Annotated in this window: 220 protein-coding genes, 4 tRNA genes and 1 riboswitch (1 of these 225 cut by a window edge); of the genes, 116 read left to right on the plus strand and 108 right to left on the minus strand. The window is 59.2% G+C overall.

The genetic code is table 11. From position 1 onward, the window contains the following. Positions 1–116: 116 nt before the first annotated feature. Positions 117–1,325 (minus strand): 2-aminoethylphosphonate--pyruvate transaminase, encoded by a 1,209-nt coding sequence (locus GOX88_RS00005; RefSeq protein ID WP_367648048.1) that lies wholly within the window; start codon positions 1,323–1,325, stop codon positions 117–119. A gap of 99 nt (positions 1,326–1,424) precedes the next feature. Here GOX88_RS00005 and GOX88_RS00010 point away from each other — a divergent pair, with 99 nt between their 5' ends. Beyond that, complete coding sequence (locus GOX88_RS00010; RefSeq protein WP_170397498.1) at positions 1,425–2,309, plus strand: LysR substrate-binding domain-containing protein; 885 nt, start codon at positions 1,425–1,427, stop codon at positions 2,307–2,309. Between the two features lie 29 nt (positions 2,310–2,338). Here GOX88_RS00010 and GOX88_RS00015 read toward each other — a convergent pair whose 3' ends face one another. From GOX88_RS00015 to GOX88_RS00025, 3 genes are all read right to left on the minus strand, one after another. Then, positions 2,339–4,360, minus strand: coding sequence for a putative 2-aminoethylphosphonate ABC transporter permease subunit (locus GOX88_RS00015; protein ID WP_170397501.1), 2,022 nt, complete (start codon positions 4,358–4,360; stop codon positions 2,339–2,341). After that, positions 4,357–5,490: a putative 2-aminoethylphosphonate ABC transporter ATP-binding protein gene (locus GOX88_RS00020; protein WP_367647744.1), complete on the minus strand. Its 1,134-nt coding sequence runs from the start codon at positions 5,488–5,490 to the stop codon at positions 4,357–4,359. Before GOX88_RS00020 ends, GOX88_RS00015 begins: the two co-directional genes overlap by 4 nt. Positions 5,491–5,622: 132 nt before the next feature. Further along, positions 5,623–6,642: a putative 2-aminoethylphosphonate ABC transporter substrate-binding protein gene (locus GOX88_RS00025; RefSeq protein ID WP_170397504.1), complete on the minus strand. Its 1,020-nt coding sequence runs from the start codon at positions 6,640–6,642 to the stop codon at positions 5,623–5,625. 380 nt (positions 6,643–7,022) lie between these two features. On the opposite strand from GOX88_RS00025, the gene GOX88_RS00030 reads away from it, so the two are divergent. Then, the gene (locus tag GOX88_RS00030; protein ID WP_170397507.1) at positions 7,023–8,435 is read left to right on the plus strand and encodes an SPASM domain-containing protein; all 1,413 of its coding nucleotides are present in this window, start codon (positions 7,023–7,025) and stop codon (positions 8,433–8,435) included. A 20-nt stretch (positions 8,436–8,455) separates the two neighbouring features. On the opposite strand, the gene GOX88_RS00035 is transcribed toward GOX88_RS00030, so the two are convergent. Next, a complete protein-coding gene (locus GOX88_RS00035; RefSeq protein ID WP_170397510.1) occupies positions 8,456–9,415 on the minus strand; it encodes a radical SAM protein in 960 nt (319 codons plus the stop codon). 343 nt (positions 9,416–9,758) lie between these two features. Here GOX88_RS00035 and GOX88_RS00040 point away from each other — a divergent pair, with 343 nt between their 5' ends. The 6 genes from GOX88_RS00040 (at position 9,759) to GOX88_RS00065 (ending at position 17,322) form a co-directional block, all read left to right on the plus strand. Beyond that, entirely contained in the window at positions 9,759–11,573 is a 1,815-nt protein-coding gene (locus tag GOX88_RS00040) for a hypothetical protein (RefSeq protein WP_170397513.1), read from the plus strand. A gap of 80 nt (positions 11,574–11,653) precedes the next feature. Beyond that, complete coding sequence (locus GOX88_RS00045) at positions 11,654–11,977, plus strand: hypothetical protein (protein WP_170397516.1); 324 nt, start codon at positions 11,654–11,656, stop codon at positions 11,975–11,977. Between the two features lie 5 nt (positions 11,978–11,982). Further along, entirely contained in the window at positions 11,983–13,065 is a 1,083-nt protein-coding gene (locus tag GOX88_RS00050; RefSeq protein ID WP_170397519.1) for a hypothetical protein, read from the plus strand. After that, entirely contained in the window at positions 13,062–15,125 is a 2,064-nt protein-coding gene (locus GOX88_RS00055) for a glycosyltransferase (protein WP_170397522.1), read from the plus strand. The genes GOX88_RS00050 and GOX88_RS00055 overlap by 4 nt, the downstream gene beginning before the upstream one ends. Then, complete coding sequence (locus GOX88_RS00060) at positions 15,122–15,574, plus strand: hypothetical protein (protein ID WP_170397525.1); 453 nt, start codon at positions 15,122–15,124, stop codon at positions 15,572–15,574. The genes GOX88_RS00055 and GOX88_RS00060 overlap by 4 nt, the downstream gene beginning before the upstream one ends. 104 nt (positions 15,575–15,678) lie before the next feature. Beyond that, the gene (locus GOX88_RS00065; RefSeq protein ID WP_170397528.1) at positions 15,679–17,322 is read left to right on the plus strand and encodes a N,N-dimethylformamidase beta subunit family domain-containing protein; all 1,644 of its coding nucleotides are present in this window, start codon (positions 15,679–15,681) and stop codon (positions 17,320–17,322) included. A gap of 3 nt (positions 17,323–17,325) precedes the next feature. On the opposite strand, the gene GOX88_RS00070 is transcribed toward GOX88_RS00065, so the two are convergent. Beyond that, positions 17,326–17,790 (minus strand): putative molybdenum carrier protein, encoded by a 465-nt coding sequence (locus GOX88_RS00070; protein ID WP_170397531.1) that lies wholly within the window; start codon positions 17,788–17,790, stop codon positions 17,326–17,328. A 237-nt stretch (positions 17,791–18,027) separates the two neighbouring features. Between GOX88_RS00070 and GOX88_RS00075 the strand changes: the two genes are divergently transcribed. After that, positions 18,028–19,431 carry an MATE family efflux transporter gene (locus GOX88_RS00075; RefSeq protein ID WP_254443262.1) on the plus strand — a complete coding sequence of 468 codons (1,404 nt, stop codon included), beginning with the start codon at positions 18,028–18,030 and terminating at the stop codon, positions 19,429–19,431. Between the two features lie 5 nt (positions 19,432–19,436). Here the strand turns inward: GOX88_RS00075 and GOX88_RS00080 are convergent, their stop codons facing one another. The 8 genes from GOX88_RS00080 to GOX88_RS00115 all read right to left on the minus strand — a co-directional run bounded on the left by GOX88_RS00080 (position 19,437) and on the right by GOX88_RS00115 (position 26,997). After that, complete coding sequence (locus GOX88_RS00080; protein WP_170397534.1) at positions 19,437–20,534, minus strand: M56 family metallopeptidase; 1,098 nt, start codon at positions 20,532–20,534, stop codon at positions 19,437–19,439. Continuing rightward, positions 20,521–20,916, minus strand: a complete 396-nt coding sequence (locus GOX88_RS00085) for a BlaI/MecI/CopY family transcriptional regulator (RefSeq protein WP_170324448.1) — start codon at positions 20,914–20,916, stop codon at positions 20,521–20,523. The genes GOX88_RS00080 and GOX88_RS00085 overlap by 14 nt, the downstream gene beginning before the upstream one ends. Positions 20,917–20,982: 66 nt before the next feature. Next, the gene (locus GOX88_RS00090; protein ID WP_170397537.1) at positions 20,983–21,384 is read right to left on the minus strand and encodes a DUF2160 domain-containing protein; all 402 of its coding nucleotides are present in this window, start codon (positions 21,382–21,384) and stop codon (positions 20,983–20,985) included. A gap of 8 nt (positions 21,385–21,392) precedes the next feature. Then, positions 21,393–22,190 (minus strand): carbohydrate ABC transporter permease, encoded by a 798-nt coding sequence (locus GOX88_RS00095; protein WP_170397540.1) that lies wholly within the window; start codon positions 22,188–22,190, stop codon positions 21,393–21,395. Then, positions 22,187–23,050, minus strand: coding sequence for a carbohydrate ABC transporter permease (locus GOX88_RS00100; protein ID WP_085807799.1), 864 nt, complete (start codon positions 23,048–23,050; stop codon positions 22,187–22,189). Before GOX88_RS00100 ends, GOX88_RS00095 begins: the two co-directional genes overlap by 4 nt. Continuing rightward, positions 23,047–24,123, minus strand: a complete 1,077-nt coding sequence (locus GOX88_RS00105; RefSeq protein WP_170397543.1) for an ABC transporter ATP-binding protein — start codon at positions 24,121–24,123, stop codon at positions 23,047–23,049. Before GOX88_RS00105 ends, GOX88_RS00100 begins: the two co-directional genes overlap by 4 nt. A 1-nt stretch (position 24,124) precedes the next feature. Beyond that, positions 24,125–25,174, minus strand: coding sequence for an ABC transporter ATP-binding protein (locus GOX88_RS00110; RefSeq protein WP_170397545.1), 1,050 nt, complete (start codon positions 25,172–25,174; stop codon positions 24,125–24,127). 83 nt (positions 25,175–25,257) lie between these two features. Further along, complete coding sequence (locus tag GOX88_RS00115) at positions 25,258–26,997, minus strand: ABC transporter substrate-binding protein (protein ID WP_170397547.1); 1,740 nt, start codon at positions 26,995–26,997, stop codon at positions 25,258–25,260. 243 nt (positions 26,998–27,240) lie between these two features. Here GOX88_RS00115 and GOX88_RS00120 point away from each other — a divergent pair, with 243 nt between their 5' ends. Genes GOX88_RS00120 through GOX88_RS00150 form a run of 7 tightly spaced genes read left to right on the plus strand, consistent with a single transcriptional unit; the run spans position 27,241 to position 34,627 of the window. Next, complete coding sequence (locus GOX88_RS00120; RefSeq protein WP_170397549.1) at positions 27,241–28,602, plus strand: V-type ATP synthase subunit B; 1,362 nt, start codon at positions 27,241–27,243, stop codon at positions 28,600–28,602. Next, positions 28,580–29,185: a V-type ATP synthase subunit D gene (locus GOX88_RS00125; protein ID WP_170397551.1), complete on the plus strand. Its 606-nt coding sequence runs from the start codon at positions 28,580–28,582 to the stop codon at positions 29,183–29,185. Before GOX88_RS00120 ends, GOX88_RS00125 begins: the two co-directional genes overlap by 23 nt. Further along, a complete protein-coding gene (locus tag GOX88_RS00130) occupies positions 29,182–30,978 on the plus strand; it encodes a V-type ATP synthase subunit I (protein ID WP_170397553.1) in 1,797 nt (598 codons plus the stop codon). The genes GOX88_RS00125 and GOX88_RS00130 overlap by 4 nt, the downstream gene beginning before the upstream one ends. Further along, positions 30,975–31,418 (plus strand): ATP synthase subunit C, encoded by a 444-nt coding sequence (locus GOX88_RS00135; protein ID WP_170324458.1) that lies wholly within the window; start codon positions 30,975–30,977, stop codon positions 31,416–31,418. Before GOX88_RS00130 ends, GOX88_RS00135 begins: the two co-directional genes overlap by 4 nt. Further along, on the plus strand, positions 31,418–32,095 hold the full coding sequence (locus GOX88_RS00140) for a hypothetical protein (RefSeq protein ID WP_170397555.1): 678 nt from the start codon (positions 31,418–31,420) through the stop codon (positions 32,093–32,095). Before GOX88_RS00135 ends, GOX88_RS00140 begins: the two co-directional genes overlap by 1 nt. A 1-nt stretch (position 32,096) precedes the next feature. Further along, a complete protein-coding gene (locus tag GOX88_RS00145) occupies positions 32,097–32,789 on the plus strand; it encodes a hypothetical protein (RefSeq protein ID WP_170397558.1) in 693 nt (230 codons plus the stop codon). Then, on the plus strand, positions 32,786–34,627 hold the full coding sequence (locus tag GOX88_RS00150) for a V-type ATP synthase subunit A (protein ID WP_170397561.1): 1,842 nt from the start codon (positions 32,786–32,788) through the stop codon (positions 34,625–34,627). Before GOX88_RS00145 ends, GOX88_RS00150 begins: the two co-directional genes overlap by 4 nt. A gap of 8 nt (positions 34,628–34,635) precedes the next feature. Here GOX88_RS00150 and GOX88_RS00155 read toward each other — a convergent pair. From GOX88_RS00155 to GOX88_RS00180, 6 genes are all read right to left on the minus strand, one after another. Further along, positions 34,636–34,710, minus strand: a tRNA-Glu gene (locus GOX88_RS00155). A gap of 22 nt (positions 34,711–34,732) precedes the next feature. After that, positions 34,733–34,807 (minus strand) — tRNA-Glu (locus GOX88_RS00160). A gap of 98 nt (positions 34,808–34,905) precedes the next feature. Then, a complete protein-coding gene (gene recJ, locus GOX88_RS00165) occupies positions 34,906–36,648 on the minus strand; it encodes a single-stranded-DNA-specific exonuclease RecJ (protein ID WP_170397563.1) in 1,743 nt (580 codons plus the stop codon). A gap of 91 nt (positions 36,649–36,739) precedes the next feature. Further along, a complete protein-coding gene (glpX, locus tag GOX88_RS00170) occupies positions 36,740–37,723 on the minus strand; it encodes a class II fructose-bisphosphatase (protein ID WP_170397566.1) in 984 nt (327 codons plus the stop codon). A 69-nt stretch (positions 37,724–37,792) separates the two neighbouring features. Further along, positions 37,793–39,079, minus strand: a complete 1,287-nt coding sequence (locus tag GOX88_RS00175; protein WP_170397569.1) for a homoserine dehydrogenase — start codon at positions 39,077–39,079, stop codon at positions 37,793–37,795. 128 nt (positions 39,080–39,207) lie between these two features. Beyond that, a complete protein-coding gene (locus tag GOX88_RS00180) occupies positions 39,208–39,456 on the minus strand; it encodes a hypothetical protein (RefSeq protein ID WP_170397572.1) in 249 nt (82 codons plus the stop codon). A gap of 99 nt (positions 39,457–39,555) precedes the next feature. On the opposite strand from GOX88_RS00180, the gene GOX88_RS00185 reads away from it, so the two are divergent. Further along, positions 39,556–40,143 (plus strand): TetR/AcrR family transcriptional regulator, encoded by a 588-nt coding sequence (locus GOX88_RS00185; protein WP_170397575.1) that lies wholly within the window; start codon positions 39,556–39,558, stop codon positions 40,141–40,143. A gap of 4 nt (positions 40,144–40,147) precedes the next feature. On the opposite strand, the gene GOX88_RS00190 is transcribed toward GOX88_RS00185, so the two are convergent. After that, the gene (locus GOX88_RS00190; protein WP_170397578.1) at positions 40,148–41,059 is read right to left on the minus strand and encodes a pirin family protein; all 912 of its coding nucleotides are present in this window, start codon (positions 41,057–41,059) and stop codon (positions 40,148–40,150) included. Between the two features lie 157 nt (positions 41,060–41,216). Between GOX88_RS00190 and GOX88_RS00195 the strand changes: the two genes are divergently transcribed. Continuing rightward, positions 41,217–41,711 (plus strand): hypothetical protein, encoded by a 495-nt coding sequence (locus GOX88_RS00195; protein ID WP_170397580.1) that lies wholly within the window; start codon positions 41,217–41,219, stop codon positions 41,709–41,711. Here the strand turns inward: GOX88_RS00195 and GOX88_RS00200 are convergent. The 3 genes from GOX88_RS00200 to GOX88_RS00210 are packed head-to-tail and all read right to left on the minus strand — an operon-like array spanning position 41,659 to position 44,549. Next, a complete protein-coding gene (locus GOX88_RS00200; RefSeq protein ID WP_170397583.1) occupies positions 41,659–42,279 on the minus strand; it encodes a TadE/TadG family type IV pilus assembly protein in 621 nt (206 codons plus the stop codon). The genes GOX88_RS00195 and GOX88_RS00200 overlap by 53 nt on opposite strands. Further along, positions 42,280–42,810 (minus strand): TadE/TadG family type IV pilus assembly protein, encoded by a 531-nt coding sequence (locus GOX88_RS00205; RefSeq protein ID WP_170397586.1) that lies wholly within the window; start codon positions 42,808–42,810, stop codon positions 42,280–42,282. It abuts the gene before it with no gap. Beyond that, positions 42,807–44,549 carry a TadE/TadG family type IV pilus assembly protein gene (locus GOX88_RS00210; RefSeq protein WP_170397590.1) on the minus strand — a complete coding sequence of 581 codons (1,743 nt, stop codon included), beginning with the start codon at positions 44,547–44,549 and terminating at the stop codon, positions 42,807–42,809. Before GOX88_RS00210 ends, GOX88_RS00205 begins: the two co-directional genes overlap by 4 nt. 327 nt (positions 44,550–44,876) lie before the next feature. Between GOX88_RS00210 and GOX88_RS00215 the strand changes: the two genes are divergently transcribed. The 4 genes from GOX88_RS00215 (at position 44,877) to rpoD (ending at position 50,869) form a co-directional block, all read left to right on the plus strand. Next, positions 44,877–46,307 (plus strand): Glu/Leu/Phe/Val family dehydrogenase, encoded by a 1,431-nt coding sequence (locus GOX88_RS00215; protein ID WP_170397593.1) that lies wholly within the window; start codon positions 44,877–44,879, stop codon positions 46,305–46,307. A gap of 132 nt (positions 46,308–46,439) precedes the next feature. Continuing rightward, the gene (locus GOX88_RS00220) at positions 46,440–46,736 is read left to right on the plus strand and encodes a hypothetical protein (protein ID WP_170397596.1); all 297 of its coding nucleotides are present in this window, start codon (positions 46,440–46,442) and stop codon (positions 46,734–46,736) included. An 80-nt stretch (positions 46,737–46,816) separates the two neighbouring features. After that, complete coding sequence (dnaG, locus tag GOX88_RS00225) at positions 46,817–48,766, plus strand: DNA primase (protein ID WP_170397598.1); 1,950 nt, start codon at positions 46,817–46,819, stop codon at positions 48,764–48,766. A 114-nt stretch (positions 48,767–48,880) separates the two neighbouring features. Continuing rightward, entirely contained in the window at positions 48,881–50,869 is a 1,989-nt protein-coding gene (gene rpoD / locus GOX88_RS00230; RefSeq protein WP_170397601.1) for an RNA polymerase sigma factor RpoD, read from the plus strand. Positions 50,870–51,054: 185 nt separating this feature from the next. On the opposite strand, the gene GOX88_RS00235 is transcribed toward rpoD, so the two are convergent. After that, positions 51,055–52,074, minus strand: a complete 1,020-nt coding sequence (locus GOX88_RS00235) for a helix-turn-helix domain-containing protein (RefSeq protein ID WP_170397604.1) — start codon at positions 52,072–52,074, stop codon at positions 51,055–51,057. A gap of 322 nt (positions 52,075–52,396) precedes the next feature. Between GOX88_RS00235 and GOX88_RS00240 the strand changes: the two genes are divergently transcribed. The 5 genes from GOX88_RS00240 (at position 52,397) to ribD (ending at position 55,984) form a co-directional block, all read left to right on the plus strand. Further along, positions 52,397–52,834 (plus strand): thiol-disulfide oxidoreductase DCC family protein, encoded by a 438-nt coding sequence (locus tag GOX88_RS00240; RefSeq protein WP_170397607.1) that lies wholly within the window; start codon positions 52,397–52,399, stop codon positions 52,832–52,834. Beyond that, positions 52,835–53,383, plus strand: a complete 549-nt coding sequence (locus GOX88_RS00245) for a DUF4166 domain-containing protein (protein ID WP_367647743.1) — start codon at positions 52,835–52,837, stop codon at positions 53,381–53,383. Positions 53,384–53,881: 498 nt separating this feature from the next. After that, the gene (locus tag GOX88_RS00250; RefSeq protein WP_170397610.1) at positions 53,882–54,295 is read left to right on the plus strand and encodes a secondary thiamine-phosphate synthase enzyme YjbQ; all 414 of its coding nucleotides are present in this window, start codon (positions 53,882–53,884) and stop codon (positions 54,293–54,295) included. A 121-nt stretch (positions 54,296–54,416) separates the two neighbouring features. Further along, on the plus strand, positions 54,417–54,887 hold the full coding sequence (gene nrdR, locus GOX88_RS00255) for a transcriptional regulator NrdR (RefSeq protein WP_170324479.1): 471 nt from the start codon (positions 54,417–54,419) through the stop codon (positions 54,885–54,887). Beyond that, positions 54,884–55,984: a bifunctional diaminohydroxyphosphoribosylaminopyrimidine deaminase/5-amino-6-(5-phosphoribosylamino)uracil reductase RibD gene (gene ribD / locus GOX88_RS00260; protein ID WP_170397612.1), complete on the plus strand. Its 1,101-nt coding sequence runs from the start codon at positions 54,884–54,886 to the stop codon at positions 55,982–55,984. Before nrdR ends, ribD begins: the two co-directional genes overlap by 4 nt. Here the strand turns inward: ribD and GOX88_RS00265 are convergent. From GOX88_RS00265 to GOX88_RS00275, 3 genes are all read right to left on the minus strand, one after another. Then, positions 55,981–57,981 carry a capsular polysaccharide biosynthesis protein gene (locus GOX88_RS00265; RefSeq protein ID WP_170397616.1) on the minus strand — a complete coding sequence of 667 codons (2,001 nt, stop codon included), beginning with the start codon at positions 57,979–57,981 and terminating at the stop codon, positions 55,981–55,983. The two genes, ribD and GOX88_RS00265, sit on opposite strands and share 4 nt — an antisense overlap. Beyond that, positions 57,981–59,078: a polysaccharide biosynthesis/export family protein gene (locus GOX88_RS00270; RefSeq protein WP_170397619.1), complete on the minus strand. Its 1,098-nt coding sequence runs from the start codon at positions 59,076–59,078 to the stop codon at positions 57,981–57,983. The genes GOX88_RS00265 and GOX88_RS00270 overlap by 1 nt, the downstream gene beginning before the upstream one ends. Positions 59,079–59,202: 124 nt before the next feature. Further along, positions 59,203–60,501, minus strand: a complete 1,299-nt coding sequence (locus tag GOX88_RS00275) for a capsule biosynthesis protein (RefSeq protein ID WP_170397622.1) — start codon at positions 60,499–60,501, stop codon at positions 59,203–59,205. A 137-nt stretch (positions 60,502–60,638) separates the two neighbouring features. Here GOX88_RS00275 and GOX88_RS00280 point away from each other — a divergent pair, with 137 nt between their 5' ends. The 6 genes from GOX88_RS00280 to GOX88_RS23680 all read left to right on the plus strand — a co-directional run bounded on the left by GOX88_RS00280 (position 60,639) and on the right by GOX88_RS23680 (position 65,354). Next, positions 60,639–61,226 (plus strand): riboflavin synthase, encoded by a 588-nt coding sequence (locus GOX88_RS00280; protein ID WP_170397625.1) that lies wholly within the window; start codon positions 60,639–60,641, stop codon positions 61,224–61,226. A gap of 109 nt (positions 61,227–61,335) precedes the next feature. Continuing rightward, positions 61,336–62,457 (plus strand): 3,4-dihydroxy-2-butanone-4-phosphate synthase, encoded by a 1,122-nt coding sequence (gene ribB / locus GOX88_RS00285; protein WP_170397628.1) that lies wholly within the window; start codon positions 61,336–61,338, stop codon positions 62,455–62,457. A gap of 2 nt (positions 62,458–62,459) precedes the next feature. Then, positions 62,460–63,011 (plus strand): 6,7-dimethyl-8-ribityllumazine synthase, encoded by a 552-nt coding sequence (locus GOX88_RS00290; protein WP_170397632.1) that lies wholly within the window; start codon positions 62,460–62,462, stop codon positions 63,009–63,011. Next, positions 63,008–63,490, plus strand: a complete 483-nt coding sequence (gene nusB / locus GOX88_RS00295; protein WP_170397635.1) for a transcription antitermination factor NusB — start codon at positions 63,008–63,010, stop codon at positions 63,488–63,490. The genes GOX88_RS00290 and nusB overlap by 4 nt, the downstream gene beginning before the upstream one ends. 59 nt (positions 63,491–63,549) lie before the next feature. Further along, positions 63,550–63,846: a hypothetical protein gene (locus tag GOX88_RS00300; RefSeq protein WP_170397638.1), complete on the plus strand. Its 297-nt coding sequence runs from the start codon at positions 63,550–63,552 to the stop codon at positions 63,844–63,846. A gap of 125 nt (positions 63,847–63,971) precedes the next feature. After that, positions 63,972–65,354 (plus strand): PIG-L deacetylase family protein, encoded by a 1,383-nt coding sequence (locus GOX88_RS23680; RefSeq protein WP_170397641.1) that lies wholly within the window; start codon positions 63,972–63,974, stop codon positions 65,352–65,354. Between the two features lie 207 nt (positions 65,355–65,561). Here the strand turns inward: GOX88_RS23680 and GOX88_RS00310 are convergent, their stop codons facing one another. After that, positions 65,562–65,987, minus strand: a complete 426-nt coding sequence (locus GOX88_RS00310; protein WP_170397644.1) for an SRPBCC family protein — start codon at positions 65,985–65,987, stop codon at positions 65,562–65,564. Beyond that, entirely contained in the window at positions 65,984–66,304 is a 321-nt protein-coding gene (locus GOX88_RS00315) for an ArsR/SmtB family transcription factor (RefSeq protein ID WP_170397647.1), read from the minus strand. The genes GOX88_RS00310 and GOX88_RS00315 overlap by 4 nt, the downstream gene beginning before the upstream one ends. Before the next feature lie 114 nt (positions 66,305–66,418). On the opposite strand from GOX88_RS00315, the gene GOX88_RS00320 reads away from it, so the two are divergent. Further along, positions 66,419–66,850 carry an MmcB family DNA repair protein gene (locus GOX88_RS00320; RefSeq protein ID WP_170397650.1) on the plus strand — a complete coding sequence of 144 codons (432 nt, stop codon included), beginning with the start codon at positions 66,419–66,421 and terminating at the stop codon, positions 66,848–66,850. Between the two features lie 4 nt (positions 66,851–66,854). On the opposite strand, the gene GOX88_RS00325 is transcribed toward GOX88_RS00320, so the two are convergent. Then, a complete protein-coding gene (locus GOX88_RS00325; RefSeq protein ID WP_170397653.1) occupies positions 66,855–67,043 on the minus strand; it encodes a DUF6324 family protein in 189 nt (62 codons plus the stop codon). A 77-nt stretch (positions 67,044–67,120) separates the two neighbouring features. Between GOX88_RS00325 and GOX88_RS00330 the strand changes: the two genes are divergently transcribed. Continuing rightward, on the plus strand, positions 67,121–67,603 hold the full coding sequence (locus tag GOX88_RS00330; protein ID WP_170397656.1) for a GNAT family N-acetyltransferase: 483 nt from the start codon (positions 67,121–67,123) through the stop codon (positions 67,601–67,603). Between the two features lie 47 nt (positions 67,604–67,650). Next, positions 67,651–67,727, plus strand: a tRNA-His gene (locus GOX88_RS00335). A 102-nt stretch (positions 67,728–67,829) separates the two neighbouring features. On the opposite strand, the gene GOX88_RS00340 is transcribed toward GOX88_RS00335, so the two are convergent. The 10 genes from GOX88_RS00340 to secG all read right to left on the minus strand — a co-directional run bounded on the left by GOX88_RS00340 (position 67,830) and on the right by secG (position 76,063). Next, a complete protein-coding gene (locus GOX88_RS00340) occupies positions 67,830–68,636 on the minus strand; it encodes an ABC transporter permease (protein ID WP_170397658.1) in 807 nt (268 codons plus the stop codon). Beyond that, the gene (locus GOX88_RS00345) at positions 68,633–69,520 is read right to left on the minus strand and encodes an ABC transporter permease (protein ID WP_170400215.1); all 888 of its coding nucleotides are present in this window, start codon (positions 69,518–69,520) and stop codon (positions 68,633–68,635) included. Before GOX88_RS00345 ends, GOX88_RS00340 begins: the two co-directional genes overlap by 4 nt. A 71-nt stretch (positions 69,521–69,591) precedes the next feature. Then, positions 69,592–70,305, minus strand: coding sequence for a transporter substrate-binding domain-containing protein (locus tag GOX88_RS00350; RefSeq protein ID WP_170397661.1), 714 nt, complete (start codon positions 70,303–70,305; stop codon positions 69,592–69,594). Positions 70,306–70,338: 33 nt separating this feature from the next. Continuing rightward, positions 70,339–71,115, minus strand: a complete 777-nt coding sequence (locus tag GOX88_RS00355) for an ABC transporter ATP-binding protein (protein ID WP_170397664.1) — start codon at positions 71,113–71,115, stop codon at positions 70,339–70,341. A 146-nt stretch (positions 71,116–71,261) separates the two neighbouring features. Beyond that, positions 71,262–71,993 carry a PhnD/SsuA/transferrin family substrate-binding protein gene (locus GOX88_RS00360; protein ID WP_170397667.1) on the minus strand — a complete coding sequence of 244 codons (732 nt, stop codon included), beginning with the start codon at positions 71,991–71,993 and terminating at the stop codon, positions 71,262–71,264. Next, entirely contained in the window at positions 71,990–72,427 is a 438-nt protein-coding gene (locus GOX88_RS00365; protein ID WP_170397670.1) for a TerB family tellurite resistance protein, read from the minus strand. Before GOX88_RS00365 ends, GOX88_RS00360 begins: the two co-directional genes overlap by 4 nt. Before the next feature lie 20 nt (positions 72,428–72,447). Further along, complete coding sequence (locus tag GOX88_RS00370) at positions 72,448–72,897, minus strand: TerB family tellurite resistance protein (RefSeq protein ID WP_170325500.1); 450 nt, start codon at positions 72,895–72,897, stop codon at positions 72,448–72,450. A 122-nt stretch (positions 72,898–73,019) separates the two neighbouring features. After that, a complete protein-coding gene (locus tag GOX88_RS00375) occupies positions 73,020–73,793 on the minus strand; it encodes an isocitrate lyase/PEP mutase family protein (protein WP_170397673.1) in 774 nt (257 codons plus the stop codon). 101 nt (positions 73,794–73,894) lie between these two features. Further along, positions 73,895–75,538: a CTP synthase gene (locus tag GOX88_RS00380; protein ID WP_170397675.1), complete on the minus strand. Its 1,644-nt coding sequence runs from the start codon at positions 75,536–75,538 to the stop codon at positions 73,895–73,897. 159 nt (positions 75,539–75,697) lie between these two features. Continuing rightward, positions 75,698–76,063, minus strand: a complete 366-nt coding sequence (secG, locus tag GOX88_RS00385) for a preprotein translocase subunit SecG (protein ID WP_170325501.1) — start codon at positions 76,061–76,063, stop codon at positions 75,698–75,700. Positions 76,064–76,214: 151 nt separating this feature from the next. Here secG and nthA point away from each other — a divergent pair, with 151 nt between their 5' ends. From nthA to GOX88_RS00410, 5 genes are all read left to right on the plus strand, one after another. Continuing rightward, positions 76,215–76,829 (plus strand): nitrile hydratase subunit alpha, encoded by a 615-nt coding sequence (gene nthA, locus GOX88_RS00390; RefSeq protein ID WP_170397678.1) that lies wholly within the window; start codon positions 76,215–76,217, stop codon positions 76,827–76,829. Then, positions 76,826–77,503 carry a nitrile hydratase subunit beta gene (gene nthB, locus GOX88_RS00395; RefSeq protein ID WP_170397681.1) on the plus strand — a complete coding sequence of 226 codons (678 nt, stop codon included), beginning with the start codon at positions 76,826–76,828 and terminating at the stop codon, positions 77,501–77,503. The genes nthA and nthB overlap by 4 nt, the downstream gene beginning before the upstream one ends. Further along, complete coding sequence (locus tag GOX88_RS00400; RefSeq protein WP_170397684.1) at positions 77,500–77,838, plus strand: nitrile hydratase accessory protein; 339 nt, start codon at positions 77,500–77,502, stop codon at positions 77,836–77,838. Before nthB ends, GOX88_RS00400 begins: the two co-directional genes overlap by 4 nt. Before the next feature lie 212 nt (positions 77,839–78,050). After that, positions 78,051–79,346: an adenylosuccinate synthase gene (locus tag GOX88_RS00405; protein WP_170324503.1), complete on the plus strand. Its 1,296-nt coding sequence runs from the start codon at positions 78,051–78,053 to the stop codon at positions 79,344–79,346. Next, positions 79,346–79,588, plus strand: a complete 243-nt coding sequence (locus tag GOX88_RS00410; protein ID WP_170397687.1) for a DUF2842 domain-containing protein — start codon at positions 79,346–79,348, stop codon at positions 79,586–79,588. The genes GOX88_RS00405 and GOX88_RS00410 overlap by 1 nt, the downstream gene beginning before the upstream one ends. Before the next feature lie 27 nt (positions 79,589–79,615). On the opposite strand, the gene GOX88_RS00415 is transcribed toward GOX88_RS00410, so the two are convergent. Then, positions 79,616–80,176 carry a GNAT family N-acetyltransferase gene (locus GOX88_RS00415; RefSeq protein WP_170397689.1) on the minus strand — a complete coding sequence of 187 codons (561 nt, stop codon included), beginning with the start codon at positions 80,174–80,176 and terminating at the stop codon, positions 79,616–79,618. Between the two features lie 185 nt (positions 80,177–80,361). Beyond that, entirely contained in the window at positions 80,362–81,948 is a 1,587-nt protein-coding gene (locus GOX88_RS00420; RefSeq protein ID WP_170397692.1) for a hypothetical protein, read from the minus strand. A 121-nt stretch (positions 81,949–82,069) separates the two neighbouring features. Here GOX88_RS00420 and GOX88_RS00425 point away from each other — a divergent pair, with 121 nt between their 5' ends. After that, entirely contained in the window at positions 82,070–82,789 is a 720-nt protein-coding gene (locus GOX88_RS00425; RefSeq protein ID WP_170397696.1) for a thiamine diphosphokinase, read from the plus strand. Between the two features lie 21 nt (positions 82,790–82,810). Here GOX88_RS00425 and GOX88_RS00430 read toward each other — a convergent pair whose 3' ends face one another. From GOX88_RS00430 to GOX88_RS00440, 3 genes are read right to left on the minus strand one after another with little or no spacing between them, the layout of a single operon-like run. Continuing rightward, positions 82,811–83,221, minus strand: coding sequence for a GFA family protein (locus GOX88_RS00430; RefSeq protein WP_170397699.1), 411 nt, complete (start codon positions 83,219–83,221; stop codon positions 82,811–82,813). 22 nt (positions 83,222–83,243) lie between these two features. Next, a complete protein-coding gene (locus GOX88_RS00435; protein ID WP_170397702.1) occupies positions 83,244–84,617 on the minus strand; it encodes an L-serine ammonia-lyase in 1,374 nt (457 codons plus the stop codon). A 1-nt stretch (position 84,618) separates the two neighbouring features. Beyond that, the gene (locus GOX88_RS00440; RefSeq protein ID WP_170400216.1) at positions 84,619–85,320 is read right to left on the minus strand and encodes a glutathione S-transferase family protein; all 702 of its coding nucleotides are present in this window, start codon (positions 85,318–85,320) and stop codon (positions 84,619–84,621) included. Positions 85,321–85,487: 167 nt separating this feature from the next. On the opposite strand from GOX88_RS00440, the gene rpiA reads away from it, so the two are divergent. From rpiA to GOX88_RS00470, 6 genes are all read left to right on the plus strand, one after another. Beyond that, positions 85,488–86,273 (plus strand): ribose-5-phosphate isomerase RpiA, encoded by a 786-nt coding sequence (gene rpiA / locus GOX88_RS00445; RefSeq protein WP_170397705.1) that lies wholly within the window; start codon positions 85,488–85,490, stop codon positions 86,271–86,273. 148 nt (positions 86,274–86,421) lie between these two features. Next, complete coding sequence (gor, locus tag GOX88_RS00450; RefSeq protein WP_170397708.1) at positions 86,422–87,780, plus strand: glutathione-disulfide reductase; 1,359 nt, start codon at positions 86,422–86,424, stop codon at positions 87,778–87,780. Positions 87,781–87,852: 72 nt separating this feature from the next. Beyond that, positions 87,853–88,995 carry an FtsH protease activity modulator HflK gene (gene hflK / locus GOX88_RS00455; protein WP_170397711.1) on the plus strand — a complete coding sequence of 381 codons (1,143 nt, stop codon included), beginning with the start codon at positions 87,853–87,855 and terminating at the stop codon, positions 88,993–88,995. Then, a complete protein-coding gene (gene hflC / locus GOX88_RS00460) occupies positions 88,995–89,888 on the plus strand; it encodes a protease modulator HflC (protein WP_170397714.1) in 894 nt (297 codons plus the stop codon). The genes hflK and hflC overlap by 1 nt, the downstream gene beginning before the upstream one ends. Further along, a complete protein-coding gene (locus GOX88_RS00465; protein WP_170330952.1) occupies positions 89,888–90,082 on the plus strand; it encodes a DUF2065 domain-containing protein in 195 nt (64 codons plus the stop codon). Before hflC ends, GOX88_RS00465 begins: the two co-directional genes overlap by 1 nt. A gap of 185 nt (positions 90,083–90,267) precedes the next feature. Then, on the plus strand, positions 90,268–91,704 hold the full coding sequence (locus GOX88_RS00470) for a DegQ family serine endoprotease (RefSeq protein WP_174826007.1): 1,437 nt from the start codon (positions 90,268–90,270) through the stop codon (positions 91,702–91,704). Between the two features lie 212 nt (positions 91,705–91,916). On the opposite strand, the gene GOX88_RS00475 is transcribed toward GOX88_RS00470, so the two are convergent. The 5 genes from GOX88_RS00475 to GOX88_RS00495 form a co-directional block, all read right to left on the minus strand. Next, positions 91,917–92,585, minus strand: coding sequence for a Crp/Fnr family transcriptional regulator (locus GOX88_RS00475; RefSeq protein WP_170324517.1), 669 nt, complete (start codon positions 92,583–92,585; stop codon positions 91,917–91,919). Between the two features lie 153 nt (positions 92,586–92,738). Beyond that, on the minus strand, positions 92,739–93,344 hold the full coding sequence (locus tag GOX88_RS00480) for an inner membrane-spanning protein YciB (protein ID WP_170397720.1): 606 nt from the start codon (positions 93,342–93,344) through the stop codon (positions 92,739–92,741). Positions 93,345–93,360: 16 nt separating this feature from the next. Beyond that, on the minus strand, positions 93,361–94,263 hold the full coding sequence (locus GOX88_RS00485; protein ID WP_170397723.1) for an EamA family transporter: 903 nt from the start codon (positions 94,261–94,263) through the stop codon (positions 93,361–93,363). Positions 94,264–94,351: 88 nt separating this feature from the next. Next, positions 94,352–95,515 (minus strand): signal recognition particle-docking protein FtsY, encoded by a 1,164-nt coding sequence (gene ftsY / locus GOX88_RS00490; protein WP_170397726.1) that lies wholly within the window; start codon positions 95,513–95,515, stop codon positions 94,352–94,354. 58 nt (positions 95,516–95,573) lie between these two features. Beyond that, complete coding sequence (locus tag GOX88_RS00495) at positions 95,574–96,212, minus strand: lysoplasmalogenase family protein (protein ID WP_170397731.1); 639 nt, start codon at positions 96,210–96,212, stop codon at positions 95,574–95,576. 127 nt (positions 96,213–96,339) lie between these two features. Here GOX88_RS00495 and GOX88_RS00500 point away from each other — a divergent pair, with 127 nt between their 5' ends. Next, positions 96,340–96,735: a hypothetical protein gene (locus GOX88_RS00500; protein WP_170397733.1), complete on the plus strand. Its 396-nt coding sequence runs from the start codon at positions 96,340–96,342 to the stop codon at positions 96,733–96,735. 7 nt (positions 96,736–96,742) lie between these two features. On the opposite strand, the gene xseA is transcribed toward GOX88_RS00500, so the two are convergent. Beyond that, positions 96,743–98,236 (minus strand): exodeoxyribonuclease VII large subunit, encoded by a 1,494-nt coding sequence (gene xseA, locus GOX88_RS00505; protein ID WP_170397735.1) that lies wholly within the window; start codon positions 98,234–98,236, stop codon positions 96,743–96,745. Positions 98,237–98,311: 75 nt separating this feature from the next. Between xseA and purD the strand changes: the two genes are divergently transcribed. After that, the gene (gene purD, locus GOX88_RS00510; RefSeq protein ID WP_170397738.1) at positions 98,312–99,574 is read left to right on the plus strand and encodes a phosphoribosylamine--glycine ligase; all 1,263 of its coding nucleotides are present in this window, start codon (positions 98,312–98,314) and stop codon (positions 99,572–99,574) included. A gap of 98 nt (positions 99,575–99,672) precedes the next feature. Here the strand turns inward: purD and GOX88_RS00515 are convergent, their stop codons facing one another. Beyond that, positions 99,673–100,413 carry an FG-GAP repeat domain-containing protein gene (locus GOX88_RS00515; RefSeq protein ID WP_174826008.1) on the minus strand — a complete coding sequence of 247 codons (741 nt, stop codon included), beginning with the start codon at positions 100,411–100,413 and terminating at the stop codon, positions 99,673–99,675. Continuing rightward, positions 100,413–100,736 (minus strand): 2Fe-2S iron-sulfur cluster-binding protein, encoded by a 324-nt coding sequence (locus GOX88_RS00520; RefSeq protein ID WP_170324526.1) that lies wholly within the window; start codon positions 100,734–100,736, stop codon positions 100,413–100,415. The genes GOX88_RS00515 and GOX88_RS00520 overlap by 1 nt, the downstream gene beginning before the upstream one ends. Before the next feature lie 127 nt (positions 100,737–100,863). On the opposite strand from GOX88_RS00520, the gene GOX88_RS00525 reads away from it, so the two are divergent. The 5 genes from GOX88_RS00525 to GOX88_RS00545 all read left to right on the plus strand — a co-directional run bounded on the left by GOX88_RS00525 (position 100,864) and on the right by GOX88_RS00545 (position 104,440). Further along, a complete protein-coding gene (locus tag GOX88_RS00525) occupies positions 100,864–101,235 on the plus strand; it encodes an OB-fold nucleic acid binding domain-containing protein (protein ID WP_170397741.1) in 372 nt (123 codons plus the stop codon). Positions 101,236–101,521: 286 nt separating this feature from the next. Beyond that, positions 101,522–101,908 carry a P-loop NTPase fold protein gene (locus tag GOX88_RS23685; RefSeq protein WP_170397744.1) on the plus strand — a complete coding sequence of 129 codons (387 nt, stop codon included), beginning with the start codon at positions 101,522–101,524 and terminating at the stop codon, positions 101,906–101,908. A 525-nt stretch (positions 101,909–102,433) separates the two neighbouring features. Next, entirely contained in the window at positions 102,434–103,243 is an 810-nt protein-coding gene (locus GOX88_RS00535) for a hypothetical protein (protein ID WP_170397747.1), read from the plus strand. Positions 103,244–103,427: 184 nt separating this feature from the next. Next, complete coding sequence (locus GOX88_RS00540; RefSeq protein ID WP_170397750.1) at positions 103,428–104,117, plus strand: hypothetical protein; 690 nt, start codon at positions 103,428–103,430, stop codon at positions 104,115–104,117. Positions 104,118–104,191: 74 nt separating this feature from the next. Continuing rightward, the gene (locus GOX88_RS00545; RefSeq protein WP_058281766.1) at positions 104,192–104,440 is read left to right on the plus strand and encodes a ParB N-terminal domain-containing protein; all 249 of its coding nucleotides are present in this window, start codon (positions 104,192–104,194) and stop codon (positions 104,438–104,440) included. Here the strand turns inward: GOX88_RS00545 and GOX88_RS00550 are convergent. From GOX88_RS00550 to GOX88_RS00565, 4 genes are all read right to left on the minus strand, one after another. Next, positions 104,417–105,445, minus strand: coding sequence for a fatty acid desaturase (locus GOX88_RS00550; RefSeq protein WP_170397753.1), 1,029 nt, complete (start codon positions 105,443–105,445; stop codon positions 104,417–104,419). The two genes, GOX88_RS00545 and GOX88_RS00550, sit on opposite strands and share 24 nt — an antisense overlap. Before the next feature lie 71 nt (positions 105,446–105,516). Next, positions 105,517–105,723 (minus strand): cold-shock protein, encoded by a 207-nt coding sequence (locus GOX88_RS00555; protein WP_170382448.1) that lies wholly within the window; start codon positions 105,721–105,723, stop codon positions 105,517–105,519. A gap of 352 nt (positions 105,724–106,075) precedes the next feature. Then, positions 106,076–106,765, minus strand: a complete 690-nt coding sequence (locus tag GOX88_RS00560) for a glutathione S-transferase N-terminal domain-containing protein (protein ID WP_170397756.1) — start codon at positions 106,763–106,765, stop codon at positions 106,076–106,078. A 23-nt stretch (positions 106,766–106,788) separates the two neighbouring features. Further along, complete coding sequence (locus tag GOX88_RS00565; protein ID WP_170397760.1) at positions 106,789–107,724, minus strand: alpha/beta fold hydrolase; 936 nt, start codon at positions 107,722–107,724, stop codon at positions 106,789–106,791. 132 nt (positions 107,725–107,856) lie between these two features. Continuing rightward, positions 107,857–107,934: riboswitch (SAM riboswitch) on the plus strand. A 65-nt stretch (positions 107,935–107,999) separates the two neighbouring features. Between GOX88_RS00565 and metZ the strand changes: the two genes are divergently transcribed. The 5 genes from metZ (at position 108,000) to GOX88_RS00590 (ending at position 114,676) form a co-directional block, all read left to right on the plus strand. Beyond that, entirely contained in the window at positions 108,000–109,190 is a 1,191-nt protein-coding gene (gene metZ / locus GOX88_RS00570) for an O-succinylhomoserine sulfhydrylase (protein WP_170397763.1), read from the plus strand. Between the two features lie 170 nt (positions 109,191–109,360). Continuing rightward, a complete protein-coding gene (folE2, locus tag GOX88_RS00575) occupies positions 109,361–110,464 on the plus strand; it encodes a GTP cyclohydrolase FolE2 (protein WP_170397766.1) in 1,104 nt (367 codons plus the stop codon). A gap of 275 nt (positions 110,465–110,739) precedes the next feature. Beyond that, positions 110,740–111,603 (plus strand): transcriptional regulator, encoded by an 864-nt coding sequence (locus GOX88_RS00580; protein WP_170397769.1) that lies wholly within the window; start codon positions 110,740–110,742, stop codon positions 111,601–111,603. 50 nt (positions 111,604–111,653) lie between these two features. Next, the gene (locus tag GOX88_RS00585; RefSeq protein ID WP_170397772.1) at positions 111,654–113,102 is read left to right on the plus strand and encodes a TrkH family potassium uptake protein; all 1,449 of its coding nucleotides are present in this window, start codon (positions 111,654–111,656) and stop codon (positions 113,100–113,102) included. Further along, positions 113,102–114,676: a thiamine pyrophosphate-binding protein gene (locus tag GOX88_RS00590; protein WP_170397775.1), complete on the plus strand. Its 1,575-nt coding sequence runs from the start codon at positions 113,102–113,104 to the stop codon at positions 114,674–114,676. The genes GOX88_RS00585 and GOX88_RS00590 overlap by 1 nt, the downstream gene beginning before the upstream one ends. Before the next feature lie 48 nt (positions 114,677–114,724). On the opposite strand, the gene GOX88_RS00595 is transcribed toward GOX88_RS00590, so the two are convergent. Further along, positions 114,725–116,464 carry a serine protease gene (locus tag GOX88_RS00595; protein WP_170397776.1) on the minus strand — a complete coding sequence of 580 codons (1,740 nt, stop codon included), beginning with the start codon at positions 116,462–116,464 and terminating at the stop codon, positions 114,725–114,727. A gap of 206 nt (positions 116,465–116,670) precedes the next feature. Between GOX88_RS00595 and GOX88_RS00600 the strand changes: the two genes are divergently transcribed. Continuing rightward, complete coding sequence (locus GOX88_RS00600) at positions 116,671–117,600, plus strand: glycine--tRNA ligase subunit alpha (protein ID WP_170397779.1); 930 nt, start codon at positions 116,671–116,673, stop codon at positions 117,598–117,600. A gap of 8 nt (positions 117,601–117,608) precedes the next feature. Here GOX88_RS00600 and GOX88_RS00605 read toward each other — a convergent pair whose 3' ends face one another. After that, positions 117,609–118,241, minus strand: a complete 633-nt coding sequence (locus GOX88_RS00605; RefSeq protein ID WP_170397782.1) for a MarC family protein — start codon at positions 118,239–118,241, stop codon at positions 117,609–117,611. 91 nt (positions 118,242–118,332) lie between these two features. On the opposite strand from GOX88_RS00605, the gene GOX88_RS00610 reads away from it, so the two are divergent. The 8 genes from GOX88_RS00610 to glmM all read left to right on the plus strand — a co-directional run bounded on the left by GOX88_RS00610 (position 118,333) and on the right by glmM (position 129,343). Continuing rightward, entirely contained in the window at positions 118,333–118,854 is a 522-nt protein-coding gene (locus GOX88_RS00610; protein WP_170397785.1) for a DUF6446 family protein, read from the plus strand. 1 nt (position 118,855) lies between these two features. Beyond that, entirely contained in the window at positions 118,856–120,076 is a 1,221-nt protein-coding gene (gltS, locus tag GOX88_RS00615; protein WP_170397788.1) for a sodium/glutamate symporter, read from the plus strand. 9 nt (positions 120,077–120,085) lie between these two features. Continuing rightward, positions 120,086–122,347 carry a glycine--tRNA ligase subunit beta gene (gene glyS / locus GOX88_RS00620; RefSeq protein WP_170397791.1) on the plus strand — a complete coding sequence of 754 codons (2,262 nt, stop codon included), beginning with the start codon at positions 120,086–120,088 and terminating at the stop codon, positions 122,345–122,347. Between the two features lie 64 nt (positions 122,348–122,411). Further along, on the plus strand, positions 122,412–124,952 hold the full coding sequence (locus GOX88_RS00625) for a putative PEP-binding protein (RefSeq protein WP_170397794.1): 2,541 nt from the start codon (positions 122,412–122,414) through the stop codon (positions 124,950–124,952). 186 nt (positions 124,953–125,138) lie between these two features. Beyond that, a complete protein-coding gene (locus tag GOX88_RS00630; RefSeq protein WP_170397797.1) occupies positions 125,139–125,780 on the plus strand; it encodes a cell wall hydrolase in 642 nt (213 codons plus the stop codon). A gap of 269 nt (positions 125,781–126,049) precedes the next feature. After that, positions 126,050–126,970 carry a dihydroneopterin aldolase gene (locus tag GOX88_RS00635; RefSeq protein WP_170397802.1) on the plus strand — a complete coding sequence of 307 codons (921 nt, stop codon included), beginning with the start codon at positions 126,050–126,052 and terminating at the stop codon, positions 126,968–126,970. Continuing rightward, positions 126,967–127,965 (plus strand): dihydropteroate synthase, encoded by a 999-nt coding sequence (gene folP, locus GOX88_RS00640; protein WP_170397805.1) that lies wholly within the window; start codon positions 126,967–126,969, stop codon positions 127,963–127,965. Before GOX88_RS00635 ends, folP begins: the two co-directional genes overlap by 4 nt. Positions 127,966–127,999: 34 nt before the next feature. After that, positions 128,000–129,343 (plus strand): phosphoglucosamine mutase, encoded by a 1,344-nt coding sequence (gene glmM, locus GOX88_RS00645; protein ID WP_170397808.1) that lies wholly within the window; start codon positions 128,000–128,002, stop codon positions 129,341–129,343. Here the strand turns inward: glmM and GOX88_RS00650 are convergent. Together GOX88_RS00650 and ilvC are read right to left on the minus strand one after the other, a co-directional pair. Further along, positions 129,340–130,242 carry a DMT family transporter gene (locus GOX88_RS00650; protein ID WP_170397811.1) on the minus strand — a complete coding sequence of 301 codons (903 nt, stop codon included), beginning with the start codon at positions 130,240–130,242 and terminating at the stop codon, positions 129,340–129,342. The genes glmM and GOX88_RS00650 overlap by 4 nt on opposite strands. A 78-nt stretch (positions 130,243–130,320) precedes the next feature. Then, the gene (gene ilvC, locus GOX88_RS00655) at positions 130,321–131,343 is read right to left on the minus strand and encodes a ketol-acid reductoisomerase (RefSeq protein WP_170324547.1); all 1,023 of its coding nucleotides are present in this window, start codon (positions 131,341–131,343) and stop codon (positions 130,321–130,323) included. 131 nt (positions 131,344–131,474) lie between these two features. Between ilvC and GOX88_RS00660 the strand changes: the two genes are divergently transcribed. Beyond that, positions 131,475–131,930: an Lrp/AsnC family transcriptional regulator gene (locus GOX88_RS00660; protein ID WP_170397813.1), complete on the plus strand. Its 456-nt coding sequence runs from the start codon at positions 131,475–131,477 to the stop codon at positions 131,928–131,930. Continuing rightward, the gene (locus GOX88_RS00665; protein ID WP_170397816.1) at positions 131,927–132,385 is read left to right on the plus strand and encodes an Lrp/AsnC family transcriptional regulator; all 459 of its coding nucleotides are present in this window, start codon (positions 131,927–131,929) and stop codon (positions 132,383–132,385) included. Before GOX88_RS00660 ends, GOX88_RS00665 begins: the two co-directional genes overlap by 4 nt. Positions 132,386–132,391: 6 nt before the next feature. Here GOX88_RS00665 and GOX88_RS00670 read toward each other — a convergent pair whose 3' ends face one another. Continuing rightward, entirely contained in the window at positions 132,392–133,093 is a 702-nt protein-coding gene (locus GOX88_RS00670; protein WP_170400218.1) for a GntR family transcriptional regulator, read from the minus strand. 233 nt (positions 133,094–133,326) lie between these two features. Here GOX88_RS00670 and GOX88_RS00675 point away from each other — a divergent pair, with 233 nt between their 5' ends. Continuing rightward, positions 133,327–134,454 carry an aminotransferase class V-fold PLP-dependent enzyme gene (locus GOX88_RS00675; protein WP_170397818.1) on the plus strand — a complete coding sequence of 376 codons (1,128 nt, stop codon included), beginning with the start codon at positions 133,327–133,329 and terminating at the stop codon, positions 134,452–134,454. A 22-nt stretch (positions 134,455–134,476) separates the two neighbouring features. Here GOX88_RS00675 and GOX88_RS00680 read toward each other — a convergent pair whose 3' ends face one another. From GOX88_RS00680 to GOX88_RS00690, 3 genes are all read right to left on the minus strand, one after another. Next, positions 134,477–135,673 (minus strand): UbiH/UbiF family hydroxylase, encoded by a 1,197-nt coding sequence (locus GOX88_RS00680; protein ID WP_170397822.1) that lies wholly within the window; start codon positions 135,671–135,673, stop codon positions 134,477–134,479. Between the two features lie 77 nt (positions 135,674–135,750). After that, positions 135,751–135,999, minus strand: a complete 249-nt coding sequence (locus tag GOX88_RS00685; RefSeq protein ID WP_170397825.1) for a hypothetical protein — start codon at positions 135,997–135,999, stop codon at positions 135,751–135,753. An 88-nt stretch (positions 136,000–136,087) separates the two neighbouring features. Then, a complete protein-coding gene (locus GOX88_RS00690) occupies positions 136,088–136,732 on the minus strand; it encodes a pyrimidine 5'-nucleotidase (RefSeq protein WP_170397827.1) in 645 nt (214 codons plus the stop codon). 100 nt (positions 136,733–136,832) lie between these two features. Between GOX88_RS00690 and GOX88_RS00695 the strand changes: the two genes are divergently transcribed. Next, positions 136,833–137,480, plus strand: a complete 648-nt coding sequence (locus GOX88_RS00695) for a GntR family transcriptional regulator (RefSeq protein ID WP_170397831.1) — start codon at positions 136,833–136,835, stop codon at positions 137,478–137,480. 3 nt (positions 137,481–137,483) lie between these two features. Here the strand turns inward: GOX88_RS00695 and GOX88_RS00700 are convergent, their stop codons facing one another. Both GOX88_RS00700 and carA read right to left on the minus strand, forming a co-directional pair. Next, positions 137,484–139,358: a glycosyltransferase gene (locus tag GOX88_RS00700; protein WP_170397833.1), complete on the minus strand. Its 1,875-nt coding sequence runs from the start codon at positions 139,356–139,358 to the stop codon at positions 137,484–137,486. 83 nt (positions 139,359–139,441) lie between these two features. Continuing rightward, positions 139,442–140,608 carry a glutamine-hydrolyzing carbamoyl-phosphate synthase small subunit gene (gene carA, locus GOX88_RS00705; protein ID WP_170397836.1) on the minus strand — a complete coding sequence of 389 codons (1,167 nt, stop codon included), beginning with the start codon at positions 140,606–140,608 and terminating at the stop codon, positions 139,442–139,444. Positions 140,609–140,791: 183 nt separating this feature from the next. Between carA and GOX88_RS00710 the strand changes: the two genes are divergently transcribed. Beyond that, entirely contained in the window at positions 140,792–141,277 is a 486-nt protein-coding gene (locus tag GOX88_RS00710; protein ID WP_170397839.1) for a GatB/YqeY domain-containing protein, read from the plus strand. 25 nt (positions 141,278–141,302) lie between these two features. On the opposite strand, the gene GOX88_RS00715 is transcribed toward GOX88_RS00710, so the two are convergent. The 3 genes from GOX88_RS00715 to ctaD all read right to left on the minus strand — a co-directional run bounded on the left by GOX88_RS00715 (position 141,303) and on the right by ctaD (position 144,271). Continuing rightward, the gene (locus GOX88_RS00715; RefSeq protein ID WP_170397842.1) at positions 141,303–141,794 is read right to left on the minus strand and encodes a DUF2244 domain-containing protein; all 492 of its coding nucleotides are present in this window, start codon (positions 141,792–141,794) and stop codon (positions 141,303–141,305) included. A gap of 44 nt (positions 141,795–141,838) precedes the next feature. Further along, the gene (locus tag GOX88_RS00720; RefSeq protein WP_170397844.1) at positions 141,839–142,438 is read right to left on the minus strand and encodes a 2-hydroxychromene-2-carboxylate isomerase; all 600 of its coding nucleotides are present in this window, start codon (positions 142,436–142,438) and stop codon (positions 141,839–141,841) included. A gap of 141 nt (positions 142,439–142,579) precedes the next feature. After that, entirely contained in the window at positions 142,580–144,271 is a 1,692-nt protein-coding gene (ctaD, locus tag GOX88_RS00725; protein ID WP_170397846.1) for a cytochrome c oxidase subunit I, read from the minus strand. A gap of 304 nt (positions 144,272–144,575) precedes the next feature. On the opposite strand from ctaD, the gene GOX88_RS00730 reads away from it, so the two are divergent. Further along, the gene (locus GOX88_RS00730) at positions 144,576–144,995 is read left to right on the plus strand and encodes an HIT family protein (RefSeq protein WP_170397848.1); all 420 of its coding nucleotides are present in this window, start codon (positions 144,576–144,578) and stop codon (positions 144,993–144,995) included. On the opposite strand, the gene GOX88_RS00735 is transcribed toward GOX88_RS00730, so the two are convergent. Next, a complete protein-coding gene (locus tag GOX88_RS00735; protein WP_170397850.1) occupies positions 144,996–145,421 on the minus strand; it encodes a MerR family transcriptional regulator in 426 nt (141 codons plus the stop codon). It lies immediately after the preceding gene. A gap of 81 nt (positions 145,422–145,502) precedes the next feature. Between GOX88_RS00735 and GOX88_RS00740 the strand changes: the two genes are divergently transcribed. Next, entirely contained in the window at positions 145,503–146,435 is a 933-nt protein-coding gene (locus GOX88_RS00740) for a cation diffusion facilitator family transporter (RefSeq protein WP_170397852.1), read from the plus strand. A gap of 289 nt (positions 146,436–146,724) precedes the next feature. On the opposite strand, the gene lipB is transcribed toward GOX88_RS00740, so the two are convergent. Together lipB and GOX88_RS00750 are read right to left on the minus strand one after the other, a co-directional pair. Next, entirely contained in the window at positions 146,725–147,381 is a 657-nt protein-coding gene (lipB, locus tag GOX88_RS00745) for a lipoyl(octanoyl) transferase LipB (RefSeq protein ID WP_170397854.1), read from the minus strand. A gap of 39 nt (positions 147,382–147,420) precedes the next feature. Then, positions 147,421–148,080: a DsbA family oxidoreductase gene (locus GOX88_RS00750; protein ID WP_170397856.1), complete on the minus strand. Its 660-nt coding sequence runs from the start codon at positions 148,078–148,080 to the stop codon at positions 147,421–147,423. 142 nt (positions 148,081–148,222) lie between these two features. Between GOX88_RS00750 and GOX88_RS00755 the strand changes: the two genes are divergently transcribed. The 6 genes from GOX88_RS00755 (at position 148,223) to GOX88_RS00780 (ending at position 154,518) form a co-directional block, all read left to right on the plus strand. Further along, a tRNA-Leu gene (locus tag GOX88_RS00755) sits at positions 148,223–148,309 on the plus strand. A gap of 148 nt (positions 148,310–148,457) precedes the next feature. Then, positions 148,458–149,441, plus strand: coding sequence for a glycosyltransferase family 2 protein (locus tag GOX88_RS00760; RefSeq protein WP_170397859.1), 984 nt, complete (start codon positions 148,458–148,460; stop codon positions 149,439–149,441). A 5-nt stretch (positions 149,442–149,446) separates the two neighbouring features. Beyond that, positions 149,447–150,382, plus strand: coding sequence for a hypothetical protein (locus GOX88_RS00765; RefSeq protein WP_170397861.1), 936 nt, complete (start codon positions 149,447–149,449; stop codon positions 150,380–150,382). Beyond that, entirely contained in the window at positions 150,379–152,370 is a 1,992-nt protein-coding gene (locus GOX88_RS00770) for a hypothetical protein (RefSeq protein WP_170397864.1), read from the plus strand. Before GOX88_RS00765 ends, GOX88_RS00770 begins: the two co-directional genes overlap by 4 nt. A 134-nt stretch (positions 152,371–152,504) precedes the next feature. Continuing rightward, positions 152,505–153,503 (plus strand): glycosyltransferase family 2 protein, encoded by a 999-nt coding sequence (locus GOX88_RS00775; RefSeq protein WP_367648049.1) that lies wholly within the window; start codon positions 152,505–152,507, stop codon positions 153,501–153,503. Positions 153,504–153,534: 31 nt separating this feature from the next. Beyond that, positions 153,535–154,518: a hypothetical protein gene (locus GOX88_RS00780; protein WP_170397870.1), complete on the plus strand. Its 984-nt coding sequence runs from the start codon at positions 153,535–153,537 to the stop codon at positions 154,516–154,518. A gap of 3 nt (positions 154,519–154,521) precedes the next feature. On the opposite strand, the gene GOX88_RS00785 is transcribed toward GOX88_RS00780, so the two are convergent. Then, positions 154,522–154,827, minus strand: a complete 306-nt coding sequence (locus tag GOX88_RS00785; protein ID WP_170397873.1) for a DUF6476 family protein — start codon at positions 154,825–154,827, stop codon at positions 154,522–154,524. Here GOX88_RS00785 and GOX88_RS00790 point away from each other — a divergent pair. Together GOX88_RS00790 and rpoH are read left to right on the plus strand one after the other, a co-directional pair. After that, positions 154,826–155,860, plus strand: coding sequence for an RluA family pseudouridine synthase (locus GOX88_RS00790; protein WP_170397876.1), 1,035 nt, complete (start codon positions 154,826–154,828; stop codon positions 155,858–155,860). The genes GOX88_RS00785 and GOX88_RS00790 overlap by 2 nt on opposite strands. A 145-nt stretch (positions 155,861–156,005) precedes the next feature. Beyond that, a complete protein-coding gene (gene rpoH, locus GOX88_RS00795; RefSeq protein WP_170397879.1) occupies positions 156,006–156,902 on the plus strand; it encodes an RNA polymerase sigma factor RpoH in 897 nt (298 codons plus the stop codon). A gap of 47 nt (positions 156,903–156,949) precedes the next feature. Here rpoH and GOX88_RS00800 read toward each other — a convergent pair whose 3' ends face one another. After that, entirely contained in the window at positions 156,950–158,029 is a 1,080-nt protein-coding gene (locus GOX88_RS00800) for a fasciclin domain-containing protein (RefSeq protein ID WP_170428103.1), read from the minus strand. Positions 158,030–158,236: 207 nt separating this feature from the next. Continuing rightward, positions 158,237–159,415, minus strand: coding sequence for a dipeptidase (locus GOX88_RS00805; RefSeq protein WP_170397885.1), 1,179 nt, complete (start codon positions 159,413–159,415; stop codon positions 158,237–158,239). A 152-nt stretch (positions 159,416–159,567) separates the two neighbouring features. Between GOX88_RS00805 and GOX88_RS00810 the strand changes: the two genes are divergently transcribed. The 5 genes from GOX88_RS00810 (at position 159,568) to GOX88_RS00830 (ending at position 162,997) form a co-directional block, all read left to right on the plus strand. After that, entirely contained in the window at positions 159,568–160,542 is a 975-nt protein-coding gene (locus tag GOX88_RS00810; RefSeq protein WP_170397888.1) for a Gfo/Idh/MocA family protein, read from the plus strand. Positions 160,543–160,601: 59 nt separating this feature from the next. Further along, positions 160,602–160,871, plus strand: coding sequence for a DksA/TraR family C4-type zinc finger protein (locus GOX88_RS00815; protein WP_170397891.1), 270 nt, complete (start codon positions 160,602–160,604; stop codon positions 160,869–160,871). 12 nt (positions 160,872–160,883) lie between these two features. Then, positions 160,884–161,759, plus strand: a complete 876-nt coding sequence (locus GOX88_RS00820) for a DMT family transporter (RefSeq protein ID WP_170397894.1) — start codon at positions 160,884–160,886, stop codon at positions 161,757–161,759. A gap of 140 nt (positions 161,760–161,899) precedes the next feature. Further along, positions 161,900–162,169 carry a TraR/DksA family transcriptional regulator gene (locus tag GOX88_RS00825; protein WP_170397896.1) on the plus strand — a complete coding sequence of 90 codons (270 nt, stop codon included), beginning with the start codon at positions 161,900–161,902 and terminating at the stop codon, positions 162,167–162,169. Between the two features lie 195 nt (positions 162,170–162,364). Continuing rightward, complete coding sequence (locus tag GOX88_RS00830; protein WP_254436125.1) at positions 162,365–162,997, plus strand: Crp/Fnr family transcriptional regulator; 633 nt, start codon at positions 162,365–162,367, stop codon at positions 162,995–162,997. A gap of 54 nt (positions 162,998–163,051) precedes the next feature. On the opposite strand, the gene GOX88_RS00835 is transcribed toward GOX88_RS00830, so the two are convergent. From GOX88_RS00835 to GOX88_RS00845, 3 genes are all read right to left on the minus strand, one after another. Beyond that, a complete protein-coding gene (locus GOX88_RS00835) occupies positions 163,052–164,872 on the minus strand; it encodes a M3 family oligoendopeptidase (protein ID WP_170397900.1) in 1,821 nt (606 codons plus the stop codon). A gap of 82 nt (positions 164,873–164,954) precedes the next feature. Continuing rightward, the gene (locus GOX88_RS00840) at positions 164,955–165,932 is read right to left on the minus strand and encodes an alpha/beta fold hydrolase (RefSeq protein ID WP_170397902.1); all 978 of its coding nucleotides are present in this window, start codon (positions 165,930–165,932) and stop codon (positions 164,955–164,957) included. Beyond that, positions 165,932–166,222 carry an SCP2 sterol-binding domain-containing protein gene (locus GOX88_RS00845; protein WP_170397904.1) on the minus strand — a complete coding sequence of 97 codons (291 nt, stop codon included), beginning with the start codon at positions 166,220–166,222 and terminating at the stop codon, positions 165,932–165,934. The genes GOX88_RS00840 and GOX88_RS00845 overlap by 1 nt, the downstream gene beginning before the upstream one ends. A 30-nt stretch (positions 166,223–166,252) precedes the next feature. Here GOX88_RS00845 and GOX88_RS00850 point away from each other — a divergent pair, with 30 nt between their 5' ends. The 6 genes from GOX88_RS00850 (at position 166,253) to GOX88_RS00875 (ending at position 172,170) form a co-directional block, all read left to right on the plus strand. Next, positions 166,253–166,861: a tetratricopeptide repeat protein gene (locus GOX88_RS00850; protein WP_170397906.1), complete on the plus strand. Its 609-nt coding sequence runs from the start codon at positions 166,253–166,255 to the stop codon at positions 166,859–166,861. A gap of 22 nt (positions 166,862–166,883) precedes the next feature. Beyond that, on the plus strand, positions 166,884–169,715 hold the full coding sequence (locus GOX88_RS00855; protein ID WP_170397908.1) for a helicase-related protein: 2,832 nt from the start codon (positions 166,884–166,886) through the stop codon (positions 169,713–169,715). Between the two features lie 6 nt (positions 169,716–169,721). Next, complete coding sequence (locus GOX88_RS00860; protein ID WP_170397910.1) at positions 169,722–170,087, plus strand: RNA-binding S4 domain-containing protein; 366 nt, start codon at positions 169,722–169,724, stop codon at positions 170,085–170,087. Positions 170,088–170,153: 66 nt separating this feature from the next. Then, a complete protein-coding gene (fdxA, locus tag GOX88_RS00865) occupies positions 170,154–170,492 on the plus strand; it encodes a ferredoxin FdxA (protein WP_170324594.1) in 339 nt (112 codons plus the stop codon). Between the two features lie 285 nt (positions 170,493–170,777). After that, positions 170,778–171,287, plus strand: a complete 510-nt coding sequence (locus tag GOX88_RS00870; RefSeq protein ID WP_170381457.1) for a CarD family transcriptional regulator — start codon at positions 170,778–170,780, stop codon at positions 171,285–171,287. Positions 171,288–171,399: 112 nt separating this feature from the next. Next, entirely contained in the window at positions 171,400–172,170 is a 771-nt protein-coding gene (locus GOX88_RS00875; RefSeq protein WP_170397913.1) for a potassium channel family protein, read from the plus strand. Here GOX88_RS00875 and cobS read toward each other — a convergent pair. Then, entirely contained in the window at positions 172,167–172,931 is a 765-nt protein-coding gene (gene cobS, locus GOX88_RS00880) for an adenosylcobinamide-GDP ribazoletransferase (protein ID WP_170397916.1), read from the minus strand. The two genes, GOX88_RS00875 and cobS, sit on opposite strands and share 4 nt — an antisense overlap. 79 nt (positions 172,932–173,010) lie before the next feature. Between cobS and cobT the strand changes: the two genes are divergently transcribed. Further along, the gene (gene cobT, locus GOX88_RS00885) at positions 173,011–174,024 is read left to right on the plus strand and encodes a nicotinate-nucleotide--dimethylbenzimidazole phosphoribosyltransferase (RefSeq protein ID WP_170397918.1); all 1,014 of its coding nucleotides are present in this window, start codon (positions 173,011–173,013) and stop codon (positions 174,022–174,024) included. Between the two features lie 28 nt (positions 174,025–174,052). On the opposite strand, the gene GOX88_RS00890 is transcribed toward cobT, so the two are convergent. Further along, positions 174,053–175,933 carry a monovalent cation:proton antiporter-2 (CPA2) family protein gene (locus GOX88_RS00890; RefSeq protein ID WP_170397922.1) on the minus strand — a complete coding sequence of 627 codons (1,881 nt, stop codon included), beginning with the start codon at positions 175,931–175,933 and terminating at the stop codon, positions 174,053–174,055. A gap of 19 nt (positions 175,934–175,952) precedes the next feature. Continuing rightward, positions 175,953–176,408 (minus strand): Lrp/AsnC family transcriptional regulator, encoded by a 456-nt coding sequence (locus GOX88_RS00895; RefSeq protein ID WP_170397924.1) that lies wholly within the window; start codon positions 176,406–176,408, stop codon positions 175,953–175,955. Between the two features lie 147 nt (positions 176,409–176,555). Here GOX88_RS00895 and hppD point away from each other — a divergent pair, with 147 nt between their 5' ends. After that, positions 176,556–177,653 carry a 4-hydroxyphenylpyruvate dioxygenase gene (gene hppD / locus GOX88_RS00900; protein ID WP_170397928.1) on the plus strand — a complete coding sequence of 366 codons (1,098 nt, stop codon included), beginning with the start codon at positions 176,556–176,558 and terminating at the stop codon, positions 177,651–177,653. Between the two features lie 33 nt (positions 177,654–177,686). On the opposite strand, the gene GOX88_RS00905 is transcribed toward hppD, so the two are convergent. Beyond that, a complete protein-coding gene (locus GOX88_RS00905; protein WP_170397931.1) occupies positions 177,687–179,546 on the minus strand; it encodes a hypothetical protein in 1,860 nt (619 codons plus the stop codon). Positions 179,547–179,710: 164 nt separating this feature from the next. On the opposite strand from GOX88_RS00905, the gene GOX88_RS00910 reads away from it, so the two are divergent. Continuing rightward, positions 179,711–180,406: an SIMPL domain-containing protein gene (locus GOX88_RS00910; protein WP_170397933.1), complete on the plus strand. Its 696-nt coding sequence runs from the start codon at positions 179,711–179,713 to the stop codon at positions 180,404–180,406. On the opposite strand, the gene GOX88_RS00915 is transcribed toward GOX88_RS00910, so the two are convergent. The 3 genes from GOX88_RS00915 to GOX88_RS00925 all read right to left on the minus strand — a co-directional run bounded on the left by GOX88_RS00915 (position 180,362) and on the right by GOX88_RS00925 (position 183,484). Then, positions 180,362–181,120 carry a GNAT family N-acetyltransferase gene (locus GOX88_RS00915; RefSeq protein WP_170397936.1) on the minus strand — a complete coding sequence of 253 codons (759 nt, stop codon included), beginning with the start codon at positions 181,118–181,120 and terminating at the stop codon, positions 180,362–180,364. The two genes, GOX88_RS00910 and GOX88_RS00915, sit on opposite strands and share 45 nt — an antisense overlap. Before the next feature lie 3 nt (positions 181,121–181,123). After that, positions 181,124–182,416, minus strand: coding sequence for an O-acetylhomoserine aminocarboxypropyltransferase/cysteine synthase family protein (locus GOX88_RS00920; protein ID WP_170397939.1), 1,293 nt, complete (start codon positions 182,414–182,416; stop codon positions 181,124–181,126). A 72-nt stretch (positions 182,417–182,488) separates the two neighbouring features. Further along, entirely contained in the window at positions 182,489–183,484 is a 996-nt protein-coding gene (locus GOX88_RS00925) for a hypothetical protein (protein ID WP_170397942.1), read from the minus strand. A 309-nt stretch (positions 183,485–183,793) separates the two neighbouring features. On the opposite strand from GOX88_RS00925, the gene GOX88_RS00930 reads away from it, so the two are divergent. Both GOX88_RS00930 and preA read left to right on the plus strand, forming a co-directional pair. Beyond that, positions 183,794–185,128 (plus strand): NAD(P)-dependent oxidoreductase, encoded by a 1,335-nt coding sequence (locus tag GOX88_RS00930; protein WP_170397945.1) that lies wholly within the window; start codon positions 183,794–183,796, stop codon positions 185,126–185,128. Between the two features lie 45 nt (positions 185,129–185,173). Continuing rightward, entirely contained in the window at positions 185,174–186,478 is a 1,305-nt protein-coding gene (gene preA, locus GOX88_RS00935) for an NAD-dependent dihydropyrimidine dehydrogenase subunit PreA (RefSeq protein WP_170397948.1), read from the plus strand. Between the two features lie 497 nt (positions 186,479–186,975). On the opposite strand, the gene GOX88_RS00940 is transcribed toward preA, so the two are convergent. Both GOX88_RS00940 and GOX88_RS00945 read right to left on the minus strand, forming a co-directional pair. Further along, positions 186,976–187,686, minus strand: a complete 711-nt coding sequence (locus GOX88_RS00940) for a M48 family metalloprotease (RefSeq protein WP_170397951.1) — start codon at positions 187,684–187,686, stop codon at positions 186,976–186,978. Between the two features lie 427 nt (positions 187,687–188,113). Further along, a complete protein-coding gene (locus GOX88_RS00945) occupies positions 188,114–188,722 on the minus strand; it encodes a TetR family transcriptional regulator C-terminal domain-containing protein (RefSeq protein WP_170397953.1) in 609 nt (202 codons plus the stop codon). 171 nt (positions 188,723–188,893) lie between these two features. Here GOX88_RS00945 and GOX88_RS00950 point away from each other — a divergent pair, with 171 nt between their 5' ends. The 10 genes from GOX88_RS00950 to GOX88_RS00995 all read left to right on the plus strand — a co-directional run bounded on the left by GOX88_RS00950 (position 188,894) and on the right by GOX88_RS00995 (position 198,119). After that, positions 188,894–190,144 carry a Zn-dependent hydrolase gene (locus tag GOX88_RS00950; RefSeq protein WP_170397956.1) on the plus strand — a complete coding sequence of 417 codons (1,251 nt, stop codon included), beginning with the start codon at positions 188,894–188,896 and terminating at the stop codon, positions 190,142–190,144. A gap of 93 nt (positions 190,145–190,237) precedes the next feature. Beyond that, positions 190,238–191,692 carry a dihydropyrimidinase gene (gene hydA, locus GOX88_RS00955; RefSeq protein ID WP_170397959.1) on the plus strand — a complete coding sequence of 485 codons (1,455 nt, stop codon included), beginning with the start codon at positions 190,238–190,240 and terminating at the stop codon, positions 191,690–191,692. Positions 191,693–191,767: 75 nt separating this feature from the next. Continuing rightward, the gene (locus tag GOX88_RS00960) at positions 191,768–192,094 is read left to right on the plus strand and encodes a hypothetical protein (protein ID WP_170397962.1); all 327 of its coding nucleotides are present in this window, start codon (positions 191,768–191,770) and stop codon (positions 192,092–192,094) included. Beyond that, the gene (locus GOX88_RS00965; protein ID WP_170397965.1) at positions 192,091–192,876 is read left to right on the plus strand and encodes an ABC transporter ATP-binding protein; all 786 of its coding nucleotides are present in this window, start codon (positions 192,091–192,093) and stop codon (positions 192,874–192,876) included. The genes GOX88_RS00960 and GOX88_RS00965 overlap by 4 nt, the downstream gene beginning before the upstream one ends. Beyond that, positions 192,869–193,801 carry an ABC transporter permease gene (locus GOX88_RS00970; protein ID WP_170400219.1) on the plus strand — a complete coding sequence of 311 codons (933 nt, stop codon included), beginning with the start codon at positions 192,869–192,871 and terminating at the stop codon, positions 193,799–193,801. The genes GOX88_RS00965 and GOX88_RS00970 overlap by 8 nt, the downstream gene beginning before the upstream one ends. Continuing rightward, complete coding sequence (locus tag GOX88_RS00975) at positions 193,798–194,643, plus strand: ABC transporter permease (RefSeq protein ID WP_170397968.1); 846 nt, start codon at positions 193,798–193,800, stop codon at positions 194,641–194,643. The genes GOX88_RS00970 and GOX88_RS00975 overlap by 4 nt, the downstream gene beginning before the upstream one ends. A 56-nt stretch (positions 194,644–194,699) precedes the next feature. Next, complete coding sequence (locus tag GOX88_RS00980) at positions 194,700–195,689, plus strand: ABC transporter substrate-binding protein (RefSeq protein WP_170397971.1); 990 nt, start codon at positions 194,700–194,702, stop codon at positions 195,687–195,689. A gap of 153 nt (positions 195,690–195,842) precedes the next feature. Next, on the plus strand, positions 195,843–196,556 hold the full coding sequence (locus GOX88_RS00985; RefSeq protein ID WP_170397973.1) for an ABC transporter permease: 714 nt from the start codon (positions 195,843–195,845) through the stop codon (positions 196,554–196,556). Continuing rightward, a complete protein-coding gene (locus tag GOX88_RS00990) occupies positions 196,549–197,283 on the plus strand; it encodes an ATP-binding cassette domain-containing protein (protein ID WP_170397975.1) in 735 nt (244 codons plus the stop codon). The genes GOX88_RS00985 and GOX88_RS00990 overlap by 8 nt, the downstream gene beginning before the upstream one ends. Before the next feature lie 20 nt (positions 197,284–197,303). Further along, positions 197,304–198,119, plus strand: coding sequence for an extracellular solute-binding protein (locus GOX88_RS00995; RefSeq protein ID WP_170397997.1), 816 nt, complete (start codon positions 197,304–197,306; stop codon positions 198,117–198,119). 6 nt (positions 198,120–198,125) lie between these two features. Here the strand turns inward: GOX88_RS00995 and GOX88_RS01000 are convergent, their stop codons facing one another. From GOX88_RS01000 to GOX88_RS01040, 10 genes are all read right to left on the minus strand, one after another. Then, positions 198,126–198,998, minus strand: coding sequence for a helix-turn-helix transcriptional regulator (locus GOX88_RS01000; RefSeq protein ID WP_170398000.1), 873 nt, complete (start codon positions 198,996–198,998; stop codon positions 198,126–198,128). Then, the gene (locus GOX88_RS23600) at positions 198,999–199,124 is read right to left on the minus strand and encodes a hypothetical protein (RefSeq protein ID WP_302478164.1); all 126 of its coding nucleotides are present in this window, start codon (positions 199,122–199,124) and stop codon (positions 198,999–199,001) included. Continuing rightward, positions 199,121–200,398 carry a c-type cytochrome gene (locus GOX88_RS01005; RefSeq protein WP_170398003.1) on the minus strand — a complete coding sequence of 426 codons (1,278 nt, stop codon included), beginning with the start codon at positions 200,396–200,398 and terminating at the stop codon, positions 199,121–199,123. The genes GOX88_RS23600 and GOX88_RS01005 overlap by 4 nt, the downstream gene beginning before the upstream one ends. Beyond that, entirely contained in the window at positions 200,399–201,601 is a 1,203-nt protein-coding gene (locus GOX88_RS01010; protein WP_170398006.1) for a formate dehydrogenase subunit gamma, read from the minus strand. A gap of 70 nt (positions 201,602–201,671) precedes the next feature. Next, positions 201,672–202,265 carry a formate dehydrogenase FDH3 subunit beta gene (fdh3B, locus tag GOX88_RS01015; protein WP_170398009.1) on the minus strand — a complete coding sequence of 198 codons (594 nt, stop codon included), beginning with the start codon at positions 202,263–202,265 and terminating at the stop codon, positions 201,672–201,674. Between the two features lie 11 nt (positions 202,266–202,276). Further along, positions 202,277–205,171: a formate dehydrogenase subunit alpha gene (locus GOX88_RS01020; protein WP_170398011.1), complete on the minus strand. Its 2,895-nt coding sequence runs from the start codon at positions 205,169–205,171 to the stop codon at positions 202,277–202,279. A gap of 131 nt (positions 205,172–205,302) precedes the next feature. Beyond that, positions 205,303–205,491 (minus strand): ubiquinol-cytochrome c reductase iron-sulfur subunit N-terminal domain-containing protein, encoded by a 189-nt coding sequence (locus tag GOX88_RS01025; RefSeq protein WP_170398015.1) that lies wholly within the window; start codon positions 205,489–205,491, stop codon positions 205,303–205,305. Positions 205,492–205,549: 58 nt separating this feature from the next. After that, a complete protein-coding gene (locus GOX88_RS01030; RefSeq protein WP_170398018.1) occupies positions 205,550–206,161 on the minus strand; it encodes a TorD/DmsD family molecular chaperone in 612 nt (203 codons plus the stop codon). Continuing rightward, a complete protein-coding gene (locus GOX88_RS01035) occupies positions 206,148–206,726 on the minus strand; it encodes a DUF3306 domain-containing protein (protein ID WP_170398021.1) in 579 nt (192 codons plus the stop codon). Before GOX88_RS01035 ends, GOX88_RS01030 begins: the two co-directional genes overlap by 14 nt. Beyond that, positions 206,723–207,277, minus strand: a complete 555-nt coding sequence (locus tag GOX88_RS01040; RefSeq protein WP_170398024.1) for a DUF3305 domain-containing protein — start codon at positions 207,275–207,277, stop codon at positions 206,723–206,725. The genes GOX88_RS01035 and GOX88_RS01040 overlap by 4 nt, the downstream gene beginning before the upstream one ends. A 231-nt stretch (positions 207,278–207,508) precedes the next feature. Here GOX88_RS01040 and GOX88_RS01045 point away from each other — a divergent pair, with 231 nt between their 5' ends. Beyond that, on the plus strand, positions 207,509–209,461 hold the full coding sequence (locus GOX88_RS01045; RefSeq protein WP_170398027.1) for a 4Fe-4S binding protein: 1,953 nt from the start codon (positions 207,509–207,511) through the stop codon (positions 209,459–209,461). On the opposite strand, the gene GOX88_RS01050 is transcribed toward GOX88_RS01045, so the two are convergent. Continuing rightward, the gene (locus tag GOX88_RS01050) at positions 209,455–210,183 is read right to left on the minus strand and encodes a c-type cytochrome (RefSeq protein WP_170398030.1); all 729 of its coding nucleotides are present in this window, start codon (positions 210,181–210,183) and stop codon (positions 209,455–209,457) included. The two genes, GOX88_RS01045 and GOX88_RS01050, sit on opposite strands and share 7 nt — an antisense overlap. A 108-nt stretch (positions 210,184–210,291) precedes the next feature. Between GOX88_RS01050 and apbC the strand changes: the two genes are divergently transcribed. From apbC to GOX88_RS01065, 3 genes are read left to right on the plus strand one after another with little or no spacing between them, the layout of a single operon-like run. Continuing rightward, a complete protein-coding gene (gene apbC / locus GOX88_RS01055; RefSeq protein ID WP_170398033.1) occupies positions 210,292–211,353 on the plus strand; it encodes an iron-sulfur cluster carrier protein ApbC in 1,062 nt (353 codons plus the stop codon). Next, on the plus strand, positions 211,350–212,042 hold the full coding sequence (locus GOX88_RS01060) for a biotin/lipoate--protein ligase family protein (protein WP_170398036.1): 693 nt from the start codon (positions 211,350–211,352) through the stop codon (positions 212,040–212,042). The genes apbC and GOX88_RS01060 overlap by 4 nt, the downstream gene beginning before the upstream one ends. Further along, entirely contained in the window at positions 212,042–212,521 is a 480-nt protein-coding gene (locus GOX88_RS01065; protein WP_170400220.1) for a DUF6505 family protein, read from the plus strand. The genes GOX88_RS01060 and GOX88_RS01065 overlap by 1 nt, the downstream gene beginning before the upstream one ends. Here the strand turns inward: GOX88_RS01065 and GOX88_RS01070 are convergent. From GOX88_RS01070 to acs, 8 genes are all read right to left on the minus strand, one after another. After that, positions 212,518–213,018: a flavin reductase family protein gene (locus GOX88_RS01070; protein ID WP_170398039.1), complete on the minus strand. Its 501-nt coding sequence runs from the start codon at positions 213,016–213,018 to the stop codon at positions 212,518–212,520. The two genes, GOX88_RS01065 and GOX88_RS01070, sit on opposite strands and share 4 nt — an antisense overlap. An 88-nt stretch (positions 213,019–213,106) precedes the next feature. Further along, positions 213,107–214,519 (minus strand): 3'-5' exonuclease, encoded by a 1,413-nt coding sequence (locus GOX88_RS01075; protein WP_170398042.1) that lies wholly within the window; start codon positions 214,517–214,519, stop codon positions 213,107–213,109. Position 214,520: 1 nt separating this feature from the next. Further along, positions 214,521–215,039 (minus strand): hypothetical protein, encoded by a 519-nt coding sequence (locus tag GOX88_RS01080; RefSeq protein ID WP_170398044.1) that lies wholly within the window; start codon positions 215,037–215,039, stop codon positions 214,521–214,523. A gap of 49 nt (positions 215,040–215,088) precedes the next feature. Next, the gene (locus GOX88_RS01085) at positions 215,089–216,912 is read right to left on the minus strand and encodes a DUF294 nucleotidyltransferase-like domain-containing protein (protein ID WP_170398047.1); all 1,824 of its coding nucleotides are present in this window, start codon (positions 216,910–216,912) and stop codon (positions 215,089–215,091) included. Positions 216,913–217,021: 109 nt separating this feature from the next. Beyond that, entirely contained in the window at positions 217,022–218,806 is a 1,785-nt protein-coding gene (locus GOX88_RS01090; RefSeq protein ID WP_170398050.1) for a sodium:solute symporter family protein, read from the minus strand. A 15-nt stretch (positions 218,807–218,821) separates the two neighbouring features. Continuing rightward, positions 218,822–219,106 carry a DUF4212 domain-containing protein gene (locus GOX88_RS01095; protein ID WP_170400221.1) on the minus strand — a complete coding sequence of 95 codons (285 nt, stop codon included), beginning with the start codon at positions 219,104–219,106 and terminating at the stop codon, positions 218,822–218,824. Positions 219,107–219,290: 184 nt separating this feature from the next. After that, on the minus strand, positions 219,291–219,974 hold the full coding sequence (locus tag GOX88_RS01100) for an adenylate kinase (protein ID WP_170398053.1): 684 nt from the start codon (positions 219,972–219,974) through the stop codon (positions 219,291–219,293). Positions 219,975–219,981: 7 nt separating this feature from the next. Next, a complete protein-coding gene (gene acs, locus GOX88_RS01105; RefSeq protein WP_170398056.1) occupies positions 219,982–221,946 on the minus strand; it encodes an acetate--CoA ligase in 1,965 nt (654 codons plus the stop codon). A gap of 414 nt (positions 221,947–222,360) precedes the next feature. Between acs and GOX88_RS01110 the strand changes: the two genes are divergently transcribed. Next, positions 222,361–223,377: a C4-dicarboxylate TRAP transporter substrate-binding protein gene (locus tag GOX88_RS01110; protein ID WP_170398058.1), complete on the plus strand. Its 1,017-nt coding sequence runs from the start codon at positions 222,361–222,363 to the stop codon at positions 223,375–223,377. A 62-nt stretch (positions 223,378–223,439) separates the two neighbouring features. Continuing rightward, positions 223,440–223,672 carry the beginning of a TRAP transporter small permease subunit gene (locus GOX88_RS01115; RefSeq protein ID WP_170398060.1) on the plus strand. 397 nt of this gene lie beyond the right edge of the window, so 233 of the gene's 630 nt are visible here — the first part of the coding sequence; the start codon lies at positions 223,440–223,442; its stop codon lies off the right edge, out of view.

The following is a 223,672-nucleotide window of genomic DNA, read 5'->3' on the forward strand; positions in this document are numbered from 1 at the left end:
TTCCGGCTCGCACCCGTCCAGACAGATCGCAATGGCCGGAACCTTCGGCTGAGGATAAACACGCTCATTCGCAGTAATGGGGGAGTGATGGGTCATCTTGATACGTTCCTTGATAGTTAGGCGGCCAGTTTGGCGCGTTCTTCCAGTGCTCGGAGGGGGGGAGCTGCACTTGTTACCCCCATTTCCTCCAAAGATTCTTTGGCGGCAGTCACAACCCTGCGCATGACGTCTTCGTCCATTTGGCCGATACATCCGACGCGGAAGCTGTCAACCACGGTCAGTTTGCCCGGGTAGATGATGAAACCTTTTGATTTCATCAGGTTGTAGAACTGATCGAACACAAACTTCTCGTCCGCAGGGCAGAAGAAGGTGACGATGATCGGGCTGAGCCAGCGGTTGTCCAGCAAGGTCTCAAATCCAAGTTCACGCATTCCCGAGACCATGACATCACGGTTGCGGGTATAGCGCCCTCCGCGGCCGGGAACGCCGCCTTCCGCCGCGTGTGCCCTCAACGCTTCGATGAATGCAGCGACCACATGTGTCGGAGGTGTGAACCGCCACTGACCGGTTTTGTTCATATGCGCCCATTGTGCATGCACATCCAGAGATAGCGAGTGGCTGTTGCCCTTCGCGGCCTCAAGCTCGGATTTGCGGGCGACGATGAAGCCAAAGCCGGGCACGCCCTCAATGCACTTGTTTGCAGAGGATACCATTGCCTCATACCGGATTTCGGTCGGCTTCAGCTCGACTGCTCCGAAGGCTGACATTGAGTCGATCAGAAGTTTGCGACCGGCGGCATAGGTGACCTCTGAAATTTCCTCCACGGGGTTCAGGATGCCCGAGCTGGTCTCACAGTGAATTGCGACCACGTGGGAGATATCGGGGTCTTCTGCGAGAATTCGGGCGACTTCCTCTCCCCTGGGTGGCAGGTAATCACCTTTGTCCAGAACGACATGTGCGCGGTCCAGATATTCCAATGTCAGGGCAGATCGTTGCCCATATGCGCCGTTGGCCAGAACCAGCGCCTTGCCATCGCGCGGAATGAACGACGCAAGCATCGCCTCGACCGAGAACGAGCCGCTACCCTGCATCGGGACGCAGTCGAAGTCATCGGCGCCCTCACCAAGCAACGCCAGCAGGCTTGACCTGACCTCGCGCGTCATGGCGCGAAAGTCGTCATCCCAGCTGCCCCAATCCTTTAGCATGGCTTCCTTTACCGCGTAGGAAGTCGTCAAGGGGCCGGGCGTCAATAGATATGGTTCACCAAGGCGAGGCGGTTCGATTCTAGAATTGGAAGACGTCATGAACAGGCTCCGGACAGGCATTTTCGAGAACAGATTTGCCGCAATGGTTGCTATATGTGAAATTGCAATTATCAATCCAATTATAAGCTCAGCCTATGTTAGTTGAATCGGGGATATGCAATGCGGCACAGCCAGCTCAAAGCCTTTCATTTTGTGGCGAAACATGGCGGTTTTTCCCGCGCGGCAGAGGCGCTGTATCTTACGCAACCGGCAATTTCCGAGCAGGTGCGAAAGCTGGAGCAGGATCACGATTTGTTGCTGTTCCAGCGCGAGCGGAAACGTGTGACGCTGACCCGAGAGGGCGAGCAGCTATACAGATACACCAAGCAGTATTTCGAGATCGAAGATCAGATCGAGGATTACCTGTCCGAAACCAAGGCTGTTGTTGATGGAGAGTTGCGCATCATTGCGGACTCTGCGTACCACCTGACGGCCTTTCTGGGCGCCTTTCAGAAGAAAAACCCGAATGTCACGATCACCGTGCGTTCGGGCAATACCGAGGAAATTCTAGAGGAACTTCGGTCATATAACGCAGAAATTGGCGTTGTGGGCAGCCTGTCGCCGGGCAAGGACATGGAAGTTCTGAGCCTTGGGTCCACCGAAATCGTGGCCTTTGCGGCGCAGGGTGTGCTTTTGGCATCCAAACCAACTTTGTCCCTGGAAGAGCTGTCAAACCTGCCACTGATCTTTCGCGAAACCGGGTCGAAAACGCGCCAGAAACTGGAAGACGAGGCCAAAAAGCTAGGGGTCACACTGAAACCGGCCATCGTGGCTGAAGGGCGCGAAGCGATTCGGGAACTGGTGGCCTCTGGCGCAGGTATCGGTTTTGTCTCAAAGGCGGAATACGGGCATGACAACCGGCTGCGACAGATCAAATTGAAGGGGATCGACCTGCAGATGGGCGAGAGCATAATTTCGCTTTCGCAACGCCGCGAGGTGAAGATCATCCGCGCCTTCATGGAATTTGTGCAGCGAACTTTGAAAGAAAACCCCGCCAATGGCTGATTGGCGGGGCAGGGTGTCAAAGGTGGTCTCTAGCGACTGCGCCAAGCCTGAGTGCGTTTCAGGATTCCCCTGGACGCAACAAGGTGAATGATCCGGGCGGCGGCATTTGTATAAAAGATCATCATCCCCATCGCCGCAGCCGGTGCGATATCTCCGGCATCGTCCATGTTCAGCACCGCGATAGAGGCGAGTGTCGTTTTGGGAGAGTACAGGAACACCACGGCCGATACGGTCGTCATCGCGTTGACGAACAGGTAGATGGAAATATCCAGAACCGCCGGCAGGCAGACCGGAACCGTAACCCGCGCGAACAGCTTCATCGTCGGCTGCTTGAGCGACGCTGACACCGACTCGAATTCACGGTCCATCTGCTTGAGGGCCGTCACTGCTGTCAGGTGGGATACAGTGTAAAAGTGCGTCACGGTACAGATCACCAAGATCGCCATCGTGCCATAAATGCCGTTCAGCGGGTTTGAGGGGTTGTTGAAGAAAAAGATATAAGACAGCCCCAGCACCATGCCCGGAATGGCCATCGGCAACATCGCGAACATCTGAAAGATTGATCTGCCGGTGCGGAAGCCTTTGGATTTCTCAACCAGATAGGCTCCGAAGAACACAACAGAGGTGCCGATCACGGCGGTCAGCAGAGCCAGACGGATCGAGTTGAAATACGACCCCCAGCCGCCGCCATCCATCTTGTCGAACTGATAGTTCTTCAGGCTCAAGCTCAGATCATAGGGCCAGAACTTGATCAGAGCCGCGAATTGGCACACCGCCAGAAGACCGACGATGAACAGCCCGATCAGGCTGCAATAGGCCAGAAACAGGCGATCTGCCTTTGGGTTCGGGGTCGCCTGATACGGCACCGACCGCGCCGACAGCAGCGCCACCTGTTTGGACTGGACCATACGATCAATGGCAAAGGCCAGGATAGCCGGGATCACCAGAACCACGGACACTACGGCACCCATCTCAAAATTCTGCTGTCCGATCACCTGTTTGTAGATATCCACCGCCAGCACGTTGAATTGCCCGCCGATGACCTTTGGCAGACCGAAATCGGTGATGACCAGATTGAACACAACAAACGCAGCAGAAATCAAACCGTACCGGGCCCCTGGAACCGTCACTGTCCAGAACGTGCGCCAAGGGGTCGAACGCAGGCTGGCGGCGGCTTCGTAAAGCCGCGCATCGGATATCGCCAGTGCTGTTGAGATGATCAGGAAAGCGTGCGGAAAGGTGAAAAAGACCGATCCGATCACGATGCCTATCGGGCCATAGATGCTGGCACCAAACAACAGCTCTTTAAGCATACCCTGATTGCCGAACAGGTAGACCAAGGCTATGCCCGGCAACAGCGAGGGAACCAGAATTGGTGCCATTGCGATGAGGCGAAAGACACCCTTGAACCGCATACAGCTGCGGTTAAGCGCATAGGCGAACCAGAAGGCCAGAGTCACCGTCACGATGGTGCTGACAACAGAGATCCAAAGCGAGTTCTTGATCGAGTTGAACAGCGCGGGCGTCGAGAAGTAGTTTACGAAATTGCCGAGGCCCCTTGATTGAACCGGTCGCAGTTGAACCCGCCGGAAGGTGTTGGAATCAAGCTCGACCCATTCGGTTCCTTCGTGCAATGTCGACCCGACCAGAAACCGCCCGGTATCCGTTGTATTCCTGATCTGGTACATGACCGGGCTGCGGAAACTGAAATCCGGGAAAAAGCCCGTCACTGGCAAGCGCCCGTCCGAGCCCGTGACAAGATCGGTATCCGTAAACACCTCGGTCTGTCGGTTCAACGCATCGCCCGTCAGAACAGTTCCGTCAAAAATGCCAGCGTCGTCACTTACCTGAAACTCGTATTGTGACAGTTCCATCCGATAGGTGGAAAACGATTTGGAAAGCATCGTGTAAAGCGGAAGCGCCAGCGTCACGATCAGATAGAGCACGATGACCATCATGCTCCCGCGCATCAGGATGTCGTCCCGGCTGAGCTTGGGCTTGATGTCCGGGCCGGGGGGCAGGGTGCCGCTGTTGGTCGAGATCGTGCTCATGCCCCGGTCTCCGGAAGGTCAAAGGCCATCAGGCGGTCGGCCGGGAGTTCGATCATCATCGTCCGCCCTTCCTCCAGTTCAAGGCGACGTACGGCGTTGACCGAGAAATCCGCAATCAGTTCCGAAGACCCGAAACGCTTGTTGCTTAGTCGGCACCGCCAGAAAGAGCCAAGAAACTCCATCTCATTGATCAGCACTTCGAATGCGTTTTCCGGGGTGGTGATCGTGTCCGGCGCATCCGGCGACCGTGCGCCTTCGCCGTGGGGGATGACATCATCGGGCCGGACGGCTGCAATCACGCGGCTTCCTTTCTGATGAGAATGTCGTGCACATTTCAGAACCGATCCCCCCAGTTCCAGCGTCTGAGGGTCACCGGCAGTGGCCTGCAACTGATTCATCTCACCAATGAAATCGGCAACAAACAGATTCCCTGGATGACGATAAATCTCGGTGGGGGATCCCACCTGTTCGATCACGCCATGGTTCATGACCACGATCCGATCTGCCATGGCCAGGGCTTCTTCCTGATCATGTGTAACCATCACGGTAGTCACACCAAGTTTGCGCTGCAACTCTTTGATTTCGTGTCGCAAATGGACGCGGACCTTTGCGTCCAATGCCGACAGGGGTTCGTCCAGCAGCAACAGGCCGGGTTTGGTCGCGATGGCGCGGGCAAGCGCGATCCTCTGCTGCTGCCCGCCCGACAACTGTGCCGGATACTTCTTGCCCTGATCTGGCAACCCGACCAGATGCAGCAACTCGTTTACGCGGACAGCGATTTCAGACTTGCTGCGGCCCGAGTTCTCCAGGCCAAAGGCGATGTTCTTTTCAATCGTGAGGTTCGGAAACAGGGCGTAGGACTGAAACACGATCCCGAAATCGCGTTCGGACGGGGGCAGATTGGACACGTCCTTACCGTCCTGCATGACCGTCCCCTTGGTCTGTAAATCCAGACCTGCGATGGCGCGAAGCAGGGTTGTTTTCCCGCAACCTGACGGGCCCAGAAAGCAAACGAACTCGCCTTCGTTGATTTCCAGCGAAATATCCTTGAGTGCAAGAAAGCTGCCGAACGCCTTCCACAGGTTCTGGATGCTGAGATACAGTTCACCGGGTGGTGTTTTCTGAAGCACGGGAGAAGTCCTCACATCTGCACCTCGGGCACGGCTGATCCGTACCGGGCATAGCCTGGTGCGCAGGTCACGGGGTTTGGAAGAAGAGAGCGGCGCGCAGGAGAGGCACAAGAACCCCTCCTGCCAACGTGTTTATTTTGCTTCCGACTTTCCGTCATAGCGAGATTGCCATTCCTTCAGGATTGCCGCCCGATTGTTCGCGGCAAACTCAAAATCATTGTCAATCATCGCATCCAGAAGACCCTCTGGGAAGTGTTCGACCGGTTTCGCAATGCCGGGATAGGCCACAACCGCATAGCCGGTGTTGTACATCTCGTTGGCTTCTTTTGTGACCGAGAAATCAACCAGTTTCTGCGCGGCTTCCAGATTGGCCGTACCCGCGACAATCGCGGTTGCTTCCATGTCCCAGCCTACGCCTTCGGACGGGACGATGATCTCAAGAGGTGCGCCATCCGCCTTGGATTTGGCACCGCGGAAGGCAAACGAGATACCGATTGGGATTTCACCCGCTGCCGCCAGCTTGCATGGTTTGGAGCCCGAATGCGTGTAGCGCGCTATGTTCTCGTGCAGCGCGTCCATGTATTCCCAGCCGCCTTCTTCACCAAACATCTGCAGCCAGCTTGAAACGTCCAAAAACCCGGTGCCGGACGAGTTCGGGTTCGGCATGATCACCTGATCCTTGTACATCGGATCGGCGAGGTCCTTCCAGGATGTCGGCGGTGTCAGTCCGGCCTTTTCGGCCTCGACCGTGTTGTAACAGACCGACGCAACCCAGGCGTCCATGCCCACCCAGGCCGGAGGGTTGTCGCCATCGACAAATTTCACGTCCAGTTCTTCGACCCCGACAGGTGCGTAAGGCTCCAGCATGCCTTCCGATTTCAGCAACAATAGCGAAGTGGCTGCCAGTCCCCATACAACGTCAGCCTGCGGGTTATCCCGTTCCGCCAGCAATTTGGCAGTGATGATCCCAGTCGAGTCGCGAACCCAGTTGATTTTGATATCAGGGTTGCTCTGGTTGAATGTCTCGGCGTATCGGGCGAGGTCTTCTGCTTCAACGGCGGTATACACTGTCAATTCGGTTTCCGAAACCGCAACCGTCGCGGTCAGTACGCCGGTGGCCAAAGCGGCAAGAAATGATGTTGTGTGTTTCATTTTTTTCCTCTGTTGGTGGCTTTTGTCAGGTTCGCTGTTCTGAAGCAGCGTTCAATTTCCCATTTGCGTGTCGGCAGTTTGACAGATTCAAACCTCAATAAAAATCGATTATATCTTCGATGTTATAAGTCTACCCTATGGATGCTTTTGCTTGGGGCGCGCGGTCAGAAGGGCTTGTCATGATGTAGGCAGCCGGCCTTCATGGGCATGGCGCAAGGGCAAACCAACTTTCCCGGCGGTGACGGGCTGAGATTGCTGAGGGCGCGTATTGGGCGAAAAACAGGCCAAAGTCCCGGTTCTTTTTCAATTCTTTGCCGATATTTGGGCCTTCCAAGCGCGTACTTGATTTGATGTCGCGGTATGTCACTATGGCAGCTGCAATGCCTACAACGCGCAACAACATCAAATTGCTTTACGACACAGATGATGCCGACTGTGCAGCAATCATCGAGTCGTTGTCGGAAAAGAACGCGACCTATCTCAGGCGGCGCAGACTCCTTGAAGGTCCAAGCGCACATGCAAAAGATCTGGTGATCGAATGCGCAGAAGCCATAAAACAAGACAGCAGTCCGGCTTTGTTGGACCGGTTCATCGCACAGGTTTCGGAAAACGCGACAGAGTTTGAAATTCTGACGCTGCTGGTCGCTGGGTGGTTTGCGCTGCGGCAGGAGCAATGGCAGGTAACCGAAATGCTTGGGCGCGAGGTCGTCAGCCGCGATCACCATGACCTCATGGCGCAGCGACTTATCGATGCCGCCCGCGAAACGTCAAAGGATCTTGAAACCGAAACCGACCGTTGGCTGAGGACGCGGACGTGTGGCGCACCTTTTCGGGAAATGGAGACACGGGTCAACGGTGAGGTTCATTTCTGCTGCTCGGCCTGGCAGCCGGTTCCAATTGGTCGTCTTGAAACAGCGGACGAGGGCGGGTTCTGGAACTCTGATCGGGCCCGCGAAATCAGACGGTCCGTCCGTGACGGCGACTTTTCGCATTGCAGCCGGTGGCATTGTCCGCAGATCGCAGGTCGCAGGCTTCCGGCCCGCACCGAGGAAACGCAAAGCCTGAAACTGGAGTTGGAAGAAGGTCCCGACCGGGTCATCCTGTCCCATGACCGGTCCTGCAACATCTCTTGCCCCAGTTGCCGAACACAGCTGATCAACCTGCCGCACAAAGAAACGGAACGTTTGAACCAGGTGTTTGAAGACCACCTTCTGCCGCTGGTCAGCAAGGCCACGAAAATCAAGGTGACCGGATCGGGTGATCCGTTTGGCAGCAGGCACTTCCGTCATCTTCTGGGGCGGTTGACGCAGGCGGGCCCGGCCGGGCGGCGTATTCAGCTTCATACCAACGGGTTGCTGGCCAATGAAAGAGCCTGGAACGATCTTGGGCTATGGGACAAGGTCTCGTCGGTCTGGGTGTCGATAGATGCGGCGGAGGCCGACACGTACAGCGTGCTCCGTCGCGGTGGCGATTTTAACGCGCTGAGGAAAAACCTGCGATTTCTGGGCGACCTGAACGCACGCGGAGACATTGATACATTGCGATTGGACTTTGTCGTGCAGGCCGCGAATTACAGAGAGATGCCCGCCTTCGTGGATCTTGCCAATGAAATGAACGCCGATGGCGTTTATTTTCTAAGGCTGCGCAATTGGGGGCATGTCACACCGCAGGAATTCAAAGGCCTGGATGTGTGCTCGTCCGACCATCCCGAACACAAAGACCTGCTTGAGGTGCTGGCTGACCCGCGTATGGCCTGGAGCGGTGTCGACCTCGGGAGTTTGAACTCAATCTGACAGGTTGCCCCGGTGAGGGATCACAGCTCCTTTCGGATCAGGATATCAGCCAGACAGGAGCAGAAGTCATTCGTGCATCGGATCGGTTCTTGGGGCAGGTCAAGGTCCTCGCCCAGATAGCCGATCACGCCTCCGACGCCGCAGACGCCCCGGTAAACCTCGCCATTCCCTCTGACCCGCAGGGATTCCAGCCCGACGTTGCAGTTGTAGCCACGCCAGCGGTTCAAGCCCCTTAAAATGAATTCATTCGGAGGCAACGTCTCGCACTGCCCGGACCGTGTGGTCGCGCGCATCAGCGATCGCGGTTTTTCACCCACCGGAGCGTATTTGGACGGCAATCCTTTTGAAAGCACCTGCAACTGGTCGTCGGTGTAGTCGTACAGCTTTGCCCCGAATTCCTGCCTCAGCGGCTTTAACGAAATCGAAGCCGCTGGCAGCGCCGCTCGCAATGCCTGGGCATCTTCAAATGTCTGGTCAAAACGGTCCGGGTGCATCGTGACGTTGATATGAACGCTGATGCGGTCCTCCATCATTTTTGCCACGCGGATGAAATGGTTCAACTCGGCGAACTCGGCGTGATAGGTCAGGATGACGCTGTTCAGGCACCCGCTTATCTTTTCCCAGAACCGGGGTGTCCGCGATGCATTGCTGATCAGACTGACCTTGAAGTCAATCTCTGACGCTTGGCGCAGCAGATCAATGATGCGGGGGTGCATCGTGGGTTCGCCACCCGTGAACTGAAGCCAGACAATCTTGTCCCGTTCGTCCATATAGTGCCGTTTCATCTGGTGATATAAATGCAGAACGTCCTTGGTCTTCTGCCACCTGATCGAGCCGTCATGCAGAGGTTTGGGGCAATAGCTGCACGCATAGCTGCAGGCATTCCCCAGCATCCAATCCACCACGACCACCTTGGCATGAACGGGATTGGAGTGATCGATCAGAGTAAATGCGTCCGGTTCGTTCTGAATAGCTTCCATTTAAACCCAGGTGTTTTGTATACAGGTTACTCAAACAGCCGCCGAAAGCCCTGCAACAGCGTTCATGCGGCACTTACCATTCCTCTCAGCCTAGCTTGAAATTGGCGGTGGGACAAAAAAATTACGTTGGAAACGGGGGCCGACGGAGCATGGGACAGCGATCCTGTCCTTGGTCGGGCGTGTTCACATTCTTGTTGTTGGCACCGGCTGACTTGTCAGAGAGGGGTCAGTTTTTTATACTCGAAGCCATATTTTTTAGCTTTTTTGACGTGCCGGCATGTGCCCGGATTGACCGGGATACAACAGCTTAGAGCTTATTTCGGCGGCCAGTCGGGGGTAATTTATGACGAAGGCGAGCGGCCAAAGGACTCGACCAGAAGTTGCCAAGAAAGGCGCTGTTCAGGCGCCGGGTATCTATGATTTCGTCCAATCCCCTGAATGGCAGAAGGTGCTTGAAAAAGCTCGGATAGAGCAAGAGAGAAACCATGCCGCGCGCGAGCAGAAGGACAAAAAGACCGAAGCCTCCGAAACAGCAGACCGTGGTGAAGCGCAATCAACCTCAGGTGAGCCTTCACCGGTCGGACAAAAGGCGTGGTCAGACCAGCTTGAAGAAGCCAGAAAGAAAAGAAATGCGGCAAGTGCCGGGGGCACGGGTGAGTCGGAAAAACTAGGGCCCGATGCGCCGGATGGGGTTCAAAAAGCCGATACGGGCGAAAATGCCCGAGGAACTTTCAGATCCCGAAGAGGCAAAAACAGGTCGACCGGTTCCGATCAGACAGATGCGGGGCTGAGTTTAAAGCTATCCAATGAAGAGATTGACTATCGCCTGTCCAAAAAGATTCTTCAAAAACTGGAAGATCAGCAACGCGCGCGCCGTAAGGTCAGGCTGGGGTTAATTGCCCTTGGCTGCGCTATGGGTGTGATTGCCTCATCTTCAGTTTTTTGGGTTCTTTCCGGACCAGGCCCGATTGAGACGGCTGGACAGGGGAGCACTGACGTTGAGGTGGCCACTCCGTTACCTGGTCAGGACGTCGTTCCGTTGCCACCCGATCTATCGACGACCCCACAAGGTGAAATTGTCATTTCTACGACTGTGGTGGGTCCATCGACACAGCAAGAATTCCCCGATGGGAGTTTGGGCGAGGTGGACGATCTAAGCAGTCTTGCGTCGCTGACGCCTCCTGCCTCGGGTTTAACAGAGGCGTCAGAGCCCACTGAACCGGCAATACCAGATGCCGCTCCAAGCGTTCTGGCCTACGTTCCGGCGCTCGAGCAGCCGTTCTTGCCGGTGGGTGGTCCCGGGTTTCTGCCAACACGAGAGGCAAACCCGAGTTTCCTGCCATATGACATCGCGCCGGAATTCTTTGATCCCGCAACCGCCCTGGTGGCTGTCGCTGCTGCAGGGCTTGAACCCTTAGGCATTGCCTCAGACGCGTTCATCCCTCCGGTGCCGTCAGCGGAACTCGCGGCTCAACCTGTTCTGTTCAGGCAGCCAGTGCCGCTGCGACCCGCAGCCGAAACCGGGTCACTGCCGGAGCAGGTTCCGGCCATCCAACCGGATTTACCCGTATCGATCAATCCGGTTGATAGTGCTTTGACGATCGTGGCACTGAACCCCTCGGCGCAAATTGAAGACCCCGGAATTGGCCCGGAGGCGCTGCAAGCGCCCACTTTGACGCCACGGGCAGAGCCGTCAGCTTCAGTGGCGCTTGCGGCCTTGCCCGGCGCGGCTGTCGAACCTACGGAAACGAGCACGGGTGTAGGGGGCGCGGCGTTCAGACTGTATGCGCCCAACAAGCTGCCGCAGGGTGCTGTGGATTCGGTTGTCGCGTCGTTAACAACAACGGGTCACGAGCTAAGTGGCGCGGCGCGGGTAGGGTACCGGGTGTCGCAATCCAATGTTCGGTTCTATCACAGGCAGGATGCCGCCAAAGCCGCAGCCCTTGCGAAAGATGCCGGTGCACTGTTGCGCGACTTTACTGGGGCAAGAACCAAAACACCAAGCGGTGTGGTGGAGTTATATCTGGCCGGAGACGGCTATGGCAGTGCTCCGGTCAAGCGAAAAGCCAAGCGAAGCAGCCGCAGCGCGACGGCAAACAACCCGGTCAATCAATTAAGAAGTCAGGTTCTGAAAAAACTTCGGGCAACAACAAACTAAAGACGCTATTCTTGTTCTAGAGTGCGAAAGACTGAAGCAAGTGGTGAGTATGGTTAACAAGTATTGATAAGGTTTTTTAGATGACTGATAGCAGACTCGTCGGTATTGTAACTGCGCTACTTTTCCTGGCATCGACAGAGGGTGTGCGTGCCGAGATCACGCTTGAACATCTGATCGCGATTGATCAGCTTTTATCAACCAATGACACCCGTGCGCTCCGGTCCTACCTTGAGAGAAACCCGGAGTTGCTGACGGGTGAAGACGAGTTATCTCGCGAGTTGCGCGACTTTTATGACGCCGCGTCTGCGGGCAGTTTGGACTTTGGTTATCCCGCTAACGTGCCAGCCAATCCGTTTGACGCTCCGACTGCGTCGACTTCGCGCGCAACCTCGCTGCAGCACTAGGCCCCATGCCCGTGTTCGACGCCCTCAGTTGTCCCTCCCGCCCAAAGATCGCCTACATTATCGAACCTAGGTTCTCTGGCGGCACGTCAGCGGCCGTCGCGGCCGAACTGCGTGTGGCCGTGGAGTTTGGTGAGCTGGAGGTTCACGCAGTAACCTCAAGGACGTTTGGTGAGGACCAGTATATTGCACCCGTGCTACGGCGTGTGCTTGATGAACTGCGCATTCCGCTGATTTGGGATGCGCCTCGTGTCGGTGCGGATTTCGTGATCCTGCACAATCCGGCATTTTTAAAGTTTCAGGACGTATTGAATACAAGGATATTTGCGCGGGACCTGATCGTGGTCACGCATGAGAACTTTCTGCGCCCGGGCGGCGAAGAAGGGTTCGACGTTTCATCCTGCCTGAACCAGATTGAGGCATCGGCGCTTTCACTCAGGAAATCGCTTGCGCCGATCTCGCCGTATAATCGGAAAACCGTGACCGATTGGTTGGCTGGATCCCGAGTGGCGCGGCAATGGGAGGTTCTGGGGGCCGACTGGTTCAACATCTGCGAGACCGAGATAGAGGCCCCTTGCGACATGCCCTCAGATCGCCGAGGCAGACATTCACGGCCCGGTTTTGAAAAGTTTCCGGCTCTTGCCGATCTCGACAGGTGTTTTCCCGAACATGCGCAGAGCAACGTAATCCTGGGTGCAGATGCATTGCTGGACGCGCGTGTTCTGCGCCCGCATTGGACCTTGCTTCCTTTCAACGCCATCCGCGTGGACGAGTTTTTTGAGATGATTGACTTTTTCGTTTATTTCACGGCGCCGACCTGGCAGGAAAGTTTCGGCCGGGTCATTGCCGAAGCTCTGGCTGCGGGCAAGGTGGTGCTTACCAATGCCGACATAGGGGTCACGTTTGGCGATGCAGTGCTCAGCTGTCGCCCACCGGACGTAGACGGGATCATTTCCGACCTTATCGCGCAGCCGCATCGGTATCATGAACAGGTTTCCAGGTCGCAATCGGCGCTGGCGCGCTATTCCGCTGAAAACTTCAGGGCGCAGCTGTCCAATGTCCTGTCCGCAGATAGCGGGGTATCGGGATGATTTTCATTGAGGCCGGTTCGCGTTCCTTACGATCCTTCGATGCGCAATTGATTTTCGCCGAGCAACTTGCCGCGCGCGGTTTCCCCGTCTGCATAGATGCCGAGTATCTGCCCGAAGATGCAGGGCGCGGCAGAGTTTACGAGGCTGCCAGATTTCTAGTCGACCCGGCCGAGCATGAGGCCGAGGCCATATTCGTGCTTGGCGCTGAGGATATCGATGATCTGCTTCTAGCCTCCCTTCGGGAAAAGCAGATTGGTCCGGACGTGCCGGTGATTGCGACGGGTCGGTTCCAGACCCAGCAAAGCTACATCGGCGCAAAGGCGCGTCTGGCATATGCGCTAGGGCGCGAAGCCACGGTGATCGACCTGACGGATTTTCAGCCGCGTTCGGTGCTGCCGTCGGCGGTCAGCCCTCTGGTTGCCGAGATTCAGCCAACGCCCCGGCCCGCGCGCGAGATGCCGACTGTGACGGTTGTTCTGGGGTCCATGGAGTTGGACAACCCCGAGACACTGTCCTGCTTTTCGCGGATGAGTAATCGGGGGGGGTATAACCTGCGGCTGGTCGTAAGCGGGGCACAAAACGAGGCGATCAATGCGTCCCCGTTTCATGACTTGCCGACCAATCTGTACACCGATCTTTCCTCGCTGACTTTGGCGAAGTCGACGGACATCCTTGTGATGTTCGGCCACGGTATTGCCGGTGTACGCATTGCCGCGTTTGCGGTCGAATTGATCGCGGCCGGGGGTGTTGCGATAGATTGCACGGATGACGAAGCTCTGGTGTCGTCTGGAGCGCCCGTATTGCTTGGCCCCAAGACACCGTTTTCGCTGGATGGGTATCTGACAGGCAAAATACTTGGCAACACCTCGCAAATTGCCGAACAGGCCAGAAAATCCCAGTGGCTTCATTCGGTGGACATTTCCCGGCTGGAAAGCGCCGCAGGTCTTACGCCCAAGACACGCGAACCTGTTCGCAGCACGCACAGAACGTTGTTCTTCCCGACCAACGGCGTGGGATTGGGGCACGCTCAGCGATCTGCGGTGATCGCAAATGCGCTGCCAGATGACATGTCATCGATTTTTGCGGCTTTTCCCAGTTGTGTGCCGCTTGTGCGCCGCGAAGGTATCGATTGCATTCCGCTGGTCTCGCGGATCGACATGACGGACAATCCCGACGGCAACGATATTCTGACATACCGTCGACTGGGCGCCGCGTTGCAGGAAAACGACAGCTTGGTCTTTGACGGCGGCCATGTCTTCGATTCCGTCTACCGGGTGATCCTCGAGCGCAATTTGTCAGCGGTTTGGGTGCGGCGAGGTCTGTGGCCGGACGGGCGACCCCGACAAAAGATGCTTCGACGAGAGGGGGTGTTCGATCGGGTCATAGTGCCCTCGGAGGCCTTTGAAGAGCTGAACGACGCCTACAGCTATGGTGATCACGTCCACTATGTCGGGCCAATCTTTCGCAAGGTAGTTCAGTCCAAGGACGAGCGCGACGGGCTCAGGGCGCGGCTAGCAGAACGCTTCGGACGCGAGTTCAAACAGTTGGTCGTCAGTATGTTGGGTGGCGGCGTGGCGTCTGACCGGTCGGCACAACTGCAGGCGATATCCGGGATGCTGGAGGATCGGACGGACTGTCTGCATCTTGTCGTGACCTGGCCCGGCAGCAAGGTTCAGCCGGCCACCTTCGGTTGGACGAATACCCGCGTGGTTCAGACATTCGAGGCCACATCCCTGTGTCTGGCGGCGGATCTTGTCATTTCGGCGGCGGGGTATAATTCCGTCCTCGAGATTCTGTACCACAAGATCCCCGCGATCCTGATCCCGCAATCGGCCCCCTATCTGGACAATCAGGAGCGGCGCGCCCGCGCTTTGGCCGACCGTGACCTTTGCGCGATCATCACCGAAAACGACCTCATGAAACTGGAACAAACGGTATCGGCCTGTCTGGATCACGATGAGGTTGAACTTTATCGGTCTGCGTTGAACGCTATCGAGTTACCCGAGGCGGGGGCGTCGAGAGCAGCTGAAATCATAGCAGAGGTCAGGTACGAGAAATGACAGACATCTCTTGGTTCGAAATTCTTGGCAGAACGTCACCTAAGCAGCCGGTTCAGCTGGATGCGTTGATTACCGATAACCAAAAGCCCAAGGCATATGGAAAAGTCGTATTCCCCGTGATGGATCTGACACCGTCCATTGCCCTGTGGGAACACGACAAGGGCGGCCCTACTTATATTGGTATCCGGGTTCTGAAGCCGCTTGAGTCTGCATATAATGTTGCAAGACTTCTCGCCGCCGCTGCGCTGGAGCGAGAGGTCTTCCCGGTCATTCTAAGCCGCGTCGAGTACAGCGGGTTCGAACAGTTCGGCTTTCGTGTTGAACGCGTCCCGGACGAACCGGCGGCGGCGCTGGCGGCCGAAGCGGAAATCAGAAAGTTCTGGGATCTTGCGATCATCATCGACGGTGACGAAATCGGCCGTTGGTCGGGCCAGAGCAACGGAGTTTAATGCGGATTGAGGACCTGTCAGTGTCCCAGCAAGGCCACTTCACAATCAAAAAAACACCAAAACAATAGCCCCGGGATTGTCTGTCCTGTGGTAGTGCTTTGGCCATGACACTTTCCGAAACTCCTGAACCCGTAACCACACCAAGAACGCGCGCCAAGGCACGGCATATTCTGGATAATTATTTTATCGGACCGGCCCGGGACGCCTCGGTTCTGGAGATTTGGGGTTATACGGATCGTATGACCTATGCTCCGGGTGATCGGCTGGCATTGCGGGTGTCGACGACGGCAGAACACTGGGATCTTGAGATCGGCCGTGATGGTGCGCGCTACGAGCTGCTGCATTCAGAAACGGGTATCGCAGGAACGCATCAGGTCACCCCCAAGGATTGTTCGGTTGCGGGCTGCGGGTGGGATGTCTCTTACGAGTTCACGATCCCCGATGATTGGCGCGAAGGCGGATATTTGGTGTCCATGACCGCCGAACGAGACGGGGACCAGGTTGAGGAACACCATCTGTTCCTGCTGCGCCGCGCGGACGACAAGCCGCCTGCGCCCTATGTCCTGATCTGCGCTACGGGTACCTGGCTGGCCTATAATTGCTGGGGTGGGTCCAACCACTACGAAGGGATCACCGGTCCGGACCGCAATGCGTTTTCCCCGGTGGTGTCAACGCAACGCCCGTGGACGCGGGGATTCTGCAAACTTCCCGAAGGCGCACCGCGCGCGGTGCCTGACACACCGCACAAACCGGGGACGATGGTGCGGTATCCGTATATGGAGTGGGCCTATGCATATGGGTATTCCAAGAAATACGCCTCGGCCGGGTGGGCCAGTTATGAACGTCATTTTGCGGTCTGGGCCGAGGAACAGGGGTTCGAATTCGACTTCGCCACGCAACACGATCTGGAGGCTGATCCCGAACTCTTGAAGCGCTACAAATGCGCCGTGTTTGTGGGACACGATGAATACTGGTCGGCAAACATGCGCGACGCGGTGGATCGGTACACCGCTTCAGGCGGTCGTGTTGCACGGTTCGGGGGGAACTTTCTGTGGCAAACTCGCATCGAGGATGAGGGGCGCACCCAAATCTGCTACAAGTACACGGCAGAGCAGGACCCGCTTGTCGGTTCGGATCAAGAGCATCTGGTAACCACCGCGTGGGAGGTTGCTCCGGCAAACCGTCCAGGTGCGCAGACCTTTGGGGTCAACGGGTTGAAGGGGGTCTATACCGGTTTGGGGCGCTGCGTCGGGCAGGGAAGCGGGGGCTTTACAGTATATCGCCCCGACCACTGGGCGCTGACGGGTACTCAGTTGGGCTATGGCGATCAGTTGGGGGCCGCGTCCCGCATCTTTGGATATGAAGTCGATGGGGTGGATTACCGGATGGAAGATGGTCTGCCCTTTGCCACCGGGGCGGATGGGGCTGACCCGGCACTTGAGATCGTGGCGATGGGGCTGGCGACCAATATCGAACCCACACACGGTGTTTGGGGCGAGACCGCCTATATCGCGGATGCGGATGCGCAGTTCAAAGCCCGCGCCCTGTTCGGTGAGGTTACACCCGAAACACTGGATCGCAGCAGCCGGGGAAACGGCGCGATCGTGCATTGGCACCGAGGGGAGGGCGAGGTCTTTACCGCAGGCACCTGCGAATGGGTGATGGGGCTGACCCGGCGGGACTGGCAGGTGGAACAAGTCACCTGCAACGTGCTTGTCAGGTTTGGTGTGTCGGGCAGGGCGCGTTAGGATTTACACCCCAAGCAGTTCCGGAATTTGATCCAGTATCGCGTGGACCTGCGCTCCGATCTGCGGTGCCTCGGACGCTCGGGGGCCTGCAATGTTCAGAACCGTGGCCGGGGTGGATTGCAGCCATTCCCGTACCTGATGCACACAAGCCGCCGCTCCATCTCTGACATCAACAACCAGATGCGGCTTCCCGGCCTCTTCGGCGAATACGACGGTCTGCTGCGTTCCGGGGCTTGCCGACCCATCAACAAAAATCAACGTGGCATCGCTTGAAGCAACGTTGCACCGGGTTCTTACCACAACATTTTCGGAGTCCGTCTCGGTCAGGCCGGTGAAGTGCTCAGGAATTCTGCCCGATTCATTCGTGCGGCCTTTGGGAACCCAGCCGCCATAGGTCAGTCCGTTTTGCCGTGCGAATTCCAATGCCGTCATATCCACGCCGGTTTGCCCGCCTGAGACGATTTTCATAGCTGATACCTTTCCTGAGAAGAGCTTAGCCAGCCAACGCCATCCCGGGAACCGTTGGAGTTCAGGATTTGTGCCGCAGGGTTGATACCCGAACCTCTGAGCCGCCTGGTTGACCACAGGATGCCAAAGCCTGCGCCGGTGTCCGAGTGGCATCATGAGCACGCAGTTCTGATTGCCGTTGCATCCCCGAAGGAAACGCGGGCACATTGGCCAGAGAGGGCAGAGGCTGAACTACACATGGCAACACAATCCGAAGGTAGAGCGGTCTTTCTGACAGGCAGCTTGATGGGCCACGTCACCCGCATGTCGCTGACCACCAGCATTGGCCTGATGGCGATTTTCGCGGTGGACTTTGTCGATATGATCTTCATTTCGATGCTGGGCAACGATGCTCTGGCCGCTGCGGTCGGTTATGCCGGGACGCTGTTGTTCTTCACCAACTCGATCAATGTCGGTCTGTCGATCGCTGCCGGCGCTTTGGTGGCGCGGCAGCTCGGGGCCGGTCGACATGAGCAAGCGCGCCAATTCGGCACCAGCGTCGCGGTTCTGGGGGCTCTGGTCGGGTTGGTTGTCTCTGTGACCGTCCTGTTCAATCTGACATTTTGCCTGTCCTTGCTGGGCGCGGAAGGTGAGGTGCTGCGTCTGGCGGTCCGCTATGTGTCGATCATCCTGCCGACCATGTGGGTGATGGCAGTTGCCATGACCGGCATGGCGGTGTTGCGCGCTTATGGGGATGCGAGACGCTCGATGCAGGCCACGATTTACGGCGGGGTTGCAAACGCAGTGCTTGATCCGATCCTGATCTTTGCCGTTGGGTTGGGGCTGGACGGGGCGGCCATCGCCTCGGTCATTGCGCGGATCTGCATGTTGGTTGCGGCGGTCAGACCGGCAGTGCGCGTGCATCGTGGTTTCGCTCGACCATCGCTGCGGCAATTGGCGTTAGATGTCAGACCTGTTCGCGCGATTGCCGTGCCCGCTGTCCTGACCAATATCGCCACGCCTATCGGCAACGCCATTGTCATTCGCGAAATCGCGCAGTTCGGAACGGAAGCTGTGGCTGGCATGGCGGTGATCGGACGGCTGATGCCGGTGGCGTTTTCGGTTGTGTTCGCGCTGTCCGGGGCCATCGGACCAATTGTTGGACAGAACTTCGGTGCAGGGCAGTATGACCGCGTGAAAGCGACCTTTCTGGCGGGTGTGAAATTCACCGCCGTTTATGTCTGCCTGATGGCGGCCACTCTGTTCGTGCTGCGCGCGCCGATTGCCGATCTGTTTCAGGCGCAGGGGCAGACACGGGCGTTGATCTATCTGTTTTGTGGGCCGCTGGCCTTGGCCTCATTCTTCAACGGGGTGATCTTTGTCGCGAATGCCAGTTTCAACAATCTGGGCTATCCGGTGTATTCGACCTGGGTGAACTGGGGGCGGCATACGCTGGGTACATGGCCCTTTGCCGTTGCCGGGGCCTATATCGCAGGCGCGCCCGGGGTGCTGTTGGGGCAGGCGTTAGGAGGGGTCATCTTCGCCGTGATCTGCTGGATTCTGGTCCGACGGGTTGTTGTGAATCTGGCCGCGCCGCAACCCGCCGATCCGTTCGCCGGGCAGAACCGGTTGCAAGCCCTGTTTGGGCGCCGCGGCTGGTAAGCAGGTCAGTTGCCCTGATTTCGCGCTTCCAGTCGTTCAAGGTTGACCACGGTCGACAGCATCAGGCGATCATGGCTCCAATCCTCGGTCTGTTGGACTGATGCGGCGGCCAACCCAAGGATCAGCGCGAACAGGATCGTCAGACCGAGGAACATGAACGGCATCGACGATTGCATCGCAGGCGCATCCGCCAACGCTATCACCCGTTGCCGCAGAACGCGTTTCGCCTTGCCACCGGTGACCAGAGCCACGTTGAGAACACGCGGGCTGCCGCGCGTGACGGTACGGGCGCAATAATCCAGCAGGCACTTGGTATAATCGTGCGCATCGATGTTCTTGCGGGCCACGACCGACTGATCGCAGGCCAGTTCGCGCAGGCGGTCGAACTGGTATTTCAGTATCAGGTAGGCGGGGTTCCAGAACAGAAGGGGGCGCAATAGTTCGAACCCAAGCTCCCACTCAACGTCCCCGGCGCGCACGTGCTGAAGCTCATGCGCAAGGGCGAACCGCAGCTCACGCGGGGTGTCCAGAAGGTGGCTGGGCAGCACGACATGACGCCGGCGCAGACCTCGAACCGCGAAGGGTACAGAGATGCGGTCGGACAGGCGGATATCCACCTTCGCCGAGCGGCGCCACAAAAAGCTGGTGTTGACCGTCTCGCGGATCGCCAGCCCGTCGCGGATCACGCGCAGGGCATAGATCAGCGACGCAAACGCCATCATCACAAGGATCGCGGATACAATCGAATGATCACCACTGAACAACACCTCGACCCAGCGTTGGCGCGTGTTCAGCAGCGCCTCGAACTGGGTGGCGGGCATGGCTATGTCACCGCGCAGATAGGCCGCCACGGCGATGTCTCCGATCGCCACGGTGCCTTTGGCCTGAGTGATTGTGGCCAGCGCAGATATGCCAAGCGCCAGCAATGGGCTGACTACGATACACATGCATAGCGCTTTGAGCGCCCGCAGCTGTGCCACAAACCCGTGGCTGAGTGAGGTCCGGGACAGAAGCGCCCGCGCAACCAGCCAGAGAATTGCAGCCAGGCCGAGAACAAGATTCCATTCCAGATACGCGTCGAGAACCGGTTTAACCGCTGTCATTTTGCAGCCTCCTCTCTACCAGTGCCCGAATTTCCTCCAGATCGGCTTCGCTGAGGCCCGCATCGTCAACCAGACGCGCGACCAGCGTGGCAGGTGTGTCGTCGAACAGGGTCCGCGACAGGTTCTGCAGCGACCGTGCCTGATATCTGTCTTTCTCCAGAAGCGGCGTATAGATCAGCGTTTTTCCGTCCTTATGGCTTTCGACAAACCCCTTGTCGTCGAGAATCCGCAGGATGGTTGCGCCGGACGTATAGGCCAGGTTGCGTTCTGGCGGCAGGCGATCAAGCACGTCACGGACCGAGCCCCGACCCAGCGCCCAGAGCTCGTTCATGAACTCAAGTTCCACTTCGGTCAGCAGGTTTGTTGTTTTCTTTTTTCGCATCGGTCTTTCGTGTCGCAATTTTTAGTATGCCTGACAGACAAGCATCCTTTCGCTGTTTCGCAAAGCTTAAACTTTCCAGAAGACGAAGATGCCCCAGCCGATGGACAGGAAAAGTGGCGTCCAGACGGGCTGGCCCACCAACCCGAGCCAAGCCAGGAAGATATAGGCCGAACCCAACAGGGTGATGAACAACCGGTCGCCCAACGTGGTTGTCAGGCCCAGTATACCGCGCCGCTCGATCCCGTCGCGGTACCTGAATCCTTCCAGCACGCCAATCAGGGCGATGGCCGAGAAGATGCCCACGAACACGGCCAGTGTCGCCGGGGTCCAGGCCATCCAGAAATCGGGCCACAGGGGATCGGTCCAGGAAAAGCCTTTTTCCACTTGCTGGCCGACATTGCCCCATCCCGCCTGCTGGGCAAAAGCCGTCGAGGGTAGAAAGGGAAGGGTGAGAAGAAGTTTACGCATATCGAACCTCACACACGTCCCATCGCGAAACCGCGCGCGATGTAGTTGCGGACAAACCAGATGACGATGGCGCCGGGGATGATGGTCAGGGTCCCGGCAGCGGCCAGCAGGCCGAGTTCATATCCGGCGCTGGAGGCTGTACGGGTCATCACGGCGGCGATGGGTTTGGCCTCGACCGCCGTCAGGGTTTTGGCCAGCAGCATCTCGACCCATGAGAACATGAAGCAGAAGAACGCCGCGACGCCAACACCCGCTTTGATGTTGGGCAGGAAGATCGTCACGAAGAACCGCGGAAAAGAATAGCCGTCGACATAGGCCGTCTCGTCCAGTTCCTTCGGGATGCCGCGCATGAAGCCTTCCAAGATCCACACCGCTAGAGGCACATTGAACAGTGTGTGCGCCAGCGCCACGGCCAGATAGGTGTCGAACAGGTGGATCGACGAATAGAGCTGGAAGAACGGCAGCGCGAACACGGCCGCCGGGGCCATCCGGTTGGTCAGCAACCAGAAGAACAGCTGTTTGTCCCCCAGGAACCGATAGCGCGAGAACGCATAGGCCGCAGGTAGCGCCACACAGACCGACAGCACCGTGTTTATCGTCACGTAGATGATCGAGTTGACGTAGCCCCAGTACCACGTCGGATCGGTGAAGATGGTGATGTAATTCTCCAGCGTAAAGGTCTGGGGAAACAGGGAAAAGCCCGACAGGATCTCGTTCGTGGTCTTGAAGGACATCGCCACCAGCCAATAGATCGGCAGCATCAGGAACGCGATATAGAGGATCGGGATGAGGGATCGCTTCTTCATTGCGCGTCATCCTTTGTCATCAGAGTGTAGAAGACCCAGCTAACCAGCAGCGTGATGGCGAAATAGATCAGGCTCATCGCCGCCGCAGGGCCAAGGTCGAACTGTCCCAGCGCGATCTTCACAAGGTCGATCGACAGCAAGGTGGTTGAGTTGCCGGGTCCGCCGCCGGTCAGAACGAAGGGCTCGGTATAGATATTGAAACTGTCCATGAAACGCAGAAGCACGGCGATGGTCAGGACGGTTTTCATCTTGGGCAGCTGGATATAGCGGAATACAGACCATGGGCTGGCACCGTCGATCTTGGCGGCTTGGTAATAGGCATCCGGGATCGACACGAGGCCCGCGTAGCAGAGCAAGACAACAAGCGACGTCCAATGCCAGACATCCATGACAACGACTGTGATCCAGGCCGACAGGGGCTGTTGCGTCATGTCATAGTTGATGCCCAGAACGTCATTCAGGAAATACCCCAGCAGGCCGATCTTGGGCAGGGTGAAGATGTTCCACATCGACCCGACCACGTTCCACGGGATCAGCATCGGCAGGGCCATCAGCACCAGACAGACCGGCACCCAGAACCCTTTGCGCGGCATCGACAGGGCCACGATGATGCCCAGCGGCACCTCGATCAGCAGGATCAGGAAGGTGAACAGGAACTGCCGCCCCAAAGCAGCCTGGAACCGGTCAGAGCGCAGGATTTGTTCGAACCAGCCCAGGCCTTCCCAGAAGAACTGGTTGTTGCCGAAGGTTTCCTGAACCGAGTAGTTGACGACCGTCATCATCGGCACCAGCGCGTTGAACGCGACCAGTGCCAGAACTGGCAGGACAAAGAACCATGCCTTTTGGTTTTCCGTTCTCATTGCACCCGCTCCTCGGTTGCGATCCAGCCGTCGCGGTAGACGCGGGATTGTTCCGGTTTGAATTGCAGGAAGACCTGCGAGCCCGGCTCGGGTACGCTGTGTTCGGTAACGGCCTTTAGGGCCGTGTTGCCGACCATCGCGCTGACGACGAAATGACGGCCGATATCGGAAACCTTGGTCACATGCGCCGGGATGCCGGTGTCACCAAAGCCCACATATTCAGGGCGGATGCCCAGATCGGTGCGGCCTCCGTGTCCATGGGTTGGGCCTTCCAGCATAACCTCGTGGCCTTCGAATACTGCCCGGTCGCCTTTGGCTTCGCAGGGTAAGACATTCATGCCGGGTGAGCCGATGAAGTGGCCGACAAACGTGTGCTGAGGCCGCTCGAACAGCTCAACGGGCGTACCGATCTGCACAACTTCGCCTTCCTGCATCACAACGACCTCATCGGCGAAGGTCAGCGCTTCGGTTTGGTCGTGTGTCACATAGATCATTGTGGCCCTGACGCGCTGGTGCAGCTCTTTCAGCTTCGACCGCAGTTTCCATTTCAGATGGGGATCGATCACAGTAAGCGGCTCATCAAACATCACCGCGTTCACGTCGTCGCGGACCAGACCACGCCCCATCGAGATTTTCTGCTTGTTGTCCGGGCTGAGACCACTGGCGCGGGTGTTGAGCATATCTGTGACGTCCAGCATCTCGGCGATCTCATCGACGCGGCGTTTGATCGTTGCCGGGTCAACCCCCCGGTTTTTCAGCGGAAATGCCAGGTTCTCGCCCACGGTCATCGTGTCGTAGATCACCGGGAACTGGAACACCTGTGCGATGTTGCGCTGATCGGGGGGAAGGGCGGTCACGTCCCGGTCGTCGAACAAGATTTGCCCTTCGGACGGCGTCAGCAGGCCCGAGATGATATTGAGCAGCGTGGACTTGCCACAACCGGACGGGCCAAGCAGCGCATAGGCACCACCATCGCGCCAGGTCACGTCTATTTCCTTCAGCGCGTAGTCCTCGGGGCCTTTCGGCGTCGGCATATAGCTGTGTCGCAGGTTTGAAAGTTTGATCTGTGCCATGTCAGGCCACCCTCTTGCCGTCTTGGCCGAAATACCGGCAATGGGCCGGGTTCATGTAGAAGCTGTGATCTTCTCCGACCTGATACGGATGCACGCCCGCGGCGAGTGAAACCCATGCGTCATCGCCGTGTTGGAAATGCGCGCTGGAGTCCGAGCCCGACAGTTCAGTCACAATCACGCGGCCCGTCAGCTCCACGTCCGCGTCGGATGTGCGGACGGGGGTCACGCGGTGTGGGCGTACAGCAACCATGTAGTCTCCGTCGGACATGTCTGTGACCGACCAGCCGCCTCCGCCTGCCAATTGCGCCTGAGAGCCAGACACGGTGATACGTGCGACATTTATCGGCGGGTCCGAGAAAACACGTGCGGCAGCGATGTTTTCGGGGTTGCGGTAGATGTCCGCGGTCGGCCCGAACTGAGTAACGCGGCCGTCTTCCATCAGGGCGGTGTAGCCACCCAGCAAAAGGGCCTCTTCGGGCTCCGAGGTGGCGTAGACCACCACGGCCCCGCGTCCAGCAAACAGGTCAGGCAACTGTTCGCGCAACTCTTCGCGCAGCTTGTAGTCGAGGTTGGCCAGCGGTTCGTCGAGGAACACCGCGCGGCTTTCCTTTGCAATCGCGCGGGCCAGCGCGGTCCGTTGTTGTTGTCCGCCCGACAGCTCGTGCGGGCGACGGTGCAGCATCGGGCGCAATTGCAGCAGATCGGCGGCCTCTTCCACGCGACCTTCGATCTCGGATTTTGCCATGCCGGCCACGCGCAATGGCGAGGCGATGTTGTCGAAAACGGTCATATGAGGGTAGTTCACGAAGAACTGGTGCACCAGGCTGATCTGCCGCTTCTGCGTGTTCAGCTTTGTGACGTCCTGCCCATCCATAAAGACCTTGCCCGAGGCGATCGGGTCCAGCCCGGCCATCATCTTGATCAGAGAGGTTTTGCCCGATCCCGTCGCGCCCAGCAGCACGTTGAAATGGCCGGTCTGCAGCGTCAGGTTCGTCGGCTTGATATGGATGACATTGCCAACCCGTTTGGTGGCGTCTTGTAGTTCGATCATGTCCGAAGGTTCCGGTCCTTCAGTGCAGTGCACTGGTCTTTGAGGTGGGGATGCCTGAACCGGCACCCCCAGGTTTCAATGGTTCACTGAGACTGCCAGCGCTGAACCAGTTCGTCATAGTTGACGGTCTGGCCTTGCGGCTTTTCGTTCTCAAGCTTGGCTTTCGGCGAACCGGCTTTTTCCAGCCAGAACTCCGGGTCCTGAGGTTCGTTCAGTCGAGGACCACAACCACCGTAGACACCGGCGCTTTCATCCGCGGCCTGCATACGGGCCATGGTGATGTCCATCTCTTCGGCCAGACGGTCCATTGCCTCTTGCGGGGTAAACGCGCCCGAGTTCACGTCACCGATCTGCTGCCACCAGATCTGGGCCAGCTTCGGATAGTCCGGCACGTTGATGCCGGTCGGCGACCATGCCACACGGTCAGGCGAGCGGTAAAACTCGACCAGACCACCCAGCTTAGGTGCGCGTTCGGTGAACGACTCGTGGTTAACCGAGCTGTCGCGGATGAAGGTCAGACCCACGTGGGACTTCTTCACATCGACAGTCTTGGAGGTCACGAACTGAGCGTACAGCCAAGCCGCCTGAGCGCGATCCGCTGGGGTCGACTTCAGGAAAGTCCAGGAACCCACGTCCTGATAACCAACCTTCTGGCCTTCTTCCCAGTAGGGGCCATGCGGGCTGGGCGCCATCCGCCACAGCGGCGTGCCCTCGTCATCCACGGTGTTGTTGCCTTCGGACTTCGGCTTCACCATGTCGGCGGTAAAGGCGGTGTACCAAAAGATCTGCTGGGCCACGTTGCCCTGGCTGAGTGCCGGCAGCGACTGGTAGAAGTCATAAGACGCCGCACCCGGAGGCGCATAGGCACGCAGCCACTCATCCCATTTGCGGATCGCGTAGACCGCAGCGGGACCGTTTGCTGCACCGCCGCGCGAGACGGATGCACCAACAGGGTTACAGGTGCCCGCTTCCATGCGGATGCCCCACTCATCAACCGGAATGCCGTTTGGCTCGCCGACGTCACCGGCACCGGCCATTGACAGCCAAGCATCGGTCATACGCCAACCAAGGTCGGGCGCGCGCTTGCCGTAGTCCATGTGGCCGTAAATCGCCACGCCGTCGACCTCTTTCACGTCATTGGTGAAGAACTCGGCAATGTCCTCATAGGCCGACCAGTTGACCGGAACACCAAGGTCATAGCCGTACTTCTCTTTGAACGCGGCCTTGTTGGCTTCGTCGTCGAACCAGTCCTTACGGAACCAGTAGAGGTTCGCGAACTGCTGGTCGGGCAGCTGATACAGCTTGCCGTCCGGACCGGTGGTGAACTGAATGCCCATAAAGTCATCCAGATCCAACGTCGGTGAGGTCGTTGCCGACCAGTCGCCCGCCATCATGTCGGTCAGCGGATAGGCCAGTTGCAGACGCGAGTGCGTGCCGATCAGGTCACTGTCGTTGACATAGCCGTCATACAGGTTCCGTCCGGTCTGCAGTTGTGTCTGTACGGCCTGAACCACTTCGCCCTCACCAAGGATCTGGTGGTTGACCTTGATGCCGGTGATTTCCTCGAACGCCTTGGTCAGAACCTCGGACTCGTACGAGTGGGTCGGGATGCCTTCGGACAGGACGTTGATTTCCATGCCAGCGTAAGGTTGTGCAGCCTCGATGAACCACTGCATTTCCGACATCTGTTCGTCTTTCGACAGGGTCGATGGCTGGAATTCGTCGTCGATCCAACGTTGTGCTGCGGCTTCGTCGGCCCAAGCAGGACCGTGCCCCGCAATGACGGCAGCCGCCGCCACTGCGGAAAGTAGATGTCTCCGCATCTGTCTCCTCCCAAAGATTATGGTTTCCGGCGTGAACCGGATGCCGGACAGCATCAGCGATTTCTTGCGTACGTGTCAAACTAAATTTTTAGTAATTGGTTTTGCAGGGGCTTCAGAGACGCCAATGCATCCTCGGTTGCCAATTTGCGAATTCGTTGTAAGCTGCACCCATAATTACAAAAAATGCCGCTGATTGACGTGGCGCTGATTGGTGAAAATCACTTGGACGTATGAGGATAGGTAATGTCCCAGAGTCTGTTGAAATACACGCGTGTACTGGAAATTGTCGGGGATACGATCAAGGTCAGGGTGCCTTTGGACGGGTCTGCCGACGCGGCGGTTCGGTTCAACGATCTGGCGGTGATTGAAACGGTTGATGGTCATAAAACCCTGGCACAGGCGATCTTCATAGACCACGACGTGGTGACGTTGCAGGTGTTTTCCGGCACCAAGGGGATATCGACCGAAGCGACCGCAGCTTTCCTTGGCCACCCGATGCAGTCACCCTATTCGGCCAACATTCTGGGCCGCGTGTTTGACGGGGCAGGGGTGGCAATCGATGGCGGGCCGGACCTGTCGGCCGAGCCTCGAATCGATATTGGCGGGCCGACCGTGAACCCGGCCGAGCGCGCGGTGCCCAACAAGATGATCCGCACTGATGTGCCGATGATCGACGTGTTCAACACGCTGGTCGAAAGCCAGAAAATCCCGATCTTTTCCGTCTCGGGTGAGCCGTTCAACGCGTTCCTCAGCCGAATCGGTATTCAGGCCGACGCCGATATTGTTGTCTTCGGCGGGCTGGGGCTGATCTTTGACGACTATCACACGTTCCGGACGTCGTTCGAGGATGCGGGCGTGTTCTCGCGCACAGTGATGTTCGTCAATCAGGCGATGGATCCTCTGGTCGAACGCCTTCTGGTGCCTGACATGGCGCTGGCTGTGGCCGAGAAATTCGCGGTGGAAGAGGGCAAGCGCGTACTGGTCCTGCTGACTGACATGACCGCCTTTGCCGACGCGATGAAAGAGGTTGGCATCAGTCAGGAACGGGTCCCCTCGCAGCGTGGGTATATGGGCGATCTATACTCTCAGTTGGCGCGTCGGTACGAGAAAGCCTGTGATTACGCCAAGGGCGGATCGGTGACGGTGCTGACCGTGACCACGATGCCCGGCAATGACGTGACACATCCGGTTCCGGACAACACCGGCTACATCACTGAAGGGCAGATCTATCTGCACTCGGGCGTGATCGACCCGTTCGGCAGCCTCTCGCGCCTCAAACAGAACGTGATCGGCAAGACAACCCGCGAAGATCACGGCCAGATCATGAACACGATGATCCGCTTCTATTCCGAAAGCCGCGATGCCGCGCAGAAACAGGCGATGGCGTTTGATCTGTCGGATTACGATCACCAGTTGCTGAAATTTGGCGCGTTGTTCCGCAAGCGGTTCATGGACATCAACGTCTCAATCCCGCTGGAAGAGGCGTTGGATTTGGGGTGGAAAACGCTGGCGGAGTGCTTCCAGCCGGAACAATTGCTGATGAAGCAGGCTCTGGTCGACAAGTATTTCCCGAAGGATGCAAATGGCGCGGTTGCAGCTGAATAAATCGTCGCTGGCCCGCCAGCAGACGCAGCTGAAAAGTTACGAGCGGTTCCTGCCGTCGCTGGACCTGAAGCGCCAGCAGTTGATGGCGGAACGGGCAAAAGCGCGTGAGGATGTGCGGCGCCTGGAGGACGAGGTCAAGGAACTGGCGCAACAGGTCGGGGCGAAGCTTCCGATGCTGGCGCAGCAGGGTGTCGATCTGGACGGGCTGGTTGAACTCAAGGACTATCAGGTCAAAGACGTCAATGTTGTCGGTGTGAAAATGCCTGCGCTCGACCGGATTGAGGTTGCCGTGCGACCCTATTCTTTGCTGGCCAAACCCCATTGGGTCGACGCCGCCGCGCAGTTGTTGCACGACATGATCGAGGCGCGCCTGCGGGTCAAAGTGGCCAAGGAGCGGGTGAAGATTTTCGACAAGGCCGTCGCTACGATAACCCAACGCGTCAACCTGTTCGAAAAGGTTCTAATCCCGCGCGCCAAGGCCAATATCAAGAAGATCCGCATCTATCTGAGTGACGAGCAAATGCAGGCCGTCGTGCGCTCGAAAATCTCCAAACGCAAACACGCGCAGGAGGCTGCGTCATGAGTGTTGCGCGTCTCAAGAAACTATCGCTGGTCGGACGCGCAGGGCAGAAGACCGAGACGCTGGAGGCACTACAGGAGCTGGGATGTATGCACGTTCTGCCGCTGGCTCCGCCGCCGGCCGAGCCCGAAAAGATCAGCGAACGTGGTGCAAGAAATGCCTATAAGGCACTGAGGTTTCTGACAGATGTGCCAGAGCCGCGCCGCCAGATACAGCGTGATCCCGCATTTAACATGGACAAGTTCGTCAAGGACGTTCTGAACCTGATGCAGCGCTCGCGTAACATGACCGACCGGCGGGACTTTCTAGCCCATCGGATCGCTCAGGTACGACCATGGGGAGACCTGGACTTTCCACCCGATGATGTGTTGGCGGGCAATCGGCTGTGGTTCTACCAATTGCCAGTGAAGCACCGAGATGCGCTGTCGGACCTGACGCTGCCCTGGGCCATTCTGGAACAGGACCATCGGTTCATTTACGCTGTCCTTATCGCGCCTGACGAACCCGCTGACGACATCCTGCCAGTTGCGCGCACCCATACCGGGTCGCTGCCCATTCACGAGTTGGAGGCGCAACTGGAAGAGGCTGAGATCGCCATCGAAGCGCTTGAGGCTGAACGGGTTGCGCAGACGCGCTATCTGACGCTGATGCGGCGCAACCTTTCGGTGGCCGAAAGCGCGGCGGAACTGGCTCATGCGACGCAGAAAGTGCGCGATGAAGAGGCGATGTTCGCCCTGCAAGGCTGGGTGCCCGAAGATCGCATTGAGGCCGTGCTTGAGATGGCCAAGGCCAAAGATGCAGCCGTCCTGATCGAAGAGCCGGCGCCAGACGACACCCCGCCCACACTGTTGGAGCAACCGGAAAAACGCAGTGCTGCAGTGGACTTGGCGCTGTTTTATCAAGTGCCCGGATACAAGGATTGGGACCCTAGCGTCATCGTCGCAGCCTCGTTTGCGTTCTTCTTCGCGATGATCGTGGCCGACGCCGGATACGGGGTCGTCATCCTGCTGGGCCTGTTGCTGTTCTGGAAACGGATGGGCGGGACCTCCGGGCAAAGGTCATGGCGGCTCTACGGGCTGATCATTTCAGGCGCGACGATTGTGTACGGCATTCTGGTCGGCAGCTATTTCGGAGTAACTCCGCCCGATGGCTCGATCTGGGCCAAACTCAAGCTGCTGGATATGAACAATTTCGGGGCCATGATGATGGTGTCGATCGTTGTCGGTGTTCTGCACCTGGTGCTGGCCAACGCGCTGGCGGCTCGGGCGGCGTGGGGGCAGAGAAAAGCCATCGCCAATCTGGGTTGGATCGCTGCGCTGATTGGCGGGTTTGTTCTGTGGCTCAGCTATATGAAGGGGAACTCTCCGGCTCCGGGGACAGCGATCCTGATCGTGGGGGCTCTGGCCATCCTGCTGTTCTCAAGCGAGCGGGTGATCAAGAAACCGACGGATTGGATATGGCGCCTGATCGACGGGGTGCAGGGCCTCGCCGGGGCGATGGGGGCGTTTGGCGACGTTCTGAGTTATATGCGCCTGTTTGCGCTGGGTCTGGCCTCGGCCTCGCTGGCGATTACCTTCAACGATCTGGCCATGTCGGTGATCCACGCGCTGAAAGGGCCGGGCATTCTGTTCGGTCTGTTGATCCTGATCGTCGGCCATATTCTGAACTTCGCCCTCGCATTGATGAGCGGTGTCGTCCACGGATTGCGTCTCAATTACATCGAATTCTTTAAATGGGGTCTGCCGGATGAAGGCATCGTCTTTCGCCCGTTCGCCCGCAAGGAGGTTCAGGAATGAATGAGCTTGTTCTGACATTGGGTTGGCTGGGGATTTATGCCCCCATGGCGCTGGGCGCGGCAGCGAGCGCAATTGGCTGTTCGATTGCGGGAATGGCCAGTATCGGCGCCATGACCGAGACCGAGGGCGGCTATGGCCGATTTGTTGGTGTTTCCGCCTTCCCCTCGACCATGGTGATCTACGGCATCGTTATCATGTTCACGCTCAACCGTGACGTGACGCCGGAAAACGCGGGCGGGCTGTTCGGGATCGGTATCCTGTCGGGCATCGCGCTGATGTATTGCGGTATCTGGCAGGGCCGCGCTTGTGCGGCGGCGATCAACGCGACCAAAGAAAAACCGGAAATATTCGGCCTGTCGCTAGCACCCGCCGCGATCATTGAAGGCTTTGGTGTCTTTGCCTTTGTCTTTGCCTTGGTCATCAGTGCGGGGATCAGCTGATGGGACAGGATGGCATGATCTCTCACGGTGTCGATGCGCTGATCGACAAGCTGCGCAGTGATGGTGTGGCGGCCGGGCAGGCGGACGCGGAAAAATTGCGCGAGGATGCCAAGGCTGAGGCCGCGAAGATACTCGCTGACGCCAAGCACGAAGCGGACGCGTATCAGAAAAAGGCCCGCAGCGAATCCGACAATTACCGTGCTGCGGGTGAAGAGGCGCTGAACACAGCCATGCGCGACGCGGTATTGACCATGAAAGCGGGCCTGACCGACCGGTTCCGCGAAGATGTCGAGCGTCTGGTCACCAAGGAAATGGCCGACCCGGACTTGCTGAAACAGATGATCCTCGAGGTGGTGGGCCGCGCCGCCGCTGAGGCCAAGCTGGACGGCAAGGTGCAGGTCATCCTACCCGCCAAGGTCGCCACGCAAGAGGATATCAAGCAAAACGCCGACGACATTCAGTCGGGCAAGCTGACCAAATACGTGCTGGGCCTGACCGCCGAGATGTTGCGCGAGCAGGTCGAACTGCACGCCTCGGACGATGCGCAGGATGGTATCCGGGTTCGGGCCGAGGATCAGGGCGTGGTGTTGGACCTGACTGACAAGGCCGTGGCCTCGCTGTTGATGGAGCACCTGCAGCCCCGCTTCCGCGCGGTGTTGGAAGGAGTGATCCGGTAACATGTCGGACCCCGACGCCTATATCGCGCTGGTCAGCAGCCTGCCGGGCTCGGAACGGTTGTTTGTTGCCAAACAGCCGCCTTTGTCGCGGCTGCGGCTGGACCGGCGTTTGACGGCGCTGACGCCCGAGGATGCGCGCGTTTTGAGGGTGTTGGAGCACGCGCTGAACTGGGGCGACTATGACATGGATGTCACTGACGCCCAGGCCATCGAACGCTGCAAAGAGGCGTTGCGCGACATCCCGCAACCAACCCTGCGCAAGTTGTTTCTCGAGCGGATGGACCTGCGCACAACCGCCGCCGCGTTGCGTTTGCGCAAGCAGGGGGGCAGTCCGTCCTCGGGAACGTTTGGTATGGGGCGTTGGACCCGGCACATCCCGGCCAACTGGACCGATCCGAGCTTCCGTCTGGAAGGTCCGATGCCCTGGATCAAAGAGGCCAAACAGTTGCTGGATGCCGAAGATCCACTGGGGCTGGAGCGGTTGCTCTTGTCGGTCAGCCACAAGCAGTTGAAAAAGCACGCCGCCCGCCATCTGTTCGATTTCGAGGCCGTGGCGATCTACGTGCTGATCTGGAATATTTTCGACCGCTGGGCGCAAAGCAATGCGCAGGACGCGGTCAAGAGATTTGAACATCTGGCGCAGCAGGCCATGGCCGGTGTCGCCGAGATCGACATTGATGGAGCAAGCGCATGACAGCCCCAACCGCCACCAGGCAGACCGCCACCGCCCGCGTTGTCTCGGTACAGGAAGGGCTGGTGCAGATACAGGCCAATCACGATGCCTCGGGCCAGCCCGGGCAGCTGGTCAAGAACGAGGTGGTGTTTATCCTACCGACGCGCGCCGGCCCGGGTGGCCGTCAGGAACGCTTGAAGGCCGAAGTGTTGCGGGTGCGCGGCGACATCGCCGACGTGCAGGTCTATGAAAGCACCGACGGGGTTGCCGTGGGTGATCCGGTCGAACAATCGGGGCAGTTGTTGTCGGTCGAACTGGGGCCGGGCTTGCTTGGGCAGGTCTTTGACGGGTTGCAATCGCCGCTGCCCAAGGTGGCCGCCGAATTCGGCACCTTCCTGCCGCGCGGAGCGGATGTGGCCCCGCTGGACGCGCAGGCCAAGTGGTCGTTCACGCCGTCGGTCAAGGTTGGCGACACGGTCACAGCGGGCGACAGCATCGGGACCGTGCCCGAAGGCCATTTCAACCACAAGATCATGCTGCCTTTCAACTGGGTGGGCGATTACAAGGTCGTCTGGGTCCAGAAGGGTGCCGCCACGATCCACGATATCGTGGCGCGGCTTGAAGATGAACAGGGTGGAGAGCACACGCTGACCCTTTCGCAGAAATGGCCGGTGCGGCGTCCGCTGCCGGAAAGCATCCTGAAGCGCGCGTTGTCCGAGCGGCTTTATCCGACGGAACCGGTCCTGACCTCGCAACGTTTGATCGACACGTTTTTCCCCATCGCGCGCGGGGGTACGGCCTGTATTCCGGGTCCGTTCGGGGCGGGTAAAACCGTGTTGCAAAACCTGATCGCGCGGAACGCCAAGGTGGATATCGTGATCGTTGTCGCCTGCGGTGAACGCGCTGGTGAAGTCGTCGAGACGATACACGAATTCCCCAAGATGATCGATCCAACCACCGGCGGCAGCCTGATGGACCGGACGATCATCATCTGTAACACGTCCTCTATGCCGGTCGCTGCACGTGAGGCGTCGATCTTCACCGGCATCACGCTGGGCGAGTATTACCGTCAGATGGGCTATGAGGTTCTGCTGATCGCTGACAGCACCAGCCGTTGGGCGCAGGCGATGCGCGAAACCTCTGGCAAGCTGGAGGAAATCCCCGGTGAAGAGGGCTTCCCCGCCTATCTGGAAAGCTCGATCAAGGGTCTCTATGAGCGCGCTGGTGCGATGAAAACCAATGATGGTGATCTGGGCAGCCTGACTCTGATCGGCACGGTGTCACCCGCGGGCGGCAACTTTGACGAGCCGGTCACGCAGTCGACCCTGTCCACGGTGAAATGCTTCCTCGGTCTATCTTCTGAACGTGCTTACAAACGGTTCTACCCGGCGGTTGACCCGATGCTCAGCTGGTCGCGCTACACCGATCAGTTGTCGGACTGGTACGACAAAAACGCCGAACCCGGCTGGACCGGTAAGGTGCGCGATCTGCTGGACCTGATCGAAAAGGGTGAGCAGGTCGACCAGATGATGCAGGTAACGGGCGAAGAGGGGGTCACCATCGAAGACTTTGTCACTCAGCAAAAGGCGCTGTTCGTGGACATGGTCTATTTGCAGCAGGACGCGTTTGACAAGGTGGACGCCACGGTTCCGCTTGAACGTCAGAAGATGACCTTCAAGCTGGTCTATGATGTGACTCAATCGACAGCAACTTTCACCGACAAGGCTGAGGTGCGGCAGGTGTTCACGCAGTTAACCGGTCTGATGAAGAATTTCCACTATGCAGCGGAAAACACGCCGGAATTCAAATCGACTTGGGGGCAGATCACCGATCTGTGCCGCGACAAGTTCGGGGTGTAAGAAAGAAATGGCAGCCCGTAGGGGAATCGAACCCCTCTTTCCAGGTTGAAAACCTGGCGTCCTAACCGATAGACGAACGGGCCATTTGGTCCAAACAAGCACAAGTGGTAGCCCGTAGGGGAATCGAACCCCTCTTTCCAGGTTGAAAACCTGGCGTCCTAACCGATAGACGAACGGGCCACGCTGGCTTGTGGAGGGCCTTTTACGGTTTCGCCGTGACCCCCGCAAGCCGAAAAATGCAGGGATGTGAAAGTTTTTTCATGGGCCAGAAATTGGGCTCAATTTGCTTGCGCTGCGTCTTCGAGCCTGAGTTGCACGCTTTGGCGTCCGCCCCATGTGTTCACCTCAAGCCGTCCGGCGAAATGGAACCGTGCACCGCCGTGATTGGACAGCTTTTCGCCCATTGGCCCATCAAATGCCCCAAAGGCGATGGCGTCCAGACCGCCACCGACACCGTCCGCCAGAGACAGTTTCAAATGGGATTCGCCGACACGCTTGGCAAAGCGCACCTGAAGGTCGGGCAGGGCGTATCGCGGGGCAGGGGCGCTGGCCCCGAACGGGCCCGCCTTTTCGATCTGTTCGATTAGATCAATTGTGGCCGCGCCCGGCATCAGGGTGCCGTCCAGTTTCAGGTCGGCAGGTCCGCCTTCGCCTGCGCCCTGTTTGGCCAGCAACTCGGACAGCCGTTCCATCGCAGGTTCCAACTGATCCCGCATCACCGTCAGACCAGCTGCCATCTTGTGACCGCCGCCTTTGACCAACAGTCCTTCGGATGCCAGCCGCTGGATCGAGGCACCGAGATCAACGCCAGATATTGAACGGCCCGAGCCTTTGCCCTCATCCCCGTCAAAGCCAATGACAATCGCTGGGCGGTTCGCGTTTTCCTTCAGGCGCGATGCCACGATGCCAACCACGCCCGGATGCCAGCCTTCGCCCGCGGCCCAGACCAGAGGCGCGTCCAACCCGCGTTCCTCGGCCTGTTCCAGCGCGGCCGCGCGCACTGCGTTTTCAATGTCGCGACGCTCGGTGTTCAGTTCATCCAGCCGCTGCGACAGCGCCTCGGCCTCGTGCGACGACTCCGTGCTGAGCAAGCGCGCGCCCAGATCAGCCTGACCGATTCTCCCTCCGGCATTCACGCGCGGACCAAGCAGAAAGCCCAGGTGGTAACTGTTGGGCGCCGAGTCCATGCGCGCCACGTCGGACAGGGCCACCAGACCCGGTCGTTGCCGCTGCGCCATGACCTTCAACCCCTGACGTACCAGTGCCCGGTTCGCGCCGATCAGCGGCGCGACATCGGCCACAGTCGCCAGCGCCACAAGATCCAGCATTGAAATCAGATCGGGGCCTTTGATGCCTGCCTCACGCAGTTGTCGCCCGGCTTCGACCAGCATCAGAAACACAACACCTGCCGCGCAGAGATAGCCCAGATCGCCGCTTTCGTCCTGTCGGTTCGGGTTCACTACGGCGACGCAATCGGGCAGGGTTTCACCGCCCAGGTGGTGGTCCAGCACGATCACATCCGCACCTTTGGCAGCGGCGATAGGCTCGTGACTGAGTGTCCCGCAGTCGACGCAGATGATCAGGTCGTGGTTCGCGGCTAGCTCCTGCATGGCCGGGACATTGGGGCCATAGCCTTCGTCAATCCGGTCGGGCACATAGAGCGTTGCCTGAAGGCCCATCTGACGTAGCCAAACCAACAGCAACGCGGCCGAGCTGCCTCCGTCCACGTCATAATCCGCAAAGACCGCGATCCGTTGTTTGTTCCGAACCGCCGCCAGAAACCGCGTTGCGGCGGTTTCCATGTCTTTCATCGACCGTGGGTCAGGCAACAGTTCCTTCAACTTGGGCTCCAGGAACCCGTCGGCCTCCATCGCCGGAACGCCACGCCGCGCCAAAACCTGACACACGGCGCGGGGCAGACCGACCTGTTGCACAAGCATCTCGGTCGCGCGCTCCACCTCGGTCGTGGGACCGACCCAGCGCCGCCCGGACAATGATTGTTCAACCCCTAGAAAGCTCATGACCTGCCCCTGATATGCCAAGGCCGGACCCTCTCGGACCCGGCCTCATTGTCTTTATGGATAGCCTTGCGCGCAGTACGGGCGCAAGCGGTTAGGCGTTGTTGTGCGACCACATCGGCGTGCGGTAGGTCATGCGACGTACTGACCCGGTTTTCGACCGCATCAGCAGGGTGGTGGTTTCCACCCAGCCCGGCTCGCGCTTGATGCGCGGCAGCAGCGAGCCACCGGTCACGCCGGTTGCGGCAAAGATCACGTCTGCCGTAACCATCTCATCGCGCGCATAGACGCGGTCCAGATCGGTGATGCCCGCCTTGGCGGCGCGGCCACGTTCGTCATCGTTGCGGAACAGCAGGCGGCCAAAGATCTGACCACCCATGCATTTCAGCGCAGCTGCGGCTAGAACGCCTTCGGGCGCGCCGCCTTGGCCCATATACATGTCGATGCCGGTTTCTTCGCTTTCGGCGCAGTGCATGACGCCCGCCACGTCACCATCGGTGATCAGGCGGATCGAGGCACCGGTTTCGCGCACTTCGGCGATCATTGCTTCGTGACGCGGGCGTTCCAGAATGCAAACGGTGATGTCAGCGGGCGCGCAGCCTTTGGCCTTGGCCAGCGCTTCGACACGCTCGCGCGGGCTCATGTCCAGATTGACGACACCTTCGGGGAAGCCTGGGCCGATGGCCAGTTTGTCCATGTAAACGTCCGGCGCGTGCAGCATCGAGCCGCGCGGACCCATGGCGATTACGGTCAGCGCGTTGGGCATATCCTTGGCGGTCAGCGTGGTGCCTTCCAGCGGGTCCAGCGCGATGTCTACGCCGGGGCCTTCGCCGGTGCCGACCTCTTCGCCGATATACAGCATCGGTGCTTCGTCGCGCTCACCTTCACCGATGACAACGACGCCCGCAATATCCAACAGGTTCAGCTGTTCGCGCATCGCGTTCACGGCTGCCTGGTCGGCGGCTTTTTCGTCACCACGACCGACCAGAGAGGCCGACGCCAGCGCGGCCTGTTCTGCAACCCGCGCAAGGCCCAGAGATAGCAGGCGGTCGTTGAAATCTACTTTGGCAGCACTCATGTTCGGTATCCTCAGGTCAGTAAAGGCGTTTTGTTCGGGATAGCCTGCGTTTCATGCAGGCCGCAAGGGTCAAACCTCTTCAATCCGCAATGCAACGGGTTCTCCGGCCACCACGTCGGTCTCGCGTAGCCCGTCGAGGGCAACGTCCAACGTGGCGCGTGTGGTCCTGTGGGTCACGATCAGAACCGGCGCGGTGCTTTCCGAATGCCCGTACTGGCGCATCCGGTCGATTGACACGCCCGCATCACCCAGAATGGCCGCCACCTTGGCCAGCGCACCGGGTTTGTCGAACAGCGCAAGACGCAGATAGTAAGGGGCGGGCAGGCCGGTCACCGCAGGCTGCGCGTCCTGCAGGGAGGTCGCGGGGCGGCCAAAGGTCGGAATCTGCAACCCACGGGCCAAATCGCAGACATCACCCATCACAGCGCTGGCCGTGGGGCCCTCGCCGGCACCGGGGCCGCGCAGGACAACCTGTTCGACCGCATCGCCTTCGATCACCACCATGTTGGTGCCGCCTTCCAGCTGCCCAAGGGGCGAGCTGCTGGGCACCAGACATGGCTGCATCCGCTGTTCCAGACCACGCGCCGAGCGTTGTGCAACGCCCAGCAGCTTGATGCGATAGCCCATGTCGTCGGCCTGATGGATGTCATCCAGGCTGATCTGCTGAATGCCTTCGATCTGGATGCCGTCAAAATTCGGTTTGGTCCCGAACGCGATCGAGGACAGCAGCGCCAGTTTGTGCGCCGCATCAATGCCGCCGACGTCGAGGTTCGGGTCGGCCTCAAGATATCCCAGTTCCGCGCATTCCTCGAACAGGGCGTTATAGCCCAGCTCCTGCGATTGCATCCGGGTCAGGATATAGTTGCAGGTGCCGTTCATCACGCCCATGACGCGGGTGATCTCGTTCCCGGCCAGCCCTTCGGTGAGGGATTTGATGACCGGGATGCCGCCTGCCACGGCGGCCTCGAACCGGATCACGCGACCTGCGGCCTCGGCCTTTTCGGCCAGTTCCTGACCGTGGATCGCCAGCAGCGCCTTATTTGCTGTGACGACGTCCTTGCCGGTTGCCAGCGCCGCCTCGACCGAGGCTTTGGCAGGGCCGTTCTCACCACCGATCAGTTCGACGAAGACGTCGATGTCGTTGCGTTTTGCCAGCGCCACCGGATCGGTTTCCCAAGCATAGTCTGAAAGGTTCACGCCGCGGTCTTTACTGGCATCGCGGGCCGACACGGCGACGATTTCCACAGACCGCCCCGTACGCGCCTGCAACAGGTCTGCGTGGCGACGGACGATCTTTACGACACCCACGCCAACTGTTCCCAAGCCCGCAATTCCCAGCCGCAGCGCCTGTGTCATCCCGTGGGTTCCTTTCCGCTCGAAAATTTCGTGGTATCGGGCCTGCCGCCCGTTCAGCGCTGCCTTAGCGGGTTCGGCGCTAGGGTGCAATGCGTCGCGGCCCGGGGTGGGCCCGGAATCGCATTGGGTCAGTTGATTTCCGCAGCTTGAAGCTCTTCCGCCTTTTTCTCCAGCGCTTCTCGCCGCGCGATCAGGTCCTCTTCGACTTCGGCGGCCTCGTTCAACGGGTCAACCGGCGGGCCGAGGTTTTCCTGAATGGGAATAAGCGTGGGGTAGGCGGTCGACCCGACGTCGGGCTGCTCGCGCCCTTCCAGTTCCGGAAAATCGGCGCATCCGGCACAGGCGAGCAACAGGATCAGCAAAGGCAGGGGCTTCATTCAGAACCCTTTCAAGGTCGATTGCAAACGTGATGCACCTTTTGCGGCGTTGGTTCAAGCGGGGTTCTATCTGAACATGCGTTCAGATACGGTGCGAGAATGGCACGTACGCAAGGTTCACATTCCGATATCACCGGCCCGCGCATTCGCAAAGCGGCGCTGGGGTTGTTCGCACGCCACGGTTTTGCCGCCGTCTCCATGCGCCAGATCGCTGGTGAGGTTGGGGTACAGGCGGGGGCGCTGTACAATTACACGCCCGACAAGCAGAGCCTGCTGTTCCGTCTGATGCACGAACACATGCAAGAGCTGCTGTCGGCCTATGACACGTTGGACCAGCCCGCTGATGCGTCCGAAGCGTTGCGCCAGTTTGTCGGGTTCCATATCCGCTTTCACCTAGAGCGCCCGGATGAGGTGTTCATCGCCTATATGGAACTGCGCAATCTGACGTCCGAGAACTTTGCAGAGATCGAAGCGTTGCGCCGCCGCTATGAGGACGCGCTTCAGGCGATACTGCGCGCCGGGCAGGCGGCCGGGGCGTTTGATATCGCGGATACCAAGATTGCGACTTTGGCGGTGATCGCCATGCTGAATGGTGTGATGACGTGGTATCGCGCCGGCGGACGCCTGTCGCTGGATGAAGTCGAGCAGGTCTATTGGGACATGGTCCGCCGGTCAGTTTCGGCCTGATCGCCTAATGCGCGGGGCGAATGAAGGTGCCGTTGCGCAATTCCCGAAAGGCTTGTTCCAGCTCTGTTCGTGTATTCATCACGATGGGCCCGTGCCAGGCGACCGGCTCGTCAATCGGTGCACCTGAGATCAGCAGGAAACGCACACCGTCAGGCCCGGCCTGAACCGTGATTTCATCCCCTGTGCCAAACCGGACCAGCGTCCGGTCACCGGACATGTCGCGGATATTGACCTCTTGCCCGGCGACTTCTTTTTCCAGCAGGATGCCGGTAGGTTGCGAGGCGTCTGCAAAGGCAGCCTGACCTTCGAACACATAGGCAAAGGCGCGGCGGTAGGTGTCTATCTTAAAAGTTTTTTTGACCCCGGCTGGGACGTGCACGTCCAGATATTGCGGATCGGCGGCAATCCCGTCGACCGGGCCGGTCTTGCCCCAGAACTCTCCCACGATCACACGGACCGTGGTGCCGTCGTCATCAATGATTTCCGGGATGTCCTTGCTTTGGACGTCCTGATACCGCGGCGCGGTCATCTTTTGCGCCGAAGGCAGGTTGCCCCACAATTGGAATCCATGCATCTGGCCTGACGGGGTTCCGCTTGGCATCTCCTGATGCAGAATCCCAGAGCCTGCGGTCATCCACTGAACGTCGCCGGCACCAAGTGTGCCGCTATTGCCCAGCGAATCCGAGTGTTCGACCGAACCGGCCAGCACATAGGTGATCGTCTCGATTCCGCGATGAGGGTGCCAGGGAAACCCGGCCTGATAGTCCTGAGGGCGCTCGTTGCGAAAGTCATCGAACAGCAGAAACGGGTCAAGCTCGGACGGGTCCTGAAACCCGAACGCGCGGTGAAGTTTGACGCCAGCACCCTCAACTGCGGCGATGGCATTCCGGGTTTCCAGAACGGGACGTAGGGACATAGCGGCCTCCTAAAGCTCTGGTCACCATGTATTTTCGGCAAGGACAGCGTCAATCGGCAGAAAAGAACGGGAAATGTGCAAAAATCAGCAGTAGCGCCCCCCCCTGTTTATTCCCGCCAGAAGCCGCTAAACCCACGGGAAAACAACAGGGGTTCACATGCAACAGGACATTCTTGCCACCATTAAGCCGTCACCTGCCAGACGTTGGCTTGGCGTTGGGATGCTGAGCATCGTTGGCGTGCTTGTCCTGTCTGTCGCGCTGGCGCAGCCGCCCGAGCCCCTGTGGATGGTGTTCCTGATTGCGGTTGGCGGCGCGGCGTTCTGGTTGGCGTATCGCATGTGGCACGCGACGAATGACTGGATCGAACTGACGCAATCCGAACTCAGAACCGGGGCAGGGCACATTATCGCGAAAGTAGAGGATATCGAAGCTGTAGACCGGGGGGTCTTTGCGTTTAAACCTTCAAACGGGTTTTTGTTGAAAACACGCGTTGGCGGGGAAAACAGCTGGGCGCCGGGGCTATGGTGGCGTGTGGGACGCCGGGTGGGCGTCGGCGGCATGACTGCTGCCGCCGAAACCAAATTCATGACGGATGTGCTTAGCTCGTTGTTGCTACATCCACAGGACCAGCATCCCCTTGACAGAAATTAGCCGAAATATCGGGCGCTGTTACAAGATCGGTAAAGCGCGGCCGTGTGAAAACAAAGTTGGTGAATTCATAATCTTTGGTCAGCCAACCGGTTTTGAACAACGGGTCATATTCGTTCATCGTTTCAACAAGGATCAAAGTGTCCAGGTCCGACATCGGCGGAAGCTGTTCTTTTATCCTGTCGATGTTGGAGTTGTTCCATTCTCCCTTGAACCCGCAGGTTGTGGTCCATAGGACGTAATGGCGGTCATCGTCCTCTTGATACATGATGAATGTCAAACGCATCTTCAGCGTCGAGTTGTTGTTCACCATCCGCCGCATCAGGGTGTACATGGAAACTGCATAGGTGTCGGTCACATCTTCCGTTTCACGTGAGATAAGGTCACCCACCGTGTAGGCAGCCTTCAGGTTGGCGGTATTTTGGCGGAAACCGTCAAAAAACGTGTATCCAAGCGTGATGGTCCACACGAATATCGGGAAAACCACAATTCCCTCGAAGGCGAGGCCGCCGTATTCGCTGCGGGCGAATTTGCGCAGATATTGCCGGATACTTAAAAAATATCGTGTCATTTAAGGCTCCTGAACAAAGGCGGTGATCGCCGTGAGCGTGACCAAGCCATCGTCACTTTGCAACGCGCGCCCCATCGCGGTGGTCGGGAAAATTGGGTCAACTTTTGCGCAGGCGCGAAGGATCATTAGCTCGTTCGACGCCCCCGCTTCGAAGTTCCGGGCCGGTTTGGCCTCTTCCTCTCTGTTTACGCAATCCGGTACCACTGGGAAATCCAAGCCGGTGAATGCGTCCTGAAGGATCATTTCCAGCCTTAGATTTCTGGAACAGCTTGGGATTATTCCCGCCCTGCTGCAGATATCGTCCTTGATCGTGTCGTGACTGATAACTGAATCGGTTCCCAGGCGGATATCGCGGACGACAATGTCCATGGAGCGTTCCAACAACGACTGCTGAATCGTGACCATCGAGTATTCGACGGCCCCCATGATGAAGAAGAGATAGGCCGGGAAAATCAGGACAAACTCAACGGTCAACGACCCGTCTTCAGACCTCTTGAACCGAACTAGTTTCTTCAGAAGATTGCGGATCATTGTGTCAGCCTCAGTCGTTTGATCGACGAGGCGATGGACCGGAATGCCTCTTCAAGCGTCAGGTTCTCGTCGCCCAGCTTGCCGGTGCTGTTGACCTCGTAAACCATGCTGGGTTTGGTGGCGCAGTTTTCGATCGTGGTCAAACCTGCGTCAGGCGCTTCGAAGGCGATACCGTAGACCAGTACACCTTTGTTTTTGATGGCGGAACAGATGTTACTTGTGCGCGTGTTCTTCGAGCTTCTTGAGACCGAATAATAAGCATTCGAATACCAGTCGCTGAGTGCGCTGCTATCCCATGGATAAAAGTTGTATCGTGCATTCCAGCGGAGCGATGTGAGGGCGAAAAGCTCTGGGTAGGTCAGGCGAGCGGCGGTGCCGTCTTCATCGTCCCTGTCCCCATAGCGGTGATCCATGTTCCAGCGTTCCTGCCGAGACCAGTAATACCTGTTCGGATTTGTTGACGAGCGGATACTGTATTCGCCTTGAACCGTCACCGTCTCCCATACCTCAGTGTCCCAATTGTACCTGGTTTCCTCTTGGGAGTAATTGGGATTGTACCAAACAGGGGAATTCCCGCTGCGCAACGAATTTTTCAGTTTATACTGACTGGTGTTGTATCCGTCGGTCATAACGATGATGACCTTCTGAACATCAGACGTGTATTCCTTGGGGCGGTTTGCAAATTCTGTCGGGACGACCGTCGGTGCATTCTCGGCTTCCGAGTCCGGGTCTTTTTTCTGACTTGCCAGTTGGGTGATGATGGGTCGGAACTCGGGGTCGACCAGCGCGGCGGCCCATTTCATTCCAATATCAATTGACGTGTTGCCACTCGCAGTCAGCGCTCCGATCTGGGCATGAAGTTCTGCGATGTCGTTTGTCACCGGGGTGATCACACTACCGGCTCGGGTGGGGCAGGTTGGTCTGCGGTTGTGCTCCCACTGGTAGGCATCGTTGTTCGATCTATATCGGTCGAAATGCGCTGTACGTTCAAGCACAGTCGAGGGTGTCAGGTTGTGTTCTTGGAATTGACTACTCGTGAAGTTCACACAGTGCGAGTAGTTATGTTCATCGGTTACACCCGTCATTTTGCCCAGAATGTTCTCTCCGGCATTTACTTGCGTGGCGTAAGGAATAATCGAGATCGAAATCTTCTCGGGATTTTCCTTTTCATACATCGTTGTCACAAATTCTTTGGCCGCTTCCCGCAAGACCTGAATTTTCTTTTTGCCAGCCTCCGCAGACGCATTTTCCATCGACCCGGACATGTCGAGAACCAGAGAAATCTCGATGGCACCCACGGACTCTTCCGCGGTGCTGGTAACCGAAGCCTTCAGTTCGGGAATGCCTGCCAAATACATGAAGGCTGTTTTCACGACTACTTCGGCCTCAGCCGTAACCCGTCTTGAGCCGAAACCCGGAGTAACGACAGGGTCTTTCGTCAGTTTGCCTCTTATGTCGGATTTTTCGACATAGGCCATTACGACGTCCTTCGGAGGCAGTTCCTGATCAAGGTCGGCGGCAGCCAGAACCGCACGGTCCAATGTCGCCTGCAGGTTCGCCCTGTCACGCTCAAAGTGCATGATGTCGGCGCCCATGCCCGTCAAACAGATGATGATGAGAAAGCCGGTCAGCACGAAGATCGTGAACACGCCGCCCTCTTCGTCCCGGGCGAAACGACGCGCCGAAGGGGTGAAGTTCTTCAATTTCTTTGAGCCGCTTTTAAATACGCGCACTATCATATTGTCGACCTCGCTGAGCAGACATCCAAACTGCCTAGGAAATATTAACTTTCAAAAATTAACGCCGAATCGTGGCGGGATTTAGGCGAAAAAGCCGCCGTCTTGACCGGTTTGCTGGGAAAAGCGGGATAATTTGAGGGTGTTAGGTGCTTCTGTTGTCGTATGGGCGACAATGTCGGCAGGGCGGTCCGTATCGGGCGACTCAGGTAACCGCAAAAAATAAATCTTGGGAATTGGCAGTTTTATTTTCGCTTAAATATTGATCGTTTACGTATTGGGTGCGACAAAACGTCAGAACGTAAGTCGTTCGCTGGCACGGAGGATTAAATGACGGCCATCAAAGAACCCAGCTTTCGCGAGAGTGTGGACCTCATGTTCAACAGGGCCGCGTCCCTGATGGATCTGCCTCCGGGGTTGGAGGAAAAGATCCGGGTCTGCAACGCCACCTACACGGTCCGGTTCGGTGTGCGCCTGCGGGGTGAAATTCATACCTTTACCGGCTATCGCTCGGTTCACTCCGAGCATATGGAGCCGGTCAAGGGCGGTATTCGCTATGCCATGGCGGTGAACCAGGACGAGGTCGAGGCGCTGGCGGCGCTGATGACCTATAAATGCGCGCTGGTCGAAACGCCGTTTGGCGGCTCGAAGGGTGGCCTGCGCATCGATCCCCGCCAATATGAAGAGCATGAGTTGGAACAGATCACACGGCGTTTCGCCTATGAGTTGGCCAAGCGCGATCTGATCAACCCTTCTCAGAACGTGCCGGCACCGGACATGGGCACAGGCGAGCGTGAGATGGCCTGGATGGCCGACCAATATGCTCGCATGAACACAACCGACATCAACGCGCGCGCCAGTGTGACGGGCAAGCCGCTGAATGCCGGGGGTATCTCGGGGCGGGTCGAGGCGACCGGGCGGGGCATTCAATACGCTCTGCGCGAGTTCTTCCGCCACCCCGAGGATGTGCAGAAGGCGGGCCTTTCGGGCAAGCTGGACGGCAAACGCATCGTCGTGCAGGGGCTGGGCAACGTGGGCTACCACGCAGCAAAGTTCCTGAGCGAAGAGGACGGCTCCCGGATCGTAGGCATCATCGAATGGGACGGCGCGTTGTATAACCCTGACGGGATCGACGTTGAATCCGTGCGACAGTGGATCGTGAAGCATGGCGGTGTCAGCAACTATCCGGATGCAACGCATTCGGCCGAAGGAGCCGAGGTTCTTGAGGCAGAATGCGACATCCTGATCCCGGCGGCGCTTGAGGGTGTGATCAACCTGACCAATGCCGAGCGGATCAAGGCCCCTCTGATCATCGAGGCGGCCAATGGTCCTGTCACAGCCGGTGCGGACGAGATTCTGCGCAAGAAGGGCACTGTGATCATCCCGGACATGTACGCAAACGCGGGCGGTGTGACGGTTTCCTATTTTGAATGGGTCAAGAACCTGAGCCATATCCGCTTTGGCCGGATGCAGCGCCGTCAGGAAGAGGCGCGGCATGAGCTGATCGTCAGCGAGTTGGAGCGACTGGATCGTTATCTGGGCGATGCGTGGTCGATGTCTCCAAACTTCAAGGCCAAGTATCTTCGTGGCGCGGATGAGCTGGAACTGGTGCGTTCGGGTCTGGATGACACCATGCGCATTGCCTACCAGTCCATGCGCGAAGTGTGGCACAGCCGCGACGATGTCGAGGATCTGCGGACGGCGGCCTATATCGTGGCCATTGACCGCGTCGCGAAAAGCTATCGCGCCAAGGGACTTTGAGTTCCGGCTGGGGCGGGCGAGTTCAACCGGTCGCCCCAGCGCAACACGATGGCGAATGGCGCAAAACGGCAATGGCGGGCAAGCCCTGCCGGGGGTAAGCTGCCGCGAATGAAACGATTCCGGGAGACCCCCATGTTGCGTACCGCCATCGCGGCCCTGTTGCTGGCCACACCTCTGGCAGCTCAGGAAACCAAAGAACAAAGCTGCCAGTATCAGGCCGATGTCGTTGCGGCGATTCAGAAAGCGCGCCTGGACAGGGTAAAAGAGCGCGACGTGCCGCAGGCGGTGGCCGACACAGGCCCGACATGGCCTGAAAGCTACAATAACGCCATTCCGCTGATCACGCCTTGGGTCTACGAGCAAAAGATGCGTGACGTCCGCAAAAAGGATCTGGGTGCGGCGTGGCTGGAACTGTGCCTGCAGCAATAATCCACAGGCACGTCAATTCCCTGTGGACAACCGCGCGTCATCCCCTTGGCGCGCGTTTTCATTTCTGGCAGGTTTGACGAATGTCTTTGCCCCCCGGATTTCTGGATGAACTGCGCACCCGTCTGAGCTTGTCTCAGGTTGTCGGGCGCAAAGTCATGTGGGACCAGCGCAAGTCCAATCAGGGCAAGGGCGACATGTGGGCCCCGTGTCCGTTCCACCACGAAAAGACGGCGTCCTTCCATGTCGATGACCAAAAGGGGTTCTATTATTGCTTTGGTTGCCATGCCAAAGGGGATGCGATCAATTTCGTGAAAGAGACCGAGAATGTCTCGTTCATCGAGGCGGTGGAGATTCTGGCGCGTGAGGCCGGAATGCCTATGCCCGCACGTGATCCAAAAGCGCAGGAGAAACAGGACCGCCGGGCGCAATTGGCCGAAGTCATGGAGCAGGCGGTGCAGTTCTTCCGCCTGCAGCTCAAGACCGGAGCAGGGGGCGCCGCGCGCGATTACCTGACCCGCCGTGGTTTGGACGCGCAGGCGCTGGAACGGTGGGAGATTGGATTCGCCCCCGATGGCTGGCAGGCGTTGTGGGATCATCTGCGCGGCAAGAACGTAGCCGAGGATCTGATCCTCGGGGCTGGTTTGGCCAAGCCGTCGAACAAGGGCAAAAAACCCTATGACACCTTCCGAAATCGAATCATGTTCCCGATCCGAGATCCGCGCGGGCGGTGTATTGCCTTTGGCGGCCGGGCGATGGACCCGAATGACAACGCCAAGTATCTGAACTCGCCAGAGACCGAGTTGTTCGACAAGGGTCGCAGCCTTTACAACCACGGCCTCGCTCGTCAGGCGGCGGGGAAGGGGCAACCGCTGATCGTGGCCGAAGGTTATATGGATGTGATCGCGTTGGCCGAGGCCGGATTTGGCGCGTCTGTCGCGCCTTTGGGGACGGCGATCACCGAGCATCAGTTGCAACTGCTGTGGCGTATCTCGGACGAGCCGATCATCGCGCTGGACGGCGACACGGCCGGTCTGCGGGCCGCCATGCGTGCCGTTGATCTGGCGTTGCCGCTGCTGGAGGCCGGGAAGTCGCTGCGCTTTGCCCTGATGCCCGAGGGCAAGGACCCGGATGACCTATTGCGCGCGGAAGGGGCAGGGGCTGTGCAGACCGTGCTGGATGGGGCCATTCCGATGGTCAAGCTGCTGTGGCAGCGCGAGACCGAAGGCAAGGTGTTCGACAGCCCCGAGCGCAAGGCGGCGCTGGATAAGGTGCTGCGCGACAAGATCAAACTGATCCGCGACCCGTCGATCCGGTCGCATTATGGGCAAGAGATCAAGGACCTGCGCTGGCAGCTGTTCCGTCCGCAACGGCAAACTCAAAATCGCCCGTGGCAGCCGCGCGGCAAGTGGCAGCCGCAGAATCAACCTGCAACGCCCGGCGCGCGGACCTCTTTCCTGGCCTCGTCCGAGGGGGCGGAAATCCAGTTGCGAGAAGCAGCCATTCTGGCGATTGCTGCGCTGAACCCGGAGGTCGTGATCCAGTTCGAGAACCAGTTGGAAGAACTGGACTGCCGCGACCCCGACCATGCAGCCATGCGCAATGCCATTCTGCGCCACGCAATTGATGATCCGGACAACCTGAAAGATCACATCGCTGAAACATTGGGGCCTGACGCCCTTGAAAACCTGCTGGCCCTTCGCCATGTCGCAGTAATCCCCTGTGTGTACAAACCGGGCGACGTTGAAAAGGCCGAGATGACGCTGGCCGAGGAACTCGCAAAGATCAAAGCGCTCCGGGGGTTGGATGCTGAGATTGCCGAAGCTGAAGAGGAACTGTCCGATCTGGCCGATGAGGCGCTGACATATCGGCTGGCGCAGGCCGCCGAAGAGCGTAACCGCACGAGCCGCAGCCAGAACGAGGACAGAGCCGTTTTCGACATCGCCGACAACGGCGCGCGAATCAACCGCGACGAGAAAGACGCGTTCAAGGCAATCATGTCCGGGATCAATTTTGAACGGAAACGCCGCTAAACTGATGTTTTCGTAAGGCACTGGAAAAGAAAAACAGGTAAACGGGTGGCCGAATCACTTCTACGCGCTAATGATTCGGTGCAAACGAATCACCCATCCCTGCAGGAGCATTGAATGGCCGCCAAAGACACGACCGAAGATCGCAAATCCGAAGAGCAGGAACAGGAAATCTCGCTGGACATGAGCCAGGCCCAGGTCAAGAAGATGATCGCCGAGGCCCGCGAGAAAGGTTACATCACCTACGACCAGCTCAATCAGGTTCTGCCGCCTGATCAGGTCAGCTCGGAACAGATCGAAGACGTTATGTCGATGCTGTCCGAGATGGGCATCAACATCATCGAAGATGAAGAGGCCGAAGAGGAAGAGAACAAAGGCTCGACCGAACTGACGACCACCGAAAGCAATCGCGAGGTTGCGCTGGCCGGGGCCGCCACCGAAAAGCTGGATCGCACCGACGACCCCGTCCGCATGTATCTGCGCGAGATGGGTTCGGTTGAACTGCTGAGCCGCGAGGGCGAGATTGCAATCGCCAAGCGGATCGAAGCCGGGCGCAACACGATGATCGCGGGTCTGTGCGAAAGCCCGCTGACCTTCCAGGCGATTACCATCTGGCACGACGAATTGCTGTCCGAAGACATTTTGCTGCGCGACGTCATCGATCTGGAAGCCACATTCGGCAATCAGATGGACGAGGACGGCGATGTCGAGGAACCTGTCGTCGACACCTCGAACGTACAGGCGGCCAAGCCGGCCAAAGAAGCCGGACCCGAGTTGGACGCCGACGGCAACCCGCTGAACAATGACGACGATGACGACGACGACGATCAGGCCAACATGTCGCTGGCCGCAATGGAAGCGGCCCTGAAGGATCAGGTTCTGACCACGCTGGAGCGTATTTCGACCGACTTCTCGATGCTGTCGGAAATGCAGGACAGCCGGATCTCGGCCACCCTGAACGAGGACGGATCGTTCAGCGAAAAGGACGAAGAGACCTATCAGAAACTGCGCGCCGAGATCGTTGAACTGGTGAATGGTCTTCACCTGCACAACAACCGGATCGAAGCTCTGATTGACCAGCTGTATGGCATCAACCGCCGCATCATGTCGCTGGACAGTGCGATGGTTAAACTGGCGGACCAGGCCCGTATTAACCGTCGTGAGTTCATCGACGCCTATCGTGGCCGCGAACTGGATCCGAACTGGCTGGCCGAAATGGCCGAAAAGCCGGGCCGGGGCTGGCAGATGTTCATCGAACGCTCGACCGCAAAGGTCGAGGAGCTGCGCAGCGATATGGCTCAGGTCGGGCAATATGTCGGTCTGGACATCAGCGAATTCCGCCGCATCGTGCAGCAAGTTCAGAAGGGCGAGAAAGAAGCCCGTCAGGCCAAGAAGGAAATGGTCGAGGCCAACCTGCGTCTGGTGATCTCGATCGCCAAAAAGTACACGAACCGTGGCCTGCAATTCCTTGATCTTATTCAGGAAGGTAACATCGGCCTGATGAAGGCGGTGGACAAGTTCGAATACCGCCGCGGCTATAAGTTCTCCACCTACGCGACGTGGTGGATTCGTCAGGCGATCACGCGCTCGATCGCGGATCAGGCGCGCACCATCCGTATTCCGGTTCACATGATCGAGACGATCAACAAACTGGTCCGGACCGGTCGTCAGATGCTGCACGAGATCGGTCGCGAACCGACGCCGGAAGAACTGGCCGAAAAGCTGCAGATGCCGCTTGAGAAGGTTCGCAAGGTGATGAAAATCGCCAAGGAGCCGATCAGCCTCGAAACACCGATTGGCGACGAAGAAGACAGCCAACTGGGCGATTTCATCGAGGACAAGAATGCCGTGCTGCCTCTGGACAGTGCCATTCAGGAAAACCTCAAGGAAACCACGACGCGGGTTCTGGCCTCGCTTACCCCACGTGAGGAGCGGGTTCTGCGGATGCGGTTCGGCATCGGCATGAACACCGACCACACACTGGAAGAGGTCGGCCAGCAGTTCAGCGTGACCCGCGAGCGTATCCGTCAGATCGAGGCGAAGGCGCTGCGCAAGCTCAAGCACCCCAGCCGGTCGCGAAAACTGCGATCTTTCCTGGATCAGTAAAGTCAAAGGCGCCTCAGACGAGGCGCCTTTTTTCTTTCAACCGAAGCCTTCACGTTGACCGGTTCAACGATCAATTTGGCGGCAACTCACAAGCCTAAACCCTTGTGTTTTCTTATATCATTGGTGTCCACTCATGGGACAGGCCGGGGCGAGGTGGCAACACCGATGACCCCCGGCCACTCGTTTCAAGTGCTTTTCGGAAAATCCAAACGGCTGCGGAACGTGCTGGGCGCCTGACCGGTCCAGCGTTTGAAGGCAGTGGAAAACGCAGCCTGATCGGAATAGCCCAGGGAAAAGGCGATTTCGGACAGGGGCATCCCGTTGGTGATGAAGGTCTGCGCCAGATCGCAACGCAAGTCATCGACGATATCGCGATAGCTGACCCCCTCATCCTTGAGACGCCGGGCAAAGGTGCGCGGACTCATTCCCAGATTTGCCGCGGCTTCGTCGGCGTTGATAACCGTTCCCGGCATGGATCGGGTGATCAGGCCTTCGACCTGCGCGCGCAGCTTTTGATCGGGCGAGCGCCGTTCGGCCAGAACACGTTCTCCGTATTCCAGAAGATGCGCCCGAAGGTTCGGGTCATAGGTCGGTACTGGCAAATCCAGCGCGGACGGAGCAATGACGATTTCCAGCCGCTCAGCGCCGAATAAAACCGGGCACCCGGCAAGCTTTTGAAATTTCTTCTGGTTTGCGCCTATTTCGTGCTGAAACCGGACTTCGATAGGAAAGAAATTTGTTTGGGTCAGAGTGCGCATACGGGACAATCCAGCGAACATCAAATATTCGGTTCGCCGGTGGTATCGGGCGAAACTTGCGTCTTTCCAGTCAGCTTCGATTGAGGCGAAATTGCCTGCAAGCCGCAGATTGAACATTAATGCCGGGTCGATGATCCTGTGAAAGCGCGACGTATTCTCCATGACCTGTCGCAGATCCCGGGAGTATTTACTGATATAGGCGGTCAGACTTGAGGTGGACTTGAACTGCAATCCGGTCTGGGCCGCAAACGTGATGTCCCCCAATGCGTCGCAGGCATAACGTACGAACAGGGCCTCTTGATGGGCGGTAAAGGTGGTTGCGGGTGGTGCGATACTTGCCCGGGTCAGATTGCATTTCTCTAGGATGCGGTCGGACATTTCGGTGCCATTCGTTCGCTGATCAAGCGCTCGGGTCAGCAACTGGATGCGGGCGATATCAACTTCCATGGCATTATCCAACGTGTTTTCAATGTACTTGCAGCCAAAGCGGCGGGGTATGAAGCTCCTGCGCAAAGCAAATGTCCGTTGTCTGGAATTCGAAAGGTTTTGACGTATGAACACAAGACCCGAGAGCGTAGATTCTTTATGTTTCGCGCGTTGCCGGGTCGGCGCCTTGTCAGTCATTGGAGGCAGAACCCCGGATGTCCCCCCACCGGTGGTTCCCCGGCACGTTTCCTCTGTTGTGGTTGGTCGGATGTCCTCTTGTCGCATTGCCGGGTTGGGGCCGAAGTGAAAGGTTTGGGGCCAAGAACTACCGGACCCGAAAAACATGCTGAGCCTTGTTTCCGCAGACTTCAAGGACATCCAGGATGCCATTGTATTTGATGGGGAATGCGTCCTGTGTTCGGGGTTCTTTCGCTTTATGCTGGCGCGGGATAAGGCGCAGCGTTTCAAGTTTGCAACGGCGCAATCTCCTTTGGGGCAACGGTTGTACAGCGAACTTGGCCTGCCAACGCGGGACTTCGAAACCAATCTGGTCATCGTCAACGGCCAAGTGCATCAGCGTCTGGATGCTTTTGCCGCCGCGATGAAGGGCCTGCCCGGGGGCTGGTCGGTCCTGTCCCTGTGCAGATTTCTGCCCGGTTGGATCAAGAACCCGCTGTACCACTCGATTGCGAAAAACAGATACAAGATCTTCGGGCGCACGCAGACCTGTATGGTCCCGGACGCCGCGCTACGGGCCCGGTTTCTGCCCGAGGGGTTCTGAGTGCAACCTGATCCCTTTTTGCAATCCCTGCCTTCCGGGGCTGATGTACCCGCCGCTGTTCGGCGCTTGCACGAGGCTCCGGGCCTTTACGCCGGACGATGCAGTGTTGTCGGGGGCAGGGGGTGGCTGGTCGCATGGGCCTTGCGTCTTGGGCGCTTCCCGCGGGACGCCAGCGACATCCCGGTGCAGATCAGAATCGACCGTAACGGGCATGAATGGCAATGGGTTCGGGATTTTGACGGTCACACCACGCGATCCCGGCTGACTTTTGATCACGGAGCTGAATGTGTTCGTGAACAAATGGGCTGGCTGTCCATTTGGATGGTGCCCGAAATCACTGATAGCCGTCTGCTGATCCATATCCGACGTCTCAGCGTGATGGGGTTGCGCTGTCCCGCTTTTTTGCTGCCGCGCTCGTCAACCGTGGAGTGGCAGGACGAAACAGGGCATTTCTGTTTCGACGTTTCGGCTGACATGCCGGTGTTGGGTCCGTTGATCCGGTATCGCGGCTGGCTGGCACCCGTTCACGACACGCCGCGTCCGGGCTGAATTCATCGTGAAGCGGTGTTGTCTGATTTTAGGGTAAACTAGGTCAATACTTACCTCGAAAAAGGAAAGAGTATTCTTATGGAAAAGGTTATGACTTGCGCAGCGTTTGCGGTGATTGTGTTGTGCTCTACAGCGTCGGCCTCGTTCGCTCGATTTGGATATCAGACCGTTGCTATGAGCCAAACGGAGTTTGAAGTGATCCCAAGAGGGCGCACAGATGTGGATGGGTATTGGTGCGCGGCGTCTGACTTTGCCCGCAGAACGCTGGGGGCCAGCTGGCAGCAGCGTTTATATGTCAAGCGCGGCTATGGTCCAAGCGAAACGACAGGCCGCAGAACGGCCGTGCAGTTCTCGCTTACACCACCTGCGGGCGCTCCGCAGCAAAGCAGTGGTGTTTTTACGTCAGGATTTCAGCCGGGGTTCAGTATGTCCGTTTCCGCCGCCAATGGCCGGTGCAATGTCCGACCCATCATCGACTGAAGTAGGGTTACGGCCTTGATGCAGACCGAGTTTACAATTTCAACGCAGGGTCCGGGTCTTTACGAGTTTACCTCGGACGTGCGCCAATGGCTGAACTCGGCCGGGGCCGGTGGGTTGCTGACGCTGTTTGTGCGTCATACCTCCTGCTCGCTGGTCATTCAGGAAAACGCGGACCCCGAAGTGCAGACGGATTTGCGCGCCTTTTTCGATCGGCTGGTGCCACCCTCGGATCACCCGGCGATGGCGTATCTGCGGCACACCTATGAAGGCCCGGACGACATGCCCGCCCATATCAAGGCCGCGCTCTTGCCTGTGTCGCTGTCGATCCCCGTTATGTCCGGGCGCCCCGTACTGGGAACGTGGCAAGGCATCTATCTGTTCGAACACCGTACCGCACCGCACCATCGAAAGGTGGCGGCGCATTTCGCATAGATTCACGATATAGCGGTGGAAAATTCCGACTACCCAAATCCTAGCGGCTACCCTATAGTTGTGGATAAGTAAGCCGCATAGCTTACAAAAAGAGGCCGAACAAGGGACGAGGAGACGGCGGATGCGCTGCCCGTTTTGCGGAAATATCGACACTCAGGTCAAAGATTCACGCCCGGCAGAGGATCACGTCGCGATCCGCCGACGCCGGTTTTGTCCCGCATGTGGGGGGCGGTTCACCACGTATGAACGCGTGCAGCTGCGCGATCTGGTGGTAATCAAAACCAATGGAAAACGCGAAGATTTCGACCGGGACAAACTGGAACGCTCGATCCGGATCTCGATGCAGAAGCGCCCGATTGAACCGGATCGGATCGACCAGATGATCTCTGGTATCGTGCGGCGTCTGGAAAGCATGGGGGAAACCGATATCCCCTCCAGCAAGATCGGCGAGATCGTCATGGAAGCTCTGGCGCGGATCGACACCGTGGCCTATGTTCGTTTTGCAAGTGTGTACAAGAATTTCCAGGCGGCCGATGATTTCGAGGAATTTGTCCACGAACTGCGACCGCCGCAGCCTTCGACGGACGAGTGAGCGAAACTGATAAGCGATACATGGCGCTGGCCTTATCATTGGGTCAGCGCGGTCAGGGCACGTGTTGGCCCAACCCGGCTGTGGGTTGCGTCATTGTGCGTGATGGTCGGATCGTCGGGCGCGGCTGGACCCAGCCAGGTGGTCGTCCGCATGGCGAAACTCAGGCGCTGGCACAGGCTGGTGAGTCTGCGCGCGGGGCGACGGCCTATGTCTCGCTGGAGCCCTGTTCCCATCACGGTCAGACCCCCCCATGTGCCGAGGCGCTGATCAAGGCCGGTGTGTCGCGGGTGGTTTCGGCGATTGAGGACAGCGATCCGCGTGTGGCCGGGCAGGGCTTTGCCATGCTGCGCGAGGCCGGGATCGAGGTCACTACCGGCGTTCTGGCCGATCAGGCCGCGCGGGACCACGCCGGGTTCTTTCTGAAGACGGAACAGGGGCGGCCATTCGTAACACTTAAGCTGGCCAGCAGTTTCGACGGGCGGATCGCAACCTCCAGCGGTCACAGCAAATGGATCACTGGGCCAATAGCGCGCCGCGCAGTCCACGCCATGCGCGCGCGGCATGATGCAGTGATGGTGGGGGCAGGAACGGCGCGGGCGGATGACCCATCGTTGACGGTCCGAGATCTGGGTATCGAAGCGCAACCGGTGCGGGTTGTCGTCTCACGCCATCTGGACATCCCGCTGATGGGGCAACTGGCCCGCACTGCATCGCAGATACCGGTCTGGCTCTGCCATGGCCCATCCCCGGACCCCGAGCGCGCCCGCGCGTGGGAAGGGCTGGGCGCACGTCTGATCCCTTGTGCGTTGGAAGAGCATCACATTGATGCCGCCGACCTGCTGCAGCAGTTGGGGCAGGCCGGGCTGACGCGCGTCTTTTGCGAAGGTGGATCGGCGCTCGCTGCGTCTTTGCTGGCCGATGATCTTGTGGATGAACTGGTGGGATTCAGTGCGGGTCTGACAATCGGGGCCGAGGGTCTGTCAGCCATCGGATCGCTAGGCTTGGAAACACTGGACGCGGCCCCGAGGTTCGAGTTGATCGAAGCTCGTGCCGTCGGGCCGGATGTACTGCATCGTTGGGCGCGGTCGCTGCGCTAACGGCGGCGCCACAGATGCGCGTGCGTGGCAAATGCGCCCTGCAATTTCGATAGCAGACGGAGGGGTCGACCGCCTTGGCGGTCAAACCCTTCGGTCAGGCGTTGCACCGCAACCTCGACAGGGCAGGGTTGTCCGGTGACCGGGTCCATATAGCGTGGATAGTCGATCAGGGCCGCATGCACCAATCCCAGCATCAAAGGTCGCGCCCCCCGCCGCACCGGGACCGTTCCCAGATCTTGCGTCAGCCCCCAGCCAGCATAGAAAGGCGCGCCAAGCGTGGTAACGCGAACCCCGCGCAACAGGGCCTCGAACCCAAGCAGAGAGGTCATGGTCCAGACCTCCTGCACCTGCGGCAGCAGGGCAGCAGGATCGGTGTTTCTGGCGATTACGTCGGCAAGGCTTTCGTCTTCGATTTCTCCTTCGCGCAGCCCGGCTTCGACATCGGGGTGCGGCTTGTAGATCAGGATCGCATTCGGGTTCGCCTCGCGCGTTGCACGCAGCAGGTCAGTGTTGGTGCGCACCGTGGTGGTGCCCAACAGGATCGAGGCATCGTCGTGTACCTGACCAGACACAAGAATGCGGTGTCCTTGGGGCAAGTCGGGGGTAGCACCTTCGGTGTTGTATTTGCTGAGTTGACCCGCAAGGATCTGCGCCACCAGACGCTCGGCCCGCAGTTCCTGATCCGGGCGCAGGGTTTCACGGGCTGCGATCATTTCCTCCAGCCTGCTGGGGTGTGTCGGGTCGTAATAGATGCCCAGATCATCGGTCGCCAGCGACAGGGGCGGCACCAGACTTGCGCCCAGCCCGCGAGACCGCAGAAACCCGTCTTCGATCCGGGTCGCGTCTTCGGCACCACGGGCGTGGCTGGCCCAAACCATATGCGGGCGGTCAGCCACTTCCGGAGGTTCAGAGGTAAACCTGATCTTCTTCTCGCGCCCGAACATCTGCTGTAGGTGCTTGCGCTTCCACAGGCGCATTCCCGACGCGGTCCATCCCTTGTGGTCCTGCCGCCACGCGCGCGTTTGCGCCTCAAGCGTGTCCAGAACGGTTTCCAACTCGCACAGTTTGTCCCCAAACGGGTCATACCAAGTGGGGTACAGGATCATCGCCGCTGCAAACAGCTGCGCCCGGGTCAGGTTGCGCTGGCGGCGCGGAAAGTGCTCTTCGTCCTGTGTCAGGCCCCATCCTGCATAGAAAGGCTGGCCAAAGACACGCGGTTTGTGCCCGGCCAAAATCGCCTCGAACCCAAATTGCGACGACAGGGTGTAGACGCCCGTTGCGCCTTCCAGCAGGGTCCAGGGGCTGATGGGCGTATCGATGAACGAGATCCTGTCGGACAGGTCCTGATCCGAGAAATATCCGCTTCGATGTCCTGCGACAGTCTCCGGATGCGTCTTGATCAGAATGTGCGCGCCGGGGTTTTCCTCTTGGGCCATGACCAGCATTTCACGGAAACGGGCGTAGTCGCCCTTGCTGGCAACCACCGAGGCATCGTCGTGCGCCTGATCAACCACCAGAACATAGCCGGGGTCGGGGGGCGGCAAGGTAGGGTCGACCGCCGAATACTTGCTCAGGTGCAATTCGCGCACTCGTTCAATGCCATATCTGGCCCGGTTCAGCAGCGCGGTGTCGTCCAACGGATGCGTGGACAGTAACGTCTCGAGATCGGAAGGCTGCGCCGGGTCGAAATGCACGCCGGACCGGTCCAGCAGAAGGCCCAGTGGGGGCTCGCCAGCCCGCCCTGGATGCAGAGACCGTAGAAAGGCATCCTCGACCCGCAGAACCGGTGCCTTGTGCCGAGCCGCAATGGTCAGGCCGCGATGGGCCGTCGGACTGTTGCCCCAAACGCCGACGACATCCCCTTCGCCGGGAAAGCCCAGTCGGATGTCATAGCCCGAGAGGTTCAGGATACGCCGCACACGGCGCTGGGTCAGGAAGCCACCATTGTAGACATACAGCCGGGCGCGCTGAGTCCCGGCTGCTGCGTCGGGTTGCATCAGCCGCCCGTCAGTGTGGTGACATTTGCAAGCGGCGTCAGGCCGCCCGCGATCAGCGAGATCGACTTGCTCCACTGTGCATACGGCGCTTCGGTGACATAGATCGTGTCATCGTCTCGAATGACGAAGTCCCGTGCGATGAACAGCCCGTTGGGCGCAGTGAGGTTCAGCAGATAGATCATGCGTTGATCGCCCTGCAAATCTTGGCGCCCCATGACCGAGCGGGCGATGTCCTGCCGCTCCTTGCGCAGAACGAAGATACCGGTCGGGTCCGAGGACAGCGATTGCAGCCCGCCCACCTGAGCCAGGGCCTCAAGCGCGGTCAGGTCCTGTGTGTCAAAGGCCACACGAGATTGGCCTGTCGCCCCCAGCGCGATGTAAGACCGGCTGTCCGCCTCAACCAGAATGCGGTCGCCGCCGCGCAGCGCAACATCCAGCCTGGGGTTGCGGAACAGGTCGTCATACCAGACGGTCCCGCGTTCGTTGCCGCGGATCAGCGTCACAAGTGCGATATCCGAACCAACGGCGACGCCACCGGCTTGCGATAGCATTCCAAGCAAGGTTCGGCTGGGTCGTTCGATCGGATACACGCCCGGCGCACTGATTTCCCCGGACAGCGAGACAGTCGAACCATTGCCTGCAGTGCGGCGCACTTCGACTTGTGGGTCGGGTGTCTGGTCCTGCAGTTTGCTGGTGATCAACTGGCGCAGTTGCTCGGGCGTGTTGCCGGCTGCGCGAATACGTCCGGCATAGGGCACAAAGATGAACCCGTCGCTGTCCACCTGTACCTCCGCAAGCGAAGTGGCCGCGCTGAGTTCGCTGGACAGCAGACCATCATCAACGTTTTCCCAGATCGTCAGCCCCAGAATGTCGCCAGCCCGAACCGTATCCGCGGTCAGGTTCGGCGCGCTGCTGAAGGCGGCTGAAAATCCGTATTGGGGGACGGCTGAAGTCGCCTTTGTAACCCGATCATCAACCTCGACCACAAAGGCATTGCCGCCATTCGCTGTTGAACCTGACAAAATTTCGGTCTTATTGGGGCCCGCTTTGGGAAGCTGGCACGCAGCCAGCAGGCCAATTGCGGCCACAAGGGACATCCCCCGTATCCATCGGATTGGAAAGCGCTGCACTGCCGGTTATCCTCAGTCGTCTTTGTTTGGTCTTTTGTTTGGCGCAGGCTACCCGGTTCGCGCGACAACTTCTAGCGCCAACCGGCCTATTTCACTCAACCACCTTCAACTGTGGCGTCAGCGCCTCGTTGTGGGTCAGGACCGATTGATAGGGGTCTTTGGCATCCAGCATCATGTCCGCCACGCCCCGCAATAATTGCCGCCGACCGCGCTGCGAATAGAAACCTCCGGGCAACTGGCTGGTTTTCAGCAGGAACTGGCGATAGCTTTGATAGGCCGCCTGGTCCGGCGGCATGGGGTCGGCAAAAAACGCGGCCAGCGGCTGGCGTGACACGAACTCGGGCTTGTCATAGACCGACCTGCCGAAAATGCGCAGAGGGATACCGCGCCACAGAACCTGCTGACCTGCGGTTGAGTTGATCGTGACGGCTGAATTGGCCCCATTCAAAAGCTTTGCGAGTTTACCGCCGGGCACATAGTGCACACGATCTGCGATACCATGCGCCTTTGCCAGCTGACGCACGCGGCGGCGCAGGGGCTCGCGGTGGTTTTCAAGCGGGTGTTCCTTGACCACCAGCCGGTGATGCGCCGGGGCGCCATCCGCGAAGCCCTGAAAAACATCCTTTAGAAAGTCCGACATGCAGGAATAATTCGAGTGCGCCTGAACCGAGCTGTCATGCCCCAGTTGCAGCAGAACCAAGTGGTAGGGGTGCCCGTTGGCCAGCACCCTGGCCGTTGCCCAGCGGCGTTGAATTCGATGAAACGGCATCAGGGCCAAGCGTTTGAAATACAGCCTGAATTCCTTTGAAACCGGCAGGTCTCTGTGTCGCCTGAAGTTACGGTAGCGCCGGTTCAGAAACAGCACGAACCAGTGATACAGCGCACCATAGAAAATATGCTGCCGCATATCCCCCCAATGTGACGGCGGCGGTGGCACCTGCAAAACGGATTGATCCATTGCCTGCTGCATTTGCCCGACATCCAGCGACATCAGGCGCGAGTTGCCGTTCGAGCCGATCCGCTCATACGTCACCCACCAGGGGCGCAAGTAGCCTTCTTCGAAGACATGGACGGTAACGCCCTTGGCCTGGGCAACCTTCACGGCCTGGGCATGAACCGGACGTGTATCGCCATAGAGGACGATATCCGTGACACCCCGGTCGTCGATCAGTTCCGACAGCCGGTCCGGCCAGCGCTCGGGGGCATCGCGAAAGGGTATGTAGGATGATTTGTCGAACCAGAAGACCTGATCGCCCGCGTTGAAGCCGACGCGCCAGATCTCGGCCCCCGTCGAACGCAGCATCCGCGCGAGGCTGCTGAAGAACGGACCGTGTGGCCCCTGCAGAAACAGGAAGACTCGGCGTTTCGGGGCTGTTGTGGGGGATGACATCAATACTGCTCTGGCCGCTTGTTGATGAATTTATGCCCGTTTCGGTCATTTGCGGCAAGGTGGGGCTTGCCCGTAAGGCTGGTTGGGCTTACCTCGGCGGGGAACATTGAACCGGGTCAGGAATAAGGGTTAGCGGAATGTTTACAGGGATCGTAACCGATGTGGGCACCGTCACCGAGCTGGATCAACAGGGCGATCTGCGGGCCCGGATCAAGACGGATTATGACACGGCAGGTATCGATATCGGCGCCTCGATCGCAAGCGATGGTGTCTGCCTGACCGTCATTGCACTGGGCGATGACTGGTACGACGTTCAGATCAGCGCCGAGACGGTTTCGAAAACCAATCTCGACAACTGGACTGTCGGCAAGCGCGTCAATCTGGAGCGCGCCCTGAAGGTTGGTGACGAGCTGGGCGGGCATATCGTGTCGGGTCACGTGGACGGCGTGGCGGAAGTGGTTGCCGTTCAGGACGAAGGTGACAGCACTCGTGTTACCCTGCGCGCGCCCAAGGAACTGGCGCGGTTCATTGCGCCCAAGGGATCGGTTGCGCTGAACGGCACCTCTCTGACCGTTAACGATGTGGATGACTGTGACTTCGGGATCAACTTCATCCCGCACACCAAAGAGGTCACGACCTGGGGGGACGTTGCGGTCGGTGACAAGGTGAACCTTGAGATCGACACGCTGGCCCGCTACGTCGCGCGTCTGGCCGAGATGTCCTGAGTTGCGCTGCAACGTCGCGTCCTGACCTGACCTTGCCGTCTGCGGGCTGGCCTTTGGGCGCGTCGTGGTCTATCCACCCGTTCAAACATGCTCTGCGAAAGGCTGCCTCATGAGCTTTGAAACCCCCGGACCCGTCGAAGCGCAATTGCGTGAAGCGATCAGCCCGATCGAAGAGATCATCGAAGAGGCGCGCAAAGGCCGGATGTATATTCTGGTCGACCACGAAGACCGCGAGAATGAGGGCGATCTGGTCATCGCTGCCGAGTTTGCGGATGCCGAGGCGATCAACTTCATGGCCACACACGGGCGCGGACTGATCTGCCTGCCGATGACCGCCGAACGTGTGGATGCGCTGGGCCTGCCGATGATGGCCGTGAACAACTCGTCCCGTCACGAAACCGCATTCACCGTGTCGATTGAAGCGCGTGAGGGCGTATCGACCGGCATTTCGGCTGCTGACCGCGCGCTGACCGTGGCGACTGCGATCAACGAACAGAACACGATGGCGCATATCGCCACCCCCGGACACATCTTCCCCTTGCGCGCCAAGCGGGGTGGGGTGCTGGTGCGCGCGGGTCATACCGAGGCCGCCGTGGATATCTCGCGCCTGGCCGGACTGAACCCCTCGGGCGTGATCTGTGAGATCATGAAAGCTGATGGCACCATGGCGCGTCTGCCCGATCTGGTGGAGTTCGCCAAAGAGCACGACATGAAGATCGGTACGATCAGCGATCTGATCACGTACCGGTCGCGCAACGATAATCTGGTGGTTGAAACTTCGCGCGAAACCGTGACGTCGGAATATGGCGGCGAATGGGAGATGCGTCTGTTCACCGACCAGACCCACGGCATCGAGCACGTCGTGATGATCAAGGGCGATATCACTACGCCCGAGCCGGTCCTGACCCGCACCCACGCCCTGCACGAAGCGCCGGACATTCTGGGCCTTGGCCCCAAGTCGTCACGCGAATTGCCGCGCGCGATGGAAAAGATCGCCGAAGAGGGCCGCGGTATCGTTTGCCTGTTCCGTCAGCCGCGCAACTCGCTGTACGCGGCTGAGGACGAAGGCCCCCGTACCATCAAGCAAACCGGCCTGGGCGCACAGATCCTGTCCAAGATGGGCATTCAGGAACTGGTGCTGCTGACCGACTCGCCGGAAACCGTATATCTGGGGCTCGACGCGTTTGGCCTGTCCATCGTCGGTACCCGCTCCATTCTCAAGGATGACTGATCGTGGCTGAACAAGACAAACACGGGGTTCTGCCGACTCCGACATTTGACAAGCCGGTGAAACTGTTGATCGTGGTGGCTCCGTTCTATCGCGCAATCGCCGACAATCTGGTTGCCGGTGCCACGGCCGAGATTGAGGCCGCAGGCGGCACCTGCGAGGTGGTCGAAGTTCCCGGCGCGCTGGAAATCCCCACCGCCATCGCTATGGCAGACCGTCAGTGTAATTTCGACGGCTATGTCGCGCTGGGCTGCGTTATCCGCGGTGAGACCACGCATTACGAAACCGTCTGCAACGACTCCAGCCGCGCCATTCAGCTGATGGGCCTGCAGGGCCTGCTGATCGGCAATGGCATTCTGACCGTGGAAAATGACGATCAGGCTGAAGTCCGCGCAAATCCCGAAAAGATGAATAAAGGTGGCGGAGCAGCCGCTGCGGCCTTGCATCTGATCTCACTCAGCCGTAAGTGGGGCGCCTCACAAAAGGGCGTCGGCTTCAAGCCCCCGTCCGAGTCCATCCTTGTGGCGGGCGACAGCAACGGACCCACGACAGCATGACCCAGACAGACGCGCCGAAACCGGCTAACCAGAAACGCCTGATGAAATCCGCCGCCCGGCTTTACGCCGTGCAGGCGCTGTTCCAGATGGAGCAGTCGGGCCAGACGACCGAACAGGTTGTGAACGAGTTTCTGGATCACCGGTTTGGCGCTGTCTATGAGGGCGAGGAAATGCTGGACGGCGATACTCGCGTCTTCCGCAAGCTGGTTGAGGATGCCGTGAACTATCAGGCCCCGATCGACCAGATGACGGACCGTGCGCTGGTGGCCAAATGGCCCATCGCGCGCATCGACCCGACCCTACGCGCCACGTTCCGCGCGGCTGGGGCGGAGTTGACCCAAAGCGACACGCCGCCCAAGGTTGTGATCACCGAATTCGTTGACGTGGCGCGCGCTTTCTTTCCCGACGGCAAGGAACCGAAATTCGTCAACGCCGTGCTGGATCACATGGCGCGCGAAGCCCAGCCCGAGGCGTTCTGACGCCTTTACCCCGGGCTTATATGCGCTAAACTGAATGTCATAGTGCAAGGAGAGTCGCCATGCCCAAACTGATCCGGTTGTATATCACTCAGGTTGCCTGGGGGTTCGTGATTTCGGCGATGTTTGTCGGTGTTCTTCTGGCCCTGAACGTTGCAAACCTGCGCCATCTGATCACAAGCTCGGAAATGGGCCTGATCGCGCTTGGCATGATCTGGTTCATGAACGGGATCGTCTTCGCCGGGGTGCAATTCGCCTACGCGATCATGAGCATGGCCGAAAAGCCGCAGGGGCCGCGCCGCGGAACGCCGGTGGCCGCTGAATTCGAGCCCGTGATGGTCAAGGCCGAAAACAGCTGATACCAGACTCAGGACTGGCGGACTTACCTTTTCGTACCGATTGCGCGTTAACCGCTTGAATGTCGGAACATGTTGCCATCTGATGTCGGCCAAACACACCAACCGGCAGCGAAAGAGCATATCCTGTGAACACCAGAACTTACGAAGAGGTCATCGACTCTCAGGCCTTTCGCGAGGATCTTGCAGACCTGAACCATGCCATTGCAGAAGGGCTGAACCGGGCAGGCGAACCTGTCGCAATCAACGGGAATGTTTGCTACGGCCATATGCAGCCGGACTTTCATCTGAGCGATCTGGAACCCGGGATGGAACCCAAGCGGCGGGCTCTGCACCTGTTGGCGCAGGACAGTTCTTGTTTTGTTGAGGTCGGCGTCGCCGGGGGACATGCAGCCTTGCTGGCGTTGCACTCCAACCCTGCGCTCAAGTTCATCGGGATTGATCTCGGGCAGCGGCTTAGGGCGTCCTGGCCGCCGGTGGACATCTATGTTCCGATTGTTTTCAAGTGGTTGGAAGACAGGTTCCCGGGGCGGGTCAAACTGTACATGTCGGACGCCATCGACGGGTTGCGTCAGGCGGCGGCCGAACAGCCCTTTGGCCCGATTGACCTGTTGCATCTGGACGCGCTCAAGAAAACCAGAATTCAAGAGGTCGAGGCTGTTTGGTCGGGATTGGCCGGGCGCTGCCACCTGTTGCAGGGCGACAATAAGAACGGCCATGTCCAGGCCAGTTCCGAGAAAATGATCGCAGAGGGGCGGGCGCGTCGGGTTACTTCCTCAAGCTTTCAGGATATCCAAAGCGCGACTTACGATGTTTTGACGACCGGGCCGGACATTGTCGCAAGCAAGGTCAGTTTCGAAAACCTGATGGGCCAACGAATATTGCTTTGTGTGTGCCATCAGGATGACGAGACGTTGTTTTGTGGCTCGACCCTGTCACGCCTGAAGGGCAAGGCGGATGTGACGGTCGCCAGCTTCTTTCGACCCGCGCCCAACCGCCGTGATACAAACACGCGCGAGGCAGCCATGCAGCGCGTATGTGATGCAGTCGGGGCCCGGAGGGTTCAGTTTCCCTTTGCCGTCGAAGAGGATCACAGGCGGTTGCGGCGCTTTATCAAGATGCCGTCCGAGCCCGCGGACAATCCCCCCGAGCTGCTGCGCCCTTTGCACCGCCATCCTCTGTTCGACCTGCTGAACGGATCGGCCTTCGCTCTGATGCAGCAGGTCAGACCGTCGACCATCATCACCCACAATCACGTGGGAGAGTACGGCCACATTGAACATGTTCTGCTGCACCATGCGGTTATGCAGGCTGCACGGCGGTATCAGGACGCAAATGTCCTGAGCTTTGGTGTCGGGCTGCGCGATGCTGATTTTGTTGTACCGTCCTGGCCCGAGCGGAAGAACCAGCTTTTCGACGAATACATGCCGCAGTGGAAAGGGCGGAACATGTATGATTTTGCTCTGTCGGACGAGGGATTTACCAAACAGGACCTTTCGGACGACGGTTAGGGGGTGATGTGGCGGGACCACCAGTCAACCGTGCGGTGTGATTCCCGAGGACCTGTATGTACAGGTGGGCGCCAGGTAATCAGGCCAGGACCTGAACAGAGCCAGCCCCCTCGGAATTGCTTAAGGCCACCAGAATGCTACCAGTCACAAGAAGGGCAGAACCCGCCACGCGCCTAAGTAGGGGCTGCGGCGGGTTTGCACAAGGGGTCAGGCATCAACTGTTTCGTGCAAGGCGGTGCGCATTTTGCCGAAATGCTCATCCCAGCCGTTATCGAGCGACAGGATCAGGCCAAAGGCTTCTGCCCCCTGTGGCAGGCCTTCGTGGTGCAACGCTAGCCGTGTGCCGCCCGGTACGGGCTCTAGTGTCCATTTGACCACGCTGACTGCATCTCCCATGGGTTTAACCGTGAATGTGTATTCAAGATACTCCGGCGGGCGGGCAACGCGCACTTCGCCCCAGATCAACAAGTCGCCACTGGTCGTTCCGAACATCTCAAGCTTTTGACCGGCAGCTAGGGGGCGTTCGGGTTTGTGAAACCACTCGGCCAGCCGGTCGGGATCGGTGAGGTAAGTCCAAACAGTTTCCGGTTCAGCTCGTAGAAAAATCGTTTTTTGCAGAACGGAATGGGTCATCTGTCTTTCCTTTCAATGGCTTCTTTCAGGTTGTTCAGGCGTTCGTCCCAGAACTGGTCGAAATAGCTGAGCCAGTCCAGAACAGGGGCCATGCCCTGCGGTTCCAGTCGGTTTATACGTTCCCGCCCGCGCGTCTCGACCGTGATCAGACCGCCATCTGACAAGACGGTCAGGTGCTTTTTGACGGCGGCGCGGGTCATGTCGAACCGCTGTGTCAGTTGTGCGATGGTCATTTCCTGCACAGCGAGCATCTGCACGATGTCTCTGCGGGTTGGGTCGGCCAGCGCACGAAATGCGTTTTGGGTTTGAGACTGCATTTGCGTCACCATTAGCGATACCTTTTGGTATCACATATTTGGAGTACCAAATGGTATCATGTCAAGTGTGAAGTGGTTCTTGATTTTTGTTCATGAATTGTTCACATTTCTCAGATGACCCTTGATCTGCAACCCGGACAGAAACTGGCCCGTGGCGTAGCACGCCATTTATGGGCACATGGCTTTGTTTCTGTTGAGGAATTCGTGCCAGCCCGTGGTTTGCGTGTCGATGTCATGGGGCTGGGCCCCAAGGGTGAGCTGTGGGTGATCGAATGCAAATCCAGCCGTGCGGATTATCAGTCGGATTCCAAATGGCAGGGCTATCTGGAGTGGTGTGATCGCTTTTTCTGGGCCGTGGACACAGACTTTCCGACCGATCTGTTACCTGCGGAATCCGGCCTGATCATCGCCGACGCCTACGACGCCGAGATTGTTCGAATGGCACCGGAAGATAAGCTTGCCCCGGCGCGGCGCAAGAAGATGATCCAGAAATTTGCAGTGGATGCCGCCCGGCGGTTGCAGGCGCTGCGTGATCCCCGGATCTGAAGGCTTAACTTTTGACGGCACGGGCTGCCTGCGCTGCTGCGCGGATTTCGTCTGCGATTTCCTCGGCCTCTTCGGGATCGAAATCCATTGGAATCTCGATGCCATCTGCCTCGATGAACAGCCGTATCATGCCTTGATCGGTGGGACCGATCTGCAGGTTTGCCTGAATTTCGCGTTCGGTGTTGATGCCCATGTTCGCCTCCGGGACTGAGCGTTCGTGCTAGCGCGCAAAGGGTTGAGAATCAAGCTGCCTTTGCGGTCAGATGCATCATGGAGAACGTCCGGATCAGACCCTTTCGCCCCACAGACACGCCCTGGCTGGTAGAGCAGCACCACAGGCTATACACGCGGGACGAAGGGTTTGACGCCTCGTTCGGTGCTCTGGTGCAGCGCATTCTGGACGACTTTACCGCTGACCACGACTCGACGCGCGAGCGGGGTTGGATCGCCGAACACGCGGGGCAACGGTTGGGCAGCATCTTCTGTGTCGGGCTGGATGATCAAACCGCAAAACTGCGGCTCTTCCTGCTGCCGCCAGAGGTCCGGGGGCAGGGGCTGGGAAAGCGGATGCTGGACACCTGTACGGGCTTTGCACGCAGCGTTGGGTACGCAGAAATGCGGCTGTGGACCCATGAAAGCCACAGGGCGGCCTGTGCGCTGTATCGGGCGAACGGGTGGCAGTTGCTGGACAGCAAACCGGTGCATTCCTTTGGGGTCGATCTTGTCGAACAAAGCTGGAAAATTCGGCTTTAATCCTCTTGCATTCCCCCGGCGCGTTCGGTACATCGCCCCTCACGAGTGCCGCCTTAGCTCAGTTGGTTAGAGCGCTGGATTGTGGATCCAGAGGTCCCCTGTTCAAGCCAGGGAGGCGGTACCATCTCTCTCAAGCTGCATTTGATACAGCGCACGTGGCGCGCACTGCTCTGCTGCTTCGATTTTCAGATTTTTCTGGCCCAAGAGACTACTGGCGCGCCTGCTATCAGCGCGCCAAGTTCAGTCTCAGCTTCATTTTGGTCCGTTTGGCCACGGGCAGGTGTCGGTTCAAACGCTTATTGACCACACCGAATCCCCAGATGACGACCAGCGTCAGCAGGATGAAGTAGAAGGCCAGAATCGGGTAGGGGATGAACGGGTTGAACGTCTTGTCCGCGAAATAGCCTGCGTAATACAGCGCGTCTCCGCGCTGTTGCCACACCGGGAAGGCCGAAAAGAAGACCAGCGTGGTGGCGTGGAACAGGAAGATCGCCTCGTTCGTATAGGCGGGCCAGGCCAGACGCAGCATGGTTGGCCAGACGATACGGCGAAATCGGGACCAACCGGTCATGCCATAGGCATCCGCAGCTTCGATATCGCCCTTGGGGATCGATCGCAGCGCGCCATAGAAAATCTCGCCCGAGTAGGCTGCGGTATTGAAGAACAGCACGATCAGCGCCCCCAGCCAGGCTGACGTCAGCGCGTCGAGGAACGGAAAGGTCTGTTTCAGCGACAGGAAGAGGAAGTAGGCAAAGAAAAACTGGATAAACAGCGGGGAACCCCGGAACAGGAATATGAACCATTCCGCCGGCTTGCGCAGCCATTTGTTCGTGGATGCCTTACCCAATGCCAGCGCTGTGGCCAGGAAGAATCCGGTCGCCAGTGCCATGATCCCGAAATAGATGTTCCAGATCATGCCCGAGCCGATCAGAGTGAACTGCTCGCACAAGGTGAAATCGTTTCGGGGTAGAAGACGCTCGCCAATGCCGAGTGAGCGCAGGCCGTAGTCCTGGATGGTTTGGATACAGCTCATGCGGTGGTCTCCTTGCGCAGCAGCTCTCCGCCCGAGGTCGCCTGACCGTGGGACAGGCGGCGCATCAGCCGTTCAAGACCGATCTCTGAGATGCGGGTCATGCCCAGATAGAACACAAGCAGGGCGAGGAAATACCACATGCGCCAGTCACCATGGGGGTATTGGGTGAATTTCGGGTTCTTGAAGCCGCCCAGTTCGCGTGCCCAATAGACGATGTCCTCGATGCCCAGCAGGAACAGCAACGGTGTGGCCTTGATCAGCACCATCCAAAGGTTCGACAGGCCGGGCAGGGCGTATACCCACATTTGCGGCACCAGAATGCGCCAGAAGGTCTGGCGGCGGGTCATGCCGTAAGCCTCGGCCGTTTCCAGCTGGGCGTGCGGGACGGCGCGCATACCACCGAACAGGACGTTGGCGGCAAAAGCGCCGAAAACGATGGAAAAGGTAATTACAGCCAGAAAGAACCCGTAGGTTTCGTGCACCCATTCCGGTGCAGTACCCAGCGGCAGCTTGGCAGCCTGACAGACGATGAAGTCATTGCCCTGCCGGATAGGATCAGTCCATTCCGGGCAGAGGATCTTGTGGCGCGTCCACTCGAATGCCTGATCCAGTGCGATCACGAAGAACATGAAGAAGGCGATATCCGGCACGCCGCGCACGATGGCGATATAGCCCTTACCCAGCAAGCTGAGCGGCGGGAAGTGCGACCGGGCTGCCATTGCCCCCAAAAAGCCGAAGCCAAGTGCTACCGGCGCGGTGATCGCAAGCAGCAGCAGCACCTTGAAGAAGGACAGATAGAACAACCAGTGCACACCGTTGGTCAAATAACAGGAGAACCAACGGAACGTGCCGAGTGTTTCGGGATCAGTGCAGAACGAGAAGATAGCGGGCCTCTTTGACTGGCAAAGGCTCTGAGGCGGCGCGCCCTAGGGGCAGGCGCGCCGCAGAGTTCAAATCAGAAGGTCGAGGACACTTCCCACTTGGTGATCAGCTCGTTCAGGCTGCCGTCGTCCTTCATGGACTGGATGGCTGCGTTGAACTTTTCTTTCAGATCACCGTCGGATTCACGGATGCCCATGCCGACGCCACCGCCCAGCGGGACTTCATCGCCAACAAAGAGCAGGCCCGAGCCATCTTCGGTGAAGGGCGCGAGGAAGGATTTGTCGGCAAGAACCGCATCCGCTTCGCCACTGCGTACAGCTGCGAGGGTTTCTTCCGGGTTTGCGAACTCAACCAGAGTCGCGCCGGAATCAGCAATATAGCCCGCCTGAATGGTGCCTGTTTGTGCCGCGATTACGCCACCCGCCAGATCAACTTCTTCGGACATCGCCAGATAGGCCGACGGGTCCGGCGGCGTATAGTTCTGAGTGAAGTCGATGACCTCGTCACGCTCGTCAGTGATCGACATGCCAGCAATGATTGCGTCGTAGTTGCCCGACACCAGGTTCGGAATGATCGAATCCCAGTCGTTCTTGACCCATTCGCATTCCAGATTGGCGCGCTTGCACAGCTCATCGCCCAGCTCACGCTCGAATCCGTCGATCTCGCCAGCGTCGTTGACGAAGTTCCACGGTGCATAGGCCCCTTCGGTGCCCAGACGGATGGTGTCCGCCATGGCCATACCAGCGCCAAGCGCCAGAGCCGCAGTGGTCAGGATCAGTTTTTTCATTGGATACTCCCCAGTTTGTTTTCTGATCTGAAGTTAAGCCGCCTTTGTGGCGGATAGAAAGCCCCGAAGTCGTTCGGATTCGGGGGACGTGAAGATATCTTCCGGCAGACCCTCTTCTTCGACCAAACCCTGGTGCAGGAACACCACATGGCTTGAGATGTCGGCGGCCATTTTCATGTCATGAGTCACGATGATCATGGTGCGGCCTTCGGCGGCCAGATCCTTGATCACCTTGATGACTTCCTGTTCCAATTCGGGGTCCAGCGCCGAGGTCGGTTCGTCGAACAGCAGCGCCTCGGGCTCCATGCAGAGGCCGCGGGCGATGGCGGCGCGTTGCTGCTGACCACCAGAGAGCTGCGCCGGGTAGACGTCACATTTGTCGCCGATGCCTACTTTTTCCAGGTATTTGCGGGCGCTGTCCTCAACCTCTTTCGGGTCGCGGCCCAGCACGGTGACGGGGGCCTCCATCACGTTTTGCAGGATGGTCATGTGGGCCCACAGGTTGAACTGCTGAAACACCATCGACAGGTTGGTGCGGATGCGCATGACCTGTTTCGGATCAGCGGGACGGCGGTGGTGTGCGTCGCCGGACCAGCGCACGGGCTCGCCCTTGAACAGGATCTCGCCCTGCTGGCTGTCTTCCAGCAGGTTGCAACAGCGCAGCAGGGTGGATTTCCCCGATCCCGACGATCCGATCAGCGAAACAACGTCCCCGCGTCTTGCCGTTATATCGACGCCTTTCAGCACTTCCAGATGGCCGAAACTTTTGTGGAGGTTCTTGATTTCGATGACGGGAGTGGAATCTGTCACGGATGGTCCATGTGTTATCGGTGTTGGTGCGGTAATAGGGCTTAAAAATCGGGGCAATGCAATGCGCAATTGACATCATCGGGGGCTGAAACGGTCAAATTGACCAAAGGTATTGGCCAAATCGGTCAGTGAATAAGCCCGATTGTCTAAACCTGAGACGGATTAGGGATCGACAGGTAGTCTTTTGCGGAGATGTCGATCAGGCCGCGAAGGTGCAGCAATTCGCGGTCCGAGGAGGAGAGGTCGCCAATCGCGGCGCGAACGGCGCGGGCGATTGCGGGGGTGTCCTGTCCTTTGGCGGTGATATAGGGCAGGGCCGGCGTCGGGGCTGTGGTCCCGGCTTCGCGCAGATCCGCGCCAAGGTCGGTATGCGCCTTGAGCATTTCCCATGTCAGCGCGTCCAGCGCTGCAAAATCGGCCTCGCCATCTGCGACTGCCGCGGCGGATTGCGCGTGACCGCCGGTTGCCATGATGCTGCCGGGCCGTAAACCACGCCCTTCAAGGTGAACCATCGGCGCGGCCCAGCCCGACTGCGACAGTTTTTCGTTGTAGGCAAAGTTGCCCGTTGCAAGCTGGTCCAGATCGCGAAGATCATTTTGACGGGCAACAAAAACAGAACGGTAATAACCGGGCGGGCAGCCTGCCAGCCCGTAGTCTGGCGTTCCGACCAGCTGAACTTTGCCGTGTAGCTGAGTGCGAAAGGGCATCCCGCAGGTCTGGGCAAAGGTCAGCTTAGGGTTCAGCCAGATGTCCCAGACATCCGCACCCCGGGTCAGGTGCTCGGGGCCATGGCCAAGATGATCCCGAATCAACGCCCAGAACCGGTCATTCGCCGGTTGCAGCGCGGGCATGTCATACATGCCCAGCATCGCAATCACGATTTGGCGGCCTTTTGGCGAGCCAGAGCGGAATCCACGTCGCTTACGCCTAGAAGGCTGACCACCAGTCGCAACAGCGAATCCTCCTCGCCAGACCGTTGTCCGTCGGCCAGAGCGACCGACCACATCGCCTGCACCACGGCGAGCCGGTCGTCATACGCAATTGCTTCCTTGATCGCGCGGGTGAAACGGACGGTGTCGGGGGCTTCGGCCTCAAGATCCTCGGCCCGGGCACGCAGCGCGGCCGCCTCGAACGGAGACAGGCCATAGCGCTGGGTCGAAATCTTGTCGATTCGGGCCATTTCGGTGTCGGCATAATCGTTGTCGGCCCGCGCGATACGCACCAGCAGGGCCGTCAGGGCAAGACGGGCGTCATCATCTGCAAGCGGGTCGGGGGCGGGCTGTGTCAGCCGGGCCAGAAAATCACTGAACATGTGTTAGATATAGAGAGGGTCTAACGCTCTTCCAAGCGTCTTTGCACTCGCTCGCGCGCGGTCTGGCTGTCGTTGAAACTCAGCCCCATGGCAATGCGCGCCTCTTCCACGATATTCATCTCACCTTCGTCGGAATTGCCATCGGCCAGAACGACCTCCCACAAGGCATCCAGCGCGGCAAGACGTTCGTGCAGATCGGTGGTTTCGCGGATCAGCTTACCGAACGTGTCGGTTTCCGGCGCGGCGGCGTGCAGCTTTTCACAGGTGGCTCGGACCTTGGCGGCCTCGATCGCGTTATGCTGATACAGCCGGGCAAGGATACGGTCGATCAGGCTGATTTCTTCAAGCTTGTAATCCCGATCCGCCTGCGCCACGCGCACCATGAGTGCACCCAGTGCCAGCTCGGCATCCGGGTCAGGCAGGTTGTCGTGTTGCGGCGGGCGAAAAGCCTGTAAGAACTTCTTCAACATGCCCAGAGGATATTCCATATTTTGTAGCCCGCCAAGCGCGGACTACCTGTCATGGGATCAAATAACACCGGGATTGCCATGTATGGCAAAAACACGCTGAGCGTGATCCCGGGGCTGGGGGATCAACCGTTCTGAATGGCCTGTTTTGCCTGCTCCTGCAGCCATCCCAGCATCTGTCGATAGGGAACGGGGCCATAGCTGATCCGGGCCACTCCCAATCCGGCAAGCGTGGCCGTATTCGGGGTGCCGGGCAGGGCGATGATGTTGACCGGCAGGGCGGTCGATTCGCACAAACGGGCGATCATTGCCTCGTCTTTCAGTCCAGGTGCGAAGAAGCCGCTGGCACCGGCATCGGCATAGGCTTTGGCCCGGGCAATTGCCTCGTCCAGCATGGCGTCTGAGTGGGTTTCAGGCTTGGCCTTCAGGAAGATATCAGTGCGCGCGTTGATGAAAGCCGGGATACCGGCTGCGTCGCAGCCTTCTCGCATAGCGCTAACCCGCGCTTCCTGCGTTTCAATGTCATAAAGTTCGCTGGTGCCGACGATCTGGTCCTCGAAGTTGAAGCCGATAACGCCGGTCTGCAATGCGCGTTGTACGTTTGCGGCCACCCCCAGCACGTCCTCGGCATAGGCCCCTTCGAAATCCAACGTGACTGGCAGATCAACCGCCGCGACGATCCGACGGGCATTGTCCAGCGCGGCGTCCATTGGGATGTTCTGACCATCGCCAAACCCTTGCGCCATCGCAACCGGAGCACTGCCGGTGGCGATCGCCTTAGCCCCCGCATCGCGCACGGCCCCGGCGCTGCCCGCATCCCAGATGTTGTAAAGAATGACCGGATCGCCCTTCTTATGTAGGGCTGCGAATTCTTCCGCTCGGGTGATCTGATTGGTCATGGCCGGTCTCCTGTCGCTGGGTTGCGGTCAGTTAACCGTGGAAAGGGCGGGCGCGTATAGGTTTTTTTGCGCCCGCCGTCACAATGGTGTGACTGGTGCGATCAGACCAGGCGCGAGCTTTCCTTGGCAGCCCGCACGAAATCGCGGAACAAGGGGTGCGGATCGAACGGTTTGGACTTGAGTTCCGGGTGGTATTGCACACCGATGAACCACGGGTGATCCGACCATTCGACAATTTCCGGCAAACGCCCGTCCGGCGACATGCCCGAGAAGTTCAGACCCGCCTTTTCCAGCTTTTCGCGGTACTTGATATCCACCTCATAGCGGTGACGGTGGCGTTCTTCGATCTGGGTGCCGCCGTATACTTCGGCCACTTTCGAGCCTTCGGCCAGAACCGCGTCATACGCGCCCAGACGCATGGTTCCGCCTTTGTCGTCACCCACTTTGCGCTCGACCTTGTGGTTGCCCTGCACCCATTCTTTCAGGTGATATACAACAGGCTCGAACCGTTTCTTGCCCGCTTCGTGGTCGAATTCTTCGGACCCTGCCTCGGTGATGCCTGCAGCATTCCGGGCGGCTTCGATCACCGCCATCTGCATACCCAGACAGATACCCAGGTAGGGCACTTTATGCTCGCGCGCGTATTGCGCGGCCTTGATCTTGCCCTCGGTGCCACGCTCGCCGAACCCGCCGGGTACGAGGATCGCGTGGAACCCTTCCAGATGGGGGGCCGCATCTTCGGTGTCGAAAACCTCGGCATCGACCCACTCGACCTTGACCTTGACCCGGTTGGCCATACCGCCATGGGTCAGCGCCTCGGCGATCGACTTATAGGCGTCTTCCAGTTGTGTGTATTTGCCGACGATGGCAACCTTCACTTCGCCTTCGGCGTTGTGGATGCGGTCGCTAACGTCTTCCCATTTCGCCAGATCGGGTTTCGGCGCCGGGCTGATCTGGAACGCGTCCAGAACCGCCTGATCCAGACCTTCGTTATGATAGGCCAGAGGGGCGTCGTAGATGGTGCTCAGGTCCTGTGCGGCGATCACACTGTCGGGACGCACGTTACAGAACAGCGCCAGCTTCTCGCGTTCTTTCTTCGGAATCGGCCCTTCGGAGCGGCAGACCAGAATATCGGGAGCCAGACCGATCGAACGCAGCTCTTTCACCGAGTGCTGGGTCGGCTTGGTTTTCAGCTCGCCGGACGCCTTGATGTAGGGCAGCAGCGTCAGGTGCATGAAAATACACTGGCCGCGTGGCTTGTCCTGGCTGAATTGGCGAATGGCCTCAAAGAAGGGCAGGCCTTCGATGTCGCCGACGGTGCCGCCGATCTCACAGAGCATGAAATCAACCTCATCCTCTCCGATGGCGATGAAATCCTTGATCTCATTTGTGACGTGCGGGATCACCTGAATGGTCTTGCCGAGGTAGTCGCCGCGGCGTTCTTTCTCCAGCACGTTGGAATAAATCCGGCCCGAGCTGACCGAGTCGGTCTTGCGCGCGGCCACGCCGGTGAAGCGTTCGTAGTGCCCAAGGTCCAGATCGGTCTCGGCGCCGTCATCGGTGACGAACACTTCGCCATGTTCAAACGGCGACATCGTGCCAGGGTCGACGTTCAGGTAGGGGTCCAGCTTGCGCAGACGCACCGAGTATCCCCGGGCCTGCAGCAGCGCGCCCAGAGCCGCCGAAGCCAGTCCTTTGCCCAAGGACGAAACCACACCACCAGTGATGAAAATAAAACGCGCCATGTTTTTCGGCTGCTCCCGTGAGACGTCAATATCAGCTGCCCGGCGGCTCCGAAAAACCGCTGCATCACGGGACTTCACGTATAAAGGATTCGCGCCAATAGCGCAAGAGAACCGCAAGATGCTGTTGCAGCTCTCTTTTAGATTTCTAAGTGTAGTGGATCAGTCGGCCTGAGGGATCAGCGGCGCGTTGTCGCCCTGAGCCGGAGGCAAAAGATCATCGGTCGACGGAACTGCCGGAGTGCTTTCTTCGGTCGCGGCCGGGGCCGGAACGCCCAGACGGTCGATCACCGAGCTGCCCGAAGATTTCTGAGCCGCCAGAATGGTCAGCGTGATCGAGGTGACGATAAAGCACGCCGCCAGAATCCAGGTCACCTTGCCCAATGCCGTCGCTGCTGCGCGGCCGGTCATGGCGCCACCGCCGCCACCGCCCATACCCAGGCCACCGCCTTCGGACCGCTGCATCAAAACAACGGCGATCAGGCCCAGAGCCAAGAGAAGATGGATGATGAGAACGACGTTTTCCATGGTGGTCCTGTACAGCGTGGCGTGTATCGCGTGGTACTTATGCAAGTTTGCCATCGGGGGCAAGGGAGGAGTTGCCATCACGACCCCTGATATGCGGCATCACTGCAAAGAGACTGGACAGGCGGGTAAAAGGTGACGCAGGCTGCGACCCATGCCGCATGACGATCCCGACCACCCGCACGCCCTGTTGCCGCCTGACCCCGCGCTACGCGTCAAGGCGCTTGAGACGATTCTGACCCGCAAGGGGCTGATCGACCCGGCTGCGTTAGATGAGATCATCGACACCTATCAGAACAAGATTGGCCCGCAGAACGGTGCGCGCGTGGTTGCAAAGGCGTGGATCGATCCGGACTTTAGAAAAGCCTTGCTGAAGGATGCCACACCGGTTGTTGCCGATCTGGGTTTCTATGGGCGCCAGGGTGAACATATCGTCGCGGTGGAAAACACGCCGGACCTGCACAACATGGTCGTCTGTACGCTGTGCAGTTGTTACCCGTGGCCTTTGCTGGGGATTCCTCCGGGCTGGTACAAATCCGACGCCTACCGTGCCCGTGCCGTGCGAGAGCCGCGCAAGGTTCTGGCCGAATTCGGGGTCACGCTGCCGTCCGAGACAGCCGTTCGCGTCTGGGATTCGACTGCCGAGATTCGTTACCTCGTATTGCCGATGCGTCCCGCAGGCACCGAAGGGATGGGCGAAGTCGATCTGGCTGCGCTCGTTACCCGCGACAGCATGATCGGCACTGGCCTTCCCAAGGTACCTTCATGACCCGCGTGCACGATATGGGCGGTCGCTTCGGAGATGGCCCGGTAACGCCCGAATCCGAAGACGCTCCGGTTTTCGCCGAAGACTGGCATGGACGGGCGCTGGCGGTGACGCTGGCCGCCGGGTTTCTGGGGCAATGGAATATCGACGTCTCGCGCCATGCACGCGAAAGGTTGTCGCCCAGGGATTACGCGCGGTTTTCTTATTACGAAAAGTGGATATCGGGCCTTGCTGATCTGCTGGTGGAATCGGGTGTGCTGACTGTGGCTGATCTGTCCGGGGTGGGTTCGGACGACCCGCATCCTTTGTCAGCGCGTGTTCTGAAAGCCGAATCCGTCGCCGCAGCGCTTGCCAAGGGCGGGCCTGCAGATCGCCCGTCAGATATATCTGCACGGTTCAAGGTTGGGCAGATTGTGCGTACCGTGCATCCGGCCGCCAATCGGTTGGTTGATGGCGGTCACACGCGCCTGCCGGTTTACGCATCCGGTGCGACCGGAATGATCATGCGGCTGCATGGCACCCACGTGCTGCCAGACTCTAACGCGCATGGGACTGGTGAGGCACCAGAGCCGCTCTATGCGGTCGTTTTCCCGGCTTCAGAATTGTGGGCGGACCCGGAAAATCCAAAGGACGAAGTGGTTCTGGACCTCTGGCAAAGCTATCTGGAGCGAGCATGACCGATTGCGCCGCCCATTCTGCGCCTGAACCTGTTTTTGCCGAGCCTTGGCACGCACAGGTATTTGCCGTGACCGCGGCCCTCAATGAGGCTGGGCGGTTCGATTGGTCAGACTGGGCCACGCGGTTTTCGCAGACGCTGAAGCGCCACGGACTGGATCGTGACCTGGATGGGGGCGATGATTATTTCCATGCGTGGCTGGAAACTCTCGAACAACTACTGAACGAGCAAGGCGCTGCGGTTACTGGCGAAGTCATCCAGTATAAGAATGCGTGGGAAGAGGCTTACCTGACAACGCCTCACGGTCAACCGGTGCGTTTGACCACTGGCGGGTAGGGGGCGCTGCCCCCGCCGCCCGTTCCGGGCGATTCCCCCAAGGTATTTCGAGCCAGATGAACAGGGGATCCGCTCTTCATCTGGCCAATAATACCTTCGCCGGAGGCACCGCGCGCTGCGCGGTTCTTATCTGCGGCGAATTACCGGTTTCCCTGTCGCTTTGTCCTCGTTATACGAGCCGAGTTTGGTAATTCAGCGCAAAAGGACCGGATATGGCCAATGTGGTTGTTGTCGGCGCCCAGTGGGGTGACGAAGGAAAAGGCAAGATCGTCGACTGGCTCAGCGAGCGGGCAGACGTGATCGCGCGTTTTCAGGGCGGGCATAATGCCGGTCATACGCTGGTCATTGATGGCGAGGTCTACAAGCTGCACGCGCTGCCTTCGGGCGTGGTCCGCGGCGGCAAGCTGAGCGTCATCGGAAACGGTGTCGTGCTGGACCCGTGGCATTTGATCAAGGAAATCGGAACCATCCGCGCGCAAGGCGTCGATATCTCGCCTGAAACGCTGATGATCGCCGAGAATACGCCGTTGATCCTGCCGATCCATGGTGAACTTGACCGCGCGCGCGAAGAGGCCGCCAGCAAAGGCACCAAGATCGGAACCACTGGTCGCGGTATAGGCCCGGCTTACGAAGACAAGGTTGGCCGTCGGTCTGTGCGCGTGGCCGATCTGGCTGACGAAGCAACGCTTGAGGCCCGTGTGGACCGTGCATTGCAGCACCATGACCCGCTGCGCAAGGGTCTGGGGATCGAGCCTGTGGACCGGGACGCGCTGATCGCTCAGTTGAAAGAGATTGCATCGGAAATCCTGCCCTTTGCCGCGCCGGTCTGGAAAGTGCTGAACGAAAAGCGCAAGGCGGGCAAGCGCATCCTGTTTGAAGGGGCGCAGGGCGCGTTGCTGGACATCGATTTCGGCACGTACCCCTTTGTGACCTCGTCCAACGTGATCGCTGGTCAGGCAGCAACGGGCGTGGGTATCGGTCCGGGATCGATCGACTTTGTTCTGGGCATCGTCAAAGCCTACACCACCCGTGTGGGTGAGGGGCCGTTCCCGACCGAGTTGGACGATGCGGACGGCCAACGCCTTGGCGAGCGTGGGCATGAATTCGGCACCACCACCGGGCGCAAGCGTCGCTGCGGTTGGTTCGACGCCTGCCTGGTGCGTCAGACCTGCGCCACCAGCGGCGTGAACGGCATCTCTCTGACCAAGCTGGACGTTCTGGATGGGTTTGAGACGCTGAAAATCTGCGTTGGCTATGAGCTGGACGGTGAACGTCTGGACTATCTGCCCACTGCGGCCGACCAGCAGGCGCGCTGCACGCCGATCTACGAGGAAATGCCGGGGTGGAGCGAATCCACCGAAGGTGCACGCAGCTGGGCCGATCTGCCCGCCAACGCGATCAAATATGTGCGCCGCGTCGAGGAACTGATCGAATGCCCCGTAGCCCTTCTGTCCACCAGCCCGGAGCGGGACGACACCATTCTGGTGACCGACCCGTTTGCTGACTGATGAGCGACGACGGAAAGACCGGCCTCAGCTACAAAGCGCGGCGACGCTGGTCGCTGGTGCTGCTGTTGATTGGGTTGCCGGTCTATATCGTGGCGGTGGTGACAATCGTGAACTGGCTCGACCGCCCGCCGATCTGGTTGGAGTTGCTGGTATATGTCGCCTTGGGCATTGTCTGGGCGCTGCCATTCAAGTTCGTGTTCAAGGGCGTTGGCAAGGAAGACCCGGACCAGCCGTCGGAATAGCAGGTCGCGGCGACTGTTTGGGTCGGTTCACACTGAATGTCGATCCGGCCCAGACCAGCTGAGGATCGCACGCGCCATTGCGTGGTACTCGCCCGAAATCTCTTCGGCAACGCTGAGCGGGGTAGGCCAGGGCGCGGTCAGAGTTGCCTGAACCTGCCCCGTGACCAGATTCAAGTCTGCGTCGTGCTTCGCGGCCAGACGGCGCATTTTCTGGTTTGTTGCCAAACACAGCATGTGCACTTCGCGAATTCCGCGGTTCCGGGCCGCGGTGATGATCCGCGACAGCAAGGCATCCCCGATACCGCGATCCTGCCACACGGTTTCGACTGTAAAGGCAGCCTCGGCCACATGCGTCTGGCCGTCTGGCAGAACGCGCAGTTCCCCCACGCCACGCAAACAGGAATCCGGAAAGGCGCCGAAGATCAATGCCGCGTTGTCAAATAGTCCGGATATATAGGTCTGAATAAATGCGACACTGACCGGAGCGCCAAATCTCGACGCTAAAGCTTCGTCGTCCAGGTCGTTGAAATGGCTTTCTATTTTTGGTTTGTCGTATATCCGGAGGCGTCGAATAGGCAGTTCATACATGGCGCGGCCTCTGTTTGAACGAGATCAGAAACGTCTTATGGCTTAAACTCAACATACCTTTTTTCTGCGATGCAGCATAGCGCGTGCGCCCGGAAATAGGCGACAAAGTGATAAGTGGATATCCTTGTGCAAGAAAAATGGGCCGAAGAAATCTCCGACCCATCATCACGTGATTTTATTGGGTTTTACCCTGCGGCGCGCGCGTCATCCGGGCGGAAGCCGATCTCGGTCGAGGCCGCAAAACGTCCGCCGCCTGCTTTTTCGATTTTGCCGTCCCGCAGCAACTGACCGAACGAACGCAGACTTTCCTCGCGATTGAACTCATCTTGCTTGAGCGAGCGAATCTTGTTCATCAGTTGCGGGCGCGAGAACTGCTGCTGACCTTCGATGAAGGACAGATAAGCGGCCGCAGCTTCCAGCAGGTCCGACAGCGATTGCGCACCTTGTTCCTGAGCGAACAGGGCAAATCCACTTTCTTCCGCTGTAGCTTCTTCGCCCTCGGCCTCGGATGTCACGCGGCGGGGGGTCACCGGTCCGGCATCCTTGGTCTGGTTGTCGATACGCTGCTCGGCGACCAGCTTGAGCGGTGCCGACGCGTCACTGGTCGGGCGTTTGCTGGTGACCTCAACCTCCGGACGGCGCGGACTGACGACCGAGGACAGATCGCCGCGGTAGTCCTGATCATTATCGTCCTGATCAGACGCACCTTCGTCGCTGCGTTCGGCTTCGGTTGCCGCAACCGCCGCGCGCAGCTGGGTGTAAGTTTCGCGCGTGTTGCTTGTGTCCGGATTGTCCAGTTGCTCGCCGACCTTGTCCATCAGGCGCGAAACATCGTGGTCCAAGTCCGGTGTATCAGCGTCCGACGTTCTGGAACGGCTGGCCAAGATGGCTTCCACGCTTGAAATCTCATCCAGCAGGTCAGCCTCGTCCTCTTCCGTCAAGATACCTTCAGCGGTTGCTGCGGTGGGCTCTTCGTCTGCATGGGTATCGCTGAGGATGTTGGTCACCTCATCGCCTTCGGGCTCACTCTCATCAGTTTCGTCGAAATCCGTGAACAGAACATCCGGAGCGGCGGTTTCGTCTTCGACCTCTTCCTCGACAGCAGAGACCGGGGTCTCGGCTTCGATTTCCGGGGCCGGAGCGGCAGGTTCTTCGACCTCTTCAGCCCGGGGCATTTCCGGTTCAGGTTCGGATGTTTCGACGGGCGCGTCGGCCTCTGCGGTGGTTTCCAGATCGGTCGGATCCAGCGATCCGGCCGCGAATGCCGCCGCGACCGCGTCTGACGGACCGGCTGTGTTTTTCATCAGGGCCGTCTCTTCATCCTCGGTGTAGATGACTGAGTTTTCCTCGGAATGGGATACGACGGCCCGGATACGCTGCAGTTTGGCGGCGATGCTGTCAGCGGCAGGGGGAGGCGTGTCCTCGACGGCTTCGGCGTCGGAGGCAACGGGCTGAGAAGGGGGCGAGGGGGGAGGAGTGTTGATGACGTTCAGATCCGGCGCGCTGGTGGCAGGTTCATTCGTGGCGCGGATCAGCAGGCCGGCGTCGCTCTGGCTTGCTTCGACCTTGCGCGACGCATCGCGCTGCGCAATTTTTGTCAGCATTTCTGTATCAGGCTGCGGAGGTTCAGAACCGAAATACCGATCATCGGCGGCAAGATCACGGAAGTATTCGGCAATTGCTTTCATCGTCTCAAAGGAATCGTCAAAACCTTCTAAAGTGCACGAGAAGGTTCCATAGGAGACGGTTAAAACCTTGTTATTCTGTACCATCAGACGCACGTCCTTTACAAACTACAAGAGCCATTCACCCGGCGACGGGCACACCTATGGCTCGAAACTCTCAGCATGAACCTATCATTTTGTGGTCTCAATGTGTCCAAATCCGGGAAAAATGATCAATCTACGAAAAAATAGTCAAATTGTGCGGTCTGAGGAGCCAATCGCGTTGGTTGGGGGCGGTGAAATCGGCCCTGAAGACCTGAATCAGACGCTGATTCGCGTCAAGGCAGTCGTGGCAGCGGATGGAGGAGCGATTCCCTTGATGGATTCGGGGCGGATGCCGGACGCCGTTATCGGCGACTTTGATTCGCTGACCGGCACGTATCTTGACCGGATTCCAGCGGACCGTCTGTTTCCAATACGTGAACAGGATAGCACCGATTTTGACAAGGCCTTGCGCAGTATCGACGCGCCTCTGGTACTGGGGGTCGGGTTTCTGGGGGGGCGGCTGGATCACCAGATGGCGGTGCTTAACGCGCTGGTACGCTTGCAGGATCGATTTTGCATCCTGATAGGAGAGCATGAGATTGTTTTCCACGCGCCGCCGCAGATTAGGTTAAGCCTCACGCCTGGCGATGTGGTGTCATTGTTTCCGTTTCAGCGCGTAACGGGCCTCAGCAAGGGGCTGGAATGGCCCATCGACGATCTGGTGCTGGAACCGAACGGCCGTGTGGGTACATCCAACCGGGCGCTGTCTGATGTGGAGTTGACCGTAGACGGGCCCGGCCTGTTGGTGATGGTGCCCCGTGACGCATTGGATCAGGTCATGCGGGCGCTTCTGTCGAGGCAGACAGGGCGCTGGCCCGCCCGTGTTGACGGACATCCAAGCTGATCGCCAAATTACGGACCACGCCTAGGGTAGGGGCTGCACCTTGGTGTAGTCCGGCCCGATGCAGGTGGGCAGGTCGTCGCCCAGTTTCAGCCAGCGCAGCTTTTCCTCATGCGCGACGTGCAGTGTGGGTTCCAACTGGTTCGGGTCCTCCAGCGTCGCCACATAGAGGTGCAGCACATCCGACATGGATTGCGAGCGGAATGAGATCGGCGTGCCACAGTTGGGGCAAAAGCTGCGCTCGACACCGGGAGAGGAACTGAAGGTTTTCGGCGCGTCTCCGGTCCAGCGCCACTGGCCGTCGCGCACGCCGAAATAGGTGGTCATCGGCGCGGCGCATTGCCGTCTGCAGCTGTCGCAATGGCAAGTGACGCAAGACAGGGCCGGAGGGTCAACCTCGTACCGGATGGTGCCGCACAGACAATGACCCCGCATGGTTTCCCCTCCTGTCGTGGCGTCAGCAGTTGGGTACGTTCACCGCCAGACCGCCCAAAGACGTTTCCTTGTACCTTTCGTGCATATCATGCCCGGTCTGGCGCATGGTTTCGATGGCCGCATCCAGTGGCACGAAATGCTGACCGTCACCGCGCAGCGCCAGCGAGGCGGCCGAAACGGCCTTGATCGCCGCCAGCCCGTTACGTTCGATGCAAGGCACCTGTACCAGCCCTTTGACCGGGTCGCAGGTCATGCCGAGATGATGCTCCAGCGCGATCTCGGCGGCGTTTTCCACCTGTTCCGGTGTGCCGTCCATCACTGCGCACAGACCGGCAGCCGCCATGGCCGAAGCGCTGCCGACCTCGGCCTGACACCCGGCCTCAGCACCCGAGATCGAGGCGTTGTACTTGACCAGACCGCCAATGGCGGCAGCGGTCAGCAGGAAATCCTCGACATGGCTTTCCGAGGCCCCCGGCACGTGATCGAGGTAATAGCGCAGCACCGCAGGCATCGTGCCCGCCGCGCCATTGGTCGGCGCAGTGACGACTTGACCGCCGGCGGCGTTTTCCTCGTTCACCGCCATGGCATAGACGCTCATCCAGTCATTGATCGTGTGCGGTGCGTTCAGGTTCATGCCGCGTTCGGCCAGCAGAGCTTCGTGAATGCCTTTGGCGCGGCGGCGCACGTTCAGGCCGCCGGGCAGGATGCCGTCGGTTTTCAGGCCGCGTTCGATGCAATTGTTCATGACCTCCCAAAGGCGCGCGGTGCCTTTGGCGAAGCTGATGGGGCATCCGCGGGCAATTTCGTTCTCGCGCTTCATCTGCGCGATGCTTTTGCCGCTGGCTTTCGCCATCTCCAGCATTTCCGCAGCCGAATGGAACGGGTAGGGCACGGGCGGGCCGTCATTGGTGTCCTTGCCTTCGGCCAGTTCCTCTTCGGTCAGGACAAAGCCGCCGCCGACCGAGTAGTAGACCTGACGCAGGATCACATCGCCCTGCGCGTCGGTTGCCATCAGGATCATGCCGTTGGCGTGGCCGGGCAGGTTGTGATCGTAGTCAAAGATCAGGTCGGTCTTGGGATCGAATTTCAGTGTCGGCAGACCTTCGGGCGTGACCGTATGGGTCTTGGCGATCTCGACCAGCGCAACCTCGGCCTTGTCGTTGTCATAGGTGTCAGGCACGAACCCGGCCAGCCCGAGGATGGTGGCGCGGTCGGTCGCGTGGCCAACTCCGGTAAACGCCAGTGAGCCGTGCAGCGAGCCACGCAGCCCCGCGAATTCGAAGGGCGAGGCGCGCATCAGGTCCAGAAACCGCGCGGCGGCGACCATCGGCCCCATGGTATGAGACGAAGACGGGCCGATGCCCACTTTGAACATATCGAAGACAGATAGAAACATGTCAGGTAGCTGAGCCTTCTTGAGGAGTAGCGTAACTCGGAGATGTGAACGGTGTAACCCCTAACCCTTCGGCCGCGATGGCGGCTTGGGTTGCGGGGCGGGTTTCAAGCTGCGTCAGGATTGCTTGCAGGTGGGGTGTATCCGACAGTTGATACCAGCCGTGATCGGCGCCGGCGGGGTACAACGCCATCCACCGCATCTGGCAGGCCAGATAGTAGGTTAGAACCGACGGTTGATCCGGGTGCAGCCAGGTTGGTGCGGTTTTCGCCTCGGCATCCAGAACCTGCAAATGTCGAAGCAAGCGTGGGCGGATGCCGTCGCGCAGGATGTCGGCCTGTGCGGCGTCGATGTATTTCTCGGCATAGAACAGAATGCGCAGGTCGGCGTGCAGCGTGTTCGATGCAAAAAACAGCCATTTCAAAAACGCCGCCCGCTCCGATGCTTTGGGGGATGGGGCCAGTTGCCCGTGCGTATCCGCCAGCCACAAAAGGATGGCCGCCGTTTCAAAGATCGGTCCCTGCGGTGTGTCCAGCACCGGGATCAACCCGTTCGGGTTCAACTGCCTGTAGCCCGCACTGTCCTGCTCGTTCTGGCGACGGTCTACCAGCACGGTTTCATAGGATTGGCCCATCTCTTCCAGCACCAGTCGGATGACCAGAGAGGCGTTGTCGGGGGCATAGTGCAGACGATAGGGCGCGTTCATAAAATCTATGTACATCGCTGGAACCACACAGGAAGCCTCGATTGCGACGTTTCCAATCGGAAACGCGTATTTTCAATAGATGTTTGGGTGGCGGCGGGGCGATTTCGCTCTCGCAGTCGGCGGTTGCATTCCGTATAAACCCTGCAGCAATACAGGGAAACGCTGCCATGACCCCAGATATGTCCCCCATCGACAAGGCCAAATATGTTGCCGCGCGCCGTGCTGCCGATATGGTTCAGGATGGGATGCGCGTCGGGCTGGGCACCGGATCGACCGCTGCCTGGATGGTGCGTCGCCTGGGTGAGCGAGTGCAGACCGAGGGGCTGCAGGTCAAAGGTGTTCCGACCTCGATCCGCACCGCACAACTGGCCCGCGAGGTCGGGATCGAGGTGGTCTCGCTGGATCAGGCCGGCTGGCTGGATCTGACCATTGACGGCGCGGATGAGTTCGACGGTGAGCTTAACCTGATCAAAGGTGGCGGCGGCGCGCATCTGCAGGAAAAGATCGTCGCTACTGCCAGCGATCAGATGGTTGTGATTGCCGATGCCGGTAAAGAGGTCGAAACGCTGGGCGCCTTTCCCCTGCCGGTCGAGGTGATCCCCTTTGGCTGGCAGACCACGCGAACTCTGATCGAAGAGGCGCTGGACACGATGGATGTTCTGGGCAACTCGGCGATGCTGCGGATGAACGGTGAGGCGCCCTTTGTGACAGACGAGGGCAACCACATTCTGGACTTGCACCTGCAACGCATCGGGAATGCGCGCCAGTTGGCCTTGGTGCTCAATCAGGTGCCGGGCGTGGTGGAAAACGGACTGTTCATCGATATTTGTGACAAGGTTGTGATCGGCCACGGCGACGGCCGGGTCGAGCTGCGCGACATCAATGCGGGCACCACCGAACTGGACCAACTGATTGAGGGTGGAGACAACCTGTTCTCGGATCTGGCGGATTGAGACCGGCGACTGGCGCCAGTGCAGAAGCGTGAAACACACATGGTGGCAGTGCCTTAAGTGAAGTTTACACACCGACAAGGGTTGGCAGCGCGTCTTTCGACCCCAGATAATCATCGAATTTTGGCCTGACGGTATAAAGGAACTCAGGATGAGCTTTGACTATGATCTGTTCGTCATCGGAGGCGGCTCGGGCGGGGTCCGTGCAGCACGTGTGGCGGCTGGCGAAAATGGTGCCAAGGTGGCGCTGGCCGAAGAGGATCGCTATGGCGGGACCTGTGTCATCCGGGGGTGTGTGCCGAAAAAGCTGATGGTTTTTGCCAGTGAATACGCAGGGATGGTCAGTGACGCGCAGGCCTATGGCTGGGATGTCAAACCCGGCGCGTTTGACTGGGATGTCTTCCGCGGCAAGCTCTATGCTGAACTGGACCGGCTGGAAGGCATCTATCGCAACATTCTGAAGAACAACGGCGTCGAAAGCTTTGATCAACGCGCGCGCGTGGTGGACGCGCATACGGTCGAACTGGCCGATGGAACCCGCAAGACGGCCAAGCATATTCTGGTCGCCACCGGTGGCCGCCCGGTTGTGCCCGAGTTTCCGGGCTCGGACCTGGCGATCACGTCGAACGAGATTTTCCATCTGGAGAAGCTGCCCGAAAGCATCCTTATCGTCGGTGGCGGCTACATCGCCAGCGAGTTCGCCGGGATCATGAACGGGATGGGCGTAAAAACCACTCAGTTCTATCGCGGCGCGCAAATCCTGCGCGGGTTTGACGAAGAAGCACGCGGGCTGATCAGCGAAGAGATGTGCCAGAACGGCATCGATCTGCACCTTGGCACAAACGTGCTTGAGATGAAAAAGCAGGGCGACAAGATCTGGGTCAAAGCCACCAACGGAACCGAACAGGTTTTCGACGTGGTCATGTATGCCACCGGGCGCGCTCCGAATGCTGACGATCTGGGCCTCGAGGACGTGGGCGTTGAACGCGGCCGCAAGGGCGAGATTCTGGTGGACGAATACAGCCAGACCGGTGTGCCCTCGATCTTTGCCATTGGGGACGTGACCGACCGGGTGAACCTGACGCCCGTCGCGATCCGTGAGGGCATGGCCTTTGTCGAGACCGTCTTCAAAGGCAACCCGACGCCGGTGGATCACGAGTTGATCCCGACCGCAATCTTCACTCAGCCGGAATTCGGCACCGTGGGTCTCAGCGAGGAAGACGCCGCGGCGCAGGAACCGATTGAGGTCTATGCAACCTCGTTCAAACCGATGCAGAAGGCGTTTGCCGGTGGCACGCAGCGCGTCTTGATGAAGCTGATCGTCAGCCAGGCGACCCGCAAGGTGCTGGGTTGTCACATCGTCGCTCCGGGCGCGGGTGAGATGATTCAGTTGGCCGGAATCGCCGTAAAGATGGGCGCGACCAAGGAAGATTTCGACCGCACCGTTGCCGTTCACCCGGTCATGGCCGAGGAACTGGTTACACTGCGGCAACCTGTGCGCACTGCTTGATTTGCAACTGCGCGCACACAAGTTACAAGGGAAACCGTGATCACACGGTCCAACACAAGGGAATAGATACATATGGCGGGCAACAGCGGTGGCCCCTGGGGGGGCGGAGGCTCTTCAGGCGGTGGAGGAAATCGGGGTAACAACGGGGACGGGCGCAAGCCCCCCGAAGGCGACGGCCCGCAGATCCCCGAGATCGATGAGCTGATGAAGAAAGGCCAGGAACAGCTGCGCGTCCTGATGGGCGGTCGTGGCGGTTCCGGTCGTGGCGGCGGTCAGGGTGCAGGTGGGGGCGGTCCCATCTTTACCAAAGGCACCGTGCTGATCGGTGTGGTTGTTGCGGCTGTGCTTTGGGGCGCGGCCAGCTTCTATACCGTCAAGCCCGAAGAACAGTCGGTTGAGCTGTTCCTGGGTGAGTTTTCGGCCGTAGGCAACCCGGGTCTGAACTTTGCCCCGTGGCCCTTCGTGACCGCTGAGGTCATCCCGGTCACCCGCGAACAGACCGAAGACATGGGCGGCACGCGCGGCAGCGACGATGGCCTGATGCTGACCGGTGATGAAAACGTGGTCGATATCGACTATCAGGTCGTTTGGAACATCAACGACCCGGCCAAGTTCCTGTTCAACCTGCGCGACCCGCGCCAGACGATCCGCGCCGTGTCGGAATCGGCCATGCGTGAGATCATTGCGCAAAGCGAACTGGCCCCGATCCTGAACCGGGATCGTGGTATCATCGCGGATCGCCTTCAGGAATTGATCCAGTCCACAATGGACAGCTACGATTCTGGAATCAACATCGTGCGCGTGAACTTCGACAAAGCCGACCCGCCGCAGGACGTGATTGCCGCGTTCCGTGACGTTCAGGCTGCCGCGCAGGAGCGAGACCGCTTGCAGAATGTGGCCGACGCCTATGCCAACCGCGTTCTGGCGGAAGCCCGTGGTGAAGCCGCACAGGTTCTGGAAGAAGCCGAAGCCTATCGCGCCCAGCAGATCAACAGCGCACAGGGTGAGGCCAGCCGCTTCAGCGCGGTTCTGGAGGAATACGCCAAGGCGCCGGACGTGACCCGCAAACGCTTGTATCTGGAACGGATGGAGCAGGTTCTGGGTGATGTCGACAAGATCATTCTGGACGAGAACTCGACCGGTCAGGGGCAGGGCGTCGTGCCTTACCTGCCGCTGAACGAACTGCGCCGCAACCAGACCGGGGAGAGCAACTGATGCGTAAATCACCCATTCTTCTCATCATTGTCGTAATTCTCGGCGTTGTCGGCTTGTCGTCGATTTTCATCGTTGACGAGCGTGAGCGCGCGCTTGTTCTGCAATTCGGTCGCGTTGTGGCCGTGAAGGAAGAGCCCGGCCTTGCATTCAAGATACCGGTTATTCAGGAAGTTGTCCGCTATGATGACCGCATCCTGTCCATCGATGTTCAACCGCTTGAAGTGACACCGTTGGATGACCGTCGTCTGGTTGTCGATGCCTTCGCGCGTTATCGGATTTCCGATTTGAACCGCTTCCGTCAGGCGGTTGGTGTCGGCGGTATTCCGGTAGCCGAGGATCGTCTGGATCGCATCCTGCGTGCAGAAACTCGTGAGGTGCTGGGTTCTGTTTCGTCCCGCGATATCCTTAGCTCGGACCGTGCGGCACTGATGCTGCGCATTCGTAACAGCGCGATTGCCGAAGCGCAGGCGCTGGGCGTCAACGTGATCGACGTACGCCTGAAGGCCACCGATCTGCCGCAGGCGAACCTTGAGGCGACATTCGACCGGATGAAAGCCGAACGGGAACGTGAGGCCACCGACGAACGCGCCCGTGGTAACGAGGCGGCGCAGCGTGTCCGTGCGCAGGCCGACCGGACCGTGGTTGAACTGGTGTCGGACGCCAACCGCGAGGCCGAGATCATCCGCGGTGAAGCTGACGCCGAGCGCAACGCGATCTTTGCTGAAGCCTATGGCGCAGACCCTGAGTTCTTTGAATTCTACCGCTCGCTGAGCGCATACGAGAACGCGCTTCAGGGTAACAACAGTTCGTTGATCCTGAGCCCGGATTCCGAGTTCTTCAACTATCTCGCCTCGCCAACCGGGCGGCAGGCACCAGCTGCGGCCCCTCAGTAATGGGCATGATCCTTCTGGCCTTTGGGCTGGTACTGATTGTCGAGGGGCTGGCGTACGCGCTGGCCCCTTCGCTTATTGAACGTATGCTCGAGGCGCTGCGGTCGCTGCCGGAACAAGCGCGGCGACTGGCAGGTCTGCTTTGCGTGGTCAGCGGTCTGGTGCTGCTGTGGGGTGCGTATCAGGTCGGGTTTTAGCGCGGTCATTTCAATTGCCGGTGATTTCCCCGCGATCCCGAGTTGCGGGCCTGAACAAACTGACTACATTGGTTGCTAAGAAAGGTTGCCGAGAGGCGACCACAGAAGAATTGTCGACAAGGAGTTCCCAAGTGCAGGCACAAGCACGAAGTATTTCCGTCCGGCGGGACGATAGTATAGGTTTCATGCGGCTGATGTGGCTGGCTTTTGCGGGGATGTTGCTTGTTCTGGCCCAGACCGTCGCTGCGCAGGCACGGGGCGAAAGCCTGGCGCCGTTGGCTGAAAAGATCAGCCCGGCGGTGGTCAACATCACCACTACAACCCTGATCGAAGGGCAGACTGGCCCCCAGGGGATCGTGCCCGAGGGCTCTCCGTTCGAGGATTTCTTTCGCGAGTTTCAGGATCGTAACGGTGACGACGGCAACCGCCCCCGTCGCAGCAATGCGCTGGGGTCGGGGTTTGTGATTTCCGAGGACGGCTATATCGTCACCAACAATCACGTCATCGCGGAAGCTGATGAAATCCTTGTGGAATTCTTCCCCGGTGACGGGCAGCCAAAAAAGGAACTGCCCGCCAAGGTGATCGGGACGGACGAGAAAACCGATATCGCTCTGCTCAAGGTCGAAGCCACGGGCCCGCTGCAATATGTGAAATTCGGCGACAGCGACATTGCGCGCGTTGGCGATTGGGTGATTGCCATGGGCAACCCGCTGGGGCAGGGCTTCTCGGTCTCGGCCGGCATTGTCTCAGCCCGAAATCGGGCGCTGAGCGGGTCTTATGACGACTACATCCAGACGGACGCGGCCATTAACCGGGGCAACTCGGGCGGCCCGCTGTTCAACATGGATGGCGAGGTGATTGGCGTGAATACCGCGATCCTGTCGCCCAATGGCGGCTCGATCGGGATTGGATTCTCGATGGCCTCCAATGTGGTGGTCAAGGTCGTTGACCAACTGCGTGAGTTCGGTGAGACCCGCCGCGGATGGCTGGGCGTGCGCATTCAGGACGTGACCGAGGACATGGCCGAGGCAATGGGGCTGGACAAACCCGGCGGCGCGCTGATCAGTGACGTGCCGGACGGTCCTGCCAAAGAAGCGGGCTTGCTGGCCGGGGACGTGATCCTCAGCTTTGACGGGGTCGAGGTCGCGGATACCCGCGGTCTGGTCCGTCAGGTCGGTGAAACCACCGTCGGCAAGTCGGTTCGCGTGGTGGTCCACCGCGACGGAGGCACCCAGACCGTTCTGGTGACGCTGGGCCGCCGTGAGGACGCAGAGCGCGCCGAGGATGGCGACGAGGAAACTCCGGACGCTCCGTCCGAGGAAAACGCCGATATTCTGGGCCTGACCATTTCACCGCTGACCGACAAGTTGCGCTCGGATATGGGGCTGGATGCGGATGCTGATGGCCTGGTCGTGACCGAGGTGGACGAGGCGTCGGAGGCGTTTTCCAAGGGCTTGCGCGCTGGAGACCTGATTACTGAGGCCGGTCAGCAGAAGGTCAGCTCGATCGAAGACCTTGAGGCCCGCATGGACGAAGCACGCGAAGCCGGGCGCAAATCCCTGCTGCTGTTGGTCCGTCGCGGAGGCGAACCCCGCTTTGTGGCGTTGAGCCTTGGCGAGTAAGTAGCCTGATCAAAAACAAGAAAAGGCCGGGGCAGATGCTCCGGCCTTTTTTGTGCTGGGAGGTAGTGAGCCACGTACCGAGTAAGGCACGTGGCTCTGATACAGGGAGAGGTCAGTGGACAGATATCGGGGATGATTCTCTGACCTCCTACGGTAACAGTTATGACGATAGGCTTAACGCCATCCGGGGTCTGTGAAGCAGGTCACAGGGGTCAGATCAGGTCGGACTCGGCCAATTCCCGAAGCGCCTCGAAGTCCTGGATCATCAGCCCGCCGCGTGATGCTTCGACCACGTTGTCGCGCTTCCAGGTGGAAATGGTCTTGGAGACCGCTTCTCGCGTGGCCCCCACAAACTCGGCCAGTTCGCTTTGCGACAGGGTGATCCGGGTGGACGGGTCATCCTGCAGCCCGGACAGGTGCAGCAGTTTGCGGGCCAAGCGGATCGGCATCGGCAGAAAGACCTGTTCGTTCAGTTGCGATCCCATCCACCGCATACGCAGGCCGGCCAGACGGATCAGGTCAACCGCAAGGTCGGGATGCTGCCGAATCTGTTCCATCACATCGCCCTGACGGACCCGCAACACGCGGGACTGTTCGGCGGCCGCGATGGTAGCGGTGCGGGGCCCGCTGTCAAAAAGGGCAATCTCGCCAAAAATCTCTCCGGGCCGCATCAGGGTCAGGGACAGTTTGCGGCCGCTCATGGCCAGAAAGGACACTTCGAGCGTGCCTTCGAGGATGGCAAACAGGGCATCGCCTTCGTCGCCCTGTTCGAACAGAACCTCGCCACGCTCCAGAGAAATTTCTGTCGCCTGCGCAGATAGCATGGCTTTCAGCCTGTCTGACGCTTCGGACAGAAAGCCAGTGTCTGGGAAAGCCGTCATGAGTTTCGGGTGCTCCGGCTGTGAGTGGTGTCACAACTTTCCACAGCTTTGGCGTTTAGCCAAGGATTTTCGTCTGTTTGTTCCAGCCTTACGTCTGGGAACAGCGCAAAACTCAGTTATCCCTTGGCGCGAGGTGCGGGTGTATCTGCTCGCCTATTGGTGGTCGGGGTCGTCCATGTAACTTTGCAGCAGATTGAATTGCAGCATCAGAAATACCATCAATGCGATGGGGAAACCGAATGTCTCGATCTTGACCCACAGGTCGGTCGACATCGTGCGCCAGACAAATTCGTTGGCCACTGCCAGAACCGCGAAACAGCCACAAAGGCGCCGCGTCAGGATCATCCATCCCTCGTGGCGCATTGGCAGCATCTCGTCCAGGACATAGGCAAGGTAGGATTTGCCCTGCAGCAGGCCTATGCCGAGCATGATCGAAAAGAAGCCGTAGACCAGTGTTGTCTTCATCTTGAAGAACCGCTCGTCATTGAACCAGGCGGTCAGGCCGCCGAAGAAAATGACCATGATTGCGGTGAAAATCTGTATCCGGCTGAGCTTGCCCGTCAGGTACCAGAGGACCCCCATGGCGGCCAGCATCAGCGGCACAAAGAGGATCGTGGCGACGATAAAGCCGGAATATTCGATGCCGCCGATCAGGAAGCTGTCGTCACGCAGGCGCAGGTAGATGAAGAAGAAGGCCAGCGGGGGGCCAAGTTCCAGCACCTGTTTCAGAAACGGATTGATTTCTTTTTTGCCTGTCATAACGGTTTCCTGCTGTTTACCCGCCCATTTCAACTATTACGGCGCCGAGTGCAATCAATGCCATCAGCGCGATCCGTCTTGGTCCTACGGTTTCCTTCAGGACAAGCCAGCCTATGAGGGCGGCAAAAACGGTCGAAGTTTCCCGCAGGACGGCGGCTTCGCCAACCTTGTCGAGCCGTGTGGCCAGCATGATAGCTCCGAAAGACAGAGGCGCGATGATGCCGCCTGCCAACCCGCGCAACATCAGGGGGCCGATAGCCGGGCGGTTGATCATGGCGCGCCATCGGAGGAAGGCGTAGATCGGCATTGCCGCGCCGTCGATCATGAAGAACCAGGCCAGAAAGGTAAACGGGTCTGCGGTGGCGCGGATGCCGTAAGCGTCGTAGGTTGTGTAAAGCGCGACGAACAAACCGGTCGCGACCGCCAGTACCAGTGCGATGCCCAGTGTTTCGCGGTTGGTCTCGAGAAACCGGAAATTATAGGCGGCCAACCCGAAAATTCCGGCCAACAGAACGGCTACGCCGAACCATTGGGTGCCAGTGAAGGTCTCTCCGAACAGCAGATAGGCACCGATGACGGTAAAAAGGGGGCCGGTGCCACGGACAACCGGGTAGACGACCGTGTATGAGCCCTTGGTATAGGCCATGGCCTGCAGGATTTTATAGGCGATGTGGATTACCCACACCGTTGCAAAAATCGGCCACATATAAGGCTCGGGCCACGGTACCACGAAGAAGGCGAAAGGTGCGGCCAGCAGACAATAGCTGGCGTCGATGGCACCGCGTGACATCCACGGATCGTGGCGGCCCTTTTGCAGGGCTCCAAAGACCGCATGCAGGAAGGCTGCCATCAGGGCCAGCCCCAGCGCGAGTTGGTGGCCTGCTTCGGTGCCTTCGAGTGAGATCAGCCAGTCGCTCAAGTGTCAGATCTTTGTGCTGGGTGGAGAGGCTGGGGGTTTTCCACCCCCAGACCCCCGGAAGGTATTTTTAGCCAGATGAAGAGGCGGATCAGCTTTGGTCCAGACCGGTGAGGGCGGCGGCGAATTCTTCCGGGTCGAAGGGGGCGAGATCGTCGATTTGTTCTCCGACGCCGATGGCGTGGATAGGCAGGCCAAACTTGTCTGCCAGCGCGACCAGCACGCCGCCCTTGGCGGTGCCGTCGAGTTTGGTCATGACCAGACCCGAGACATCGGCCAGGTTGCGGAAGGTTTCCACCTGACTCAGAGCGTTTTGGCCGGTGGTGGCGTCCAGCACCAGCAGAGTGTTGTGCGGTGCGGATTCGTCCACCTTGCGGATGACGCGGACGATCTTGGCCAGTTCCTCCATCAGGTCGGCGCGGTTTTGCAGGCGGCCTGCGGTGTCGATCATCAGCAGGTCGGCGCCCTCTTGCTGCGCTTTGGTCAGCGCATCGAAGGCGAGGCTGGCGGGGTCGGACCCTTCGGGGGCAGTCAGGACCGGGACGCCGGCACGTTCACCCCAAACCTGCAGCTGTTCAACAGCGGCGGCGCGGAAGGTGTCTCCGGCGGCGATCACGACTTTTTTGCCGGCCGATTTGAACTGGCTGGCCAGCTTGCCGATTGTGGTTGTCTTGCCCGATCCGTTGACGCCGACCACCAGCACCACCTGTGGGCGTTTGGGGTAGATGGGCAGGGGCTTGGCCACCGGCTCCATCACGCGGGCAACTTCTTGCGCCAGGAGCTGTTTGATTTCCTGGGTCGAGAGTTTGCGGCCATAACGCCCCTCGGCCATGTTCGCGGTGACGCGCAGGGCGGTATCGACGCCCATGTCCGAGGCGATCAGCAGCTCTTCGAGCTGTTCCAGCATGTCGTCGTCCAAGGTGCGGCGCAAGGCGGTTTTGGTCTCGCTGCGTCCGAACAAGCGGCCCAACACGCCCTTGGAGGGCGCAGCCTCGGGCGGAGGTGGGGCAGGGGTCGGATCGACGGGTGCGGGTTCTGGCACCTCGACCGGCTGCGGTACTGGCGCGGGTTCCGGCACTTCGGGGACCGGTTGCGGAACTTCCGGCACGGGTTCCGGCTGCGGCTCGGGCTCGGGGATGATGGGGTCGGGGGCGGTTGTTTCCTCTCCACCATCCTCAACAATAGCCTCCAGCCCCTGTTCGAGGCGGGACGAGGATTTGAACAGCTTGTCCTTGAGCTTTGAGAAAAACGCCATTTTTGGTCTCCGCAGGTGTTCCCTTCACCTAATGCGGATTTGCGGCAGTTGCAAAGGGTCAGAGAAACGCGATCAGCAAACCAGCCTGCGCACACCAATAGAGCGGCCAGACCAGATAGGGCGTGACCTTTAGGGCCGGATGGTCCGCGGGCAGCAGGAACTTTTCCGTCGCCAGGATCAGGTCGGACGCGATGAAGGCCAATGCGGCGGGCAGGGCCCAGCGCAGGGCGCCGGTTTCGGGCAGTGCCAGAACAGTTATGCCCATCCCCAGAATGATCGGGATGTAGGCGAGAACAGGGATTTTGAGATCCCCGGCACGCGGGGCGAGCAGGGTGGCGGCCATGATCCCAAGTATGATGAGCGACCAGAACAACGCGGGCCTGTCGAAAATCAATGCGGGATCGCTGGCGGGATGGGTCAGGAACAATGCGATATAGGCCAGATGCCCGGCCGCAAAGGCCCCGATGCCAGCCATGAAGGTGCTGTCGGTCTCGCGCGACAACAGCGCGTCGCCCAGGGCGCACAAGGCGAGCGCCAGAACCAGTAGTAGCGGTGCTGCATCCAGAAAGGCGATCACGGCCAACAGGGCTACGGATGCGGTTTTCAGCAGTGACCGCAAGGCGTTGGCGGGGCGTGGCGACAGGGGCAGATAGGCCAGTGCGCAGAGACCTGCGAGCCAGAACATTGCGGTTGTCATGAAACTCCCTCCCGTTTTTTTGCAGCATGTTACGGGTTGTTGGTTCACCTCAACCGGTGACGTTAAGGCAGGACGTTTTGCGGAAATGGCAATGGCACGGGGCAATCGCATCTGACACAATACGCTCATGTTCAGATACCTAGCGATTCTTCTTCTGCTGCCCGCGTTTTCAGCTACGGCCCAACCGGCCCTGACGGCGTCGGATTTCGATGACTATACACGCGGGAAAACTCTGTTTTACGGCTTTCAGGGAAAGGTTTACGGGGTCGAGCGCTATTTGCCCAACCGCCGCGTCATCTGGTCGTTTCTGGATGGCAATTGCAAGGAAGGCGTCTGGTATGAGAAGGACGAGCAGATCTGTTTCATCTACGAAGATCGTCTGGCCCCGCAATGTTGGGTCTTTACCCGGTCAGGGAATGGTCTGATCGCTCAGTTCGAAGGCGACCCGGCGCAGACGGAACTCTATGAGGCCCAGGATATCGGTGAAGAGATGCTTTGCTATGGGCCGGAAGTCGGGGTGTAAACCTCCCTCAGAAGAGTGAGCCTTGGTCTGGCGCGTCCTTTTTCGGGGTTTTCTTGAGGGCTGGCCGATGAGCGGCGGACTGGCCGGTGGACAATACGCCATCAGCGAACTCGATCTGGAGTGAACTGTGCTTCTCGGCCTGCTTTTTCGTCGTCAGCACCTGATCTTCAGCGCGGACCACGGCATAGCCGCGCTGCAGCGTGGCCTTGTAGCTGAGCGTTTCGCGCAGCCGATCCGTTGCGGTCAGCTGTTGCCGCATCCGATCCATCCGCGTTGTCTGCGCCGCGTTCATCCGCTCGGCCAGCCGGGTGATGGTCTGGCGCTGCACCTCGATCTCACGCTGAATGGGGCGCAGGGACAGGCGCGAGGACAGGTTGCGCACCGCTTCCTGGCGGCTTGCCACGAGGTTGCGCAGGGTTGATGGGCGCAGATGGGCCGACAGTTTGACCACTTGCAGATGGCGGTTTTGAACGCCGCGTTCCAGTGCCGGCGTCAGGCGATCTGCAATCAAATCAAGCCGTTGACGCGGAGTGTTCAACAAGCTGTCAGGGCGTGGCAAGGCACGGGACAAGTCGCGCAACCGTTGGAATCGCCGTTGCACCGCATCTGTCGCAGCGCGGGACAAGCGCGCGCCCTGTTCGCCGGTCCAGGCCAGCAACTCCATCCTTACAGGCACGGCAAGCTCGGCAGCTGCGGTCGGGGTTGGTGCGCGACGGTCTGAGATGTAGTCGATCAGAGTTGTATCTGTTTCGTGCCCGACGGCCGAGATCAGCGGAATATCCGAGGCTGCAGCAGCGCGTGCCACGATCTCTTCGTTAAAGCCCCAGAGGTCTTCGATCGATCCACCTCCCCGGGCGACGATGATCAGATCGGGGCGAGGCAGGGATCCGCCCGGTGTCAGTTGGTTGAAGCCCTTGATCGCATTGGCGACCTCGGGGGCGCAGTTCGATCCCTGAACGGCCACCGGCCAGATCAGCACCTTGCGCGGAAAGCGGTCGCGCAGGCGGTGCAGAATGTCCCGGATCACCGCACCCGAAGGTGAGGTCACTACGCCGACGATCTGCGGCAGGTAAGGCAGGGGCTTCTTGCGTTCCGGTGCAAACAGCCCTTCGGATTCTAGCTGCTTCTTGCGTTTTTCCAGCAAAGCCATCAGCGCGCCTTGCCCGGCGACCGCGACCTCATCGACGTTCAGGTTGTATTTCGACTGCGCCCCAAAGGCGGTCAAACGCCCGGTGACGACAACCTCAAGCCCTTCTTCCGGCACGACGGATAGGCCCGAAATCTGACCTTTCCACGTGGTGCAGGCCAGCACGTTCCGGTCATCCTTGATGTCGTAATACAAATGCCCCGAGCGCGCCTTGAATACGCGCCCGACCTCTCCACGCACACGGATTCGGCCGAAGGTGCCTTCGAGTGTCCGTTTCACCTCGCCCGAGATGTCCGAAACAGTGTATTCAGGGGTGTTTTGGCCGGGAATGGGGTCGTCTAGCAGGTCGGACATTTCAGCGCCTTGTGTCAAATGCCCGCCCAGCTTAGAACGCCCGCAAGGCGAGGCCAAGCAGATCGGAGAGCAGTTATGAATATCCTCATTCTCGGCAGTGGTGGGCGGGAACACAGCCTGGCCTGGGCGGTGATGCAGAACCCCAAATGTGACCGTCTGATCGTGGCGCCGGGCAATGCCGGGATTGCGCAGATCGCGGAGTGTGCCGCATTGGATATCGAAAACGGCGGGGCGGTCGTCAGCTTTGCTGAAGAAAATGCGATTGATTTCGTGATCGTTGGCCCCGAGGCCCCTCTGGCCGCCGGTGTGGCGGATCGTCTGCGCGAAGCGGACGTGCTGGTGTTCGGCCCCTCGGCGGAGGCGGCGCAATTGGAGGCCTCGAAAAGCTTTACCAAGGAAATCTGCGATGCGTCGGGTGCTCCGACGGCGGCTTACGCGCGGTTCACCGAGGCCGACCCGGCAAAAGAGTACATCCGTGAACAGGGCGCACCGATTGTGGTCAAGGCTGACGGTCTGGCTGCGGGCAAGGGCGTGATCGTGGCGATGGACGAGCAAACCGCGCTGGAGGCCATTGACGACATGTTCGGTGGCGCTTTTGGCGGCGCAGGAGCCGAAGTGGTCATCGAGGAGTTCATGGAGGGTGAAGAAGCGTCGCTGTTTGTGTTGTGCGACGGTGAGGACATCCTGTCCGTTGGCACCGCGCAGGACCACAAGCGCGTGGGGGAGGGCGATACGGGCCTGAACACCGGGGGCATGGGGGCCTATTCCCCGGCACCGGTTCTGAGCGCCGAGATTGAAGCCCGCGCGATGGAAGAGATCATCAAACCCACCGTAGCCGAGATGAAACGGCGCGGAATGCCGTTTCAGGGTGTTCTCTATGCCGGACTGATGATCAAGGACGGCCAGCCCCGTCTGGTGGAATACAATGTGCGGTTTGGCGATCCTGAATGCCAGGTTCTGATGATGCGTCTGGGCGCGCAGGCGATGGACCTGATGCACGCCGCTGCCGAAGGCCGACTGGGTGAGGCTCGGGTCAATTGGGCAGACGATCACGCCCTGACCGTTGTGATGGCGGCAAATGGGTATCCGGGCTCGTATCAGAAGGGCAGCGTGATCAAAGGACTGGAAGACTTGCCCGAGGATAGCGGGAATATGGTGTTCCACGCCGGAACCAAAGCCTCGGACGGGCAGGTACTGGCCTCGGGTGGTCGCGTCCTGAACGTTACCGCGCGGGGCGGGACACTGCAGGAAGCACGGGACCGGGCCTATGCAATGGTAGACGGTGTCGACTGGCCGGATGGGTTCTTTCGCCGCGATATCGGCTGGCGGGCGCTTTGATTCCAAAGCCTCCCGCGACCTGACGCTGCATCAAAGACGCAAGGTCAAAGGCCTTGGGCCGGGCAGCCCGCTGGCGCGGGCTGCGGTTGGGTCTAGTTTTAACAGGTCAAAGCCTGTTTCATTGCATTGCGGCTAAACGGGGATAATGTCCGCGTTTTCCAATCTTTTTCATGGTTGATGCTGACGATCTGTTGCCAATCAGCGCTGACAACAATCATTTCAGGGCCGGTGCCGCAATCTTTGATCCCGCCGGTGATGAAGTCGTCACCGATGCGATGGTTGGTCAGGCCGGGCAGGGCGGCGACCTCGGTCAGTTCACCACCTTTGTAGCGCCAGATGCGCAGGGTCTTGGCCAAATGAGGCCGGTCGATATAGGCAATTTCCACATAACCGTCGCCGTCCAAATCAGCAGCGCCAATCGGTGCCAGCCAGCGAAAGCGGGTGCCGATATGAGGCGTGGCGGCGATTTTCCTGCCACCACTGTCATAGATCGCCAGTTGAGCGCCTGTTCGATTGTGAGATTCAACGACGATGACCTCTGATGTGTCATCCAAGTCTATATCTACGAGCCGTGGAGCCAGGTCTTCAAACACCCGGTCCGAGGGCAGTCGAATGATGAGTGTGCCGCTTTGGACCGTCAATTCCAGCGCGCCGTACTCGATGTTATCGCCCAGGACACCATGAGCGTAGCGTGTGGTGGGTTCTGTAAAGCGGGCGCTTGCGACTGTTTCGGCAATTGAGGGAGCTTCCCCCGCAAACCACAGGCACAACGCCAGCAGCGCGCCGCGTGCCCGACATTGCCACAGGCGGGTGGGCAGGCGCGGCGCTTTGGAGATCATCAGATCTGTTTTTCGGGCATCTGTACCACCAGTCCGTCTAGCTCATCCGTGACCTTGATCTGGCAGGTCAGGCGCGAGCGGGCGGGGTCGGGCTCATAGGCAAAGTCCAGCATGTCTTCTTCCATGTCGTCCTTAGCCGGAACTTTCTCGACCCAGTCGGGGTGGAGGTAGACATGGCAGGTCGAACAGGCGCAGGCGCCGCCGCAATCGGCCTCGATGCCGGGGATGTTGTTGTCACGGGCGCCTTCCATGACGGTCAGCCCATTGGCGACCTCGACTGTATGTTCGGTACCGCTGTGCTCGACATAGGTGATCTTTGCCATTGCGTGCGTCTTCCTTTTTCGATTGTCGAATTCTTCCTTAGTGAAGGCATTTAGGTCTTTCCAGCCTCATTTGCGACTCATCACGCCGCGTCTGGACTTTCCTGTGGTTTGTTCTATCTTTGTTCTTATGCTTGTTGCCCCTGTTCGCCCTGCGGTTTCAAACCGGGATTGGCCGCGCCCGCCTGCCTGTCTGCCCTCTGACCGGCTGGACGACCCGCCCGAAGGCGCGCGCGTTGCCGTGGCCGGGCTGGTGATCCTGCGGCAGAGGCCGGGAACGGCCAAAGGAGTGATCTTCCTGACGCTTGAGGATGAGACCGGAATCGTGAACGTGGTGGTCTGGCGCAAGATCTACGAGCAATTCCGCCGCGCGGTGATCTCAGGTCGGTTGCTGAAGGTCATTGGCCGGATGCAGCGGGCGCATTCGGTGACCCACGTGATCGCGGAAGAGGTCGAGGATATCTCGGGCATGCTGGATGTACTGGTGCGGGGGGAGGGGTAGGTCCGCTATGCGGACAGAACAGACGTTCGCTGTACGATCATGAACTGGCTGGACGGGCCACATAGCTGCCATTCGCCACGCTTGCAGCGTCCAATAACCAGAACGACGGGTTGTGCAGTTAAGCGGACTTTCCCGACGGATGACGAATGCTGATTGAGTATTCCTATTGACGACTCGCTTTAAACGGTTCCAGCCTCCTTCACGCGCATGCAATGGTAGAATGGTGGGCGCGGTTCATCTTGAATAAACTGCAAAATCCGTAACATTAGCATCGGGAATACTTGAGTTGATCAACGATAAGCCACTTAGTTGCTCCGAGCGCGACAGGCTAGGATTCAGAGGTATTGCCCACCATCTGGCGACAGCATTTCTCCAAAATGACCTGGGTCAGGGATTTGTCGTCGGGGTCGAGGGCGCTTGGGGATCAGGGAAGTCATCACTGGTTAATATGGCCCTCAACGAGCTCGGCAAAAGGAAGAACGGGCCGCACGTTATTCGATTTGCTCCATGGCTGGTTGGCAGTCGAAACGAGATGCTAGTACAACTTTTTGCCGAATTGGAGCCAGTAATCCTCCAATCGATTCCGGTATCGGAACTAGACAGCACGAAGAAGATTATCGGGCGATATGCAAGAGTTTGGGCTCAGAGCCTACATTCGAGAGTTCACAAATAGGAGTCGTTTACCATCCATTAACCAACCCGCCGTCATTGTCGTTCGGCACAGGAACGCGATGGGTGCGATGATGAAAAGTCAGATAGGTATCAATCTACTTCCTCTTTTGTGAAGAAAGCGAGTTTAGCGAAGTGTAGTGAGTTTGCCTAAAGTGACTACTTAGCTTTTGGCTATCCGATTGCTCACATTGCTGCTTGGTCTCGTGCTTGTTTCAAAAGCTATCCATCCAAGTGTTGCTGGCCTTGCGACGTAGGAAACGTCCTTGACTCTATTCTGGGTAAGATCCACAAGAATGCATTGGTGAAATTTACTCGTCGTCGCGATGCTGCCGACTTCGATGATCCAATGGCCTTCAGAACAACTGTAGCATGTACCCCAGCATACGAACGGGTTTCGCTGGGGTGTTCGGAACGAACTCGTTACTCGCAAACGTTCGCAATCGTCTCCTGATATTTTTCAGACGACGAACGACACATGAAAGAAGGCGATAAATGAACAGTATGTGGCTCATAAACTGCGTGTCTGATGCCTGATAGTTCAGGCCCCAGGCACCGCTTTAACCTGACTTCAATCAAACGTTCGCGCGATGTTTCGTGTTTGTCCCTGACATTACTCGTGTTGATTTCGGTAACGCAGCTTTCTGCTCAGGTGGCGCCTGCAACCTCTCAATTGGCTGAAAATGCTGACGGATTGGTTTGTGACGAAGGTTACGAAAATGGGGGCGTATCGTGCCGAAAAGAAAACGTACCTGAAAACGCATATTTGACAGGCAGTTCCTATGGCCGAGGCTGGGAATGCAATCACGGATTCCAGCGTATAGGGGATACCTGTGAGGAAATAGCAATTCCTGAAAATGCCTTCCTCGCTTCAACAGGAGATCGGTGGACCTGCAATCGATTGTATCGACGTATTGGTGAAGAGTGTGAGGAAGTGATCGCACCGGAAAACGGGTTCGTTGATACCCGATTTGGTGTGCAAGAAGCACATTGCGACTGGGGATTTCGCAAAGAGGGTCCGAACTGTGTTGCTATAGAAGTTCCTCTGAACGGTCGCCTGACCGATAAGAACAGCGCAGATGGTTGGGTGTGCCTGAGAGGGTTCAAAGCTACGGAAAGTGGCTGCGAACCTGTGGCCGTTCCTGATCACGCATACCTTACGTCAGATACCCATACCGGATGGAAATGCGAGCGTGGTTTCCGCACAGCCCAAGACAAATGCACAGCAATCATCGTTCCATCAAACGCTCATTTGAACCGAAGAGGGGATGGATGGGAATGCAATCAACCCTTCAATCGCCAGAACGATACATGCGCTGAAAATTTGCCGCGGCAATAGGCTTTTGTAAATCGCCGCCGCAACGAAAGAGCCGGAAGGAACAAACTGTGACTCTAGACTCGATTGACGAAAATTTGGGCAGGAAGCCCAACGCCGAAAGGGTTCGTCGCCTAACTTACGGAATCAAATTTTTTATCGCGTCATTGGTATTTGTGGCGACAGTTGTTGTCGTGGTGATTTTCTGATGCGCAATAAAGCCCCTCAAATCAGTCTTCAGAGCACAAAGGCATCAGCTCTTGGAATGGAACAGCGAGAATTTCAGGATCGAAGTGTTCGAAAATCGCGGAATGCCGACGTATCCGGTGTTATTGAAGAAGAGTTCGGAAAATACCTGATAAAAGCCGGCATTCTAAGCGGTAACAGCGTTGCGCGGGCGTTCCCCAAGCCACCGGCCAAAACACAAACCATGATTGCTGACGCAGTTGGTGAAACACCGGCAATGGCTATCGAGGCGTTAAAGGAAATTCTTGAAGAACGTGACCGGAAACGCAGCACTCAACGCCGTTTGGAGGGAAGCTCCGGCACCCATGTTCCCAGCGAAAGAGAATACACAGAAGCATTGCGCCAAATCAGGTTTACACCGGCGCAGGTTGCTATGCTCAGAGCGCTTTCAATCGCAGGAAAGGAAGGTCTGACTGTTGGTCAGCTCTCTCAGGCAGCCGGTCACAAATCGCGCGGGGCGTCCCTCAAGGCCTTTAAAAAAGTAGGGCTGTTAATCGCGGAATACCTTGATCTCGATCTTCCCGAGACCGGATCGGAACAGAATGATGGCGCTGCTCAGATACTGGCGTTTTCTCATATCGAAAGTGACGATGAACCAGCAACTTGGATCATGCATCAGGAACTGCGCCGCGCTGTTCGTTCGGTACTTTGATGTACGTACCAGCGCCCGCTGTCGAACGGGAATCCGAACCTGACCAAAAGCACGAAAGGTTGCACAGGTAGTTTATGCTAGAGAAAAGACCATATCCGCTTGAATTGATCTACGTGCCTGTAAAACGTGCAAAAACACTTGATCAGAATAAAGTTCTGACGCTTGCCGAAGATATATTGAAGAACGGCCAGACGACCCCGATCCAATTGCGCGCTGACAGCAAGAGGTTTGTGTTGATCGAAGGTCTGCACCGATTGGAGGCCATTCGCGCCCTTGGGGGTGACACAATTGAAGCCTACCTAGTGCGTGCCAGACTGCACTGACAGTTGTTTGGAACCCGCACTCGACAAGGCCTCAGAGAATGTCAGCAAGCGCCGACCTTCTTCGTGCCAGAGATGTAGTCGTGCGCAGTGCAAGCTTTCATAGAGGGTGATGCGCTGGCATCCCTCTAACTCAGAATGGTCACGCAAAACTTCGTTTAGCCGGTAAAATGGTATCCGGCTGGCAAGGTGGTGGACATGGTGCACCCCAATATTGGCTGAGAACCAGCGCAGGATGCCGGGCAAGGCATAGTGAGAACTGCCGAAGAATGCGGCCTCCTGTAGGTTCCACCCCTTTTCGCGGTCCCAGGTTGTGTGTTCAAACTGGTGTTGAATGTAGAACAGCCAAATACCAATCGACGAGGCGACAATCATGGTTGGCAGGAAAACAAAAACCAATACATCCAAGCCTCCGGCCCAATAGGCCAATGCCAACAACCCTGCAACTGCTGCGTTTGTGCCCATTGCACTGGCCCAATACAGCCAGCCCGACCGCATGAAGCCCACCGGCAAGCGGTTTTGAAGAAAGAACGTATAGACCGGCACGATACCGAACAGGAAAATGGGATTTCGGATTACCCGATAAGCGGCCCGCCCGTACCACTTCCGCTTCCGGTATTCCTCAACGGTCAATGTCGGGATGTCACCCATCCCACGCCGATCAAGGTTACCGGTCGAAGAGTGGTGAATTGCGTGGCTTTGCCGCCAAACATCATATGGTGTTAGGGTGAGAACACCCAGAACCCGGCCTGTCCAAGTGCAGGCGGATCGGTTTCTAAAGAACGATCCATGCCCACAATCATGCATGATTATGAAGATACGCACCAGAAAGGCGGCATTCAGGACGGCCAGCAGGATAGCGCCCCAGACACTGATGGATAACGTAAACCACGCCGCGGCCCATAGTGCCAATAAGGGGAGAAGTGTGACTGCAAGCTCGAAGGCACTGCGCTTCGTATCGGGCACGCGGTATTGCGCGAGCGCACGGGTCCATTCCTGCGGTTGCAACTTGATTGTTCTCCAAAGGCTCTTAGGAGCCCATTGAGCAAACGGGCACCCGCGAGGATGCCCGCATGAGGTCAGGCGAGTGCCAGATTGGCGGCACTTTCACGCCCGTCACGACCAGCTTCCACGTCAAAAGTGACCTTCTGGCCATCCTTCAGTTCACTGAGGCCGGAACGTTCAATCGCCGAGATATGCACAAACACATCGCGCTTGCCATCTTCAGGCTCGATAAATCCAAAACCTTTGGTTGAGTTGAACCATTTTACTGTGCCATTTGCCATGGTCAAAGTCTCCTAAATGTTTGCCGCCCGCATTATTGCGGCGACTCGGCGCGGTCGGTCTGAATCGAAAGACTGAACGCCGAATTTGGGAGACAGCAGGTCGAAAAAGAAAAACGTTAGCCCTGCGTATATGGAGTTCGAATACGCACGTTACAAGCCTTGATGCGATGAAGGGCAATAAAGGTATTGATTCTGTCTAACGCAGAACAGGACAAGGAGAGGCAGGTCAATTGCGAAGTAATCCAAAATCGAAGGTCAGCTTCCCGACCAAACCAACGGAGTGCGGTTACAACAATCAGATTGCTCAGGAATGGCAGGTTGGGGCTCAGAACTGACATTGGATCAACATGCCTTACCGCTTGAACAAAACCCCCTGCGATTGCTTGTCTCGATGATCCCCTCGCAACTCGGCATGCAGCGCGCGACCGGCCTGAACGCCGGGGCGGGCGCTGACAGTTTCAAGCCAGCGGGTGAAATGGGGTTTGTCCTCAAGCACCTGTTGCTGACCTTCCCACAGACTGGCCCAGCCCCAGATCGATATGTCGGCGATGGAATAGAAATTGCCCGCGACATATTCGTTCTCGGCCAGCCGCCGGTCGAGCACGCCGTATAGACGTCCGACCTCGGTGCGGTAGCGGTCTTGGGCGTAGGGCAGGTCCTGCGGCGGGTCCAGTTGCGGGGCGTACTTCAGGAAGTGATGCGCCTGACCAGCCATCGGACCGACGCCGCCCATCTGCCACATCAGCCATTCCTCGACGGCGATCCGGTCACGCTCGGTTTTGCCATAGAACTTGCCGGTCTTGCGCGCCAGATACATCAGGATCGCGCCGCTTTCGAAGACCGAGACCGGGGCGCCATCCGGGCCATCGGGATCGACGATGGCAGGCATCCGGTTGTTCGGTGAAATCTTCAGAAACTCGGGGTCGAACTGATCGCCCTTGCCGATGTTGATCAGATGGGTGGTATAGGGCAGCTCCATCTCTTCCAGCGCGATGGATGCCTTCCAGCCGTTTGGCGTGGGCCAGAAATACAGGTCGATCATGGTGCCTCCTCAGCTTGAAGGGATCATGAGGCTTTCTGTGCAAACGGCAAGAGACCATTGGGACGAGGCAGTGCAAAAAGCCGTGACCAGCGGCGGGACGATGCTTTGGGAATGCCGTTGCGCAGCAGGGGCAGGCTCAGCCGGTCCTCGTTGCGCAGCAGGGCGTTGTAAACGCGCAGAATGCCGGGCCGGGTATAGCTGGACCAGTGGCAAATGCGGCTTTGCGGAGCACCGACCGGGAAAATCGTGCGTGACAGATGGTCCAGCGTATGGGTGCAATCGAGCTGTAGCGTGACCGCGTTCGGAGCCTGAAAACCGACACCGATGCTGCGGTCGCCGCGTTGTGGCGGTTGGATCATCCATTCATACAGGAAATCGAACAGGTCGTTTTCGCGGCTGGTCACGTTGATGAACTCGGCCATCTTGCCTGCAGGCGTGTCCAGCGCGCCCAGCGTGCGGCTTTGATACACCGCGCCGGACATCGAGATGATGCGGTTCAGTGAGCCGGGCGCGACGTGGTACAGGGCTTCGAGCGCGAGTTCGGTGCCCATCGAATGCCCGATGAAATGAATGGGGCGTTTCGGATACATGTGGCGCAATTCGCGGATCAACTCCGCCAAAGCGCGCCCAGCCTCGACGGCGCGGCGGCGAACAGCCCAGAGCGGCCCCTGTGCATTCCAGCCGAACGCGATGCCCAGCCCTTCGTCGTCAAAGCCCGAACCGAAGCCCAACTGTTGCGGCCAGCTTGGGCAATGCCTGGGCATCTGCGTGGGATGCAGTGACAGAATATGCCGGTGCGGACAGGCTTTGGCGTCGTCGGGGCGATATTTGTACCCGTGGGTCATGATGATGCCCGGCCCCTGGGTGTCGTGCGTTTGCTGCAAGGTGCCTAGCGGAGATCGCGGGCTGCGGTGCAGAGCGAACGTGTTGCCGATGGCATTGATCCTGATTACTGGCATTGTTCTGCCTCACACAAGATGTTGTAGCGCCGATGTGGCACAACGCTATGACGCTTTGGTGAATGGACGGTTGCAGAACCGTGACGATGCCGTTGCAAGGGTTGACGCGTCCGCAAGTGCGGCGTATGGGCAACAACGCTACGTGGCGATTTGTTACCGGATTGCGGGCCACGCTAAACAACACCGCTAAAAGGTCAGGATGAAAGGCCCCTTTCGCTTGACCGCGTCTGGGGTTTTTTTGATGCCCTTGCCAGACAAGGGTCGAGAGGAATGACATGAGCGAGAGCTGGAACAAACGCACCCAAGCCGTCCACGGCGGCATCCGTCGCAGCCAATATAACGAGGTGTCCGAGGCGATCTTTCTGACGCAGGGCTTCGTCTATGAAAACGCCGAGCAGGCCGAGGCACGGTTCATCGAGACCGGCCCGGATGAGTTCATCTATGCCCGCTACGGCAACCCGACCGTGTCGATGTTCGAACAGCGTATCGCTGCGCTGGAAGGGGGCGAAGACGCTTTTGCGGCAGCGTCCGGTATGGCGGCAGTTAACGGTGCGCTGACCTCGATCCTGAAGGCCGGGGACCACGTGGTGTCCGCCAAGGCCCTGTTCGGGTCGTGCCTGTACATTCTGGAGAACATCCTGACCCGTTTTGGGGTTGAGGTCACCTTTGTCGACGGCACCGATCTGGACGCGTGGAAGGCGGCGATCCGTCCGGATACCAAGGCGGTATTCTTTGAATCCATGTCGAACCCGACGCTCGAGGTGATCGACATCGCCGCCGTTTCAAAACTGGCCCATGCGGTCGGGGCGTTGGTGGTGGTGGACAACGTCTTTTCCACGCCGGTCTTCTCGCGTGCGATCGAGCAGGGCGCCGATGTGGTCGTCTATTCCGCGACCAAGCATATTGACGGGCAGGGGCGCGCGCTTGGCGGCGTCGTAATCGGCACCAAGGAATTCATCCGCGGTACGCTTGAACCCTACATGAAGCATACAGGCGGTGCACTCAGCCCGTTCAACGCCTGGATCATGCTCAAAGGTCTGGAAACGATGGCCCTGCGGGTCAACGCACAGGCCGAGACAGCTCAGACCGTGGCCGAGGCACTGGAAGGTCACTCCGCGTTGGAACGCACCTTGTATCCGGGGCTGAAAACCCACGCGCAGAACGCGCTGGTTCAAACACAGCTGGGCGGCAAGGGTGGTACGGTTCTATCGCTGGACATAAAGGGCGGCAAGGACGCGGCGTTTGCGTTTCTGAATGCGCTGACGATCCCGGTGATCTCGAACAACCTAGGCGATGCCAAATCGATTGCGACGCATCCAGCCACGACGACGCATCAGCGGTTGAGCGATGAGCAGAAGGATGAGCTGGGCATCACGCCGGGTCTGATCCGCCTGTCCATCGGTCTTGAGGATGCAGGCGACCTGCTTGCCGATATCAGCCGCGCATTGGACGTTTCTCAACAATAACGGCGCCCAATTGCCTGTTACAGCCGTTTCGAGCTTGACGATGAGGGGCACAAATCACGTGTCCCTCACGTAAATTCGATCCGGGCTGTGTTTCGGCGCGTATACAGTTACACTGGAAAACGCGCCGAACCTGTATATAGTCCGGCGACCAACCCGAGGAGCCCCGATCGATGAACGTGCACCCCCGCAGCATTGATGACGCACCTGACCATGATGAGGCCGCCGCCGCGCTGAAAACGCTGCGCAAATGGGCCGAAACCGCAACCGAGGCCGAGATCAGCCAGCTTGATCCGGCGATTGCGCGTCTGGTGCCGGGACTGGTCCCAGTGAACTACCCGTCGCTGTCGCGGGACTATCCGGAAGATTTTCGGGTCGATGATGCCTATCGCGCAACTTTGCCCGATCTTCAGAATGGCCCGTCCAGTCTGATCCGCGGGGCGAAACAACAGATTCAGCATGTGGGCATCTCGAATTTCCGCCTGCCGATCCGGTTTCACCGCAAGCATGGAGACGACCTGACGCTGGAGACATCCGTTACCGGCACGGTCAGCCTCGAGGCGGAAAAGAAGGGCATCAACATGTCCCGGATCATGCGCTCGTTCTACAAACATGCCGAGCGCACGTTCAGCTTTGAGGTCATGGAGGCCGCGCTGAATGACTACATGACCGATCTGGACAGCTTTGATGCGCGTATCCAGATGCGGTTTTCCTATCCGGATCGCATCAAGAGCCTGCGCTCGGGGCTGGAGGGTTACCAGTATTACGACATTGCGCTGGAATTGGTCGAACAGAATGGCGTGCGCCAGAAGATCATGCATCTGGACTATGTCTACTCCTCGACCTGTCCGTGCTCGCTCGAGCTGAGCGAACATGCGCGGTCTACGCGCGGTCAACTGGCGACGCCGCACTCTCAGCGGTCTGTTGCGCGCATTTCGGTCGTTGTCGATTGCGATGCGGATTGCCTGTGGTTCGAGGACCTGATCGCGCTTTGCCGCCGTGCGGTGCCGACGGAAACGCAGGTGATGGTCAAGCGCGAGGATGAACAAGCCTTTGCCGAGCTGAACGCGGCCAATCCGATCTTTGTCGAGGACGCCGCCCGTCTGTTCTGCGCCGAGCTTCAGGCCGATCACCATATTGGTGATTTCCGGGTGGTGGCCAGCCATCAGGAAAGCTTGCATAGCCATGATGCGGTGTCGGTTCTGACCGAAGGCCCGACTTTTGTATCGGCCAGCCTGGACCCGCGCCTGTTCTCGACCCTCTTCCACATCGGATAGCTGCGCGGGGCTTCTGAAGTCTCGAAGTTAGACAAAATGGCGAACTTTCGCCGCACCGCAGCAAAAATTGCTGCGGTCGCTTTTTCTTTGACGTAGAGTAAGGGGGATTGCAGCCGTGGCGTAGGCGCTTGCCAGCCGTTTCGCCACACTGAAAGGAAGCCGAGACGTGAGACGCCCCGGGACTTCAAACCTTGGCAATCCGCCCCAGACATCAGGGCGGAACAGGGTGCTTCTTCCCTTTGAAGGTTGCATCGCTTTCACAGGAGAAATGACTAATGAATCCGATTACCCAGCCGCTGGAGTTTCAGGCGGCGGCCATTCGTATGGCCGGCTACGCGGTTAGCAACCAACTGAAGATCATGCAAATTCTGGCCACCTCGGCCATGGAGCTGCCGTTTGCACCGGTACATGCTCTGCACGTGTCGTCTGCGCAACCGGCGACGACGACCGCGAAACCGGAATTCAAGTCCAAAGCAGCCGCAGCCAAGCCCAAACCGGCGGCGGCACCGAAGGCCAAGCCAGTCGCACGCGCCAAAGCGGCGGTTACGCCAAAGGCCGAATCGCCCAAACCTGTGCCGGTCAAAAAGTCGGCCTCTCCGGCGAAGAAAACTGTCGCTGCGCCCACGGCAACGGTTACTCGGGCGGCATCCAAGCCTGCTAATGCAGCAAAACCACAAGAGGCCAATCCCGCAACCGCGCCCAAACCTGCCGCAGCAAAAACGGCGGCCAAACCCGCAGCGTCCAAGGCTTCGGCAAAAGCGGCGGCACCTAAACCTGCGGCCTCTAAGCCCGAGGTGAAGACCGCAACGCCCCCAACGGAGGCCAGACCCGCGGCGAAAAAAGCTCCGGCGAAACCTGCGGCACCCAAAGCAGCCGCCAAGCCTGCGGCACCGAAGGTACAGGCAGCGAAATCCGCAGCCCCGGCGGCTGAGGTTGCCAAGCCGGTTGCACCTGCGGCCAAAGCTGCACCTGTTGCCAAACCTACAGCGCTTGTTGCCAAACCAGTCGCCCCTCAGGCACAGGCCAAGACGGTCGCACCTAAGGCCGAAGCGGCCACGCCCGCAGCGCCTCAGCGCCGGACGCGTTCGCCTTCGAAACCGCCCGCGATGCCCACACCCGTCAGCAAAACCGACGAGTAAACCGGACATCCGCTTGACACGGTCGTGCAGGCGCGCCAACGCTGCGCCTCATGACGGACATGCGCCCGGTTGGATATGTGATTGGCCTGTTGGTCGCCATTCTTGGGGCGACCATGATGCTGCCCATGCTTGCGGACCTCATCGAAGGTCGGGGCGAGTGGCACGTATTTCTGGAAAGCGGCATCATCACCATGCTGACGGGCGTGGTCCTGTCCATCAGCTGCTCGAATGGGGTAGGCGAAGGTCTGACGATCCGTCAGACATTTTTGCTGACCACTGGCGTCTGGGTGGCGCTGCCGCTTTTCGGTGCGATTCCGTTTTTGTTCGGCGAGACCGAATTGCGCTTTGTCGATGCTTATTTCGAGGCAATGTCGGGCCTGACTACCACCGGCTCAACCGTCATATCCGGCCTTGATGACCTGCCACAGGGTCTGCTGTTGTGGCGCGGGGTGCTGCAATGGCTTGGCGGTATCGGCATCATTGTTGTCGCCATGGTCTTCCTGCCCGAGCTTCGGGTTGGGGGTATGCAGATCTTCCGCTCGGAAGGGTTTGAAACCATGGGGAAAATCTTACCGCGTGCGCAAGAAATTGCGGGCCAGATTTCCCTGATCTACGTTTTTCTGACATTTGTTTGTGCTTTGGTTTACGCCGGGTTGGGAATGGGTTTTTTTGATGCGGTGGTTCATGCGTTGACAACAATTTCGACCGGTGGGTTTTCTAATTATGACGCGTCTTTTGGCACGTTTACAGGAGCCGCCGAATATGCAGCTTCGGTGTTCATGATCCTCGCGGCGCTGCCGTTCGTGCGGTATGTCCAGTTTGCCAACGGCCACACCACCTCGTTGTTCCATGACAGCCAGATTCGCACCTTTCTTGCGACCATTTTGGTTCTGGTTGTGATTATGGCGGTATTTCTGACATCGGTTTTTCCGCACCACTGGGAGCAGGCATTTCGCGAATCCCTGTTCAATGTCACCTCGATCATATCGGGAACAGGCTATGCCAGCGTGGACTATATGACCTGGGGCAATTTCCCGGTGATGCTGTTCTTTCTGATTGGCCTGATCGGGGGCTGCGCGGGATCGACCGCCTGTTCGATCAAGATCTTCCGCTATCAGCTGTTGTTTGCATCGATCAAAACTCAGATCAGCCGTATCCGATCACCGCACGGCGTGTTCAACCCGCGCTATGACGGACGCACGATCGGGCCGGATGTTCTGAGCTCGGTGATGAGCTTTTTCATGTTTTTCGTGCTCTCGATGGGCGTACTGGCATGGGCACTGGCGCTGACGGGTCTGGACTTCATCACCTCCGTTTCGGGCGCGGCGACGGCGCTGGCCAATGTCGGGCCGGGGCTGGGGGATCAGATCGGGCCCGCGGGCAACTTTGCCGGGCTGAGCGACACGGCCAAGTGGTTGCTGTCCATCGGTATGCTGGTCGGGCGGCTGGAGCTGCTGGCCGTCTACGCGCTGTTTACTGTCCAATTCTGGAGAAGCTGATGAAAAGACCTCTGGGTGCCCAGATTTCGCACATGTTGAAAGACCGGGGTGTTGACGTGATTTTTGGCATCCCCGGCGTGCACAATCAGGAAATGTATCGGGGCATCGAAGAGGCGGGCATCACGCATGTCCTGGCACGTCACGAGCAGGGGGCCGGGTTCATGGCCGATGGTTATGCCCGCGCCACCGGCAAACCCGGCGTTGCCTATGTGATCACCGGGCCGGGGCTGTGCAATATCATGACGCCGATGGGGCAGGCCTATACGGACTCGGTGCCGATGCTGGTGATGTCGTCCTGCTTGGACGAGACAGACGCAGTGCAGGGCCAGTTGCACCAGATGAAGGATCAACGCGCTGCCGCTGAAACCGTGACGGATTGGTCCCGTCAGGCCAACTCGGCTCAAGCGGCTTATAGGCTGGTCGAGCGCGCCTTTGAGGAATTCGAACTCTCGCGCCCGCGTCCCAAGCATATTCAGGTGCCAATTGCCCAGCTTGAGGCCGAGGCTGATCCGGCGCCGTTTCCAAACCAACCCGGATTGCGGCCCAAGGTGGTGCCTCCTGATTTGGCGCCGCTCATGTCGTTGCTGAATATCTCGCGCCGGCCGCTATTCATTCTGGGCGGCGGGGCGCGGTCCAACCTATGGCGGCAAATTCTGACCCAGTTGGGGGCCGCCTGTTTCACCACCTATGCCGGGCGCGGAATGGCGGGGCTTGGCTATGCGCTGGATTTCGGGGCCACGCTGCCGCGACCGGGCAGTGCCGATGTCATTGGGTCCGCCGATCTGGTTGTCGCAGTGGGCGCGGAACTGGGTGAGGTTGACCTATGGCGTGACACGCTGGGGCATACCTCTCATCTGGTGCGGGTCGATCTTGATCCACAGGTTCTGTCCGACCGTCACCGCGCGGGGATCAAGCTGCAGGCCGATGGCGAAAGCTTTGCCCATGCACTCTGGGCTTCAATTGACGCCATCAAACCGGCGACGGGCTGGAGCCCCGAAGAGGTCGCCGAGGCCCGCAAACGCTGGCGCGCCGAATCCGATGCCGAACGTCCCGGGATCGTGCCGGTGCTGGATGCTTTGCGCGAGGCAATGCCGGCGGACACGATGATCTATTCCGACATGACTCAGCTCGCCTATGTTGCAAAAGAGGTCTGGGACATGGCCTATCCCTTTCACTGGCATCACCCGACCGGGTTCGGCACGCTGGGCTATGCGCTGCCAGCCGGGATCGGGGGCGCGGTAGCGCGCCGGGGTAAACCCACGGCCGTGATCGCTGGGGATTATGGGTTTCATTACACGATGATGGAGCTTGGTGCTGCGGTTGAGCTCGGCTTGTCTCTGCCCATCATCCTGTGGGACAACGGCAAACTGAAAGAAATCGAAGACAGTATGGTTCGCGGACAGATCGCCCCGAACGCGGTAGTGGCCCGCAACCCCGATTTCTGCAAATTGGCCGAGGCCTTCGGGGCCTTGTCCGCAGCTCCAGGCAATCTGGAAGAGATGCAGGCGGCCGTGCAGGCCGCGTTTCACGCCCCGGTTCCGACCTTGATCCGGGTGACACCGGACATCGCCTAGAAAAAAACGCCGCCCGAAGGGGCGGCGTTCTTTGTTTTTCAGATCAGCTTAGTCCCAGCAATGCACCAGAACGGTCATTCCGTTGGCCCGTCGGCTGAGTTCATTGGGTGAGATTTCCGCCGTAGACTGACCGGGCTGACCAGACACGCCAGCCTTTTCCAAAGCTTCATTCAGGCGGTCCGTCGTAGCCGCCAGACTAACCGAAGCAGGCAGGGTGCGTCCTTCGGTCGGGGTAGGCAGAAGCATTCCGACAACCTGTCCGTTGTCGTCGAAGACCGGGCCGCCCGCGTCGCCGGGTTGCGCCGCCAATGCCAGGCGTTTCACGCCGTCCTCACCATCCAGGCCCCGCACATCGGTGATCTGGCCATAGGTCAGCGTTGGTGCACCCAGCGCGCCTTCATAAGAGAAACCCGAGACAGCGACATCCGACTGAATGCGCGGTATGTCGGCGCTGAACTCGGCGATGCTGATTGGCGCAAGGCTGCGGCGCGGGCGCAGCACGGCCACTCCAAGATCGGGGTCTGCCCAGGCCACCTGAACCTCCTGATCGTCGTTCAGGGTGATCCGGGTGCAGCTGTCCGTGGCCTCGGACACGGTTAGAACCGTGCCGTTTGCATCGGTGAAGAAGCCGGACCGGGAGAGGCGCGGTTTGCGCACTTGCAGGCCCGAGACCAGATCGATCCGCTGATCGGCATCCGCGCCCGCACCGGCATCCAGTACGGCGTCATTTGTGGTGAAGCTGGCCTTGATCGCGGCCAGAACCCGCGCGCGGCGGGCCTCATCGCCTTCGGGCCAGACCAGAGTAAAGCCCTTGATCCGGTCGTCTTTCAGCGCGGCTTCGGTGTACGACACGATCCCGTTGCCGCGGCCCTCCAGCGTGAAACGGTCACCGCGCAGCTGTCGCGGGCCGTCCAGAGGTACAATCTCAAGCGACTGCATTACTTCATACAGCGCCCGCAGGGTGGATTTGTTGCCCTTCTGGCTGATCAGCAACGCCTTGGCATCCAAATCGGATGTGCTGTTGAAATGCGCAAAAGGGGCCTCATAGCGGTCAAAGGCGATGACACCCAGCGGCAGGTCCAGATCGATGCCCGCCTGCGTGTCCGAATGACGCCCCATCCCGACACTGATCAACGGTGCGTTGTAGCCGTCCATCAGCACCTTGCGCTGCGCCGTGGTCAGAACACCGGTGGGCTCATAGCCATTGAAGCTCTGCCAGTCGCCCATCGATCGCCGGGTGCCCGCACCAAATGCGCCATCGATGGTCGAATTGTAAAACCCGGCGGCCTGCAGGGCGGTTTGCAGATCTTTGCGCTCTCGCGCAGACAAGACGCGTTCGGATTTCAGGGCCTGCGACCGTGTCTCATCCGAGGGCTGCGGGGTCAGCCCGGCGGTGGATTGACCAGGCTGCGGTGTCGGCTCGACCGGCGGGGTCACCGTGCTCTGATCCACAGAGCTTGAACCAACGGGCCAGAATTGCTGCGCCAGAGAATTCGAGAATGCGATGTAGCTGTCTGCCGGAATCTGCCCCTCGGCCCGGTAAACGCGCAACACCTGCTCGGCATCGCTGCGCAAATATGGACCGATTACAATGGCATACCAGCCAGAGTTCAGGCGGAACCCGTTCACGTCGGGCAGTACGTTCGCATAGGCCTGCGCGCGCTCCTGCGCCTGGCGCAGCGTCGGGCGGGCTTCGACCTGCACCCAGACGCCTGCCTCCTGCTGTGCAAAAACGGCGCGCGCGCCGAAGAGAAATAGAAACAAAATTGCAGTGATTACTCGTGTCATAGTCTGCCCGTGTCCGCGGTGTTTTAGCTTTGCCGCAGACTACGCGAATAGCAGCAGGGAAAGCCATGCCCGGAATACGGGGAATTTCCAGTGTGGCGGTGCAGTGACAGCGGGGTGGGCATTGGCCCGTTGACGCCCCTTGGCCCCTTGCATAGGAAGGACAAAACCGACCGGAACCGGGCGCGGATGTGCCCAAAGGGAATGTCATGACCGAACCGTCCAGCGCACCACGTTCATTTCAGGAAATTATCCTGCGCCTTCAGTCCTATTGGGCCTCGAAAGGCTGCGCCATTCTACAGCCTTACGACATGGAGGTTGGGGCAGGGACGTTTCACCCGGCAACCACACTGCGTGCTTTGGGGTCAAAGGCATGGGCAGCGGCCTATGTGCAGCCGTCGCGTCGTCCGACCGATGGACGGTATGGTGAGAACCCGAACCGGTTGCAGCACTATTATCAGTATCAGGTGCTGATCAAACCCAGCCCGCCGGATCTGCAGGAACTGTACTTGGGCAGCCTCGCGGCCATCGGCATCGACATGAACCTGCATGACATCCGGTTTGTCGAAGATGACTGGGAAAGCCCTACGCTGGGCGCCTGGGGTCTGGGCTGGGAGGTCTGGTGTGACGGTATGGAAGTCAGCCAGTTCACCTATTTCCAGCAAGTCGGCGGCCATGACTGCGCACCGGTTTCGGGCGAGTTGACCTATGGCCTGGAGCGTCTGGCGATGTATGTGCTGGGCATTGATCACGTGATGGATATGCCGTTCAACGACCCGCAATCGCCCAGCCCGCTGACCTATGGCGATATCTTCAAGCAAACCGAAGAGGAATATGCCCGCTGGAACTTTGACGTGGCCAACACCGAAGTTCTGCTGCGCCATTTCGAAGAGGCCGAGGCTGAATGTGCCGCCATTCTGGCGCAGGAACATGATGATCCCAAAACGGGCAAACGCATCGTCATGGCGCACCCTGCCTATGATCAGTGCATCAAGGCCAGCCATGTATTCAACCTGCTGGATGCTCGGGGCGTGATCTCGGTGACCGAGCGTCAGGCCTATATCGGACGCGTTCGGGCGCTGGCCAAACAATGCGCCGACGCGTTCCTGTTGACCGAGGCTGCCGGGTTTGAGGCCTGATGGGGCGTTCAGGACAATCCGGGCAACAGCACTTTCAGGCCATCTGCGATCATACCGATTGCGATGGCCGACAGGATCATGCCCATGAAGCGGCTCATGATCACACGGGCGTTGGCCGACAATCGCTTGGCCAAGGCAGACGCATTCCAGAACGTGATGAACAGCAGAAACAGAACGGCCAGAAAGACGCCTGCGTAGATAATGGTGTCCATCGGCTTGGAAATGTGGTGGGCGTACAGGATCAGCGTCGTGATCGTGCCGGGCCCAACCAGAATTGGGAAGGCCAGCGGGTAGAAGGCAACCGTGGCGGGTTCGGGGTAGGCTTGCTTTTCACCTTCGGTCCCGTGATGCGTGGTGCTTTCTTTACCGCTCAGCATGTTCAGGCCGATCATCAGAACGACGAGACCACCCGCGACGCGCAGGTCATCCACGCTGATCCCGAACAGGCCCAGCGTCTGGTTGCCAATCGCAGCAAACGCACCGCCAAGGATCAGGCAGTACGTCGCCGTCTTCGCGGCCACCTTGCGCTGGTCGGCGGGGGTCAGGCCGTCGGTGACGCTCAGGAAAACGGGCAAGTTGGTGATCGGGTTCATGATCGCAAACAGCGCTCCGAAGAACCCAACGGCAAGGGTCATGTCCATTCCAAAAGCCTCGTTCCGACCTGTATCAGTGTGGAAACTGGCCTATTTTCCAAAAAGTTGAAAGAGGCCGCTTGATCAGGATGTCCAAAAGATGACCGGAAAACTGCTTGCAATCATCCTCGTCGTATCTGCGGTGCTGGCCGGTGTCGGCATGTATTACTTGCAGGTTTATGGGTTCTATTACGATGTCACCGCTAGACCGGGGCAGGATGTGTCCTTGCTGGCTGAGGGCGCTGACGACCCTGAGCCGATCTCTTATACGGCGTTTCGGGCGATTGATGCCGACAGCTCTCCGATCCGCTACCGGGCGTGTTTTGAAACCGATCTTTCGGCTGAGGATCTGGCGAAGTTCCGGCAGGTTGAAAACCCCGAACCGCTGACAGCGCCGGGGTGGTTTGACTGCTACGATGCGGTGGCCATCGCAGAGGCGCTGAAAGCCGGACAGGCTAAGGCATTCATGGGGGCCAAGAACATCCATTACGGCGTAGATCGCATCGTCGCGGTGACCACTGACGGTAAGGGCTATGTCTGGCACGCGCTGAACAATTGCGGTGAAAAAGCATATGACGGAACGGTTGTGGGCGAGGAATGCCCGCCACGGCCGGGGGACTGAGATGCCCGAGGTCGAGGAAATGCTTCACATTCCCAATTTTCTGACCGCCACGCTTGGCATTGCGGTCTATCTGATTGGGGCCGAGATCAACTCTCGGGTCGCTCTGCTGCGTCAATTCAATATCCCTGAGCCTGTTACCGGCGGGTTGCTGGCGTCGCTTGTATTGCTGATTCTGTATGTCGTGGCAGGGCTTGAGCTGACGTTCGACCTTGCCTCGCGGGATTTTCTGCTGATCGTGTTCTTTGCCGGAATTGGGTTGAATGCGCGACTTGCCGATTTGATTTCCGGCGGCAAGCCGTTGTTCCTGCTGCTCATTTTGACGTTGGTGACAATCGTTGCCCAGAATGCCGTCGGTGCCGCCGGAGCGGTTGCTTTTGGTTACCCGGCCCAAGCTGGGGTTCTCTTTGGCTCTGCGTCTCTGATTGGCGGGCATGGTACCGCCATCGCGTGGGCCCCCGAGGTTGGCGCAGTCACCGGGCTTGAGGGCGCGACTGAACTCGGCGTGGCCGTGGCGACGCTTGGCCTTGTGCTGGCTGCACTGGTGGGCGGGCCGATTGCCCGTCTATTGGTCGAAGGCAAGAAATTGACCCCGGAACGCCCGGACGAAGAACACACAGTTGGGCTGCCGGATGATGCCACCGCGGCCGAGACCATGATCGACCACCTGACCATCATGCGCGTGTTGCTCTATCTGAATCTGGCGATCATCTTCGGATATTTTTTGAGCGAGGCAATCGAGGCCACCGGGTTGAAACTGCCCTTGTTCGTGCCCTGCCTGATCATGGGGATCGTCATTGCCAATGTTCGCGCAGCTCTGGCCCCCAACGCGCCGCCGGTGTCCCGGACCCCCTCGCTGGCGCTGATATCCGAGTTTTCGCTGGGCGCGTTCCTGGCCATGTCGCTGATGAGCCTTCAGCTTTGGACCATTGCCGAACTGGGGTTGGCCATCGTCGTCATCATGGGTGCGCAGACCCTGTTTGCCGTGGCGTTCGTGATCTGGGTTCTGTTTCCGGTGATGGGCGGCAACTACCGCGCTGCTGTTCTGTCTGCCGGGTTCGGCGGCTTTGCTTTGGGTGCGACGCCGACCGCTATCGCCAATATGACCGCAGTTACCAAGCGATATGGCCCGTCGCCTATTGCCTTTATCGTGCTGCCCCTTGTATCCGCCTTTTTTGTGGACATCGCCAATGCCATCGTCATTCAGACGATCGTCAATTTCTAAGGACCGACTATGCCCGACCTGTTGATCGAACTGTTTTCCGAAGAAATCCCCGCCCGTATGCAAACCCGCGCGGGCGAGGACCTGAAAAAGCGGATTACCGATGGTCTGGTCGAGGCTGGTCTGACCTATGCCGGGGCCGCTGCCCTGACCACGCCGCGCCGCCTTACGCTGGCGATTGAGGGGTTGTTGGCTGAAAGCCCGACCATCCGTGAGGAACGCAAGGGCCCCAAGGTCGGTGCGCCGGACAAGGCCATCGAAGGGTTCCTGCGTGGCGCTGGCCTGACCCGCGATCAATTGGAGGAACGCGACACACCCAAAGGTGCGGTCTATTTCGCCACCATCGAAAAAGCCGGACGACCCGCGGCTGAGATCGTGGCCGAGGTGCTTGAGGCCACCATCCGCAACTTCCCCTGGCCCAAGTCGATGCGCTGGGGCTGTGGCCCGCTGCGCTGGGTGCGTCCGTTGCACTCGATCCTGTGTATCCTGAATGACGAGGCGGGCGCGCAGGTGGTTCCGCTGGAGGTCGATGGCATCACATCCGGCGATACTACCGCAGGCCACCGTTTCATGGCGCCGAACCGGTTTTCGGTCACGTCCTTCGACGACTACGCCGCAAAACTGAAGCGCGCCTTTGTGGTGCTGAACCCCGGCTACCGCGCTGAACACATCTGGAACGACGCGCAGAACATGGCTTTTGCCGCCGGTCTGGAAGTTGTCGACGACAAGGGCCTGCTGGCCGAGGTCGCTGGTCTGGTCGAATGGCCCGTGGTGTTGATGGGGCAGATCGACGAGGAGTTCCTGGAGTTGCCGCCCGAGGTGTTGCAAACCTCGATGAAGGAGCACCAGAAATTCTTCTCGGTCCGTAACCCCAAAACCGGGCGTATCGAACGCTTCATCACCGTTGCCAACCGCGAAACCACCGACAATGGCGCGACCATTCTGGCGGGGAACCAAAAGGTGCTGTCGGCCCGTCTGGCCGATGCGAAATTCTTCTGGGAGAATGACCTGCGCGTTGCCAAATCGGACATCGCCCAATGGACCCGCGCACTGGAGAATGTGACCTTCCACAACAAGCTGGGCACACAGGCCGAACGCATCGACCGCATCGCCGCGCTGGCCCGCGAACTTGCCCCGGTGACCGGAGCGGATGCCGATCAGGCCGAAAAAGCCGCGCGTCTGGCCAAGGCCGATCTGAACTCGGAAATGGTCTATGAATTCCCCGAACTTCAGGGACTTATGGGGCGGTATTACATCGAAGCTGCGGGCGAAGACGCCGCCGTTGCCGCCGTGGCGCAAGAGCATTACTCACCGCTGGGCCCGTCCGACGACGTGCCGACTGCGCCGCTCTCGGTGACCGTTGCGCTGGCCGACAAGCTCGACACGCTGACCGGGTTCTGGGCGATTGATGAGAAGCCCACCGGATCGAAAGATCCGTTTGCCCTGCGCCGCGCGGTGTTGGGGGTTATTCGGTTGATTTTGGAGAACAATCTGCGTTTGCCGATTAACGGTGTCGTAGACCGCCAATTGCTATCATATGAACTTGAGGGTCTTCGGGTATCCGGCGATGAACAAGACCTATTCACACTTGAAAGTACGCTTCAGGAGATCGCTAAGTACGGCGTATTCCGAGCGGCGTTCAATTCAGTGATTGGGCAAATTCCTGAAAGCGCCGATAATCCATTTGAACCGGATGTGAGTGATGGTTCCATCCTTCAAGGAATCTCGAAGAAGATTAGCAACGCGTCGTCATCCATCCTCTCCTTCTTCCACGACCGCCTCAAAGTCTTCCTCCGTGACGAAGGTATCCGTCACGACATCATCGACGCCTGTATCGCGATGGACGGCAATGACGACCTCAACCTTCTGGTCAAACGTGCCCGTGCTCTGAATGCGGTGATCGCGACCGAGGATGGGGAAAACCTCGTGCAGGGCTTCAAACGTGCCAACAACATCCTGACGCAGGCCGAAGAGAAGGACGGCGTCGAATACTCTTATGGCGCTGATGTGAAGTTTGCTGAGACGGAAAGCGAAAAGGCGCTGTTTGCCGCTCTGGATGGGACGCAGGGAGAGATCAACACGGCCTTGAAGTCAGAGGACTTCCCGTCGGCCATGTCCGCCATGGCCGCGCTGCGCGGTCCGGTGGATGCGTTTTTTGAGGATGTTCAGGTCAATACAGACAACGACATCCTGCGCCGCAACCGCCTGAACCTGCTCAGCCAGATCCGTCAGGTCTGCTCCAGTGTCGCGGACCTCAGCAAGATTGAAGGCTAAGCCATAACGCCCTTGCGCCATTGGTGCAGGGGCTTATGCTGCGTGCAAATCAAAAGGTGCCGCAGTGCAGAATAATCCGCATACCACTCTGATCACGACCGAAGCGCCCGTAGCCGCCAATACCCATGGCGGGCGGGCGAAATGTCTGCAACGTCTGGTCCGTCTGGAATTGCCGGTACCGCGGACGGTGGCGCTGTCCTTCGATGCGGTCCACCGGATTGCGGAAGGCCATGTGCCCGACATCGCGGCGATCGTCGAACAGTTCGATCAGACCGCGCTGCTGTGCGTGCGGCCCAGTTCCGAAGACCCCGATTGGGGTGGCCCCGGTGCGATCCTGAATATCGGGATGAACGATGCGCGCTATGTGGACCTGTCGGATTCGATGGGCGCCGAGGCCGCCGCCGCGCTGTATCTGCGCTTTGTGCAAAGCTTTGCAATCCATGTGGCCCGTCTGGATGCGGATGTGTTCGACGATATCGACGCGGATGGCCGCGAGGGGCTGCGTATGTCCTTGCGGGCCTATGAGGATGAAACCGACGAGGCCTTCCCGCAGGACCGGGGCGAGCAGTTGATCGCCGTACTGCGGTCGATGGCGCGGGCGTGGGATGGAACCTCGGCCCGGTTGCTGCGTCAGGCCAAGGGCGCGCCGGCGGATGCCGGGCTGGGGCTGGTCATTCAAGAGATGATCCCCGGTGTCGGGCAGGGTGAATGCGGATCGGGCGTGCTGCAACTTATTGACTCGACCACCGGTTTGCCGCAGATCACCGGCCGTTACCTGAGCCAGAGCCAGGGGCGGGATGCGCTGGGAGAGGGTGTGGCAGCCCTCTATCTGGAAAAGGACCCGCGCGGGAAGTCACTGGAAGAGGTGGCGCCCGAGGCTTTTGCCAACCTTAAGTCCCATGCTGCATTGATGCGCTCCAAGCTGCGCGAGGAAATGCAGGTCGAGTTCGTGATCGAAAACGGCCATGTTCACATTCTGGACGGCGTGCGGGTGCAGCGCAGTGCGCGGGCCGCGCTGCGGATTGCGGTGCGTCTGGCCGAAGATGGCATCATTCCACCGCAAGAGGCGGTGATGCGGGTCGATCCGCATTCTCTGAACGAAATGCTGCACCGGCAAGTGCACCCCGAAGCGCGTCGGGATGTTCTGACCACCGGTATCGCCGCCAGCCCGGGGGCTGCAACGGGTAAGATCGTGTTCACCGCTGCTGAGGCGCAGGCCAGTGCGGCGCGCGGAGAGCCCTGTATTCTGGTGCGTCGCGAGACCTCGCCCGAGGATGTGCGCGGGATGCACGCGGCCGTCGCGGTTCTGACCGAAAAAGGTGGCATGACCAGCCACGCCGCCGTGATTGGGCGCGGATTGGGTCTGCCCTGTATCGTCGGCGCGTCCGAGATGAGGTTCCAGACCAAAAAAAAGCTGCTGACCGCACCGGATGGACGTGTGTTCAAAACCGGCGACACGCTGACGATCGACGGAAGCTCGGGGCAGGTGCTGGCGGGGCAGCCCGCCATGCTGGAGGCTGCGCTGGATGACTGTTTCCAGACGCTGATGGGCTGGGCTGATGACGAACGAGATATCGCCATTCGCGCAAACGCGGACACGCCAGCCGATGCGCAGACCGCGCGGAATTTTCTGGCGCAGGGGATCGGCCTGTGCCGGACCGAGCATATGTTCTTTGACCCAGGCCGCCTGATCGTGATGCGCGAGATGATTTTTGCGCAAACGTCCTCGGGCCGCGCAGCGGTGCTGGAACGTCTGTTGCCGATGCAGCGCGAGGATTTCGTGCAACTTTTCCGGATCATGGAGGGGCAGCCAGTCTGTATCCGTCTGTTCGACCCGCCTCTGCACGAATTCCTGCCGACAACACGCAGCGGGCAGCGCGAACTGGCCGAGGCGCTTGATTTGCCGGTCTCGGACGTCGAACGGCGCGTGGCGGCGATGACCGAGTACAACCCGATGCTGGGTCTGCGCGGTGTGCGTCTGGGTGTGACCGTGCCCGAAATCTACGACATGCAGGCCCGCGCCATCTTTGAGGCAACGCTTGAGGCCAGCAAGGAGGGCGCCCCCGTGGTGCCCGAGGTGATGATCCCGCTGGTTTCCGCCAAGCGCGAGGTAGAACTGGTCAAATCCCGCATCGACACGGTCGCGGCAGCAGTGGCGAGCGAACGCGGGCAGGAGTTTGAATACAGGCTTGGCGTTATGGTCGAAACGCCGCGGGCCTGTCTGCGGGCGGATGAGATTGCGCCGCAGACGTCGTTCCTGAGTTTTGGCACCAACGACCTGACCCAGATGACCTACGGCCTGTCGCGCGACGATGCAGGCCGGTTCATGTCGGCCTATGTGCGGCAGGGTGTTTTCGTAGAAGACCCTTTCCACGTTCTCGATCCCGATGGGGTGGGCGAATTGCTGAAACTCGGGGCCGAGCGTGGACGTCAGGCGCAACCGGATGTTACCCTTTCGGTATGCGGTGAGCATGGTGGTAACCCCGAATCAATCGCCATTTGCCGCGATCTGGGGTTTGACTATGTGTCATGCTCTCCGTTCCGGGTGCCCGTCGCTCGGCTGGCTTCCGCTCAACTGGCGATTTCGTCCAGACTTGGGGGTTGACACTGGGCAGTTGCCCTAGGATTAGTGGTATTTAAGCAACCTTGTGGTGGATTTATTTTTCCTCACGGGCGATTTTCCACTTGCTTTTTCTTCTGATCTAGACGTCTCGGCTGGACTGCGCTAAATGCCTCGTCGCGCCCGCCGGGGGAGGGTACGGCGCGATTTGTGCCTGTGCGAGGTTATCTGATGCTACGATACATACTGGCTGCTGCCACATTGGCGGCAACCGTGCTGCCAAGTGTGTCTTTCGCTGAAAGGGAAGCCACCGATACTGCCGAACGCGAACTTGTCACCCGGACCGATCTGCCCGGGCAGAACTTTCGTGACTATCTGACTCTGTTCAAGCCCCGCAAAGAGCTTGAGCCCGTAAAAGTTTCGTATTCCAAGAGCTGGCTGGACCAACAGCCAGCGGCCACTGGGGACGAAAACTTCAAATGTTTGGCCGAAGCGTTGTACTTTGAAGCGCGCGGCGAAAGCGTGCGCGGCCAGTTTGCCGTGGCCGAAGTCATTCTGAACCGCGTCAAAAGCAGCCGTTTTCCGAACTCGCTTTGTGGTGTGATCAAGCAGGGAACCGGCAAGAAATACCAATGCCAGTTCACCTATACCTGCGATGGCCACAAGGAAGTGATCCGCGAGAAAAAGGCCTATGAGCGTGTGTCCAAGGTCGCGCGTGCCGCAATTGACGGCGTTGCCAAGGAATTGACCGAAGGGGCCACGCATTACCACACCACCGCAGTGAATCCGTCGTGGTCGCGCGTTTACAAGGAAACAGCGCGCATTGGTGTGCATATCTTCTATCGGCACAATTACCGGACGGCGAGCAACTAAACGGCAATCCCGCGCTGTCAGATAAGTGGCGCGGGGTGTCGAACGCGGTCAGTCGTGGGAACGACCGGCGTACCCATCGGGGTTTGCAGTGTCCGATCAAACCGGCGGAGCGTCAGGTGCCAGGGCAGGGCGTTTTGGCACCATAGATTCCGTTCCGCTTTCTCTGACGCCGCATTCGGTGTCTGGAATGGCGTTTGAGGCGGTGTTATACGCGCGCGCACCCTATAGTGTTGGCAGATCAGCCCACCAAGCCCGAAAAGGTCCGTTGTATGAGCTCTGAAATCCGTCTTGCCTTTGCGCACCCGTCCGAGCGGTCCGAAGCGACCGCAACGCGAGGTCCGCTGGATCGCATCTCGCTCAGGGACCATATCGTCGAGGTCGAGATCGGTGCCTTTCAGGCCGAGCGCGGCACGACGCAGCGCATCTGCTTCAACATCGTAGTCGAAGTTCGGCCACTGACCGATCCGATCGATGATGACGTGGATCGAATCCTGTCCTACGACCGCGTGACCGAGGCGATTGCCCACGAATTGGCGGCCGAGCGTCTGAACCTGCTTGAGACATTGGCAGATCGCGTTGCGGAACGCATTCTGCTTGAGCCTCAGGCCGTAAGAGCCTTTGTCCGCATTGAAAAACTGGACCGTGGCCCCGGTGCCTTGGGTGTCGAGATCGTGCGCGGCAAGGACACGATCCATCACGATGTGGTCGAGGAAGAACGCCCCCATCCGCGGTTGGTGTTCCTGTCGAACGAGGCAATTGCCTCGTCCAATCTGACCGGGTGGATTGACCAGTTGGAGAACCGCCAACGCCCACTGATCCTGTGTGTTGGCGCGGCTGATATGGCGGTGCCTCAGACTGGCCACGCAATGACGCAGCGCCGGATCGACCTGCTGGCGATTGAACAGAACGCCTGGGTTCTGGCCGCGCGGGATCACCGCTGTGTGGTGGTATCGACGCGGACCGAATTGGACTGGGCGATGAAGAACGGTCAGATCTGCGTTTGGGCTCCGTCAAAGATCGTTCTGGATGCGGTTGACGGCCCCTCGGCTGCACCTTCGGACGCCGTTGCCCTTGCTGCTTGGTTCGCGGCCACCTTCGAGGCCAGCGAAATGATGGTGATTGGCGGTGCATTGCCGACCGCACCAAAGACGCCTCTGCGCGCCGTTCCAGTGGATCAGGCGCAACTGTGACCGAATACTTCAGACCGCTGGTGCAAAATGGCTCGGCCCGGCCGGCTGGGGCGGTGCCTCTGGCGGGGCAGACTTTGTGGTTCACCCATGCTGAACGGTTGTCCAGGACTGAAGCCCCGACTGTTGTTGCGGCACAGGACATTCCGGGTGATGTGCTTGCACGCCTGACCGGTCCGCGCGCCGAGGTCGCCGGACTGGCGATGGAACGCCCTCAGATCATGGGTATCCTGAACGCGACACCGGACAGTTTCTCCGACGGCGGCGTGCACAACTCGGTCCAGGCTGCCGCAGCGGCGGCGGAACAGATGGTGGCGCATGGGGCCAGCATTCTGGATATCGGCGGCGAGTCGACGCGTCCGGGGGCCACATATGTGCCGGAAGACGAAGAAATCGCGCGGACTCAACCTGTTATCGAGGCCATCCGCGCCAACACGCAGGCACTGATCTCCATCGACACCCGCAAGGCCAGCGTTGCGCGGGCAGCGTGGGATGCGGGGGCGGGGCTGATCAACGACGTCTCAGGCTTTACCTTTGATCCGCAGCTTGCTCCGTTTTGTGCTGAGGTTGGTGCCCCGGTCTGCGTGATGCACATGCAGGGTGATCCGGCCACGATGCAGGACGATCCGCAATATGATGACGTGTTGTTGGATGTCTACGATTTCCTTGACGGGATGGTGGTGCAGTTGGAGCAACTGGGCCTGAATCGCGACCGGATCGTAGTTGATCCGGGCATCGGGTTTGGCAAGACGCAGGAACACAATCTGACCCTTCTGCAAAACCTCAGCCTGTTCCACGGAATCGGCTGCCCAATCCTGCTGGGTGTGTCGCGCAAAGGGCTTATCGGGCAGATCGGCCAGGAACCGCGCAAGGATGCCCGCGCGCCGGGATCAATCGCTGTGGCGCTGGCCGGATTGTCTCAGGGTGTGCAGATCCTGCGCGTTCATGACGTGCCCGAGACCGCTCAGGCCTTGCGTCTGTGGGCTGCCGTCCGGTAATCCGGTCGCAGGCAAGACATTACGGAGTGACACGATGCGCAAGCTGTTCGGAACCGACGGGGTGCGGGGCACCGCCAACACCCATCCGATAACGGCCGAGATGGCCCTGCGCATCGGGGCCGCTGTTGGGCGGTATTTCCGGAAGGATCACTCTGAAGCGCACCGGGTGGTGATCGGGAAGGACACGCGCCTGTCCGGGTATATGCTGGAAAACGCGCTGACCGCCGGGCTGACCTCAACCGGTATGAACGTGTTGCTGCTGGGCCCGGTGCCGACGCCCGCAGTGGGGCTGATGACCCGGTCGATGCGCGCGGATCTGGGTGTGATGATTTCAGCCAGTCACAATCCGGCCGAAGACAACGGCATCAAGTTTTTTGGCCCCGACGGGTATAAGCTGTCCGATCAGGCCGAGCTTGAGATTGAACTTCTGATCGAAAAGGGTGTCAAACCGGCGCAAGCGCAGAATATCGGCCGTGCGCGCCGGGTGGATGATGCGCGGTTCCGGTATGGTGAGCGGGTCAAATCTTCGCTGTCCCGCGACCTGCGTCTGGATGGGCTGAAAGTGGTTGTCGATTGTGCCAACGGTGCCGCGCACCGCACCGCGCCCGAGGTTCTGTGGGAGCTTGGCGCCGAAGTCATCCCGGTAGGCGTTGCCCCCAACGGTAAGAATATCAACCTGAATTGCGGTTCGACCAAACCTCAGTTGGCGGCCGAGACGGTTGTGGCCCATGGTGCGGATGTGGGGATTTGCCTGGACGGCGATGCCGATCGCGTTGTGATGGTCGATGAACACGGGCAGGTGGCTGATGGCGATCAACTTATGGCGCTGCTGGCGACCAGTTGGGCCAAGGCAGAGCGTCTGCAGGGCGGCGCACTGGTTGCGACGGTCATGTCCAACCTCGGGTTGGAACGGCATCTAGCCGCGCAGGGGCTGCGGCTGGAACGGACTGCGGTTGGCGACCGCTATGTCGTTGAACGGATGCGCGAAGGCGGGTTCAATCTGGGCGGAGAGCAGTCGGGCCACATCGTCATGAGCGACTACGCCACAACGGGCGACGGCCTGATGGCCGGTCTGCACTTCCTGGCCGAGATGGTGCATTCGGGCCGCAAGGCCTCTGAGCTATCGGTGCAGTTCGAAACCGTTCCGCAGCTGTTGAAGAACGTGCGGTATCAGGATGGGCAGACCCCGCTGGAGGCCAGCAGCGTCAAAGCCGCCATCGCCGATGCCGAAGCGCGTCTGAACGGGCAGGGGCGTCTGCTGATCCGCAAATCAGGCACCGAACCTCTGATCCGCGTAATGGCGGAATGTGAGGACGGCGCTCTGCTGACGCAGGTTGTCGATGGTATCGTGGCCGAGGTCGAGGCGGTCGCGGGTTAACGCCCGATCAGCATCTTGCGCAGGCTGAACCACTGGCTGATCGCCAGACCGGTCAGGATCATGATCAACGCGATGTAGAACCGCAAAGGCAGCGCCTCGGATAGAATCCAGGCGCCGAAGATCATCGACCAGATCGGTACCTGATAGTTGACCAGTGTCAGGAATACGGACCCGGCGCTGCGAATGATGGAAACGCGCAGCAAGGTCGCAAAAGCGGTGGGCAAAAGGCCCAGTGCGATGATCGCCAGACCGGGGCGTGTGCCCTCCCAGCGAGGCAGGCCCTCGGTGACCAGCATGATCGGCAGCAAAAGCGCCGCGCCAACGACCAGTGACAGCGCGGCCAATGCGACCGGATCAACCGGTGGGCAGCGTCGGGTAAAGATCGATGCGCAGGAATAGCAAAGGGCTGCTCCGATACAGGCCAGTTGCGCCAATGGTTCCGCCCCTTGTCCGATCTGCGCCAGCCCCGGACCGATCAGCACCAATGCACCACAAAAGCCGAGTGATACCCCAAGGAGCCGGCGCAGATTCATCGGCTCATCGGAAAAGAAATGCGCCAAAGGCAGCACCATCAGCGGTATTGCCGCCATCGACAGGCCCGCAAAGGCCGAGGCCACGTATTGTTGCCCCCAGCTGAGCAATAAGAACGGTAGTGCAGTCGACAACAGGCCGATGATGGCGATGTATCCCCAGAGTTTCGGATTGCCCGACGGCAGCTTGCGCCCGGTCAGTGCCATCATCCCCAGCAAGGTCAACGCACCCAACGTGGTCCGTGCGGTGGCAACGGTGACCGGCCCGTATCCCTCGAGCGCCATGGCGACAACCATGAACGTCCCGCCCCAGATGAGGCCCAGAGTAATTACACCGCTCCAATCACGGGGTGAGGGTTGGTCAACCATGTCGTGCCTTGGGTTCAGGGACTGTTGAGACAAAAAAGGGCGGCCGTTTGGCCGCCCCTTCGTAAAGAACCGTCAGGATCAGTTCTTTTCCTTGTCGACCATTTTACCGGCCGAGATCCAAGGCATCATGGCGCGCAGTTTCGCACCGGTTTCCTCGATCATGTGCTCGTCATTGGCGCGGCGCGACGCTTTGATGGTCGGCTGACCAACGGCGTTTTCCAGCATGAAGTCACGAACGAATTTACCCTGCTGGATGTCGTTCAGGACTTCTTTCATGCGCGCTTTGGTCTCGTCGTACTTCAGGATGCGCGGGCCGGTGACGTACTGGCCGTACTCGGCGGTGTTCGAAATCGAGTAATCCATGTTTGCGATGCCGCCTTCGTAGATCAGGTCCACGATCAGCTTCACTTCGTGCAGACACTCGAAATAGGCCATTTCCGGCGCGTAACCAGCTTCGACCAGCGTTTCAAAGCCGCAGCGGATCAGCTCGACCAGACCGCCGCACAGAACGGCTTGTTCACCGAACAGGTCGGTTTCGCATTCTTCGCGGAAGTTGGTTTCGATGATGCCCGAGCGGCCGCCACCGATGGCCGAGCAGTAGGACAGGCCGATTTCCAGCGCTTTGCCGGTTGCGTCGTTGTGAACGGCGACCAGACAGGGCACGCCGCCGCCTTTGACGTATTCGCCGCGCACGGTGTGGCCGGGGCCTTTGGGGGCCATCATGATGACGTCGACGCCTTCTTTCGGCTCGATCAGGCCAAAGTGGACGTTCAGGCCGTGGGCGAAGGCAATGGCCGAGCCGGGCTTGATGTTGTCATGTACGTACTTCTTGTAGGTTTCTGCCTGCAGTTCGTCGGGCATGGTGAACATGATGACGTCACACCAGGCTGCCGCTTCGGCGATGCCCATGACTTCCAGACCTTCGGCTTCGGCTTTCTTGGCCGATGCGGAACCTTCGCGCAGAGCGACAACCAGGTTCTTCGCGCCCGAGTCGCGCAGGTTCAGCGCGTGGGCGTGACCTTGCGAGCCATAGCCCAGGATAGCCACTTTTTTGTCTTTGATCAGGTTGATGTCGCAATCGCGATCGTAATAGACGCGCATGATTCCGGTCCTTTCTGTTACGGTTGCTGAGCTTTTAGTTCGGTGTGGTTTGGTTGGCGAGCGTTGAAGCATTGAGTATTTGCAAAAAAGGTGAAAAGTTATTCGTCAAAACATAATTGGGCGAAGAAATCATGCTTGATGACATGGATCGGCGCATTCTGCGCCATCTGCAGGCCGAACCGACCCTTTCCATGGCTGAACTTGCCGAACGGTGTGGCATCAGCCAGGGCGTGTGTTGGCGCCGGGTCGAGAAGATGCAGGCCTCGGGCGTTATTCAGGGGCAAGAGGCGATCATTGACTGGGCGGCGCTTGGGTATGCTGTCGAGGTTTCGCTGCGCGTGACGCTGGACAAGACCCAGCCGCGGGCCTTCGATGAGTTCACGACCGCCGCGCGCGATGTGTCCGAAGTGATCGAAATCCAAACCTTTCTGGGGCGGGTGGATGTGCGTTTGTCGGTGCTGGCGCGCGATATGGCACACTATCAGCAAATCTACCGCGACCGAATCCTGACCCTGCCGCATATCGCCGATATCGAGGCACTGATGCATATCGCTCGCTTGAAAAGGAATGAGGTTCTGCCGGTATGATTGAGCTTGATGAAACAGACCGCCAAATCCTACGTGCGCTGGTGCAGGATGCCACTCAGAGTGCCGGAGCTTTGGGGCGCAAACTGGGATTGTCCCAGCCTGCGACCTGGCGGCGTATCAGGCGGCTGGAAACAGCAGGGGTCATCCGAGGCCGTCGCCTGCGCCTGAATGCCGAGGCGCTGGGGTTTGGCGTGACAGTTTTTCTGGGCGTCAAACTGGCCCGCAAGGGTCAGATCAGCCTGGAAGACTTCGAACGCGCCGTCAGCGCAATTCCCGAGGTTCAAACGGTCGAGCACGTCCTTGGGCTGTACGACTACCGCCTGCGGGTTGTCGCGCGCGACCTGTCCGACTTTGAACGCGTTCTGCGGCGGCGAATCATGACCTTACCCGGCGCCGGGGACGTCGAAGCCAACGTTCTGCTCAGCGAAGAGCGGTTGCCCGGTCCAATCGGATAGCAGGGATCAGTAGCTGGTGCGGATGCAATACCCGGGATGGTGGGTCATGCGGGCAAAGGTCATCGGTTCCCCATTTTTCCAGGTCGTGCGCTCAAGCTGAATCATCGAGGTGCCGGCAGTGGTGCCCATGAACTCGGCCAGGCGCCCATCGGCGGAAATTGCGCAAAAGGCAATCTCGGCCTCGGTGAAGGGGGCGACATTCAGCAGCCACTCATGCGGACCCTGTGCGTTGAGATCGGCATGTTCCACTTCCGGCACGGTGTCGATGTTGATCCAGCGCTCTTCCAATTGGAAGGGGCGGTTGTCGGCGTAGTGCATGCAGATCACATGCAGCACACGCGCGTTCGGTGAAACACTGAGCTGTGAGGCCAGCCAACCGGGGCTGGAAACAACGTTCCGTTCGACCAACGCATAGCGATATGTCGAATTCTGGTTTTCGACGGTCTGTCGCGCCACCGAGAGTTCCAGTTTCGCGTGTTTGCTGGGTTCTTTCTTGACCCGCGTTCCGCTTTTGCGCTTACGCTCCACGAACCCCTGATCGGCAAGTTCACGCAGAGCGCGGTTCACGGTCGCGCGCGCGCAATTGAATTCTTCGGCAAGCTGCGTTTCCGTTGGCAGCAAAGATCCCTGAGGCCAGATCCGGCTTTCGATACGGCGTTTAACTTCGTCCCGTACAACCTGAAAACTGATCCGCTTTTGAGCAGTCACGAGAAGCAATACCTTTCTTCTACAAAGTGTATGTATCTGTTCAGAAACACCTCTGGGTGTAAAGGGGTGGTGACACTATTTGGCGTCACTTAGGGGGCTATATCGTGCAGTTTCGGACGCGATTTTCACGGGGAAATAAAGTTCCGTCGCGTCAATTGTCGGTGAAAGAAAACTGCTTTACCAATCTCGGCAGAAGATTCACGTTGCCCGAGTACTGTTTGAAAGGACAAATCATGCCGGCGCTTTTGGATAGCATTGACCCCAATGGGCTCGAGGAATTCTCGGTTGTTTTCACCGACCGTTCCTTGAACCACATGTCTGCCCGGTTTCAGACCGTCATGCGCGACATCTCATCGATGTTGAGGGATGTCTACAACGCGGAAGGCGTTGCAGTAATTCCGGGTGGCGGAACCTATGGGATGGAGGCCGTGGCCCGACAGTTCGCACGCAATGCCAACGTTCTGGTCGTGCGCAATGGATGGTTTTCCTACCGTTGGAGCCAGATCATCGAATCCGCAGATTTGACGGCGTCGGCAACGGTGCTCAAGGCGCGACAAACCGGCAATTCCAGCCCGTCACCGTTTGCGCCGGCGCCGATCGAAGAGGTTGTATCAACTATTCGTGAACAGCGCCCGGACGTGGTGTTTGCGCCGCATGTCGAAACCTCGGCGGGTTTGATTCTGCCGGATGACTACGTGACGGCCATGGCTGCTGCCGCGCATGAGGTTGGGGCGTTGATGGTGCTGGATTGCATCGCCTCGGGCTGTGCCTGGGTCGACATGAAGGCAACGGGTGTTGATGTCCTGATTTCGGCCCCGCAGAAAGGGTGGAGCGCATCGCCCTGTGCAGGGCTGGTCATGCTGTCCGAACGGGCCGAGGCGCGGTTGGAAGAGACCACATCCGACAGTTTTGCCGTGGATCTGAAGAAATGGCGGCAGATCATGCAGGCCTATGAGAATGGCGGCCACGCGTATCACGCCACCATGCCGACCGACGCGTTGCAGGCCTTCCGGGATACGATGGTCGAGACCCGCGACTACGGTTTCGAAAAGCTGCGGGATGCGCAATGGGCTTTGGGCAACGGTGTGCGGGCGATGCTGAAGGACAAGGGTATCGTGTCGGTAGCCGCCGATGGCTTTGGTGCGCCTGGGGTTGTTGTCAGCTATACCTCGGACCCCGAGGTTCAGAACGGCAAGAAATTCGCCGCGCTGGGGATGCAGATCGCCGCTGGTGTCCCGCTGCAATGTGATGAGCCTGAGGGCTTCAGCACCTTCCGTCTGGGCTTGTTCGGACTGGACAAGCTGTACGACGTAGATGGCACCATCGCGCGGCTCAAGCGCGTACTGGATCAGGTGCTGTGATCTTCTGAGTGATCTGGGGGCCTCAGCGTACGCCGAGGCCCATCTGCATCAATGTCTTTCGCACGGGCGGCAGGGAATAAAGCGCATTCAGCCCCATCGCCCGCGCATCGCGCAGCGGCCGTGCCTCGATCATCGAGGCGCGGTTCAGCAGGTCGATGCCTTTGACGCGCATCTCGATCTCGGCGTGACGGGCCTTGTGATAGGCGTCCAGCATCTGTGCATCGCCCAGGCCTTCGGGGCGGGCCTGCGCCAGATCCAGAAGGCTGCGCAGATCTCCCAATGACATGTTCAACCCTTGGGCGCCGATAGGGGGCACCACATGGGCGGCCTCGGCCATCAGGGCAATGCGTTCTCCCGACAGCCGTTCTGCTGATTGGCTGATGATCGGCCAAATGGTCCGGCGTGAGGCCAGTTTCAACGGCCCGAACAACCCGCAGGAGCGTTCGGTCATCAGTGCCTCGAACGCCTCAGGCTCGGTGTTCAGCAACTCGACCGCGCGCGGACCGCGTTCCATCCAGACAATCGCGGAGGAGGGCTGACCTTGCCAATCGGGTAGCGGGACCAGAGTGAACGGCCCACCCGAGCGGTGAATCTCGGTCGAAACATTTTCATGCGGGATCGGATGCGTCACAGCAAAGGCCAGCGCCTTCTGGCCATACCGCGTGGTGTGCACGTTGATCCCCGCGGCCTCGCGCATGGGCGAATTGCGCCCGTCCGCGGCGACCACCAGTTTGCAGCGAATACGGCTGCCGTCGCTCAAGCCTACGCGCGCCTCGGCAGTTCGGGTGAACAGGCTGACAGTGCCGGTGCCGGGGCGGAAATCGACATTGGGCAGCTCGGACAAACGAGCCACCATTTCACGCCGCAGCAGCCAATTGGGCAGGTTCCAGCCAAAGGGCTGGTCCGAGATGTCGGCGGCGTTGAAGTCGCGCACCACGCGGGGTTCGGGGACGTCTCCGCCCGCATCGACGATACGCATAATCTGCAAGGGGGCGGCGTGGTCGTCCAGCCGCTGCCACAGCCCGCATTGTTCCAAAAGCCCATGCGCCGGTTGCAGAAACGCCGTGGTCCGCAGGTCGGACCCGTCCACGTCACGCTCGGTGATGGGCGGGGTGGGGTCGACGCAGACAACGTCGAACCCGGCAGTTCCAAAGGCCGCCGCAGCGGTCAGTCCGGCGATTCCTCCGCCGGAAATCAGGATGTCACAGCAGTCTTTCATGGCCTTGGTCTCCGAAGTCTTGGGCAGAAACTAGTTCGGTTCCAAGGTGGGTGCCAAGTGACATCCTGTCCCGTGTGTCAGCCGCGTGAGATCAGGATGAGGATAAGGAACATCACCGGCACCAACATGACGGCCGGGATATAAAGCCCCGGCAGGCCAAACAGCAGGGCCGAGCATCCCCACATGCTGACGATCGCGGCAGCCATATAGTACCAGTCTTCGGCCCCACCATTGGCGGCATCTTTTGCCAGCCAGCCAAAAACGGGGATTGCAAACAACAGGCGCTGCCAAATGGGCAGGCGCCGAGGCATCTCGATCGCGCTCATGGGAATCTCCAGTTCTGTTCGTCGCTAAGGCGCATATAGGGGGGGATGCTGCACCTGCAAAATGTGCAGATCGTCGCAGGGCGACAGCCTATCGCAGACGGGCCAGAAACGCGGTCAGATCGTCGGTGTGATGGTGAATATGGTCAGCCTCGTGCGGCTCGGGTGCGACGTGGACCGTGCGCATTCCCATCGCGTGAGGAGCGGCCAGATTGCGCGGATCATCCTCGAACATAGCAGCCTTGGCCGTGTCGATTCCATCCTGGGCAAAGATCGCTTCGAACGCGGCTTTTTCGGGCTTAGGCTTATAGCCCGCGTGCTCGACCCCATAGATCGCATCGAAAAGACCGCCAAGTCCGCGCGCATCCAGAACTCGCTCGGCGTAGGGTGCGCTGCCGTTGGTGTAGACAATGCGACGCCCGGGCAGGGACCGGATGTGATCGGCCAGTTCTGCGTCGGGGTCCATGTGGCTCATGTCGACTTGATGAACCGCGTGCAGATAAGGGTCCGGATCCAGATCATGCTCGGCCATCAACCCGGCCAGCGTAGTGCCGTATTGCCGCCAATAGTGCGAGCGCAGCCGGTCCGCCTCGGCCCGGTCCACTCCGATGGCCTGCACAACGTAATCCGTCATCAGCACCTCGATCTGATCGAACAGGCGCATATGTGGCGGATACAGCGTGTTGTCCAGGTCGAAGACCCATTGGGTGACGTGAGAAAAGGCAGGTTTGACCATGGTTTTGGTTTAGGGCGCGTGGCATCGGTTTTCAATGCTACTCTTGATCCTGGGGGCAAGTGACGGATAGACATGTTCGAACGAGGAGACAAACCACCCAATGCCCCCATCCAAACAGCCCAACACAGACGCCTACAGCTTAATTCTCGAAGCGATTGACGTCGGCGTCTATAAGCCCGGCAACCGACTGGTCGAAAGCGAGCTGGCCGAGCGGTTCGGAGTGTCGCGTACGCCGATCCGCGAGGCGCTGCAGCGGCTCGAGACGCAATCCCTGCTGGAACGCGACGGGCGGTCGTTGATTGTCGCCTCGTTGGATCACAACCAGATGGCCGAGCTGTATATGGTGCGGCGCGAATTGGAGGGTCTGGCCGCGAAGCTGGCCGCCAAGCACGCCACCGATGAAGAGATCAAGGTATTGCAGGAAATGGTCGCCGCTGATGACGCGCTGGTCGATGATCCGGCGGCCTTGTCACGGGCGAACCGGCGGTTTCATGAACAGATACATCTGGCCTCGCATAACCGCTATCTGGTGCAGCAACTGGACCTTGTGCATCGCACCATGGCGCTGATGGCCACCACGTCCTTGGCGGCGCAGGGCCGGGGTGAGATCGCGCAGGGTGAACACAAGGGGATTGTCGAGGCAATCGCAGCCCGCGACGAAGAGGCGGCAGGGCGTGCTCTCAAGGATCACATTTCGGTCGCTTTCATGACACGTCTGAAACAGGATGCCATCCGACGCGAAAGCTGACCGTCAGTGCGGCAGGCCTTCTTCGCTGGCCTGACCGTGTTGTGTCTTGTCCCAGAAGAACGGGTCGAGCAGCAGCTCCCACAGGGCCTTGTACGCAGCCAACACGCCCAACGGAAAATACAGCGGCATCGTCGGTACCCAAGGAAGCAGAAAACGCCGCTCGCGTGCGGATACTGCGATAACGCCGACCAGAGTATTGATGGCTTCGGCAAACAGGAACAGGCCGAACAATGCGATCAGCCCGACACCGGAAAGGAACGGGTCAAGCGGGCTGGGCAGGCCAAAGGTGGTCAGCCAGAACAGCCATAGGACCGGAGCCAGCAGGAATTGCCCGACGGTTCCAAGAAAGAACGCCTGTACGCCCAAAAACCTGATGGGGCCGAGATCCCTCAGCAAGCGCAGAGGCGACCGCATGTGAACAAGGTAGGTGACCATGAACCCCTTGAGCCAGCGAGAGCGCTGCCGCACCCAGGGCCAGGCGCGGAAATTCGCTTCTTCGAACGTGGCGGTATCAACCATTTCCGTTCGATAGCCTGCCCGGCTGAGACGTACGCCCAGATCGGCATCTTCGGTGACGTTATGGGCATCCCAACCGCCCAGTTCCAACAGCTTGTCACGGCGGAAAAAGAAAGTGGTCCCGCCCAGCGGCACGACAAGCCCAAGCCGCGCGATGCCCTGTAGAATAACCCGGAACCAGCTGTTGTATTCGATGGTAAAGCAGCGTGAGCGCCAATTGGTGCGGGGGTTGTAATAGTCCAGAACGCCCTGAAGGCAGACAACGTCCTCGTCTGCCTGTGCGAAATGCCGGACGACACGCTCGATCTGGTCAGGTTGTGGCGCGTCTTCGGCATCCCAGACGCCCAGAATGTCGCCCCGGCAGAAATCCAGCGCATAGTTCATCGCACGGGGTTTGGTGGTCAGGCCATTCAGGGCGGGGACCTCGATGGTTCTGATCCAGCTGGGCAGATTGACCTGCGCCAATGTGGATCGCGTCACCTCGTCGGTTTCTTCCAGCACCAGTATGATATCCAACAAGGCCTTGGGATAGGTCAGCCGCTGCAATCGACGGATCAGGGCGTCGGCAATTTCCCTCTCCTTATAGAGTGGCACCATGATGGAAACGCAGGGCAAGGCCGGCGGCGGGCTGGCGGACGCTTCTGTGGAGGGGCGGGTCCAGTGATGCCAAATGAAATTCAACAGGCCAGCCAGACGCAGAGCCAGAAACATGATCAGGCTGACCACGGCAGCAGCCATCAAAACGGCTATTCCGGCCATGGGAAAGGCGGCTGACAAAGCCACAAGGCCCGCGAGCGCGGCCGCAGGTCCGACACGGGATCGCGGGGTCCAGGATCGGCAGCTCTGGTCAAGGTCCACACGGGCCTCTGCCGCTTCGGCAAGGGGGGTGGAGAACATGTGCGCGATCGCTCCGTCAATCTGATCCGCTGCGGCGAGCACTGGGATGATTGTATAGCCGGTGTCTTCCAGATCGCTGTGCACGCTTGGGAACAGATCAGGCCGGGCCGTGGCAACCAACAGAATAGGCCCCAACCGACGCCAGGGGATGACGTTATGGGCCAGCCAGAAGTCGACGGACTTGATCCGGCACAGATCGGGGGGCGGGGGTGAGCTGTCCAGATCAGCGATCTGCAGGCCGGTTTGCTCGGACAGAGCATTTATCACGTCCTGACGATTGACCCAGCCCTCGGCCACCAGAATTTCACCCAAGGGTGCCTGTTGCCAGGATTGCAAGAACAGCGCTTCGTCCAGCTGCGCCTTTGTGATCAGGCCACGGTCGACAAGGCAAACTCCCAAGGGCTTGCGTTCCTGAGCAGGTATCGGCGCGGCGTGCGCGAAATGCTGCAGGTTCAGTTCGACCATAAATAACAACCCTGACGCGGTTAGCAGGCGTCAGGGTTGCTCAATTAGGGTTAACAGCGGGTTAACTCTGATCTAATCGCCATTTATGCCATGGTTTTCTTGTTCGCCATCGCGTCGGCAAAGCGTTCGAACAGGTAGAAACTATCCTGCGGACCGGGCGAGGCTTCGGGGTGGTACTGCACCGAATAGACCGGGCGATCCGTCATGCGGATACCGCAGTTCGACCCGTCAAACAGCGACCGGTGGGTTTCCACCACGCCCTCGGGCAAGGACTGCGCGTCCACCGCAAAGCCGTGGTTCATCGAGGTGATTTCGACCTTGCCGGTCTCCATGTCCTTGACCGGGTGGTTGGCGCCGTGGTGGCCGTGGTTCATTTTGACGGTCTGGCCACCCAAGGCCAGCGCCAGCATCTGGTGGCCGAGGCAGATGCCAAAAACGGGCAGGTCGGTGGTGTCCAGAACCTCTTTGATCATCGGAACGGCGTATTCGCCAGTGGCCGCGGGATCGCCCGGGCCGTTAGACAGGAAAACGCCATCAGGGTTGTGCGCCAGCACTTCGGCGGCTGTCGCGGTGGCGGGCAGCACGGTTACGTCACAGCCAGCCGAGGCGAGGCAGCGCAGAATGTTGCGCTTGGCACCGAAATCCACGGCAACCACCTTGTGCGCCGGGGCTTCCTGACGAGTGTAGCCGTCAGGCCAGGCCCACCGCATCTCATCCCAGCGATAGCTTTGAGCGCAGGTGACCTCTTTGGCCAGGTCCATGCCTTCCAGCCCGGCAAAACCACGCGCAGCGGCGACCAGAGCCTCGATGTCGAAATTCCCCTCGGGGTCATGGGCCAGAGCGACGTGCGGCGCGCCCTGCTGACGGATGGCGCGGGTCAGGCGGCGGGTGTCGATGCCGCCGATGGCGATGCGGCCACGACGGGTCAGCCAGGTCTTCAGCTCTTCGGCCGAGCGCCAGTTCGACGGCTCGGTCGGGTCCCACTTGACCACCATGCCCGCGGCCACGGGATCACCGGTTTCGTCATCCTCGGGGTTCACGCCGACATTGCCGACATGGGGGAAGGTGAAGGTCACGATCTGTCCGGCATAAGAGGGATCGGTCATGATCTCCTGATAGCCGGTCATGGCGGTGTTAAAGCACAGCTCGGCCACGGTCTGACCGGTGGCGCCGAAGCCCATCCCGTAGAACAGTGTACCGTCGGCCAATGCCAGACATGCGGTGGGCTTGGACGGGGCGTTCTGGGCCATCGGGCGACTCTCCTGCTGGGTAAATCGGCGCATAACTAAGGGGGTTGTGGCGCTGGGTCAAGTCTGTTCAAATTTTGCGCTATTGAGGAAAATCAATAGGTTAGTGATATTCACTTCTGGTTGTGTCGCGCTTTTTGTTTCGATATGGTCGGGGTTCCTTTTCCATGGGGATGGACAGATCATATGGATATGCGATCACGGGTGAACTCAGCCCTGAAGCAAGCAATGAAAGACAAGGATGCCGAGCGTTTGTCGACGCTGCGGTTGATCAACGCTGCAATCAAAGACCGCGACATCGCCTCGCGGGCCTCTGACAACGAAGAGGCCAAAGGCTGCGGTGATACCGAGGTTCTTGAAATCCTTGGAAAAATGACCAAGCAGCGCAAGGAAAGCGCCCGCGCCTATGAAGAGGGTGGACGGCTGGATTTGGCCGAACGTGAACTGCGCGAGGTCGAGGTAATCGAGGAATTCCTGCCCAAGCAGCTGGATGATGACGAGGTCTCCAAAGCCATCCAGACGGCGATCACCGCGACAGGAGCAGGTTCGATCCGCGACATGGGCAAAGTGATGGGCGAACTCAAGACTCGCTATACTGGCCGGATGGATTTCGGCAAAGTTGGCCCGATGGTCAAAGACCACCTATGCGCCGCCTCGAACGACGGCTGCTGACACTAATCAAATTCTGAGACTGCTGTTACTGCGCGACCGGTTCGCGCAGTTTTTGCGTCAGGTCATCGTATAGCGCGATACGCTCGTCCTCAGACAGGAACGCTCCGATTTCCACTTCGCGCCCGTCTCCGGTCAGCGTGACATAGTTTGGCACCGGCCCGCCGTGTTTGTGCATCTCGGGCCGAGCCCAATAACGGTTGCAGGTCCACTCTTGCTGGCCTTTTCGCGGATCGTGGTGGACCAGATGCGCCTTTGTTCCGGTCAGGGTGAGAATCTCGAATACGCTGCGGGCGCGGTAATTGGTCTGGATCGCCAACCACAGGCCCAGAACGGTCAGCAGCAGGAAGGGCAGCAGTCCCCACAGGATGACCGATCCCAGCACAGCCAGCAGTGGAATTAGTCCAAACAGGAATACAGATAAGATCACGATCATCGCCCCGCGTCGTGGCAGCGAGTTATGTGGCCAAAGGCGCAGTTCCTGTTCGGTTTCCGAAGTTCGCTTCCATCGATAGGGCATGGCTGAAAGTTAGTGCAACTTGGGTGTGTGTCGAAGGGCAATGATCAGGTCACATGGCCGACACGCGCCCATGACAGCGCGTCGTCCAGCCGATCATCTCCCCAAAAGACCTCACCGCGGACGACAAGGCTGGGGGCTCCGAAAACCCCGAGTTTGGTGGCTTGATCCGTTTCGGCCTCGAGTGCGGCGACGGTATCGGGGCTGCGGGCGCGGGCCAGCACCAGCCGCGGGTCCTGCTGGCACCTGTGCAGTGCTTCGGTGATGGCGGACTCGCTGCCAGCTTCGTTATTTTCCTCGAACCAGATGCGATACAGCACCTGAGTGAAGTTCTTGCCCCAACCGTCGCCCATACCCAGCAAAGCGACCTGATTGGCCAGCGGCAGATCCGAGATCGGGTAGGGTGCGGGCAATCGGGCGTGAATGTGGTACTTCGCGGCGCGGCGCTCGATATCGCGCCACATATACGCGGATTTCACCGGCTTGCCTGCAAACGGGATGTTGTTCTGATCAGACATCACAGTGCGTACGTTGAACGGTCGCCATCTCACCGAGGCACCATGTTCCGCGCACCAATCGTCCAGACGCATGACGGTCAGGAAACTGTATGTACTGCCGATGGAATACCAAAAATCGATGTCGGGCATGTGATACCCCCGGGTTGCCGGATGTCTAAACACTGACAGGATAGCCGATTTTGGCGGTTCTGGCGACTTTTGGCAGCATATTTAAGCAGTAACGAAAAAACCCCGCCGAATTGGCGGGGTTTTCTTTGGGTTTGGAGGAGATCAGTGCGCGTGGCCCTTGTCCCAGTCTTCCTGCTTCGGCAGCTGCTCGAACGTGTGCTCGGGCGGCGGCGAGGGCAGGGTCCATTCCAGGGTGTCCGCGTATTCGTTCCAATAGTTGTTCTCGGTCACACGTGCGCCACGGAACAGGGCGTAGAACACGATGCCGAAGAACAGCAGGAACGAGGCGAAGGAGATGAACGCACCAATCGACGAAACATAGTTCCACTGGGCGAAGGCCTCGGGGTAGTCGATGTAGCGGCGCGGCATGCCCTGACGGCCCAGGAAGTGCTGCGGGAAGAAGGTCAGGTTGGCGCCGATGAAGAACAGCCAGAAGTGAACCTTGCCCCAGAACTCCGAGTAGTGGCGACCGGTCATTTTGCCAAAGTAGAAGTACACACCGGCAAAGATGGCAAAGACGGCACCCAGCGACATCACGTAGTGGAAGTGCGCAACCACGTAATAGGTGTCGTGATAGGCGCGGTCGATACCGGCCTGCGACAGCACAACGCCGGTCACACCGCCGACGGTGAACAGGAACAGGAAGCCGAAGGCGAACAGCATCGGTGTCTTGAACTCGATCGAGCCGCCCCACATGGTCGCGATCCATGAGAAAACCTTAACGCCTGTCGGAACCGCGATGACCATCGTGGCCAGCATGAAGTATGCCTGCTGACGCAGCGACATGCCGACGGTGTACATGTGGTGCGCCCACACGACAAAGCCCAACACACCGATTGCGATGATCGCCCACACCATCGGCAGGTAACCGAAGATCGGCTTGCGCGCGAAGGTGGCGATCACGTGGCTGATGATACCAAAGCCGGGCAGGATCACGATGTACACTTCCGGGTGGCCGAAGAACCAAAGGATGTGTTGATACAAGACCGGGTCACCGCCACCGGCCGGATCAAAGAAGGTGAAGCCGAAGTTGCGGTCCATCAGCAGCATGGTGATTGCGCCCGCCAGAACCGGCAGCGACAGCAGAATCAGCCACGACGTGACGAAGATCGACCAGCTGAACAGTGGCACCTTGAACAGGGTCATGCCGGGGGCACGCATGTTCAGGAAGGTGGTGATCATGTTGATCGCGCCGAGGATCGAGGAGGCGCCCGATACGTGTACGGCAAAGATCGCAAGGTCCATGGACATGCCGCCCTCGGTCGTGGACAGCGGTGGATACAGAACCCAACCCACGCCCGAACCGGCCTGGTCATTGCCGCCCGGAGCCAGCAGCGAGGCAACACCCAGAGAGGTACCGGCGACGTACAGCCAGAAGGACAGATTGTTCATCCGCGGGAACGCCATATCCGGCGCACCGATCTGCAACGGCATGAAATAGTTGCCAAATCCGCCAAACAGGGCCGGGATGACAACGAAGAACATCATCAGAACACCGTGATAGGTGATCATCACGTTCCAAAGATGGCCGTTTGGACCAAACTCGCAGGTTTCTCCTCCAGAGAAGAGACGCGCGGCGGAACTACCGGTTTCGCTCAGGCACATGTACTGAACGCCGGGTTCCATCAATTCAAGCCGCATGTAAACGGTCATCAGAACCGAGATCAGACCGGCAAGTGCCGAGACGACCAGGTAGAGAATCCCGATGTCCTTGTGGTTAGTCGACATGAACCAGCGAGTGAAAAAGCCGCGCTGGTCTTCATGGCCGTGACCATGAATGGCTGCGTCTGCCATTATAGGTGCCTCCTGTTGCAACTGACCGCGCTGCCGGACCTCTCCGGCGCGCGGTATTATTGCTGGTTTTAGAATGCGAAAGAGGCGCCTTCAATGGCCGAGTTTGATCTGGATCAAGATTAATTGTCGCGGGTCGGAGGAAAACCCGCGAAATATTGGCCATGAACAGGGCATATCTGGCTATTGGTTCCGGTATTTCAAGGGGCCGCAATCTCCCATTCGCGCGACGCGGCAGAGTTCCGCCTTGACCCTTGGGGGTGGGGGCCGCAGAACTACGCTCAATACCCGAAATCGGAGACTTGATATGGCCGCTTACGATCCCGACAACATCTTCGCCAAGATCCTGCGCGGAGAAATCCCCTCGACCCGCGTGTACGAGGATGACGATACGCTGGCCTTCATGGATATCATGCCGCGATCCGATGGGCATCTGCTGGTGATCCCCAAAACGCCCTGCCGAAACCTGCTGGACGCAACGCCCGAACAGCTGTCCGTCGTGCTGTCAACCACGCAGAAACTGGCCAAAGCCGTGGTCAAGGCCTTTGACGCCGACGGAGTCACCGTTCAGCAATTCAACGAGGCCGCAGGCGGGCAGGAGGTTTTCCACCTGCATTTCCACGTCCTGCCGCGCTACGAAGGTGTGTCGCTGCGCGCCCCGGGTCAGATGGGCGACTTCGATCTGATCGCGCAGCACGCGGAAAAGATCAAAGCGGCACTGGTCTGATCAGTCTTTGCTGTCATGCGGACCCAGACATGCGCTGTGGTCGCCAAACGCGTGGACCACGGCGCAAACATGGTCGTGCCCACCATCGCAGGCTGCTGCAATGCGGGTCAGTTCAGCCTCGAGCCTGCGCAGCTGCGTGATCCTGCCCCGCAGGTCAATCAGTTGCCGTTCGGCAATTTCGTGCGCCCGGTCAAGATCCGACCCGCGCGCCCCTTCCAAAGACAACAGTGCTTCGACGTCGCCCAAGGGAAGACCGAGATCACGCCCATGGCGAATGAACCGAAGGCGGTTCAGGGCAGCTTCGTCGTACCGACGCTGGTTTCCGGCCGTTCGGTGCGGTTTGGGCAGCAGGCCTTTGTCTTCGTAGAACCGAATTGTGGGCACCTTGACGCCCGTGCGGCGGGACAGCTCTCCGATCGAGTACATTTTTCGTATTTCGCCCCTTGAACCTCTAGTGGCTAGAGGGATTACATGAGGTGGGCAACCGAAACAAGGAACACCGGTAAGATGCCACATGATCACCACGGGCACACTCACATTGACCCCGCGAAAGGCGACATGCGCGTTGCTGGCGCGATAGCAGTCAACATGCTGCTGACCTTTGCGCAGGTCATTGGCGGAATACTCTCGGGGTCACTGGCGCTGATCGCGGATGCGCTGCACAACTTCTCGGACGCGATCGCACTGATCATCGCGTTCTTTGCCCGCAAAATTGCCCGGCGCCCTGCCGATCCGCGCATGAGCTTCGGTTACGGGCGCGCCGAAGTGGTTGCAGCGCTGATCAACTATACGACGCTGATCGTCCTGTCGGTTTATCTGATGTACGAAGGGATCATGCGGTTTTTCCAGCCTGAACCCGTCAATGGATGGATGGTGGTCTGGATCGCGGCCCTTGCTTTGATTGTCGACCTGATAACCGCCGCGCTGACCTATACGATGGCCAAGGACAGCATGAACATTCGCGCGGCCTTCATTCACAACGTGGCCGACGCGTTGGGGTCGGTTGCCGTCATCATTGCGGGTGCCGCTGTGATCCTGTTCGGCTGGACATGGGTCGATCCGGCGGTCACGATCCTGATCGCGGTCTACATCCTGTGGCACGTCAAATCCGAGATCGGAGAAACCATCCGGGTTCTGATGCTGGGCGCGCCGTCCGATCTGATCCCCGAAGATGTCGCCACCGCCATCGAGACGACTGAGGGCGTTGCCGGTGTTCACCACATCCACCTCTGGAGTATGCAGGAGCGTGAGCCCGCATTGACCGCGCATCTCGAAATCGCTGCCCAACACTGGACAGACGCGGAGTCCATACGGTTGGCTGTGAAGGAAACACTGAAGACCGGGTTCGGGATCGGTCACGTGACGTTGGAACTGGAACGGACCGACCTGGCCTGCACCACACCACCCCGATTTGGGCATCACAGTTTTCTTCAGGCCTGAAAAAGAAATTGCCGTTCCGATTTGGGGTCGGAACGGCAGACTCGTAACCAAACACTTTTCCGAATACCCGGGTTTTCCGGGGTCACCGGTTTAACACACCACTCACTCTAGAACGGTAAGACTAGAGTACCCGTTTACGCGCGATTTGTATTCTTCGGTGTGTGCTTTCCCCCGATAAAACCCAAAACATTTGAGCAAAACGGTGGATTACGTTCAGGTTCGGAAACAAAAATACCAGCGGCAAGAGATTGTTAATCTCCGTTTCAGCCGGTAGCGATTCGTTGTCGGGTCAGGCTTGGACCGGCTGGAAGCAATCCGAGAAGGTTTTCTGCAAGGCGACATCGACATCGGCCATTGTCACCGGCAAGCCCAGATCGACCAGAGACGTGACCCCATGCTCGGTAATGCCGCAAGGAACGATGCCCGAGAAATGCTCGAGATCCGGTTCGACATTGATCGAGATGCCGTGAAAGCTGACCCATTTTCGCAGGCGCAGACCGATGGCGGCGATCTTGTCTTCGGCGGGCTGGCCGGTGGCGGTCAGGGGTTTGTCGTCCCGGCGCACCCAGACGCCGACGCGACCGTCGCGGATCTCACCCTGCACGTTGAATTCTGCCAGCGCAGCGATCACCCAGTTTTCCAGCTTTTTGACAAAGCCCCGCACGTCCTTGCCGCGCTTGTTCAGGTCCAGCATGACATAGGCCACGCGCTGACCGGGGCCGTGATAGGTGTATTCCCCGCCGCGTTTGGCTTCATAAACCGGAAACCGGTCAGGATCGGTCAGGTCCTCGATCCTGGCCGAGGTGCCTGCCGTGTAAAGCGGCGGATGTTCAAGCAACCACACGCATTCGTCCGCTTCGCCCGCAGCGATAGCAGCCACCCGCGCCTCCATGAAGGCGACGGCTTCGGTATAGTCGGTTAACCCGTCGGTGATCTTCCATTCCATGGCGGTTCCATATCGCGCAGGTGCGGCAAGGGAAAGGGGTCAGGCTGCCTCAGTCAGGCAGCGTTGCAGAACCTGAGCATAGGTGTCCGTACCCTGCGCTCCGGTCAACAGGTATTTGCCGCCGAACACCATCGACGGAACGCCCGAGATACCCCGACTTGTCCAGAACTCCTGCTTTTGGCGCACTGCGGTGACATGCGCACCGGATTCGAGTGCGGATCGCGCGGCGTCAGCGTCCAGCCCGGTAGCCGCAACCGCATCAAGCAGGACATCAGTCTGCGAGACGTCTTTTTGGTCGGTGAAATACGCTTGGAACAATGCCAGCTTCAGCGGATGCTGCCGACCCTGAGACTCAGCCCAATCCAGCAGTTGATGCGCTGCAAAGGTGTTCACCATTCTGCTGTCATCGTCGAAGTTGAACGCAAACCCCAGTTCCGCACCCAGCTGCGTCAGTCGATCACGGGCCTGCTGGCTCTGTTCGGCGGTCGTTCCGTATTTCTCCATGATATGCTCGCGCAGGTTCTGGCCTTCGGGCGCCATAGTGGGGTTCAGTTCGAACGGATGCCACCTGAGGCGCGCCAGCACGTTTTCCTGCTGAAGGGCCAGATCAAGCTGCCGAAAACCGACAATGCACCAGGGGCAGACGACGTCCGAGACAATGTCGATCTGAACAACGGGGCGGGGATCGGTCGAAGTCATGTCCGGGCTCCTGATGGGCTGATGAGTTTACTGTGCAGCTATAGATATGGGTACAAAAAGAGAATTCAAACCGGCGTGTTTTTTGCCTCTTCACATCCCGATCATCAGCGTCTATACGCCCCTCTACCAAGTCATTGGCAGTGCGGTCGTGGCGGAATTGGTAGACGCGCAGCGTTGAGGTCGCTGTGGGGTAACACCCGTGGAAGTTCGAGTCTTCTCGACCGCACCATTCTCATCAGACAATCTGGCGATTGGCCCGTTATGGGGCGGGTAGAGTTGCACCAGTTTGCCCTGGATTATCTTTGTCGTGATTTCCTGTCTCGCCCACGCCCTCGGGGTTGTGTATGACGAACGTCAATACAAGTCGGGAAGTTTTGATGTCGCAGGCCATAACCGTATTCACCACGATGAAGAACGAAGGCCCCTACATGCTTGAATGGGTCGCGTTTCATAAGACGTTGGGTGTTGATCACTTTGTGATTTTCACCAACGACTGCGATGACGGTACCGACGATATCGCCCGCAGATTGCAGGAACTGGGGCTGGCCACCCACGTCTCGAACGAGGTGAAAGAGGGTGGTAACCCGCAGCATCAGATGTTGCGGCGGGCGCGGCGCCAACCCAAGGTGAAAGAAGCCGACTGGCTCCTGTGCCTGGATGTGGATGAGTTCTGGAACATCCGCCACGGCGACAACAGCTTTGGCGCATTGATCACCGAGGTCGAACGCCGCGCAGGTCAGCCTGTGGATGCGATCTCATTCGCGTGGAAACTGTTTGGAAGCTCCGGTAATATCAGTTTTGAAGACCGACCGGTAACCGAAGCATTCGAGATGGGCGATCAGGAGTTTCCCTATCACTCGGGCCGGGCCTATGGCCTGAAGACCCTGTTTCGCAACAACGGCAAGTTCACGCGGTTCGGGCCACATCGCCCGAAGGGTGTAGAAGAGGGCAAGGAGGCCGAGGTTGCCTGGTCCGACGCCGGGGGCAATCTGCACCCGGCCGATAAGGTGGGGTGGCGAGCCTGGCCGGGGTTTGACCACTCGCTTGGACGTCTGCACCACTATTCGGTCCGGTCGCTGGATGGATTTCTGATCAAGCGCGACCGAGGGAGAACCAACCATATCAAGGTGGATCAGGGGCAGTCCTACTGGCAGGACATGAACGCAAACAAGGAAACTGACCCATCCATTCAGCCCATCGCTCGGCGCGCGGTACCGCTGCTGGCGGAGTTGAAGGCAGACCCGGTACTGGGAGATTTGCACGCCCGGGCCTGCGACTGGCACCGCGCAAAAATCGCCGAGATCAAAATGCGTCCGGACTGGGTGGATTTCCGGATGTGGCTGACGGACAATCTCATCTGAGGAACATGGCAGACGACCTTTCGAAAGAGCAGCTGAAACCCGAACACCCCGACCGCAAGACGGGGTACGAGCGTATTCTGACCGATCCCGCGCCGCCATGGTTTGTTGAACTGTATCCGGGCGGCGACGGGGCCGGGTTTCTGCAAAAGCTGGAACGCCATTCGGTGCTGTTTCATCAGCGCTCAGCGTCGCATCTGGTTGTGAGTTTCGACAATATCGCCAATGCCAACGATTTGTCCTTTGCACGCGAACCCTGGGGGTGGAAGTTCTTCCGGGATGAGGGCTGGTCCCACATGGGGGTCTTTGCACGCACCAAGGCGTGGTATCGCGACCCCGAAATCATCTCGTATTTCCAGAACCGCGCGGCCGAGGGGTTTTTCGACCAGTTCGATCATGTCGTTTTTGCCGGCGCCTCGATGGGCGGATTCGGGGCGCTGACCTTTTCCGGACTGGTTCCCGGTGCCCAGGTGATTGCGTTCAACCCGCAGACCACGCTGGATGAACGTCTGGTGCCGTGGGAGACCCGGTATCGTTTTGGTCAGGTTCAGGACTGGGACCTGCCTTTGGGGGACGCGGCGCAGACGGTGAAGACGGCGGGCAAGGCCTATGTGTTCTATGATCCGTTTTTTGACCTCGACCGGCAGCAGGTCACGCGGTTGCAGGGCGAAAACGTCGTATTGCTCAAGACGTGGTTTTCGAACCACTTCGCCGCGCCAATGCTGCGCAAGTTGGATATTCTCAAGCCGGTCATGCTGAAGGCGATGGACGGGTCTCTGACACCGGACGAATTTTACCGGATGATGCGCGCCCGCCGCCGTCTGCCCATGGTCATGCGCGCCATCGAGGCGCAGGCCGGCGAGAGTCACTCGCAACTAGTCCGGCAGGCCCGCCAGAGGTTCCGGGCGCTGCGTCGCGCTGCTTTGGCCGAAAGCTCTCAATGATGCCTGCAAAAGGAGTGTTCATCGGACAGCGCAAAGACCGCATGGGCGCGCGCCTGTTGATGATGCTGACCTGCGTCCGTCTGGCCGAGGATTTTGACACTTCGTACAAAGTGAACTGGTTTCCGCAGGGATCGGACGCGCCCGAGTTGGATCAGCCGCAGGAACTGTTCGAACAGGACTGGATCGATGCGCGCTTTGTCAGCGCCAAGGAATTCGATAGGCTTTCCAAAAAGGCCCTGCCGGTCTGGGCCTTTCAGGGGGACAAAACTCCGGATCGGCTGGTTGCACACCTCAACGCGGGCCGCTCGGTTCTGGTCGAGGAGGGGTTCGAGGTGCTGGCCTTCCCTTGGGAGGACATCGAGGCGATCCGCCCACGATACCGGGACTTCATCCATCATATCGGTTTCACGGACGAGATCCGCGCCATCATGGCTCGCGCGGATGAAAAGCTGTCCGGGCAGGGGGTGTCGGCCTATCACATCCGGCGCGGGGACATTCTGAACGGGTTGCCGTGGAAGCACACGACCTGGCCCGCCAAGATCGAGCCGGAAGAGTTGTACGAGGCGCATCTGGAGAAAACCACCGGGCAAACGGCCATCATGTTTTCGGATCAGCCAGAACTGATCAGCCGATTCCAGAAACGCTACCCCGAACTGTTGCGGATGTCGGACATTGCGGACGTCTCCGATATGACGCGGGCGCAGCGCGATTTTCTTGAACTGTACACGATGTCACGGGCCGAGCATGTGGTGGCCCCCTACATATCGGCGTTTTCAATGGCCGCTGCTCGGATATCGGGGCGGCAACGCCTGGTGTTCAAGGACGTCCTGTCCGAAGATGAAATCTCTGTGGCCAATCATCGCGTGATTGACCGTGTTTCCAAAGGGCCCAATGCCTTTTTGAACGCGTCTGAGGCAGCACATATCTATGCCAAGGCCGCTCAGTATTTATGCGCGCAGGATGAAACAGAAAAAGCCTATGAACTGGCGCGGCCCATACTGGACGAAGGGGCCGACAACGCGTTCATGCCGCTTTTGCAGGCTATGAACTGTTTCTACCTGTCAAAGTGGAAGGAATGCGAAAAGCTTGCCGCAGCCGGGTTGGACAACGGAAATCTGTGGTCCGAGGACTATGCCGTGTTGCTTGCGTTGCGCGCGGCAACACTGGGGGCGCAAAAGAAACGGTGGTCGGCCAGTCGTTATTTGGCACGCGCGTTTTGGGGCAAGCCTTTGCGTCCGGATGTTGCGGTGCTGGCGTCGCGAATGTTGTACCGCGATCAGATTTCCGCCCGCCTGTTTCCTCCGACGGATTGGCGGGTGCAGAGACAGGTTCGGCGGCGGCGCTTTCCACCGTTCAACAATCTATACCTGGTGCAGCACAAGGTTCTGGTCAGGCAGCCCTGCAATTTCGATTTCGTTTTGATGGATTGGTCCGATCTGGCATTGGATCAAAAAGCCCGCAGGTTTTTTGGTGATCATTCCCGGTTGGAGCGGTTGGCCGAAGGGTTCGACAGCCTTGAGGGCCTAAGCGTTGATGACCCGGGTGTTTTGTCGGGCAGGGCTGTACTGCATTGGCATTTGGGTGCCATCAACTTACAGCAAGCCATCGATGAAACGCGGAAAATCTCATCCGGCTGGCCAGAAAACCCGCTATATCATAAACGCCTGTCGGTGCTTTACGAGGCGGATGGCGATGTGGCGCGCGCCCGGATGACACTGGCCGAAGCCTTGGCTTGTGATCCCGGAAACCCGTTTCTGGTGTTTGCGATGGGGAAGTTTCTGGAACGGAACAAGGCCGTCGAGCAAGGGCAAAACCAGATCATTCAAGCCGCAGACCTCGATGAAAACTCCGCGGTCATTCAGGGCGAGGCCGGACACATTCACCTGCGGCGCGGCAACAAGGGGAAGGCGCGGCCTTACCTGAAAAAAGCGAATGACCTGTTTCCGCCGTTCAAGCGTTTTGCAAACCAACTGGCTCGTACCCGATGAGAATGGCGCAGGTGTTCAAAACGGTGCCGGATACCTCTTGGCTGTTGCTCTCAGTAAGCCTAGGCTGTGGCCCGAGCAAAAACCGCATAATTTCGGGCGCAGGTGCGATAAGCGGTAAAACACGAGGCGAGTAAGTGTCTGACCACGATCCCAGATATATCAGCGTGACCCCGATGAAAAACGAGGGCCCCTTTGTGCTGGAGTGGGTGGCACATTGCCGTGCAATCGGTATCGACCAGATTGTCGTGATGACCAATGACTGCACCGATGGCACGGATGCGCTGCTGCAGCGGCTGGATGAAAGGGGCATCCTGACCCATGTCGACAACAATGCACGCCGCCAGAGCAATCCGCAAAAACGGGCCTACAGGAAATTCCTCAAGATGGAGATCGCGCGGCCTCAGGATTGGGTGCTCGTGATCGATGCTGACGAACACATTAATATCAAAGCCGGGGACAACACGCTGCGGGCGCTGACTGATGCCGTGCCGGATGCGAAAATGATCTCGATGACGTGGCGGCTGTTCGGGAATGCAGGTGTCGTTCGGTATGAAGACCGATTCCTGTCGGATCAGTTTCGACGCGCGGCGCAGCAGCAAAAACACCGACCGCCACAGGCCTGGGGTTTCAAGACAATGTTTCAGCGCGGGCTTTGGGGCACCCTGGGGGTTCACAGGCCAAAGCGGCCCACGGTCGAGTCCATGGATGAGTGCCATTGGTACAACGGATCGGGGCAGTTGATGCCGGACCGGTACTTTACCGGCAGCTGGCGGTCTGCGCGCGATTCCATTGGCTATGATCTGGTGCAGATCAACCACTATGCGCTGAAGTCCTGCGAAAGCTATCTGGTCAAGAAACTGCGCGGCCGGGCCCACCATACGGGGGAAAGCCTTGGCATGGAGTATTGGGACATGATGAACCACAACGCCGAGGAAGACGGCTCGATCGATGCCATCCTCGACCGCAAGCGCGAGCAGTATTACGAACTGCTCTCAGATCCCGAGACGTCCCGGTTGCACCACATGTCCTGCGACCTGCACAGACAGAAGATTGCGCAACTGCGTGAACAACCCGAGATGCAGGACCTGATGCAGCGGATGACGGCGGATTTTGCGGCCAGTCAAAGCGAATGAGCGAGATCACATCTGAAACAGGAGGCATCTGATGCTCTGGCTGCATTTGGGTATGCCCAAGACCGGCACGACTGCGCTTCAGGGATATGTGCAGCAGAACAAGGCTCAGCTTGCCGATGTGGGGCTGCGCTATATGGAAACCGGACGGCGCCGCAATGAAGGCCAGGGCCGTCTTGCGATCAGCCACAACATCATTGCCTTTCACATGAACCAGACCAATCAGCCGATGGACGCGTTCCGCGAGGCTATGGCTGTCGAATACGGGGCGCACAGGGATCAAACCTGTCTGGTGTCGTCCGAAATGTTCTATAACTGCGACCTGAGCAGGTTGGCGCAAGTCTTTGCGGAAATCCCCTCGCGCGAGCTGCGGATCACCTACTATTGTCGCAGGTATTCCGATTTCCTCGAGGCTGACTACAAGCAACGCGCCAAGAACGGCCGGTTGGGGGGCAGTGCAACCGACTATGTCGGGAACTTGCTGAGCAGGATCAAGGCTGACCCGGGGATCTACAGCTTTTCGGCAAAACTGGATCGAATCCGACAAGCCTTTCCGGGGGTCGTCATCGTGCCGGTTCTTTATGATCGTTCTCAGATGGTGCAGGGGAATGTGGTGGACGATTTCATGTCGCGTATCGGTGTGTCTGTGCCCGATGGCGGTGTGGCCGAGCGGCCCTCAAACCTGTCGCAATCGCGTGCTGCCAGCGAGGCCTTTGGCATCGTGTCCCGGGCGCTTGGGCGCCAGGAAAGTCGTCGTCTGCGCCGGCGCGTCGTCGACGATCCGGTCATGATTCGACGGTACGATGTTTTGGAGCCGCAGGAACGGGCTTGGCTGGACGAATTCGTCGCCAGCCATGATGTTGCGTTCCAGCAGGAGTTTTTCCCCGAGCGGCCTCAGTTATTCGACCCTGTTGAGCTGAGCGAAGAGGATCAGGAATTCCGTCGTGACGTGGCCCAGGAATATGAGGCCCTGCGCCGCGCGTCCGAGATCGTGTTCCGTATGGCGCTGGAGAACTGAGTGTCAGGGCTCGATGATAATTTCCTGACGCTGGCGGCCGGTTGTCTTGTCAAAGATCAGAATGCGGTTGTCATCCGTCACCACCGCGTACCAGTTGTTGCCAATGGTAACGGCCTGCGCCTTTGCACCATCGGGCAGCTCGACCTGATCGGGTAGGGTGGGGGTTCTGTCCGATAGCCGGATGACAATCAGTGCGAATGTCACTAGAACCCCGCCAATCATCACCGCGGTCAGCAGCATGACCATTCTCCGCAGCAGGCGAAGCTGTGGCGTTTCCTGCGGTTCTTGGGGTTCGGAAGGGACAGTCATGGGCACCCGTCAGATTGAATTTCAGATCGCGGCCGATCCGCCGCCACGCCTTGATAAGGCGCTTTCGCGCGATGTGCCAGCCGAGGAAAACCTGTCGCGCACGCGTCTGGCCAAGTTGATCGATGAGGGCGCCGTTCTGGTCAATGGTGCTGAAGCGCGCGACCCCAAGGCCAAAGTTGCCGAAGGGACCTCGGTGTCTATCACCGTGGCCGAGGCCGAGGACAGTCATATCGGTCCCGAAGACATCCCTCTGGAGGTTGTTTTTGAGGACGCCGATCTGATCGTTATCAACAAACCGGCAGGCATGGTCGTGCATCCTGCGCCGGGTTCGCCGAACGGGACGCTGGTCAATGCGTTGCTGCATCATTGTGGCGATGACCTGTCTGGGGTGGGCGGGGTAAAACGTCCAGGTATCGTGCACCGTATCGACAAGGAAACCAGTGGCCTTCTGGTCGTTGCCAAATCGGACGCGGCACATCACGGGCTGGCGGCCCAGTTCGAGGCGCACACGGTCGAGCGGTATTACCGAGCCATCTGCTACGGCGTGCCGGATGCGAATGACCCGCGTCTGCGCGGGGTGAAAGGCGTCAGCTTTGAACCCGGTAATATCATGCGCCTGACCACGCAACTGGCGCGCCACAAGACTGACCGGCAAAGACAGGCTGTTCTGTTTCACGGCGGCCGCCATGCGGTCACGCGGGCGCGTTTGGTCGAGAACTTTGGTAATCCGGCGGGGCTGGCGCTGATCGAATGCTGGCTGGAAACTGGCCGCACGCACCAGATCCGTGTTCATATGGCGCATGCCGGGCATGGGCTGGTGGGGGACCCGGTCTACGGCGGCAAGCGCAAGTTGGCGGCAAAGGCGTTCAGTGTGGCGACCTCTGAGGCCGTCCGGGCCTTTCCACGTCAGGCGCTTCATGCTGCTGTTTTGGGTTTTGAACATCCGGTTACGGGGGAAAACCTGCGCTTTGAAGCGGAATTGCCGGAAGACATGCAGAAACTCATTGATCAGCTTCGCACGCCGCTGACATAATGCGCAAAGTTGCGTGAATAAGACTTTCTTAGGTTTCCTTTATCAATCGTTAATTCCAAACTGTTAACGGTACCTCTTGAACGGATTGGGGTGGCATCCCATATCCATGTTAACGACTTAAACATTTGTCGGAGGGACATGAAACATGGCAAATTACGCAAATCTCCCCGCGCCGACGCCGGAAGGCGGTCTGAACCGCTATATGCAGGAAATTCGCAAGTTCCCGCTGTTGGAACCGGAAGAAGAGTACATGCTCGCCAAGCGTTGGGTGGAAGAGCAAGACACTGAATCGGCTCATAAAATGGTCACCTCGCACCTGCGACTGGCCGCCAAGATCGCTATGGGTTATCGCGGTTACGGCCTGCCGCAGGCCGAAGTGATTTCCGAGGCGAATGTGGGCCTGATGCAGGCGGTCAAACGCTTCGACCCGGAAAAGGGTTTCCGTCTGGCGACCTATGCGATGTGGTGGATCCGCGCCTCGATCCAGGAATACATCCTGCGGTCGTGGTCTTTGGTGAAACTTGGCACGACTTCGGCGCAGAAAAAGCTGTTCTTCAACCTTCGCAAGGCCAAGGCGCGCATTGGTGCACTGGAAGAGGGCGACCTGCGTCCCGAGAACGTCGCGCAGATCGCCAATGATCTGGGTGTGACCGAAGACGAAGTGATCAGCATGAACCGCCGGATGTCCGGTGGCGATGCCTCGCTGAACGCGACCGTCGGGTCCGAAGGCGAAGGCACGATGCAGTGGCAGGACTGGCTTGAGGATGAAGATGCCGATCAGGCTGGCGATTATGAGGCGCGCGACGAACTGGACGCGCGGCGCGAGTTGCTGGCGGCTGCATTGGATGTGCTGAATGACCGGGAAAAAGACATCCTGACTCAGCGCCGTCTGATGGATCAGCCCGTCACGCTGGAAGAGCTGAGCACGCAGTACAATGTCAGCCGCGAGCGCATTCGCCAGATCGAGGTTCGTGCCTTCGAGAAGCTGCAAAAGAAAATGCGTGAACTTGCGCGTGAAAAAGGAATGCTGAGCACGGTCTAAAGCCTGCGCCAGCAAGGAAAGCCCGCCTTTCACGGCGGGCTTTTTTCTTAGGCGAAAACAAAATCGCTTTCGGACAATTGTCCGGCCCGAACGCCAATCAGGTCTATGCTGTCGCCATCCGCCAACTCGATGGTTGTGCTGTAATATCCGCCCGAGATGTGGTCTTCGATGTCCTCAAAGCTGTGAATGCCGTCATAGGCGCTGAGGTCGATCTTGTCCTTACCGACCTTGAAGTCGAGGATGAGGTCCTCTCCGTCACCATCGTCGAAGAAGAAGGTGTCGCGCCCGCGACCGCCGATCAGAAAGTCATCACCGGCTCCGCCATCGATCAGATCCTTGCCACGACCGCCAAAGATGGAGTCGTCACCTTCGTCACCGCGCAGGATGTCTTTGCCGCGGCCACCAAACATGATGTCATGTCCAGCGCCACCCAGGGCAACATCATTGCCGCGCCCGGCGATGATGAAATCATTGCCGCCGCCGCCATGCACAAAGTCCTGACCGCGCCCGGTAAAGTGAAACTCATCCGAGTCGTCACCGATGATGAAATCCGTGTTTTTCTGCCCCAGAATGCCGGTGACTGAGACCGGAAGCAGCACTCCGTCAAGCACATGAATTATTCCGTTCGAGGCCTCGACGTCGAAGGCAATCAAACCCGGGTCGGCAATGCCGGGATCGGCGTCCTCGAGGCTTGGAGGCGAGCTCAACAGGTTCAGTTCCAGATTTGTACCCAGCAAGGTTTCGATCTGGGCACCATCCCCAAGGCTGACGACGGCTTCTTTGGTAAATGACCCGTCGACGACGTGGTATTTGAGAATGTTGGTCAGCAAGGGCAGGGGGTCACCGCCGCCCAGCAGGGTCAACGCTTTCACGATGTGTCCAAGCGCCCCGGCCTCATCCGAGCCGCCATAGCCCAAGGCCTGAGCCAAGGCCACGAAGGCCGCATCGGTTGGCGCAAACACGGTCAGGTCGACTGCGTCGCTGTCCAGTGTCCCTGCAAGTCCCGCCGCGATGACGGCTTCACGGAGGATGTCGAAATCCCCGCCGTTGTTGTCGAATGTTCCCGGGTCTCCGCTTATTTGAATAACGCGTTCCGTGATCGTTGGTCCGTCTGTCATTTCTGGCATTTCGGTTCATCTCCCACCCTGGTTGCCACCTTTGACTGGGAAAGGGCCTGCAAGAGCACCTCTTCCCATCGGCGATACAATTGGTACGGAGAGAGCCGAAATACGGATCACGAAATTCGGATGTCGAGATTTGAAATAGTCGAGTTTCTCACCGGTTCTTGCGTGAATCCCGTTCTTGAAATCAAGCGGTTACGGCGCAAGCTTCACCTAGTTCAATTGTTGCCTGAAAACGCGCACCATGTTCTCACCCATCACCTTGCGAACCTGCGTTTCGGTCAGCCCCTGCACCAGCAAGGCCGACGTCAATGCGGCCAATTCCGAGGTGTCAAACGCCGTTTCGACCGACCCGTCATAGTCCGACCCCAACGATACGTGATCCTCGCCCACGGTCTCGATCGCGGCTTTGATCATCCTGGCGACACCCGTCGGAGAGATATCGCCGCAGGTCACATCCGCCCAATAGCCCATGCCGATCACTCCGCCCGTTGCGGCGATCTCCTGCATCAGATCGTCAGGGAAGTTGCGTTTGACCGGGCAGAACCCGTGAAGACCGCCGTGGCTGACAATCAGGGGGACGTCGGTCATCGCGATCACCTCTCGGGCGACTTGCGGGCTGGAATGGGCAAGGTCGATGACGACGGGGCGCTGGGCCAGTTCGGTCACCACCTGACGGCCGAACGCGGTCAGGCCGGCGTCGCCAAAGCCATGCAGCGATCCGCCCAGTTCATTGTCGAAAAAGTGGTGCAGGCCATAGACGCGGTGCCCAGCGTCGAACAAGGCACCCAGATTGCCCAGATCACCTTCCAACGCATGTGCACCTTCGATGCCCAGAATGCCTCCGACAACCGGCTGACCTGCCGCTCGCGCGGACAGCACAGCGTTCAGATCGGCCCGGGTTTTGACGACCTTCAGTTGCCCATCCGAGGCGGCCTCGAACTGGTGCAGCTTTTCGGCCTGATAGATGGCGCGCGCTTTCAGGCTGCCCCATGTGCGCAGGGGCCAAAGCTGCCCGATCGCCAAAAGGGTGATGTTGTCGAAGGCCTCGGCCGAGTTTGCCTCATAGTTCTGTCCGGCCGGGGATTTGGTCACGGCAGTAAAGACTTGAAGGGCGACGTTGCCTTCGATCAAGCGGGGAATATCGACCTGACCCCGTGTGCCGCGCTCGGTCAGATCACGGCTCCACAACAAAGGATCTGCATGTAGGTCACCAACAATCAGGGTTTCGTGCAGGGCTTCGGCGTCACCTGATACGTCAAAAGGGGCGTGGTCGATCACAGCGTTGCGTTTTGCTTCGATGTAAGGCGGCAAGAACCCGAAAAACACCACGGCCCCAACGATCACTGCAAGCAAAAGCAGACCGCCTATCCATTTGAAGACCCTTTTCATTTTCTCTCCTTCCCGACTGATGGGGGCAGATTAGGGCGGTACGGAGCAGATAAAAGCCTGACTTAACGTCCGAGGGTTGCTAGAAGGGCGAGAAAAGCTTTGTTAGCGATAACTTTTAGATTTTACCGAAGTCACGAATGTCGGAGGAACATATGCAAAAACCAGTTCAATGGGGTGTTCTGGGCGCTGCCAAGTTTGCGCGTCAATTCATGGCGCCGGCGATTCACGCAGCCAGTGGCGCGCGTCTGGCAGGGCTGGCTACTTCCAGCGCGGCCAAGGCCGAACCGTTCCAGGCCTATTGCCCAGATCTGACGGTTTACGAAAGCTACGATGCTCTGCTTGCCGATCCTCAGATCGAAGCGGTTTACATTCCTTTGCCCAATCACCTGCATGTGGAATGGGCTCTCAAGGCGCTGGACGCAGGCAAGCATGTACTGTGTGAAAAGCCTATGGCCATGACTGCGACCGAGTTCGCGCCGCTGATCCAAAAACGGGATGAGACCGGGTTGCTGGCGGCCGAGGCCTATATGATCGTGCATCACCCGCAGTGGCAGCTGGTGCGAAAGCTGATTGCGGATGGGGCCATCGGTAAGCTGGTGCATGTGACGGGCGCGTTCAGTTTTGACAATCGCGCGGACACCGGAAACATCCGCAACCGCGCAGAAACCGGTGGCGGCGGGCTGCGCGACATTGGTGTCTATGTGATCGGCGGCGCGCGGTTTGCGACAGGGCAAGAGCCGGTGCAGGTCGACTCTGCTATCCGGTGGGAGGATGGGATCGACACCTTTACGGAAATCCGTGCGCAATTTCCGGGTTTTACCTATTCCAGCTATTTCTCGATCCGGATGCACCCGCATCAAGAGATGGTGTTTCACGGCGAAGGTGGTGTGATCCGTCTGACCGCGCCGTTCAACGCGCGGGTCTTTGGCGAGGCGCGAGTAGAGTTGCATCGCCCGGGGCTTGAGGTTCAGGTCACGCGCTTTCCGGGCGACGACCACTACAAACTGCAGGTCGAGGCATTCTGCCGTTCGATGCGCGAAGGGGCAGAGTATCCGTGCCCGCTGGAATTCTCGCGCGGGACGCAGGAAATGATTGATCGGGTTCTGGAAGGGGCCGTACCCCTCTGACTTGCCACGTCCCGCACCGTCGCGTTAATCTGTCGGGCACCTGATCAGGAGAGAGGCCCATGGCAGGCGGCTGGGCGCGCGATGGCGCGGTGAGTGAACAGATTGAGGCGTCCATTTCGGACGAACTGGCCCGGATGCAGGCGCAAAAGCGCCCTGTGGGGGAAAGCCTGACCCATTGCGCCGAATGCGAAGAGCCGATTCCAGAGAAACGGCGGCTGGCCTTGCCGGGCGTCAAGCTGTGCCTGGACTGCCAGCAAGAGCGCGACGGGTCCTTCAAGGCGCGCGCAGGCATCAACCGGCGTGGGTCCAAAGACAGTCAGCTGAAATAAGCGGGCAGAGGGATGCCCAAAATCAACCTTCTGCAAAACGGTCTGGTTCTTGGGTTTCTTGCCGCCTTCCTGTGGGGCACGCACAGCGTCATTGTCCGTTATCTGACCAGCGATCTGGGTGGGCTGCAAATCGCCGTTACGCGCCTGTTTATCGCGGCTCTGGCGATCTATTGCATGTTACGGGTGATGCGGGTTCCCATCTCGATCCGGCTGGGGGACTGGAACTTTCGACTGGCCGTATTGTCCACCGTGGTCAACTACATCCTATTCCATATCGGGCTCGAGCATACCGGTGCCGCCAACGCCATGGTGCTAGAGAACACAGCGCCGTTTTTTGTTCTGGTATTCCTGTATTTCTTTGCCGACACGCCGGTCACACGCACCGACGTTCTGGCCACCGGTTTGGCCATTCTGGGTGTTTTTCTTACCGTTTACCAGGATTTTCAGGGGGGCGGAGAACCCTTGTTCGGCGATCTTCTGGAAATCGGGGCGGGGCTCAGCTGGGCGGTGTTTCTGGTCTCCAGCAGCCGGGCGATGCGCAACTCGGAATCGACGGGGGAACGGTTGAATTTCCTGTTCGGCATCTTCACGTGCTCAGGCGTGTTGCTGCTGCCTCTGGCCATGTTCTCACTGCAGGTGCCAACGGTTAATGATGTGGTGTTCCTGCTTTTGCTGGGGGTGTTGCCAACCGCGCTGGCCTACTATCTTTGGTATGAGGCCGCCGCGCGGGTGTCGACGCTGACCGCGACGTTGATGTTTGCCGCATCCGTCGTGTTCACCTTTATCAACTCGGCCATATTTCTGGGGGCCGCAATCACACCGATTGCAGCCCTCGGAGCCATGTTGATCGTGGCCGCCGTATTCCTGACGACCAAAAGCCAAAAGTAATCAGACTTCCATTGTTTACAGTTCGTCGATGAAACCCGAGATCATCGACAGGCCCTTGGCCCAGAATATGGGATCACTTGCGTTCAGCCCGAACAGTACCAGCAGTTTCCTGTGTTGCTTCGATATCAGGAGAGAAGCCCATGGCAGGCAGTTGGGCGCGCGATGGCGCGGTGAGGGAACAGATTGAGGCGTCCATTTCGGACGAACTGGCCCGGATGCAGGCGCAGAAGCACCCCGTGGGGGAAAGCCTGACCCATTGCGCCGAATGCGAAGAGCCGATTCCCGAAAAAAGCCGAATCGCCCTTACGGGTGTGAAACTGCGTCTGGACTGTCAGCAGGAATGTGATGGTGAAGTGCTATTTTGGGGCGGAATAATCCGACGAGTGTTAAAGGATAGTCAATTAAAATGACTGTTTTTTGAGCACTTTAATCTCTTGTTGTTTAAGCATATTCGACGCCGATTCTGAATTTACCCTAATATTACAATTAGTTAAAAATTGATCCATATCAAACTGATATTTGATTGATTCCGCTAGCACAGTTTCAGTTCTCAGCCGGAAGCCGCCATGTTTGACTTTAGCCAAGACCCTCAGCAGTCCAGCCTAATGTTGGATCAATTGTCGCCAAAAGTGCGCAAGTGCCTGCTGGCTCGTGCTCAAAAAAGGTCTTTCACCCGTGGCCAGACGATCTGCTTACAAGGCGAACCGTGCCGAAAGCTGAAGATCGTTTTGGAGGGGTGGGTCAAACTTTACCGGGTTTCGCCATCAGGCCACGAGGCGATGTTGGCGATGCATACAAACGGGCAGAGTTTCGATGAAATCTCGGCGCTGCGCGGTGCACCAAGCACAGCCAATGTCGAGGCCGTTTCGGATTGCGAAATTCTGTACGTTGATATCTCGGCCGTGTGCGCCTGCCACGATGCCGCGCACGAGATCGCCGTGGCCGTGCTGACTGCGGCGTCATCTCATTTGCACGAGATGATGCACGAGGTGGAGGAACTGAAGGTTCTGACCGGCTATGAGCGTTTGTGCAATTTTCTGCTTCGGTTGTCCGACAAACAGGGCGGACAAAGCAAGCTTGAGTTGCCATTCGACAAAGTCGTTCTGGCGTCAATGCTTGGGATGAAGCCCGAGAGCCTGTCACGTGCTTTTGGCAAGTTGCGCAATATCGGCGTCGAGAGTGAATACAAATCCGTCGTCATTCGCGATCTGAAGCAGCTCAAAAGCGTTGTCGCATAACAAAACGCGCCCGGAGATTATCCGAGCGCGTCTGATAGGTTTGTGAGCGAGGGTTTACGCTTCCATCGCTTCCAACTCGTCGATGAAGCCCGAGATCATCGACAAGCCCTTGTCCCAGAATTTCGGATCACTTGCGTCCAACCCAAACGGGGCCAGCAGTTCCTTGTGGTGCTTCGATCCGCCTGCGCGCAGCATTTCGAAGTACTTGTCCTCGAACCCTTCCGATCCGCTTTCGTAAACCGAATACAGCGCGTTCACCAGGCCGTCGCCGAAGGCATAGGCATAGACGTAGAAGGGTGAATGGACGAAGTGCGGGATATAGGCCCAGAAGGTCTCATACCCGTCCATGAATTCGAATGCCGAGCCAAGGCTTTCGGCCTGAACGCTCATCCACAGGGCGTTGATGTCGTCCGGGGTCAGCTCACCTTCGCGGCGGGCGGCGTGGAGTTTGCACTCGAAGTCGTAGAACGCGATCTGGCGGACGACCGTGTTGATCATGTCCTCGACCTTGCCGGCCAGCAGAACCTTGCGCTGTTCCGGCGTTTCTGCCTGATCCAGCATTTTGCGGAAGGTCAGCATCTCACCAAAGACCGAGGCGGTTTCGGCCAGCGTCAGCGGGGTCGACGACAGCATCTCGCCCTGATCGGCGGCCAGCACCTGGTGGACACCGTGGCCAAGCTCATGCGCCAGGGTCATCACGTCACGCGGTTTGCCCAGGTAGTTGAGCATCACATAAGGGTGCACCTCGGTGACGGTCGGGTGTGCGAACGCACCCGGAGCTTTGCCCGGTTTCACCGCAGCGTCGATCCAGCCTTTGCTGAAGAAGGGCGCGGCAATCTCACCCATGCGAGGATCGAAGGCGTTATAGGCGTCCATCACGGTTTTCTCGGCTTCGTCCCATCCGACGATGCGCGTGTCTTCCAATGGCAGCGGCGCGTTGCGGTCCCAGACCTGCATCACGTCCAGGCCCAGCCATTTGCGTTTCAGTTCGTAATAACGATGGCTCAGCTTGGGGTAGGCGGCCACGACGGCTTCGCGCAGGGCTTCGACCACCTCGGGTTCGACGTCATTTGACAGGTGGCGACCGGTTTGTGCCGTCGGCATGTTGCGCCAGCGATCAACGATTTCCTTCTCCTTGGCCTGCGTGTTGTGGACACGGGCAAAGGTCTTGATGTTGTCCTGAAACACAGCTGCCAGTTCGCGCGATGCAGCTTCGCGTTTCGAACGGTCCTGTTCTGTCAGCAGGTTCAGAGTGCCTTCGATGTTCAGCTCTTCGCCGTCGACCTCGAAAGTCAGCCCGGCGATGGTTTCGTCGAACAGGCGTTCCCACGCATCACCGACAACACCCAGATCGTGCAGGAATTTTTCCAGCTCATCCGACAGTTGGTATGGCTTCATCGCGCGGATGCGGCGGAAGACCGGTTCATACCGCGCCAGATCGGCATTGGCGTCGAAATGGGCCTTCAGTACATCATCGTCGATGCGGTTTATTTCCAGCGTGAAGAACACCAGCGGCGTGGTGAAAACGGTGATCTTTTCCTGCATGTCCGACAGGAACTTGGCGCGCTCGGCGTCGGTGGTCAGTTGGTAATAGCGCAGACCGGCGAAAGACATGATGCGGCCCGCCTTGGCGTTGATTTTCTCGTTGCGCTTCACGCAGGTCAAAAGGCCCTCGGCATCCAGATCGGCCAGCTTGCCTTCGTAGTCCGCAGCAAAGGATGCGCATTCGCCCTCAAGCCAGTCCAGATCGCGCGACAGTTCCGGCGCGTCTTCCGAGCTATACAGATCGGTCAGATCCCATTCCGGAAGGTTGCCAAGATCGCCGGTTCCTCCGGCTGCGTTTGCGTCACGGACGGGAAAGGGAAGGTCGCGCATGGATCACCTCGGATTATCTGCTTTCGCAAACATCTAGGCGCGGGCGGCCCGGATCACAAGCCGCCATTGCATGAGGTTTTCTTCAGCTCGACAGGGCAGGTGCCGGTGCAGAGTCGGATTGTGCAGCCTGAAAATGTGCTGCCAAGTGGTCATAGACCGGGCCGCGTACCTCGGGCGCCTCCATCAGCACTTCGTGTTCGCCGTCGGGGATTTCGACCAGTGTACCACTGGGCCAGTTCGCCATCCGCGCGCGGATCGCTTTGCGGTCAACGATTTGCTCATGGCTGCCAAGGAAGGTCAGGGCGGGGGTTACGGGCGCGGTTTGCTCCATCAACCAGGCGCATTCGTCCAGCGCCTCGCGCAGCCAGATCGTCGAAGGCGCGCCAAGGGCCAGTTCGGGGTGCGCCGTCAATTGATCTTTCATCATCTGATACATCGCCGGATCGCGCGTCAGCACATTGCCGTCAAAGGGTTGCGAAGCAACGTAGCTTTCCAGTGAAGTGGTCGGAGGGGTCTTTTCCCCCAGCCCGATCCGCGGCCCCCAATAGGCGGTCAACCGGCTGAGCGGCTTCATGATCGGAGTAAAAAAGATGCCCCACATCGGCCCGGTAAAGGCGCTGGCGGCAAAGCAGTCGCGCTCCAAAACAGCGCGCAGGCCGATTGCGCCGCCCATCGAGTGGCCGATCACGAACCATGGTTTCGGCAGGTCCAGCTTTTCGGCAAGGTCAAGCGTTGCCTTCACATCGTGCTGGTAGTCAGTGAATTGATCGACATGCCCAACACGCGGGTCATCCAGCAAGCGATCCGCAAGCCCCTGACCGCGCCAGTCCACGGCGAGAAATGTAAACCCGCGATCAACGAACTCGGCCGCGGCGTCGCCGTATTTTTCGATGTATTCGGTGCGGCCGGGGAACATCATCACCGTGCCGCTTGCTCTGCCTTCGGGGCGCCAGTGGCCCACGCGGATACGGATATCGTCCGCGGTTGTCACCCAATGGGCGGCACCACCGGCGGGTCCGCCGGCCACGTCTTCATAGAAAGGGGCCGGCGAGATCTGCATCAGGCCAGTACCGAGGCGAGTTTCATGGCAATACCCATGTCGCCGTCAACACTCAGCTTGCCGGACATGAACGCACCGGTGGGGTTCAGATCGCCGCTGAGAATCTGTTCAAACGTGTCCGCATCAGCGCTCAGGGTGACGTCGGCCTCTTCGTCGCTGACGCGTGCGCCGTTTGCATCCAGAACGATTGCGCCCAGATCCGCGATTGCAAACTTGGCAGAAGCGTCAAATGCGCCGCCGGACAGTTTTTCGTTCAGCGCGGCCGCGGCTTTTTCAAGAGTGTCGCTCATGGTGTTCCTCATTTTGTTTGTGCGCCGTGAATGGACATCCCCGGTCGCAACGCTACACTGAACATTGTTATGGGCATTGCAATAAACAATCTCAAAGGTACCGTTGCGGCATTTTTTGTCACGGTCATGTTTTCCACCAGTTCCGCCGCGCAACAAGCGGACCTGCGGGATGAGGCCGCCTTGCTGCAGCAACTGGCGCAGGCCACGCCGGAACAGGCGATCGGATTGGACCGGCAGCTCAAGGCGCTGTGGTCGCAGTCGGGCTCGGCCTCGGCGGATTTGCTGTTGGAGCGCGGCCGCGAGGCGCTTGAGGACGGCGATACACTGGCTGCCATCGAACATCTGACGGCATTGACCGATCACGCGCCCGGCTTTGCCGAAGGGTGGCACTTGCGGGCTTCGGCGTTTTTCGGAATGGATCGCTTTGGCATGGCCGCAGCCGATCTGGAACACGCGTTGACGTTGAACCCGAATAATTACGAGGCGATCTTTGGGCTGGGCCTGATCTTTGAGATCATCGAACAGCCCGACAAGGCACTGGACGCCTATGAGCGCGCGCTGGCTATACATCCGCATCATGAAGAAGTAACCAATGCCGTGAATCGACTAAAGCCTCAGGTCGAGGGCTCGACCCTCTAGAGAGACGGGGCAGGGGGCAAAGGTGAGCGGGTCATCCCGAATTGTGGCCGTACTCGGCCCGACCAACACAGGTAAAACCCATTACGCGATCGAGCGGATGCTTGGGTACCGGACCGGTGTGATCGGTCTGCCGCTGCGTCTGCTGGCGCGCGAGGTTTATGACAAGATCGTTGCGATCCGCGGCCCTTCGGTCGTGGCGTTGGTCACGGGCGAAGAACGCATTGTTCCGCCACGCACCCAGTATTGGGTCTGTACCGTCGAGGCGATGCCCGAAGGCATGGGCGCGGATTTCGTGGCCATCGACGAGATCCAACTCTGCGCCGATCCCGAACGCGGCCATGTCTTCACTGACAGGCTGTTGCGGTCACGCGGCACCAATGAGACGCTGTTTCTGGGATCAGACACCATGCGCGGCTCCATCGCGGCGCTGGTGCCCGAGGCACAGTTCGTCCGGCGCGAACGCATGTCTCAGTTGGTCTATGCGGGGTCGAAAAAGATCAGTCGGATGCCGCCCCGCAGCGCCATCGTGGGGTTCTCGGTCGACAGCGTCTATGCCATCGCCGAGCTGCTGCGCCGTCAAAAGGGTGGCGCAGCAGTTGTCATGGGCGCGCTCAGCCCGCGCACGCGGAACGCACAGGTCGAACTGTATCAGAACGGTGAGGTGGACTATCTGGTGGCCACCGACGCCATTGGGATGGGGCTGAACCTGGATGTGAACCACGTGGCCTTTTCGTCCCTCAGCAAGTTCGACGGCCGCCGAATGCGTCCGCTTGCGCCCAACGAACTGGCTCAGATCGCGGGGCGAGCGGGACGCGGCATGTCTGATGGCACCTTCGGCGTGACCGGAGAGGCCCCGCCACTGGATGAAGGCGTGGCGCAGGCCATCATGGACAGCCGGTTCACGCCGATGAAAAAGCTGAACTGGCGGAATGCCGCCCTGCGGTTCGGATCGGTTGAGGCGCTGATCGACGCGCTTGAGGTCAGTCCGAATGACGAACATCTGATCAAAGCGCGGCCTGCGGATGACCTGAACGTGCTGAAATCACTGTCGCAGGTGACCGAAGTTGTGGCCCGCGCCAGTGACCCCCAATCCGTCCGTTTGCTGTGGAATGTGTGCCGAATCCCCGATTTTCGCGGCATCAGCCATGCTGAACACGCCAGTCTTCTCGAAGTGATCTATGGTCACCTGCATGAACGCGGTTCGATTCCGGATGATTTCATGGCGCGGCAAATTCGTCGAATTGACCGTACGGACGGGGATATTGATGCGTTGTCCAAAAGGTTGGCATATATTCGCACTTGGACATATGTTGCGCAGCGAAACGGATGGGTGCGTGACGAATCACATTGGCGTGACGAAACGCGCACTGTAGAAGACAGGCTGTCGGACGCATTACATGACCGACTGACGCAAAGATTTGTGGACCGGCGCACATCTGTGTTGCTGCGCCGGCTCAAACAGAAGGAGGCCCTTTTGGCCGAAGTAAATGACAAGGGTGAAGTGACCGTCGAAGGCGAATTCGTCGGTCGTCTGGAAGGGTTCCGGTTTATCCCGGATAAAAGCGCGCAAGGAACCGAGGCGAAAGCTTTGAAATCGGCATCCCTGCAAGCACTCGCGCCGCAATTCCATCTGCGCGCCGATCGCTTCTACAACGCGCCCGATACCGAAATTGATTTCACCGATCAGGGTGGCCTGATGTGGGGCGAATATGCTGTCGGCAAACTGGTTGCCGGGGCAGAGCCTCTCAAGCCGATGGTCGAGGTTTTTGTGGACGAAGCCGCAGGGCCGGAAGTCGAACAGAAAGTGCAGCGTCGTCTGCAGCATTTCATCGACCGCAAGGTTGCCGCGCTGTTCGAACCGCTGCTGAACCTGTCGCGGGACGAGGAACTGTCTGGTCTGGCCAAGGGGTTTGCCTTCCGCATGGTCGAAGCGTTGGGCGTGCTGCCCCGCGCCGGTGTCGCGCAAGAGGTCAAGGATCTGGATCAGGACGCCCGAGGCGCGCTGCGCAAGCACGGCATTCGGTTCGGCCAGTTCACCATCTTCATGCCGCTGCTGTTGAAGCCTGCGCCGACGCGCCTGCGTCTGGTTCTGTGGGCGCTGGCCAACGGCCTGCAGGAATTCCCTGACGCGCCGCCTCCGGGTCTGGTCACCGTACCGGTCGCCAAGGACGCGCCCGAGGGGTACGACACCATGTGCGGCTACCGCGATGCGGGCGAGCGTTCGATCCGGATCGACATGCTGGAGCGTCTGGCCGATATGCTGCGCGCCGAAGACAGCCGGGGTGGGTTTGAAGCCAAGCCTGATATGCTGTCGATCACTGGCATGACTCTGGAACAGTTCGCCGACCTGATGAAGGGGCTGGGCTATAGCGCCGAGCGCGGCGAGCGTGAAAAGGTGAAACCAGCGCCTGTCGCCGCGCCTGATGTAACCCCGACAGAGCAACCCACCGCCGAATCGTCGGAACAACCGTCATCCGAAGAAACGCCGGCGACTGAGGCCGCAACAGAAGAGGCCGCTGCACCCGCCGAGGCGCCAGCCGAGGCCACCGAAAGCACCGAGGTGGCAGCCGAGGCTCCGGCAGCGGAAGAACCCGAGGTCGAAGTCTTCTTCACCTTCACTTGGGGTCGTCAGCGTCAAGCCAACCGAGGCCCGCGTCGTGAACAGCGGCAGGGGCAGGGCAAGGGCAAGCCGCGCGGCAAGCCTCAGGACGGGCGCGGCAAACCGCAGGGTAAGAAGGGGGGCAAGCCGCAAGGCGCCAAGTCCTTCTCGTCCCGGCCGCCCAAGAAGGAAAAGGCGATCGATCCCGATAACCCGTTCGCAGCTGCGCTGATGGGTTTGAAGGACGGTAACTAAACGCCGATGGCCGAGGCCAAACTGCGGATCGACAAATGGCTGTGGCAGGCGCGGTTCTTCAAGACCCGCAGCCTGGCCGCCAAACAGGTTAGCGGCGGCCACGTCCGGCTGAACGGAAACCGGGTCCTGAAACCGGCGCAAGCCGTGGGGCCCGGTGATGTTCTGACTTTCCCGCAGGGTCGCATCGTGCGGGTGGTTCGCGTCGAAAAACTGGGTGAACGCCGTGGTCCGGCCCCCGAGGCGCAGACGCTGTATTTCGACATGACGGAAAAGAAGGACGCGCCTCCCAAGAACCCCGGATTCGAGGGAAAAGGTCGTCCTACCAAGAAAGATCGACGCGCACTTGATCTTTCTCGCACCAAAGAGGGCTGATCCGCCCTTGAAGACGGTATAATACTGGATTAGCTAGACGCCCAAACCGCTAATGGGAATCCGACTATGACCTATGTTGTCACTGAAAACTGCATCGCCTGCAAATACACCGACTGTGTCGAAGTGTGCCCGGTGGACTGTTTCTATGAAGGTGAGAACACGCTGGTCATTCACCCCGACGAATGCATCGACTGCGGCGTGTGCGAACCCGAGTGCCCCGCCGACGCCATCCGCCCCGATACTGAGCCGGGGATGGACCAGTGGGTCGAATTCAACCGGAAGTATTCGGAACAATGGCCGGTGATCGTGACCAAGAAAGACCCGCTGCCCGAAGCCGAGGAACGCGACGGTGAAGAGGGCAAGATGGAGAAATATTTCTCCGAAGCACCCGGCGAAGGCGGTTGAGCGATTCGCTCTCTGAACTTGTTCGTTCAGGTGTAGAAACAGGTTGTATCGCCTTGAAAAGCCAAAGGTTTCACGGCCAAAATGGGGCGTGGCCTTTCGGGCGTCGTAATTTTGTGATATAATCGAAAGCTGAATGTTGAATGAGATGGGGATGTACTCCGTAAGTATGACTGCTTTGGAGTTCTGATTTAGTGACAAACCAGCCAACTGGCGGGGCCGAACAAGGGCTCCGGCGTGGGTGTTTTGTTGTTCCGTATCTCGCTCTGTAACCAAGGATGAACCTGTATGTCTAAGTCGAAAAAGCTTGAGTTCCGCCCGAACGACTATGTTGTTTACCCTGCGCATGGCGTGGGTCAGATCATCTCGATCGAAGAGCAGGAAGTCGCGGGATATTCGCTTGAGCTGTTCGTCATCTCCTTTGAAAAAGACAAGATGACCCTGCGGGTGCCGACCAACAAGGTCACCGAATCCGGTCTGCGGTCGCTCAGCTCGCCCGATGTGATCAGCCAGGCGATGAAAACCCTGAAGGGCAAGGCCAAGGTCAAGCGCGCTATGTGGTCTCGCCGGGCGCAGGAGTATGAGCAAAAGATCAACTCGGGCGATCTGATCTCGATCGCCGAGGTGGTTCGCGACCTGCACCGCACCGACGATCAGCGCGAGCAGAGCTATTCCGAGCGCCAGTTGTACGAAGCCGCGCTTGAACGCCTGACCCGTGAAGTGGCTGCCGTATCCGGCGCTGGCGAGGTTTCGGCTGCCAAGCAGGTGGATGAGGTCCTGACCTCGCGCGCTGCCTGATCGCTGCCAACACAGAATTTTGGGCCGCTCCTGCAGGGGGCGGCCTTTTTCGTCTCTGGTCTTGGTGAATTCAGCGTTTACCGCTAATTTTCCTGTAACCAGAGGCGGATACATGACCGGGATAAAGCAAACCGTAAAGTTTCTGTACGTCGCGCATGAACCGGTTTCGGTCTGGTTCCGCTATGGTCTGATCCTATTCGACGCGGTGTCGATCGTGTTTTTTGTAGCCACGGCAAACATCCCGCATGGTCCGGGGATCACCATTGCCAGCCTGTGCGTCGGGTTTCTTATTCTGCTGGATTTTCTGGCCCGGATGTGGATTGCAAAGGACCGGTGGAAGCTGCTGTGCAAGGTCTACACGCTGGCTGATATCGTTGTGATCGCCTCGTTGCTGCTCGAGCCGTTCTTGCCCGGAAATCTGGCCTTTGTGCGGATTCTGCGTGCGTTGCGTCTGATCCATTCCTATCACCTGCTGCGCGACCTGCGGCGCGACAGTCAGTTTTTTCGGACGCATGAAGACGCGGTCATCGCGGCGATCAACCTGATGGTGTTCGTATTCGCGACCTCGACGGCGGTTCTTGTTTTTTTCATCCCTGACGACAGCAATACCGCCTATATCGATGCGCTGTATTTCACCATGGCGACGCTGACCACAACCGGATTCGGCGATATCACTTTGGCGACTCCGGGCGGTAAGTTGTTTTCGGTGTTCATCATGGTGGTGGGTGTGGCGCTGTTCGTACGGTTGGCGCAGGCGATCTTCATGCCGCAGAAAGTCCGGCACAAATGCCCAAGTTGCGGACTTTACCGCCACGACCCGGATGCCGTGCATTGCAAGCATTGCGGCGAAACCCTGAGGATCGAAACCGGCGGTACGACCTAAAGTGCGGCCACAGTTGTGGCCAGAAAGGCCAGTTCGGCCAGTTGTTGCGTCGCACCCAGAATGTCACCGGTCTGGCCGCCGATTTTGGTCTTCGCGATCTTTGCAAGCACAGCGACGACCAGAGCGGCTATGAGGACGGGTAGGGTGGCTGCGCCCCCCATCAAAAGCGCGGCACAGGCAAGTGCCAAGGCAAAACCGGTTGCAACTGTACCAAAGCGCGGCCCGCCGACCGAATGGCTGAGGCCACTGTTGCGGGCGTTGGGTAGGGTGTTCATCACTACCGGCATGAAGGCGCGCGACACGATGCACGCGGCGAGAAACCCTCCGAAAGCGCCAGCCGTCAGCAGGGCTGCGATCAGGGCGACGCGCATCAATTGGGTGAAGATCAGCGTCAGAACTCCATAAGCTCCGATATGGCTGTCCTTCATGATTTCCAAACGGCGTTCCCGCGTGAATCCGCCCCAAAGCCCGTCTGCCGTGTCGGCCAGCCCGTCTTCGTGCATGGCACCGGTTGAAATCACTAGCGTGGCGGTAACGAGGACGGCCGCGACCATAGCGGGCAGGCCCAATGCCATCGAAACCCAACCAACGGCGCAAGCCAGCAGGCCCACCACCAGCCCGACCACGGGGAAAGCCCAGGCGGAATCGGCCTGGCGCGCAAAGACTCTCTCGGGCAGGCGCGGCACCGGCAGGCGCGTCAGCAACACCAGCGAAAGTGGAATATCCCATGCTGAAATCAGGGGGTTGTCGTTTTTATGCACTCCCGCGCCTCTCCGGGTCTTGTTGGATCGAACGCTTCGGTTAAACACACAGCACCACTCTGATGCAACGAGGCTTTCGATGCTACCCGAACTTAATGACCTGAAAACACTCCGTGATGCTCTGGCGCAAGCGCCTGGTCCTGACGATGCCGCGCTGGCAGGCGCAACTGACCGCAACGGGCAGTTGACCAAACCGCCAGGCGCGTTGGGGAGGCTCGAGGACCTGGCGATCTGGTACGCGGGATGGCGTGGAGATGCCCGTCCGCAGATCACCGCGCCTCAGGTGATTGTGTTTGCCGGTAACCACGGTGTCACGGCGCAGGGCGTTTCTGCCTTCCCGCCGGAAGTCACCGTGCAGATGGTGATGAACTTTGAACATGGTGGCGCCGCGATCAACCAGTTGGCTAAGGCGGCTGGTGCCACGATGGATGTACACGCGCTGGATCTGGACACGCCCACCGCCGATTTCACCGCAGGCCCGGCCATGTCCGAAGACGAGTTGTTGCAGGCGCTGCGCACCGGTTGGAACGCCGTTGATCCCAAGGCGGACCTGCTGGTTGTCGGAGAGATGGGGATCGGTAACACCACTCCGACCGCGGCAATCGCTTGCGCCCTTTTCGGCGGGGACGCCGCCGACTGGACCGGGCGGGGCACCGGTGTGGATGACGCCGGACTGATCAACAAAACCCGCGTCGTGGCCGAAGGTGTGGCCCTGCACGCAGCCTCAGGTGACGGGCTGGACATTCTGCGCTGCCTAGGCGGGCGCGAGATTGCCGCCATGGCTGGTGCCATCGCCGCTGCGCGTGTTCTGCGCATTCCGGTCATCCTGGACGGTTTCATCTGCTCGGCGGCTGCGGCCTGTCTGGCGAATGTCTCCGCAGGGGCTTTGGATCACGCCGTTGCCGGGCACCAGAGCGCAGAAGGCGCACATGGCGCTGTGCTGGAGAAACTTGGCAAGGAACCGTTGCTGAACCTCGGCCTGCGACTGGGTGAAGGCTCGGGTGGGGCGCTGGCGATCAACATTCTGAAAAGCGCGGTGGCCTGCCATTCAGGCATGGCCACCTTTGCCGAGGCCGGAGTTTCTGACGGCTGAGCCCATTGGCCTGACCGGTTCGCCCCGGTCAGGCCGATTTTTTGGCGTGCTTTTCGGCCAGTTCCAAAAGCTCGGTTTCCAGGTCTTTCTCGAACTGCTGCGCGCGTTCGATGTATTTCTTGTTTTCCGCCGTCGGCATACCGGGGATCCACAGCTCGGCCAGTTCTCGGATCGATGTGCGGTCGTGGTGGTAGAATGTCTGCTCGGCTTGTGCGGCCTCATATTCGCTGAGACCGATATTCTCGAGCACATAACGCCCGGCCCGAAGTGAACTGTCGAACATCTCGCGCACGATATCGTTCGCGCCCGCCTGATACAGCTCGTACACATGGGTGCGGTCATGGGCGCGGGCGATGATGTGCAGGTCCGGGCGCTGACGCCGGGCAAAGCTGACGATCCTGGTCACCTGTTTGCGATCATCCATCGCGGCGACAAGCACGGCCGCTTTCTCAAGCCCGGCAGCGCGCAGCAACTCGGGCCGGGTCGGATCGCCCAGAAACCCTTTGACGCCAAAACGGCGCATCAGCTGGATCGTGTCGATATCATGGTCCAGAACGATGGTTTTAAAGCCGCTGGCGCGCACCAGACGGTTCACGATCTGACCAAAGCGGCCGATACCGGCGATGATCACGGGCCCTTGCTCGTCGATTTTATCCGGTTCCGGTTGCGGCCCGCTGTCCCGAATCCGGCGGGAGAGCAGATCATAGATGATGAACAGCAGCGGCGTGATCAGCATGGTCAGCGCGATGATCATCAGCAGTTTTTGCGACAGATCGGACGGGATTACATTCTGCTGGGTCGAAAAGGCCAGCAGGACAAAGCCGAACTCGCCCGCCTGCGCGAGGCCCAGAGTGAACAGCCAGTGATCCCGACCACGCAGCTTGAAAGCGCGTCCGACGAGGAACAGAATGATCCCTTTGAACAGAATAACCAGAAGGGCCAATCCGAACAGTTCGAGCGGATCATTGAAGAAATAGGCGACATCAATCCCGGCACCGACGGTGATGAAGAACAGACCCAGGAACAGGCCCTTGAACGGCTCAAGGTCGCTTTCCATCTCATGCCGGAATTCCGAGCTGGCCAGAACAACGCCCGCCAGAAAGGCGCCCAAAGCAGGAGACAGGCCAACAAGTGTCATCAGGAAGGAAATCCCAACCACGATCATCAGCGCCAGCGCCGTATACATCTCGCGCAGTCGGGTGGCGTGGATAAAGCGAAACAGTGGTCGCGTCAGGTAGACGCCCGCAAGAATCACAAACGCGATTGCACCGATGGTGACCAGCGTTACGGCCCAGCCCGGCAGGCCTTCGACCAGAGACAGGCTGTGATGGCCCGCATCATGCAGGTCTTTCACGCCCCGGTCGATCGACCCGTCGCTTTGCAGATGCGGTATGGAAGGCAGCGCCAATAGTGGCAGCAGCGCCAGAATGGGGATCACCGCGATGTCCTGCGTCAGCAGCACCGAAAACGTGGCGCGGCCACCATTGGTCTGCATCAGGCCCTTTTCCGATAGCGTTTGCAGCACGATCGCGGTTGAGGAGAGCGACAAGGTCAACCCGACCGCCAGCGCGACCGACCAAGGGTGGTTTGCATACATCGCGACGCAGGCGATGGCAGCCGTCGACAAGCCGACCTGCAGACCACCCAATCCCAGCAGCCTGTCCCGCATATCCCACAACGCGCGGGGTTCCAGTTCCAGCCCGATCAGGAACAGCATCATGACCACGCCGAACTCGGCCACGTGCTGCAGGCTTTCGGTTTCTGCACCGACCAGGCCGAATACGGGGCCGATGACGATACCGGCGGCCAGATACCCCAACACGGACCCCAACCCCAGACGTGCCGACAGGGGCACGGCGATCACGGCAGCTGCCAGATAGATCGAGGCCTGGTAGAGGAAATCGTCCATGTCGGTCCTTTCGGTCAGGTCAGGTGGGCAAGGGGGCGTCGCGCTTGAGCTGGTCCATCACGATCTGGCTTTGCACCCGCGCGACCGCAGGATGCGGCAGTATCACCTGATGAAGCAAGCTGTTGAGCGCAGATAGATCGTCACAATAGACGCGCAAGAGGTAATCCGCCTCACCGGTCATCGTCCAGGCGCTGGTGATCTCGGGGCGCGAGTGAACCATGCGGGCGAAACTTTCCGATTGTTCGGGGCCATGGGTGCCCAGATGCACCTGAATGAATCCCTGCACGTGCAACCCCAGCTTCAGCGCGTCCAACCGCGCGGTATATCCGGTGATGTAGCCCTCGGCCTCCAGCCTTTGCCGCCGCCGCCCGGCCTGACTGGGCGACAGGTTCAACATCTCCCCCAGTTGATGCGCGGTCAGATGGGCGTCTTTCTGCAGGGCGGACAGCAGGCGCGTGTCTGTGGCATCCAGCATATGCGGACTTTCTTCGTTAAAGCTCGAAATGGTGCGGCTTTTGCGCGTTTTTTATCAGGTTACACGAAAACAACGCGCAGAAACAGCGCTGATTAATGCGTATTTTGGAATCAGCAAAGAAATTCCTGTTTTAAAAGGAGGTGCGCCATGGGCCCTTTCCCTCATAACGCCCCGAAATCTGTCATCAGCAAGGAAAACCCGGTCGGAACCGACGGGTTTGAGTTTGTGGAATTTGCGCATCCTGAACCGCAGGAGTTGCGCGATCTGTTCGCCAGAATGGGATTTGAGCACGTCGGCTACCACACGGATAGGCCAGCGGTAGAGCTTTGGCAGCAAGGCGACGTGACCTACATCCTGAATGCCGACCCCGAGAGCTTTGCCGCGCGCTTTGTCGAGGAACACGGGCCCTGCGCTTCGGCCATGGGCTGGCGTGTTGTGGATGCGCAAAAAGCCTATGACCACGCGATTGCCAAAGGCGCCGAACCCTATGACGCGGCGGACAAGACCATGGATGTACCTGCGATCAAGGGGATCGGAGGCTCGCTGATCTATTTCATCGACCAATACCATGACACGTCGCCCTATAATCACGAATTCACCTGGATCAAACAGTCCAAGCCGCGCGGCGACGGGTTCTATTATCTCGATCACCTGACGCACAACGTCTATCGCGGGAATATGGACAAGTGGTTTCAGTTTTACGAAAGCCTGTTCAACTTCCGCGAAATCCGGTTCTTTGACATTCAGGGCAAATACACCGGCCTTTTCAGCCGCGCCCTGACGTCGCCCTGCGGCCGTATCCGCATTCCGATCAACGAAGATCGTGGCGAAACCGGGCAGATCGTGTCCTACCTGAACAAGTACAAGGGCGAGGGCATCCAACATATCGCGGTAGGCAGCGATGATATTTATGCTTCGACCGATGCGATTGCCGAGAAAGGGTTGAAGTTCATGCCGGGCCCGAACGAGGCTTATTATGATATGTCCAAGGATCGCGTCACCGATCACGAAGAGCCTCTGGACCGGATGATGAAGCACGGCATCCTGATCGACGGCGAGGGCGTTGTAGACGGCGGAGAGACTCGAATCCTGCTGCAAATCTTTTCGAAAACCGTGATCGGGCCGATCTTTTTCGAGTTCATTCAGCGCAAAGGCGATGATGGATTCGGCGAGGGAAACTTTCAGGCCCTGTTCGAATCCATCGAACGTGAGCAGATCGAAAGCGGCGAAATTACAGCAGCTTGAGTGTCTGAGTTAAAGCGGGCGGTTTCGCCCGCTTTAGCCACGCGGCATTTTCAACGTCAGGTTCCGGCCTTTTTTCTGATAGCGCAGTTCGCTGTCTCCGATCGCGATGACCTTACCGCCGTCCAGCCTGTCCCCCACTTTCAGTTTCTTGTAGCGACCGCTGGGTAGCCGCACCAGCGCGCGGCGGTTGGCGGGCGTGCCGTAGACGCCGATCAGGTTCAGTTTGCGTAGGTTCAGCGCATTGTCGATCGTTGCCTGTCGCGCGACCGAGGTCGATGACGGGATTTTGGGGGCTACGGCTTTGGGCTTGAACCCCTCGGTGTCGATCTGACCGATACCGGCAGCCGAACCCAAGCTGGCGGTTTGTGTGCTGGATGAAGGGGCAAGACCGGCAGGGCGCGTTTTAGGACGTGGCACGCGCATCCCGCCCAGCACAACGGGGTCAGGGGTTTCTTCAATCTCTGGCTGTTGCAACGACGCAGGGCGAACTTTGGGGCGCAGCGCCGCCAATTCCTCACGCGATCGCCCGCCCAACTGTTGGCGCTCGAACCGTTCGGCCAGGTCATCGGGGCGCGACTTGGGACGTAACCCGGCCAGCCTGTCAGAGGGCTCTTCTTCCAGGCTTGGTTCCTGCTCGAACCGAAGTGGCGGCGCAGGAGGTGCTTTCGACGGGCGCCCGAGATAGACGGCAATCCCCTCGGGGTTCAACGTCCCCTCGGTACTGGGGATGACCAGCCCGCGGTCATCCAGATCGAACCGGGAACCGGCAACGCTGGGCAGGGCGACCTGATCAAAGGGCATGTCGGTGGCAAAGCTATCGACGGAAGGTTGCGCAATCGCATCTTTGGACAGGTCGGAATTGTCGATGGAGGCCAGATACAGCTCGTCCTCAGGGGTCAGCGCCGGGGGTGTCAAAGGGGCGGGCGTCGTGATCTCGATGACGGGTTGGGCCGGGATGTCCTGCGGTTCGGGTTCACGGTCGACCTCTTCGACCAGCGTAGGTTCCACGTTCAGCGCTTCGAGAATGGCAGCATCCGTGGGGGTTAGGTCAGTGTCTTCGACAGGAGCGGGGTCCGTTTCACGCTCGGCTGTCTCGGTAGGCGGAGCTTCGGGCTCGACCGTGATCTCCGGCGTGGTGTCACTGACCTGAGTGTCAGGTTCTGGCAGAGTGATTTCGCCCTGCGCGGTTTCCGGTTCCTCGCCACCATCCGACGCGATCAGAGCCCACGCCCCCAACGCAACCGCGACGGCCAGCGCAGCGGCTATCGGTACGGCATATCGTTTGAGCAATGCGTCAGTGATCGGCTTAGGAGCCGCGCTGTCGGACGGAGTGCGGAACACATCCGGAGCCGTTGTATCCGCGATGGCATGGACATTTGGCGCTGGGGTTTCACTGTCCTGCGCGGGCGTCAGGCTTTCGCTTTTTTGTTCCGAAAACAGCGGTTCGGACGGGAAATTGGCTCGATCGGTTTCTGCTGTGAACTGAACCGGGATAAATCCGTGTTCGGCAGCGAAATCGCGTGCTTCACCCAGTGTCTGCCTCGCGATGGCCGCTACATGGGTGGTAGTGCCAACCGTTGCAATGTCAAAGACAAGCTCTTCGACCGAGTAGGGTGTCTCATCCGCCAGCGCGGATTGGGCCTGTTTTGCGCTTTCATCCGATTCTTCGGCACCTGTTTCCAACGACAGAAAACGGACCTGATCGGGCGGAATCACAACCTTGCAGTTCAGGTTGTTTTCCAGCGCAAAGGCCTTGTCCCGCAAGGCATGGAGCTGAGCGTTCAGGTCCGGCGCATCCAGCGCAACCTCACCAATGCAGAACCAGTCGCCGTCCGACTGGTGGTGCACAGATATTCCGGTCGCAGAAAAAGACAGCGCAAAGGCGGGTTTCATATTCCCGAGGAACCATAATTGTCAGCATCAATGCAAACGACATCTCGTTCGCAGAGCGACATTAAAGCAGGTTCCCGCCGAGGGAAAGAAAAAGCCGGACATTCCCCTTGTTTGATCGACCCTCACATCCCCATGTTGGTGTCGAAGAAATTGGAGGGAAGACCTTGAAGAAAATCGCTTTTCTGGCCGCGATGATGGCCATGACCGCGGCGGGCATTGCCCATGCGGAAGAACGTCGCATCACGGTGGATGCCGCCGGTACCGTTCAGGCCGCGCCGGACATGGCGACCATCACTCTGGGTGTGACAAACGAAGACCCCGAGGCGTCGAATGCAATGCAGGCGACCTCTGATGCGGTTGCGCAGATTCTGAATCGGCTGGAGGACATGGGCATCGAATCCCGCGATGTGCAGACCCGCGACCTGTCGCTGTCACCGGTTTGGTCCGGTCGCAATAGCCCCAGTGGTGAACGCCCCGAGATTTCGGGGTTTGTTGCATCCAACAATGTACAGGTTCGTGTGCGTGATTTGACCAAACTGGGAACAATCATGGATGCGGTCATTCAGGATGGTGCCAATGATTTCGGCGGGCTGAGCTTTGGCGTGCAGGATCCCGCACCACTGCAGGCAGAGGCACGCGCCAAGGCGGTGGCTGAGGCCACCGCAAAAGCCGAACAACTGGCGCAGGCGGCCAGCGTGACTTTGGGGCAGGTCCAGACGATCAGCGAACAGGTCGGCGGCATTCGTCCCGCGTCTCAGATGCGCGCGATGAGCATGGCCGAGGCGGGTGGCGTTCCAGTGGCTGGGGGCGAGATTTCAGTCTCGGTCAATGTGTCTATGGAATTCGGGATTTCCGACTGATCCAGAGTCTTTGGCGCGGGCCTTCAGCGATTGCCGCTGCTGGCCCGTTTGGTCGAAATTGTCCGGCGACAGCCAGGCCTCGAACGCGGTCTTGATGCGTGGCCATTCACTGTCGAGGATCGAATACCAGGCCGTATCCCGGTTGCGACCTTTATAGTGGGTCGCCTGCCGGAAAATGCCCTCGAAGGTAAATCCCAACCGCTCGGCCGCGCGGCAGGACGCGGCATTCAGTGCATCGCATTTCCACTCGTACCGGCGATAGCCCAATTCTTCGAAAACACGGCGCATCATCAGGTACATGGTCTCGGTCGATTTCGGGCTGCGCTGTAACAGGGGCGAGAAGTGGATGTGCCCAACTTCGATCGCACCCGCTGCGGGTTCAATCCGCAGGAATGAGGCCATGCCCACCGGGATCTCGTTTTCGTCGAGTACCGTGTGGAACATCGGATCGGCATCCATGCAGGTGGCGCGGGCCCATTCCACAAAATCGTGTTCCGATTCGAACGGCCCATAGGGCAGATAGGTCCAATTGCGGCCATCCGTATCATTGGCAAACGCCCGGTAAAGCCCGGGCGCGTGCCGATTCACGTCCAGCGGCACGACAGAACAATACTGGCCCTCCATCGGCGTATAAGGCGGCGTCGGGCGCGGGAAATCGCCCGATACCGGCCTGCCGATTGGCTGACCCAGATCGTTGGTGTCGTGCCCGCTCATCCGTCAGACCGACGCTTTGGCCAGTGCCTGATCCAGATCAGCAATCAGGTCGTCGGCGTCTTCGATTCCGATGGACAGGCGCACCACGTTCGGCCCGGCGCCTGCAGCCTCTTGCTGTTCCGGGGTCAGTTGGCGGTGGGTGGTCGAGGCCGAGTGGATGATCAGCGACCGCGCATCGCCAAGGTTGGCGACGTGGCTGAAAATCTCAAGCGAGTTCACCAGCCTGACGCAGGCGTCATAGCCGCCCTTGACCGCAAAGGTGAACAGCGCGCCGGCGCCCTTTTTGTACTGCGCCTGAACCCGGTCGTGATAAGGCGAAGAGGGCAGACCGGCATAGGTGACATAATCCACGCGGTCGTCAGCCTCGAGCCAGGCGGCGATTTTCTGGGCGTTTTCGACGTGGCGTTGCATCCGCAGCGAGAGTGTCTCAATCCCCAGCAGCGTGTAATGGGCGGCTTGCGGGTTCATGGTCATGCCCAGATCGCGCAGGCCGATGGCGATACCGTGGAAGGTAAAGGCCAGCGGGCCGAACGTCTCGTGAAATTTTAGGCCGTGATAGGCCGCTTCCGGTTCGCTGAGCGAGGGGAACTTGTCATTCGCCGACCAGTCGAACTTGCCCGAATCCACGATGCAGCCGCCGGTGACGGTGCCGTTGCCGGTCAGGTATTTGGTGGTCGAGTGCACGACCAGAGTTGCGCCTTGCTCAATGGGGCGGCACAGGTACGGGGTTGCCGAAGTGTTGTCGACAATCAGAGGAATACCTGCTGCATCTGCAATATCAGCCATTGCACGGATGTCGGTGACATAGCCGCCCGGGTTGGCAATGGATTCGCAGAACACTGCGCGGGTGTTTTCGTCGATGGCGTCTTTCACGGCGTCCAGATCGTCGGTGTCCACGAATTTGGCCGACCAGCCAAAGCGTTTGATGGTCTGGCTGAACTGCGTGACCGTACCGCCATACAGACGGGTCGAGGCCACCACGTTGCAACCCGGCCCCATCAGCGGGAACAGCGCCATGATCTGGGCTGCGTGACCCGAGGAGCAGCAAACTGCACCAACGCCGCCCTCAAGTGTAGCGATACGTTCCTGAAGAACGGCTACGGTCGGGTTGGTCAGGCGGGAATAGATGAAGCCAACCTCTTGCAGGTTGAACAGAGCCGCGGCGTGATCGGCATCGCGGAACACGTAAGCCGTGGTTTGGTAAATCGGCGTCTGGCGCGCACCTGTCGCGGGATCGGGCCGTGCGCCCGCGTGAATTTGCAATGTGTCGAAACCGTAAGTCGGGCCGTCAGACATCGTCGAAATCTCCTGTTGGAATGTGCGTTGCAGAATCTCTAGGCGATCCGGCGCGCGCGCACAACAATCCTGTCAGCGCATCCAAAGGCCGTTGTTGCGGATCGTGTTGCGAATGACCTGCTCGCGCTGGGGCAGGTTTTCCCGGTCGAACAGGTCGCGGATCTTGTGGCCCTTGCGTTGCAGAACCAGCTTTTTGATCGGCTCATACCCTTTGAGTACCTTCTTGACCCGGTTGGGGGCCGCGACGGTTTCCAGCACTTCGACCACGTGGTCGCTTTCCCGTGCATAGAGCAGAGGGAACAGGCGATAGTGGCAGCTAACCGATCCGTCCAGCAAGCCGGGGGGCAGGGCATCACGGCCGCCGCCAAACGAATGGATGACCAGCGGCAGGGCGGCCTGATCCAGCCAGGGATCGAGGTTCTGCCCAGCCAGTTCTGGGATTTCCTCATCCCGGATCGTGCGGGCATAGTCCAGAAACCGCTCTCCGAACTTGCGCGGGCAGGAATAGAAAAAATAGCCCGCGTTGAAATACAGATACCGTCGCCAGTAATCCATCGGCTGGCTGGCGTCCTGCGAGCTTTCGAAATCCAGATCAAAGCGACGGTACAGGGCGTTCCAGATGCCATCGAAGCCGGGACCATAGAGCGTCGGCTTGGGCCATGTGCACTCGACCTTTGGCGAGGCTCCGGGACGGTCGAAATCAAACGGCACCGAGGTCAGATCGCCGGTGATCAGCGTGTCGCTGTCGAAGAACACGAAGGGCTCGCCTTCGGGGAGGGCCAACAGGGCCTCGATCTTGTTGCCATAGGGATAGCTGTCGCCGAAGAGGTGAGTGTCGAAAGGCAGTATCTCGGCATCCAGTTGTCGCAGGGCTTTCAGTACGTCCTCGTTCCGGATGCTCGGGTCCTGACGCCAGCGTGGCCCGGGCTGCGGCACGGCCACGAACAGCCGCCCCGTGAAGTTCGGTGAGCTGTGGCGCAGAGAGGCCGCGAACAGCAGGGCCTCGTATTGCAGCCGGTTGTTTTGCCCGATGATGACGATGTTGAACTTCGAAGAACTGGCCTGCATCAGGTGACTTTCACGTATCTGGCCGTCGTGCGGCGCTGCTCGTTGTGTTTGACCTACAGCACGTAGCAAGGCCCGTCAAAACCAGATGCGGGGAATCTTTTGTTTCCATGCAACCAGAGGCCGTATCGGCACATCTCATGTGTTGCGCGTTTTCGGAATGCAAGAAAAACAGGCGGTTTTGTCAAAGAAACCAGGGCAATCCGTCCTGTTTTGGTGGTTTTTGACGATTTTCTAAATTTTACCAATTGATAAAAAATCAGATTGTGGCAAGCTGAGACCATAACAAACATATCTACAGGGAGTAGAGCGATGGCACAGGGCCAGATTGCCCCCGGCATTGTCTCCGGGCGGCTTTCCAGCGATGAGCTGACCTCGAATTTTACCGATCTGCATCCGCCATTGGCCGCGCATGAGGCCGCTGTGGCGGCAGACCGGTGCTATTTCTGCTATGACGCGCCATGTGTGACGGCCTGTCCGACGGATATCGATATTCCGTTGTTCATGCGTCAGATCCAGGCCGGGCAACCCGAGGCTGCAGGCGAAACCATTCTGGCGCAGAACATTCTGGGTGGCATGTGCGCCCGCGTTTGTCCGACCGAGACTCTGTGCGAGGAGGCCTGCGTGCGCGAAACTGCCGAGGGGGCCCCGGTCGAGATTGGCCGCCTGCAGCGCTATGCGACGGATAGTGTGATGGCCGCAGGGGGTCACCCGTTCGAGCGTGCTGCGCCGACTGGCAAAACCGTTGCCGTGATCGGTGCAGGGCCTGCGGGCCTTGCCTGCGCGCACCGTCTGGCGATGCTGGGGCATGACGTGGTGATCCACGAAAGCAAGCCCAAGCCCGGCGGTCTGAACGAGTATGGCATCGCCGCCTATAAATCGACCAATGATTTTGCGCAGGCCGAGGTAGACTGGCTGCTGCAAATCGGCGGTATCACGATTGAGACCGGTTCGGTTCTGGGCGAGAGCGTCTCGCTGAATGGTCTGGTCGAAAACTACGACGCCGTTTTCCTGTCCATCGGTCTGTCCGGGGTGAACGCCCTGCGCGCGGACGGGGCTGATAAGGACGGCGTGCACTTTGCTGTCGACTTCATCTCGGACGTGCGTCAGGCGTCTGATCTGGCGGATCTGCCGGTGGGTCGCAATGTCGTCGTCATCGGTGGCGGCATGACAGCCGTGGACGCGGCGGTGAAATCCAAGCTGCTGGGTGCCGAGCACGTGACCATCGCCTACCGGCGCGGCCGCGACGCAATGGGGGCAAGCCGGTACGAACAGGATCTGGCGGCTTCGCATGGTGTAAAAATCATGACCAATGTGCAGCCCGTGGCCGTGCATGGAAACGGGGCGGCGGCTGAGATCGAATTGGAGTATACTACCAGCCACGACGGTCAACTTTCGGGCACCGGAGAAATGATACGCCTGCCTGCAGATCAAGTCCTAAAGGCGATCGGGCAGAAACTGGAAGGCGCGCCCGAGGGGCTGAAGCTGGACGGCAACAAGATCGCCGTAAACGAGGCTGGCCGCACTTCGCTGGCCGGTGTCTGGGCCGGTGGCGACTGCGCCGCTGGAGGCGAAGACCTGACCGTGACTGCCGTGGCCGAAGGCCGCGATGCCGCGATGGATATCCACGCAAGCCTGACTGCGTAAAACTCAAGGACAAAGATGCTGAACTGCATCAGGGAGGCCGGATAAATGGCTGATTTGAAGACAAACTTTCTAGGTATCGAAAGCCCGAACCCGTACTGGCTGGCCTCGGCGCCGCCGACCGACAAGGAATACAACGTCCGCCGCGCCTTCGAGGCCGGATGGGGCGGTGTTGTCTGGAAAACGCTGGGGGCCGAGGGTCCTCCGGTCGTGAACGTGAACGGGCCGCGCTATGGCGCGATCTATGGCGCCGATCGTCGGCTGCTGGGCCTGAACAACATCGAGCTGATCACTGATCGCCCGCTTGAGGTGAACCTCGAGGAAATGGCGCGGGTCAAAGCCGACTACCCCGATCGCGCGCTGATCGCCTCGATCATGGTGCCGTGCGAGGAGGAGGCGTGGAAAGCCATCCTGCCGCGTGTGGCTGAAACCGGCGCGGACGGGATCGAGCTGAACTTCGGTTGCCCTCACGGGATGAGCGAGCGCGGTATGGGGTCTGCCGTGGGGCAGGTGCCGGAGTACATCGAGATGGTCACCCGCTGGTGCAAGCAATACTATGACCGCCCGGTCATCGTGAAGCTGACGCCCAACATCACCGATATTCGCAAGCCTGCCGAAGCCGCCAAGAATGGTGGCGCAGATGCGGTGTCGCTGATCAACACCATCAACTCGATCACCAGTGTCAATCTGGACACGTTCAGCCCCGAGCCGTCGATTGATGGCAAGGGCAGCCATGGCGGCTATTGTGGTCCGGCGGTGAAGCCGATTGCCCTGTCGATGGTGTCCGAGATTTCGCGGGCTCAAGCCACGCATGGCCTGCCGATCTCGGGTATCGGAGGCGTGACCACATGGCGCGATGCGGCAGAGTTCATGGCGCTGGGGTGCGGCACCGTTCAGGTCTGTACTGCGGCAATGACCTATGGGTTCAAGATCATTGATGAACTGACCGCTGGCCTGTCCAAGTGGATGGACGAAAAGGGCTACAAGGACGTCTCGGAAGTTGTTGGTCTTGCTGTTCCAAACGTCACCGACTGGCAGTATCTGAACCTGAACTATATCGCCAAGGCCAAGATCGATCAGGACCAGTGCATCAAATGCGGCCGCTGCTACGCAGCCTGCGAAGACACCAGCCACCAGGCGATTTCGATGTCCGAGGATCGGGTGTTCGAGGTCATGGATGACGAATGCGTCGCCTGTAATCTTTGCGTGGATGTCTGCCCGGTGGATGGGTGCATCTCGATGGAACAGATGGCGGCCGGAGAGGTCGACCCGCGCACCGGTTTGGAGGTGCAGCCCGACTATGCCAATTGGACGACACATCCAAACAACCCGATGGCAAAGGCCGCCGAGTAAGCGTTATTGCAGAATAAGAAGGGGCCGGTGAACAGCCAGCCCTTTGCCGTAAATGTCGCACGCGTGGCCACAGGCCTATGGGTTTTCTATTCTATGTCGAGCAAAGCTCCCGGAGATTTCTTCGGGAGCAGGGTAGTGAGGTCCGGTCAGCGGACAAAGCCGCCTTGTGCATGAGCAGCTATCGCTGACGCTGCATTTGTTCGCGGACGCAACACAGCCATTGCGGCAACGCAGCGTGCGTTACCATAACCGAAATTCAGAGTGTCATTTTGCGGTGTTTGAAACTGCCCTTTCGCGGCACTCAGGTTCGGTATTCGATAAGCGCAACTTTCCCTTCATTTCTAAAACAGCCCGAACTGACGCGAACGGTCCGTAGCTGCCGGTGATCGCGGTGCTGCAGCGCAGCCCGTCGGTCTGGTCATTCGTTGCAACTGCGGGATCAAGGCTTGCTCGAACTTTGGCTTTGCGGCTCTGCAAAAACCTAATGTTCTAGTGAATCAGCCACCGATCTGGGTCATCGTAGCTTGAACCGCATGATATCTTTGAGCGTTGGGCGGGTGCGTTCCTAGAAAGCGATCACCAGGATCGGGAACTCGCGCGAAGTACAGCGCACCTTTGAGTGGATCATAGCCCGCTTTATGGGCGATTACCGTGCCTAGTTGATCAGCTTCCAATTCAAAGTTCTTTGAATAGCTGCGCCCGCCAACAAACGCTCCAAGATCTTGCGCTGCGGCAATGTCATTCGGTCCAGTCCCGGCTATTGTTGCCAGACTCGCCAAAATAACCGCACCAGCGGCCGCGTTCTGAGCACGTCGCGCTAAATGACCTTGAATGTGGTGAGCGGCTTCATGCGCCATAACAAATGCAAGTTCATCGGTATTGTTCACATTACGTGTCAGCGCTTGGGTCATCGTGATCACCGGGCGTCCCGACTTGCTTAAACTTTGATAGGCGTTTGAGGGTGCTTTTTTATTTGGATCAATGCGGATCAAAAAATCGCAATTCACTCCTGCAGTGCGGCGGCGGCATTCTCGCTCTGCCGCGGGTTCTATTCGAGAGGCTACCTGACGGAATCTAATTTGTGCCTGCTGTGAACTGACGGGGGCACTTGCGCGACCGGGGTTTGGGATCGGCGCCGATGGAGGAGGGTTGGTTGATACGCATCCCGCCAGCATCAAAATAGCTAATACCAATACAGTTCGCTTCATAAACACATCTTTCCAACAATTTAGAGCACCGAAATAGAGTCCGCAGTCCTCGAAAAGCCAACATCCAAATTCGAGTCTAGGGCCTGAATGAGTTGTTATCCAATAACAGAGGAGATTGTCCGTAGTCGCACCCCGGTTCAGCTGCTGCCAAAATGGTAAGCACCGCAAATGGCATTGCAACGAACGGCCAGTTGGTTCGCGACTCCGTCACTAACGACCTGAACCGCGTTGAACGCGTCAACAGTCGCTATTGCCGCCGCTCCACGGCTTGAAACCAATCTGCTTCGCGGCGAAGGGAATGCTGCGTGTGCACGCACAGTTCTGCGGGCGCTTACGGTATGGGCTCGGAACGGACATTAAGCTCCGAGCTTCACTATCGTTCACCTGCACCACTTACTGTAAAGGGTCGGGGTGAACGTCCCTTTTTCTATGGTGTGAGCAGTTTGCGATAGAGCGTGTCGATAAACGGTTCGGCGCCCTCGAACGGGTCTTCATCGCCCAAAATCGCGCGCACCTGCACATCGAAGTCCGCATAATGCTGGGTCAGGGCCCAGATCGAGAATACCAGGTGATAGGGGTGAACCTGCGCAATTTTGCCCTCGTCCATCCAATGCTTGAGGATCGTGGTTTTCTCATCCACCAGCTGTTTCAAATCCTGCGACAGCGCGTCGTGAATGCGCGGCGCGCCCTGAACCAGCTCATTGGCAAACAGACGGCTTTCGCGCGGCAGTTCGCGGCTCATCTGCAGTTTGCGACGGATGTAAGAGAGGATTTCCTCCATCGGGTCACCGGCCTCATCCAGATCGTGCAGCGGGGCAAGCCAGACATCCAGAAGGCCAGATAGAAGGGCGGTGTGAATCGCCTCTTTCGACGGGAAGTAATACAACAGGTTCGGTTTGCTCAGCCCGGCTTCGGTTGCGATCTGGTCGACGGTCGAGCCGCGAAACCCGTGTGCCGAGAACACATTCAAGGCAGCGTCCAGAATCGCTGCTCGGTTCTTTTTCTGAATTCTGGTTGGGGCGCGGTCTTTGGGCATGTTTTCAGGCTGTCTCTTTTTCCGGCAAGCAGGCGGCGTTTATGCCAAAATTATCGACGGTGTCTCGCAATTTCTTGACTGATGACCAACCCGTGATAGCGTGAGTTTGACCAGATGGTCAAATCAAGACACCAAAAGCGAGCTAAATCGCAAGCAACAGGGAAGAAGAAAATGGCAGCTCCGGCGCAGAACCTCAGGATCAATGGCGACAGGTTGTGGGACAGTCTGATGGAGATGGCCAAGATCGGCCCCGGTGTGGCGGGTGGCAACAATCGCCAGACCCTGACCGATGAGGATGCCGAAGGGCGCGCGCTGTTCCAGAAATGGTGTGAGGACGCCGGTTGCACGATGGGGTTGGACCAGATGGGTAACATGTTTGCCCGCCGCGAGGGCACTGACCCCGAGGCGCTGCCGGTCTATGTCGGCTCGCATCTGGATACACAACCCACGGGCGGAAAGTATGACGGCGTTTTGGGGGTGCTGGGCGGTTTGGAAGTGATCCGCACCCTGAACGATCTGGGCATCAAGACCCGGCACCCCATTGTGGCGACCAACTGGACCAACGAAGAGGGCACGCGATATGCGCCGGCGATGTTGTCCTCGGGCGTTTTTGCCGGGGTTCACGCGCAGGATTGGGCTTATGACCGCGAGGATGCCGAGGGCAAGAAGTTCGGCGATGAGTTGCAGCGCATTGGCTGGCGGGGCGACGAAGAGGTTGGCGCTCGCAAGATGCACGCGTTCTTTGAGCTGCACATCGAACAGGGGCCAATCCTTGAGGCCGAAGGCAAGGATATCGGTGTTGTCACCCACGGGCAGGGCCTGAGCTGGACGCAGGTCACAGTGACGGGGAAGGACGCTCATACCGGCTCGACCCCGATGCCGATGCGCAAGAATGCCGGTCTGGCAATGGCGCGGATTCTGGAAAAGGTGGACGAGATCGCGTGGTCAAATGCGCCCCATGCGGTGGGTGCGGCTGGGCATATCGACGTTTATCCGAACTCGCGCAACGTGATTCCGGGCAAGGTGGTCTTCACAGTCGATTTCCGTTCACCCGATCTGGACGTGATCACGGATATGGAGAATCGGTTGCGTGTCGCGGCCGAGGATATTGTCGATAAGATGGGTCTGCAGATCGAGTTCGAGAAGGTCGGTGGTTTTGATCCGGTGAAATTCGATGATGGCTGCGTAGCGGCTGTGCGCGATGCGGCCGAGCGGCTGGGCTTTTCGCATACCGACATCATTTCGGGCGCCGGGCATGATGCATGCTGGATCAACCGCGTGGCGCCGACCGCGATGGTCATGTGCCCATGCGTGGACGGGCTGAGCCACAATGAGGCCGAGGACATCAGCAAGGAATGGGCTGCTGCCGGGGCGGATGTTCTGTTTCACGCAGTCGTCGAGACGGCGGAGATCGTGGAATAGGGGGCTCGGCCCCCCGTCGCCCGCTGGGCGACTCCCCCGAGGTATTTTTGGCCAGATGAAGCAAGCGGCGCAGACCGCAACAGGGAGATTAAAATGAGCACTGTCATCAAGAACGGAACCGTCGTGACCGCCGATCTGTCTTACAAGGCGGATGTAATGGTAGAAGATGGAGTGATCACCGAGATCGGAATGGATCTGAAAGGTGACAAGGAACTGGATGCGACCGGGTGCTATGTCATGCCGGGTGGGATCGACCCGCACACCCATTTGGAAATGCCATTCATGGGCACTTACTCCAGTGATGATTTCGAAAGCGGTACGCGTGCGGCTTTGGCCGGGGGCACCACGATGGTGGTGGATTTCGCGCTGCCGAACCCCGGTGAGGGGCTGCTGGATGCGTTGAAGCGCTGGGACAACAAATCGACGCGGGCGAATTGCGACTACTCGTTCCACATGGCGGTGACATGGTGGGGCGAACAGGTGTTCGACGACATCAAGACGGTGATCGAGACGCGCGGCATCAACACATTCAAGCACTTCATGGCCTACAAGGGCGCGCTGATGGTGAACGACGATGAGCTTTTTGCCTCGTTCAAGCGTCTGGCCGAACTGGGCGGTATTGCCATGGTGCACGCCGAGAATGGTGACGTTGTGGCCGAGTTGCAGGCCAAGCTGATGGCCGAAGGCAACACCGGCCCCGAAGCCCATGCCTATTCGCGTCCGCCGCAGGTGGAAGGTGAGGCGACCAACCGCGCCATCATGATTGCCGACATGGCGGGTGTGCCGCTCTATGTGGTGCATACCTCCTGTGAAGAGGCTCACGAAGCCATTCGCCGGGCCAAGATGCAGGGCAAACGGGTGTGGGGTGAGCCTCTGATTCAGCATCTGACGCTGGATGAGAGCGAGTATTTCCACCAGGATTGGGATCACGCGGCGCGGCGGGTCATGAGCCCTCCGTTCCGGAACAAGCAGCACCAGGACAGTCTGTGGAACGGTCTGCACTCGGGTACTCTGAGCGTAGTGGCGACCGACCATTGTGCTTTTACGACCGAGCAGAAGCGCTTTGGCGTGGGCGATTTCACCAAGATTCCGAATGGCACGGGCGGCTTGGAAGACCGGATGCCGATGCTGTGGACCCATGGGGTGAATACCGGACGACTGACAATGAACGAGTTCGTCGCCGTGACGTCAACAAACATCGCCAAGATCATGAATTGCTACCCGAAAAAAGGTGCGATCCTAGTTGGGGCTGATGCGGATATCGTGGTGTGGGACCCTGAAAAAACCAAAACGATCAGTGCGGACACGCAACAATCCTCGATCGATTACAACGTGTTCGAGGGGAAAGAGGTCAAAGGTCTGCCGCGCTTTACCCTGACACGCGGTCAAGTGGCGGTGCATGACGGTGAAATTCGCACTCAGGAAGGGCATGGTGAGTTTGTCGCGCGCGAACCCAATGGTCACGTGAACAAGGCGCTGAGCACCTGGAAAGAGCTGACCGCGCCGCGACCGGTCGAGCGGACGGGTATCCCGGCGACGGGGGTGTAAGTGGCGGTTGTTCGCGGTGTTTTGGGGTACTTGGCAGCAGTGTATTGCGCGTCCCTGATCATTTGGGGATGGCAAATGAGCATCTTTAGGCAGCCATGGCCAGCACAAGTCGGTTTGGTCATTCAGGCGGGAATAACGTTGCCGTTGGCTGTAGTGTTCTCAGCCATTCCGGCCTTTGTACTGCGGATGATTGCGGTGATCTTTCACCTTCTTCATCCGATAACGGCTGGGGTTTGTGGCGCAGTGACGGGTGCGGCGGTGTACCTTTTGCTCAACACCGAAAATATGACTGGACGACCTTTGGTGGTCGATTTGCATGGCCTACTACTGTTTAGCGTTGCAGGAGCGATTGCTGGGTTGGTTTGGCTTTGGGTCGAAAGATTGGGGACTAATAAAGAATGACAACTGGTGCGCCGGTAATTGAGGCTAAAAACCTCGACCTCACCTTCCAAACAAACGATGGCCCGGTCCAGGCCCTTAAGGATGTAAACCTGACCGTCAACAAAGGCGAGTTTGTGAGCTTCATCGGCCCCTCGGGCTGCGGCAAGACCACCTTCTTGCGTTGTATCGCAGCGCTGGAATCGCCGACCGGAGGAGCGCTGACCGTCAACGGCATGACGGCGGATGAGGCGCGGCGGAACCGGGCTTATGGCTATGTGTTTCAGGCGGCGGGTCTGTATCCTTGGCGGACTATTGCCAAGAACATCAAACTGCCGCTTGAGATCATGGGATACTCGGGCAAGGAGCAGGAAGAGCGGGTGAGCAAGGTTCTGGAACTTGTTGATCTTGCGGGGTTTGGCGGCAAGTTTCCCTGGCAGCTGTCGGGCGGGATGCAGCAGCGCGCCAGTATCGCGCGGGCGCTGGCATTTGATGCCGATATCCTGTTGATGGACGAACCCTTTGGCGCGCTGGACGAGATCGTGCGCGACCACCTGAACGAACAGCTTCTGGCGCTTTGGGCGCGGACGGAAAAGACCATCGGTTTCGTAACGCACTCGATCCCCGAGGCGGTGTATCTCAGCACCAAGATCGTGGTGATGAGCCCGCGACCTGGGCGGATCACGGACGTGATCGACAGCCCTCTGCCGAAAGAACGACCGCTGGATATTCGCGATACTCCGGAATTCATCGAAGTGGCGCATCGTGTACGCGAGGGGCTGCGGGCGGGGCATGCCGATGTTTAGACAGGAGTTACATGCGTTTTGGGCCGTTCTTACGGTGTTGTTGGTAATCGGCGTATTCTGGTACGCCGCCTGTGTGCCGATGAACATCAAGGGTGTTCTGACCGAACAGGAAAGGACAGGCGCTGAGGTGCAGCCTCCGTCCGCCAAGGAGCGGCGCGACATGTCCGAATTCGGTCTGGCGTTGAACAACAGATTTGCCATTCCGGCCACGTGGGAGCAGGAAAGGCCTCGTCTTCCAGCCCCACATCAGGTGGCCATCGAGATGTGGGAGACGACGGCGCAGAAGAAGATCACTTCGAAACGGTCGCTGTTCTATCACGGCTGGGTGACGTTGAGCGCAACGATGCTGGGCTTTGCGATCGGTACTGGGCTGGGCATTCTGTTGGCCGTCGGGATCGTTCACAGCAGGGTTATGGACCTTTCGGTGATGCCATGGGCCATTGTCAGCCAGACCATTCCGATCATTGCGCTGGCTCCGATGATCATTGTGGTGCTGTATTCGGTGGGTGTTCAGGGGATCATTCCCAAGGCTATTATCTCTGCCTATCTCAGCTTTTTTCCCGTCGTCGTTGGCATGGTCAAAGGCCTGCGCAGCCCAGATGCGATGCAGCTGGATCTACTGCGGACCTATAACGCCAGCCGGTCCCAGGGGTTTTGGAAGCTGCGCTTGCCAGCGTCGATGCCGTACCTGTTCACTTCGCTGAAGATCGGCATCGCGGCCTCACTGGTCGGGGCCATCGTGGGTGAGCTGCCGACCGGGGCGGTCGCCGGTCTGGGCGCGCGCCTGTTGGCGGGCAGCTATTACGGTCAGACGGTGCAAATCTGGTCGGCCTTGTTTGCCGCAGCCATTCTGGCCGCCTGTTTGGTCGGCTTGTTGGGGTTGGTCGAGCGGACCGTGCTCAAGCGGATGGGGATGGCGCAATGATCTTTGTATTCTGTGCAATCCTTCTGTGGCTGTTCGGCTGGTGGCTGAACGGGCGTCTGGCCAGCGGTCCTTATGCCGGTACCCGGTTGGTGCGGTTTGTCGCGCCGCTGGTGTTCGGCTTGACCGTGATTGGCATCTGGGAACTGGTGGTGCGGGGGCTTGAAGTGCCCTTGGTCATCTTGCCAGCACCCTCGGTGATCGCGGTGCGCTTTGGTGGCAGCCTGCCGGTCCTGTGGGCCGACTTCGTGCAGACCATCATCAAAGGCGCGCTCAGCGGTTATATCATCGGCTGCGGATCGGCTTTCTTGATGGCGATTGCGGTGGATCGCTGGGACTTCCTGCGCCTCGGCCTTCTGCCGGTCGGAAACTTCGTCGCGGCATTGCCGATTGTCGGGACCGCTCCGATCTTGGTGATGTGGTTCGGGTTCGACTGGCACTCCAAGGCCGCTGTGGTCGTGGTGATGGTGTTCTTCCCGATGCTGGTGAACACCGTGGCGGGTTTGCGCGAGGCCACGGCCATGCAGCGCGACCTGATGGAAACCTACGCGGCGACCTATTGGCAGAGCTTCCTCAAACTCCGACTACCGGCCGCGATGCCGTTTATTTTCAATGGTCTAAAGATTTCTACCACTCTGGCGCTGATCGGCGCTATCGTGGCCGAGTTCTTTGGTTCGCCAACCCTGGGCATGGGATTCCGGATCTCGACCAGCGTCGGACAACTCTCGCTGGATATGGTCTGGGCCGAGATCGTCGTGGCCGCATTGGCCGGGACGGCGTTCTATGGGCTGGTGGCCATGATCGAAAAAGCGGTGACATTCTGGCACCCGTCGCAAAGAGGATAACAAAACTTCAACAGACCCCGAAAACGGGGCACCAACAACAACTAGGAGATATGAAGATGAACAAGCTACTCAGCGGGGCGGTTGCCGCCTTCAGCCTGGCAGCCAGCGCGGCGCTGGCAGCGGATGAGGTGACATTGCAGCTCAAATGGGTCACGCAGGCGCAGTTCGCGGGCTACTACGTGGCCAAAGATAAAGGGTTCTACGAAGAAGAGGGCTTGGACGTCACCATTCTGCCGGGTGGCCCTGATATCGCACCGACGCAGGTGATCGCGGGCGGTGGTGCTGATGTGACCGTTGAGTGGATGCCTGCGGCGCTGGCCGCGCGCGAAAAGGGTCTGCCGCTGGTCAACATCGCGCAGCCGTTCAAAAGCTCGGGCATGATGCTGACATGCTGGAAGGACGCCGGGATTTCCTCACCCGAGGATCTGAAGAACCGCACTTTGGGTGTATGGTTCTTTGGCAACGAATTCCCGTTCATGAGCTGGATGAGCCAGTTGGGCATCGACACCGGCGGCAAGAGCGACAGCGGTGTCGAGGTTCTGAAGCAAGGCTTCAACGTCGATCCTCTGTTGCAGCGTCAGGCCGATTGCATCAGCACCATGACCTATAACGAATACTGGCAGGTCATCGACGCAGGCGTCAGCCCGGATGAGCTGGTGACTTTCAAATACGAAGATCAGGGCGTCGCCACGCTGGAGGACGGCCTGTACGTTCTGGAAGAAAACCTCAACGATGCGGCGTTCACCGACAAGATGGAGCGTTTCGTCCGGGCCTCGATGAAGGGCTGGAAATACGCCGAAGAGCATCCTGATGAGGCTGCCGATATCGTCCTAGAAAATGACGCCACCGGTGCCCAGACTGAAGAGCATCAGAAGCGCATGATGGGTGAGATCGCCAAGCTGACCGCCGGTTCGAACGGTGCGCTGGACCCGGCGGATTTCGAACGCACCGTGGGCACTCTGTTGGCTGGCGGGTCCGATCCGGTGATCACCAAGCAACCCGAGGGCGCCTGGACACATCAGATCACGGATGCAGCTCTGAACTGATCCCGCCTCAAACCTTGAACACGCGCGGTCCCAAACGGGGCCGCGTTTTCTTTTTGATATGTCGGAAACGTGTCTGTACTTGGTGTGCAGTCAGGCTAGTATTATCCTGTAATCAGGCGCATTTCATACGAAATGCCGATATATAGGTAGAAAATGCAGGGATTTGCAACGGAATTCAACTCAGCCTTGTCTCTGATCCTCCAAGGGGATGCAGAACTGTGGGCGATTGTGCTGTTATCCCTCAAAGTTTCCATCTTCGCCGTCCTGATTTCCGCTCTGATCGGGATGCCTGTCGGGGCCGCGCTCGCGGTTGCGCGGTTTCCGGGGCGGCGCGCTGTGATCGTGCTGATGAACGCCCTGATGGGGTTCCCACCGGTTGTCGTGGGGTTGCTGGTCTATCTGATGCTGTCGCGCTCGGGACCGTTGGGCGTTCTTGAACTGCTTTACACGCCGACCGCCATGATCATCGCGCAGGTCGTACTGGTCACACCTATTGTTGCGGCACTGACCCGGCAAGTGGTCGAGATGCTGGCCGAGGAATATTCGGAACAGCTGCGCTCGTTAGGTGTGTCGCGGCTGGCCTCGGTGCCGGTGCTGCTGTGGGATGCACGGCTGGCGCTGGTAACCGCATTGCTGGCCGGGTTTGGCCGCGCGATTGCCGAGGTCGGGGCAGTTATCATCGTCGGCGGCAACATCAACCATGTGACCAGGGTGATGACGACGACCATCGCGCTTGAGACGTCCAAGGGCAACCTAGCGCTGGCCTTGGCGCTGGGGGCCATCCTGATCGGGATTGCCATAGCTGTGAATGCCATGGTCAGCACGCTCAGCCTGCGGGCCGAGCAGGAGGGGTTGCGCCATGCGTGATCTGGTCAATGAAATGACTAGCTGTCTATCGGTCGACGGGGTGCGGATCACCCGCAAAGGTAAGGCGTTGCTGGATGTAGAGCACCTGTCGATGGATGGGCCGGGACCGACTCTGATCCTTGGGCCGAACGGGTCGGGCAAAAGTCTGCTTTTGCGCTGCCTGCACGGGCTAATCGTGCCCGATCGCGGGCAGGTCCGGCAGGACGGAGTGGTCCTGAATGCCGAACACAAGGCGCGGCAGGCGATGGTGTTTCAGCAACCCGTGTTGCTGCGCCGGTCGGTTGCGGCCAATCTGGATTTCGTACTGAAACGGCAAGGACTGTCCCGCAGCGCCCGCAAAGCCCGTATCGAGGAGTTGCTGACCGAAGGTGGGTTGGACGGCAAGGCCCGGCAATCCGCGCGGTCCCTGTCCGGGGGGGAGGCGCAACGGCTGGCGATCCTGCGCGCTCTTGCCTTGGACCCCGAAACGCTGTTTCTGGACGAACCCACCAGCGCGCTAGACCCAAGCGCAACGCAGATGATCGAACGGATGATCCTGCGCGCCTCGACCCGTGGGGTCCGGATCGTCATGGTCACGCATGACATCGGGCAGGCTCGGCGGTTGGCCGCCGATATCGTGATGATGCAGGGCGGCCATGTGGTTGAACATGGGGCCGCCAAACAGATACTGGATGCCCCCGAAAGTGACGCGTCGCGTCGGTATTTGGCTGGTGGGCTGGTGACTTAATCAAAATAATGGAGATCGAAATGATCCGGAATATTGTTCGGGCAGCAGTGGTAACTCTTGGCCTGACGGCAACGTCAGTCAGCGCCGAAGAGCCGTTTATCGTCGTGCAATCGACAACATCAACGCAGAACTCGGGCCTGTTGGATTACATCCTGCCGGGGTTTGAGGCCGAGACGGGCATCGACGTTCGTGTCGTCGCAGTTGGCACCGGGCAGGCGATCCGCAATGCAATCAACGGAGATGGGGACGTATTGCTGGTGCACGCCAAAGACGCGGAAGAGAAGTTCGTCGCGGATGGTTGGGGCGTTGAGCGGTTCGACGTGATGTATAACGATTTCGTCCTGGTCGGGCCGAAATCGGACCCGGCCAAGATTAAGGGTGGCGCGGATATCGTGGCGGCGTTGAGCGCCGTGGCCGAGGCCGAGGCGCCCTTTGCCTCTCGCGGGGATGACAGTGGCACCCACAAGGCCGAGATGCGCCTGTGGGGTGCTGCCGGTTCCGATCCGACCGAGGCGTCGGGCGAATGGTACCGAGAGACGGGCTCGGGCATGGGGGCGACACTCAACGTGGCCAGCGGAATGGACGCCTACGTGTTGACGGATCGCGCCACGTGGCAGTCCTTTGGGAACAAGGGCAAACTCGAAGTTCTGGTCGAAGGCGACCCGCGTTTGTTCAACCAATACGGTGTCATCCTTGTGAACCCCGAAAAGCACCCGCGTGTGCGGGCTGCGGCGGGGCAGAGGTTCATCGACTGGCTGACTGGTCCGGATGGGCAGGCGGCGATCGAGTCCTATAAGCTGGAAGGTCAGCAGCTGTTCTTTCCCAACGCCAAGTGACCGAGGCTAACCGCTTGCGCCGTTGTGGTGGATCGTCCCCAGACCGGACAGATCATATCCACCGAACTCGGCGGCGCGGGTGGTGAAACGGTCCGATTGCACGAATCCAAGCAGTTTGAGCATCGGGTCGTCGAAATAGGCCCGCCGCCAGATCGCAAGGTCCAGACGTTCTGAATGGGTCGGGGAAAAGCCAAGATCATAAAGGCCTGCCAAAGCCCCCAGTCCGAACCCGGCCTCGGCCTTGCTGTCATGCAGGGCTATGGCCAGTTCCTCTTCGGTGCGGGCGCAAGTGGGCAGGGCGTCCAGATCCTCGCGCGTCAGACTGTGGGCCTTGAGCTCTGCGTCGAACAGCCGTTGGCTGGCGGCGCTGTCCTGACGCAGGATCACCCGGCGACCTTTCAGGTCTGCAAAGCCCGCTATACCGGAGACATCGGGTGCCAGCAGCAGCCCGCGTTTCCTGCGCGCGACTTCATACAGAACAACCGGGGCCTCACCCAGATTGTCGCGCAGGGCCTGCGTGTTGAACCCATCGTCTTCGTGGATATGCAATGCGGCGGCTTGCGCTGTTCGGTCCTTCAGGCGGGTCAAGCCGTCGAACGAGCCATCATAATAGGTAGCCAGACCCGAGCCACTTTCGCGCAAGGCCCAGTCCAGCAGCGGATCGTGACTGCCAGCGACAATCGGGGGCAGGGGCGGTTCAGCCACCTGCGGGCCAGAACGGGATGCGTTCAGCCACGCAATAACTTCGGCCCGGGGAAACAGCAGCTTGCCCATGGCGCGGACGCAGGGGACCTCGCCGGAAGAAGCCAGATCATAGGCCTTGCGCTCGCCAATGCGCAGCAGGTCGGCCAGTTCTTTGGTCGTCAGATATTCGGACATTCAGTCGAGCCGCACCGCCGCACCAGAGCCCGCGTCAGCGGCGCTGAACCCGATCTGTTGCAAAGTGAAGGGCGCGGCGACGGTAATTACGACCATTGCGGCCACAGCGGCAAGAAAGGCTTTCATTGGTCTCCTCCGGTTCCGTTTTCCGGTGCTGTCGCACGGCGCAGAAAAGTGATCAGGTCGTCCCGGTCGCTGGCCTGTGTGATCCGCTGCATCGGCATCTTTGACCCCGGTATGTAGTGGTCTGGCCCCTGATCGAAAAGGGCGTTTATCGTTTCGTCATTCCAAATGATATCAGAGTCTTGCAGCGTGTCCGAGTAGAAATATCCCGGCAGCGTGCCAGCCTTGCGGCCAAAGATGCCATGCAGGGTCGGACCCGCGCGCCGTTGCCCGTCGGGCGTCAGGCTGTGACAGATCGAGCATTTGCGGGCGAACTGGCGTTCTCCGTTGCTCATCTCATCGGGGTTTTTCAGAAAGCTGGGTTCGGTGGCGGCCATCTGCGTCTGGTCGCCAAGCGCGGTGACGGGCCAGCTGTACATTGCCTCATCAAGACCGCCTGCGTGCAGGTTCTGACCGTCGGGAGAAAAGGCCAGCGCCCAGACCGGCCCGCGCAGGGTGGCGCGGAAATCCTGCGCGATACGCCACTCGGCGGTGTCGATCACCATGATGTATCCCTGACCATCGCCCACAGCCAACAGGCTGCGATCCGGGCTGAGCGCCAGCGCCAGAATAGGGCGGCGTTCGAGGGTAAAGTCGCGCACATCCCCGGTGGTCAGGTCCAGAATGCGGGTGACGCCGTCCACCGCGCCATAGGCGATCCAATTGTCCCGGGCATTCAGAACCAGTTCGTTGATCCCAAACCCGTGTTCGATCAGCCGTCCGGTCTCCTGCCCGGTGGCCACATCCCACTCCCGCAGCGTTCCGTCCATGCCCGCCGAATACAGCGTCGAACCATCCGGGGAAAACGTCACGGCGTTCACACCGCTGCCTGCCTCAAGCCTTTGCGAGGCTGATCCATCCTCGGGCCACAGCCCGATCGTACCATCCCAACTGGCAGTAGCCACATGGGTTTTCGAGGCCGCAAGTCCCACGATCTTACCCTTGTGCTGGCCGACAATCTCTCCGCCCGGCCAGCGGCGCAGGGTGAAGTCATCTCCGGCCGAATAGATCGCGCGCCCGTTGAAGGCGACAGAGTTGACGGCGGCCTCGTGCCCCTCCAGCCATTCGGGCTTGCGGTCCGACCACAGACCAACGGAATTGTCGAAACTGGCAGTGGCAATCCGCCCGTCGGGCGCAGCGGCGATCCCCATGATCGGCCCGCCGTGACCTTTCAGCGTGAAAAACTCGCCCAAGGCGGGCAGGGGAACCAGCGCCAGTGCCAGAGCCAGCCAGCGCATCTATTCGGCGGGTGAGGCCGCAGCCTTGCCGGCCTCTTTGTCCTGCACCTCTTCCAGCCACAGCGAGTGATGCTCGCGCGCCCATTGCTCTTCGACCTCACCCGAGCCCATCGCATCGAAGGCGCCTTCCATGCCGACCGAGCCGAGATAGATGTGGGCGATGATGATGGCGATGAACACATAGGCGACCATCACGTGCCAGACCTGAGCGTATTGCATTTCCTCTTGCGGAGACATCTGCGATGGCAGGGTTAGCCCGAACATCTGGGGAATGCCGGTCGAGTTGGCGATCTCGAAAGTCTTTGCAAACATCGGCAACTCAAACGGAAACAGCAGGGACAGGCCCGACAGGCTGATCGAAACACCCAGCAGGATGCAGGCCCAGAAGATCACCTTTTGACCTGCGTTGAACTTTTTGGCGGGCGGGTGGCTGCCCTTGGTGAACAGTCCCCCTCCGGCTGCCAGCCATTTCAGGTCTGTGCGGTTGGGGATGTTGTGGGCGATCCAATTCACGGTGACGATGATCAGCCCCAGGATAAAGGACCAAGCCAGATTGTTGTGCAGCCATTTGCAGCCTTGGGCGATGGTCGCGAAGCCTTCTTTGCCGAAGATCGGGATCAGGAAGTCACGCCCATAGAGAGTCAGCAACCCGGTTACCCCGAGCACCAAGAAAGACCCGGCGAATAGCCAGTGGCCGAAACGTTCGAAGCCGTTAAAACGGGTGACGGTGCGGCCGGTCTTTTCCCCGTCAATGCGGATTTTCCCGCGGATCAGGAAGAACAGAACGATAATGGCGACCATCCCGCCCAAGATGTAAGTACCGTATTCACGCAGTGGCCCGGTGCGGAAGGTCAGCCACCACATTCCACCATCCTGAATCAGGACGCCCGCTGCGGGGCCTTTGGACGAAACCGTAGTATCCGCCGAGCCATATCGTATGGCGCGGTAAACATCGCTGTCGGACGCAATGCCGCGTGTACCGAGCTGACCCAACAAACCCTCGGCATTCCCCTGACCGGTGTTTCCCGAGCGATAGCTGTTATCCACTTTCTCACCGCGTTGCCGTGCGAGGATATCCTCAAGCGTGGTCGCGCCACCGGTTTGGGCGCGTTCTTCGGTTGTGGCTTCTGCCTCGGTGGACTGCGCCAGAGCGGCGCTGGTTAACCCCAGGGCGAACAGGAATGCGATGAACAAGCGGAACATCTGAACCTCGGTCAAAATTCCAAAGCAGGCGACCCGCACGGGCGGATCACCTGTTTTTCATGTAGACGGATCAGCCGCCTTTTTGGTCGTAGGCCGTGCCCCAACCCCACGCGCCCGAGCCAAAGCCACGGGCGACGACACGCTCGCGGTAGATGGCCGAAACCACGTCGCCGTCACCGGCAAGCAGGGCCTTGGTGGAGCACATCTCGGCGCAAAGGGGCAGTTTGCCCTCGGCGATCCGGTTGCGACCATATTTGGCGAACTCTGCGGTCGAGTGCGTTTCCTCGGGGCCGCCAGCGCAGAAGGTGCATTTGTCCATCTTGCCGCGCGATCCGAAGTTGCCCGCCTGCGGGTATTGCGGCGCACCGAACGGGCACGCGTAGAAGCAATAACCGCAACCGATACACAGGTCCTTGGAGTGCAGGACGACGCCTTCTTCGTTCTGATAGAAGCAGTCGACCGGGCACACCGCCATACAGGGCGCATCCGAGCAATGCATGCAGGCAACCGAAATCGAGCGTTCGCCCGGGTTGCCGTCATTGATCGTCACCACCCTACGGCGGTTGATGCCCCATGGGACCTCGTGCTCGTTCTTGCACGCGGTGACGCAGGCGTTGCACTCGATGCAGCGTTCAGCGTCGCAGAGAAACTTTGCTCTAGCCATTATCGTCCTCCTTACGCTGCCGAGATTTTGCAGAGAGTCGCTTTGGTCTCCTGCATCTGGGTTACTGAATCATAGCCATAGGTCTGGGCGGTGTTGGAACTTTCACCCAAGACATAAGGATCGGCTCCTGCGGGGTATTTGTGCCGCAGGTCTTCACCCTGGAAATGGCCGCCGAAGTGGAATGGCATGAAGGCCACGCCAGCGCCGACCCTGTTGGTCAGCATCGCCATCACCTTGACCTTACCGCCTTCGGGACCTTCGACCCAGACCTGTTGCCCGTCACGGATACCAAGGTTGTTGGCATCGCGCGGGTTGATCTCGACGAACATGTCCTGCTGCAGCTCGGCCAGCCACGGGTTCGACCGGCTTTCCTCACCGCCGCCTTCATATTCGACTAGACGACCAGACGTGAGGATTATCGGGTAATCCTTTGAAAAGTCGTTCTTCTGGATCGAGGCATAAAGGGTGGGCAGGCGATAGGCCTGACGGTCTTCGTAGGTCGGATAGTCCTCCACCAGATCGCGCCGGTTGGTATAGAGCGGCTCGCGATGCAGCGGGATCGGATCCGGGAAGGTCCAGACGACCGCGCGGGCCTTTGCGTTCCCGAAGGGCGCGCAGCCATGCTCGATCGCGACCCGCTGGATGCCGCCCGACAGGTCGGTTTTCCAGTTGGTCTCGGGACCCGCAACGGCATCGATGGCCGCGCGTTCCTCGGCGGTCAGATCACCGTCCCAGCCTAGGTCCATCAGCATCTGCATCGTGAATTCAGGGTATCCATCCTGAATTTCCGACCCAGCGCTATAGACCCCTTCGGCTAGCAGGTTGTCGCCGTCGCGTTCCACACCGAAACGGGCACGGAAGGTCAGGCCACCTTCGGCCACCGGTTTGGACATGTCATAGAGGTTCGGCGTGCCGGGATGCCCCATCTCCGCCGTACCCCAACATGGCCAGGGCAGACCGTAATATTCACCGTCATTGGGCCCACCAATGGCCTGCAGCGTGGTTCTGTCGAACGTGTGCTGGTTGGCCATATGGCTTTTCAGGCGCTCGGGCGACTGGCCGGTATAGCCGATGGTCCAGAGACCGCTGTTGAACTCACGCGTGATGCTTTCAACATTCGGGGTTTCCGGGTCTTCCATTTCGATATTGCGGAACAGCCTGTCCGCCCAGCCGAACTTGTTGGCGAACTTGGCCATGATGACCTCGTCCGGCAGGCTTTCGAACAGCGGCTCAACCACCTTGTCGCGCCACTGCAACGACCGGTTCGATGCCGTGACCGAGCCACGGGTTTCGAACTGCGTACAGGCGGGCAACAGGTAGACGCCATCGGTACGGTCATGCAGAACGGCCGAGACGGTGGGATACGGGTCGATCACGACCAGCATGTCCAGCTTCTCCATCGCCGTCTTCATCTCCGGGCCCCGCGTTTGCGAGTTCGGAGCGTGACCCCACAGAACCATGGCGCGGACGTTGTTGTCCTGATCCATGTTGGCCGGGTCTTCCAGAACACCGTCGATCCAACGCGAGACCGGGATGCCGCGCTCGTTCTGCAGCGACTTGTCCTTGCCGTCCTTGTCCTTGATCGTGGCGAACTGACCTGCAAGCCATTCGGAGTCTTCACCCCAGACACGGCCCCAGTGGCCCCATGCCCCTTTGGACAGACCGTAATAGCCGGGCAGGGTGTGGGACAGAACACCAAGGTCCGTCGCGCCCTGCACGTTGTCATGGCCGCGGAAGATGTTGGTGCCACCACCCGAGGTGCCCATGTTGCCCAAGGCAAGCTGAAGCACGCAGTAGGCGCGGGTGTTGTTGTTACCGTTGGTGTGCTGCGTACCGCCCATACACCAGATCACCGTACCTGGACGGTTGTTGGCCATGGTGCGGGCCACGCGACGCAGTTGCGAGCCCGGCGTGCCGGTGACGCGTTCGACCTCTTCCGGGGTCCACTTGGCAACTTCTTCACGGATCTGGTCCATGCCCCAGACACGGGTGCGGATGAACTCTTTGTCTTCCCATCCGTTGTCGAAGATGTGCCACAGGATCCCCCAGACAAGCGCAACGTCCGTACCGGGGCGGAAGCGGACATATTCATCCGCATGCGCTGCGGTGCGCGTAAAGCGTGGGTCGCAGACGATCAGCGGCGCGTTGTTCCGCTCTTTCGCGCGCAGAACATGCAGCAACGAGACGGGGTGCGCCTCGGCCGGGTTGCCGCCGATGATGAAGATGGCCCGAGAGTTATGGATGTCGTTGTACGAATTGGTCATGGCGCCGTAGCCCCATGTGTTCGCTACACCCGCAACAGTGGTTGAGTGGCAGATACGGGCCTGATGGTCCACGTTGTTCGTGCCCCAGTAGGCGGCGAACTTGCGGAACAGATAGGCCTGTTCGTTGTTGTGCTTCGCAGAACCCAACCAGTACACGCTGTCCGGCCCGGATTCCTCGCGGATGCTCATCATGCCGTCGCCGATCTCGTTGATCGCCTCTTCCCAGCTGATGCGCTTCCACTCGCCGCCTTCCTTTTTCATCGGATACTTGAGGCGGCGCTCGCCGTGGGCGTGCTCGCGGACCGAGGCCCCCTTGGCGCAGTGTGCACCCAGATTGAACGGGCTGTCCCAACCGGGTTCTTGCCCGATCCAGACGCCGTTTTGCACTTCGGCTACGACAGTACAGCCGACTGAACAGTGGGTGCATACGGATTTGATATTATCAACGGCCTGGTTCGCCGCTGTCTGGGCACTGGCTGGCGTCACGGTTCCACCCGTGGCGCTGATCGCGGCCAATCCGCCGATCGTCAGGCCCGAGCCACGCAGAAACGCGCGGCGATCGACGGTTTTCTCGCCGACCTGGGACAGGATACTTGTCCGCTGGGGGCGTCTCGCAACCCCGTTGGTCTTTTTCCTTAACATTGGTTTCCTCCCTTGCTCGCCATGTCAGCCATGGCTGGCTTGGTACTTTTTGTGCCGACGTCAGGGCCAATCGCAACCGTCAGTCGGGTGGTGACGTCGTCCGGTTCAGAGCCGGGCGCTGTCGTCGCGGCTCAGAAGCGCGCGCTTTCCAAATAGGCGCGGGTATGCGCGGTGTCCTGTATCCGGGTTTCGTCCGTTGGCAACTTGGCTGCTTCGGCCTCTCCGGTCAGGCTGGCGGCGGCAACAGCAGCAGGCGCTGCGGTTCCGGCCAGTTTGAGGAAGTCGCGGCGCGTGGCGCCTTCTTCCTTGGTCTTGCTCATGGGTTCCTCCTTTCCCATTTGCGATCTAGCGCCAATTCGGGCGCTGGCGAGTGGCGGGTTATGCCGCCGTCATTCGGAACGCTTCCCGCTCGATCTCCATGAACACCCGACCGGCGGTGCCGACGGACGCATAGAGAACCGAGTTCTCGGCTGCTTCCAAATCCGAATAGAAATGCGTGGCCCAGGGGCCGATATGTTTGTTCCAGAACGCTTTCTGATCCTCAAGCGAGGCAGGCGCGCCAAAGCGGCCAACAATCATGCCCGCCATCATCTCCATCAGCGAGGCGATGTTGTCTTCGGGTTCGAACACGTTCTGCGCCCGCGTGATGCCGCGTGCGGCCATGTCGTTGCGCAGCTGGGCCAGAGGTTTCTCGTTCAGGAAGCCGGTGAGGTAGAAACTGGCATAGGGCAGCAGCTCACCTCGGCCGAGTCCAATGAACAGGGCGTTGAACTCACGTTCGGCCGCCGCGGGTTTGGTGACCTTTGCCACCCGCGCCATGGCCTGAATGGCCTGACCCAGATCGGTCTCATCCCCGGTCAGGCTAGCCACCTGTTCCAGCAGCATCTGATCCGGAGGAGCGGCCAACATCAGCCCGAGAAAATTGTAGAAATCCGCGCGCAGGCGATCTTCGGTCGAGACGTCCATTTGATGCGCCTTACTTGCGGTCATGGGGATATCCTTCGAATTCAAATTTCATGCGGCGCGGGGTGGGGGGCAGGTCGACCTCTTCGGGGGCTTCTGCTTCGGCGATAACGAGCGGCTCGGGCGTCGGTTCATCACTCACCTCTGGCTCCGGTTCCTCAGTGACCGGTTCAGGCTCACTCTCTTCGGCTTCCGCAGCCAAAGCTTCGATATGGGCCAACATGCCCTTGCCAACCTGATAGGCGGTGGGAATGTTTTCGATCACACACACCGCGTCGGTATAGTCCTCACCGTAATCAACCAGCCCGTCCACATTGGCCAGCACCGGGTTCAGCCGCCACAACCGCCGCAGCGCGCGACGGCGCAGACGGTCGGGCACCGCCTTGGCCATGAAGCCCGAGACGTCATCCCCGTCCTGCAACTGATCGGGATCGGGAAGGTTGAACTCGGCCAGTATCTCGGCATCCGACTTTTCGTCCAGCTCGGCCTGCTGCGCTGCGACTGCCTGTTCTTCGGCCGCGATAACCTCGGCTTCGGCCTCGGCCTGAACAGCGGCCTTGCGGCGGGACCAGAAATCGCGGGCTTGGGTCATTGCACGATCCTCCGCGGGGCGCGGTAGACATCCGAGGTCTGACGGATACGGGCATCGCCTTTGCCGTCCTCGACCAGATCGGTCCGCTTCTTGTCGCGACGGCGTTTGATGAAAACCTCATCGCGGTGGTGTTCCAACGCGAAGTCGCGAACCCAGGCGATCAGCCCCTCGGTCATCGGGATTTTTTCGACGATCTCTTCTCCGGTATCCGCATAATCCTGCCCTTCGAACGGGGACGCCGTGACAAGCACCGCATCCATTGGGCGCTCTCCATCCAGAGCATCACGCAGAACAAGATAGATCGAGGGCTGGCCGTCGGAGAGGTTGACCATGTAGGCCTCGGCCTCATCGGGCCATAGCGTAAGCGGGAGGGTCGCCGCGTGATACTCCACAGCTTCACCCTCGCGGCGCAGTTCCTGCCAGTCGGCAGGTCCAGCACCGGGCAAAACGGCAACTGCGCGCCAGTTCCATTTCGCCCAGCGGGTTACACCGGGTGTTTTGCGCACGACGACGCCGATTGGCATTTCAATCTGGCTTGCGGCCTTCGCCACTTAGTCCTCCCCGGAAGGCTCTCCCCTGCCTTCCATTGCGTCTACTATGGTACACAATCCGGCTTTGTGCCAAGCCTGAACTGTTCCCAATGGACGCAATCACCAATTGTTTATGAGGCTGCGCCCTTTCATAGACCCGGTACGCAGGTAGTTTGTCTAGCGGGGATTGCCACTTTTTGCAGACACCCTAATCTGAACCCAAGAAGGGAAGGACGTCCGGGAGGGGAGGCCATGGGCACAAAAATTCTGCTATGCGACTGTGCGGGGACGCAGGAACTGGACGCCGAGAAGATCGCGTCGGCCTGCGGTGCTGCGTGTTCCCGGGTTCATACGGCGCTGTGTACCACCGAACTGGAATCTGCGGCCTCGCTGATGCAGGCCGGGGACACCGTGATTGCCTGTGGGCAGGAGCAGGAGGTGTTCAGCGCGCTTGCCGAAGAGATGAATATCGAAACGCCGGGGTTTGTGGACCTGCGCGACCGCGCCGGATGGTCCGAGCAGGGTGCTAATGCGGTGCCCAAGATGGCCGCCCTGGCCGCCGAGGCGATGCTACCGCAGCCGATCACACCCAGCGTGGACGTGTTCAGCGAGGGCACCTGTTTCCTCATCGGGCCGGGGGAGCCGTGTTTTGATCTGGCCGAACGTCTGGCAACGACGCTGGCGGTTACGGTGCTGGTCACCGATGACGCCCAGCCGTTCTCGCGGGCCTATGACGTGGTGCGCGGGCGGGTACGGTCGCTGACCGGTGCGCTGGGCGGGTTTTCGTTGCGGCTGGACGCCCTGCAGCAGGTCGAGCCGGGCGGGCGTGGTGCTTTTGCGTGGTCCGCGCCGCGCGACGGGGCGAAATCCGCCTGTGACATCGTGATCGACCTGACCGGGGGAACGCCGTTCGTGCAAGCCCCCGCGAAGCGTGAGGGGTATTTGCGCGCCGACCCGAGGGATAAAGTCGCCGTCGAGCGTCTGGCCTTTGAGGCAGTACAACTGGTCGGAACCTTCGAAAAACCGCTCTACGTGCGGATGGAAGAGACGCTGTGCGCCCATTCCCGTGCCGAACAGGTGGCTTGCACCAACTGTCTGGATATCTGCCCAACAGGTGCGATCACTCCGGCTGGTGAGCATGTGACCATCGATCCAATGATCTGCGCCGGGTGTGGCGAATGCGCGGCGGTGTGCCCGTCAACGGCGATCACCTACGAAGACCCGCCGGTTTCGGCCCTGTTGTCTCGGATGCACATTCTTGCGTGCACTTATCGGCGCGCAGGTGGCACCGCACCCCGGTTGTTGGTGCATGACGCCCACGGGGCCGAGATGATCCGGCTGGCCGCCCGGTTCGGTCGCGGCCTTCCTGCGGACGTTATTCCGTTAGAATTGAACGTGATCTCGGGCTTTGGCCATGCCGAGATGTTGGCCGCACTGGCGCACGGCTTTGCCCGGGTCGATGTGCTGCTGGCTCCGGCCACCGAACGCGATGCGCTGGTCCGGGAACTGGAACTGGCGCAGGCGATTGCCGGGCCGGGTAAGACGGAGCTGATGGATGAGGCTGACCCGGACGCGTTGGTGTATTTGCTATATGCGCAGGAAGTCCCGCCACCTCTGGCGGATCCGGTGCTGCCTCTGGGCAATCGAAGACAAATCGCGCGGCTGTCGGCGCAGGCGCTGAACCCGCAGGCGGAGACTCCGTTGCCCTTGCCCGAAAACGCGCCTTACGGGGCCGTGGCAGTGAATACGGATGCCTGCACATTGTGCCTCAGCTGTGTCTCTCTCTGCCCGTCGGGTGCATTGGTTGATAACCCGGACAAACCGCAGTTGAACTTCCAGCAGGATGCCTGCCTGCAATGTGGGCTGTGTAAGGGGATATGCCCCGAGGACGCGATTACGCTGGTTCCGCAGCTTGACCTCTGTGATGCGGCCTTATCGCAGCTGGTGTTGAATGAAGAGGAACCCTTTGCCTGTGTCGAATGCGGCGCCTTGTTCGGTGTGAAGTCAACCGTCGAGCGGATCATGGAGAAGCTTTCGGGTACGCATCCGATGTTTGCCACCTCGGACAAGGCCCGGATGATCCAGATGTGCGACAATTGCCGTGTGAACACGCAGTTCCAGCAGCAGGACAACCCGTTTCAGTCCAATCCCAAGCCCAAGGTGGTTACGACCGAGGACTATTTCTCAAAACGCAAGGATCACTGAAACTGTAGCGGCGCACCCAGATCGGCCGCCTTGATGACCGAGACGAAAGCCAGGATGGCGTCCAGCTCTTCCACGGTCATCTCGACCGGATGTATGGGCGAGGGGCGCGCGGGATCAAAAGGTGCGGTCAGCCCGTCGATCTGGGTGAAAGCGGGATGGGGGTTCAGCGCAAAGAACGCCTCAAACCGTTCCGACCAGTCGGGCATCGCGCGCAGCACGGCAAAAGAGGGCGTAGAGCCCAACCCGTTCATGCGGTTCTTTGGCCCGATCACGTGGCAGCGTCCGCAATGGGTCATCGACAGTTCCTCACCTCGGGCGGTGTCACCGTCGATTACCGGGTCGGCTTGTGTCGCTGTGGCCTCGATACGGGCAGAGAAGGGCGTGCCGTGTTCGGGTGTAAAGCTTTCTACAGTGTTCTTGCCGATATCGGACAACAGCCAGTCGCGGAACCGTTCGTGCCTGGCGTTGTCTCCGATCCGGAGGTGATAGATCACGCCGTCGCGGGCAAAGACCGGATCGCCTGGTGGCGCGGTTTCCAGCACTAAAACGCCCGCATCATCCGCAATAACGCGTATCCCGGTCTTGAGAGAGAAGCGCGGAAGGATATGTTGCAACAGACCAGAGTCTTTTACCTCGGCCGGGGCGGCCAGACCCAATGCCTCCTGCGACCAAGAGGGACTGGCAGAGAGCGTCAGGCTCAGGCACAAGAGGACAAAGCGCATGGCCCAGCCTAACGGCCCGGCCCCGAATGCGTCAAATGAACTGAACAAGACGGAGACACATGCAATGAAACGCAACCTCGTGGTGGGTCAAGTCAAAGGGGTAACGGCATGAGTGTTCGTGACGCGGTTCTGGCGAACCTGAAGAAGATCACTGATCCTGTGTCTGGTCAGGATATCGTCAGCGCGGGTGTGGTGCGTGCGTTGAACGTCGAGGGCGACACGGTGCGCTTTGTGCTGGAGATTGACCCGAAATACGCCGAGCAGATGGAGCCGGTTCGCGCGACCGCCGAGAAGGCGGCGCAGATGGTGGACGGGGTGGCCAAGGTCTCGGCGATGATGACCGCGCATTCCGACAAGGCGCCGCCGGATCTGAAACCTAAGCCCAAGCCCTCGCAAACCGGTCCGCAGGCCGTTCCGGGCGTGGACCGGATTATCGCCGTAGCTTCGGGTAAAGGTGGCGTCGGTAAATCCACCGTTTCGGCCAACCTCGCCTGTGCCTTGGCGGCCGAAGGCCGTCGTGTGGGTCTGTTGGACGCCGACGTCTACGGCCCGTCGCAGCCCCGGATGCTGGGTGTCTCAGGCCGGCCGGCCAGCCCGGATGGCAAGACCATCCTGCCGTTGCGCAATCACGGCGTCACCATGATGTCGATGGGTCTGATGACCAATGAAGGGCAGGCGGTTGTCTGGCGTGGTCCCATGCTGATGGGCGCGCTGCAGCAGATGATGAACCAGGTGCAATGGGGCGCGCTGGACGTGCTGATCGTTGACCTGCCGCCCGGAACCGGTGACGTGCAACTGACGCTCAGCCAGAAGTTCAAGGTGGATGGCGCCATTGTTGTTTCCACCCCGCAGGACGTGGCCCTGATCGACGCCCGCAAGGGGATCGACATGTTCAACCAGCTCAAGACGCCCATCGTTGGTATGATCGAGAATATGTCCACCCATATCTGTTCCAACTGCGGGCATGAGGAGCACGTGTTCGGTCATGGCGGCGTGAAGTCCGAGGCCGAGGCGCTGGACGTTCCGCTGCTGGGGGAAATTCCTCTGCATCTGGATATCCGGGTGGCGGCGGACGGTGGTGCGCCCATCGTGGTCAGCAAACCCGACAGCCCGCAGGCCGAGGCGTTCCGCAAGATCGCCCGCGATATGATTGCCAAGGGCAAGGCATGACCCAGCCGGTCTTTCCCCCCTTGCTGTCGGGCCATCCGGTGCAGGGTGGGGAAGATCCGTTCGAACGCGCACAGTCCATGGCGGCGCTGGGCTGTGACGCCGGGTCGGTCGTTTACAACATTCAGGCCGACCGGCTGCGGGTGGCGATTGTATTCGCGCCCGAGGTTGCGTTGCAGGATGCCATGGCGATGTTGCCCCTGTGCGCTGTCGGGTTCCAGAACGCGCTGGGCGCACTGGCCCCGCCCGAGGTGGCCGTGCATCTGGGCTGGGACGGATTGATCTGCGTGAACGGTGCGAAATGCGGTGCGTTCCGTGTCGCAGCGTCCACAGCAACTGCGAACGAAGAGCCCGACTGGTTAGTGGTCGGATGGGAACTGGCGCTGATGCAAACCAGCGTGACACCGGGAGAAACTCCGGAAGTAACGGCCCTCTATGACGAAGGCTGTGCCGAGGTTTCGCCGGTGCAACTGGTCGAAAGTTGGTCGCGGCATATGCTGACCTGGCTCAACCGCTGGCAAGAGGACGGCAATGCGCCGCTGCACGGTGAATGGATGGGCTTGTTACGTGGTGTCGGCGAACCCTGTGACACCGGCGTTTTTCTGGGCACGGACGAACGCTTTGGGATGCTGATCCGCGACGGTGCCGAAACCCACCTGCGCCCCCTGACCGAATTGTTGGAGAACGGATGATGAAACTGGCCCGCGCGATCCATTTCGATGAAAGCGACATTAACGTCTTCCATTCCCCGGCCCGAACCGGAGAATGGTGCATCTCGGGCGGGTTCGAGTTTTCGAACTGGGGGCAGGCCGATCTGGAAGGTAAGGCGCGACAGGCCTTTTCGAACGGCTGGCTGGGGGTCGAGACATTCGGACGGGTGACCTTTGTAGCCGTCACACAGATCGAACAGTCGGAACTGGACCAGATCGCGCGAAATCTGGCCGAGCATTTCGTGCAATTCTACGGCGCGCCTTCGGTTGAGGCCGCGTTGGGTGTGGCGCAGACCGAGATCACCCATATGGCCGAACTGTGTGAGGAACACGCGCCCAATACTCTGCTGACCGTTGCGCGCGAATTGTCCGAAAGTGGCGTGCACGAGGCATTTCGCATCATCACCCCACAGGAAACGCAGCTTGAGGCTCTGGCCGTTCACGGCTCGTTGGATGATTAAAGCAGGTCCGCGAACCCGCCGAACTGACCGCGCTTGAAAATCAGGCCCTTGCCGGTGCGGTACATCACCTGTTCGACTTCGCCAACAAGGATCAGGTGATCCCCGGCCTCGTGTTTGGCATGAAGCTGGCAATCGAACCGCGCCAGACAATTGGCCAGCTGCGGTCGGCCCTTGTGATCGGTTTCCCAAACAGCATGTGAAAAATCCAACCCGTTGCGGGCGAACCTCAACGCCTGATCCTGCTGCTCTTCGGCCATTACGTGAATGGAATAATGCTGACAGGCGTTGAAGGAATTAAACCGGTGTGAATCGTTGGCCAGACACCACAACACCAGCGGCGGATCCAGTGACACCGACGAAAACGAATTGACGGTGATCGCGCGCGGTCCGTTGCCCGAGTTCGTCGTGACGACGGTGACGCCGGTTCCGAAACACCCCAGTGCTTCGCGAAATGCGGAGCTTTGGTCCGGGGTAGGGGTGAAGGTCTTTTCCGTCATCGTGCGCTCGTGCAGTGGCCGCGCATCAGGTGCCACGGCCTGCGGGGATTGTCCATGAAAAGGTGAATTTGGCTCGAATATTTTACGGTTAGTTCAGGTCTTCCAGCAAACGGCCGTGCTGACGGGTGGCCTCGATGACGGCCCCAAAGGTCGTCATGCCGCGCGCCTGCAGCATCGGCAGCATCTTGACCAGTGCCTGCGCCGTGGCGACCGCATCCCCAAGCGCCGTGTGACGCAGCTCGTGCGGAATGGTGATCTCCAGCCTGTCGCAGAGGGCGTCCAGCGTGTGTTTGTCGCTGGCCCCAAACAGAACCGCAGACAACAGTACCGTGTCCAGAATGGGGTGGCCCCATTCGACATCCATACGCTTGGCGTGACGCCGCAGAAAGGCCATATCGAAGGGCGCGTTGTGCGCGACGATCACCGCATCCCGCGCGAACTGGTGAAAGGTGCGTCCGGCATCGGTAATATCCGGTGCGCCTTCGACCATGCGGTCGCTGACCTTGTGCACCTTGGTCGAGGCCGGCGGGATCGGCATCCCGGGATTGACCAGCATGTCCAGCTTCTCACCCTCGACAATCCGGCCGTTCACCACCCGAACCGCGCCGATCTGGACGATCTCGTCCTTATGCGGCAGCAACCCGGTGGTTTCGGTGTCAAAGACGACAAAGCACAGATCCTGAAGTGCAAGGGTTTCAAACTGGCCCCCGGTCGCGCTGTTCAGCAGGTCGAAATCATAGACCAGAGGCCGAGCGGCCTCGGGTTCGATATTGGCTGCGCTGTCGTCAAAGATCAGCAGGTAACCGGGCGCGTCGCCCAGTGGCTTCATCCGGGCGGAATAGGTCTGCGCGCCGTCGATGCTGGCCAGTGTGCAGGCGACCTCGAGTCCGGTTTTGCTTAGTTTTTCATAAGCTTCCTGAAGTGCTGTGGGCTGCAGGTATTCGAAAAGGGAGGCATTCAGACGGGGATGTGCGATTTGGGCCAGAACCCCGGCAGCCTGACCGTCATAGAGAACGATCTTATGGGTCGGACTGGCCAGAACCATCGCAACCGGGATCTCGGTCAACAGTGCCGTCAGCCGTTGTTTTTCGGCGGCAAGATGGGCCGTTTCGGCTGCGACGGCCTCGGCAACATCCATCGTTTTACCTGACAATTGATCGGCCAGACCGGCCGCTGCTGGGGCCAGATCGCCCAGATAACGCGCGGCCTGCATGTCGACATCCGTACTGACACCGGCATGAGCACGGGCGCGCAGTTGAGCTGACAAACGCTCGATCGGTTTGGCGACATTGTCGTCAAACAGCAGCCATACGCCGACGATCAGGCCGACCATGCCGAATGCCATGAGGATTTCGGCAAAGATGAAGGCATTTGCCAGAGCCGGATCCGCAGCGCGCCTGTAGCTGATCCACAGTGCCAGAGAGCTGACCACCACGCCCCCCAGGGCCAGCAGGCAGAAAAACAGGAAAATACGTATGCGCAGGCTTAGCCGGGTCAGCATGTTACACTCCGCAGGTTGCCTCGATTACTGGGTCGCCGTCATCGGCATTCACCCAATCGACGTTCAGCAAATGGCCGTCATCTCCAAATTCAACGCCGTCCGCCAGACTGGCCCGGCTGTTGGAGGCGCAATCGACGGCCACCGGCAATTTCGATATCGGGGCCCAGCGGCCAAAGAAATACAGGTCCACAAGACGTTGCTGGGGAACCTGTTCGTTGGTACGGACCGAGACCGTATCGATGGCCGCGAACCGGTCGACGAAAGGCACCGCATAGGTCCACGGACGATAGAAGGCACGGCTTTCGACCTCCTGTACGATTTCCATGCCTTCGGGCAGGGTTTCGACGGTGCGGTCATACCAGGAATATTCGCTGGCGATGGTCATGCCGATCATGCCCAGCCCCGCTGCAACCGGAGCCGCCCAACGGGGCAGACGGCCGCCCGTCAGTTTGTTCACTACCATCACCACACCTGCAAAGGCGAAGCCTGCAAAGATGGTGCCGATCAGTTCCAGAAACATGTGTCTCTCCGAATTTCGGACGCTTGCGTCCGTTTAGTGTTATTCCGGCCTAGCCAAGCATACCTTTGCCATGGCCCACCGCAGATTGCATTGTTTTTACAACAACGAAGGCGTCGCGCAGATGGCTTCGCTCGAAATCCGACAGGGCGGATGGCGGAAGATAGTTGTCGGGCTTTTCGCCGGATTTGACCAGCCTTGCCTGATGTTCCAGCCGGGTCTCGGCAATCAGGTCATAGGCGTCCAGAATGTCCCGCGCACCTGCCGGGCTGAGCACTCCGGCGGCTTCGGCGGCTTTCAGGCGGGCGCGGGTGTTGGCCTCGGTCAGCTGGCCCTGCAGGCTGTAGACGCGGGCCAGATCGACCACCGGCACCACGCCATTGTGCTTCAGGTCCAGCGTGTTGCGGTGCTCACCCGAGCGGATAGTGGCGAAGCCCCGCAGCAGGCCAAGTGGTGGTGTGTGTTTCAGCGAGTTCGAAATCATATGCGCCACGAAAATCGAATTCGCATTGGCCGCGGCCAGCGTGTCGGCCTGAAGTTCGGTAAACAGCTCGAATGCGCCGCCGATCGGGCGCAGGTCGAACATGACCGAGGCCAGCATCTGTGCCTCGGGGTTCGGTTTCGCGATCCAGCCCTTGAAATAGTCGCGCCAGACTTGCACCGGCTGACACCAGCGGGGATTGGTCGCCATCATGTCGCCGGGGCAATAGAAATATCCGCAGGTATCCAGCCCGTCTGACACAAATTTCGCCAGTTCCGTGAAATAGGTCATATCCGCATCGGTCACGCGGTCATCCAGCACCAGGCAGTTGTCCTGATCCGACACGCCGGTCTGTTCCTGACGCCCTTGCGAGCCGCAGGCCAGCCACAAATAGGGCACCGGCGGTGGACCAAGTTTCTTTTCGGCCAATACCAGCAGCCGCCGTGTAGCAGTGTCGGCAATGTCGGTAATCAGGCGGGTGACGATTTCGTGCCGGTTGCCAGCCGCAACCAGTTGCACCAGCAATTGCGGGATTTCGGCCGTAACCAATGCCATTTCAGCGGCTGAATTGGCAAGGGCGATCTGACGGACCAATCCGGCCGAACTGACCGCCTGATAATGGGTCAGGTCGGTCTGTGTCACGATGCCGACCAGCTTGCCGCCCTCAGAAACCGGGATGTGACCAATCCCGCGTTCCATCATCACATGCAGCACATCCGAGCCGATATCGGAGGGTGACAAAGTGATCGGATCAGCAGTCATGATCGCCGACACCGACGTGGTCTCGGGCATGGCGTCCGCCACGTATTTGCCCGAGATGTCGCGCAGCGTGACAATGCCTTGCAACGACTCGCCCTCGGTCACGCAGAGGCTTGAGATATGGCGATCACGCATCAACCGCGCGGCCTCCTGAACCGGCATGGCTGCGGGGCAGGTGGCGGGATCGCGGGCCATCAATACATCTATCGCAGTGGTGGCCAGGCTTTGCGGCCCGGACCGCTCACCGCGTGTCCGGTCAAAGAACTTGGCGACGAAGTCATGGCTGTCGATCAGTTGACGCACCACAGCGGGGGGCAGGACAAAAAGAACAGTCGGGGTATCTGCGTGCGCATGCGTTGCAGCTTTGCCGTTTTTCAGCAGGCCGCGCTCGCCAAAGGAATTTCTAAGCCCGAGATGAGAGACCACGGCGCCGTTTTCATCCGTGATCTCGACCTGACCCTCATAGATCAGGAAGATACCGGGCAGGGTGTGGCCCAATTTGTAAACCGGGGAGCCTTCATCCACCTCGCGCACCTCGATCTGTTTGGCCAGATCGTCCAGTGCTGTGGCGGGCAGGGCGTCATAGGGGTGTACGGATTTCAGAAACCGGGTGATCTGGTCATGTGAAAGGGGCATCATGAAATCCTGGGTCTTTGGTTGAAAAATCCCGCCCGGTGGTGTGCCGGACGGGAGTAGTAGATCGAAAAATGCGACACATGGAAGTTAGCCATATGCCGCATCATGCTCATTTACTCTGAGCTGCGCCCGCGCCACGGGGAATGCGAACGCTTTCGACCAATTCAACGATCTCCTGCGGAGTCTCTTTGGTCATACCGGCGACAACATATGCGACTGCAAAGTTGATCATCGCACCGATGGCGCCGAACGAGGTCGACTTGATCGGACCCAGCAGCGGGTCAGCATCGGTGAACGAGTTGGTGCCCGGAATGAACAGCCAGCCCTTGTGCAGGAAGATGTAGATCAGCGTAACGGTCAGACCTGCCAGCATACCAGCAACCGCGCCGGTGTTGTTGATGCGGGTCGAGAAGATCCCCATCATCAGTGCCGGGAAGATCGAGGCAGCCGCCAGACCGAAGGCCAAGGCCACGGTTTGCGCCGCAAAGCCCGGTGGGTTCAGACCCAGATAGGTTGCGACAACGATAGCCACAGCCATTGCGATCCGAGCCGCCATCAGCTCACCTTTTTCCGAAATCTGCGGGTTGATTGCGCCTTTGACAAGGTCGTGGGACACAGCCGACGAAATCGCCAGCAACAGGCCCGCAGCGGTCGACAGAGCAGCCGCAAGACCACCAGCCGCGACCAGACCGATCACCCAACCCGGCAGGTTGGCAATCTCGGGGTTGGCCAGAACCAGGATGTCACGGTTGAACTTGGTCAGCTCGTTGCCAACCCAGCCTTTTTCCGCAGCAATTTCCTGCATCTTTTCGGACTTGTCGTTGTAGTACTGGATCTTGCCGTCGTCGTTCTTGTCTTCCCAATCCAGAAGACCGGTTTTCTGCCAGGTTTTCATCCAGTCATAGCGCGGATCGGTGTCGATTTCCTCGACCGAAACAGCGCCACCTTCGATGCCACCGTTGGGCCACATCATGTCGGTGATGTTCAGACGCGCCATTGCGCCAACCGCAGGGGCGGTCAGGTACAGCAGAGCGATGAAGACCAGCGTCCAGCCAGCCGACCAACGTGCGTCAGACACTTTCGGCACGGTGAAGAAGCGCATGATCACGTGCGGCAGACCGGCAGTACCGATCATCAGCGACAGCGTGAACAGAACCATGTTCAGCGTGTTCGAGTGGTGTGCCGTGTAGTCAGCAAAACCCAGCTCGGTAACGATCGCGTCCAGCTTGGTCAGCAGGGGCTCACCGCTGGCGGTGTCACCGAACAGACCCAGGGCCGGGATCGGTGTGCCGGTCAGCTGCAGCGAGATGAAGATCGCCGGGATGGTGTAGGCTGTGATCAGCACGCAGTACTGAGCAACCTGGGTGTAGGTCACACCCTTCATCCCGCCGAACACCGCGTAAGCAAACACGACACAGGCACCGATCAGCAGACCGGATGTGTTCGACACCTCAAGGAAGCGGCCAAAGGCCACGCCCACGCCGGTCATCTGACCGATCACGTAGGTCACCGACGCGACGATCAGACAGATCACAGCAACGATACGTGCGGTCTGGCTGTAGAAGCGGTCGCCGATGAATTCCGAGACGGTGTATTTGCCGAACTTACGCAGGTAAGGCGCAAGCAGCAGAGCCAGCAGCACGTAGCCACCGGTCCAACCCATCAGGAAGGTCGAGTTGTCATAGCCGGTAAAGGCAATCAGGCCCGCCATCGAGATGAACGAGGCCGCGGACATCCAGTCCGCCGCTGTCGCCATACCGTTGGTGACCGGGTGAACGCCGCGACCGGCGGCGTAGAATTCCGATGTGGAACCCGCGCGGGCCCAGATCGCGATGCCGATGTATAGCGCAAAGGACGCGCCAACAAACAGCAGGTTGATGGTAAACTGATCCATTTTCCCCGCTCTCCCTTACTCTTCGTCTACGCCGTATTCGGCGTCCAGCTTGTTCATGCGCCAGGCGTAGTTGAAGATCAGCACCAGAAAGACCAGAATCGATCCCTGCTGAGCGAACCAAAAGCCCAGATCGGTTCCGCCAACGGCGATGCCCGACAGTAGCGGACGCAGCAGAATGCCGAATCCAAACGACACCAGCGCCCAGATGACGAGGCTGATGTAGATGAGGCGCAGGTTGGCCTGCCAATAGCCCTTATCGGCTTCGGCAGTCTGCGCGGAGTTTGTTGAATGATCCGCCATTGCGGGTTCCTCCTTCGCTTCCTCGTTGGGCGGCCCGTCACCCAACTCCTCCAGTGCGTCGGGCCGCTTCTCGATTGTGCCGAACACCGGGTTGGCGTCAGGCAAAACTCCACCGGTCCGCCAAGGCGGGTCCTTTGAAGTATTCTGTTGTAGGATCAAAGCCCCGTGGGCTTATCTCCTCCCCTTAGTTCATGACCTCGCGCACGAGCCCTTGCATGTCGTTGGCGATGTCATCGATCTGGCCCATGGCGTCGATGCCATTCAGCACGCCTTGGGCCTGATAGTAGTCAATCAGCGGTGCCGTCTGCGCGTGATACGCGGCTAGGCGCGAGGCCACGGTTTCCGCATTATCATCGGCGCGGCGCTTGAATTCGGTGTGGCCACACTTGTCGCACTTGCCCTCCTCGGCAGGTTGCTTGAACTGATCGTGATAGCCTTCACCGCAGCCGGCGCAGGTGTAGCGACCCGAGATGCGGATCACCATTTCGTCGTCCTGAACCTCGAGGCTGATCGCGGCGCTGATCTTTTGTCCGGCAGAGCTCAGCAGGCCATCCAGCGCCTCGGCCTGAACCGTGGTGCGGGGGAAGCCGTCCAGAATAACGCCTTTGGCGCAATCCGGCTGGGCCATGCGGTCCCGCAGGATGGCGATCACGATCTCATCGCTGACAAGATCACCGGCCTCCATGACGGCCTTGGCGGCCAGACCAGCCTCAGTGCCTGCAGCAACGGCATCGCGCAGCAGATCACCGGTGCTGAGTTGAACCAGCCCGAACTTGTCTTCCAGCATACGAGCTTGCGTGCCCTTCCCGGCGCCCGGAGGGCCGAGAAGGATCAGAACGGCGGGGGTAGTGGTAGCGGCAACGTCCATCACAACCTCACTTGTTCGCGCGGTTTGCGATCAGGTCATCGACCACCGACGGATCGGCCAGGGTCGAGGTGTCACCCAGCGAGCCAAAGTCGTTCTCGGCAATCTTGCGCAGGATACGGCGCATGATTTTGCCCGAACGGGTTTTGGGCAGGCCAGGGGCCCACTGGATTACATCCGGTGAGGCGATCGGGCCAATCTCGGTCCGGACCCAGGTGCGCAGTTCTTTCAGCAGGTCGTCGGAAGGCTCGCGGTCATTCATCAGAGTGACATAGCAATAGATGCCTTGTCCTTTGATTTCATGGGGATAGCCCACCACGGCGGCCTCGGCCACGGCGGCGTGCGCCACCAGCGCGCTTTCGACCTCGGCTGTGCCCATACGGTGACCCGACACGTTGATCACATCATCGACGCGACCGGTGATCCAGTAATCGCCATCTTCGTCACGGCGGCAGCCGTCGCCGGTGAAGTAGTAGCCCTTGTAATCCGAGAAATAGGTCTTCTCGAACCGCTCATGGTCGCCCCAGACGGTGCGCATTTGGCCCGGCCAGCTGTCTTTGATGCACAGAACACCCTCGACACCGTTGCCGTTGATTTCAACACCGGATTGCGGGTCCAGCACGACGGGTTGAATACCAAAGAAGGGCTTCATGGCCGCGCCGGGTTTCATCGCGTGGGCGCCGGGCAGGGGCGTCATCAGGTGGCCGCCGGTTTCGGTCTGCCACCAAGTGTCGACGATCGGGCATTTTCCCTTGCCGACAACCTCGTTGTACCAGTTCCACGCCTCGGGGTTGATCGGCTCACCCACTGTGCCCAGCACTTTCAGATCGCTGAGGTCATGTTTTTCGACCCACTCGCTACCCTGACCCATCAGGGCGCGAATAGCGGTCGGAGCGGTATAGAACTGGTTCACCTTGTGCTTGGCGCAGACTTCCCAGAAACGACCCGCATCCGGATAGGTCGGAACACCTTCAAACATCACCGAGGTCGCGCCGTTGGCCAGCGGGCCATAGACGATATAGCTGTGACCGGTGACCCAGCCCACATCCGCAGTACACCAGTACACGTCACCTTCGTGGTAGTCGAAAGTCACTTCGTGGGTCAGCGCGGCATAGACCAGATAGCCACCGGTGGTATGCACAACACCTTTCGGCTGACCGGTCGAACCCGAAGTGTAGAGAATGAACAGCGGGTCTTCGGCGTTCATTTCGGCGGGCGCGCAATAGTCATCCGCTTCCAGAGCCATTTCGTTATAATCGTAGTCCCGGCCGGAAACCCAGGTGGTTTGACCGCCCGTCCGCTTGACGACCAGACATTTCACCGTGTCCTTGCAGTGCAGCAGCGCAGCATCCGCGTTGGATTTCAGAGGCGTTTTACGTCCACCACGCGGCGCTTCGTCGGCGGTGATGATAACTTTGGCGTCGCTTCCGTTTACACGGGCTGCCAGGGCGTCAGGAGAGAAACCAGCGAACACGATCGAGTGGATCGCACCGATACGGGCACAGGCCAGCATCGCATAAGCCGCTTCGGGGATCATTGGCAGGTAGATGACAACACGGTCACCTTTACGCACGCCCATCGATTCCAGGATGTTGGCCATGCGGCAGGTGCGGCGGTGCAGTTCGGCATAGGTGATGTGCTGTGCCGCGTCAGTCGGATCATCCGGCTCCCAGATGATGGCGGTCTGATCGCCGCGCGTTTTCAGGTGACGGTCCAGGCAGTTGGCGGAAACGTTCAGCGTGCCGTCGGCGTACCAGTTGATATTGACCGACCCGAGGTCATAGTTGACATCCTTGACCTGGTTGAACGGCTTGATCCAGTCGATCCGCTTGCCTTGCTCACCCCAGAACGCGACGGGATCTTCAATCGAGGCCTTGTACATTTCGTTGTACTTGTCGGCATCGACATGTGCACGCGCAACGGTCTCGGCGGACGGCGGATAGACGTTGGCATCTGCCTGGGCAGCGGTTGTCATACTGAGGCTCCTCCCTCTGGACTGAAATTATTGGAACGATATTGCCCGCCCAACGAGCGCTGTCGATCCGTTTCCTCCCCGACTTGGATAATACGGAGAACTGAAAACAATGAAATAAATTACCGAAATCCCAGCATTTGTTTGTAAACAAATTTTACCGACTTTGGCAAAGTAGTAAAAAAAGTAAGATATAGCTGCAAAACAGAATAAAAAACAAAATGTTGCGTGTTAATGATGTTCGCCGTGCCCCGTCAGGGCGGTTTCGGTATTTTGCGCACATTCATTTCATCTTTTGGTTGTTAGCGCTGGCGGTCGCCATTGCAGCAGCCCGTCCGGGGTTGGCACATTTCGATGTTGGCGCTAGCTTGAATCTCAAGCGCTTGGACAAGAAGCGCAGCAAAGGGAGAACTCATCATGAAAAAATATTTGAGCGGCGCTGCAGTCGCCGCCTTGGGTGTTGCATTCGTCACCGAGGCCGCAGCAACCGAATGGAATGCCTCTGTCTGGGGTAAACGGCGCGCCTTTACCGAGCATGTGGAAAAGCTGGCCGAGCTGGTCAGTGAAAAGACCGGTGGCGAGTTTACCATCAACGTCAGCTACGGCGGCCTGTCCAAACCCAAGGAAAATCTGGACGGGATCGAGATCGGCGCATTCGAGATGGCCCAGTTCTGCGCCGGCTATCACCGCGATAAGAACCGCGCCATCACCGTGCTGGAACTGCCGTTTCTGGGTGTGAACACTTTGGAAGAAGAGGTGGCCGTCAGCCACGCCGTCTATGATCACCCGGCGGTCAAGGATGAGATGGCGAAGTGGAATGCCCGCATTATCATGACTTCGCCCATGCCGCAGTACAATCTGGTCGGCACCGGTGATCCGCGTGACGAACTGGCCGAGTTCGACGGGATGCGCGTGCGCGCGACCGGTGGTCTGGGGCAGGCGTTCGAAGCCGTCGGTGGTGTGCCGACCTCGGTCCCCGCAACCGAGGCGTTCAATGCGATGGAGTCCGGTGTCGTCGATACGGTGGCTTTTGCCCAGCACGCACATCTTTCTTTTGGCACCATCAATGAGGCCGACTGGTGGACCGCTAACCTGAACCCCGGCACCGTCAACTGCCCGGTTGTGGTGAATATCGAAGCCTATGAGGCGCTGCCTGCTGAACATCGCGAAGCGCTGAACAGCTCGATCAGCGAGGCGATTGATCACTACCTCGCCAATTACGGCGGGCTACTTGAGAAATGGGACAGCGTTCTGGAAGAAAAGGGCGTCCAGAAGGTCGAGATCGACGATGCCGTGATCGAAGAGTTCCGCGCCAAGGCTGCAGATCCGATTCGTGAACAATGGATCGCAGACATGACCGCTCAGGGTTTTCCGGCGCAGGATCTTTATGATCTGGTCCAGACAACGCTGAAGCAGCAGCGCGGCGGTAACTGATTGCCTGATCCGGGTGCCTGATCGGGCACCCGGACACCATTCAAATACAGGGGATCACCGGAATGGCAGGACAGGCCACGGTGCTTGAAGACGGCAGCGGTCTTAGCTGGCTGGACCGTCATCTATTGAAGTTAGAGCAGTTTCTGGCACTGATCAGCGGTCTTGCCGTGTTCGGGCTTATGGTGTTGGCCGTGGTTTCGGTCAGCGGCCGCAATGCGATCAATGCGCCGCTGCCGGGCTATGTGGACTGGATCGAACAGGCCATGCCCCTGATCGCCTTTCTGGGCATTTCCTA

The organism is Ruegeria arenilitoris (assembly GCF_013030985.1).
Classification (GTDB): domain Bacteria; phylum Pseudomonadota; class Alphaproteobacteria; order Rhodobacterales; family Rhodobacteraceae; genus Ruegeria; species Ruegeria arenilitoris_B.

What these genes read in the sequence shown, in the direction of transcription:
- GOX88_RS00005 (WP_367648048.1), bottom strand. Translation starts at nt 1,325, where the DNA reads ATGCCTGTCCGGAGCCTGTTCATGACGTCTTCCAATTCTAGAATCGAA.
- GOX88_RS00010 (WP_170397498.1), top strand. Translation starts at nt 1,425, where the DNA reads ATGCGGCACAGCCAGCTCAAAGCCTTTCATTTTGTGGCGAAACATGGC.
- GOX88_RS00015 (WP_170397501.1), bottom strand. Translation starts at nt 4,360, where the DNA reads ATGAGCACGATCTCGACCAACAGCGGCACCCTGCCCCCCGGCCCGGAC.
- GOX88_RS00025 (WP_170397504.1), bottom strand. Translation starts at nt 6,642, where the DNA reads ATGAAACACACAACATCATTTCTTGCCGCTTTGGCCACCGGCGTACTG.
- GOX88_RS00030 (WP_170397507.1), top strand. Translation starts at nt 7,023, where the DNA reads ATGCCTACAACGCGCAACAACATCAAATTGCTTTACGACACAGATGAT.
- GOX88_RS00035 (WP_170397510.1), bottom strand. Translation starts at nt 9,415, where the DNA reads ATGGAAGCTATTCAGAACGAACCGGACGCATTTACTCTGATCGATCAC.
- GOX88_RS00040 (WP_170397513.1), top strand. Translation starts at nt 9,759, where the DNA reads ATGACGAAGGCGAGCGGCCAAAGGACTCGACCAGAAGTTGCCAAGAAA.
- GOX88_RS00045 (WP_170397516.1), top strand. Translation starts at nt 11,654, where the DNA reads ATGACTGATAGCAGACTCGTCGGTATTGTAACTGCGCTACTTTTCCTG.
- GOX88_RS00050 (WP_170397519.1), top strand. Translation starts at nt 11,983, where the DNA reads ATGCCCGTGTTCGACGCCCTCAGTTGTCCCTCCCGCCCAAAGATCGCC.
- GOX88_RS00055 (WP_170397522.1), top strand. Translation starts at nt 13,062, where the DNA reads ATGATTTTCATTGAGGCCGGTTCGCGTTCCTTACGATCCTTCGATGCG.
- GOX88_RS00060 (WP_170397525.1), top strand. Translation starts at nt 15,122, where the DNA reads ATGACAGACATCTCTTGGTTCGAAATTCTTGGCAGAACGTCACCTAAG.
- GOX88_RS00065 (WP_170397528.1), top strand. Translation starts at nt 15,679, where the DNA reads ATGACACTTTCCGAAACTCCTGAACCCGTAACCACACCAAGAACGCGC.
- GOX88_RS00070 (WP_170397531.1), bottom strand. Translation starts at nt 17,790, where the DNA reads ATGAAAATCGTCTCAGGCGGGCAAACCGGCGTGGATATGACGGCATTG.
- GOX88_RS00075 (WP_254443262.1), top strand. Translation starts at nt 18,028, where the DNA reads ATGGCAACACAATCCGAAGGTAGAGCGGTCTTTCTGACAGGCAGCTTG.
- GOX88_RS00080 (WP_170397534.1), bottom strand. Translation starts at nt 20,534, where the DNA reads ATGACAGCGGTTAAACCGGTTCTCGACGCGTATCTGGAATGGAATCTT.
- GOX88_RS00085 (WP_170324448.1), bottom strand. Translation starts at nt 20,916, where the DNA reads ATGCGAAAAAAGAAAACAACAAACCTGCTGACCGAAGTGGAACTTGAG.
- GOX88_RS00090 (WP_170397537.1), bottom strand. Translation starts at nt 21,384, where the DNA reads ATGCGTAAACTTCTTCTCACCCTTCCCTTTCTACCCTCGACGGCTTTT.
- GOX88_RS00095 (WP_170397540.1), bottom strand. Translation starts at nt 22,190, where the DNA reads ATGAAGAAGCGATCCCTCATCCCGATCCTCTATATCGCGTTCCTGATG.
- GOX88_RS00100 (WP_085807799.1), bottom strand. Translation starts at nt 23,050, where the DNA reads ATGAGAACGGAAAACCAAAAGGCATGGTTCTTTGTCCTGCCAGTTCTG.
- GOX88_RS00105 (WP_170397543.1), bottom strand. Translation starts at nt 24,123, where the DNA reads ATGGCACAGATCAAACTTTCAAACCTGCGACACAGCTATATGCCGACG.
- GOX88_RS00110 (WP_170397545.1), bottom strand. Translation starts at nt 25,174, where the DNA reads ATGATCGAACTACAAGACGCCACCAAACGGGTTGGCAATGTCATCCAT.
- GOX88_RS00115 (WP_170397547.1), bottom strand. Translation starts at nt 26,997, where the DNA reads ATGCGGAGACATCTACTTTCCGCAGTGGCGGCGGCTGCCGTCATTGCG.
- GOX88_RS00120 (WP_170397549.1), top strand. Translation starts at nt 27,241, where the DNA reads ATGTCCCAGAGTCTGTTGAAATACACGCGTGTACTGGAAATTGTCGGG.
- GOX88_RS00125 (WP_170397551.1), top strand. Translation starts at nt 28,580, where the DNA reads ATGGCGCGGTTGCAGCTGAATAAATCGTCGCTGGCCCGCCAGCAGACG.
- GOX88_RS00130 (WP_170397553.1), top strand. Translation starts at nt 29,182, where the DNA reads ATGAGTGTTGCGCGTCTCAAGAAACTATCGCTGGTCGGACGCGCAGGG.
- GOX88_RS00135 (WP_170324458.1), top strand. Translation starts at nt 30,975, where the DNA reads ATGAATGAGCTTGTTCTGACATTGGGTTGGCTGGGGATTTATGCCCCC.
- GOX88_RS00140 (WP_170397555.1), top strand. Translation starts at nt 31,418, where the DNA reads ATGGGACAGGATGGCATGATCTCTCACGGTGTCGATGCGCTGATCGAC.
- GOX88_RS00145 (WP_170397558.1), top strand. Translation starts at nt 32,097, where the DNA reads ATGTCGGACCCCGACGCCTATATCGCGCTGGTCAGCAGCCTGCCGGGC.
- GOX88_RS00150 (WP_170397561.1), top strand. Translation starts at nt 32,786, where the DNA reads ATGACAGCCCCAACCGCCACCAGGCAGACCGCCACCGCCCGCGTTGTC.
- recJ (WP_170397563.1), bottom strand. Translation starts at nt 36,648, where the DNA reads ATGAGCTTTCTAGGGGTTGAACAATCATTGTCCGGGCGGCGCTGGGTC.
- glpX (WP_170397566.1), bottom strand. Translation starts at nt 37,723, where the DNA reads ATGAGTGCTGCCAAAGTAGATTTCAACGACCGCCTGCTATCTCTGGGC.
- GOX88_RS00175 (WP_170397569.1), bottom strand. Translation starts at nt 39,079, where the DNA reads ATGACACAGGCGCTGCGGCTGGGAATTGCGGGCTTGGGAACAGTTGGC.
- GOX88_RS00180 (WP_170397572.1), bottom strand. Translation starts at nt 39,456, where the DNA reads ATGAAGCCCCTGCCTTTGCTGATCCTGTTGCTCGCCTGTGCCGGATGC.
- GOX88_RS00185 (WP_170397575.1), top strand. Translation starts at nt 39,556, where the DNA reads ATGGCACGTACGCAAGGTTCACATTCCGATATCACCGGCCCGCGCATT.
- GOX88_RS00190 (WP_170397578.1), bottom strand. Translation starts at nt 41,059, where the DNA reads ATGTCCCTACGTCCCGTTCTGGAAACCCGGAATGCCATCGCCGCAGTT.
- GOX88_RS00195 (WP_170397580.1), top strand. Translation starts at nt 41,217, where the DNA reads ATGCAACAGGACATTCTTGCCACCATTAAGCCGTCACCTGCCAGACGT.
- GOX88_RS00200 (WP_170397583.1), bottom strand. Translation starts at nt 42,279, where the DNA reads ATGACACGATATTTTTTAAGTATCCGGCAATATCTGCGCAAATTCGCC.
- GOX88_RS00205 (WP_170397586.1), bottom strand. Translation starts at nt 42,810, where the DNA reads ATGATCCGCAATCTTCTGAAGAAACTAGTTCGGTTCAAGAGGTCTGAA.
- GOX88_RS00210 (WP_170397590.1), bottom strand. Translation starts at nt 44,549, where the DNA reads ATGATAGTGCGCGTATTTAAAAGCGGCTCAAAGAAATTGAAGAACTTC.
- GOX88_RS00215 (WP_170397593.1), top strand. Translation starts at nt 44,877, where the DNA reads ATGACGGCCATCAAAGAACCCAGCTTTCGCGAGAGTGTGGACCTCATG.
- GOX88_RS00220 (WP_170397596.1), top strand. Translation starts at nt 46,440, where the DNA reads ATGTTGCGTACCGCCATCGCGGCCCTGTTGCTGGCCACACCTCTGGCA.
- dnaG (WP_170397598.1), top strand. Translation starts at nt 46,817, where the DNA reads ATGTCTTTGCCCCCCGGATTTCTGGATGAACTGCGCACCCGTCTGAGC.
- rpoD (WP_170397601.1), top strand. Translation starts at nt 48,881, where the DNA reads ATGGCCGCCAAAGACACGACCGAAGATCGCAAATCCGAAGAGCAGGAA.
- GOX88_RS00235 (WP_170397604.1), bottom strand. Translation starts at nt 52,074, where the DNA reads ATGGAAGTTGATATCGCCCGCATCCAGTTGCTGACCCGAGCGCTTGAT.
- GOX88_RS00240 (WP_170397607.1), top strand. Translation starts at nt 52,397, where the DNA reads ATGCTGAGCCTTGTTTCCGCAGACTTCAAGGACATCCAGGATGCCATT.
- GOX88_RS00250 (WP_170397610.1), top strand. Translation starts at nt 53,882, where the DNA reads ATGCAGACCGAGTTTACAATTTCAACGCAGGGTCCGGGTCTTTACGAG.
- nrdR (WP_170324479.1), top strand. Translation starts at nt 54,417, where the DNA reads ATGCGCTGCCCGTTTTGCGGAAATATCGACACTCAGGTCAAAGATTCA.
- GOX88_RS00265 (WP_170397616.1), bottom strand. Translation starts at nt 57,981, where the DNA reads ATGCAACCCGACGCAGCAGCCGGGACTCAGCGCGCCCGGCTGTATGTC.
- GOX88_RS00270 (WP_170397619.1), bottom strand. Translation starts at nt 59,078, where the DNA reads ATGTCCCTTGTGGCCGCAATTGGCCTGCTGGCTGCGTGCCAGCTTCCC.
- GOX88_RS00275 (WP_170397622.1), bottom strand. Translation starts at nt 60,501, where the DNA reads ATGTCATCCCCCACAACAGCCCCGAAACGCCGAGTCTTCCTGTTTCTG.
- GOX88_RS00280 (WP_170397625.1), top strand. Translation starts at nt 60,639, where the DNA reads ATGTTTACAGGGATCGTAACCGATGTGGGCACCGTCACCGAGCTGGAT.
- ribB (WP_170397628.1), top strand. Translation starts at nt 61,336, where the DNA reads ATGAGCTTTGAAACCCCCGGACCCGTCGAAGCGCAATTGCGTGAAGCG.
- nusB (WP_170397635.1), top strand. Translation starts at nt 63,008, where the DNA reads ATGACCCAGACAGACGCGCCGAAACCGGCTAACCAGAAACGCCTGATG.
- GOX88_RS00300 (WP_170397638.1), top strand. Translation starts at nt 63,550, where the DNA reads ATGCCCAAACTGATCCGGTTGTATATCACTCAGGTTGCCTGGGGGTTC.
- GOX88_RS00310 (WP_170397644.1), bottom strand. Translation starts at nt 65,987, where the DNA reads ATGACCCATTCCGTTCTGCAAAAAACGATTTTTCTACGAGCTGAACCG.
- GOX88_RS00315 (WP_170397647.1), bottom strand. Translation starts at nt 66,304, where the DNA reads ATGCAGTCTCAAACCCAAAACGCATTTCGTGCGCTGGCCGACCCAACC.
- GOX88_RS00320 (WP_170397650.1), top strand. Translation starts at nt 66,419, where the DNA reads ATGACCCTTGATCTGCAACCCGGACAGAAACTGGCCCGTGGCGTAGCA.
- GOX88_RS00325 (WP_170397653.1), bottom strand. Translation starts at nt 67,043, where the DNA reads ATGGGCATCAACACCGAACGCGAAATTCAGGCAAACCTGCAGATCGGT.
- GOX88_RS00330 (WP_170397656.1), top strand. Translation starts at nt 67,121, where the DNA reads ATGGAGAACGTCCGGATCAGACCCTTTCGCCCCACAGACACGCCCTGG.
- GOX88_RS00340 (WP_170397658.1), bottom strand. Translation starts at nt 68,636, where the DNA reads ATGAGCTGTATCCAAACCATCCAGGACTACGGCCTGCGCTCACTCGGC.
- GOX88_RS00350 (WP_170397661.1), bottom strand. Translation starts at nt 70,305, where the DNA reads ATGAAAAAACTGATCCTGACCACTGCGGCTCTGGCGCTTGGCGCTGGT.
- GOX88_RS00365 (WP_170397670.1), bottom strand. Translation starts at nt 72,427, where the DNA reads ATGTTCAGTGATTTTCTGGCCCGGCTGACACAGCCCGCCCCCGACCCG.
- GOX88_RS00370 (WP_170325500.1), bottom strand. Translation starts at nt 72,897, where the DNA reads ATGTTGAAGAAGTTCTTACAGGCTTTTCGCCCGCCGCAACACGACAAC.
- GOX88_RS00375 (WP_170397673.1), bottom strand. Translation starts at nt 73,793, where the DNA reads ATGACCAATCAGATCACCCGAGCGGAAGAATTCGCAGCCCTACATAAG.
- GOX88_RS00380 (WP_170397675.1), bottom strand. Translation starts at nt 75,538, where the DNA reads ATGGCGCGTTTTATTTTCATCACTGGTGGTGTGGTTTCGTCCTTGGGC.
- secG (WP_170325501.1), bottom strand. Translation starts at nt 76,063, where the DNA reads ATGGAAAACGTCGTTCTCATCATCCATCTTCTCTTGGCTCTGGGCCTG.
- nthA (WP_170397678.1), top strand. Translation starts at nt 76,215, where the DNA reads ATGCCGCATGACGATCCCGACCACCCGCACGCCCTGTTGCCGCCTGAC.
- nthB (WP_170397681.1), top strand. Translation starts at nt 76,826, where the DNA reads ATGACCCGCGTGCACGATATGGGCGGTCGCTTCGGAGATGGCCCGGTA.
- GOX88_RS00400 (WP_170397684.1), top strand. Translation starts at nt 77,500, where the DNA reads ATGACCGATTGCGCCGCCCATTCTGCGCCTGAACCTGTTTTTGCCGAG.
- GOX88_RS00405 (WP_170324503.1), top strand. Translation starts at nt 78,051, where the DNA reads ATGGCCAATGTGGTTGTTGTCGGCGCCCAGTGGGGTGACGAAGGAAAA.
- GOX88_RS00410 (WP_170397687.1), top strand. Translation starts at nt 79,346, where the DNA reads ATGAGCGACGACGGAAAGACCGGCCTCAGCTACAAAGCGCGGCGACGC.
- GOX88_RS00415 (WP_170397689.1), bottom strand. Translation starts at nt 80,176, where the DNA reads ATGTATGAACTGCCTATTCGACGCCTCCGGATATACGACAAACCAAAA.
- GOX88_RS00420 (WP_170397692.1), bottom strand. Translation starts at nt 81,948, where the DNA reads ATGGTACAGAATAACAAGGTTTTAACCGTCTCCTATGGAACCTTCTCG.
- GOX88_RS00425 (WP_170397696.1), top strand. Translation starts at nt 82,070, where the DNA reads ATGATCAATCTACGAAAAAATAGTCAAATTGTGCGGTCTGAGGAGCCA.
- GOX88_RS00430 (WP_170397699.1), bottom strand. Translation starts at nt 83,221, where the DNA reads ATGCGGGGTCATTGTCTGTGCGGCACCATCCGGTACGAGGTTGACCCT.
- GOX88_RS00435 (WP_170397702.1), bottom strand. Translation starts at nt 84,617, where the DNA reads ATGTTTCTATCTGTCTTCGATATGTTCAAAGTGGGCATCGGCCCGTCT.
- GOX88_RS00440 (WP_170400216.1), bottom strand. Translation starts at nt 85,320, where the DNA reads ATGAACGCGCCCTATCGTCTGCACTATGCCCCCGACAACGCCTCTCTG.
- rpiA (WP_170397705.1), top strand. Translation starts at nt 85,488, where the DNA reads ATGACCCCAGATATGTCCCCCATCGACAAGGCCAAATATGTTGCCGCG.
- gor (WP_170397708.1), top strand. Translation starts at nt 86,422, where the DNA reads ATGAGCTTTGACTATGATCTGTTCGTCATCGGAGGCGGCTCGGGCGGG.
- hflK (WP_170397711.1), top strand. Translation starts at nt 87,853, where the DNA reads ATGGCGGGCAACAGCGGTGGCCCCTGGGGGGGCGGAGGCTCTTCAGGC.
- hflC (WP_170397714.1), top strand. Translation starts at nt 88,995, where the DNA reads ATGCGTAAATCACCCATTCTTCTCATCATTGTCGTAATTCTCGGCGTT.
- GOX88_RS00465 (WP_170330952.1), top strand. Translation starts at nt 89,888, where the DNA reads ATGGGCATGATCCTTCTGGCCTTTGGGCTGGTACTGATTGTCGAGGGG.
- GOX88_RS00470 (WP_174826007.1), top strand. Translation starts at nt 90,268, where the DNA reads ATGCGGCTGATGTGGCTGGCTTTTGCGGGGATGTTGCTTGTTCTGGCC.
- GOX88_RS00475 (WP_170324517.1), bottom strand. Translation starts at nt 92,585, where the DNA reads ATGACGGCTTTCCCAGACACTGGCTTTCTGTCCGAAGCGTCAGACAGG.
- GOX88_RS00480 (WP_170397720.1), bottom strand. Translation starts at nt 93,344, where the DNA reads ATGACAGGCAAAAAAGAAATCAATCCGTTTCTGAAACAGGTGCTGGAA.
- ftsY (WP_170397726.1), bottom strand. Translation starts at nt 95,515, where the DNA reads ATGGCGTTTTTCTCAAAGCTCAAGGACAAGCTGTTCAAATCCTCGTCC.
- GOX88_RS00495 (WP_170397731.1), bottom strand. Translation starts at nt 96,212, where the DNA reads ATGACAACCGCAATGTTCTGGCTCGCAGGTCTCTGCGCACTGGCCTAT.
- GOX88_RS00500 (WP_170397733.1), top strand. Translation starts at nt 96,340, where the DNA reads ATGTTCAGATACCTAGCGATTCTTCTTCTGCTGCCCGCGTTTTCAGCT.
- xseA (WP_170397735.1), bottom strand. Translation starts at nt 98,236, where the DNA reads ATGTCCGACCTGCTAGACGACCCCATTCCCGGCCAAAACACCCCTGAA.
- purD (WP_170397738.1), top strand. Translation starts at nt 98,312, where the DNA reads ATGAATATCCTCATTCTCGGCAGTGGTGGGCGGGAACACAGCCTGGCC.
- GOX88_RS00515 (WP_174826008.1), bottom strand. Translation starts at nt 100,413, where the DNA reads ATGATCTCCAAAGCGCCGCGCCTGCCCACCCGCCTGTGGCAATGTCGG.
- GOX88_RS00520 (WP_170324526.1), bottom strand. Translation starts at nt 100,736, where the DNA reads ATGGCAAAGATCACCTATGTCGAGCACAGCGGTACCGAACATACAGTC.
- GOX88_RS00525 (WP_170397741.1), top strand. Translation starts at nt 100,864, where the DNA reads ATGCTTGTTGCCCCTGTTCGCCCTGCGGTTTCAAACCGGGATTGGCCG.
- GOX88_RS00535 (WP_170397747.1), top strand. Translation starts at nt 102,434, where the DNA reads ATGCCTGATAGTTCAGGCCCCAGGCACCGCTTTAACCTGACTTCAATC.
- GOX88_RS00540 (WP_170397750.1), top strand. Translation starts at nt 103,428, where the DNA reads ATGCGCAATAAAGCCCCTCAAATCAGTCTTCAGAGCACAAAGGCATCA.
- GOX88_RS00545 (WP_058281766.1), top strand. Translation starts at nt 104,192, where the DNA reads ATGCTAGAGAAAAGACCATATCCGCTTGAATTGATCTACGTGCCTGTA.
- GOX88_RS00555 (WP_170382448.1), bottom strand. Translation starts at nt 105,723, where the DNA reads ATGGCAAATGGCACAGTAAAATGGTTCAACTCAACCAAAGGTTTTGGA.
- GOX88_RS00560 (WP_170397756.1), bottom strand. Translation starts at nt 106,765, where the DNA reads ATGATCGACCTGTATTTCTGGCCCACGCCAAACGGCTGGAAGGCATCC.
- GOX88_RS00565 (WP_170397760.1), bottom strand. Translation starts at nt 107,724, where the DNA reads ATGCCAGTAATCAGGATCAATGCCATCGGCAACACGTTCGCTCTGCAC.
- metZ (WP_170397763.1), top strand. Translation starts at nt 108,000, where the DNA reads ATGAGCGAGAGCTGGAACAAACGCACCCAAGCCGTCCACGGCGGCATC.
- folE2 (WP_170397766.1), top strand. Translation starts at nt 109,361, where the DNA reads ATGAACGTGCACCCCCGCAGCATTGATGACGCACCTGACCATGATGAG.
- GOX88_RS00580 (WP_170397769.1), top strand. Translation starts at nt 110,740, where the DNA reads ATGAATCCGATTACCCAGCCGCTGGAGTTTCAGGCGGCGGCCATTCGT.
- GOX88_RS00585 (WP_170397772.1), top strand. Translation starts at nt 111,654, where the DNA reads ATGACGGACATGCGCCCGGTTGGATATGTGATTGGCCTGTTGGTCGCC.
- GOX88_RS00590 (WP_170397775.1), top strand. Translation starts at nt 113,102, where the DNA reads ATGAAAAGACCTCTGGGTGCCCAGATTTCGCACATGTTGAAAGACCGG.
- GOX88_RS00595 (WP_170397776.1), bottom strand. Translation starts at nt 116,464, where the DNA reads ATGACACGAGTAATCACTGCAATTTTGTTTCTATTTCTCTTCGGCGCG.
- GOX88_RS00600 (WP_170397779.1), top strand. Translation starts at nt 116,671, where the DNA reads ATGACCGAACCGTCCAGCGCACCACGTTCATTTCAGGAAATTATCCTG.
- GOX88_RS00605 (WP_170397782.1), bottom strand. Translation starts at nt 118,241, where the DNA reads ATGGACATGACCCTTGCCGTTGGGTTCTTCGGAGCGCTGTTTGCGATC.
- GOX88_RS00610 (WP_170397785.1), top strand. Translation starts at nt 118,333, where the DNA reads ATGACCGGAAAACTGCTTGCAATCATCCTCGTCGTATCTGCGGTGCTG.
- gltS (WP_170397788.1), top strand. Translation starts at nt 118,856, where the DNA reads ATGCCCGAGGTCGAGGAAATGCTTCACATTCCCAATTTTCTGACCGCC.
- glyS (WP_170397791.1), top strand. Translation starts at nt 120,086, where the DNA reads ATGCCCGACCTGTTGATCGAACTGTTTTCCGAAGAAATCCCCGCCCGT.
- GOX88_RS00630 (WP_170397797.1), top strand. Translation starts at nt 125,139, where the DNA reads ATGCTACGATACATACTGGCTGCTGCCACATTGGCGGCAACCGTGCTG.
- GOX88_RS00635 (WP_170397802.1), top strand. Translation starts at nt 126,050, where the DNA reads ATGAGCTCTGAAATCCGTCTTGCCTTTGCGCACCCGTCCGAGCGGTCC.
- glmM (WP_170397808.1), top strand. Translation starts at nt 128,000, where the DNA reads ATGCGCAAGCTGTTCGGAACCGACGGGGTGCGGGGCACCGCCAACACC.
- GOX88_RS00650 (WP_170397811.1), bottom strand. Translation starts at nt 130,242, where the DNA reads ATGGTTGACCAACCCTCACCCCGTGATTGGAGCGGTGTAATTACTCTG.
- ilvC (WP_170324547.1), bottom strand. Translation starts at nt 131,343, where the DNA reads ATGCGCGTCTATTACGATCGCGATTGCGACATCAACCTGATCAAAGAC.
- GOX88_RS00660 (WP_170397813.1), top strand. Translation starts at nt 131,475, where the DNA reads ATGCTTGATGACATGGATCGGCGCATTCTGCGCCATCTGCAGGCCGAA.
- GOX88_RS00665 (WP_170397816.1), top strand. Translation starts at nt 131,927, where the DNA reads ATGATTGAGCTTGATGAAACAGACCGCCAAATCCTACGTGCGCTGGTG.
- GOX88_RS00675 (WP_170397818.1), top strand. Translation starts at nt 133,327, where the DNA reads ATGCCGGCGCTTTTGGATAGCATTGACCCCAATGGGCTCGAGGAATTC.
- GOX88_RS00680 (WP_170397822.1), bottom strand. Translation starts at nt 135,673, where the DNA reads ATGAAAGACTGCTGTGACATCCTGATTTCCGGCGGAGGAATCGCCGGA.
- GOX88_RS00685 (WP_170397825.1), bottom strand. Translation starts at nt 135,999, where the DNA reads ATGAGCGCGATCGAGATGCCTCGGCGCCTGCCCATTTGGCAGCGCCTG.
- GOX88_RS00690 (WP_170397827.1), bottom strand. Translation starts at nt 136,732, where the DNA reads ATGGTCAAACCTGCCTTTTCTCACGTCACCCAATGGGTCTTCGACCTG.
- GOX88_RS00695 (WP_170397831.1), top strand. Translation starts at nt 136,833, where the DNA reads ATGCCCCCATCCAAACAGCCCAACACAGACGCCTACAGCTTAATTCTC.
- GOX88_RS00700 (WP_170397833.1), bottom strand. Translation starts at nt 139,358, where the DNA reads ATGGTCGAACTGAACCTGCAGCATTTCGCGCACGCCGCGCCGATACCT.
- carA (WP_170397836.1), bottom strand. Translation starts at nt 140,608, where the DNA reads ATGGCCCAGAACGCCCCGTCCAAGCCCACCGCATGTCTGGCATTGGCC.
- GOX88_RS00710 (WP_170397839.1), top strand. Translation starts at nt 140,792, where the DNA reads ATGGATATGCGATCACGGGTGAACTCAGCCCTGAAGCAAGCAATGAAA.
- GOX88_RS00715 (WP_170397842.1), bottom strand. Translation starts at nt 141,794, where the DNA reads ATGCCCTATCGATGGAAGCGAACTTCGGAAACCGAACAGGAACTGCGC.
- GOX88_RS00720 (WP_170397844.1), bottom strand. Translation starts at nt 142,438, where the DNA reads ATGCCCGACATCGATTTTTGGTATTCCATCGGCAGTACATACAGTTTC.
- ctaD (WP_170397846.1), bottom strand. Translation starts at nt 144,271, where the DNA reads ATGGCAGACGCAGCCATTCATGGTCACGGCCATGAAGACCAGCGCGGC.
- GOX88_RS00730 (WP_170397848.1), top strand. Translation starts at nt 144,576, where the DNA reads ATGGCCGCTTACGATCCCGACAACATCTTCGCCAAGATCCTGCGCGGA.
- GOX88_RS00735 (WP_170397850.1), bottom strand. Translation starts at nt 145,421, where the DNA reads ATGTACTCGATCGGAGAGCTGTCCCGCCGCACGGGCGTCAAGGTGCCC.
- GOX88_RS00740 (WP_170397852.1), top strand. Translation starts at nt 145,503, where the DNA reads ATGCCACATGATCACCACGGGCACACTCACATTGACCCCGCGAAAGGC.
- lipB (WP_170397854.1), bottom strand. Translation starts at nt 147,381, where the DNA reads ATGGAATGGAAGATCACCGACGGGTTAACCGACTATACCGAAGCCGTC.
- GOX88_RS00750 (WP_170397856.1), bottom strand. Translation starts at nt 148,080, where the DNA reads ATGACTTCGACCGATCCCCGCCCCGTTGTTCAGATCGACATTGTCTCG.
- GOX88_RS00760 (WP_170397859.1), top strand. Translation starts at nt 148,458, where the DNA reads ATGTCGCAGGCCATAACCGTATTCACCACGATGAAGAACGAAGGCCCC.
- GOX88_RS00765 (WP_170397861.1), top strand. Translation starts at nt 149,447, where the DNA reads ATGGCAGACGACCTTTCGAAAGAGCAGCTGAAACCCGAACACCCCGAC.
- GOX88_RS00770 (WP_170397864.1), top strand. Translation starts at nt 150,379, where the DNA reads ATGATGCCTGCAAAAGGAGTGTTCATCGGACAGCGCAAAGACCGCATG.
- GOX88_RS00780 (WP_170397870.1), top strand. Translation starts at nt 153,535, where the DNA reads ATGCTCTGGCTGCATTTGGGTATGCCCAAGACCGGCACGACTGCGCTT.
- GOX88_RS00790 (WP_170397876.1), top strand. Translation starts at nt 154,826, where the DNA reads ATGGGCACCCGTCAGATTGAATTTCAGATCGCGGCCGATCCGCCGCCA.
- GOX88_RS00785 (WP_170397873.1), bottom strand. Translation starts at nt 154,827, where the DNA reads ATGACTGTCCCTTCCGAACCCCAAGAACCGCAGGAAACGCCACAGCTT.
- rpoH (WP_170397879.1), top strand. Translation starts at nt 156,006, where the DNA reads ATGGCAAATTACGCAAATCTCCCCGCGCCGACGCCGGAAGGCGGTCTG.
- GOX88_RS00800 (WP_170428103.1), bottom strand. Translation starts at nt 158,029, where the DNA reads ATGCCAGAAATGACAGACGGACCAACGATCACGGAACGCGTTATTCAA.
- GOX88_RS00805 (WP_170397885.1), bottom strand. Translation starts at nt 159,415, where the DNA reads ATGAAAAGGGTCTTCAAATGGATAGGCGGTCTGCTTTTGCTTGCAGTG.
- GOX88_RS00810 (WP_170397888.1), top strand. Translation starts at nt 159,568, where the DNA reads ATGCAAAAACCAGTTCAATGGGGTGTTCTGGGCGCTGCCAAGTTTGCG.
- GOX88_RS00815 (WP_170397891.1), top strand. Translation starts at nt 160,602, where the DNA reads ATGGCAGGCGGCTGGGCGCGCGATGGCGCGGTGAGTGAACAGATTGAG.
- GOX88_RS00820 (WP_170397894.1), top strand. Translation starts at nt 160,884, where the DNA reads ATGCCCAAAATCAACCTTCTGCAAAACGGTCTGGTTCTTGGGTTTCTT.
- GOX88_RS00825 (WP_170397896.1), top strand. Translation starts at nt 161,900, where the DNA reads ATGGCAGGCAGTTGGGCGCGCGATGGCGCGGTGAGGGAACAGATTGAG.
- GOX88_RS00830 (WP_254436125.1), top strand. Translation starts at nt 162,365, where the DNA reads ATGTTGGATCAATTGTCGCCAAAAGTGCGCAAGTGCCTGCTGGCTCGT.
- GOX88_RS00835 (WP_170397900.1), bottom strand. Translation starts at nt 164,872, where the DNA reads ATGCGCGACCTTCCCTTTCCCGTCCGTGACGCAAACGCAGCCGGAGGA.
- GOX88_RS00840 (WP_170397902.1), bottom strand. Translation starts at nt 165,932, where the DNA reads ATGCAGATCTCGCCGGCCCCTTTCTATGAAGACGTGGCCGGCGGACCC.
- GOX88_RS00845 (WP_170397904.1), bottom strand. Translation starts at nt 166,222, where the DNA reads ATGAGCGACACTCTTGAAAAAGCCGCGGCCGCGCTGAACGAAAAACTG.
- GOX88_RS00850 (WP_170397906.1), top strand. Translation starts at nt 166,253, where the DNA reads ATGGACATCCCCGGTCGCAACGCTACACTGAACATTGTTATGGGCATT.
- GOX88_RS00860 (WP_170397910.1), top strand. Translation starts at nt 169,722, where the DNA reads ATGGCCGAGGCCAAACTGCGGATCGACAAATGGCTGTGGCAGGCGCGG.
- fdxA (WP_170324594.1), top strand. Translation starts at nt 170,154, where the DNA reads ATGACCTATGTTGTCACTGAAAACTGCATCGCCTGCAAATACACCGAC.
- GOX88_RS00870 (WP_170381457.1), top strand. Translation starts at nt 170,778, where the DNA reads ATGTCTAAGTCGAAAAAGCTTGAGTTCCGCCCGAACGACTATGTTGTT.
- GOX88_RS00875 (WP_170397913.1), top strand. Translation starts at nt 171,400, where the DNA reads ATGACCGGGATAAAGCAAACCGTAAAGTTTCTGTACGTCGCGCATGAA.
- cobT (WP_170397918.1), top strand. Translation starts at nt 173,011, where the DNA reads ATGCTACCCGAACTTAATGACCTGAAAACACTCCGTGATGCTCTGGCG.
- GOX88_RS00890 (WP_170397922.1), bottom strand. Translation starts at nt 175,933, where the DNA reads ATGGACGATTTCCTCTACCAGGCCTCGATCTATCTGGCAGCTGCCGTG.
- GOX88_RS00895 (WP_170397924.1), bottom strand. Translation starts at nt 176,408, where the DNA reads ATGCTGGATGCCACAGACACGCGCCTGCTGTCCGCCCTGCAGAAAGAC.
- hppD (WP_170397928.1), top strand. Translation starts at nt 176,556, where the DNA reads ATGGGCCCTTTCCCTCATAACGCCCCGAAATCTGTCATCAGCAAGGAA.
- GOX88_RS00905 (WP_170397931.1), bottom strand. Translation starts at nt 179,546, where the DNA reads ATGAAACCCGCCTTTGCGCTGTCTTTTTCTGCGACCGGAATATCTGTG.
- GOX88_RS00915 (WP_170397936.1), bottom strand. Translation starts at nt 181,120, where the DNA reads ATGAGCGGGCACGACACCAACGATCTGGGTCAGCCAATCGGCAGGCCG.
- GOX88_RS00920 (WP_170397939.1), bottom strand. Translation starts at nt 182,416, where the DNA reads ATGTCTGACGGCCCGACTTACGGTTTCGACACATTGCAAATTCACGCG.
- GOX88_RS00925 (WP_170397942.1), bottom strand. Translation starts at nt 183,484, where the DNA reads ATGCAGGCCAGTTCTTCGAAGTTCAACATCGTCATCATCGGGCAAAAC.
- GOX88_RS00930 (WP_170397945.1), top strand. Translation starts at nt 183,794, where the DNA reads ATGGCACAGGGCCAGATTGCCCCCGGCATTGTCTCCGGGCGGCTTTCC.
- preA (WP_170397948.1), top strand. Translation starts at nt 185,174, where the DNA reads ATGGCTGATTTGAAGACAAACTTTCTAGGTATCGAAAGCCCGAACCCG.
- GOX88_RS00940 (WP_170397951.1), bottom strand. Translation starts at nt 187,686, where the DNA reads ATGAAGCGAACTGTATTGGTATTAGCTATTTTGATGCTGGCGGGATGC.
- GOX88_RS00945 (WP_170397953.1), bottom strand. Translation starts at nt 188,722, where the DNA reads ATGCCCAAAGACCGCGCCCCAACCAGAATTCAGAAAAAGAACCGAGCA.
- GOX88_RS00950 (WP_170397956.1), top strand. Translation starts at nt 188,894, where the DNA reads ATGGCAGCTCCGGCGCAGAACCTCAGGATCAATGGCGACAGGTTGTGG.
- hydA (WP_170397959.1), top strand. Translation starts at nt 190,238, where the DNA reads ATGAGCACTGTCATCAAGAACGGAACCGTCGTGACCGCCGATCTGTCT.
- GOX88_RS00960 (WP_170397962.1), top strand. Translation starts at nt 191,768, where the DNA reads ATGAGCATCTTTAGGCAGCCATGGCCAGCACAAGTCGGTTTGGTCATT.
- GOX88_RS00965 (WP_170397965.1), top strand. Translation starts at nt 192,091, where the DNA reads ATGACAACTGGTGCGCCGGTAATTGAGGCTAAAAACCTCGACCTCACC.
- GOX88_RS00970 (WP_170400219.1), top strand. Translation starts at nt 192,869, where the DNA reads ATGTTTAGACAGGAGTTACATGCGTTTTGGGCCGTTCTTACGGTGTTG.
- GOX88_RS00975 (WP_170397968.1), top strand. Translation starts at nt 193,798, where the DNA reads ATGATCTTTGTATTCTGTGCAATCCTTCTGTGGCTGTTCGGCTGGTGG.
- GOX88_RS00980 (WP_170397971.1), top strand. Translation starts at nt 194,700, where the DNA reads ATGAACAAGCTACTCAGCGGGGCGGTTGCCGCCTTCAGCCTGGCAGCC.
- GOX88_RS00985 (WP_170397973.1), top strand. Translation starts at nt 195,843, where the DNA reads ATGCAGGGATTTGCAACGGAATTCAACTCAGCCTTGTCTCTGATCCTC.
- GOX88_RS00990 (WP_170397975.1), top strand. Translation starts at nt 196,549, where the DNA reads ATGCGTGATCTGGTCAATGAAATGACTAGCTGTCTATCGGTCGACGGG.
- GOX88_RS00995 (WP_170397997.1), top strand. Translation starts at nt 197,304, where the DNA reads ATGATCCGGAATATTGTTCGGGCAGCAGTGGTAACTCTTGGCCTGACG.
- GOX88_RS01000 (WP_170398000.1), bottom strand. Translation starts at nt 198,998, where the DNA reads ATGTCCGAATATCTGACGACCAAAGAACTGGCCGACCTGCTGCGCATT.
- GOX88_RS23600 (WP_302478164.1), bottom strand. Translation starts at nt 199,124, where the DNA reads ATGAAAGCCTTTCTTGCCGCTGTGGCCGCAATGGTCGTAATTACCGTC.
- GOX88_RS01005 (WP_170398003.1), bottom strand. Translation starts at nt 200,398, where the DNA reads ATGCGCTGGCTGGCTCTGGCACTGGCGCTGGTTCCCCTGCCCGCCTTG.
- GOX88_RS01010 (WP_170398006.1), bottom strand. Translation starts at nt 201,601, where the DNA reads ATGTTCCGCTTGTTCATCGCATTCCTGTTCGCCCTGGGGTTAACCAGC.
- fdh3B (WP_170398009.1), bottom strand. Translation starts at nt 202,265, where the DNA reads ATGGCTAGAGCAAAGTTTCTCTGCGACGCTGAACGCTGCATCGAGTGC.
- GOX88_RS01020 (WP_170398011.1), bottom strand. Translation starts at nt 205,171, where the DNA reads ATGTTAAGGAAAAAGACCAACGGGGTTGCGAGACGCCCCCAGCGGACA.
- GOX88_RS01025 (WP_170398015.1), bottom strand. Translation starts at nt 205,491, where the DNA reads ATGAGCAAGACCAAGGAAGAAGGCGCCACGCGCCGCGACTTCCTCAAA.
- GOX88_RS01030 (WP_170398018.1), bottom strand. Translation starts at nt 206,161, where the DNA reads ATGACCGCAAGTAAGGCGCATCAAATGGACGTCTCGACCGAAGATCGC.
- GOX88_RS01035 (WP_170398021.1), bottom strand. Translation starts at nt 206,726, where the DNA reads ATGACCCAAGCCCGCGATTTCTGGTCCCGCCGCAAGGCCGCTGTTCAG.
- GOX88_RS01045 (WP_170398027.1), top strand. Translation starts at nt 207,509, where the DNA reads ATGGGCACAAAAATTCTGCTATGCGACTGTGCGGGGACGCAGGAACTG.
- GOX88_RS01050 (WP_170398030.1), bottom strand. Translation starts at nt 210,183, where the DNA reads ATGCGCTTTGTCCTCTTGTGCCTGAGCCTGACGCTCTCTGCCAGTCCC.
- apbC (WP_170398033.1), top strand. Translation starts at nt 210,292, where the DNA reads ATGAGTGTTCGTGACGCGGTTCTGGCGAACCTGAAGAAGATCACTGAT.
- GOX88_RS01060 (WP_170398036.1), top strand. Translation starts at nt 211,350, where the DNA reads ATGACCCAGCCGGTCTTTCCCCCCTTGCTGTCGGGCCATCCGGTGCAG.
- GOX88_RS01065 (WP_170400220.1), top strand. Translation starts at nt 212,042, where the DNA reads ATGAAACTGGCCCGCGCGATCCATTTCGATGAAAGCGACATTAACGTC.
- GOX88_RS01070 (WP_170398039.1), bottom strand. Translation starts at nt 213,018, where the DNA reads ATGACGGAAAAGACCTTCACCCCTACCCCGGACCAAAGCTCCGCATTT.
- GOX88_RS01075 (WP_170398042.1), bottom strand. Translation starts at nt 214,519, where the DNA reads ATGCTGACCCGGCTAAGCCTGCGCATACGTATTTTCCTGTTTTTCTGC.
- GOX88_RS01080 (WP_170398044.1), bottom strand. Translation starts at nt 215,039, where the DNA reads ATGTTTCTGGAACTGATCGGCACCATCTTTGCAGGCTTCGCCTTTGCA.
- GOX88_RS01085 (WP_170398047.1), bottom strand. Translation starts at nt 216,912, where the DNA reads ATGCCCCTTTCACATGACCAGATCACCCGGTTTCTGAAATCCGTACAC.
- GOX88_RS01090 (WP_170398050.1), bottom strand. Translation starts at nt 218,806, where the DNA reads ATGGATCAGTTTACCATCAACCTGCTGTTTGTTGGCGCGTCCTTTGCG.
- GOX88_RS01095 (WP_170400221.1), bottom strand. Translation starts at nt 219,106, where the DNA reads ATGGCGGATCATTCAACAAACTCCGCGCAGACTGCCGAAGCCGATAAG.
- GOX88_RS01100 (WP_170398053.1), bottom strand. Translation starts at nt 219,974, where the DNA reads ATGGACGTTGCCGCTACCACTACCCCCGCCGTTCTGATCCTTCTCGGC.
- acs (WP_170398056.1), bottom strand. Translation starts at nt 221,946, where the DNA reads ATGACAACCGCTGCCCAGGCAGATGCCAACGTCTATCCGCCGTCCGCC.
- GOX88_RS01110 (WP_170398058.1), top strand. Translation starts at nt 222,361, where the DNA reads ATGAAAAAATATTTGAGCGGCGCTGCAGTCGCCGCCTTGGGTGTTGCA.